The sequence below is a fragment of the Haloferax marinum genome (assembly GCF_009674625.1).
GTDB classification, from domain to species: Archaea; Halobacteriota; Halobacteria; order Halobacteriales; family Haloferacaceae; genus Haloferax; species Haloferax marinum.
Map to the genome: position 1 here is coordinate 2,126,256 of NZ_WKJQ01000001.1, position 230,686 is coordinate 2,356,941.

Here is a 230,686-nt window from a genome sequence, read left to right on the forward strand (position 1 = left end):
ACGCCGAATCGGGCACGAACGCAATCTTCTCTAGCCGAGCGTTACACAACAGGAGGCGGCGTAACTGTCGTGCACCGGGAATCGAGAGCCACGTATTCGGCGTGACCATCCCGAGTCGCCCCGTGGTCGTGGAGAACGACCGTTCGAGGAAGTACCGATAGAGGTCTGGTTGCCCCGACTGATGCTCGTAGGTCTGCTGGAGGAACTGTTTGGTGTGTGATTTTCCTTCGATGACCCACGGCGGGTTCCCCACGACACAGTCGAACCCGCCACCGTCTCCGAGGACGTGCCAGAACTGCAGCGGCCAGTAAAACGGTGTGGTCTCGTCGAGAACGTCCGAAGGTAACTCCATGGCTTCGAGATACGCCTCGAACGTCGCGTCGAGGTCCTGCCGTATTTGCGACCGCCGTGCTGCCGCTCGTTCGAGCGAGCGTGTGTCGTCTGGGGCTTCGAGGAACTGTTCTCGTGCTCGAGAAACCGCCTCGAGTTCGTCTCCATGCCGTTCGCGCAGTCGCGTTCTCACCTGCTCGTCTGGAAGCCCAACGAGTGCGTCCCCACACCCGAGATTCGCGTCCAGCGCAGTGACCACACAGGGTTCGTCCACCGATACGCCGCGGGAGGCGACGCGTTGGTCGTGTTCGACGGCTTCGAGCCAGACGTTGAGCGTTGCGATGGCGAGGGCGTGCTGGTCGAGGTCGATGCCGTGAATGTGCCGCGTGACGATTCTGGCGACCAACGGCCGCGTTCGAAGGTGGGAAGTCCCGTGGTCGTCTTCGGTGTAGCCGAGCGTCTTCTGGAGCGATTCGAGGCGTTCGTCTCTCTCGTCGCCGTTCGAATCTCCTCGCGACGTCTCACCCGAGGACTGACGTCGAGACTGCCGTTCGCGGGCGAGGAAATCGAACACTCGGTCGTATTCTTCTCGGATAGTTGCGTACGCCGCGACGAGAAACGACCCTGTGCCACAGGCGGGGTCGAGTATGCTGAAGTCGGTGAACGCTGCGACTGCAGTCTCGGCGTCGTCCCACGAGTCGGCTTCGACTGCGTCTTCTATCCGGGTCGATAGCCGCCGTAGCTGTGTTGCGACGGTGTCGTCCACGAGGGACTGCGAGACGTACTCTGGAGTGTAGTAGACGCCGTGTCCTTCACGTCCTTCGACGAGATACCGTTCGTAGATTCGCCCGAAGACGTCCGCGTCGATGTCCGTGAAGTCGTACTCTGTGATTCCTGGCCTCGCGTCGCTCGCCGCTGTTTCGACACCCAGAACCCGCTCGAATCTCTGATAGAGTCTGTTCGAGTTCGACGCCGAGAGGTCGATGTCGGAGGTCGCGTCTCGAGTAACGAGTCCCACGCAGGGATTCGAGTCCAACCAGTCGTCTACGTCTGCGAAGAACGCCTCGAGTACTGCTCGCTCTCCTTCGTGACCGTGCGTTCGTTCGCGTCGCTCCCACGTCTCTCGAAGCCACCCGGCGTCGGTGATGCCGTAGTCACCGAGCGTTTGGATGTAGACGAACGTGTTGACGAGTCCGGCGGCTTTCTCTGGTCGGTCACTCTCGCTCTCGTTCTCGCTCCCACTTCCACTCCCACTCTCCCTCTCGCTCCCACTTCCACTCTCCCTCTCACTCCCGTCGGCGAACTCGACGAAGTCTAATTCCGCCACCCACCGCTCGAGATGCTCGAAAACATCCGTGTCCACCGTCAGTCTCCCACGCATCGGCCACTCGGTACGCCGCCGACAGCACGCGCTGGAACGGCTATCGACCGCTCGAACCGAGGGTCGTGGGAGTTAGGTGAAGAAATCACGATTCACACCTCTGACCCACGAGTGATTAATTGTGTGGTCACTCACGGTGTGCGAGGGGCCATCCCTCAGTCCGGGTCGTACTGCGCCAACACGAACGGATGGTCGCTCCCGAGTTCGTCGTCGACGACGAACTGCTCGACCACCTCGAAGCCCACTCGATTCAACGTCTCGAACGTCTCTTCGATACTCGGGAAGCTCCACTGCATCTCGACGTCGGTACCGAGCCAGTCGGGGTTCGACCCCTCCCACGCGTCGTCGCCGACCGTCGCGAGGAGGTAGTTCCCAGGCCGGAGCACCCGCGCGAACTCCGAAATCACCTGTTCGTGTTCGTCGGTCGGGATGTGGATGAGTGAGTAGAACGCACAGATGGCGTCGAACGAGTCGTCCTCGAAGGGAAGTGCGGTCATATCTCCTTGGACGAATCTCGCGCCCGAGACGTTCGTTCGGGCGAGTCGTAACTGCGACCGAGAGAAGTCGAGTCCGACGGTGTCGAAGTCTACCGTCAACGTGTTCGTCACCGGGACGCCCTGGCCACACCCTGCGTCGAGGACGCTGTCTCCGGGTTCGAGGCGGTCGGTGAGCTCGGAGAGCACCCACTCCGGGTCGTCGTTTCGCCGGTCGAGATACTCTTCGGCGAGAGTATCGTACCCATCTCGGACCGTGCGTCGCTGTTCTGTCATCGTGAAATTAGGTCCTACGTTCAGACGTGGTTGCGGTGGATAAATGTCTTCTCCCGAATCGAGTCACTCGCCGACAGTGGTCTTTTCACTCGTCGATGGGTGAAAACCGGAGACGTTGCTCGTCTACCGGAGGTCCCGAACGAAGCGTTCGGGCACGTGGTCGACGAGGTGGTCGGGAATCGCCGCGACGAGGCGCTCGGCGATGGCGACCATCGGTTTGCGCAGGAGCACGTAGACGCCGGAGACGGCGACTGCGCCGATGACGATGGTCTCGGTGATGCCGTCGAAGACGAGGACCGGCGGCACGGCGAACACGAGGGCCAGTGCGAGGTCCTCGGGGGACCCGTCGTACCGAACCCAGCGCTTCGGCGCGATCCAGCGGTCGTTCCAGTGGTCGTAGACGGCGCGGTCGGAGGTTCCAAGCCACGGCTTGAGTTCGAGGCCGCCGCCGAACATGTCGGACACAGAGTGCAGTGCCGCTGCTGCGAGGAACAGCGCCACGGCGAGTGTCGCCGTCGTCGGGTTCAGTGCGGCGATTGCAACTGCCGGCACAGCGAGTGCGCTGAAGTACACCGGGAAGTGAAGCGTCTTCCTGTGTCCGGCGTAGAGGTCGAAGTCGGGAAACAGGCCGCCGAGTGCGGCCGCGAGGACCGGAAGCATACCGGCCTCGGGGACCAACGCCCACACGACAGTGCCGAGAACGACACCTGCGAGGGCGTGAGTGGTGGCCATCATCGAAGGTGCGTATGTAATCTGAAGGAAAAACGGTGTCGGTAGTCGTGCTAGCACGCCTCATTGTGGGGTTTCGCCGCGCCGTGCCCTGTTTTGGCCCCTCTTCGTGAAACCTGTCGGACTACTCGGACTACTCGGACTCCCGAACACCGTCGAATCACTCTCTAACCGTGTGTCGTGGTGACGGGGGCTATCTTTTAGCCGACGGGTGTGTATTGATGCACCATGGAATTCGTTATCGTGGGGTACGGTCGCGTCGGGTCACGAACTGCTCGGGTCCTCCGCGAGGAGGGTCACGACGTGACCGTCGTCGACAACGACGAAAAGAAGGTCGACCGTGCTCTCGACGAGGGGTTCGAAGCGATTTACGGCGACGGTGGCACCGAGAGCGTCTTGAAATCGGCAGGTATCGAAGCTGCAGACGCCGTCGGTGGCCTCACCGGCGACCCGAACATCAACTTCGCCGCGTGCATGCTCGGCAAGGAGTTCGGTTGTCGCTCTGTCATGCGAATTAGCGAAGACTACCGGCAGGAGATTTACGAACGCTACGCCGACGACGTCGACGAAATCGTCTACCCAGAGCGTCTCGGTGCTGCCGGTGCGAAGACGGCACTGCTCGGGGGCGACTTCAACGCGCTCGGTGACCTGACCGACCAACTTCGACTCACCACGGTGTCTATCCCCGAAGACGCACCGATTATCGGTGACCACGTCGCGAGCATCGACCTGGGCGCCGATGGGCGGGTCTACGCCCACGGCCGAGCACGAGAACCGATGACGATTCCGCTTCCGGGAACCGTCGTCGAACCCGGTGACCAACTCGCACTGCTCACCGACCGGGACGCGCTGGACCGCGTCCGCACGAAGTTACTGGGCTAGGTGGGACTGGGTGTGGGTTAGGTACGACTGGGCGAAGCAGGCTGTGACCGGGTTACGCAGACGTTTTTTGACAGCACGAGAGTCGAACGCACCGCTCGCGAGCGAAGTACCAAAAGCGGCGCCCTGGTGGTGACGCCGCACGCCGTGCCGGGGGAGCCAGAACGGCTATGGTGGTGTGCCGGGCGCGCGGGTGGGAGGATGGGAACTGAGGCCGAGTGTGCGCGCCCAGACGACGGATATGTACCACGAACTATAAACCTGCGTCAGACGGCAGTCACACACGCATAACATCTCCGCCCGTCGTCCGGGTCGAACTCGAGTCTCTCGGATTCTCTGTGCTTCTGCTCGCCTCTATTTCCCGCACTTCGGTTCGTCTCTCTTTCCAACACTTCCACTCGTCTCTAGTAGACGAGTTTCCCTTCGATGAACCGACGGACACGGTCGTCACTCGGCGTTTCGAACACGCGGTCTGTCGGTCCCGACTCGATACACGTGCTGTCGAGGAGTACCGCCGTCCGGTCGGAGACGCGTTGTGCTTGCTGCATGTCGTGGGTGGCCAACGCGACGGCGATACCGCGGTCTCTCGCCTCGCGCATCGCAGACTCGATGGCGGCGGTGTTTCGGGGGTCGAGATTCGACGTCGGTTCGTCCAGAAGCAACACGTCCGGGTCGGGGGCGAGCGCCCTGGCGATGGCGACTCGTTGTGCCTCACCGGCCGACAGCGACCGAGCGTCGCGGTCGATTTTGTCGCTCATCCCCACCGTCTCCAACGCACGCTCGACCGTCGGAGACGGCTCTGTCTGCCCAAACGCGTCTTCGACGGCGTCTCGGAGTCGCGTCCGCCACGACTGTCTGACACGGAGTCCGTACGCCACGTTGTCTGCGACGGTCGTCGAGAACAGACTCCGTGTCTGGAATCCCATCCCGATGCGGCGTCGCACGGCGAGTCGCTGTTCGTCGGGCATCGCCCACACGTCTTCGCCGCCGACTTCGACCGTACCGCTGTCTGGCTGTTCGAACAGCGCGAGGAGGCGAAAGAGCGTCGTCTTGCCCGTTCCCGACGGGCCGACGACGGCCAGAATCTCACCGGGTTCGACCGTGATAGAGATGTCTTCGAGGATGGCCCCGTCACCGAACCCGTGGGTGAGTCCGCGCGCGGTGAGGCGAGTTTCGACGCTCGCCGATTCGCCGACCGATTCGTGTCCGACCACGCGGTTGCTGTCGGTCATTGGCGCTCACCTCCGGGCGTTCGGTCGCGGAACCGCGCCCCGAGAGCGTTCACAGACAGGACGAGGGCGAGGAGGATGACACCGAGGGCGATACCCGTCTCGATGTTTCCCTTCCGCGCTTCGACGGTTATCGCCGTCGTGAGCGTTCGCGTGAACGACGTACTGTCGGAGAAGACGATGTTGCCGCCGACGATGAGCACCGACCCGACTTCGCTGATGGCGCGGCCGTAGGCGGCCAACAGCGCCGTCACGATGCCGTAGCGCGCCTCACGGATGACGAGTAGCCCCACGTCGGCGGGTGTCGCTCCCGTGGCGAATGCGGCGTCTCTGAGGTCTTGTGGGACCGACTGAATCGCCGACAGCGAGACGCTCACGAGGACGGGGAGCGCGAGAACCGTCTGCGAGAGAATCATCGCTTCGGGCGTAAACAGGAGTTCGAACTCACCGAACGGTCCGGACCGCGAGAGCAACAAGAGAACCACGAGCCCGACGACGACGCTCGGAAAGCCCATCCCCGTCGAGATGACGGAGGTGACGATAGACTTGCCCCGGAAGTCACGGAATCCGACGGCGAGTGCAGTGGGCAGGCCGATTGCGGCGCTGAACAAGACTGCCAACGTACTCACGTAGAGTGAGACGAACGTGATGCTGACGAGGTAGGTCAGATTCAGGTCACCGAGGCCTAACACGAACGGAGGTGGGAGCGGACCGGACTAAAAGTCCTCGGGGACGTTCTCGGAGACCCACTGCTCGAACTGCGGGTCTGAAACGGACGCTGACGTGTTTCCACCGTCGTAGTCTTCGGGGACGTACTGGTCGAACTGTGGCGACTCAGACAGTGCGTTCGGGAAGAACAACTGCGACCCGTTCGCGGTGTAGTCGCTGATAATCTCTTGGCCCTCTGGACTCGTCAGGAACCCTGCGTACGCCATCGCCAGCGGGTAGTTCACGTCCGGATACTTCGCTGGGTTGACCGGGATGACACCGTATGGGTTCTTCAGGATTGTCGGGCCGTCCTTGAGCGGTCCTTGCACGTGAATCTCCAGGTCGACGTTGTCTTTGGTCGCGAGATACGTCCCGCGGTCCGAGAGCGTGTACGCGCCAGACTGGTCGGCCTGCACGAGTGTATCGCCCATCCCTTTGCCGATTTCGCGGTACCACTTTCCAGCGGGTGAGACGCCTGCGGCATCCCAGATGAGCAGTTCTTTCTTGTTCGTCCCGGAGTCGTCACCGCGGGAGACGAACGTCGATTCGGCGTCGGAGATGGCCGCAAAGGCGTCGGTCGCGCTGGACATGCCGTTGATTCCAGCGGGGTCGTCCGCCGGGCCGACGACGACGAAGTCGTTGAACATCACGTCGCGGCGGTTGACGCCGTACCCCTCTTCGAGGAACTCGTCTTCGGCTCCACGGGCGTGGACGAGGATGACGTCGGCGTCGCCGTTTCTGGCTGTCTCTATCGCCGCGCCGGTCCCCTGTGGGATGGTCTTCACGCGGGCGTCGAACTTCTCTTCGAACACGGGATTGATGGCGTCGAGGAGGCCCGTATCGTAGGTACTCGTGGTCGTCGCGAGTGTCAACTCTTGGGTCGCACCGCCCGAGGTGCCACCGGACGCGGTTGTCTCGCCCTCGCCTGCCTGTGGGGGGCTCGAATCGCCTGTGCATCCACTTAGTCCAAGGATTGCTCCGACTCCGGCCGCCTGCAAGAAGCGTCGTCGCTGAATCGCCATGCTACTGTGCTTTGCCGAACGGTAGTTAACTGTTTCCCACCTTACGTAATCTATTTTGATTACACAATCCGGATTTGTCGTTATTTTGAGTGTGGTTGTGGTTGCGCCACGTCGAACAGAGACCGGGTGCGCCGGATTCTTTTCGGACGGTCGCGTCGTCTCTGGTATGACTTGGGAGTCGCTGTTCGCCCGCGCCGCCGAGTACGAGACGACAGACGCCGACGTCGCCGACGCACTTCGCACCCGCCGAGGCGACGATGACTGAGACCGACCCCAAACCGACGCGAGTCGTCGCCGACGCGGACGTTCTCGCCGCGGACCTCCTCGTCGGCGGTGCGTCCCGTGACGCACTCGACCACCTTCGTCGACACTCGTGGACGACGCTCGTCGCCAGCGAGGCACTCCTCGACGACGCAGAGGCAATCGTCTCGACGCTCGCAGACGAGACGCTCGCCGCCGACTGGCGCGAGAAAGTCGAGACGTGGGTCGAACTCGTCGAACACCCCGAAGGCGACCAACCCGCACTCGCGTCGGCGTACCGCGGTGGTGCGATGCACCTGCTCACGTTCGACGACCGACTCACCTCTGCGAAGGCGGGTGCTGCCCTCGGTGGGCGCTTCCCAATCAGTATCCGGCATCCCAAGGCGTTCGCGACGCTCTTCTCGCCCGAGAGTCTCTACGCGGAAGTTGCGGACGACGAGTACCCCGGCCCCGACCGTGACCCACGGGCGTGAACGCCTGCTACGTCACTCGTTCGAGATGCCCACTACCGAGGTGTTGCGGCAGGAGTAGCGTAGAGTAGTGTAGAGTAGTGTAGAGTAGTGTAGAGTAGCGTAGTAGCGGCAACGTTGCACGTTCTAACAGATATATTAACAGTCATATCTACCTGAAGGTATGCGACAACCGACCAGACTTATCCGTGATTCTGCAGAACGACACAAACTGAAGGTCTCTCTTCCTGGTGGGCGATACCAACTCTCGCTCGACGACCGTGCAGTAATCGTGTTGACCGACGAGCTTGGGCTTTCAGTCCGAGACGAGGTTCCGACGCCGTTCGTTCCGTTTTTCATCGCGATGGGCGATGCCTGGTTCCCACGTCAACGTGATGTAGATTCAGTGATTCGTGACCTCCCATCGGAGGGGTCGCTCACTGCTGCTGACCGAGACGTGCTGGTCTCGTACGTGACTGACTCACTGATCGCTGAACGGCGCGAGAAATGGGTACTCGCAGCTATCGAAAACTCTCCAATCGCAGACCAAATCGATTCGACGGACCTCCGGATTAACAAACTCCCTGAACCTCCCAAGGCGTTACGAACGTCTAAAAAGAACATCGTGGAGGACTCTGTCGAACATACCGAACGTCAGAGACCGACGAAACGAGACGAAGTCGCAGAAGTAGAACCGCGAACTGAAAGCGACACAACCGACCAGCAAAAGCCAGAATCTTCTGCTGCACCGAAAGAAGAGGCACGAGAAGCGTTACAGGAGATTCCTGGTATCGGCCCACACCGTGCCAAACAACTGGCCGAAGGTGGGGTTCACTCGCTTGCCGCGCTTGCTGACGCTCGACCGGTCGACCTTGCTGGGATAGACGGTATCACCGAGGACATTGCGACGGTTGCAGTGGAGGGCGCTCGAGAAGTGTTGGGACACACCGTCCCTGCCAGTGACCGACTGACGAACCAAACGGGAGTCTCGGACGACGTTTTCAGCCCTGCACTGTCGTCGTTGGCCGCTTCCGGTGTCCCAGCGTCAGAAGCAACCCCTACACTTCGTGTCTTGTACGGTCCGACTGTAGCCGACATCGATGCTGTCTCGGGGCAACAAGCGTACTTCCTCTGGGAAGCGGGATATCAGACACCGCACGACGTACTGGAAGCCTCCCCGAGCGAGTTAACCGACGTTTACCAAGTGGGCTCGACAACAGCAGCAGAGATACAAGAATCAGCACGCTCGCTATTGGAGAGACGACGCGACTGAAGTGGTCTGAAGCGAGTACCCCGACCCCGACCCGTGACCCACGGGCGTGACGCCCCGAGAACCTACTCGGTCAGCACCAACTGCGTCACCGCGTAAATCGCGATAACCGTCACCAGTCCGAATCCGACTGCGACGCCGACACCCTCTGCGGCCCCCTGAAAGAACACCGCGATGGCGGCGAAGACGGCGATTCCGTAGCCACCTGCCGCACCGACGGCGAGAGCCCTCGTTCGGTTCATACGTTCTATAGGTGCCGAAGGGGTGTGGTCTCGGTCCCTCGAAATGACGGTCGTTGATGCACACTGTCGGTCGCAGAGGGACTGGGTCACTCTCGTTGCGCGACGCGGCACCCCAGTTCTTCGAGTTTCGCTGTCGCCGCGGGCACGTCTCGTTCTTTCACCAGCACGTGGTCGGTCGAATACGCAGACAGGGCGAATATCGAGATGTCCTCCTCGGCGAGTGCGGTTGCGACCGCGGCCAGAAAGCCGAAGAGTTCGAACGGGAGGACCATCTCGAAGGTGAGGCGTTTCCACCCGTCTTCGGACTCGACGACGTTCGCGTCGTCGACGGTGCCCGCTTCGGCAACCACCGTCGTCTCGTTCTCGTCTCGTATCGTCGCGAACGCGGACGACTCGGGGTGTTCGGTCTTGTAGACGGTGTACGTCTCCTCGGAGACGGTGACTGTGCCGCCGTCGAGGAACTCCGTGGGGTCCATACGGAGTTCTCGCTGGGGGTTGTGAAAAAGACGTGTTCGGCGTCCCACTGAGCCAAATCTGGGCTCTGTTCGAATACAACTAATCTAGCACGTTACAACGGGCATGCTGAATACAGCGCGCAAGTCGGTCAATTCTGATGACAATCCAGATTCGTTGTCTATCTTAATCATCATGAATATTAGTTAACTTATTTCTCCGCGTTTTGTACCACACCCACGAGTATCGAACGGCACTCGGTTACCCCGGTGGTGGGGTCGTGTGAATTCGTTCACTTCGTGGGGGAGACAACGATGTCTGGACAAGAGTTTCACGGCCGTATCGGCCGAACGTACGACGAATCAGAGCCCTGGTGGCCCGAACAGACCCGTGCACCCGACGACGCACCGAACGTCCTCATGGTCGTCCTCGACGACGTCGGTTTCGGGCAACTGGGCTGCTACGGTGGCCTCGTCGACACCCCGAACATCGACCGACTCGCCGAGAACGGTCTGCGCTATAACAACTTCCACACGACAGCGCTCTGCTCGCCAACGCGCTCGTGTCTGCTGACGGGGCGGAACCACCATTCGAACGCGATGGCCGCCATCGCCGAGAGCTCTACGGGGTTCCCAGGGTACAACGGGCACATTCCCCACGAGAACGGGTTCCTCTCCGAGATGCTCGTCGAGGAGGGATACAGCACCTACGCCATCGGTAAGTGGCACCTCGGCCCAGCAGAGGCCACTAGCGCTGCCGGCCCATACGACCGGTGGCCGCTTGGGAGAGGATTCGAACGGTTCTACGGCTTCCTCGGTGGCGACACCGACCAGTACACCCCGACGCTCGTCTACGACAACCACCAGGTCGAACCGCCGGCAACGCCCGAAGAGGGGTATCATTTCACCGAGGATATCGCCCAGCGGACAATCGAGTTCATCGGTGATGCCAAACAGGTCGACCCCGACAAGCCGTTCTTCACGTACTTCTGTCCCGGCGCGTGTCACGCCCCACACCAGGTTCCGAAGGAGTGGGCCGACAAGTACGCCGGCGAGTTCGACATGGGCTGGGACGAGGCCCGCGAACAGATTCTGAAGCGCCAGAAAGAGTTGGGCATCGTTCCGGAGAACACCGACCTCTCGCCGCAGAACCCGGACATCGTGCCCTGGGACTCGCTGTCGGCCGAAGAACAACGCCTCTACGCGCGGATGATGGAGGTGTACGCGGGGTTCCTCGAACACACCGACGCACAGATAGGCAAGGTCCTCGACTACCTCGAGGAACTCGGCGAACTCGACAACACGCTCGTGATGCTCGTCTCGGACAACGGCGCGAGCGCCGAGGGTGGCCCCACTGGGTCGGTCAACGAGAACCACTTCTTCAACAACGTCCCCGAGTCTCTCGAAGAGAACCTCGAAGCCATGGACGGCCTGGGCGGCCCCGAGTACTTCAACCACTACCCGTGGGGCTGGGCGTGGGCTGGTGACACGCCGTTCCGCCGCTGGAAACGCGAATCGTACCGGGGTGGTGCGAGCGACCCACTCGTGGTCTCGTGGCCCGAGGGCATCGAGGCGAGAGGAGAAATCCGCGAGCAGTTCGTCCACGCCATCGACCTCGTGCCGACCGTCCTAGAGACCCTCGGCTTCGAGGCCCCCGACGAGGTGAAGGGCGTCGCACAATCGCCAATTGAGGGGACGAGTTTCGCCTACACGTTCGAGGAGCCGGACGCTCCCGAGCAGCACGTCACCCAGTACTTCGAGATGATCGGGACCCGCGCCATCTACCACGACGGCTGGCGGGCGGTCCACCCCTGGCCGTTCGGTGTGCCGATTACCGCCGAGGACCTCTCGGCGACCACGCTGGAGGACTCCGGCTGGGAACTGTACCACATCGCAGAGGACTTCTCGGAAGCTCACGACGTGGCGAGTGAGCACCCTGAGAAGGTCCTCGAACTCGCCCAACTCTGGTGGACCGAGGCCGGCAAGTACGACGTGCTGCCGCTCGACAGTCGGGGCGTCGAGCGATTGGCGGAACCGAGGCCGCAACCGGGCAAACCCCGCAACACGTACGTCTACTACCCGGGAACCCAGCACGTCCCGGAGAACGCGGCCGTCCGGGTACTAAACCGCGACCACAGCATCACCGCCGACGTGACGGTACCGGCCGGTGGGACCGAGGGCGTCCTGCTCGCCCAGGGGAGTCGGGACGGTGGGTACACCCTGTTCGTCGAGAACAACCGCCTCCACTACGTACACAACTACATCGGCGTCGAGGAATACCACGTGGTCGCCGACGAACCGCTCCCGGAGGGGGACATCTCGGTCCGGATGGAGTTCGAGACGACCGGTGACCCCGACATCCCGAACGGCGAGGGTGCACCGGGGACCGTCCGCCTCTACTACGGCGACGAGCAGGTCGGTGAGGGTGAACTCCCGAAGACTGTCCCGATCATGATCGGTATCATCGCCGGCCTGAGCTGTGGCAAGGATGCCGTCAATGCTGTCAGTGACGTCTACCGAGACCGGAAACCCTTCGCGTTCACCGGCGACATCGCACGGGTGACCGTCGACGTCAGCGGCGAACCGTTCGTCCACGAGGAGGCCGAACTGGACCGCATCATGGCGCGTGAGTAAGCAGAAGGACCGCTACCGATGGCTGTCTCTCTCGAATCGCTCACTGCGTTGTCGGTGCGGGTCTTCGTCGTGACCCGCTCGTCGGTTCGCTGGTGATACTCGTCGTCCACGACCGAGCTGGACTGGACACGAAAGGAGCGAGGAGACAGCCACAGCGTCCGCCGACGAAACGGTCGTGAAATGGGGTCGGACTGAACGATAGATCGGAACGAAGCACATGATTGCAGAACAGGTACGCGTCGGGTTGGAACCCCTCATCAGCCTCCTGCTCACCGTTCAGGGCATCGCGGCGACTGTCGGTCTCATCGCGTTGATGGCCCAGTTCGGCATCCAGCTGACAGTGGGGGACCTTCGACAGACGACACGGGAGTACAACCTCATCAGCCGGTGGCTCGTCGCGAACCTCCTCTTTCTGCCACTCGTCGCTGCCCTGTTCGGCGTCGTGTTCCAGCTCCCCCGACCGCTCCTCCTCACGCTCGTGCTGGTCGCCGTCGCCCCGGGCGCACCGTTCATCCCCCCGCTTGTCGCGATGGCCGGACAGGACTCGCACGAAGCGGTCCGACTGACCGCAGCGCTGACCGTCGTCGCCGTCGCTACTGTGCCGCTGTTCGTCGCTGCGTTGCTGTTCATCCTCGACGTCGAGACAGAGTTCTCACCGTGGCGACTCCTCTTTCCCCTAACAATCGTGCTCGTTGCACCCCTGGTCGCGGGAATCGCCGTTCGAACGTGGCGTCCGGAACTCGCCGAGCGTCTTGCTCGGCCAATAACCATGCTCGCCAATCTCTCGCTGTTGCTCGCGCTCGGTATCATCGCTCTCCTCGGCCTCCCGCAGGTCATCGGGATATTCGCGGTCCTCTTCGGGACCGGGGCGATACTCCTCCTGTCGCTGTTTGTGCTCGTATCTATCGGCATCGGGTGGTTATTTGGAGGGCCAACTGCCCAGAGTCGCCGGATTCTCGCGCTCGGAACGGCCGGCCGAAACGTCAACATCGCCCTGTTCGTCGCGACCGGAGCGTTCCCAGAGTCGGGCGTGAACGGTGGTATCATCGCCTTCACAGTGCTCATGTTTGTCCTCTCGATACTCGTCGCTCGCTACTGGCGACGGAAGCCGCTTGATGGCGAGTCGAGCACAGCAGTGCCTGGGCTGAACAGTTGAACTCACGAAGCCACGTGCTGCATACACCCTCTGTCTGTGTCACACCACACCTGTCACTTTCCGGGGACATCAACAACACTACTGTTTCCATCTTTCACCTCGCTTCGCTCGGTGAACTCCCGTCAGACGCTTCGCGCCCGACGACGTATACCTCGCTCACTCCGTTCGCTCGCTATACTTCTGGAAATCGTAGATTTCCAACATTTGCTTCGCTACCGTTCAGCAAACTCCCGAAAATCAGAGATTTTCGACGGACGCTTCGCTAGCGCTCAGCGTACCACCGTCGGACGTTTCACGCCCGACGAGGCATACCTCGCTCACTCCGTTCGCTCGCTATACCACGTCGCAAACTTCGCCAACGCCCGCCCGCGGTGTGAGATACCGTTTTTCTCCGTCGCCGTCATCTCGGCGAACGTCTTCCCGTCGTGTTCGAAGATGGGGTCGTAGCCGAATCCGCCCTCGCCACGCGGCGGGACGATTCGACCGTTGACGACGCCCTCGAACAGTTTCACGGGGAGGGCTTCGGTCTCTTCTGCGCTCTGTTCTGCGCCTCGGGCGGCGGCGACGGTTCGGTCGTCTTTGTCGACGGGGTCCGGACTCGCTTCGAACGGGTCGCCGTCGCAGTACGCGAGCACACACCGGAAGGAGGCGCGGCGAGGGTCGTCGAGTTCGGCGGCCGCGAGTCGGTACACCGTCTCGACGCCGAGGGTGTCTTCGGCGTACGAGGAGTACGGGCCGGGGAAGCCGTCGAATCCGTCGATGAAGAGACCGGCGTCGTCGACGAGCACGGGTTCGCCGGCGTAGCGGTAGGCCTCACGCGCGCCGTGGGCGGCGATGGGGCCGAGTTCCGCGGCTTGAATCTCGGTGTAGTCGAAGTCGAGTTGGGTGACGTCGTCGTCGAGATAGTCGAGGGCCTCGCGGACCTTGCCCTCGTTCGTCGTGACGTATCTGAGCATACCCGCCCATCTGCGGGCGGGCGTCGAAAAGTCGTCGGTGTGTCGGTCGCTTCAGTCGACGATGACTTCGACTGGACCTTCGTCTGCTTCGTCTTCCATCTCTTTTTCCTCACGCTTCTGGCGCTCGTTCCAGAGGAGTCCACCGGCGACGAGGAGGACGACCCACGAGCGCCAGCTGGCGAGGTTCAGCGTGTAGCCGATACCGAACGGCTTCTCGACGAGCATGCCTTTGCCGGGTTGCCAGTACGACGAGAGGAGGCGGCCTGCGCTCGGGCGTTCGAAGTTGTAGGGGATGCCGAAGAGCGTTCCACTTTGTGGTTTGTCTGCCATACGTGATTGGTACGCCCGCTGACGATAAATCGTTTTGGCCTGCCGACCAGTCGCATCTGCCCTGACTATCGATATCGACCACGGGATTCGACTTCGCGGAGTCGGGCGATGACGTCCGCAGACCCGACAGATTCGTAGCCTGCTTCCAGTGCGTCGAGCAGTGGGGCGGCGTCGGCCGCGGTTCCTTCGACGCTCTGGGCGAAGACGTGGAGGTCCATCGCCTGGTCTTCGACGTGGCCGGTGTGGAAACCGAGACCGAAGTCGATGATGTGGACCTGCGTCGCACCATCCGGGCCGGTTCCGACGCGGACGTTTCGCGTCGTCGGGTCGCCGTGGACGATGCCCGCGTCGTGGAGTCGCGCGAGATACTCGCCAACGACGCGGACTGCCTCGGGTTCGAGTCGCTCTGCGAGGTCCGCGTCGCCGACTTTCTGGAAGGTGATGACGCCCTCGACGGGGTCGATATCGTGGATGATGGGCGTCCGAACGCCGGCGCGGCGAGCGTCGCTCGTCAACCGCGCTTCGGCTTTCGTCCGCTCTCGTCGCAGTCTGTCGTCGAGCTTCGGGTGTCGGTACGTCTTCGGGACGCGACGTTTCACCACGTCGTCTGTCCCGATGTCGACCGTCGCTTCGGCCCCGCGAATCGCGCCGTCGTCGGTGTAGGCACGAGCGACCGACTCGTCGGTGCCGCGCCACGTCACGTCGACCTGGTCGGGGCGGAAGTTCGGGTCCACGCTGGATTCTTCGACTGCGAGCGTGTCGCCTGCGGCGAACATCCGTGCGCCACAGAGCGCAATCATCCCCGCGTTGTCGCCGAGGAAGCGCGGTTCGGGTGCGTGGAACTTCGCGCCGCGCTGGTCGCACATCTCGGCGAGCATCTCGCGGAGGCGAGCGTTGTTTCCGACGCCACCGCCGAGGACGAGTTCGTCCGTCCCCGTCAGTGACAGCGCGCGCTCTGCGACTTCCGTGAGCATGCCGAAGATTGTCTCTTGCAACCCGGCGGAGATGTCTTCGACGGCCGTTCCAGCGTCTGCCTCGTCTTTCGCGGCGCTCATGATGCCGGAAAACGAGAAGTCCATCCCTTTGACGACGTACGGCAACTCGACGTAGTCGCCGTCTTTCGCCGCCGCTTCGACCTTCGGGCCACCGGGGTGTTTCCACCCGACGTGGCGGGTGAACTTGTCGATAGAGTTGCCGACGCCGGTGTCCATCGTCTCACCGAGGACGCGGTACCGACCGTTGTGGTAGCCGAGCAGGTGGGCGTTCGCGCCCGAGGCGTTCAGACAGACCGGCGACTCGAACCCGGACTGGTAGCGCCCGATTTCGAGGTGGGCGACCATGTGGTTGACGCCGACGAGCGGCACGTCCAGCGTCTGAGCGACAGCACGTGCTGCAGTGCCGACGATGCGGAGACATGGGCCGAGCCCCGGTCCGCGAGAGAACGCCACAGCGTCGACGACAGGGCCGTCTCCGTCGTGTCTCTCGGCGGCGTGGGCGAGGGCAGTTTCGACCACTTCGGGGATGGCACTCCCCATGTGTTCGGCCGCCTCACGCGGGTGAATGCCGCCGCTGTCGGGTTGGTACGGGTTCGATTCGATGAAGACGTGGTCTGCGGCGGGGTCGGGTGTGCGGTCTGTCGCGGACGTGAGCGCGTCGGGGTCGTCAGTTTCGAAAACCGCTGCGCTCGCGGCCCATGCAGTACCTTCGATTCCAAGAATGCGCATCGAGAGTCGGTTGAAAACGGCGATTCGAAACCGAACTTAGGCCTCTTCGGCTTCGGCTTCGGTGTCGGCGTCGGTAATCTTGTTGCGTTCGAGCATGTGTTCCTGTTCGACGTCGCGGGCGAACTCGGGGCTCTCGTAGACCTTGGCGTAGCCAGCGGTCTTGCGCATGCCGAACTTCGTGTCGAGTTCGTGGACGACGACTTCGTCAGAGTCCTTGTTCAGTTTGGCCGCGAGAGAGTCTCGAACCGAGAGACGGGAGGGCGTCGCTTCCTCGTGGACGATCTCGAAGCGAACGTCCGAGCGGTGCAACATGGGGTTCTCCTCCTCGGAGATGATTTCGATTTCCATGGTTAGTTACCCGTAATTGCCCGCGAAGCAAGTAAAAGGATTTCGAAGGGAGAGGAGAGTCCGCCAGTCAGACTTCGATTGGAGCAAGAACCGCCTCGGTATCGCCGTCGAACTGCGAGAGGAGGTCCCGCATCTCGGTTTTGGCCGCTTCGTCGACTCGGATTCGGACCATTCCTTCGTCTGGTTGGCCGTAGACGACCGTCGAACCGAGTGGCGCGGCGAGAACTGCAGGGAGGGTCGCGAGGTCTTCTTCGCCCTCGACGAGGATGGTCGTCGGTTCGGCGGCGGCGAGGGCGTCGCCGAGTGCTGCGACGAGCGCGCGCGAAATCGTGCCCTGGTCGTTGGTGACTTCGACGAGTCGGCCGGTTTCGACTGCGCGGCGAATCTCGTCGCTCACGGCTTCTCGCTTCGTCTTCCCGTCGATGACTGCGACGTCCGGTGGTCGGCCTGCTCGACGGAGGTGGAAGGTGACGACGTCGCCGACGGCGACGAGTGGGGCCTCGGACTCCTCGCTCGACGCGTCTGCGAGGAGCGCCTCGGTCTCGGTGTAGACTGGGCCGAACGGCTCTTTGAACGCTGCGCGGAGCGCCGTCGGCAGGGTGAGCATTCTCAGCGGACCTTGAGCGCGTAGCCGCCGGGTTCGGTGACCTTCATCTCGGTGGCGATTTCGCTCTGTTCTGGGTGGGTGATGACGACGTAGCCTGCCCAGTCTTCGGTGAGACTGCTCGACCCGCAGTTCTCACACGTCTGTTTGTCGGGTTCGTTGACGAAGTGGCACTCGCGGCAGGCGAGACGCTTTTTCGCCATCAGTTACCCTCCGCCGAAGCCTCGCTCTGCTGGCGCTTCTTTTCGAGCCAGCCGTGCTTCCCGAGCCCCGGCTGTTTCGCGGTCAGGCCGATCTTCGAGTCGCGCGGGTTGCGCTCGTCGATACTCTTGGTGACGATGCGTGCGCGCACCTCGTCGTCGACCCCCAGCGTCTCGTTGGACTCGGTCGAAGCGAGCTGTTGGTTCTCGCCGTCGTAGGCGAGGTACTCGTCGGAAATCTGCGAAACGTGGAGCAAGCCGTCCACCGGCCCGATGCCGACGAAGGCACCGAACTCGACGACTTCGACCACGATACCGTCGACGACTTCCTGCATGTCTGGGTCGTAGGTAATCGCGTCGAACTCGGCTTCGTAGTAGACGCCGGGTCGGTTGGGCAGTACGGTGCCCTCGCCCACGTCGTGGACGTTCACGACGCTCACGACGCTCCCAACGTCTTCGTCCATCCGTCCTTCCAGTTTGTCCTGCAACAGTCGCTTGACCCGCTCGGGCGTCACATCGCCCAAGTGGCGTGGCGGGACTTCGACTGTGTCTTTGAGTCGTACCCGTTTGTACATAGTTTCGTTAAGGTTCCGTGACCGCCAGTGTGGCGTGCCCCCGGATGCCGATGACGGGAATCCCGCATTCGAGCACCCTGTCACGGAGGGGCTTGTCGTTCGTGACGACGTAGTCGGCCTCGCCCGATTCGGCGAGTTCGACGACAGCGTCGTCGGCGTACGATTCCTCGGTTTCGACCGCACGGCACCGGGTCGCTAGGTCCGCACCCACGCTCGCGGCGACGGCCTCGGTCCCGCCGCCCGTCGAGAGCTTCTCCAGCTCGTCGAGGACGGCCGTGGGGACCACGAGGTCCACGTCGGCCGCGAGTAACCGGTCGAGTTCGTCGAACACGCGAACGTCGAGTTCGACCGGCATCATGAGTGCGTTCGTGTCCATAACGACTACGGTGGCGGTCACGTCACTTGAGCGTCCCGATACCGATGAGGCGCCAGCGCGCACCGACACGGCGGTTGATCGCTATCTTCGCACCTTCGGCCGCACAGACTGGGCGCTTGAGTTTCACTTCGGCCTCGCCGCTGCGGGCACTCGTCACGGCACCGACAGTGGTCGCGGTGCCGACGGTGAGCATCAGCGGTTCGCCAGTCGAAATCTCGTCGACGCTGTCGTCTTCGCTGCCGACGACACGGTCGAGCAGGTCGACGTCCATCGTGAACTCCTCGCGCGTCGGCGGGAGGGTTCCGGGCTTGCCGGCAACCTGCCCCGCGAGCGCGTCACCTTTCGTGACACTCGGGTCGAGGCCGGTTCCGACGCCACAGAGGCCGCCGGGGCGGACTTCGTCCACCATGTTACCGCCCGCTTGCAGCGACCGAATCTCGGTCGTGATGGAGCGCCACTCGGTCTGGCCTTCTTCGTCGACTTCGCGGCCGGGACGGAGTTCGAGTTCGTCGCCATCTTCGAGTTTGCCGGCGACGACGCTGCCGCCGATGACACCGCCGTTGAGGCCTTCCCAGGTCGTTCCTGGGCGGTTGATGTCGAAACTGCGAGCGACGAACATCCGACTGTCTTCGCTCTCGTCGCGCTCGGGCGTCGGGATGTTCTCCTCGATAGCCTCGATGAGGAGGTCGAGGTTGACCTCCTGCTGGGCGCTGATGGGGACGATGGGCGCGTCTTCTGCGACCGTCCCTTTCACGAACTCCTGAATCTGCTCGTAGTTATCGATTGCCCGCTCGCGGTCGACGAGGTCGACCTTGTTCTGGGCGATGACGATGTTCTCGATACCGATGATATCGAGCGCCATCAGATGTTCGGCCGTCTGCGCCTGGGGGACGTCTTCGGTGGCGCTGACGAGAAGCACCGCACCGTCCATGATGGCCGCGCCAGAGAGCATCGTCGCCATGAGCGTCTCGTGGCCGGGCGCGTCGACGAACGAGACGGTTCGCAGGACGTCCGTCTCTTCGCCGTCTTCGGTCTCTTCTTCGACTGTGTAGCACTCCGGTGCATCGACACCGGGAATCTTACGGAACGTCGCGTCGGCGTATCCGAGTCGGATGGAGATACCGCGCTTCATCTCCTCCGAGTGTTGGTCCGTCCACGACCCAGACAACGCTTGGACGAGCGTCGTCTTTCCGTGGTCGACGTGACCGACGAGTCCGATGTTCACCTCCGGTTGTTGTGGGTTTTTCGTCACCATTGACCTCCTGAGAGTAATCTTGGGTAGACTTGGCCCCGAACGACTGATAAAGGTGCTGTTCTCGGAGCACCGGCGCTGTGGCTACGTCGGGCGGTCACACACGGCGTGGACCGGTTTCGCGGCCGATTCGACGCGGTTCGCCCCTCGACGACACCGTCGTCCGTCGCTTCGTCAGGTGCTGAGACGGCGGCCTCACTCGACTGCCGTGACGAGCGACCGGAGCTCTTCGCGGTAGGCGTCTGGCGTGAGACCGAGGTCGATGTCCACCGAGACGTCGATGGCCTCGGTCGGCGACTTCGTCACGCCCAAATCGAGGTTCTCACCGGGGTGTGCTCCTCCTGCGACGAGAATCGACCCCTCGTGTTCCCAGACGGCGAGCAGGCCGCTCACACCGAGTTTCTTCCCTTCGATTTCGAGTCGTTTCTCGTCGGTCAGTGGGAACGTGATTCCCTCGAAGGGGAACGCGGCGCTGTAGTTCGTCACCCGCGCTGTCTCGCCCGTCTCGACCGTCAGCGACCCCGACGACGTCTGTTCGATATCGACGAGCCCGGCGGATTCTAACTGCGCTTCGTACTGCGACCGCGCCTGCGACTCGACCTGTTCGACCACCGGGTCGAGCACGACGTCGGGAATCTGCGCGAGACTCGGGTCGAGCGTCACGCGCGTCGCGAAGAACATCGAAAACTGCCCTTCGGCCTGCCCGAGCGTCTTCTTCTTCAACTCGGTCGCCAACTCGACGTCCTCGAAGACGAGCGTCCGAAACGCCGCCGAGACGCTCACCGGGCCGAACGATTCTTCGAACGCCGGGTCACGCGTCTGTTCGTCTACTTTCTCCCATCCGCCCGCCTCGAGTCTCGACTCGGGGACCTTCGGTGGGCCGCGCGCGGCGCTCGCAGTACTCCCAGAACTGCACCCCGCGAGGCCCGCCAGTCCAGCGCTCGCGGCCGCACCGAGATACGTTCGTCTTCCTATCCGACGGTCAGAGTCGTCCTGCCCGGACATTGCTCGGAGTTCCCTCGTCTTCGTTCAAATAGGTACGGGACGGTGACAGTCTGTAATTCTGTTGCGACGGACCCTACTCGTCCCGCTCTTTCGTGCGAAACCGCATCGTTTGCCCGTACAGAAGCAGGCCGATACCCGCGAGCGCGGTCAGTCCACGCAGATATTCGTCGAGGCGTCTGTTGGGTCCGTTGTACGCTCTTCCCCCCTGTCGGTAGAACCGTCCCTCGTACTCCACGAGTTCGTTGGTCTCCTGCCAGTACTCCCACCCGGCGATAGGGTCGCTCGTGCGGACGGTTCCTGACTCGAACAGTCGCTGGAACTCCGGTGGGAACGTCTCGGCGTTCACTGCCGCAATATCCATCGCGGTTCGGTTCGAGATGGGTTCGAGTCGCAACTCCACAGAGTCGTTGCCGAGTGACTCGTGGTGGAGTCTGTAGAACGCGTCGTCTCTCGGGTAGTACGCGACTTGGTACAGACAGAACGCCGGCCTCTCGGCGCACTTCGCTCGCTCGGAGTCGACGACCTTGGGGCCGTCCGCACGCAACTGCGAGACGTTCTGGCACGCCGGGTCGTCGTCGACACAGGTCAGTACGTCGTCGGAGTAGGCGGCGTGCTGGGCCCAGTTCGAGTCGGGAGACACTTCGACCACGCCGTATCGATACGTCGGGACGATGGCACCCATGGGTGCGAAGACGGCGGTGAACACCAGCAGCACACCGAGGCCAATGACTAGCAGACTGCGGCGATGGAGGGAGAACGAAGCGGGAAATCGCATCGACAGTCGCTATGGTGACCACTGTATAAAGTTCAATGGCTGACAGTTCTACGCTCGCTGGTCTGCCGCCCGAGAGCGAGGCTTTTCACCCTCCATTACCGATGTCATCTCGTGCCCGCACCGGTGTCGTCGCCGTCGGAGTTCGCCTTCGAACTGGCACTCTGTGCCCACCTCGAAGAGGCGACAGACTGGCTTCCCGCCCGCCAACTCGGTGCCTCTGTCGCGTCGCCTGGGAGTCGAATCATCGACGTCTGTGCCGTCGCCCCCGGTTCCGAGTTCGACGAGCGAACCCGAATCACGCCCCGCGACATCCCCGCGACAGCAATCGAGAGCGACGTCGGCGTCGGCCGCGCCGTCTTCTGGCGCGACGCCTTCGACTGTCACCCTGCCCGCGCCCGCCGCGCGACTGACCGTGCCGTCGACGTCGGCTTCTTCGAGTCGGAGCGCCGCCGTGGCCGGGAGTACGTCCGCCGGGCGACCCGGTATCCCGACGCGTGGTTCTCCCGTCTCGTCGGTATCGAGAACAAACCGGACCTCGGCGACCCCGGTGACCTCCTGCGACAACTCCGCCTCGACGTGAGTCTCTCACTGTTCGACGAAGTCGTCCTCGCCACCGAGAGTTACGTCACCGGTGCACATCTCAATCGCATCCCCGAGCAAGTCGGTGTCTGGCGATTCGACCCCGAGACGGGCGACAGAGAAGTCGTCCGCGAGGCAACCTCACTCGCCGCCGACGCGACGGGTGTCGAACCCGTCGAATACGAGTCGCTCCACACCGACGTCGCCTTCGTCACGCCGGCCGAGAAACGAACTGCTCGCCTGCAACTCGCAGAGCGCGCCTACGGCAAGGGTTGGCGACGCTACGACCTGCCGGGGTGTGCACACGCGAGCGTCGATGCCGATGGCCGACCCGTCTGTTCACACTTCGAACGCGTGGTCGACCCCGGTTCCGAGTGCGGTCCCGATTGCGCTGCGTTCGACCCCGCAGACCCACCCGAACTCGCCCGTGGACGCCTCCGAGACGCTCGCACCGACTGGGTCGCGGACCCGAGTGGCGTCGCTCGAAGACAGTCGGGATTAGACCGATTCTCGTAGGTCGCTGGCGATTACTCTGTCTCGGCGCGTTGTTCCATGTAATCCCAGTAGGTGACGAGAAGCGCACCGAAGAGCGCGACGAGAGCGACGAAGAGGACGAGGCTGACGACATCTATCTGTCCCGTCTGGACGTAGGTCACGACGAGAGTTAGAACTCCGATGCCGATACCTGCGCCCAACAGCGTCCTGAAGGCGCTGTCTTCGACGACCGTTCGAAGGCTCACGACTCTCCTCCCGATGACTCCGCGAGCATCCAGAGCGAGATGTCCATAGCCGCGTCTCCTCACGCAGAGCGCAAAAAAGTATTGTCGCCCCCGACCGTCACGAAGCGCTATAGGTCGTACACTTCGCCATCGACCGCCAGCGGTTCTTCGAACGCCTCCTCGGGCGGGTAGTAGTGGGCGACGTGGACGAGACGGGTCACGTCGGCGTTCAGGTCTTCGCCGAGTGAAATCGCTCCCTCGCGGGTCATGTGCTTCGTGCCGAACGTCCGCGGAACCCCGTTTTCGTCGTGGTCGTGACCACCGGCAGGGTGGTACTCACACAGCGACGAGGGGACGAGTGCCTCCGCGAGGAGGATGTCTGGGTCGGCCAGGACCTCTCGCGACTCCTCGGGAATCGCGAAGGTCGAGTCACCCGAAATCGAGAGTTTCGCCCCCGTCTCAGGGTCTTCGATGGCGACGCCGTAGCACAGAAGCGGCGGGTGGACGACGGGGACGAACGTCACGTCGAATCCGCAGGTGCGGAACGGTTCGAGCGGCGTCTGGTCGTGGACTTCGATTCGGTCCAGATAGTCGAACTTCGAGCGAATCGTGCCGGCGACGCTCTCGTCTTTCATCGGGTCGACTTCGTTCGTCGCGTGGACGTCGAGGTGGTCGAGCAGGCGGTAGACGTTCCCCAACCCGTCGAGATGGTCGAAGTGAATGTGGGTGACGACGGCCGCGTCGGGAAGCGGCGTCTCCTGTGTGAGAAACTGGTGACGGAAGTCGGGACTGAAGTCCACGAGGAGCGACTCACCGGTTCGCTCGTTCTCGACGTGGACCGAAAAGCGCGTTCGCTCGATACCCCGCTCACGGGCCTCGTTGCAGGTGTCACAGTCGCACCCGACGGTCGGCGTGCCGGTCGTATCGCCGGTCCCGAGCAAGGTCACACGCATTATCTGAGAGATGAGAGATGGCGGGGCTTAAGGGTGGGTGGACCGCGATGGCGAGTTACGCGTTTTGTATAACCCAGTCGTCGGAGAGTGCAGCGGCTGGACGTGGACTACAGACTGCAAACTGCCCCGTCAGAAAACCGAGTGCGAGGTTACTGCGCCGCGCCGGCGTCTTTCTGCGTCTCGCCTTCGTCGGCGTGGTCGTGGTCGTGGTCGTGGTCGTCGTGACTGTGGTCGTGTCCATCGCCCGACCCGGCGACGAGTTCCGACGAATCCGACATCATGTCGAGATTCTTCAGGTTGTCGCGTTCTTCGAAGTCCGCGACGGCCTCCAGTAAGTCGTTCTGTGTGAGTTCCATGCGCTCTTCGGTGAGTGCTTCGAGCACGGCTTCACGCAGCACCATACGGAGGTCAGACCCGGTGAGCCCCTCGGTCACGTCGGCGATGGCGTCGGGGTCGAACTCGTCGATTTTCATCCGGTTCGTGATGACACGCAGGATGTCCGAGCGCATGCCACGGTCCGGTTTGGGGAAGTTGACGATTTCGTCGAAGCGCCGCCACGCCGCAGAGTCGAGTTGGTCGGGGTGGTTCGTCGCGCCGATGAGGATGACCTCGTCGCGAATCAGCGAGATGTCGTCGATGCTCTTGAGAAGCGTGTTGACGGCGCGCTTGAGCGCGGCGTGTTCGTCCGACCGGCGCGTTTTCGCCACTGAATCGAACTCGTCGATAAAGAGGATACACGGCGAGAGTCGCTTGGCGACTTCGAACGTCTTCTCGACGTTCTTGGCCGTCTCACCGAGATACTGACTCGTAATCATCGAGAGTTTCACCTCGACGAAGGGGAGGCCGAGTTCGTGTGCGAGCGCACGCGAAACGGTCGTCTTCCCCGTGCCCGGCGGGCCGACGAACAGAATCTTCCCGATTTCACGGAGGCCAATCTGCGCGAGATACTCGCGGTGCTCGATGGCCTTCATGAGTTTGTGAATCTCGCCTTCTTGGTCCGTGGTCAACACGAGGTCGTCGAGCGTCATCTCGATCTCCTCGGGTGCGCGGACCTGCACGAGGTCCAGCATCTCGGCGTCGTCTTCGTCGTCGAAGTACTCGTCGAGGAGGCTGTCTATCCACACGCGGTCGGCGTGGATGGGTCGCGTCTGTTCACGCGCATCTTCGTGTGTTACATCCACGTCGTCGCGGCCTTCGACGGCCTTCGCAATCGTCGGGTTCGTCACCAACATGTCGTAGTCGGCGCGTTTGACGAACCACTCCAGCGCCATCTCGGGTTGCGTCAAAGAGAGGCGGCCGGAGAACTCCTCACGTTGGGTAAACATGAGGTCCGAAATTGCGTCCCACGGATGTTCGACTCCTGTCGCCTTCCGCGCAATCGAATCGGTAACAACGAGCGGTCGCTCGATGCCGCCCGTCGACGAATCGTCTTCGTCGTCGGCGTCCGTCCAGAAGACGCGCCGATATCGCGGAGGAAGGTCGTTCTCGTCAAGCGTTCGGTCGTCGGTGTAAAGGTGGGCCGTCAGCAGAAACTCGACAACCTCGAGCGCCCGTTCACTCATCCGCGAAGAATTGCCCGGCAAGACGCATAAGAGCGTCGGACTGCTCGTCAGGGCGTGTCGAGCGTTACCAGAGAGCGTTGGGTTCCTGTCGAGATGCCGTATCTCCTCACTGCGTGCCCCGAGAAGAGAAAAAATCGGCGTCAGCTCGTACTGGCAGGGTGTGATTTCGGGCGAATCCGGGTCTATAACCCTTCGTCAGTGGCTCGGATTTCGTCCTCGAAGTTCCACCCGAGGTCTCTGTGTGTCTCGTCCTTTGAACCAGAGATATGGCCTTGAACACTTCGCACCGAGTCAGCCTTGTACTCGGAGCAGATGGGACACGAGTATCTCCCGACGTTCGCATTCACGTCCACGATGACTCCCTCGATTTTAGGGGGCTCGTCTGAACACATACACGATTACGGTGAGGTGGAGAGAACAAAAACCCCGTCACCGTTTCCTAGACGCTCTCTAGGCACTGATTTCCTAGATGGGTTCTAGACACTGTTTTCCTAGGTTGTCTCTAGATAGTATTTCCCTAGACGCTCTCTACACCTCGTTTTTCCATCTCTCTCGAATCGTATACTCTAAAAACCGAGCCTGCACACGAGGCAGCAGCGACTGCATGCCCCGATTACTGGGTTGTTCGAATCGTCTCTCCCCCAGTTCGGCCGTTACTCCCCGGTATTTTTACGACTGACTCCCTCAGAGTCACCGAAGAAGAGGTGTCGATACAGGTGAGAAAGCGAGTCTCGACGACGTGTATGCGGTGTGCGGTCGGGTGCGGCCTCGTCCAACTCCCCCACGACCACAGTCGTGGACTCGAAACAGTCCAGGGGGACCCCTCGAACCCCGTGACCCGCGGGGCCGCATGTCGGCGTGGCCTCCAGGAGACCGCCCATCCGCGTGGCGAGCGACTCACGAAACCACTCGTCAGAGACGATGGCGAACTCGTCGAGGCGTCGTGGGACGAAGCGGTGTCTGCTGTGAGCGATGCCATCCGAACCGCGATGGCGACGGACCCAGACGACGTGGCAGTACTGGGGAGCGGCCAGCAGACGAACGAAGCGGCCTACCTCCTCGGGAAATTCGCTCGCGCTGGCATCGGCACGCGACAGTACGACGCGAACACGACGCTCTGCATGGCGAGTGCGGTGTCGGCCTACTATCGAGCGTTCGGCAGCGACGCACCACCGCCGACCTACGACGACATCCCCGAGGCAGAAACGCACGTCGTCTGGGGGGCGAACCCTGCTGTCGCCCACCCCGTCTTGTTCCAGTGGATTCGCGAGTCTGCCGCCGACGGCCAACTGGTTGTCGTCGACCCCGTGGAGACGAAGACGGCCGAGTTCGCAGACCACCACGTCTCTGTCGCACCCGGCGGTGACCTCGAACTCGCACGCGCCGTCCTCGCGCACCTCGTCGACACCGACCGAATCGACGAGTCGTTCGTCGCGACCAACACGACCGGATTCGAGGACGTCGTCGATTCGCTCCCGTCGGTTGTCGACGCCGCAGACGCCGCCGGTGTCTCTCTCGAAGCGGTCGAGATGCTCGCCGCTGCGCTCGACGACCCGACACTCGTCTACTGGGGCATGGGCGTCAACCAGAGCGTCCGCGGCACTGCCACGGCGGGTGCACTCGTGAACCTCTGTCTCGCGTCGGGGAATCTCGGACCGGGGTCGGGGCCGTTCTCACTCACCGGACAGGCAAACTCGATGGGAACGCGCGTCTGTTCGTCGAAGGGCACGTGGCCGGGTCACCGACCGTTCGACCACCCCGGACATCGACGGGCGGTGGCAGACGCGTGGAACGTCCCCGTCTCTCACCTCCCGGACGACTCTGGTCCCGGCCCAGTCGGCCTCCTCGACTCGTCTCCCTCGGTCGTCTGGACGGTGGCGACGAACCCGGTCGCAGGGATGCCGAACGCCGACCGTGTTCGTGAACGTCTGGATGACGCCTTCCTCGTCGTGCAGGACGCGTTCCGCTCGGACACCGTCGAACTCGCGGACGTCGTCCTTCCCGCGGCGACGTGGGGGGAGACGGAGGGGACGACGATGAACATGGAACGCACGGTCTCTCGTGTTCGTGCGGCCACGGACCCACCGTCGGACGCCCGACGAGACGTGGATATCATCGCCAGCGTCGCCGCACGAGTCGCACCCCGTCTGCTTCCGGACTCACCCGTCGCCCCGTCGGCCGTGTTCGACGAGTTCGTCGCGCTCACCGCGGGAACCGCCGCGGACTGTTCCGGACTCTCGTACGCCCGTCTCGAAGACGAACACGCTGTTCGGTGGCCTGCACCGGACTCCGACATCTCCGCAGGCTACCGATATCACGACGCCGAGACCGACACGTGGTCGTTCCCGACACCATCCGGGGCGGCCCGATTCAGTACACTCGACGGTGACCAACTCCCCGAACCGACCGACGACGACTATCCGTTGACACTCACGACGGCCCGCGAGACCGACGAGTACAACACCGGTGTTCGCTCCCGAGACAGCGACTCTGCTGGCGACCTGGTCGCTCGCGTCGACCCCGAGACGTTCGAAACCTACCGCGACGCCGTCGAAGCAGGTTCCGAGGATGGACAGACGATACTCGACTCTCGCCGCTCTTCTGTCTCGGTTCGACTCGTCGTCGACGACGCTGTCCCGACGGGTCTCGTCTGGCTTCCGATTCACCACCCGGACACGAACACGGTGACCACCCCCGCAGTCGACCCAGAATCGAACGAACCGAACTTCAAGCAGTGTGCGGTTCGGTTCCGTCGCCCCGAGCGGTCGTAACTCGTCGCTCACTTCCGCTGAAAAAACTCTTCACGACGAGTTGTTGGTTCTAAACTATTTATGGTGTTCGAACTCTGATGTTGTGCCATGTCAGAGCCAGTCATTGCTGCTGCGTACCGGACCCCCTTCGGAAAGGCAGGCGGCGTCTTCGAAGACGTTCGAAGTGAGGACCTCTCTATCGCTCTCGTCGACCACATCCTCGCCGAACACGACGTCGAAGCGGACGACGTAGAGGACCTGATGTGGGGCGTCGCCCAGCAACGAACCGAACAGGACAACAACGTCGCGCGCGTCATCGCGCTCCTCTCTAACCTTGGCGAGGGCGTGCCCGCGACGTCCATCAACCGCTGGTGTGCGTCTTCCATGCAGGCGATTATCTCCGCGTCGGACGCCATCGCCGCCGGCAACCGCGAGTGTATCATCGCCGGTGGTGTCGAGAGCATGTCGCGCATCCCGATGGACGGCGACTCCTACCAGTACCTCCATCCCGAACTCAGCGAGCAGTACAACATCTTCCAACTCCAGATGGGGATGACCGCCGAGAAAGTCGCAGAGGAGTACGACGTCTCCCGCGAGGCACAGGACGAGTTCGCGGTCCGTAGTCACCGCCGTGCCGCCGACGCGACCGACTCCGGCCGCTTCGACGACGAAATCGTCCCCATCGAGACCGAAGACGGCGTCGTCACCGAAGACGAGGGTATCCGCCGAGACACCTCGGTGGAAGCGCTCTCCGGCCTCTCGCCCGCGTTCTCCGGCGATGGCTCGGTCACCGCAGGCAACTCCTCGCAGATTACCGACGGCGCGGCCGCCGTCCTCGTCACCTCCCGTGAGTTCGCCGACGAACACGGCCTCGACGTCCTCGCGTCCGTCGGCACGAACAGCGTCGCCGGCGTCGACCCGACCGTCATGGGTATCGGCCCGGTTCCGGCCACCCGCGACCTCCTCGAACGCGCCGGCAGCGACATCGAGGACTACGGCCTCGTGGAAATCAACGAAGCGTTCGCCAGTCAGTGTGAGTACTCCCGACGTGAACTCGGCATCGACGAGGACAAACTCAACGTCAACGGCGGCGCAATCGCCCTCGGTCACCCCCTCGGTGCTTCCGGTGCCCGCCTGCCCGTGACGCTCATCCACGAGATGGTCAAGCGCGACGTGGACCGTGGCCTCGCCTCGCTCTGTGTCGGATTCGGACAGGGGGCGGCAATCGAGTTCAGTCGGTAAACGAGGCTCTGCGGCCCCGCTACTTTCGTTTTCTACGACTGCTGAACTTCGTTTCTACGACTGCTGAAGCACGACGTGCCGGGCGTATATCGGCACGTCCAGTCGCGTCTCTCGGTCGCCAAACACGTACGTCGCAGTCACTGTCTTCGGTGTCGCCGCGACGAGTGCTTCGAACTCGACGCCCGTCTCGTGGACGAGGTTCCCGTCTCGGTCGTAGGCTTCGACCGACTCGACGACTGCCGCCGACTCTTCACCTTCCACCCGGCTCGAAACGCCACCGCTAATCGAACGCGACTCTGCAACGTCCAGTTCCGACCGGACGTGGTCGGCGGCGGCGCGTGCGGCCGCGAAGACACACCGTCTCTCGGCCCACTCGTCGAACGAAATCGTGTCGTAGACCGCTTCACGCTTGGGTTTCTCACCTGCCTCGACTTCCTCGTGGTTCGTGTGTCGCCACGCGGCGACGTACTGTATGGTGTCGTTTTCGGGGACGTACGTGATGTGGTCGCGGTCTTCGACCTCTCGTGCGGTGACGTCGGCGTCGCTCTGGCCGCGAACTGGTCCCTTGCCTTCCGGGAGGGACGGGGTGTCGTCCGAATCGCCGCTGGAGTCGGCAGCCTGGGCCGAGGTCGAACCGTCAGCCAAACACCCGCCGAGGACGGCAGGCAGTGCTGTCCCTGCGGCGGCGAGAACGTTGCGCCGATTCACGACCGAGAATTGTCACTTAGGCCGATAGCTGTTCTGGGTGTTTAGTCGTCCGCCGGTGCTTTCCCGCCCGTGCCATCGACTGCCGACTCGGGCACCACTCCATCGTTGTCCCATCCACGAATCTCGTAGTACTGCGAGAGCGCGTGCGGGAATCCGGGGAGGTCGAAGGGGAGCGTGTCGTCACTCCGGTCGAACCCACGCTGGTTGTTGAAGTGGCGTTCGAGGGTGACGATGCGCTCGCCGACTTCTTGGAGGTGGTCGTAGTCGGTGTCGAACAGGTGACCCAGCATCTCTTCGTCGATGAAGTCGCGCGAGAACTTACAGACGACGCCGCTGTCGAGGACGGCGTTGTGGTTCTCTTTTTCGACGAGGCGCTGTGGTTTGCCCTCGAACCCTTCCGGTTTCATCGCCTTCGACTTGTGTACGTAGGGGTACTCGATGGCGTAGAACGAGGAGTACATGTGGTCGGCCCCGCGGTTCGACGTGGCGAACGAGAGGCCCTGTCCGTGGAGGTGGCGGCCGTCGTGGGCCGGGAACTCCATCCCTTTGACCGTCCAGTCGTGGACGCCGAGTTCGTCGTGGACGCGGTGTGTTCCTTCTGCGAGGAGGTCACCGATTCCTTCGCGGTAGCCGATTTGTTCGACCAGTTCGTGGATGAGGTTCACGTTGCCGAACTCGTCTTCGGCCATCAGGTAGGCGGCGATGGTGTCGCCGGCAGAGATGGTGTCGATGCCGAGGCGGTCACAGAGTTCGTTCGACTTCATCACGGCGACGACGTCGTCGACGTCACAGTTCGACCCGAAGGCCATCGTCGTCTCGTACTCTGGCCCCTCTGTCTCGACGCCCGACTCTTCGTCGCGGGTCGGCAGTTTGCACGCGAAGGCACACTGTGAGCAGGTTCCTTTCTTGTACTTCTTCGACTCGACGGCGTCGCCGTTGATTCCCTCGATACCGTCGAACTGCCGTTCGGAGAAGTATCGCGTCGGGAGCGCTTCGACGGAGTTCGCGTAGTCAGCGCCGGCGTTCGTCCCCTGTCGCTTCATCGTGTGGTCCGAGGTGGCCGCCTCGCGGTGGACGTCCATCGTCTCACTCGGGAAGTCGATTTTTACGTCGGGGGCCGCGTCGCCCGCGAAGGTGACGACTTTGAGGTTCTTCGCACCCATGACTGCGCCGAGTCCACCACGCCCGAAGGCCCGTGATTCGGTCGTCATCACCGACGCGAATCGGACGAGGTTCTCTCCGCCAGGTCCGATACAGATGGTCTGTTCGGCGTCGACGCCCCACTCTGATTCGGCGTACTCGGTGACTTCTGGAACTTCCGCCTGGTCGAGTTCGGGGACTGCCTCGAACTCGACGCCGTCGGGACGGACGTGAACTGCGAGTAGTTCGTCCGAAGCGCCGGTGAACTCGATGGCGCTGTACCCTGTTCCGACGAGATGTCGCGAGAGGAACCCGCCGGCGTTCGACGAGATGATGCCGTTGGTCAGGGGTGACACGCCGGTCATGTTCACCCGGCCAGTGAAACTCATCCGGGACTGTTGCATCGGTCCCGCAGCGAGGACGAGTCGGTTCTCCGACCCGAGTGGGTCGGCGTCGAACGGGACGCGGTCGTGGACGAGTTTCGTCCCGACGCCGCGCCCGCCGATGTACGATTCGAGGACGTCGTCGATGTCGCTCGTGTCGGCCGTCTGTGCCCCGAGGTCGACCGAACACAGCGGACCCTCCGTGTGTCGCATGGTGGCCCTTTGACGACCAAGTGAATAATCGTTGGTGTCGAATTCCTCACGCTTCGCAGACATATCTCGTACGCTTCACATCACCTGCATCGTGTGGGTAATTATAATGAACGTCTATGTGGCATTCGTCACGTTCATACTGGAGAGGTGAAGACTAGTCTGACGATGAATCTCTCGACGACTGTACTGACGGGGGTGGTGACGGTGTTGGCGGCCGCCGGTGCCGTCTCGGTGGGATTCGTGCCGAGGCCGGACCTCGGTGCCCCTGTCTGGTACGCACTCGTCGCGTTCACGGTGGGATATTGGGCCGTCTTCGTGCGCTGGGCCCGAAGCTAACGGCCGAAGAAAACACCCTCGAAGACGCGGCGTTACTCGGGGTGGACGAACTTCTCTGCGGTCCGGACGTCCTCCCGCTTCCCGATGATAGTGATACGGTCGCCTTCCTGGAGTGTGAAGTCGGCTTCCGGCACGTTCGTCTCGCCTTTTCGAGAGACGAGTGCGATGAGACAACCGCTTGGGAGTTCTGGACCGACTTCGCGGATGGTTCGGCCGACGAGTTTCTCGGCGGTGACTTCGACTTCTTGGACGTCACCAGAGCGGCCGATTTCGCCCATCCAGTTGGACATCGAGGGCCGCTCGATGTAGTTGTCCAGCGCCTGTGCGGTCGCGATGGTGGACGCGATGGTTCGGACACCCAGTTCTTCGAACGCCTCTACGTTGTCTGGGTTGTTCGCCCGTGCGAGGACCCTCTCTGGGTCGAACTTCGAGTTGGCGAGTTGTGACACCAGCAGGTTCACGTCGTCGTCACCGGTGGCGGCGACGACGACCTTCGCGTTGTCAGCGCCGGCCGACCGGAGCACGTCCGTATCGGCGCCATCGCCGTGATGGACGGTGAACCCTTGGTTGCGGGCGGTTTGGACTACTTCTTGGTCCTGTTCGATGAGGACCACGTTCTCTCCACGGTCTGCGAGGCGTTCGGCGAGCGCGCGGCCCACCTTTCCGCCTCCGATAACGAGTACACGCATTGGAATGACGTCGAGGTATTCTGCTATTTGACGAGCGAGGCCTGCTTCGAAGAGGACTGTCGTGAGGATGACGAGGAAGACGGTTCCGACCAGAATCGAGGCGCTCTCGTTGAGGACGGCGGCCTGTTGGGTCATCCCTTCGGCGGCGAGTCGCGTTGCCTCTTCCCGGAACGCGATGGCGAACAACGTCGCAACCGACGCGGGGATGATCCCGCGTGGGCCGACGAAGCTCATGAAGAACTTCTCGCCTCTGGTAAAGCGGTCACCCGCCGTCGAGACGAAGACGAGAAGCGGGCGAATGACGAGGGCGACGGCCAGGACGACGGCGATGCCGCCCAATCCGAGCGAGAGGAGACTCTCGAACTCCAGTAACGCCGCGAGGGCGATGAAGACGAACGAGAGGACGAGCAGCGTGATGTCGCCTTTGAACGCCGAAATCTCCTCTTCGTACGGGACGTCCGCGTTCCCGAGGAGGATACCCGCAGTTGCGACGGCGGCGATGCCTGCCTCGGTGGCGACGAAGTCCGCCGCTGCGTACGAGACGAGCGCCCCTGCGAGGACGAGCAACCGGGCGTTCTGCGGAGCGTTTCCGGGTGAGAGGTCCACGTACTGGAGCGCGTAGTACAGTGTCCCGGCGACGATTGCCCCGACGACGACGCCGACACCGAGTCGCTCGGCGAACAACGTTACGAGTGCGTTGGGACTGCTGACGCCTTCGATGATGGCCTCGAAGATGACGACGGCGACGATGGCGGCCGTCACGTCGTTGACGATACCTTCGGTGTCGAGTGCGGTCCCGACGCGGTCACGCACCGGGACGACTTCGAGGATGGGTGCGATGACCGTCGGTCCGGTCGCGACCAACAGTGCCCCGACGAGGAACGAGACGGCCCACGGCGCACCGAGTGCGTAGTGGACGACGAGTCCCGTCCCGACGAAGGCGATGACGGCACCAACTGTTACGAGCCTAAACGTCGCTGCCGGAGCCTCTCGGAGCTTGTCGATTCGGAGGTGGAACGCACCTTCGAAGACGATGATTGCCACCGAGAGCCCGACAATTGCCTGCAGCGCGTTTCCGAACGAGTCGGGTGAGATGATGCCGAGCACCTCGGGGCCGAGCAAGATGCCCGACGCGATGAGGAACACGACACTTGGGACCCGAAACCGGTCGGAAAGCACCTGCGAGATGACGCCGATGCCGATGATTGCGGCGACGAGCGGGATGAGATTCGCTCCTCCTGCTGCGGCCACTTATATCGCCTCCATTGATTCGGTTCATGTGGCGACGGAAGATAAAACCATACATCTCGGGCGGATTTTCCGCCGGATTGTAGAAACGTTCGTGTAAAACACCGCTGAAAAAGTTTAATCTGTCAGATTCTACTGCGTCGCGGCCTGTCCACCGCTTCGTTCTTCAGTCCGGTGGTCTGACTCGTCGTAGATGAGTTTCACTTCGTCGGCGTAGCGGTCGAGGATGTTGCGGCGTTTCTTCTTCATCGTCGGCGTCATCAGGTCGTTGTCTTCGGAGAACTCCTCGGGGACGACACGGAACTGCTTGATCTGTTCGTACGTCTCGAAGTTCTCGTTGGCTTCGTCTACTTCCTGTTGGATGCGTTCGACGACTCGGTCGTCACGACAGATGGCTTTCGGGTCGTCCGGAAGGTCGATTCCTTCGGCGGCGGCCCACTTCTGGATTCCCTCGAAACTCGGGACGATGAGCGCGGAGACGAAGCGGTGACCGTCTCCCAGCACCATACACTGCTCGACGACAGACGACGAGGCGTAGGCGTCTTCGATGGGTCCAGGTGCGACGTTCTTGCCCGTCGAGAGGACGAGAATCTGCTTGGCGCGTTCGCGGAAGGTGACGTAGCCGTCCGGTCGGTGTTCGACGATGTCGCCGGTGCGGAACCAGCGGTTTCCGTCGTCGTCTTCGACGAAGGCCGCTTCGGTCTCCTCGGGGCGGTTCCAGTATCCGCTCGTGACGTTCGGGCCGCGGACGAGGAGTTCGCCGACCTCACCGCCCGCGTCGCCGAGTTTGTCACCGACGACGCTCTTGTCGAGTGTTATCTCGACGTCCTGGAGTGGGTAGCCAATCGTGCCGATTTTCGGCTCCTCGGGCGGGTTGACCGTGATGACGGGTGACGTTTCGGTGAGACCGTACCCTTCGTAGATTGGGAGGCCCATCGCGTGGTAGAGCGCACAGAGTTCCGCCGAGAGACTGCCGCCACCACTGATGAAGAAGTCGAGGTTGCCACCGATTGCGTCGCGGACCTGCTGGAAGACGAGTCGGTCTGCGATACGGTGTTTCAGTGTGAGTCCGACGCCCGGCGACTCCGTCGTGTGGTACGTCTGGCCGACGTCGACGGCCCACTCGAAGATGCGCTGCTTGACGGGTGACTCGCTCGCTTGCGTCCGAATCGCGTCGTAGAGTTTCTCGTACACTCGGGGGACGCTCGTCGCACTCGTCGGTCGAACGAGTTGGAAGTCCTCCCGAAGCGTGTCGGGACTCTCGGCGTAGGCGACCGAGCCACCTGCCGCGAACACCAGGAAATGCCCCGCCATTCGCTCGAAGACGTGTGCGAGTGGAAGGAACGAGAGTCCGACCGTGTTGGTGCCGAAGACCGGAAGGTCACCCTTGTCGGGGCGAGGGCCGAAGCGGCGATACGCCTCGTTGACGTTCGACCGGAAGTTCCAGTGCGTGAGTTGGACGCCCTTCGGTTGGCCCGTCGTCCCGGACGTGTAGATGAGGCTCGCGAGGTCTTCTGGGTCGCGTTCGTCTAGCCACGACTCGTACGCTTCCTCGTCGTAGACTGCTTCGCCGCGTCGGTACAGTTCACCGAGCGTCAGGATGTCGTCGCGGTCGTCGTAGCCGTCGTACTCGTCGAAGACGGCGATGAACTCCAAGTCGAGGTCGTCTTCGACCGCGACCACGCGGTCCAACAGTTCTTGGTTTTCGACCACGACGGCGTTCGCATCGGGGTCCGAAAGCAGGTACTCGACCTGACTCTCCGACGACGAGGTGTAGACCGTGGTGACGACACAGCCGGCACCGAGGACGGCGAAGTCGGTCTGTGCCCACTCCATGCGCGTGTGCGCGAAGATGCCGACACGGTCGTCTGCCTCGAGACCGAGGTCACGGAAGCCTGCAGCGAGTTTCCTGACGACGTCCTGCATCGCCTCGTAGGTGAGGTCAGCGTAGTCGTGGTCGGGGGCCGCTGGGATGACTCCCTCCTCGACGAGCGACCGCTCGTAGATACCGCCTTTGTAGCGTTGTGCAGTTCGCGAGGCGTTGCGCTCCGCGCTCTCTTCGAACATCTGAGGAAGAGTCGTCCGTCCGATGGCCGGGTCATCGTACGCCGCCTCTGCGTCCTGCCAATCCATATCCTGTTAGTTTTGATTCAACATTTAAAACTATGTACGTTCGGTTGGTTGAAAACCCACAGTATCGGATACCAGGGCTGAGACGGCGGTTCTTCCCCACTGTCGGTACTGTCTCCGCAGTTATTGGTCGCCGACGTAGTCGAGATAGCCGAGGACGCCGCGAGTGTTCAGCCGTTCTTCGTCGTGGGCTTTTCGCACGCCCCACACGTCGACCATCTGCGTGTGTTCGACGAAGTGTTGGATGACCGCCTCGTCGTCGCCGAGTTCCTCACGCTTCTGACGGATGGCTTCGACCCACTCGACGAGGACGCGTTTGTACTCCTCTGCGAACTCCTCGGAGTAAGCGTGTGGCCCGAAGTGGCCGAAACAGAGCGTCTCGGGGTCGATGTCTTCGACGGTCCGCACGTCGTCGAGCGCCTTCTCCAGATGGAACTGCGCGGGCGGCGAGGTCTGACGAAGCGTCTCGGTCTTCGGTTCCCAGATACCCATCGCGTCGCCGACGAAGAGAACGTCGTCGCCGTCGTCGTGGAACATCACCTGGTGGGGCGCGTGTCCGGGTGCGTGATAGACGCTCAGCGTCCGGTCGCCGAGGTCGATTTCGTCGCCGCCGGTGAGCGGTTCGACTCGGTCTTCGTCGATCGGGAGCGGTTCGTCGTAGAACCGCCACTGGTCTTCGACGGCGGCTTTCGTCCCTTCGACGAGGCGTGTCGGGTCGACGAGGTGGGGCGCCCCGATTTCGTGCGTCATCACGGTCGCGTCGGGGTAGCGCTCTGCGAGATAGCCTGCACCGCCGGCGTGGTCGAGGTGGACGTGCGTCGGCAGGATGTACTCGATGTCGTCGACGCCGACCTCGTCGAGCAGTCCGAAGACGTGTTCACGGTCGGCGGCGATGCCCGTGTCGACGAGTGCGGGTCGTTCGGCGTCGATGAGGAAGACCGACCCGTACTGTTCGACTTCGTACATCCCCGTATCCACGTAATAGACGTCCGTGCTGTTCGGCACGGGTTCGACATCGCCAATTGCCATAGTTGACGGCCGTCGTCGGGGAGTAAAAGCATTCGGTCGGTGGTAACGCGTCTCTCGAATACTACCTGGCGATGCGATACGATTTTGCCACAGGCGACGGAACCACGGACTAATGATCGACAGGCAACTGCTCCGCGACGAACCGGAGCGAGTCCGTGACGCACTCTCGGCCCGTGGCATGGAGGACGTAGACCTCGACCACATCCTCGACGTGTACGACGAGTGGCGCTCGCTGAAGGCCGAAGGCGACAACCTTCGACACGAACGAAACGAAGTCAGCCAGAAGATTGGCCAGTTGAAACAGGACGGCAAAGACGACGAAGCGCAGGCCGCTATCGACCGCTCGGGCGAACTCAAAGAGGAACTGCAGGAGCTCGAAGCGCGGAGCGCCGACCTCGAATCGGAACTCGACCAGGCGCTCCTCGAACTCCCGAACATCCCCGACGAGTCGGTCCCGATTGGAACCGACGAATCGGACAACGAGGAAGTGCGTCGCGTCGGATTCGACGACCTGCGTGACCTCCCGGACGAGGTGACGCCGCACTACAAACTCGGCGACAACCTCGACATCATCGACGAGGCGCGCGCGGCGAAGACGACGGGGTCGGGCTTCTACTTCCTCAAGGGCGAGGGCGCGATGCTCGAACACGCGCTCATCCAGTTCATGCTCGACGTCCACCGCGAACAGGAGTACGTGGACCTGTTCCCACCGATTCCGGTCAAGACCACGTCGATGGAGGGAACCGGCCAACTGCCGAAGTTCGCCGAAGACGCCTACCGAATCGGCGGGTCGGAGACCGAGAACTACGAGGAAGACGACCTGTGGCTCTGTCCCACCGCAGAGGTGCCGGTCACGAACATGTACCGCGACGAAATCCTCCTGAAAGACGACCTCCCGCTGAAGCACCAGGCGTACACGCCGAACTTCCGCCAGGAGGCAGGCGAACACGGGACCGAGACCCGCGGCATCGTCCGCGTCCACCAGTTCAACAAGGTCGAACTCGTCAACTTCGTCGAACCCGACGAGTCGTACGACCGACTCGAAGCCCTCGTCGACGAGGCGGCCGAAGTGCTCGACCGACTCGGACTGCCGTACCGCGTCCTCTCGCTCTGTACGGGTGACCTCACCTTCGCGTCGGCCAAGACGTACGACCTCGAAGTGTGGGCACCCGGCACTGAATCGGACGACGCGCCCGAAGGAATGGGTGGCCGATGGCTCGAAGTCTCGTCGGCGTCGAACTTCGAAGACTTCCAGGCCCGCCGTGCAGGACTGCGCTACCGCCCCGAGCGTCACGAATCGGCCGAGTACCTCCACACACTCAACGCGTCGGGAACCGCCGTGGGCCGTGTGATGGTCGCGCTCCTCGAATACTACCAGAACGAAGACGGAACCGTGGACGTCCCGGAACCCCTCCAGCCATACATGGGTGGCCGCGAGGTCATCGAAGGTCACGAACCAGTCGGTGAGGCGGCCGTCGGCGCTGGCAAGAAAGACTGAACGCTCGGTCTCTCGTTTCTCACGCCCCCGCTGTTTCTCACGTTACGGTCGTCGAACGCGCCGAACTTCGCCCGCGACGATTCTCAACTGACGGAGCGTCCGCAGGAGGTCGGCCGACTGCTCCGCTCCCGACTCGGCCATCTCAGTTCTCCGATTTGACGAACGTCTTCAGCTCCGAAATCTGCCCGTCACGGGTTCGAAAACGGTCCAGAAAGACGAAGAGTTCGTTCCCAGTGCTGTCTTCGAGGTGGCCGCGGACGACGATTTCGTCGTCGGACTTCGACTGGATGTAGCGGTCGATGACGTGTATCGTGTCTTTCTGCGGCCGGTCGTCGCGCATGAACGAGACGAACGCCTCGCGCCCGTCGAGAGTCATATCTCCGCGTCTCTGGACGAAATCCGGGTCGAGGATGTCCCGAAGCGACTCGTATCCGTGTTCGTCTATCGCCGTGTAGTACTGCCGTGCGAGATACGTGGCGTCGGGATGCACAGCGGTATATCGTCTTCTAGCTAGAAGAATCCGACGCCGAATTCGATTTCCGTGTCTCTTCGACCCGCGGGACTGCCTGCCTTCGGGACGCTTTTCTCTCGGACCCGCGTACGCCGGGTGTGGACCTGCACGTTCGATACGAGGGTGACGACGACCCGAAGAAGTGCACGGCGAAGAAACTCGAACGGTTCGACATGGCGGCCCTCCACGGGTCGGACCGGGCGACTCCCTACGGCGTCGTGCTCAACCCGCACGCGGAGACGGCACTCTCGCCTGCCGACAAAGACACCGGCGCGCTCGTCGCGCTCGACTGCTCGTGGGAGTCCGCCGAGGAGGCGATGTTCTCCCTCCCCGGCGAACACCGCGCGCTCCCGTACCTCGTCGCCGCCAACCCGGTCAACTTCGGGCGACCGATGCAACTGACGACTGTCGAAGCCCTCGCGGCGGCGCTCGTCATCTTCGGCGAGAAACCGCAGGCCGAAGCGATTCTCTCGAAGTTCCGTTGGGGGCACACCTTCCTCGAACTCAACGAAGAACCGCTTCGGCGCTACTCGGAGTGTGAGAACTCGACCGAAGTCGTCGAGATTCAGCGTGAGTATCTCGAACGCGGGGAGTGAAGCAACCGCCTAGTCTACGCTGTTTTGCCCTGTCGAACCTCTCAGATACGACAGGGATGGCGTGTTGAATACAGCAGGTGAACCGAGCCGAGTTGTCTGAGTGCGAGTTACGAGCGGTTGGTCGAATATATCTACGAAGCTGAATTTAACCCTCAGAGACGTGTAGGAAATTCTATCGCTTTCTGAGACGTATGTCTGTCATGCGAATTGTTCAGGTTTTGATACCGAACGGAACACAAAAAGCAGTACTCGCTGCCCTCGACGCCGAGGAAATCGACTACGCAGTCTGGGAAGAGACGGGGCGTGGCGACTTCGAGGCAGTGGTCTCGTTTCCCATCCCCGAGAGTGGTGTCGAACCCATACTCGAGAAACTCGAAACGGCCGGTATCCACGAGGACGCATACACTATCGTCATGGCGACCGAGACCGTCATCTCCCGACGACTCCCGAAACTGGAGAAGCGCTACAAGGGGTTACGTATCTCTCGTGAAGAACTCGTCGCCAGAGCGGAAGACCTCGCTCCGGCACGGTCGACGTACGTCGCCTTCCTCGTGTTGAGTACCATCATCGCCACCGCAGGCCTCCTCTTGGACTCGGCGGCGACTATCATCGGTGCGATGGTCGTCGCGCCGTTGATGGGACCGGCGATTACAGCGAGCGTCGGAACCGTCCTCGGGAACAACCGACTCGCTACTCGTGGCGTGATATTTCAGGTGTTCGGACTGGCGCTGGCTATCGCCGTTGGGGCCGTCATGGGCTGGATTCTGAAGGACACGTTGTTGCTCCCACCAGAGCTCGACATCCGGACGATTCCACAGGTCGCCGAACGCACGAGTCCGACGTTCCTCGCATTGGTCCTCGCGCTGGGGTCGGGCATCGCCGGTGCCATCAGTGTCATGCGCAACGCAGGGTCAGCGCTCGTCGGCGTCGCCATCGCCGTCGCGCTCGTACCGCCCGCCGCCACCGCGGGATTGGGCATCGCGTGGGGGTACGACTACGTCGCCATCGCTGCCGGCACGCTCGTGTTGGTCAACTTGCTCGCTATCAACCTCTCGGCGCTCATCATCTTCTATCTCGCTGGCTACCGCCCCGTCAACGACCCCGAGTTCGACCAGCGAACGATTCGTCGGAGCGTTCTCAAGCGCCTCGGCGTCATCGTCGTCGGCATCCTCCTCCTCTCGGTGGTTCTCGGAGGGGTTACCGTCCTCGAGTACGTGAGCAACGCGGTCGACCGCAACCTCCAGACTGAAGCAGAGGCGATGCTTGGTGAACCGGAGTACGAAGGACTGAACTACGAGGAGACGTTGACCGAGTTCGACTACGTCCGGTATATCACCGATGGCGGTTACGAGATGGAGATTCTCGTCGGGGTCGAGGAGGGAACGACGGTTCCACCGGACCTCGCCCAACGTCTCGACGACCGTCTGACTACAGCGACCCAGTACGAGGAACTCACCGTCCGCGTCGCGTTCCTCGACGAACAGGTCTCCGAGTGAGCCGATTCGTTACGTGAGTTGTGGACGTCCAAAGTTACGTTCGTCACCCTTTCACCCACGCACCGACTGCGCCGGCGAGTGCGCTGTCGATGGCGAAGATGAGCGTCAGGACGACGCCGAGGACGAACACGCCGAGACCGCCGAAGAGCCCGCCCAGCGGTCCGCCAGCGAGTCCGACGACCCCACCGAGGAGCGCCGCAAAGAGGCTCACGACGATACCCGAAATCGACCCCGCGACGAGGCCGTTCCACGCACCGTTGCCGAGTGACCCGCCAGCGAGATAGCCGGTGGCGAACCCCCCGATGAGGCCGGCACCAATCTGCCCGACGATGGGGATAGCGAGTCCACCGGCACCGACGACGAGCATGACGACGAACCCGACGCCGACCGCTTTCCAGTCAGTCATACACCGAGATACTGCGGCATCGTGTAAGAACCTCGTGGCGAATGTGGGCCGAACCGTGTGGGTACGTTGCACGCCAAATTCACCTCACGAGACGCCGAAACCCAAACGAACGCGCTTTTACGGCTTGACCGTGTAGCCGGGTGCAATGATTTTCGAGTCTCTCCCGACCACGCCCCGGTCGGACGAACTCATCGACAAGGCCTTTTCGCGGGCCGCACGTTCGGGGCGAGCGAAGCAGAACAAGTTGGAGGCTCAGCAGTCGATGCTCCAGACGGCGTCGAACATCCTCTCGGACAACCTCGAGAACGTCGTCGTCGAGTGGCCCGACTTCGAGACGGTCGACCCCTTCTACTACGAACTCGCCGACGCGATCGTCGACGTCGACGAGGTTCGAAAGAGCCTCTCGGAGATTATGTGGGCCTCGCGGCAAGTCGACAACATCGCTCGTGAGTACCAGCCGAAACTCCGCAAGACCGACGCCGACCTCGCTCGCAAACACCGCAAGCAGGCGTTCGCCCGCATGGCCAGCGTCGTCGAAGAAGTCGAAGACGACCTGCTCCGTATCGGTGAGGCCCGCGACGCCCTGAAGGGACTGCCAGACATCCGCCCCGACGAACCCGCTATCGTCGTCGCAGGCTACCCCAACGTCGGCAAATCGTCGTTCGTCAACGACGTCACCCGCGCGTCGAACGAGATTGCGCGCTACCCCTTCACCACGAAGGGCGTCCAAATCGGGCACTTCGACCGCGAGCGCATCCGCTACCAGATTATCGACACGCCGGGGCTCCTCGACCGACCCGAAGACGAGCGAAACGACATCGAGCGACAGGCCGTCAGCGCCCTCGAACACCTCGCAGACGCCGTCATCTTCGTCGCAGACGCCAGCGGCGAGTGTGGCTACCCCATCGAATCGCAACTCGAACTCCGCGACGCGGTGAAAGCGCGATTCGAAGAGCGGAACATCCCGGTCCTCACCGTCTGCAACAAGAGTGACCGCTCGACCGACATGGAGGCCGACCTCTACATGAGCGTCGAGACGGGCGAAAACGTCGATGCCGTCCTCGACGCCGCCGCGGACGCCATCGGGTTCTCACCCGACATCCCGCCGTCGCGCAACGAGTAACCTCGTTTCGAGGTCTCGTCGTCTCACGGCAATCTACGTCGATAGTTTCAGCAGTGAGAACTGGGTGCGGACCATTATTATCTCCCTTCACACAGGTGGACGGTAACTAACTGAGAGACAGTATGAACGAACTGATACGCGTCCTCCATCTCGACGACAAGCCAGCGTTCGCAGAACTCACGGCGACGTTTCTCGAACGAGAAGAGAACTGCCTCACCGTCGAAACCGAACACTCTGCGAGTGACGGTCTCGACCGACTGCGCGAGGGAGACATCCATTGTGTCGTCTCGGACTACGACATGCCCACTCAGGATGGTATCGAGTTTCTGAGAACCGTTAGACGAGAGTTTCCATCTCTGCCGTTCATTCTCTTTACAGGCAAAGGCTCTGAGGAAGTCGCGAGCGAGGCAATCACGGAGGGCGTGACAGACTATCTCCAGAAGGGAGCCGGCACAAGCCAGTACGAGATATTGGCTAACCGTATCATCAACTCCGTCGAACAACGCCGAGCACGGGACGCCGTCGCTGAGACCGAACAACGACTCCAGTCTCTCACAGAGAACACGAACGACATCCTTTGGATGTTCACCGGCGATTGGAGCGAGCTGCTGTTCGTCAACTCTCCGTACGAAGAGATTTGGGGCGGGTCTATCGACGACCTTCGAGTGAATCCACTCTCGTTTATGCAGAACATCCACCCTGACGACAGGGAACTGGTGAGACAGTCTATGGAACAACTCTCCGCTGGAGAACCTGTCGAAGAAGAGTACCGGGTGAACGCCGACGAAGACTTTGGACGCTGGGTCTGGATTCAAGCCGAACCAGTCTTCGACGACGATGGTGAGGTGTCTCAAGTTGTTGGCTTTGCTCGGGACGTCACCGACCGAACTGAGCACAAACACGAACTCCAACGCTACGAATCGATGGTCGAAGCCTCGGGCGACCCAATCTATACACTCGACAGTGAGGGTCGATTTACCACTGTGAACACCGCATTCGTCGAGCTGACGGGCTACTCTGCCGAGTCGCTCATCGGCAACCATGCTTCGGAGGTCATGGACGACGCGCACGTCGCGAGGGGAGAACAACTCATCAAATCGTTGCTGTCGTCTTCGAAAGACAACGGGACGTTCGAACTGACACTCGTCACGGCTACAGGTGAGCGCATTGCGTGCGAAAACCACCTCGCATTGCTCCCGTTCGTGGGTGACTTCCGAGGCACTGTTGGTGTTCTTCGAGATATCTCAGAGCGCGTCACACAGGCACAACACCTCAGAGACGAGCGCGACCTCCTCGACGAGTTCGCGAGCGTGGTGAGCCACGATTTGCGGAGCCCATTGGCGGTGGCTTCGGGGAGGCTTGCCTTGGCCCAAGAGGAGTGCGACAGCGACCACCTCGACACTGTCGAGCGTGCCCACGACCGAATCGAAGGACTCGTTCGAGACCTCCTCACACTTGCTCAAGAGGGTGATGGAATCGGCGAGACTGAGCCAGTCGAACTCGCTGAAACCGCGACCCGAAGTTGGGAAACTGTCGCGATGGGCGACGCTACGATAGCCATCGAAACAGAGCAAACGGTCGAAGCCGATGTGGGCCGACTCCAGCAACTGTTAGAGAACCTCTTCCGAAACGCGATTCAACACGGCAGTGACGATGTCACGGTTACGGTTGGCGACGTCGAGGGTGGTTTCTACGTGCAAGACGATGGCCCCGGCATTCCGAACGAACTAGGATGCCAGATTTTCGACGCCGGCTACACGACCTCACCTGACGGCTCTGGACTCGGTCTGAATATCGTTCGAGAAGTGGCCTGCGCACACGGGTGGGAGGTCAGACTTTCGCCGACTTCCGGTGACGGCGCTCGGTTCGAGATTACTGGCTGTTGAGTAATCGAGACGGGAGAGTTGAGATTATTCAGCCGTGTAGACCATCTGGACCGTCGCCGAGACGGTCACCGGACCGGGCGTGAGTTCGGTCGGTGCACCGGCACTGGTTCGAGCGGCGTCTTCAGCGTACGCGACTGGGTAGGGGCCGGGTGAGTACCCACCGCCGACAGTGGCAGTGTGGACACCGGTAATCCGCAGGTCGGAGGCGGCGGCGACGGTTTCGGCGTCGGCCTCCGCCGACTCGACGGCGTTGGTCAGGGCCTCACTGCGGAGTTCGGCGCGCTTCTCGTCGGTGAGCGTGAAGAACACGCCGCGAATCTCGTCAGCACCAGCGCCGACGGACAGGTCGATGACCTCACCGGCACGGTCGGGGGCGACTTCGACGCTGAGACTGTGGATTGCGCGGTAGCCCACGAGTTCGCGCTTCTCACCACCGTAGTTGTACTCGGGGTAGATGTGGAACCCGGTACTCTGAATGGCGTCTTCGGAGATGCCGGCGTCGGTGAGGGCGTCGCGGACTGCTGCAACGTCGTCGGCGACGACACCGCGGGCCTCGTCAGCGGAGTCTGCCGTGTGGGTCACTGCGACGTTGACGATGGCGAGGTCTGATTCGGCGGTGACCTCACCGGTGCCAGTCGTCGAGATGGTCGTCGCGTCTGTTCCAGTGTCGCTTCCGGACGTCGTCTGGAGGGGTGCAGAGAGACAGCCAGCGAGCAACACGAGACTCGCGATGAGTAGCGGTGCGATAAGTCGTCGTTTCATACCTCTAGGAGGGCAGATGAGATATTCAATCCGCGCTAGAGACAAAGAGCGACTGTACCCTTCCAGTCGGGCGATTCGGGGGTAACCCGACAGACTCTGGAGGGGTTAGTCGACGACGGCGATGTACCGAACTTCCACCGTTATCTCGTCTGCTCCCCAGGGCGAAAGCGGGTCGGGAGCGACCGAGTTCACCCGCTCTGCAAGCACCGCTTGAACCTGTGGAGGGTCTTCCTGTGGGTCGTATCCGACGGTGACGACGACGTGTTCGGGTTCCTGTACCGGGCCGGAGTCGAACTCGATGTCCAGCGCCAACAGTTCCGCATCCGAGTCCGCCAGCACGTCTTCGATGGCGTCCTGCGCGTCGCTCTGGAACCCTGCGTTCCGGTACGTCGTGAACGTGACCGCACCGAGGAACGACGACAGCACGAGGAGTCCAACGCCGAGAACGACGATACGGTACGCAGTGGTCCGTCGAGCCTCACTCTGCCGGAACCACTTCTCTGGCCGGTAGCCTTGCTCCCAGAGGACGCCGATAGCGACGAAGTTCACAGAGAGGATGTTCACGAGGACGAGAATCGCCGACCCGACGACTGATTCGGGTGCGCCCCACGCGATGCCGATACCGACGACGGCCGTCGGTGGAACCAACGCGGCGGCAATCATGACGCCCACGAGAGCCGTCGAAACACCCGACGAGAGTGAGATAGCGCCTGCGGCTCCGGCCCCCAACGCGATGACCAACGAGAGAACGTCTGGTGAGAGTCGCTCACCGACTTCGGGAATTCGCAGTACTTCCGAGACCGAAAGCGGAACGGTACCGCTCTCTTTGAGGATGAAGGCGAACACGGCGGCGGCACCGACGGCCAAGAGACCGCCGAGCGCCTGTAGACGGACACCTCTGACGAACATCTCGTCGTCGTCGACGACGGTTCCGACGCTGGCAGCCATCGCCGGACCGACGAGCGGTGCGATGACCATCGACCCGACGACGACTGCCGGCGAATCGAGGAGGAGTCCAGCGGTTGCGACGACCGCCGAGATGACAGTCATGACGACGTACGTCGGAAGCGACGGCGCGAGGTCGGCGGCCTTCGACGCCAACTCTTCGCGGGCGATTCGGTCGCCGTTCTCGTCGTCTTCCTCGTATTTCGCGACTAGTTCGTCGAACCGTCTGGACGCGACCGTTTCGGCGTTCATCACGACGGTGTAGGCGTCGCGTTCGATGCCCGCGTCTCGCAGTCGCGCCAAGACTGGTTCGACTGCTTCTTTCGGAACCGGAAAGGTGACGACGGCGACGAACCCCCGTCCCGAACTCTCGTCGGAGACGGCGTAATCGACGCCTTCCTCGTCGAGGGTTCGGAGGACCGTCTTTCGTTTCCCTGTCGGCACCAGCACCTGTACGAGTCGCACGCTCACACGTCGCTCCGGGCGGCCAAATAAGCAGGGGGCGTCTGGGTGGTTACTCGGGCCGAAGTCGCTGCAAGATGGGCATCTCTGCGACTCGTTCGTCCGAGAGGGCCGACCAGTCGATTCCGGACGGCCGCGAGTACGGCGTCTCGGTTCGAAGCGTCCGGTCGGGCGTGACCACGAGGTCCATCGGTACGTCGTGGTCGTCGGGTTCTGGGGCGTCGTCTCGAACCTGCAACTCGTGGACTGTCGTCGCAATCGTCGTCGATTCGTCGACGAGGGCCAGACCGTCTAAGATGGCGAACTCGAGGTCACTGAACCCCTCACCTTTACCGATTCGAGCACCCTGTTCGGTGACTGCGACCGACCCCGAGACGACGAGGTCGATAGACGGCACTTCGTCCGGGCCGACCATCTTGGCGTACGTCTCGACGTGCGATACGGTGGGTGCGCTGTCGAGGTTCTCGTCGTCGATGGTGGCAGGGTCCAACTCGTAGAAACACTTCTCGTCGCGGAGGCGTGGAACTGCCATGTAGACGGTCTTTCCCTCTCGAAGTGCTCGCCGTCTCACGGGAAGTTGTGGAGAATCCGGATTCGCTTTCACCGTGGACGCGTCGGCCCACTCCGGCGTCGCAGCGAGTCTGTCCGCCGCTGCCTTCGCGTCGGCGAAGTTGGGAATCCGGCCGTGGGGAGGGAATGGAAATCGGGCCGCTCCGCTCTCCTCGAGTTCGTCCCACACCGCGGTCCTGAGGTCTGCTTTGTTCATCGGTCGCTGTGGACACGTACTCGGAGTGGAAGGAATACTCTTCGCACCCCCGAAAAATAGATATTTTTCCGATTTCGAGTAAGACTTTTGTCCGTATGCTGAACGCGCGAAAGAATTTTGCAATAGCTACACGAATATCTGGGTATGTTCGTCCGGACTGCGAGAGAAACTGACGTATCAGACATCGCCCGCATATATACGAGCAGGTGGAACGACGTGGCGGGTGGTGCCATCTCGGTCGGTGGCGGCGGCTCTGTCAACGAAGCGCAGTTCGACGAGGAACGGCTCGTGCGGGTCGTACAGCAGACGGACGACTCTGGGTGGGTCGTCGCCGTCGACGACGACGAAGTCGTTGCGGCCGCTGGTGGTCAACTCGTCGGGGAGTCGTCTGGCGAGGTCGTTTCGCTCAACACCCATCCAGAGGTGAAGATGGTCGAGGCTGGGGCTGCGGTGCTGCAGACGATAACCGCACAACAGGTCGTCGCGGGCGCTCGTGAGCAGTACGCGACGTGTCTGGCAGACGACGAAGAGGCCCTGTCGTTCTACCGTTCACACGGATTCGAGGTCGTGTCTACCGACCCCGACACCGACGAGTCTGCGGGTGACGTTCGGCTCGTCAGGCGTATCTGAGACTGCCAGTCGACAGGGATTCAATCGAGGTCGGAAGCCGACCGAGACAAGAGCACTTTCCGGAGGACGGTGTCCGCACCCCGGCGAATTCGTTCTGAGGCCGCCTGCGGGCTGATTCCCAGTTCTTCTGCGACCCCTTTGAGCGTCGTTCGCCGTGGCACTTCGAAGTAGCCGCCAGAGACTGCTGCTACGAGAGCCTCTTGCTGTTGTGGTGTGATGTCGAACGTGTAGACGCCCGTCTCTTCTTCTGTGAGCGTGTAGATTCGTTCGACGTGGAAGTCGATTCCCTCCTCGTTGCTGAGGTTGTGAAACTCGGTGAGGCCAGCGTGGTCGTTGAACCGGAGGCGGAACACCCACGGACTGTTGCCGTGTGCTTCGAGGATGGTCGCTTCGCTCTCGGTGAGGATGGTCGTCAGACTCGAAACGGTGTCTCCCCAGTAGACGTGATAGAGAACTCGGTCGCCGACACGTGCGACTGCCTGTAGTTCTTCGACGATTCTGTTTTCTCGAACAGCTCGCTCGAAACTCTCGAAGTTCGAGCCTTTTGCCCAGAAAAACGGCATCACGTCGCCGCCAGTCGGAACGACACGCTCCAGTTCGATGTGCATATCGTCCGTCACGGCGGTCACTCGCCCGAGGTCGAAATCATCGGGCTTGATCGATAGTTCGACGATTACTGCCATTCATCGTCTTGTTCTCCGCACAGGACCTTAAACCGCGGTGTCAATTCTACAATTGGTTTTCCAAGCTACTCCCGGTGCCTGTGCTGTACTGGTCACCCCCACTTGAATGGCAGTAGCATGAAAGCACAATGAGAATAGAACTCTGCTAGACACTGTACTGTGGGGAAGTGAGTGTGACTACAAACAACCATCGACGATTGTACGCAACCAACCAGTGCCGTGGGGGCACGACTGCGTACAAAGATGTGTCGAACAGGACCGTCCAGAGACGGACCAAAGAGACGTTCGTGTCTCGACGGTTCGCTTCGAGACATCCGTCGGAATCCATCGACGGGCGTACTGCATCGGCGTCTTCCGAACGCCCGGAATCACCCATTTGGATGAAGTGGGGACGATGACGATGGCAGTGTCCGCTACCCCCCGCCTCGACGAGGCGCTCGACGCCCTCAGGAATGTCCGACGACGACGGTTGCTAAAGCAACTCCGTCACGGACACGTCGCACGCCTCGGTGGGGCGACGAAGGTCGTTGCAGATGGTGGTACCAACGACCACGATGAGCTGGAGGTGGAGCTGTTCCACCTTCATCTCCCGAAACTCGATAGTGCCGGGTACGTCTCGTGGAACCGCGAAGACGGTGCCATCGAGAAAGGTCCGCGGTTCGGGGAAATCGAACCAATGCTCGAACTGTTGGAGAACAACCCCAACGACCTACCCGACGCGTTCGTCTAGGGTGGAAACGACCTACCCGACACGTTCGTGCAGGGTGGAATATGGACGCGTGTTGAGACACGAGTTGGGACACTCCGTGGGGGAGTCCCCGTCTCGTGATACTCGTCTGATGCGCTCGGTCGAGTCGTAACTGCGAGTGTCGCCGAATCGGTTCCGTCTCTCTTATCTGTCGTGATACCGAACTCCGGGTATGTTCGAAGACCGACCGAATCGCGACGAAATCATTCTCGTCGGCCGGTCGAACGTGGGCAAGTCTACCCTGATGCGAGAACTGACGGGCCACAGCAAGTTCACGACGGGGAAGAAACCGGGTGTCACCCGCAAACCGAACCATTTCGACTGGACCGCAGAGAAGTTCATGTTCACCGACCTTCCGGGGTTCGGGTTCATGTCCGGTGTCGAAGCAGACACCCGTGAGGCGATCAAGACCGACATCGTCCGCTACATCGAAGAGAACGCCGACGACATCCTCGCGGCGGTCCTCGTCGTGGATGGAAAGAGCGTCGTCGACATCATCGACCGACACACCACCGACGACTCCATTCCGCACGACGTAGAGATGTTCTACTTCCTCGACGAACTCGAGATTCCGACCGTCGTCGCGGTGAACAAGATGGACAAAGTCGGCGACCGAGACGAACGACTGAACGAACTCTGTGACCGTCTCGGACTGTTCCCGCCGTGGAAACAGTGGCGGAACGTCATCGCCCCGATTACCGCAAAGCGCGGCGACATCTCGAACCTCGAAGACGCGCTCCGGACGCATCTCCACGAACAGGGCCGCGACGACCTGTTCAAGTTCGTCTGAACCGGCTTTTCTCACTCACCGCAGTTTCGCACCTCACCGCGTTCTTCGGTCGCCGCAGTTTCGCACCTCACTCACCGCAGTTGCGCCCGATTCAGACCACGCGGTTCGTGAGCGCCTCGTCGGCCGCGACGTGTTCGACGTTCTCCCGGACTAACTGGGCGATGTCTTCGTGATACTTGCTCGTGGCCGCAGCGACGTGTGGCGTGAGCACGACTTCGTCGAAATCCCACAGCGGCGACGATTCGGGGAGCGGTTCTTCCGTGAACGCGTCGATTGCGGCACCGGCAATCGTCTCGTTTTCGAGTGCCGTGACGAGGTCGTCTTCGTCGACGACAGGGCCGCGAGCGACGTTCACGAGGGAGGCGTCGTCACGCATCGCCTCGAACTCCGGTGCGGAAATCATCCCTTCTGTCTCCGTGGTCAACGGCGTCGCCAGCACGACGAACCGTGCGTCTTCGATAGCTTCGTGGAGACGGTCCGGCGTGTAGACCGACGAGACGTTCTCGACGGGGTCGCCTGACCGGCGAACGCCGACGACGTCCATGCCGAGAGCGGCGGCCCGGTCTACGACGCCCCGGCCCAGCGTCCCGAGTCCGACGACGCAAACCCGCTCGTCCTTCAGTGTGAACGGTTCTTCGTAGCGCGGGCGGGTCCACTCGTGGTCGTGTTGTGCGTCGCGATACACGTGGAGTCGGCGGGCGATGGTGAGGAGATAGCCGATGACCGTCTCACCGACCGTCGTCCCGTGGATTCCGGTGCTGTTGGTGAGATACGTGCCCGCTTCGTCGTAGACGCCGACTGGGAACTCGTCGTAGCCAGCGCGGACGCAGTGGACCCAGTCTGCGTCGATAAACGAGTCTCGGTGACCGAACGAGACGATGGCGTCGCCGGGGCCGAACTGTTCGTCTTCGTCGACGAGTTCGACCGGGACGTCGAGGTCAGAGAGCGCGTCGACGAGTCGCTGTGGTGGCATCGCGAGGCCGACCGATGGGTCTACTGCGAGACGTTCGAGGTGCATATCCACGGGTCACACTGATAGACGAAGGAACTTGCGCCCGCGTCCTGTCACCGATTTCGACGATACCATGCGACCCGTCAGCCACGCGAGCACGCCGGTCGTCGTGGACTCGACTGAGTAGGCCGCACCCGACTGAGTACACCCCACCCGACTGATTACGCCGTCTTCGACCACGGCGGCGGGAGTAGCGCGTCCGTCTCTGGATGCTCGGCACGCCACTCACCCCACGTCGTCACCGTCGAAGGGAGGATGCGCAACTGCTCGCCCGACTGCGACCCACAGATTGCTCTCGCCAGCAGTTGACTCCAGTAGCTTCCGGTCTGTTCGTCGTAGAGGACGAGATTCCCCGAGTTTCGGACGTCGGTCTCGCCGGACGTGGCCGACACGCCAAACGTCCGCCCGTCTTCGACGCTAGCGAAGCTATAAATGGCAGGAGGCTGCCAGAGATGCCCGGAGACCTGGAACAGCGCCTCGACGCCACCGACGCGTCGCGCTGCGACCATCCCCGACTGGCAGATTGGGCAGTAGGTCACGAGTACGGGGTCGCCGCCGAGGGTGTCGTTGACGACTTCGTGCCACCAGAGGATAGAAAGCGGATACGCACGGGCCGCACCCTGTCGCTCGACGCCGACGACGTAGGCGTCTGCAGAGAGGCCGGGGCCGACTTCGTAGCCGAAGCGGTACTTCTCTGCGACGGCCAACCCGCCCCAATCGGGACCGACTGCCGGTTCGAGAACTGCCTCGATGCCGATGAATGGGTTCGGAGGGTCGCCACAGACGGTCCCAGGAAAGCCGTGTGTGACCACTGGGTCCGGGTTATCGGGGGCCGGAAACCCGGCGATGGGTGGTCGAACGCTCCCCTCGATACAGCCCGCGAGACCGGCAGTCGCCCCCGTGAGAACTCCGAGGAAGGCCCGTCTGTCCATACGTCACGTGGGCGCGTCGGCGGGGAAACGACGTTGGGGTCGTGCGCCTGCTTCGCACGCCGACCCTGGAGAGTGGCATCTCTGAATCACTCATCTCTGAATTACACATCCCTGAATCTCTCATCTCAGAACCTCGTGTTCTCCACCGACACCGAGCGTCTTCGACACGCGGGGAGACCCAGAAAATTCACGATTACTCGTCGTGACCGTCCGCGTCTGGCCTGTCGTCCGTGTCTGGACTGGCTTCAGTCGGGTCGTCTGTCGTCTCGAGACTAGCTGTTCCTGTCTCGAACGCTTCACGGTCTTCTCCGAACTGGACGGCGAGAATGGTTCGAAGAACGACGACGAGGTTGTTCTTCGTCCCACGACCCCAGATTGCGACTTCTGCGGTCTCCCCGTCGCCCACTTGCTGTTCGACGCTTACGAGGGTAACCTCGTCGTTGACGAGCAAAATCCGAGAGATGTGCGACCTAGACCACGTCCAGAACGTTTCGACGACGGTCGAATCCGAGGGAACCGAATCGACGTCCTCTGTTTCGCTGTCGACGGCGGTAACGTAGACGTCTCTCTCTTTTTCTTTGGCTCTCACGAGCGCGTCGGTGATTTCGTCGGTCAGCAACGCCTCGTCACTCATCAGTATTATCTCACCCTTTGCGTCGTTGATGAACTCGACGACGCGACGGGTGATGTTCTTCGAACCGGTGACCGTCCAGACTCCAATCTGTTCTGTCTCCCGCCCTGTGGGATTCAGTTGGTTCAGCACGTCGGAGAGTTCTTGGGTCAGGTCTTCGTACCTCACGACGAACTTCCGGACAGTCGTCTCGTGAGAGACGGGAATGAACTCCTTCGGTGTTCCGTACCGGATGTCGACGAGTCCCATCTCGTGGAGGGATTCGACCGCGTCGTACACTCGGGACCGTGGCACTTCGACGACATCACTCACCTCACGTGCGCTCCCTCTCCCCAGACGGAGCAACCCCACAAACGTCCGGGCTTCGTAATCCGTCAACGAGAGGTCCGTCAAGAGCTCGACCGCTCTGTCCTCTGTTCGTTCGCGATCGAAAGACACCATGACAACGATACGTTGTGTTGGATATTCAATGTGAACGCACATTCGAACGGTAGTTGTGGACTCACGACGCTCAAAGAGACACTCTGGGTGTCTAGAACGAGAACCGCTGTTGTTACAACCGAAGTCTTACTACCCCCTTATCTGGCTAACGTTCGTTGTGCCAACTATGAGCACGAAGAGACCATCGAACCGGCACGACGTGTCTACCGATGAGATATTCGACGTCCTGGGAGAGAAACGCCGACGAACGCTTCTCACCGAACTCTGCTCTCATTCTGACTCTATCACGCTCTTTGCGCTCGCAGACAAACTCTCTCAGACCGACGCAAATCACGAGGAAACCATCGACGACGAGGTGCTGGTGACGTTACACCACGTCGACCTCCCGAAACTCGACGACGCTGGTCTCCTGACGTACGACTCGTCTCACCAAGTCGTGCGGTTCGATTCCGTCACCACGGACTTCGGTGCTGCGCTCGAAGACGTCGAGTTGGCACTCGACTCGATTCGTGACGCGTTGTAGAGTTGGTGCGGACGAAGCGGGTGCGTGTAGGCTGTTCTTCGTCTCAGCGGCCGCACCCTCCCGAACAGAACTCTTAGTTCAGGTGTTCGAGCGCAGTACGTAGTTCGGAGACAGCACGTTCGAGTTCGCTCCGCGTGATGGTCAGCGGTGGCTGGAACCGCATGACGTTCTTGTAGTAGCCACCGACACCCATCACGACGTTCGACTCCTCACGGAGCCGTTTGCTGACTGCTGCTGCGAGTTCGGAATCCGGCCGTGGAGAGACGTTTTGCGGTCCTGTCTCTTCAGGGTCGACGAGTTCGACACCCCACATCAAGCCGAGTCCACGGGTCTGTCCAACGACGTCGAACTCGTCTTCGAGCGCTTGGAGTTCAGTCGCGAGCCACTCGCCCTGTTCTCGTGCGTGTTCGACGATTCCTCCTTCGAGTTCGTCGATGGTCGCCAACGCGGCGGCACACGCGACGGGGTTGCCACCGAACGTCGAGAGGTGGTCGCCGGATTCGAATGCGTCTGCAATCTCTTTGGAGGCAGTGAACGCACCGAGTGGAAGCCCGTTTGCGATTCCTTTCGCTTGCGTCACGATGTCCGGTTCGACGTCGAAGTGGTTACTCGCGAACAGCTCACCTGTTCGCCCGTATCCGGTCTGAACCTCGTCGACGACGAGGAGCGCGTCGTGGTCGTGTGTAATCTCCTGAACCCGCTCGAGCCACCCTTCCGGCGGAACGACGATACCTGCCTCGCCCATCACCGGTTCGACGACGACTGCCGCGATGTCGCCACTGGTGTGGGAGCCGATGACTCGTTCTAACTCGTCGGCACAACTGGCGTCACACTGGTCGCCGTCGCACCGAGCACAGCGGTAGCCGTAGGGTGGCGCGGTGTGTGCAACGTCGTTGAGCGTCGGAGCCATTCCCTTCTTGTACGAGTTGTTGCCTGTCAGGGCGAGACTTCCCAGCGTGCGGCCGTGAAAGCCCATCTCGAGTGCGACGACTTCTTTCGACCCTGTGTACTTTCGCGCGAGTTTGATTGCCCCTTCGACAGCCTCTGTCCCCGAGTTACAGAAGAACGTCTTCTCTAAGTCGCCCGGTGTGATTTCGGCGATTCGCGCGGCCAGGTCGGCGACCGGTTCGTTTGGATGCACGTACGAACAGCCGTGGACGAACTCGTCGAGTTGTGCTTTCGCTGCCTCGACGACAGCCTCGTTACCGTGACCGACGTTCACCACCGAAATACCGGAGAAGACGTCGAGGTACTCGTTCCCGTCGAAATCTTCGAGCGTACAGCCTGCAGCCCGTTTCACTGGGACGTTGAGTGATTTCCAGATGGGCATTACGTGGTCGTCGTACGCCGACAGGACCGACGAATTTGAGACTGCATTCGGTCGTTCGCTTGGCTGTTGTTCAGACATTGAATTACTATCCAAACACAGTCCTAAATATCTTTTTTCTATATGGTTATAGTTCTACTATGGGTCAGGGTTGTAGACTCCCCCTCAGTCCGCTGTCGACTCACAGAACTGGACCGGGGTGTCTGTTGGCGAGTCGAACTGAGTTCACTATTCGACCGGTTTTGTGGCCCTCGTTCGAACAACGTAACTTCCTGCGGTACGTGCGGAGGCTATGGACGACCGCGACGCGCGTATTCTCAAGGCGATTGCGACACTCGGGACGGGAAGCCCAGAAGACATCTCTGAGTACACTGGGATTCCAAAGTCGACTGTTCACTACCGCATCAAGAACCTCAAAGAAGACGGGATTCTCATCAACGACCTTCTGGACGTCGACGCCCAGAAACTCGGACTCGAGATTACACTCGTCACGCAGGTCGTCGCAGAGTACAACGAAGCGTACCACGTCGAGGTCGGCGAGAAACTCGCAGCCATCGAAGGAGTGAACCAGGTGTACTTCACGATGGGCGAAAACGACTTCGTCGTCATCTCGAACCTCACAGACCGCGATATGGTCAGCCGTCTGGTCACCGACTTCGAGAAGATAGACGAGGTCGTCCGGACGAGTTCTCAGTTCGTCATCGAGACCATCAAAGACGAACCGAACCTCCTGAACGACTTCGAACTCGAGACGGTCACGGAGTTCACGCCGAAAGTCGAGTAATCTCGAGTACGACAGCGACTCCACTGCAGGCTCACGTCGGTCGAGTAACTCTCCGTGTACTGCACACTACGCGATAGCGCTGTTCGGTGTTTTCGTAAGTTGGTGGCTCGGATGAAATCCATCATCACAAGGGGCTAAGTGGGGGTAACTTTCTTCATCGCCACCGAGTTGACCTCAGATTTCGAGGCTGAAGAATCCACCTCATTGGAGCGGGGTCACTCGTCGTCGGAGAGTGCCGCAACGATCATCTCGTTGAGTTCGGCGATGCGTTCGCGGATAGCGCTGGGTAACGACTCCGGTGGGGCTGCCAGTGCTGGTTCCGTCTCCGGGTTTGGGTTCCCGACGATGACGCTTCCGATCATGCCCACGAACTCGTGCGGGATGCAGAAGTAGTGGTAGACGCCTTCTTTCTCGAAGGTGTGTTCGAACGTCGTCCCGTCTTCGGCGACGAACCCGCTATCCCACGAATCGACACCGTCGGGTGTGAGTCGTGGCCTGTCGTTTTCCGGTGAGTACGACGTCGTCGAGTGAATCCCGCTCTCTTTCGTCCAGGTGACCGTCCCACCGACGGTGACCCACGAGATGTGAGGTTGGAAGTGTTCTCCCGTACTCGAAGAGAGCATGGCGACGTCGGCGTGGTCTACCGGCCCCACGAGCGTTTCGTCGTGCATGTGGCCTTCCTCCTCGTGAGGGGTTTCGTCTTCGTGAATCTCGCCTTCGTCGTGAGGAGCTCCGTCTTCGTGGGGCATTTCGTCGTGGTGTTCGCCCTCGTCGTCGCCCTCTATGGCTGCCGCTTCCGTCGGCGTCCGTGTCGTCTCAGCACCACTCCCCTCGTCCGCCGTCGGTGGTGCGGTCGTGCAACCCGCAAGCCCGGTCACCGTCGCCGCTCCGGCAAAAATAATGAGGCGTCGTCGGTGTAGTTTGGTGTCGAGCATCTCGCTCACTTCTACAGAGATAGGTGCCGAATGGGAATAACAGATGCGTAAATCGGGGGCTGGGTCCCGAAACGAGCGTCTCTGCCGTTAGCAACCGTGGCCGGAGCCGTACATGCCGCCGGGACCGTAGGTACCGCCAGCACCGTACATACCGCCTTGACCGTACGTGCCGCCAGCACCGTACATACCGCCGGGACCGTACGCACCGCCGTGGCCGTACATGCCGCCGGGACCGTACATACCGCCGTGGCCGTACATACCGCCGTGGCCGTACATACCACCGGGACCGGCCGTCCCACCACGATAGACGCCGCTGGGACCAGCCGTCGTCGGTCCTCGGTGGTTGCGGTCAGCCATGAACTGGCCCATCTCTTCTGTGGTGACGCCCATGTGGGATTCCATCCACTCGACTGCGCCGGGTCCCATGTGCTGGGTCATGTGCGCCTCCATCCACTCGGTCCATTCGTCTGCGGTCCATTCGTCGGCGGTTCCGTCGTAGGGTGGCGCGTCGCCGACAGTCGAGCCGGTGCCGTGCGCGCTGACGACGGGCGCAGCGACCGCCAGTCCGACGACTGCGAGTGCCACTACGAACCAGCGTGCGATGTTGAAGGAAGTCATTGTCTTTCGCCTCATTCTCTCGTAGGGGGGCTCGGTGGTTATCTCTCTGGGTGTGAACAGACGTAGGAGAACGTTCGAGAACGTTTATAGAGGGATTTGAGCGTTTTTCAGGGAAGGAATCGTTCATCGCTCGTGAATTCTGCTGTTTCGGCTTCGACCACCTCGGTGACTGCCCGAGATGCGCCGTCTCGACGCTCTGGAAGGCAGAAAAACAGCGTGTCGGTCACTGGGCGTGATTCTGCGTCAGGTCGTCGCTCGGATAGATGCGGTAGGTGCGGCCCTGCTTCTCGCGGTACAACAGTCCACGTTTTTCGAGTTCGCTCACGGTCTGACTCACTTTACTCTTCGAGAAGTTCGACCTGTCTCGGAGTTCTATCTGTGTGATGCCGGGTGACGTCACCACTGGTTCGAGGACGCGGCGTTCGTCTTCGGGGAGGACGTCGAGTATCTGGGGCCGAGACAGTCTGTTCGAGGCGGTCGACGATTCGGCACCGGCCGCCGACTCCGCTGTCTCCGCTGTTTCCGTTGTCTCCGTTGCCTCCGTTGTCTCCGCTGTTTCCGTTGTCTCCGCTGTTTCCGTTGTCTCCGTTGCCCCCGTCTGCTCTTTCGTCTCGTCCACCCCTGTCGCTTCTGACGGTTTGGCAGTCTCGGTGGCATCACCGCCGGTGGGTTGCAAGCCTCCGTCTGCCGACGTGAGTTCGTCTCGGAACGCGAGATAGAGCCCACCGATAGCACCCGCGACGAGGACCGTCCCGAACACGTACCACAGTGGGTTGGTCCCGTGGACCCCGCTCATCGACGTCCCCATCATCGGCCCCATCATCCCGTCGACTGCGCGACTCTGCTGGTAGGTCTGCCAACTGAGCGCCCCGCCGAAGACGAGGATTGCCGCGACGACCAGACCGACCGCCGAGTCGGTACGCTTGCGGTTCATCGCCACCCCTCGCGAATGTCTAGACCACCGTTCATATGTTGGATTAGATGGGGTTCGTGGTACGTGTTTTGCTCGTTCTCACGAGCGTCGAGCGATGCTGTCGGTGAACTCATCGCTTTGGTTCTTCGCCGCGTCTGCGCTCGCCGACGGTGTCGTCCCACGTCGCGAGCGTAGCGTGTTCGTCTGCAACCGCCGTCACGTCGCCTGATTCGAGCACGCCGTCTTCGGTGACGACGCCCGTCACCAGGTCGGTGGGGACGACTTCGAAGAGTGGGTTTTGGGTTCTCACGGGTGCCTCACCGTCGTAGAGCGACTCTCCTTCCTCGCCGACGAACTCGTCGTCACCACGTATCTTGTCTCTCGCACAGACTGCAAAGACGGGGACGTCGGCGCGGTGAGCGGCGAGTGCGACGGGGAAGCTTCCGACTTTGTTGACGACTGCACCAGACGAGAGAACAGCGTCGGCACCCACCAAGACGGCGTCGCAGTCGCCGTCGCCGACGAGGCCGGGCAGAGCTGCGTCGGTGGTCAGTGTGGTGTCGATGCCGTGGGTGGCCACCTCCGCTGCGACCGAGATGCCTTCTGCGCCAGGTCGGGACTCCCCGACGAGGACCGCAGCAGTGGCCTCTTCGAGAGCAGCGAGGACGGTTCCGGACCGTGAGAGGGTGGCGACACGGTCGAATTTTCGGTTCCGAAGGAGGCGTGCTGCCTCCATCGCCGCCGCTTCGTCTGCGACGACTGCGTCGTCGATTGCCGTCTCGGCCCGTCGGCGCAGTGTCTCGATATTCCCGTCTGCGGCGGCCATCACTCTATTCACGCGATTGACGACGGCGGTCATGCTGGGGCGAGCGTCACGGAGTCGTCGTGCGAACGAGACCACCACTTCCCACGACTCCGCTTCGGCGGCAGCATCACGGAGAACCTCGAGTGCCCGAAGCGATATCCACGCCGACCCGTGCGTCTCGTCTTCGCGGACGGTGTCGACAGTCGGGGCCACGTGTCGGTAGGTCGCCCACAGTTCGGGAACCGTCTCTCGTTCGAGAATCGCCGTCGGGTGGGCCCACGCTACCTCTGCGAGTTCTTCGTTCGTGACGATGTCTCGGTCCCGTACGTCGAACAAAAACGGGTGGACGGTCCACTCGCGGTCTCCTTCGGTAATCGACAGTGGATGGCCCGCACAGGCGAGTGTTGCGTCCGTCACTCCCACCTCTTCTTTCAGTTCTCGACGAGCGTCGGCGACGGCGTCCGCTGGGTCTCCTTCGAGATATCCAGATACGCCTGCCCACGTTCCGGGGTAGCTTCCGACTTCGTCGCTCCGCCGGGTGAGCAGGATGCGCCCGCCGTGACGAAGAAACGCGGTTACGACGTGTGCCATACCGAGAATTACAGCTTCGACTGACAAAACGACTATCCAGACTGGGGGTGATAGAGTAGTATGCGACTCGCTATTTTGAGCGATACGCACGTCCCCTCCCGCGCTGGTTCGATACCCGAGTGGGTCGAAGACCAGGTTCGGAACGCTGACGTCGTGATCCATGCCGGCGATTACGACGCTCCAGAGACACTCGAACACCTCCGCGACATCTCTGCAGAGTTCGTCGGCGTGTGCGGAAACATCGACCCTCCAGAGATAAATCTCCCGTTCGTCGAGGTTGCCGAAGCAGATGGGGTGACGTTCGTCGTCACACACGGAACAGGAACGAGAACCGGCTACAGTGAACGTGTTGCTGACATCGTCAGAGACGCGGCAGGCGAAGACGCGATCGGCATCGCCGGCCACATCCACGAAGTCATCGACGAGGTATCGAACGGGGTTCGAATCTTGAATCCCGGAACCGCGACGGCCGCCAATGCCGGCGACGAAGCGACGATGATGGTCGCAACCGTCGAGAACGGCGACCTCTCGGTCGAAGTCGTCAACAGTACCTGACCGACTCATTCGGTGGGTACTGACCGACTCACTCGGAGCCGACTCGCTCGCCACCGACCCTGCCTTCCTCCCAGCGACGCACGTGACGACCTGCGATACCGGCCCGGTTCGCCAACACCCGGTCGTTTTTCACTGCTGTCGCCTTCCCGTCTCATATGGAGTTGTTTCCCGTCCCCGACGTCCCCGAGATACGCGAGGGCGACGACCTCGCGGCGCTCGTCTCGGAGCGCGTCGACCTTCGCCCTGACGACGTGGTCTGTGTCGCGTCCACGGTCGTCTCGAAGGCAGAAGGGCGGTTCGCCGACCTCGAAGCGTTCCCGGCCGGACCGCGGGCCCGCGAACTCGCCGCCCGACTCTCGGACCTGACCGGCGACGAGAAGGACCCACGGTTCGCGCAGGCGGTCTTAGAAGAGAGCGTCGACCTCGTGATGGACGAACCGTTCCTCCTCACGGAGACGCGGTTCGGCCACGTCGGCGTCAACGCCGGAATCGACCGGTCGAACGTTCCCGACCACGACCTGCTGTTGCTCCCGAAGCGACCCAGCGAGTCGGCCGAACGTATCCGCGAGGGTCTCGCTGCCGACCGGGTCATCGTCACCGACACCTGCGGCAGACCGTTCAGACACGGCCAGCGCGGCGTCGCCATCGGGTGGGCCGGGATGAGCGCGTCGAGAGACTGGCGCGGCGAATCCGACCGCGACGGACGCGAACTCGGCGTCACCGTCGAGAGCGTCGTGGACGAACTCGCGGCGGCGGCCAACCTCGTCCAGGGCGAAGGCGCAGACGGGACGCCGGTCGTCGTCGTCCGCGGATTCGAGTGGGGCGACCACGGCGAGAGCGACGCCCACTTTCGCGACGTCGACGGCGACTTCGTGCGGCAGGCACTCCGCGAGTGGTCGTACGACCCCTGAGACCTCGAACCGATTTTCAGACACCAACCTGAGACCTCGACCCAATTTTCACTACACCAATGCTCGGACTCGAACTCACCCCGGAACATCCGGTCGATAGACTCGTCGAACTGGGCACGCAGGCCGAACGCGAGGGCTACGACTCGCTTTTCGTCTCGTGTCACTACAACAACCGCGACCCCTTCGCGGTCCTCGCACGACTCGCCGCCGAGACGGACGACATCCGCCTCGGCCCCGGCGTCGCCAACCCCTACGAGATGCACCCCGTCACGCTCGCCGGCAAAGTTGCGACCGTCGCAGAGGCGTCCGGTGGTCGCGGCCTCCTCGGCATCGGCCCCGGTGACCCCTCGACACTCCGCAACCTCGGCCTCGCAGACCAGCGTGGCCTCCGCTCCGTCCTAGAGGCGTTCAAAGTCGCACAGGACCTCTGGGCCGGCGAGCGCGTCACCCACGACGGAACCTTCGAAGCCAACGACGCCGGTCTGAACTTCGACGTGCCCGGTGAGGTGCCGGTCTACGTCGGTGGAGAGGGGCCGCACATGTGTCGAATGGCGGGCAAACACGCAGACGGCCTGCTGTTCAACGGCTCACACCCAGACGACCTCGCGTGGGCCCGCGAGCAGGTCGATATGGGCCGCGAGGACCGTCCCGACGAACGCGGCGACTTCACACTCGCCGCCTACGCCAGCGTCTCCATCTCCGAAGACGCGGACGCTGCTCGAGAGGCCGCTCGCCCGCCAGTCGCGTTCATCACGGCAGGTGCGGCCCCGCCGGTCCTCGACAGACACGGTCTCGACGCCGACCTCGCCGGCGAAATCGGTGAGAAAATCTCTGCAGGCGCGTTCTCCGAGGCGTTCGGCCTCGTCACACCCGAGATGATAGACGCCTTCTCGATGGCCGGGACGCCCGACGACGTGACCGACCAGATGGCCGCAGTGCTCGACTATGCAGATGGCGTCGTGGTCGGGTCGCCAATCGGTCCCGACCTCGAAGAAGCGATTACTCTCGCTGCGAAGGCGTACCGCGAGAGCCAGGCGTAACGCCGATACCGAGTTCGGCGGCGAGTGCGCCGAGGGTCACGTAGGTGAACATCCCGACCGAGAGGACGATGAACGCACCGCCGACGAGCATGAGAAGCGGCGAGAGCGGGTCGTTCAGCGCCACGTCCACGAAGTTGATGACCAGTTCGACGACGCTCTGGAGGAGCGCGATGACGAAATCCGTGAGTGTAGGCATACGCGAGAATCGGGATTCGGGGGTATTGATTGTGTGGGTTTCGCACGCCTCGGGTCGGCACCGATAAGGGACGTCCGCCCAGAGAGTGCGTCATGCCGAATCGTTCGCTCGACGACTTCGCCGGCGGCAGCACCGACGAGGAGGCGACGGAAGACGAGAGAGGAGACGCCGAGGAACCAGCGTCCGAGACGACTGGCGAGGCCACACGTTCGGAGTCAGAACCGGACGTAGACACGCTCGCAACCTATCGCTGGACGCCGACGGGAACGACCTGCCCGCAGTGCGGCGACTCGGTCGAAAAGACGTGGCTCGACGACGAGGAGTACGTCTGTGCGGAGTGCAAGGACTGGTGACTGCTCGGTTCGCGCTCTTTTTCCTACTCCTGCCGCCCACTCCGCCGGCCGAACCCCCGCACGAACGTCGATTCGTCGATAGCCAGTATCGTGGGCCGACCGTGCGGACAGGTGTAGGGCGTCTCGCACGACCCGAGACGCTCGACCAGTCGCGTCGCATCCTCGTCCGAGAGGTCGTCACCGGCTTTTATCGACGGATGGCACGCCAGTTCTTTGAGCACCTCGTCTCTCGGGTCGGTCGTGTCGCCGGCGGCAACGTCCGCGACGACGTCGGCCAGTGCGTCGGGTGCGAACGGGCGGCCGAGTGGTGCGGGAACCGCCTCGACGCGATACGTGTCGCCGCCGAACTCGTCGATGCGGAAGCCCAGATTCTCGACGACGCCGCGGTTCGCTTCTAAGAGCGCCGCGTCGGTCGACGTGAGCGACACACTCGCCGGTGGGTCGATGGGGACCGAGTCGATACCCGCCGACTTTGTGGCCGCCTGGAGTCGTTCGTAGTTCACGCGCTCGTGTGCGGCGTGCTGGTCGACGACGAGTAGCTCGTCGCCGGCCTCACAGAGCAGATAGAGACGACGGAATCGGCCGATGACGCGCACGTCGTCGAAGACCGAACTCGCCTCCACGGGGTGGAGCGACGTGTCGAGGTCCATCGACAACTCGCCGCTCCGTCGCAAGTCAGCAGTCGAGAGGGCGTCGCGGACGCTCGCTTCGACTGCCGTCGCGACTGCGTCGGTGTCTCTGAACTCGACGTTCTCTTTCGCTGGATGGACGTTGTGGTCGACCCACGCTGGCGGCAGTGAGACGCGAACGACACCCAGCGGTTCGCGGCCATCCGGAAGGAGCGTCCCGTAGCCGTCGGCCACCGCCCGCTTGACTCGTGCGTCTGCGACGGCGCGGCCGTTGACCGAGACGTGAACGTGGTCGCGTCGCGCACGGGTCACGTCGGGGTAACAGAGCAGTCCGTCGATACCGACGGTGACTGTCTCGCCTGCGGCGGTCACCTGCTGACTCGCGTCGAACGTCGACGCGTGACTCGCGGCGTCGCGGCCGTACACCGCGAGCATCGCGTCGCTGAAGCGGTCCGTGCCGGGCGTCGTGAGCGTCTCGTGTCCGTCGTGTCTGAGGACGAACCGAACGTCCGGTCGGGTGAGCGCGTACCGCGTCACGACTCCTGAGAGACGGGCGAACTCGGTTTTGGCCGACGCGAGCGCCTTCTTTCGGGCGGGTCGGTCGGCGAACAGGTCGGTGACTTCGACCGTCGTTCCACGAGCGCGCCCCGCGGGCGAGACGGTCGGTTCGCCGTCTTCGACCACGACGCGTGTTCCTCGCGGCGTCCCGGTGTTGGTCGTCAGTTCGAGTCTGGCGACGGCGGCGATGCTCGGCAGGGCCTCGCCGCGAAAGCCGAGTGTCTCGACCGTCTCGAGGTCGGCCGCGTCACTCAGTTTGCTCGTCGTGTGGCGTCCGACGGCGAGTTCGGCGTCCGACTCGGACATCCCGTGACCGTCGTCGACGACGCGGATTCGTTCTGTTCCGTCGCCACCGACGTCGATTTCGACCGTCTCGGCGCCGGCGTCGAGCGCGTTCTCGACGAGTTCGACGACGACGCTCGCCGGTCGGGTGACCACCTCTCCGGCGGCGATTTTCGCACGGGTCTCCCGGTCGAGTTGGTGAATCATTCGAGTCTCCGCTTGAGCTCCGAGAGGAGGTTCAGCGCCTCCAACGGCGTCGTATCCACGAGGTCGGCCGCACGGAGTTGGTCGGCGACCGCTCGGGCGACGCGGTCAGCTTCGGAGTCGGGTTCGAGGCCGGTTGCTTCGGAGTCGGATTCGAGGCCGGTTGCTTCGGGGTCGGTTCCGTCGTTCGTGTGCTGGCCGTTCTCCAGTCCATCGACGTAGGCGGCGAGCGTTCCGTCCTGTTGGGGATTGGGTTCGGTGCGGTCTGGACCTGGCCCCGTCTTCGTATATGAACCTTGGTCGGTTGCGGCGTCTGTCGTTTCGTCGGTTGCGGCGTCTGTCGTTTCGTCGGTTGCGGCGTCTGTTGCGGTCGCTGCTGTGTTGGCCTCCACGAGACGTCGCGCACGTTCGACCACGGTCGAAGGAACACCTGCCAGATGGGCGACTTCGACACCGTAGGACGACGAGGATGGGCCGTCGGCGACGCTGTGGAGGAACGTGACGTCGCCGTCGGTCTGCGTGGCGGTGAAGTGGAGGTTGAACACGCCGTCGCGTTCGTCGGCGGTGTCGGTCAGGTCGTGATAGTGAGTCGCGAAGAGCGTCATCGCGCCGACTTCGTCGTGGACGAACTCGGTGGCGGCACGAGCGATAGCGAGACCGTCTGCCGTCGAGGTCCCTCTGCCGACTTCGTCCAAGAGGACGAGCGAGTCGTCGGTGGCGTTGTGGAGAATCTCCGTCAACTCGCTCATCTCGCGCATGAACGTCGATTGCCCGCCGGCGATGTCGTCGGACGCACCGACGCGAGTGAACACGCGGTCGACGACCGGCAGTCGAGCGGCCTTCGCGGGGACGAAACTCCCCATCTGTGCGAGGATGCAGACGAGGGCGACCTGCCGCATGTACGTCGATTTCCCCGACATGTTCGGCCCGGTGATGAGCGCGACCCCACCCTGTGGAAGCGAGATGGGGTTCGGGACGAACTCGTCTTGGGTGCGTTCGACCACGGGATGGCGGCCGGCGTCGATTTCGATACCAGCGTCTCCCTCGGACTCGGGCGACCTCCCGCCGTCGTGGAACGCCGGTCGAACGTAGTCGTTGGCGACGGCCACGTCGGCGAGCGTTCGGAGCACGTCGATGTCGGCGAGCGCGTCTGCGACTGCCTGAATGCGTTCTGACTCCTCGGCGACGTCCGCGCGAACCTCGCAGAACAGGTCGTATTCGAGACTGTCTGCCCGGTCTGCGGCCCGGAGAATCTCGTCTTCGCGCTCTTTCAACTCGGGCGTGTAGAAGCGCTCGGAGTTCTTCAGCGTCTGCCGGCGGACGTAGTCGTCGGGCACCCGGTCGAGGTTGGGGTTCGTCACCTCGATGTAGTAGCCGTGGACCTGATTGTAGCCGACTTCGAGCGAGTCGATACCGGTTCGCTCCTGTTCGTGTGCTTCGAGGTTCGCGACCCACTCGCGGCCGTCTTCGGCCGTCCCTCGAAGTTCGTCGAGTTCGGCGTCGTATCCCGCCGCGATGACGCCGCCGTCGGTAATCTCCTGTGGCGGGTCTTCGACGATCGCACGGCCGATGTGGTCGCGGACGTCTTCGAGTTCGTCCAGCGACTCGCGAAGGTCGGTGAGGAGCCCCGAATCCACGCCAGCGAGCGTCTCCCGAATCTCGGGCACGCGGTCGAGTGTGGTCTTCAGCGAGCGCAGGTCACGGGCGCTGGCGCGCTCACGCGAGATGCGGGCGACGAGTCGTTCGAGGTCGTACACCGACGAGAGAGCGTCGCGGAGGTCTGCCCGCGAGAGTGCGTCGGCGGCGAGGGCATCGACGGCGTCCAATCGCGCGTCGATGGCGTCTCGGTCGACCAGTGGTCGTCGAAGCCACGATTCGAGTCGGCGACGACCGATTGCACAGGCCGTCTCGTCGAGGACCGAAAAGAGGGTACTGCCGGCGCGGGCGCTCCGTGAGTCGAACAGTTCGAGGCTTCGAATCGCCGTCGCGTCGAGTTGGAGGAACTCGCGTGGGTCGAATCGGGTGACGCGCGTGACGTACTCCAGTTTCGTGTCGCCCTGTGCGTACTCGGCGTACGCGAGGAGTGCGCCGACCGCTCGCAGTTCGGCGGGAGAGTCGACCACTGCCTCGGGGCGTGGTGCGTACGCCGACAGCGTCTCACGGGCCGCCTCGGTGTCGAAGGCGTCGGCGTCGAAGGGCGTCTCCATCGGGTCGAACGACAGCGACGGGAGGTCGCAGTCGGGACCGACGACGAGTTCTGCCGGTGCGAGACGCTCCAGTTCTTCGAGTGCGAGTGCGCGGTCTGCGCCCGTGACGAGACATTCGCCAGTCGAGACGTCGACCATCGAGACGCCGTAGGTGTCGCCGTCGCGAGCGACGGCACCGAGGTAGGTCGCCCGTCCCGCTTCGAGGAGTTCTTCGTCGACGACGGTTCCGGGAGTGATGAGTTGCGTGACGGCGCGGTCGACCAATCCCGACGCTTCGGAGGCGTCTTCGACCTGGTCTGCGAGCGCGACTCGATAGCCAGCGTCGAGCAGTCGTTCGAGATAGCCGGCCGCGTTGTCGATGGGGATACCCGCCATCGGCCACGTTCCCGTCGAGTCTTCGCGCTTCGTGAGTGCTACCTCACAGGTCCGCGCGACTGTCTCGGCGGCCCCACAGAACGCCTCGTAGAAATCACCGACCTGAAACAACACGAGGGCGTCGTCGTGCGACTCACAGAGGTCGGCGTACTGCGAGAGCATCGGTGTCAGGTCGTCTCGTACAGCCAGCATCTCTGGCGGTGCGCCGTAGACCGCCTCGCGCTGGACGTCCGCGTTCATATCCGGTACGGGGTTGTCGAACGACAAAAACGCCTGGGAACGCGTTCACGACTCACACCGTCGTGGACGGTCTCTCAGAGTTCGAGACAGTCACGGCAGTGGATGTGGTGTGCACACACCCAGCAACGTTAGGTGTACTGAGCCTATATTACACGACAGAGACCCGTCAGGCCGAAGTCGTACGGCAGACGGGAGATTCCGGAATATCAATGACTGATGTACATGCAGACACCGACATCGACCACGCGCTCTCGGTCGAAGCGGTATCGGACCTCGCCACACGAATCTCTGACAACGTCGAGAAGGTCATCGTCGGCCACCACGACGCGATAGAGGACATCATCGTGACGCTGTTCGCCCGTGGCCACCTCCTCTTAGAGGACGTTCCGGGTGTCGGAAAGACGATGCTCGCACGGGCAATCGCCACCTCCATCGAAGGGTCGTTCGAACGAATCCAATTTACTCCCGACCTCCTCCCGTCGGACGTCACCGGCGTCAACATCTTCAACCAGCAGACGTCGGAGTTCGAATTCCGCAAGGGACCGGTGTTCGGCAACGTCGTGCTCGGTGACGAAATCAATCGTGCGCCGCCGAAGACACAGGCCGCGCTCCTCGAAGTGATGGAAGAACTGCAGGTGACCGTCGATGGAGTCACACGACAGGTTCCCGACCCATTCACCGTCATCGCGACCCAGAACGACGTCGAACCCGACCGAACCTACGACCTGCCGTTGGCCGAACTCGACCGCTTCATGAAGAAGATTCATCTGGGCTATCCGAACGAATCACAGGAGACCGAACTCCTCGGTCGTGTCTCCGGCCACCATCCGATAGAGTCGCTCGAACCAGTCGCGACCTCCGCCGACGTCCGCGACGCTCGTGAGGTCATCCTCGCCGTTGCGGTGAACGAACCCGTTCGGCGATACGTCTCTCGACTCGCGGCCGACACCCGGCAACGGGCGCACCTCGGTGTGAGCCCTCGCGGCTCTATCGCGCTCGTGCGCGCCGCACAGGCCCGTGCCGCACTCGACGCTCGTGACTACGTCGTCCCGGACGACGTCCAACGCGAGATTCGAAGCGTCTGGGCACACCGCATCCGGACGACGACCGGCGACACCGGGAAAGATATCGTCGAACGAGCGCTGGAATACGTCCCGGTCGAATGAGACTCACGGGTCGCGGATGGGTCGGGGTCGTCGTCGTCCTCGTCGGCGTCGCCAACGCCGTGGCGTTCGGCCCTCGCGCACTCAACGCGGTGGTCGTCCCCGTAGCCGTCGCGTTGGTCGTGGGTGCGGTACAGGTCTGGCGTGTCTCACCGCCGCGAGCAGTTCGTGACCCTCCGGAGGACGGATTCCCAGACGAGACTCACACCGTCTCTGTCACTATCGAGGCCGACCGACCGTTTCCCGCGACCGTCTCCGACGCGCTCGCGGATGGCCTCGACGGCGACTCGACGGTCGACGCAGTCGTCGGCGACGGGTCGCTCTCGTACGACGTGACGTATCGCACTCGCGGTCCGGCGACTATCGGCCCCGTGACCATCGTCGCCCACGACCTGTTCGGACTCTTCTCTCGGACGTTCACTGCCGGCGGGAGGACAGAGGTGCTCGTCTTTCCACAGATTGGGTCGCTTTCGACCACCGCAAACCGCGACCTTTCGAGTCTCTCGGACCACCGAACGACGACCCACCGAGGCGAGTTCGACCGCCTGCGCGAGTATACGGCCGGCGACCCCCTCCGCGACATCCACTGGAAGTCGAGCGCGAAGTCGGGTGACCTCGTGGTGAAGTCGTACACGAACCGCACTAACGCCGACGCCGTCAGCGTCTCGGTCGGCAGCGTCGACGGCCGCGAAGACGACGTCGCAGAGGCCGCGGCGACGCTCTCGTGTTCGCTCCTCGACGCCGGCATCCCGGTCCATCTCACGTCGCCGGTCGGTGTCACCGACGCGGGGCCCGAAGAACGACGGCGCGTCCTCGCTCATCTGTCGCGACTCGAATCCGGCGCAGTACCCGACTCGGACGCCGAAGTCGTCGTCCGTGGCGATGCTGGACAGACCTACGTCACGCTCGCCGGACGCGAGACGACGTTCGAGCGACTCCGTGCAAAGTCGGCCTCGAAACCGGACTCGCCTGACGACCTGGCGGATACCACCGCGCAGTACGTCGACGAGAACGTTCTCGGACGGCCCACTGGGCGCAAACGCGGGGTGGGTCGATGAGCACCGAGTCTGTGCGGCGCGGTTCGGCGGCCGCGGACACCGACGCTCGCCACACCGTCGCCGGCGTCCCGGCGAATCTGTTGGCGATGGCCGCGACGCTCGTCCTCCTCGGCGCGTTCCTCTCGGTCCTCTACGACGTGACCGACATCGTCGGCCGGCGCGACCAGTTCCTCCTCGTCGCGGGCGGCGCGCTCGTTCTCGCCACTCTCGTCGGCGTGACGCTCCGGCCACGTGTCGCACTCGTGCTCACCGTGGCGCTCCTCGGCGGTGGGTTCGCGGCGTACTTCTTCTCGCTTCCGACGAGTCAACTCGCGTTGCTCTCTCCCGAGCGACTCCTCAGTGACTCGGTGGCGCTTCTCAGCGGTCTCTCGGCGCTCCGCCTCCTCTCGGCGGACGTGTGGGCACTCGCGGTGACGCCCGCGCCGACGTTCCTCGCGTGGTATCTCGCCGTTCGGGGTCGTATCGCACCTGCCGTCGCCGTCGCCGGGGTCGGTCTCGGACTGTTCGTCCTCACGGGCGACGCCGACGGCCCACTCACGCTCGTCGGCGTCGGCGCGGGGATGGCGGCGATTGGGTTCGACAGTATCGGTCGATTCGGCCGTGACGGTGGGCAACTGGACGTCTTGACGGTCGTCCTCGCGACGATGGTCGTCCTCTCTGCGACGGTCACGGTGCTTCCTGGCGCTGGTGGGTCGCCCATCATCCCGAGTAGTGGTGTCGCCGAACAACCGACTGTCGAGGCCAGTCTCGTGAGCGCGACCGACCGCATCTCCATCGTCGGGAGTATCAGTCTCTCCCCGGAGGTGCGATTCGAAATCGAGAGCACGTCGCCGTCGTACTGGCAAACTGCCTCGTTCGACCGCTACACCGGGTCGGGATGGGTCCGGACCGGAGACGAAGACCCGTACACGGGTGGGCGGTTGGCCGAACCGGAAGGCCCGGCACGAGTCGTCAGGCAGACGGTGACGCCGGCGACGCCCCTCGACGCCATGCCCAGCGCGTGGCGGCCAGTCGCCGTCAGCGGCGATGTCGCAAACGAGACGCTCGTGACACAACAGGGGAACATCAGGCCCTCGCGGACCATCGAGACGGGCGAGAACTTCACCGTGGTGAGTGCCGTCCCACAGTACACCCCCGCGTCGCTCCGTCGGACGGGGACCGACTACCCGGCCGACGTCCGCGAACGATATCTCGCACTGCCAGACAGCACTTCCGACCGCGTCCGTGAGCGGGCCGCAGAGATAACCGCAGACGCGGAGACGCCGTACGACAAGGCAGTCGCTATCGAGAACTGGCTGGAAGCGAACAAGGAGTACTCACTGCAGGTGTCGCGGCCGGAGGGTGACATCGCCGAGTCGTTCCTCTTCGAGATGGACGCGGGCTACTGTACCTACTACGCTTCGACGATGGTCGTCCTCTTGCGGTCCGAGGGCGTCCCCGCACGGTTCGTCACCGGATACACGACTGGCGAACCCGTCGGCGACGACCGATACGTCGTCCGCGGACTCGACTCGCACGCGTGGGTCGAAGTGTACTTCGAAGACACTGGCTGGGTCCGGTTCGACCCAACCCCTGCAGGCCCACGACAGGAGGCCGAGTCGTCGACGCTCGCAGACGCCCGAGACGACGGTCAAGGGGGCGTCGACACCAACGAGACGGCGGACGCTGCTGCGGCGGCCGCCAACGAGACAGAGACACCCTCCTCGACTGCAGAGGAAGAACCGGAACCGAACGAGACGCAAACTGAGACGAACGTGACGCCACAAACCGGTCTCGGACCGGGGATTGCGGAACGACTCGGTAACGCGCCGTCAGCAGTGAACGAATCTACCGGAGGTGGGGGACTCGTGCCGGAGTTACCGTCACGCGAGACGCTCTTCGTCGGCCTCGCAGCCGTCGTCGGCGTTGCCGCAGGCGTTCGCCGGACGAAACTGCCGGCACAACTTCGATGGGCGACCGTCGCGTTCTATCAACGACCGACAGACGACCCGAGACACGACGTGCGCCGCGCGTACGACCGTCTCGAACTCGTCCTCGAACGGGAGTACCGACCGCGACGGCCCGGTGAGACGGTCCGCCACTATCTCGACGCACTCTCTCGTGTCGGGGTCGACGAGCGCACTCGCCGCGTCGCCGGCATCTACGAACGCGCGCAGTACGGCCACGGCGTCACTCGTGCGGACGCCGACGAAGTGATGGCCGTCGCCGACCGGGCGGTCAGGTCACGCCTTCCGGTCGTCAGACGCTGGTCGGACTGAACCGCTTTACTTTTTCAGTGTGCGCTCACACAAGTGACCAATGGCGACGAGAGACGCCGTCCCCGCACTACTATGCATCCTGCTGTGTGTGCTTGCCGTGGTCACTCCAGCCGCGGCCGCACAAGATGGGTCTGCCGCCGGTCCCGGCGTCGACCCACTCGTTCAACAGGGTGTCGAACCGGATAGCACTCGCATCGTCGTCGACGTCGAGTCCGATGGCTCCGCCCGGTGGGAGATTCAGTATTGGACCCGACTCGACGACGAAAACACGACCGAGGCATTCCAATCGCTTCGCGACGACGTTCGAGCGAACCCAGACGACTACACGTCGGCGTTCGAGAGCAGAATCGCCGATACGGTGTCGGCCGCCGAGAACTCCACTGGCCGCGAGATGGCAGCGACGAACGTCTCTGTCTCGGCCGAGTCACGCTCACTGCCGGATAGTTTCGGCGTCGTCACCTACTCGTTCGAGTGGTCGAACTTCGCGGCCGTCGACGGCGACAGACTCGTCGTCGGCGACGCAATCGAGGGCTTCTTCCTCGATTCGAACTCCCGGCTCATCCTCTCGTGGCCCGAGGAGTACGGGACCGTGACCGTCGAACCCACCGCCGACGAGACGCGTGAGAACACCGTCATCTGGCGTGGGTCCGAGACGGAGTTCGTCTCGGGTGAACCTCGCGTCGTCGTCGAAGTCGGCGCGGGCGGTGGCGGAACCGCGGCAACTGCGACCACAGACGACGCCGGCGACACGCCGTCGTCCGGCGACGACCCGTTCCCCACGACGACTGCGCTCGCAGTACTCGCCGTCTTAGCGGTCATGCTCGTCGGCGGTGTCTTCTACCTCCGGTCGCGCGGCGTCATCGGCGACGAAGACGACGGCTACGAGGTCGTCTCCGAATCGACGGGAAGCGCTGTCGAGACGACTCCGGAAGACGTCGAATCCGGTACTGAAGTCGCTGAACCGTCCCCGGACGAAGACACGACAGAGACTGAGACCGACGACGACGAGGCTGCCGAAGACGTGCCACCCGAACTCCTCAGCAACGAAGAGCGCGTCCTGCGTCTCATCGAGTCTCGCGGCGGCCGAATCAAACAGCAAGAGGTCGCCGGTGCGCTCGACTGGACCGACGCGAAGACGAGCAAGGTGGTCCGTGGCATGCGCGACGAAGGTGTCATCGAAGGCTTCCGACTCGGCCGTGAGAACGTCCTCCGTCTCCCGGAAGAAGACGACGAGTCCGAAGACGTATAAATATCTTACGACCGTTTACGTCGTTCAATGGGTCGTAATCGGCAGACTGCGGCGCATTCGTTCGAGGGAGAGAACTGCCGTTGAATCGAGTTGATTCGCGGGGACGACCGCCCGTTTATATCCGAACATAGGCAGTAGAGGTACGTAATGAGTCGACGAATTGCCGTGCTCGCCGTCGTCGCGACCGTCCTCCTGGCGACGTTCGGCGCACCGCTCGCACTTGCCTCTCCAACTAGCCCGGTCGCCCCGGCCTTCGTAGACGGCGATGGCCACGTTCCCGCCGCAGATAACGACACTGCTGCAAACTCGACTGCGAACGCCACGCCGCCGGGTCAGAAACTCGCCGGCGTCATCGGAGTTCAGGGCTCCGAGACCGACGGTGAACTCGAACGCCGAACGTTCGAGACACGGTTCCAAAAGGCGAACTCGAACGCCTCCAAGGCGGCAGTCGTCGCTGGACAGGTCGAAACCGTCCGTGACCGACTCACCGAACTCGAACAGCAGAGAGACCAACTCCAAGCAGCACGCGAAAACGGCTCTCTCTCCGAGGGTGCCTACCGTGTGAAGATGACGCGGACCGTCGCCAATATCGAGCGCACGAAGTCCATGCTGAACCGGACTGCGGACGCCGCTTCGTCCGTCCCTGCCGAGGACCTCCGCGCCAACGGTGTCGAGACGGCCGAACTCGACAGGCTTCGTGAGTCTGCAAACGAACTCGCCGGCCCAGACGTCGCGGCAATCGCACGTGACCTCGCCGGTGAGAACCCCGGAAAAGGACTGGAGAAAGCGACGAACCGTCGGTCGGACAACGAGACGTCCGAATCGGAACGCAACGGTGGGTCCAACTCGCCGTCCGATAACCAGTCCGAAAACGGGAGTGAGGGCCGCTCTGGGTCGAACGGCGCAGACAGTGCCAACACCGGTTCAGACAGTCCATCCGGTGACGACAACGCGAGCGAGAAGCGAGCCAACGAGCTCGTCGCGTTCCTCTTCGCTCTCGGCACCTGGTGAACTGACCGTCCGCAGGTCGAAACTGCGACTGTCTCTGCCTCTGCCTCTCCGTTCGAGTTCGACTGCCGAGCGACGAGTCTGCTGAGTACCCCCCCAACTTGGGTCGGCTGTGTCCCGAAGTCCCGATACTGTTTAATATCCCCATCCTGTAGTCCCACACTGTAATGTCGGAAGTCTGCTCGACGTGCGGGCTGCCTCAAGAGCTCTGCGTCTGTGAGGACGTCGCAAAAGAGTCTCAGGAGATAGTCATCCGCATCGACGAGCGCCGCTACGGAAAAGAGGTTACAGTTATCGAGGGATTCGACCCGAAGGACGTCGACATGGATAGCCTGTCGTCGGACCTCAAGTCGAAATTCGCCTGTGGTGGAACCGTGGAAGACGATTCCATCGAACTCCAAGGCAACCACCGCGGCCGCGTGGAGGATTTCCTCCGCGAAAAGGGGTTCAACGTCGCGTGACCGCCCTCTGACTTAGCCCGGCGTCGAGTACTTTTTGGGAACGAAACCCTCTGTGAGCGACTGCGTCAGGTTCTGTGCGTCAGGTTCTGCGACTGCGGTACCAGTACCAGCTACTCCTCGAGGTCGCTCTCGACCGGACCGTCCCACGCGTTCATCCCACCGACCATACTCTCGATTCGTGCGTCTTTGGTCCCTTCGTACGACGAGAGGAGACGAACCGCCTGAATACTCGCTTCTCCGCGTGGACAGACGGTGACGATGTGTGCTGCACCGCTGATTCGACCGAGGTGCGAGACGAGGTCGTTCAGTGGGACGTTTATGCTGCCGGGGATGTGTCCGATAGTGAACTCTGCTTCCGTACTCACGTCGACGACGAGCGGTGGGTCCTCGTCGTCGAGCAGTGTTTCGACCTCTGCGGGGGTGATTTCACGGACCATCGGCTACAGTACTCCTTCGTTGCGCGCGAGAAGAACTCCTTCGACGGTGGCGTCGTTCGTCGGCGGTTCGACCGCCCGGTCGATGGCCTCCTCGACGGGGAGCGCACGGACCGAGAGGAACTCGTTGTCGTCTAACTTGCGTTCGACCGGAGTCAGTCCTTCCGCGAAGACGAAGCCACGTCGGTGTCGCAGCAGTCCGGTCGTACACCAGACGTCGCCGAGCAGTGACACCGAACTCGCCTCGAAGCCTGTCTCTTCGCGGAGTTCGCGTGTCGCGGCGTCCGTGAACGACTCACCACGCTCGACGATGCCAGCAGGGAGTTCGAGTTGCGTCTGCCGGATGTTCGGCCGGTACTGTTCGACGAAGACGACGTGGTCGTCGGTGACGGCGACGACGACGACTGCCGACGCGAGTTCGGCCCAGTAGTACCGCTTCGTCGACCCGTCGGGTTGTTCGACGAGGTCGTACCCACCGGTGAACCATCCCGTCTCGTACTCGATTTCGGTTTCGAGGACTGGCCACTCTGGGTCGGGAAGACGCTCGTGTCTTCGTCCGTCGTCGACCATCAGTCGTCGCCTCCGCCGTCTGCGTCAGTAGATTCGTCACCTGCGGCTGTGCTGGTCGTCTCGTCACCTGCGTCTGCGCCGGTCGGCGCGTCTTCGTCTCCGAGAATCGCGTCGCGGTAGACCCGGCCGAACGCGTTGCGGCGGAGGGTGCTGATTGCGGCGTCGCGTTCGTTTTGGAACGTGGTGGCGAGGACCGTCTCGGCGAACGGAATCGGATGCCACGCGACGCGCTCGACGTCGGGGTTGCCCAGTTCGACCACCTCGTACTCCGGGTGGTCTTCACACCAGGTGTCGAACTCGGTGCGGGACCCGACGGTCACGGTCAACGACTCGGCAAACAGCGCGTTCCGGACGGTTTCGACGACGTCACCAGTCACGCGTTCGCGATACTCCTCGCGGTCGAACTCCATCGCTTTGGCCGTCTCTCTGACGACTACTTGCGCCGTCGGGCCGAAACGGTCGAACGCGTCTTCGGCCGCGGCGAGCGTCGCAGGAGAAATCGTCCCGTGGGTTTCCATCGCCCGCCGATTCGAGGCCTAGGCTTACGACTCTTTCTCGTCGGCGTCGTCGGCCGGTTCTTTGGCTTCGGATTCGTCCGTGTCGCCCTCCTCGCTTTCGTACATCTCTCGCGTGAGGTCTCTCGCTTCTTCGAAGACGCGTGCGGCGTCACCAGAGAGCGATTGTGACCCACTTTGTCCACCGAACTGGTGCTGCTCGTGGTCGTGGTCGTGGCCGTGACCGTGTGTACGGTCCACCGTATCTTCGAACACCTCGTCGAATTCGCGTTCCACCGCGAGTTCAGCGAGGATCGGTCCGAGTCCGTCGGCGTTCATCGTGTCCCAGTCGGGTGCGTGTTCGTCGAGCCACGTCTCGTGGGCGTCGCTGTGGACGATGGCTTGGAGCGCCATGTGGTTCGCGAGATGTGTCTCGTCACGTTGTGGTGCGTCACAGACCGGACAGGCGTATCCCATACGCTCCGATAGCGCGTGAGTGTACCAAAATGCGTCGCAGTCGACTAGAAGGGGAATGGTGTGGCCGCGGTGTTCGCACATGGTGGTGGGGGAGGCGAACTGCCGACGAGCGGCCACTTCCGCTTCGTGTGGTGATGGTGGTGGTGGTGGTGGTGTGGTGAGATTGACTCTCGAAGTCGTCACGCAGACTTCACGATGACCGTCCCGTCGGCCCAAACGGTCAGATCGCAGGCAGCGTACCTGAACCGGACAGTAGCGTGTGGTGGGCGCATCGACCCACGCTCTGAGTCTTCGCCCGCGGCCGTTGCCCGGGCCGGCTGAGCGAAGAGTCGATCGAGCGCCTCTGGGTTGATGACATCCGACAATGGTGGAAGGTCGATTGCGTCAACAGCTTTCAACTGGGAGACCGCAGTGACGATAGTCACGGCGAGTGTGTCCCGTCCACCCCAGTTGTGTCGAGCGACGACCTCTTTGGTCGTGCCAGTGTTCCATCCAACGGTGTTGCCCTCAGACACGCGAGTTTCGTCCATGGTTCGGTTCGCGTCGGCGTCTTGCCGACAAGGTCACAAACAACGGTGTGTGATATATGACTCGTTGCTACGTGCCTAGTAGTGTGAGTAGTGTCCTCTCTAGGTACCTAGAGGATTTACTGAGACGCAGTTGGTATTAGAACAATATCTGGGATGTAATCGGTATCCCGGTCAGTCGAAGACGCTCTCGACGAGTTTTCGTTCCGCGGCGCGGAGGTGGTACTGGTACGTCGGCGCACTGATATCGAACGTCCCCGCGAGTGCTTCTGCAGTACTGCGTCGGGGCCACTCGAAGAATCCGGCGAAGTAGGCTGCTCGAATCGCCTCGTACTGACGGTCTGTCCACGCGTCGCGCATCTTCCACTGGAACGTCTTCGGAGCCTCTGCCCCGTCTGTGAGTGTCCGACGTGAGAGGAGATTCGTCCCTGGGTAGTCCGAATCGAGTGTATCGACGAACGAGCGGACCCGGACTCGCTCTGGGACGTCGACGGTGAGTGTGGTTTGGTCTCCCACCGAGTGGAGTTCGCGGAGTACTCCTTCGGAGGCGTACAGCGTCTCGAACAGTGACTCACGCGGGAGGCGGAGCTCGAAGAGGTTCCCCGACTCGTCTTCCGAGAGCAGTCGGGCACCCGTCGCAACGTCGCACCCAGCCTCGAGGACGGCGTCGGGTTCCGCGTCGGTGATGATGAACGCGATGACCGACCCATCAGACTTGGGAATGACGCCGGTGAGTTCGACGCTGTGGTCGACAGAGCGTGCCAGACGCGCCAGTGAGAGTCGGTCGTCACCGAGTTGAACCTGTATCCGTGTTTTCCGCTCTGTCAGCATCGCACCTGCGCGCTTCGTGGTCGCGAGCGCGTAGCCGACTGTATCACCTAACTCGGAGATGAGTCCGCCCTCGTCCGCCAACACAGTCGCATTCGCCACGTGGACCACGAACAGCGCTTCGACCCGGTTGTCCGCAACTGCAGGGATGACCGCAATCGACCGGAACCCGTAGGTGAGTGCGTCACCCCGGTGGTCTGCCCACGCCGGGTCGTTGAGAACGTCTTCGACCACCTGCATCGATTGCGACGCAATCGCGGCTTCGAGGAGTGACGACATCGGTTCGGACCCTGCCACCTCACCGATTCTGTCGATGTAGGCGGGGTCAGCGCCGTGAACCTCACCGGGTGTCGGGGAGAACCCACCGTCGAACTCGTCGGGGTCGACGTGCCAGACGACCGAGTACGGGTCGGACTCGGCGAGCAGTTTGCCAACCGCAGAGAGGGCGTCGCTGTGTGTCGGCGCTCGGATGAGCGACTTGTTGATGCTCCGGATGGTCTTGTTCACCTCGTCGAGTCTCGTGAGCACTTCGTTCTGCTCTGCGAGGCGGCGGTCACGTTCGCGCAACTCGGACTCTGCGTCGATTCGTTCGAGCAACTCTTCGACGGTGGCGACGAGCAGGTTCACGAGTTTGACGTCCACCTCGGTCGGTGCGACGGTCCCTGGGTGACCGGTGACGAGGACGCCGTACCGACCAATCGGTGCGGCGATGACTCGCTCGACACCCTTGACGAGACCACCGTCTGGAGCGATTTCGACGACGGAGACTTCACCAGAGACGAACGCGTCCCAGACGCCGCCTTCGGTTAGCCCGTTTGCGATTGGTTTGTCTCCGAGGCCCGTCCCTGCTTCACCGACTCGCGTGAGTGCCGTCTGGGACTCGTCGAAGACGAACAGTTCGGTTCGCGCGTCTCCGAGGACTTCGTCACAGGCAGCGACAGCGTCGGCAAAGACGGTCTCGCGGTCTGTGGCGCTCATCATCTCGCGCGTCCGTTTGTGGAGTATCGCCAACAACCGTTCGTACCGGTGTCGTTGCGTCACGTCGCGGAGGACGCCGACAGACCCGATTTCTTCGTCGCCGATGACAAGCGGTGTTCGGTGGTTCTCGACGCGGACCGTCTCGTCCCCGGAGACGTTGAGCTCGAACTCGACGGTTTGACTCCCCGTCGCCGCGAACGCGTCGCCGCTGTCTGTCGCTCCCAGACTATCGACGAGGAGACTCGCTGACGACCCGAGTACCGCGTCACGTTCGAGTCCGGTGAGTCGCTCGAACGCCGGGTTGACCGCAGTGAACCGTCCTTCCGTGTCCAGTGCGTAGACGGCGTCGGCCACTCCTTTGAGCATCAGGCCGTACTGTTCGATTTCTGTCTCCCGTTCGTGTCGTTCTGTGATGTCGGTGAAGTAGACCGAAAGCCCGGTCTCCGAGGGGTACGCCTTGATGTTGTACCACGTCTCGCTGTTCTCGGAGAACGCTTCGAACTCTTTGGTCTCCTGTGTCTGCATCGCTTCTGTGAACTCCTGCCGGAATCCACCCGAATCGGGCGTGAGGTCCCACATCTTGCGGCCGAACAGGTCTCCCGCAGGTTCGCGGAGGAGGCGTTCTGCCTCTGCGTTGACGTAGGTGAGACTCCAGTCGGTATCGAACGCGACGACCGCTTCGTCGATTCGCCCCAACACTTCAGAGAGTGCGTTTTTGAGTTGGTTGCGCTCGGCCGCCGCGCCGATGACGGCCGCGACGTTTTCGAGGAAGAGGACGTCTTCTGCGACGAACTGACCGGGTTCGAACGCTTGGGCACCGATGACCCCCCATCGACTTGCATCGCCTCCCACAGAGGTGCTAATTCCGCTTCGGAACCCCGTTGAATCGAACTCCTTGGAGTGGTCGAACCGGTCGTCGTCGTCGAAGTCGTCGACGACGATAGAGTGACCCCGTTGGTACGACTGCGCCGCCTGCGTGTTCTCACTGGCAGTGACGTGCCGGTTGACGTGTTTCGACGCCCACCCGGTTCCGGCGGCGACGCGGAACGTCTCGGGTTCGTCGAGTCGTTCGAGAATCGAGACGGAGTCGGCTTCGAGAACGCCGCTGACGCGCTCGACCGCGAGTTGGAGTACGTCGTCGAGATTGGCCGTCGTCAGTGCACGCGTCCCCAGTTCAGAGACGACGCGCTGCTGTTCTAAACGGGCGCGATTCGACTGTTCGACGTAACTGTCTTCGATGGCTTTCTGGACACGAAACGCGAGCCACGAGAACGCTTCGCCGTCGAGCTCGCGGATACAGTAATCGGTCGCTCCTGCGTTCACGGAATCTCGAACGAACTCCTGGTCGTCGGCGGCGACGACGATAGGCAGCGTCGAATCGCTTTCGCGGACGCTTCGAACGAACGAGAGGCCGTCGTCGCCTGGGACCGGTGCTGTCAGGACGACGCAGCGAATATCGTCACTCGACGCGAGGAGTTCTGCGCGGGCGGACCCCGTATCGCGGACGTGCCGGATCGTGAGGTCTGCCGAGATGGTCCCGAGTGACGAGTTGAGCGAGTCTACGAAGTTCCCGTCGTCGCTCACACACAGGACCGTACTGAACGGTGACACAGCCGAATTACGGGCGTGAGTGTGATAAGTACTCCCACAGCAGTCCAGAGGGTTCTGCGAACCGGTCTCGGCAGGGCGAACGAGGGGTTAACCGGATTGCCAGTCGTGGAGGTCCACCACCATGATGAAGGCGTCTTCGCCGTCGCCGTAGTAGCGTGGAATCCGGCGAGCGGGTTCGAATCCGACGCTCTCGTAGAGCTGTCGTGCAGGCTCGTTCGAGACACGGACTTCGAGTTTGACGACGGCGGCACCTGCGATTGCCATCGCCGTCAACGCCCGGAGCAGGAGTCGTCTGCCGAGACCCAGTCCACGGGCTTCTGGGCGGACTGCGAGGTCTTTGACGTGGCCGATGTCGTTGCCGTGGTTCGGCATCACGTCTGCGACGACGTAGCCGAGGATGTCGGTTCCACGGGCGGCCACGAGGAAGGCGGGTTCGTCGACGAAGAGTTCGAACGCAGAGTAGGGCCACGGCTCGGAGAAACACGTCCGCTCGATTCTGAGGACGTCGAGCAAGTCGGCACGGGTGGCCCGTCGGACGACCACGTCGTCGGTTTCGGCGGCGTCGAACTCCGTCACGCTCGGCGCTAAGCGATGGGGATGCAAAAACGCGACGGCTGTGGGTTTGCAGAACGCGACGGCTGTGGGTTTGCAAAAGAGACAGCTGTGGGTTTGCAGAACGCGACGGCTGTGGGTTTGCAAAAGAGACAGCTGTGGGTTTGCAAAAGAGACAGCTGTGGGTTTGCAAAAGAGACAGCTGTGGGTTTGCAGAACGCGGCGGCTGTGAGTGGGATGTCGCGGTGACGCTCACGGCGCAGTCGCTGGCCGGTCGAAAAACGTGAGAATGGTGTGGTGTGCGAGTTAGTCGTCCGCGGGTGCAGCGCCGCCCTCAGCCTGCTGCTTCGTGAGGGGCAGCTTGCCACCGGCGGTGAGAATACGGCGTTCACGCTCGGAGGCGTTGAGGTCCGCCGTCGCTTCCCACTCGTCGTTCACGCGGATGGTGAACTCTTCCTGGCCGGATTCGACGCCTGCAGCGACGTCGTCGACGATTTCGATGTCGTCGCCCTGTTCGAGCTTCTCGTACGTCTCCTCGTCGATGGCGAGGGGGACGATACCGAAGTTGAACAGGTTCGCCTTGTGGATGCGAGCGAACGACTGTGCGAACACAGCCTCGATTCCGAGGTACATCGGGCACATCGCAGCGTGTTCACGGGAGGAACCCTGCCCGTAGTTCTCGCCAGCGACGAGGACGCCGTTACCGGCATCCTTGGCGCGCTGGGCGAACGTCTCGTCGACACGCGAGAGCGTGAAGTCCGAGAGGCGCTCGATGTTCGAGCGGAACTTGAGGATGTCGGACGTCGCCGGGATGATGTGGTCCGTCGTGATGTTGTCCTCCATCTTCAGGAGTGCTTCGCCGCCGACCTCGGCCGCGAGGGGGTCCTGCAGGGGAACTTCGCCGATGTTCGGGCCCTTGATGAGTTCGTCGTCGATGGCGTCTTCCGCGTAGATGAGGTCCGTCTTCGCCCCGTCGTACTTCTCGGGGAGTTCGACGCCGGGTGCCTCGAGGTCACCGAGTTCGTCGGCGAGGTCACGTGGGTCGACGATTTCGCCTTTGAGCGCTGCGGCGGCAGCGACCTGCGGCGAGCAGAGGTAGACGTTGTCGTCTTCGATGCCGGAGCGGCCTTCGAAGTTGCGGTTGAACGTACGCAGCGAGATGGAGTCGGACGCAGGCACGTGGCCGATACCGATACACGGTCCACACGTCGCCTCGGAGACGTTGACACCAGCGGCCATCATCTCTGCGGTCCAGCCCTGACGGGCGAGAATCTCGCCGGCCTGCTTCGAACCAGGTGCGACGATCATCTCGAGGTGCTTTGCGACTTCACGGCCCTCGAACATCTTCGCGGCCGGGAGGATGTCCTCGTAGCCACCGTTCGTACAGGAACCGACGAGGACCTGTTCGACTCTGTTGCCGGCGACTTCGCGGACGGGAACGACCTTGTCCGGCATCGACGGGCAGGCGATGAGCGGTTCGAGGTCCGAGAGGTCGATGACGATTTCGTCGGCGTACTCGGCGTCTTCGTCGGCCGTCATCTCGGTGTAGACGTCGCCGCGACCCTGACGTTCGAGGTAGTCTTTGGTCTTCTCGTCCGTCTCGAAGATGGACGACGTCGCGCCGAGTTCCGTACCCATGTTGGTGATGGTCGTGCGCTCGGGCACAGAGAGCGATTCGGCACCGGGGCCGGTGTACTCGAACACCTTGCCGACGCCACCTTTGACGGTCTCGCGGCGGAGCATCTCGAGGACGACGTCCTTCGCGGAGACCCAGTCGTTGAGTTCGCCTTCGAGGCGAACGTTGACGACTTCAGGCATCTCGACGTAGTAGGCGCCACCGCCCATGGCGACGGCGATGTCGAGGCCACCGGCACCGATGGCGAGTTGGCCGAGGCCACCGGGGGTCGGCGTGTGCGAGTCAGACCCGAGGAGCGTCTTGCCGGGCGCTGCGAAGTTTTCCTTGTGGACGTTGTGGCAAATACCGTTGCCCGGTCGAGAGAAGTGAGCGCCATATGTACCGGCCGCAGAACGGAGGAAGCGGTGGTCGTCCGTGTTCTTGAAGTCGAACTGGTAGGTCTGGTGGTCACAGTACTGCGCAGCGAGTTCGGTCTGGGCCTCGTCGAGGTCCAGGGCTTCGAACTGAAGCCACACCATCGTGCCCGTGGTGTCCTGCATCAGCACTTGGTCGATTTCGATTCCGATCTCCTCTCCGGGGGTGAGGTCACCCTCGACGAGGTGGTCCGAGAGAATCTTTTCCGTGAGCGTCTGTCCCATAACACCCGAGAGTGGAGGGTCCTCAAATATAAATCCCGCGTACTTCCATACCTTCGAACGTGAAGAATTGCGCCGTCTCCGGGTTTCTAGCGACTAAGGGCCATTAAACTCCTTGTTGGTTCTTCCATGGGAGACATCCCCAAACGGTGGGTCGTCTAGTCCCCTCAGGTGAGCCTCGTCGCAGTCGTCGTGGGTGGTGGACCCGTTGTCGCAGTCTTCGTGGTGTGACGACGCTTACTCGTCGTGCTGTCGACGGGCGAAACTCCGTCACCGTTTTGCACCCACCCGACTCTGAGCAGATATGTACCGTTCTGGTTCCTTCGTCGCACAGCACATCTCGCCGGTCACCGACGAACAAGTCCAACCAAACGGCGTCGACCTGACGCTCGAAGCGGTTCTCGAACAGGTCGAACCCGGACGTCTCGGACGCGATGGCAAAACTATCGGCGAACGCCGTGAACTCGACTTCGCCGACGCCGACACCGAGACGTACCACCTCGAACCCGGTGGCTACGTCCTCCAGTACGCCGAAACAGTGCACATTCCCGAAGACCACGTCGGATTTATCTACCCTCGCTCGTCGCTGATGCGGAACTCTTGTATGCTCAACACGGCCGTCTGGGACGCTGGGTACGAGGGCAAAGGCGAGGGTCTCTTGCAGGTTCACCACCCCATCGAACTCGAACGTGGCGCTCGCGTCGCACAGATCGTTCTCTCTGACGCCGCCCACGAGGAGACGTACGACGGTAGTTACCAGGGCGAACGAACCGAATAGCGAGTCGGTGAACGAACCGCATAACGAACCGGCGACGACCATCACGTTTCGGTGACTGAACGCAGAATGTACCGATTTGATACCCACCTGTCCGTATTGTAGACCTTCTGGCCGAAGACGAATTTGTTTCAAGCCAATTGCACTCCTACTATACGTTTGCGGAGGCGAACGATACGGGACGAACGAGGGGCGACCCCGTGCTACATACCTCCGCAACTTCCTTCCGACCCATTTTTTCTGAGCGGGAGCGGCAGATATCTATCGGTTGAGGGGTTCCACACTGGTGTCCGGAGGGAGTTCGCTCGGAGGGCAGCTACCGCCGATTCGAGTGACGGACTGGTGTTCTTTGACCCAAAGGCACATTTACGCGCGTACCTAAATGCGTCTAATAACTGATGTCACGGAGTCCATCTCTCCCAGAACGTCCTCATCTCGATCTGGACCCCGACATGTCGGACGCAGAGCGCCTCTCTGCACTCCGCCAACACGTCGAGCGAATGATCGAGGTCAACAGGGAACTCGACGAACGCCTCGAGTCGGCCGACGAACAGCACGCAGAACTGGTCGAAGAGGTCGAACAGATGAAAGCCCGCAACGAGGCGCTGAAGACCGCCTCGTACTACATCGCCACCGTCGAAGAGCTGACCGACGACGGCGTCATCATCAAACAACACGGCAACAACCAGGAGGTGTTGACCGACTTCGCTCCTGGACTGGATTACGAAGCCATCGAGCCGGGCGACCGAGTCGCTATCAACGACTCCTTCGCGGTCCAGACGTTGCTCGACGACGAGACAGACGCACGTGCGCAGGCGATGGAGGTCGTCGAGTCGCCGACCGTCACCTACGACGACATCGGTGGTATCGACGAACAGGTTCGTGAGGTCCGCGAGGCGGTCGAACAACCGCTCGAGAACCCCGAGATGTTCGAACGCGTGGGTATCGACCCGCCGTCTGGCGTCCTCCTCTACGGGCCACCGGGAACCGGGAAGACGATGCTCGCGAAGGCCGTCGCCAACGAGACGAACGCTTCGTTCATCAAGATGGCCGGGTCCGAGCTCGTCCAGAAGTTCATCGGTGAGGGTGCGCGTCTCGTCCGCGACCTGTTCAAACTCGCCGCCGAACGCGAACCGGTGGTCATCTTCATCGACGAAATCGACGCCGTCGCCTCGAAACGGACCGATTCGAAGACCTCCGGCGACGCCGAGGTCCAGCGGACGATGATGCAGTTGCTCTCGGAGATGGACGGCTTCGACGACCGCGGTGAGATTCGTATCATCGCGGCGACCAACCGCTTCGACATGCTCGACGAGGCGATTCTCCGTCCCGGTCGGTTCGACCGCCTCATCGAGGTTCCCAAGCCTGCAGTCGAGGGACGCCGCCGCATCCTCGACATCCACACGCGCGACATGAACGTCTCCGACGACCTGGACCTCGACGAACTCGCAGCGAAACTCGACGACTACTCCGGTGCAGACATCGCTTCGCTTACGACGGAAGCAGGGATGTTCGCCATCCGCGACGAACGCACCGAAGTCACCCACGACGACTTCGAAGCGGCCTTCGAAAAGCTGGAGAACGTCGACGAATCTGGAACCGGCCCCATCTCTGGATTCACCGACTACCAGTACTGAACCCGCGTTTTCGTCGCCGTCGGTTCTGCCGACGGTATTCGTAACCCCCTTTGTAGCCGACGCTCTCGTTCAGCCATGAACACGATTCGCGTCGTCCGCGGGGTCGGAACGGCCCCGACGGAGATGGCGTCGTACGACGCCGCTCTCGCTGCCGCCAACATCCACAACTACAATCTCGTCGCCGTCTCGTCTGTCGTTCCTGCGGACGCGACAGTCGAAGAAGTCGACGTCGCACCAGACCTCGGACCCGCCGGCAACCGACTGACTGTGGTGCAGGCGCGGGAGACGACGTCGACGCCGGGTGAGCGCGTCGTCGCTGGCCTCGGATGGGCGACCGGCCCCGGTCCGGGTCTGTTCTACGAAGCGTCCGGCGGCGACGAAGCGAGCGTTCGCGAGGCAATCCTCGAGGGCCTCGACGCCGGCCGCGACCTCCGCGACTGGGAGTTCGACGACGAACAGGTCGCACTCACGTCGGCAGAACACGACGGCGAAGGATACACGACTGTCGTCACCGTGGCGGCCTACGGACAGAGCGACTCTCTCTTCTAATCGTCTCACTGTACGTCACCTCTCTCACTTACAGCTCCACTCTCACTCACGGCTGCACTCTCACTTACAGCTCGATTTTCTGGGCCACCTCCTCCGTTCGTCTCGGATAACACAACATTCTCCTCTTGTGGAGTGGTGTCGTCCCACACACTTCGAGTGGTGCGAATTTTCGGACTGTAACCGACGACGGGTTTTTACACGTCCTCCTCGTATGGCAGACGACTGATGAACGGGAACAACCCATATGCGGGCGCTCCCGGCGTAACTGGTGCCGGTCAACCATCGCAGGGCCACGAACTAACAGGCGAGCAGATGGACTCACTCCGACGAGTCGTCGCCGGCATCGTCTCACAAACAGAATCGTACCTTCCCGAGGGGTTCGCCGTCGGGTCGGAACTCTCGACTGGGCCGAACGGCCCCCTCGCGACCGTCGCCGTTCACCCCCCTGTCGGCCACCCCGTCAGCGCGGGATTCTCTCCCGACGCCGACGAACTCGACGCGGGTCTCACCGACGAGGACCGCGACGAAGTCGCCCGTGGGCTCGCCGCGAGCGCGGTGTTTCAGGTGATGAACGCCGTCGGCGACGATATCACGCCCGCCGCTCGCTAGCGTCACCACTTCGTCTCGATTTTCGACACTCCCTGAGCGACGCTGGCGTGTCAACTTCGTAACAACGCACTTCACTCCCGCCGTCGTAGCTATCGTATGGTATCTCTCGCCGGATACGCAGACGAGGTTGGCCCAACGACTCTCATAATCGTCGGATTCCTGCTGTTCATCTTCCCCGAACCGGCGACGTCTGCCCTCGGAGCGGGGTTGATGCTGTTCGGGGCGGCCTACTGGTTCTGGGAGTGGAACCGGCCGTGAGAACACAGTCGCGTATCAGACGCACAGCGCAGCGTCGGCGTTAGACCCCACGGCGACGCCGGTGCCCGCCGGTGTCGTCACGTGGTGAGTCGTCTACGGGGCCGAGCGATGCGTCCACCGCCTCGAACGGGGCGTCGAGTGCGGTTCCGATGGTCGACTCTGTCGGTGACCGCGGTGCCGCGACGAAGAGGCCGTACCCGAGGACCGCGACGGAGCCGAGCCCACACAGTCCTACCACGGGGGAAATCGGAAGGTCGGTGAACGTTCCGACGACGAGACCGAGGAACAACGGGAGCGGAAGCGTGGCCAGAATGAGGTCGTACCGAGACGCTTCCGAGACGATGCTGTCGCTGAATGTTCGTGTGCGCATTATACCACCTATTCGTGAATAACTCGCTAATACTACTAATTCGTTACGCCGTTGTCGTGCGGTTTGACAGATACCACTCGGTGGTGGCGACGGGACGCCCCGTGTCGCTTACTTCCCCCAGAAGGGGTCACGCCGCCGGTGCTTGTCGAGATAGCCAGAGAGCGCCTCCAGTTCGTCCACGGGGATGTCGTCGCGGAGTTCCTGTTCGAGAATCTTCGCGTGCTTCTCGGGGAGTTCTATCCAGAGTTCGTCGCCTTCGTCGATTTGGCGGCCGACGGTGGGACCGTCGATGGCGATACTGACGCGCGACCCGGCACGGGCGCTCGAGACGTCTTCACCGTTCTCCTGAATTCCCGAGAGTTGGCCGACGCGTTTTGGCTCGTTGCCCTCCCACTTCACGACGTTCATGTTGTTCTTGATGGTCCCGGACATGACTTCGACGCCGACGACGGCGGGGTTAGACTGCCGGAACGTGTGGTCCTGGAGGATTTGGAAGCGGCACGGGCGAACGATTTTGTCGAGAATCGTCTCCTGCTGGGCGCGCTTCATCTCGTCGACGAACTCCTCGTACTCGTCGATGAGTTGGTAGATGACGTCGTCTTCGAACAGTTTGACGTCGGTCTTGTCCAGTTCGTCTTCGGCGTTCGAGAGGACGTCTACGTTGAACCCGAGGATGACCTTGTGTTCGGGTTCGCGGGCCGTCGAGGCGACGGCGACGTCACGCGGGGCGATGTCACCGACTTCGGCGCGGAGGATGGGCACTTCGGCTTCCTGTAGCGCGTTCGCCATGGCTTCGAGACTGCCGAGTGTGTCGGCTTTGACGACGACACCTTCCTCTTCGGTGGTGACTTCGATATCTGCGAGTTCGGCTTCGACTTCGTGGATGACTTCGTCGACGTCACGGTCGCCGACGACGCGAACGGGCGCGCCGGCCATCGCGTCTTCGAGGTCCGGGGCGGCGATTTTCACACCGGCCGCGGCACGGACTTCGTCGACTTTGTCGAAGCGTTTCTCGGTGCGAATCTCGGCGTTCGGGCGTGGTTGGAGCAGTGCGCGAACTTCGGTCACGATGGGTTTGTTCGCGCCGCCGACGACGATGGTGTCGCCCGCGTGAATCGTCCCGTCGTAGAGGACGACGTCGAGGGTGGCACCGAAGCCTCGCTCTTCTTTGACCTCGAGGACCGTCCCGTACCCTGGCCCGGCCACGTCGATGGCCATCTCGTCTTTCATGTAGCGCTGGGAGAGGCCCATGAGGACGCCCAGCAAGTCCGGGATGCCCTCGCCGGTCATCGCGGAGACGGGGACGACACCGATGTTCTTCTGGAAGTTCTGGACGCGCCAGTAGAAGTCCGAAGAGAAGCCCTTGTCGGAGAGTTGGCCGATGAGCTCGTAGAGACTCTCGTCGAGTTTCGCCTTGGCGCGCTTGGACTGTTTCTCCAGCGACTTCTGGATTGGTTCACCTTGCTGTGGGTTCCATCCCGGCGTCGTGTCCACCTTGTTGGCGGCCACGATGAACGGCGTGCCCGTTCGTTTGAGGATGTCGATGGCCTCCTCGGTCTGGGGTTGGAAACCGTCGTTTACGTCGACCACGAGGATGGCGATGTCGGCCAGCGCGCCACCGCGAGAGCGGAGCGTGCTGAACGAGTGGTGACCGGGCGTGTCGATGAAGAGTAGGCCCGGCAGGTCGAAGTCCTCGGGTTTGACGAGGCTTCCGGCCATCTGCGAGACGGTCTCTAAGGGGACCGCGGTCGCGCCGATGTGCTGGGTGATAGCACCGGCCTCACCCTCGCTGACGGCGGACCCGCGGACCTTGTCGAGAAGACTCGTCTTCCCGTGGTCTACGTGGCCGAGAACGGCCACGATAGGTGTGCGAAGCGTATCGGATTGTGACGTCGAATCAGTGTCGGACATGGAGAATCGCCCCGGAGAAAGTTCCTTACGGCTTTCGAGTCGGTGACTCAAGTTAAGTCCATCGTCACGGAGGCATCAACTCCGGTCGTGCCAACGCATCTGACTGAAGACAGGTCCTCCGAAACCGGGCGAGAGACGGTAGTCGGTAGCCGAGCGGTCGGTGAGAGAACTCCCACAGGTGACGTCCGCCGCCCGTCAGACGCCCCCGTGGCGTTTATGGTAACCCACGAGGAAGGGTTGCGTATGGCCGACATACTCGCCGAGAACCTCTCCGGAAAGGCCGTCATGGGGTCGGACGGGACGGAACTCGGGATGCTGTACAACATTACGATGGACCTGAAGTCGGGTGCGCTCCACGACTTGCTCGTCCAACCCAACGAGGAGATCGCCGCCGCTCGCGTCTCGTTCGACCGAGACGAAAGCGGTCGATTCCGCATCCCGGTGAACCGCGTGCAAGCCGTCAAAGACTACATCGTCGTCCAACGATAGACTTCTAATGCGGATTCTCGACTCTTCTGCGTTCATCCACGAGTACCACACTGACGACGAGACGGCGTCGATTCCGCTCGTCAAAGAAGAACTCACCGGCGAACACGCCTTCCGATTCGACGCCCACGAGGGTGCCGGCATGTACGTCCACATCCCTGGGCAGGGCACCGTCGACAAGGTGCTTCGCGCCGCGGGCGAGACGGGCGACAGAGACACGCTCTCGGAGACCGACGCGCGCCTCATCGCCGCCGCGTTCGAACTCGACGCGATTCTCGTCACCGACGACTACGCGATGCAGAACGTCGCCGAACGACTCAACGTCGACGTCGAAGTCATCGCCCAAGACGGCATCTCCGAACAGCGCAACTGGAAGTTCCAGTGTCAGGGCTGTGGTCGTGAGTTCGACGAGAACAAAGACCGCTGTCCCATCTGCGGGATGGGTCTGTCCCGAAAGAATCCGGCGTAATTCGAGACGTCGATTCGCAGACGCTCGAATTTTTAGAACAGACCGGTCGCCTGCGCGTAACTGGCGAGGAACTGGACCGCGTTGAACAGGCCGTGAGCGACGGCGGCGACGACGAGGTTGCCGCTCTTCTCGTAGATGACCGCGAGGACGCTCCCGAGGACGAACACCATCGCCAGCGAGATGAACATCCCCTCGCCCGAAAACGACCAGAGGTGAATCGAGGCGAACACCGCACTCGAGAGGACGACTGCCGGGGCAGGCCCCCAGAGTCGGCGGAGTTCGCCGTAGGCGATGCCGCGGAAGACGAGTTCTTCGGTCGGACCGACGAGCAGGATGGTGACGACGGTGAGATAGAGGAAGTAGACTGGATTCTCCTGCCCCTGTTGGGCCAAGACGCTCTCACCACTCTGGATACCGAGGACGTTCATCAGCGCCGTCGCCCCGAGGTAGACGACGAGGAGTGCGCCGAGGCCACCTGCAATCCACACGATATCGCGTTTCGATGGGGTCTCGAGTCGAACGATGTCCCAGTCGTCGCGGGAGGCGAGGTAGCCGAGGCCGACGACGCCAAAGCCGACGAACTGCGCCGCGCTGGCGATTGCGTCGACGAGGGGGTCCGTCGCTGGAACGAACCCACTCGCGATGCCGCCCGCGATAGAACCGAACAGCGCACCGATGATGAGCGAGAGCGCGACGACGATGATGATGCCGCCGTACGCCTGGAGGTGGTCGCCGGGACTCGCCGTCGAATGGGCGGAGTCGTGTGCCATTGGCCTCCCCTTCGGAATCAGGCCGGATAACCGATTCGGGTCGCTGTCACTGCCGCACCTGGGCGACAGGCGGTGTCCCCGCCGAGCGTGCCACTGGACATTCGTTCGAAGCAGACAGTCACGCCAAGACAGTGTTGATAGCTAACACGACTCGACCCCTACTAGTACCGATGCAACAAGCCCAGCAACTTCGCAAACTCCTCGTAGAGGGAGACGAACTCGACATCGTCTGTCACAACAACCCCGACCCAGACTGTCTCGCGAGTGCGCTCGCGTTGGGCCGTATCGCCATGACTGCTGGAATCGAAGAACCACGCATCCTCTACAACGGCGATATCTCTCACCAGCAGAACCGCGCGTTCGTCAACCTCCTCGACATCGACCTCCAACAGTTCGACCCCGCGATGATTCGGGACCGCCCCCCGAGTTCGTTGCTCGCATTCGTCGACCACTCGGTCCCTGGCGCGAACAACCGCGTTCCCGAGGGGACGCCGTTGGATATCGTCATCGACCACCACCCAGTGAACGGCATCGACGCCCGGTTCGTCGACCACAGAGAACATCTCGGGGCCGCGGCGACGATTTTCACCGAGTATCTCCGAGAACTCGACATCGAACTCGACGAAGCACTCGCCACTGCGCTCCTCTTCGCGATTCGTCGCGAGACGCTCAACTTCTTGCGTGGGGCGACCCGCGAAGAGTACGAAGCGGCGGGCTATCTCCACGGCGCTGTCGATGCCGATTTACTCCGCCGACTGTCGGCACCACCGGTCACTGGGGTGACGCTCGACGCGATTGCGACGGCTATCGACAATAGAATCGTCAAGCGGTCGGTGCTCATCTCGAACGTCGGCCGGACGATAGAGCGAGACGCACTTCCGCAGGCGGCAGACTATCTCGCGACACTGGAGGGTGTCGAAACCGCCATCGTCTTCGGAATAATCCGTGACGCCATTCACCTCAGTGCTCGGTCGCCTGACCCTCGGATACACGCCGGTAATATCCTCAGAGAGACGTTCGAAGACGTCGGCAGTTGTGGTGGCCACCACGACGTCGCAGGCGGTGAGGTCCCGCTCGGTATCTTCGCGGACTACACGAGCGACGACGAACAGTTGCTCGCCATCGTTGAGGAAGTCGTCACCGACCGTCTCTTCGCGAAACTCAACCTCGCGACCGATTCGAAGTCCTGAACCTTCGGTGAGCGAGACGGCCACGGTTGGGAGACTGTTAGATTATCCCGACTGATTGAGTTGCTAATTTATCGCGTCACGTGACGTACATATGTCCAGATGCGCCTCGTTCACGTTCTCATCCCAAATGGTCGCCTGGAGTCGGTTCTCGACGAGTTAGACGACGAAGGAATCGACTACGCTGTCAGCGAAGAAGTGGGGCGAGGTGAGTACGAAGCACAGGTTTCGTTTCCACTCCCCACTAGCGCAGTCGAACCGGTGTTGACACGACTCCGAAACGTCGGACTCGAAGAAGACGGCTACACCATCGTCGTCACCGCCGAGACAGTCGTCTCGAAGCGATTCGCCGAGGTGAAAAAGCAGTACACCGACCTCTCGCTGTCGCGTGCGGAACTCGTCTCGCGGGCCGAAGATATGGCCCCGCCACTCTCGACGTTCGTCGTCATGACGATAGTAAGCGCCGTCGTCGCGACGACGGGACTCCTTTCGAACTCGGCGGCGGTCATCATCGGGGCGATGATTATCGCGCCGGTGATGGGGCCAGCAATCTCCGCGTCCGTCGGCAGTGTGCTCTACGAACCGAAACTGTTCCGTCGGGGTGTGGGACTTCAGGTGTTCGGGGTGTTGCTCGCAATCGCGAGTGGCCTCGTCTTTTCGCTCCTCGTCAAAGAGACGCTGTTGGTCCCGCCGGGGTTCAACCCGATAGAGGTGCCGCAGGTCCAAGAACGACTCACGCCGAACATCCTCTCGCTGGTTCTCGCAGTCGGCGCGGGTGTCGCCGCCGTGTTCAGTCTCACTCGGGGCGTGTCGTCGGTGCTCGTCGGTGCGATGATTGCCGTCGCACTGGTTCCGCCGGCGGCAACCGTCGGCATCGGTATCGCGTGGAACGCACCACTCGCCATCATCGAGGCGGGGACGCTCTTGCTCGTGAACATCCTCGCGGTGAACCTCGTCGCGCTCAGTCTCCTGTGGTTGAGCGGTTACCGGCCGGTCGCAGAAGACCAGACAGGGTACGCCCGAAAGCGCACGCTCCAACTGCTCGCCGTCATCACGTTTGCCCTCCTCGCGCTGGGCATCATCCTCGTCGGTGTGAGTCTCCTCTCGGTTGCCGACGCCGAGTTCAAAGAGAATCTGAACGACGAAATCGCCGACGTGCTCTCTCAGCAGCAGTATCAAAACGTCCGACTGGTCGAAGTCCACATCGACGTCTCGCCCGTGCAGGGACTCCTATTCAGTGAAGAACCCGAGGTGACGATTCTGGTCGATTCGCCCGGAGGGATTCCTCCCTCTGGATTGGCCGAAGAGATTCGAATGGTAATCAAAGAAGAGCAGGGCTACGACGTCACCGTCGTCATCGAAGCAGTCGACGCCTCGCTCCCGTCCGACGACGAGGCGACGATAACAGAGCGGGTGGCTCCACTGGGACTGCCGCCAGTCTCACACCTGCAGGCAGTCTAACTCCTGCCGCCAGTCTCCCTACTCGACGACCAACCGTTCTTTGTCCGCGACTGCCTCCGCTTCCTCGAAGTCGCCGCCACCGAGGAGGCCGCGGGCCGCGCGTTTGCCCCACTCGACGGCAGGTTGGACGAAGGTCTCGACGTTCGCGAGTTCGCCGTAGAGGACACAGGCGGCCTCCATCGCGTAGAGTAGTTCACCGAGTCCGTACTCGTCTACGCGTTCGATTTCGATGCGGACGTTCGGCCGGCCGGCGGCGACGAGGCTCGCTTCGGTCGCCTCGAACTCGGCGTCCAAGAGTTCACCGAGCGACGACCCACCGAGGTACGCGAGTCCGTCGAGGCCGGTTTCGGGGATATCGACGTCGTCGCGCTCGGTTGCGCGGACGAGCGTCACGAGTTTGTCGCGCGGGCCAGCGCGGTACAGTTGCAGTTGGGAGTGCTGGTCGGTCGCACCGAGTGCGCGAAGCGGCGTCTGTCCCAGACCGTCTTTGCCGAGCGACTCTGCCCACAACTGCGCGAACCACTCGGAGAACGTCTCCAGCGACTCGGCGTAGGGCATCATCGCGTTCTGGAGCATGCCGCGCTCGGCGAGGGCGAACGAGACGGCCCCGTAGGCGTACGCGGGCGAGTCGAACAACGAGTCGGAGAGGCGCGCTTCCTGTGTCGCCGCCCCCTCCAGAACCGCTTCGATGTCGTGACCACAGAGGGCCGCGGCGGCGAGTCCGACCGTCGAGAGGACCGAGAACCGACCGGGGACGCCGTCCGGAACGGGGAGCAGTGGCAGGTCGTGTTTGTCGGCGAGGTCGCGGAGGTTCCCCTCCTCACCGGTCGTGACGAACGTTCGGTCCGCCCAGTCGACGCCGGCGTCGGCCATCGCCTCGCGGACGACGAGGAAGTTCGCCAGCGTCTCGGCGGTCGTCCCCGAGCGAGAGACGACGTTGACGACGGTTCGCGAGAGGTCCAGCGAGTCGAGAAGCGACTGGACTGCTTCGGGGTCGACGTTGTCGAGGTAGTAGGCGTCGACGTCGCTTTCGAGGGCGTCGGTGAGCGTGGCCGCGCCGAGTGCGCTCCCACCGATGCCGACGGTGACGACCGCGTCGGGGTCGTCGAATCGACTCACAGCCTCGTGAATCGCGTCGGGGTCGGTACTGCTCGGAAGGTTCAGCGCTTCGTAGCCGTGCTCGCTCGCCTCGCGTCCCTGTTGGATTCGTTCGTGAGCGGCCGCGACGCGGCTATCGAGACGTTCGAGCGTCTCGCGTGAGACGCCGTGTGCCGATGCCGTATCGAGGACGTTCCCGAGGTCTACGTGCATGGTGAGACGCGCGTCGGCCGGCCTGAAAACGACATCGGTCGGTTTAATCGCAGTCGGTCCCAAGCACCGCCCAATGGCAAACGATTACGGCGGCGTCTTCGGGGCGTTTCCGTACGCCTTCCGGCACAGTGAGTCGTGGCTGTTCAAACTCTACGTCCTCGTCGGTGCCCTCGCGTCCGGTGTCGTCTCGTTGTTCGTCATCTTCGGACTCGTCGTCCTCATCGGCGCGACAGCGGCCGTTCCCGGTGGTGCACTCACCCTCTCGCGGTCGTTCTACGTCCTCGTGGGGCTGTTCATCGTCGCCCCGCTCGTCGCCCCGATTCTGTTCGTCGCACGACGACATCGGAGGACCGGGTCCGACCGCCGATACGACCTGAGCCTCGCACTGACGGGCTTTCTGTTCGTCCTCTCGGTGTACGTTGGCCTCGTCATCTCGGTGCCGGCGGACCTGCAGACGCCGCCCGGCCCGTTCACGCTCGGCCCGGTGACCATCTCGGCGCTCGTCCCCGTCGTGGCACTCCTCTACGACCTCCCGCCGCTGTACGGCCTCGTTCCGCCGGTCGTGTGCGCGCTGGCGATTTACGGCGTCCACAGACTGCTTCGGTGAGCGTTGGATTCGGTGTCTCTGAACTGGTGTGGTCCCGCCTTCCTATTTGAACGTTCGCCGCCGAGTCGACCGTTCGCCTCCCGTGTGAATCATCGCCAAACGGTGTCGAACGCGCCCGAAACGCGGAAAAGGCGTGACAGCATACACCGGGTGATGACCGAGTCCGAACGAACGGGGATATTCCTCGTGACGGCGGCCGACGACCAGTCGGCAGTGTTGAAAGACGTTCACTCCGGGCAGGTTCACGCCCTCTCTTCGAACCCCGGCGTCTCCGAGGACGAAGCAGTCCGTGGCACCGTCGCACCCGACCCACCGATGAACGTCTCGTGGCAACTCGTCGAAGTCGAGACTCGCTGGACCGTCTCTGTCGAACGGTCGTCCGAGTCGCCGACGACGAACTCCCGGTCGATTGCCGACGAGAATCCAACGGGAGAACTCGTCAAACAAGAGCGCGCAGGAACCGGTGAGATTCACGTCCTGTCGGTCCCCGAGGAGTTGACCGAGCAGGCAGTCGAAGATATCCTCGACGACCGAGAGGGACTACTCGCGCGGGCCGCCCGACTCGAGGTCAACCGCGTCGAGATTCGCTCCAGTTCGGGCGTCGTCGCGGTGCGGTACATGCCCTGAGCGACTGCGAAGAATCGATTCGGAAGCGCTGTCGAAATCCTCGAGTAGTGGTCTGTTTTCGAAGGCGTGCTGAATAGCCGGCGCGAGTCGGTCACAAAGTTCAACCCGATTATCCACTTTCCGAGACCTCACTACCGAAGCATAATCTACGAATCATCTGGGTTATATGGGATTGAACCAACCCGTCCCACATCCAGAATAAAAATAATGATACCGAAATGCTCAGAACCCTTCTTGAGAAATGTGCGGTCAATTTTATCGAAATCCGTCTCTCCTACCGTTTCCCACTCCGCTGAGATGTGTTTCCAGAGTTTTTCAATCGCTGTCCCCTCCCCAGAAAAATCGTGGCACCGGTTGATGCTCCCCTTACGAATTGCTTCGTCAACCGTGTTTTGTGAGGAGGAACTCAGGTTACTGTAGTCGATAGTAATCGAGGTTTCAGGTTCAGGCTTTGGAAGAGACTCCAGCGTTAGCTTGTCGTAATTGCCATCAATCCGGCATTTAACTGCGCTACAGCCGGCAAGACTAATCAGAGCTGCTGGAACGGCACTTTGGAGGAGCGTTCTTCGCTTCATCCAGATAAATCTAAACCCACTGCCATTTCATCTGATACCGTCTCATGAATCTCTTTTGGCTACTGGGCGGATAACGAAAGGCGCATTGAAACCACCGGCGCTGTGCTGAACGCACACTCTGAGTGTTGCACGCTCTTTCTGACAACATCCGGGGGGTTTCTGTGGCTGTGCTGAATAGAGGGCACGCGTCGGTCACGGGCTATTCGAAGATTCGAGAAACCAGTCTGCTAGCAACCATGTCGCGGTGTTGCGGTTCGGTAGAATCCTTACTCAAGTTGAATGAGCATGAGCCGGAACGTCTCGTTCTGATACTGGACATAGTATCCGATAGCAGAAGATTCGCTATCGGTAGAAATCGAATCGAGTTCCTTCTGTACCTCAGATTCCTGTGACTCTGAGAGCGAAACGGCATCGAACCCGTCATTAGAAGCAAGTGCAGAATCGAGGGTCTGCTTAATGGTCTGCGGCGGTGGCGACGACGTATTGTATTGCCTCACGGTCGTGTTTTCAGGAATTGTTTCAACTACCTTCACTCGTAGTTTCACTTGCCCACCGCCTCCATTCGAAGGAGTCGGAGTAGTTGTTAGCTGAGAGGTGGTGTTAGCAGGGGTCTCCGAAACCGGTTGGTCAACTGGCGTTTCAGTTGTTACTGTTTCTGACGGTGCCTCGGTGAGGCCGTCACCGCTGCCGACACAGCCACCGAGTGTAATCATAGAGATAGTTACCAAGAGGAGGACAACCCATCGCATTGTCTGTTCTGATTGATGCGGCTGATAAATCCTTTCTGATGACAAGAATGGTGAGTGAGAAGTTTGCTTCCCGCCGTGCTAACGAATGGGGGTCTCTTGATTGGTCTGCTTCGCGCAACTACGTTCTCGAACAAGGGTGTTGCTTGCTGCACTCATCCTCTCTATTCAGCACGCCACTCCTGTCAAAATCCAATGGATTCGACAGAGCCGGTATTGCGTATCTAAGCATGCTCACACGTGCAACAGCCGAAATCGCCCAGCGACCAACCCGACTGTTGCGCCGGTGAAGTGAGCCACGAGCGCACTCCCAGGCGCGCTGTACTGCATCGTGAGCACGAGCGCTATCACGACGAGTGCAAGCAAAACGGCCCACGATGGGACACGCAGGCGGTCGAAGATGCCCTTCGAGAGGATGTTCGACGTCAGGACGTAGCCGACGAGGGCGAACACAGCGCCACTCGCACCGAGGACACCGATTGGCAGGCCAAACAGAGACAGTGCGAGGACTTGGACCGCTCCAGCCGTCGCCCCGGTCACGACGAAAAAGAGGTGGAACCGGAGCCACGACGTCGACATCGCCACCAACCCACCCGCCACGACGAGCACCACTGCATTACTGAGGAGGTGTCCCGGACCGACGTGTGCATAGACGCTCGTGACGAGCGTCCACGGGTGGGCGGCTAACGGCGCGGTGAGGACGAACAGGTCGCGACCGAAGCCTGCGAACGTAGACAGCCACGTCGCCACCGAGACGACGACCATCAGCGTGAGTGTCTGCACGACAGGGTTCCACACAATCGCCTCTGCAAGTGTCTCGTCGGTTCCCGGACGAGCGTCTTCGACGAAGGACCGGTACTCGTCTGCCACTGTAGAGAGTTCCAACCAAATCTGGATAAGTGTGACTCCGCGAGACCGTGATTTTCAACGGTCGTCCAGCCCGGTTTAGACGCCCCAGAAGACCCAAATGCCCAGCGTCGTGACGACGGTCAACAACAGTTGCAACGGTGCACCGACGCGGAGGAAGTCTGTGAACTCGTAGCCACCGGGGCCGTAGACCATGAGGTTCGTTTGATAGCCGATCGGTGTCAGGAACGACGTACTCGCCGCGAACGTCACCGCGAGGACGAACGCAAACGCGTTCGCGTCGAGTTGGGCCGCGACGTCGACGGCGATCGGAATCAAGAGTGCGACGGTGGCGTTGTTGCTGATGAGATTCGTCATGACTGCCGTCACGAGGTAGAACAGGCCGACGACGGCGAGCACAGGGAGTGCGCCGGCGAGTACCACCACGACCTCTGCGACGAACGTCGCGCCGCCTGAGTTCTCGAGGGCGATTCCGAGTGGAATCATTCCGGCGAGCAAGAAGATGACGTCCCACGAGACTGCGTCGTAGGCCTCCTGTGGTTCGAGGGCCCCGCCGACTATCATCGCCACGACGCCCGCAAGCGCCGAAATCCCGATAGAGACGAATCCAGTGGCCGCCGCGAGCACGACACCTCCGACGATGGCGATTGCGAGTGGGGCTTTGGCTTCCCGATACTCCGGACTCTTCGAGCCTCGCGGTTCGACCACCCCCTCTCCAGTGACTGCGGTCACCACGATGTTCCCTGGGTCCCTGAGGACGTCGACGTTGTCGCCGGCCGTCCGGACGAGGAGTTCGTCGTCGACCTCCAAGACCACGTCCTCGAACCGTTCTCGGATGATATCGGACCCACGTCGAACGGCGAGAATCGTCGCTCCGTACCGCTGTCTGAACCGAATGTCGTCTACACGCTGGCCTGCGAGGTCCGACGCCGACGGCACACGCACCTCGACGAGGGTCCCGATACTGGCCGGAACGCTCAGGTCGAGTTCGGAGAGGCGCACCCACGGGAGCGGCCACAGGTCGAACGCTGATGCAATCTTGCGCGCCGTGTGACGGTCGGCCCTGACAGTGAGGACGTCCTCGGCGTCGAGTTCGAACTCGGGGCCAGGTGCAGCGTAGCGCCCGTCCGCTCGGACGACTTCGATAACGTCGATATCCTCGTCGAACTCGGGGGGAAGGTCGTCGATGGCCGCCGCGAACGTCCGGCCGACGAGTGGTGAGTTCTCCCGAACGTACAGCCGGGTGATGTACTTGCGCAGTTCGAACGCTCCAAGGAGGTCTATCGTTGGCTCGACCCTGGTGGGGACCAGGCGTCGACCGACTGTCATGAGGTAGGCGATGCCAACTACGAGTACGAGCACGCCGAGGTGCGTGAACTCGAACATCGAGAACGGCCGGTCGAGCAACCGTTCGGAGAAGGTGCTTGCAAGAAGGTTCGTCGAGGTGCCGACCAGCGTCAGGGTCCCACCGAGCATCGCCGCGTACGAAAGCGGCATCAGGAGTTTCGAGGGTGAGATCTGATATTTCTCCGCGAGGTCGGTCACCATGGGGATGAAGACAGCCACGATTGGCGTGTTGTTGACGATGCCTGCCATGCCGCCGGTGAGGACGAGCGTGCTTCCGAGCAGGCGGGTCTCGCTGTCTCGGGAGACGCTGGCGATGGCCCGCTTGAGTCTCCGAACGATTCCCGTCCGGTGGATGCCCTCGCTCAGCATGTACATCGCAGCGACCGTAATCGTCGCAGTGTTGGCGAACCCGACGAACGCCGTCTCTGTCCCGATGCCGGTCCACGGTTCGAGGATGACGACGGCGACGATGACCGAGATGGCCGTGATGTCCGGCGAGAGGGCCTCCGTGGCGAACAGTACGACTGCGGCGAGAACGAGGCCGAACACGACGAGGATATCGAACGTCACCACCGGCAGCGCCATGTCTAACATATCGCCCAAGAGACGTTTTACCGTTTCGTCACAACTGGAGAGTTCACACAGATTCGAGGCGGAACCTCACGACTCCAGTCGTGGCTTACTGAGAACCTCGACCGTCCGGAGGTGATATCGGCAGACGGGGGTTCGAGTCTCGGGATGCGTCTCGCGACGCTGTTGCACTCTTCAGTCAGTGGTCGGTCGTCGAGACCGTGCTGAATAGCGGGCGCGAGTCGGTTGCCTGTGCGGGCGCGAGTCGGTCGCCTGTGCGGGTGCGAGTCGGTCACTGGCCAGAGTCGACCTGTGGCCAAACGAAGAGTGGCTGTTTGCCGAACTCTCCCTCGATATTCAGCACGCCAACTCTATCACGTCTTGGCGGTTTCGATAGAACCGCTCAGGACTGTTTTCCGGTCGTCGAGGCGGGACCGTCGGCGCTCTGGACGCACCACCCGCCGTGGACGCTCCCCTCGCGCTCGACGAACTCGACGTCTGTGTCCGCCGAGATGGTCGTCGCACCCGCAGGTTCGACGTCTTCGACGCGGAGCGTCAGCGTGAGCGAGTCACCACAACAACCGACGTCGAGGAACTCGTCCCATTCGTCGCCCGGTTCAGCCTCGTCGTGCACTCGTCGCAGGTAGTTCACGAACCGGTCTGCTGTCAACTGGTCGCGCCCCCACGCGCTCAGTTCGTCCGGAAAGGAGACGACGACGCTCGCCGCAGTCGATTCCGCAGTCGTCGTTTCGGCTGTCATGGTTCACGATTGTTGTTCGAAACGTATGGCGTTATCGCGGATTCGCCACCACTCCGTCAGACCGTGTGCCTCGACACCGTATCCTACCGCGTATAAGAAGCCTTATTCCGAATCGCTCGGGACCGGAACGCATGGTCGAGTTTACGGTACCGGAGGTAGACTACACCCGGTACACGAATCGCCAACTCGCGGCCGTCCCCCTCGCGGTCCTTGCGGTGGCCTTGCTGGTCATCGGAGGGTGGTACGTCGCGACTGGTGCGCCGGTAGACCCGGGCGTCGATTTCACCGGTGGCACCGAACTCCGTATCGCAACGGATGCACCACAAACCGAGGTCAGTGCGGCGTTCAGTAGCCCTCCTGAATCGATTCGCTCTGTCCCCTCCGAGAACACGTACGTCCTGACGTTCCAGGCCGGAAGTGGCGTGTCTACGTCGCAACTCGAGCAAGACGCCGAAGCGGCGGGCTACGAAGTCCGCTCTATCGACACCGTGTCGGCAAACTTCGGTGCCGACACGCAACTGCTCGCACTCGGCGGTGTCGCCGTCGCGTTCTTGGGAATGAGTATCCTCGTGTTCGCGATGTTCCGCACGTTCGTCCCCTCTATCGCCGTCGTCATCTCGGCGTTCTCCGACATCGTCATCCCGGTGGCGCTGATGAACATCCTCGGCATCGAACTGTCGCTCGGAACCGTCGCAGCACTCCTGATGCTCATCGGGTACTCCGTCGACTCGGACATCCTCTTGAACAACCACGTCCTTCGGCGCTCCGGTGACTTCTACGAGTCCACCTACCGCGCCATGCAGACCGGTGTGACCATGACGCTCACGTCCATCGCGGCGATGATCGTCATGACCATCACGGCGACGCTGTTCGGAATCCAACTGCTCGCCGCTATCGGGACCGTCCTCGTCTTCGGTCTCACTGCCGACCTGATGAACACCTACATGCTCAACGTGACGCTCCTTCGCTGGTGGAAGTTCGAGGGGGTGGCTCGATGAGTTCCATCCGCGACAACTGGCGGGTCATCCTCCTCGTCGTCGCCATCCTCGTCTCGACGTTCGCGCTGTTCTCACCGACCGTCGGGTCCCAACCCGCAATCGGTGAGGACGACAGTCTCACCAACCTCAAATACGGCCTGCAACTCGACGGCGGGACGCGAATTCGCGCACCCCTCATCGGTGTCACGGCCGAAGAGGTCGAGTTCGAGGGCGACACCGAACGCGTCGTCGAACAGCAGGTCGCTGCACAGTTACCTGACGCCGACGCTGCGGACGTCATCGCCCGACAGGGTGCAGAGTCCAACACGGTCGAAGTCACCGTCGAGAACGTCTCGACAGACCAGTTAGGGCAGGCACTCGACGCTGCAGGCTACGCTCACGGAACTGTCAGAGACGGCGTCACCGAGACCACGCGTCAGGAGACGGTTCGCGTCCTCGAATCCAAGATTAACGAGGCCGGCCTCTCCGGCGGGACGGTCCAACAGGTGACGACGGCGACGGGTGAACACTTCATCCTCGTCGAGGTTCCGAACCGCGACCGACAGGACGTCATCGACCTCGTCGGCGAACGCGGGACGGTCCAAATCGACATCTACTACCCGACCACGCAGAACGGGTCGCGCGTCTACGAGACCCGTGAGGCCGTGCTGACGCAGGCAGACTTCACGTCTATCGGGACGGCACAGGAACCACAGACCGGCGGTGGCGCGTTCGTCCCCGTCTCGGTCCGTGACGAACCCGCAGCAGACTTCCAGCAGGCAGTCGTCGAGACTGGCCTCGCGCAACCGGGTGGTTCGCGCTGTACCTACATGGACGAAGACGGCCGGAATACGACCGATGGCTGTCTCCTCCTCGTCGTCAACGGTGAGGTCGTCAACGCCTTCGGGATGAGTCCCGGCCTCGCCGACGGCATGCGTGCCGGCGAGTGGTCCGAGGCGCCGAGTTTCCAACTGCAGACGCGCAACACGTCTGAAGCACAGGAGATTGCTATCAACCTCCGTGCCGGTGCGCTTCCTGCGAAACTCGACCTCTCGGGTGAAGACGGCGGGACGTCGTCGTACATCTCACCGAGTCAGGGTGAGAGCTTCAAGACCGACTCCCTCCTCACCGGTATCGTCGCCGTCCTCGCCGTCGCCGGCGTCGTCTTCCTCCGCTACGGGAAACCGGAAGTCGCGCTCCCGATGATCGTCACCGGTCTCTCCGAGGTGTACGTCCTCCTCGGGTTCGCCGCGCTCATCGGCTATCCGCTCGACCTGTCTGTCATCGCCGGGTTCATCGCCGTCATCGGGACTGGTGTGGACGACCTCATCATCATCGCCGACGAAGTGATGGGCGAAGGGTCGGTGAAGTCGCGCAAGGTCTTCCAGTCGCGGTTCCGCCGCGCCTTCTGGGTCATCGGTGCCGCCGCTGCGACGACCATCATCGCGATGAGTCCGCTCGCCGTGCTCTCGCTCGGTGACCTGCAAGGGTTCGCCATCTTCACCATCCTCGGCGTCATCATCGGTGTGCTCGTCACCCGCCCCGCGTACGGTGACATCCTCCGAATCCTGCTGACCGACGACCGCTGAACCCACCGAAGACCACCTTTTTCTGTCCTGTCGAACGACGCGACCGACGGTTGCAACTCGTACCTACTGCAAGCGGCGAGCTGTGTCTCTGGGTCGGAGCGTATGAATTCGGCCGCTGACGTTCCGACAGGCCATCCCTCGCCGAACTGGACGATACCGTATCCAGGGAGTCGAGAGAGACCGTACCCAGGCCTATTTTAGTATATTAAAATTGGTAGGTACTGTATTTTGTATAGGTTCTGATAATTATACACTGCCCACCACATCTTGATTTGTCTGTGAATCTGATGCCGACATAAACACAAATTTTCAATATATAGCTCCCTATTTGCTATATAAATCAAAATATTAGCAACTATATTGTCTAAAAAGCGCCAATATGTAATATTATGCGGCGCAACCACCACGCCGACCAATTTGGGTGCTCATCATATTTCTAGTTGATTTGTGGTAGAAGTACCACTTTAGAAATTATATTCTAAATCTGATTAGTTAGTGGTTCAATTTCGGCCGACCAGTCGTCGAGAAGTGGATCTACACGTCTCCAACACCGATTCCATTACGAACGTACTGCTGTAATCCCAATCGGCACTGCTGGGTGGTCTGGACGCCCTCTAAAACTGATGTGACGAACGAGCGTTTGGCAGGGCCGAACGGTTGGGCAGAACTAGGAGTACGTCGCTCGGATACCGATGACACGAGCGGCCTGTTTCACCATCTCTGGAACCTCGCTGTGGTACCATTCGCCCTTCATTCGCGTCGTCGGTCCGGAGACGCTTATCGCACCGAGGATGGTGTCGTCGTCCGCGAGAATTGGCGCGCCGACGGCACGCATCCCGGTAATCCGTTCCTCGTCGTTGAAGGCGTGGCCCCGCTCCCGAATCGTCTCCAACTCGGCTTCGAGTTCTGCCCGGTCGGCGATGGTCTTCGTCGTGAGTTGCGGCAGTTCGTCGGCGAGGATGTCGTTTCGGCGGTCTTCGTCGCAGAACGCGAGGTAGGACTTCCCGACTGCGGTCGTGTGCAGGTCGACGGTCGTCCCGATGTGCGAGTCCGTCTGGAGTCCCTGTTCGGACTTCACCTGATAGATGTAGACGCCGTGGCCGTTCTCTTCGACCATCACCTGCCCGCGTTCGCCGACGGCGTCGACGAGGTCGTCCATCTCCCCGATAGACGTGTGATAGAGCGCGTGTCGCGTCCGTGCGTGGTCGCCGAGGTCCAGAAACTTCAGGCTCAGTGCGTAGCCACCGTCGACCCGAACGAGATACCCGAGCTGAAAGAGCGTCTGGAGGTGGTTGTGCGCGGTACTCTTCGAGATTCCGAGTGCAGCGGAGATGTCCGAGGCGCCGCTCGTCCCTTCTTCACGCAGGTGTTCGACGATGCCGAACGACGTTTTCGTAGCACCGATTAGTCCGTCTCCAGCCGGCTCGTCCGTGTGCATAGGTACCCAATGTGGGTGTGTCGCAATAATTGTTCGTATTATGTTCGGCTGGGCCGAACACGTGTTCAGTATCAGTGAGTCAGCGAGTCGACGAGCGCCGCCACCGACGTCGTGTCGACCGACGAGAGCGCGTCGAGGGCACGGTCTGCGGCGGTTTCGCCGAGCCCGTAGGCGAGCAGTGTGCGGTTACGAGCAGCGAGCGTCGCCGCGTCGAGTGGGTCTCTGTAGTCGCCGCGCGGGACGTCTCGTTCTCCAACGTACCGTGTTCCGTCACGGGTCACCACTTCGACGCGTGCACCCCACTTGTCGGGGAACGCCCGTTCGTACGCGTCGTCTACGTGCAGGTCGACGCGTTCTGTGAGCGACTGGACTGGCTCCTCGTCGAGGGCGTCGTCGAGGAAGTGTTCGAGTGAAATCTCACCGTCTGCGACCCACCGTGCGAGCACGTACGGCGTGGAGAACTTTGCCGCCGTCAACGTATCCGGCCGCACGTGGCCCATGTCGACGCCGTTTCGGTACGTGTAGACGTCGATGCGGGCTACGTCCTCGGGGTCGAGGTCGCCCGTGTCTGCGTCGCGGAGGGCGTCGAGTGGCGCGTGGGTGTACCGACACGATGGGTACGGTTTGTGGTACGCCTCTGTGACCCACCACTCGTCGCCGAGCGACTCGAACAGGTGGGCGAACGCTCCATCTTCGAGGAGCCACTCGAACGGGTCGTAGACGGCTTCCATCGCCGCCGCAGACCCACGAAGACCGGCACCCGCGAGCGTCGCCGCGCTCACACCTGCCTGGGCGGAAAAGCCGGCTGTGAAGTTCCGTGACGGTGCTCCTTCGGCGAATGGGTCGTGCATCGAGACGACTGCGAGGTTGAGCGCAGTTCGCACCGTCTCACGAAGTTGGTCTGGCGACTGTCCCATGCAGACGGCCGCCGTGAGCGCTGGCCCGAGGGTCGTCCACGTCGAGTGTGGGTCGCGGACGAGCCACGGAATCGCGTCGTTGAGTCGCGCCTTCATCGCGAAGATGGCGTACTCGAAGCGGGTGCAGAGTTCGTAGGACCGAACGCACGCGTCGACGAACGTCTCGCCGTCGACGTCGTGCGCCTCGGCGACGCCGACGGCGCCAGCGACGATGCTCGCACCGACGTGTCCGCCCCGGTTGTGGCCTTCTTCTATCTCCTGTGTAATCGCGGCGGTCACGTTCAGGAGGGCCGCGTGAGCGGGGTCGGTCCGACGGTCGGTCCCGAGGACGGCAGCGGGGCCGTCTCCAAGTGGCAGCTCTCGGAACACGTCGGCGTTCTGCGGCGCTGCGGCACCTGCGACGGTGGCCGCGAGCACGTCCGCGACGACACGACTTCCGTCCGCTCGAACCGCGGGTGGAATCTCGGTGGAAAGAAAGTCGGACAGTTGCTGTTCCCAATCTCGAACTGGTTTCTGTGAAATCATTGGTCTCTCGAATGCTTGGTGTCTCGAATCGTTGTCTCTCTCGAAGGAGGAACGGAAGGTGGCTCAGGCCCGTGTGAGGGCACAGAGGACGCGGGGGGCGGCTGGTTCGCGTGCTGCGGTCCAAAGCCCGTCGACGCTCTCGTCTCCGATGACGGGTGCGACGAGTTGGTCGAACTTCGTTCGGAGGTCGGCGTCTGTAATCGGGTCGTGTTCGCCACCGCGTGCCGCTCGAACCTCGTGGGCGAACACGGCTCCGTCGTTCGTCTCGATGGTCACACGTGCACCGCGTTCGTCGGGCGCTCGGGCGGCGAACTCGTCGGTCGCGGTGACCTCGACGCGCTCCGCTACGTCGAGCACCTCGCGGGTCACCGCCTCGTCGGTGAACGACGACTTGCCCGTCTCGCCGGTCGTCAGCGCCGATGCGACGGCGAACGGAATCGAGAACTTGGCCTGGAGTGCGTTCTTCGGTCGTGTGTTCGATAAGGCCGCTGCCGAGGGGTACGTCTCGACGTGGACCGCCGCGACGTCGGCCGCGTCGAACGCGTGTCGTTCAGCGAGGGTCTCGACGACGTCGAGGACCGCGTGGGTGTAGCGACACGCCGCGTGGACCTTGAAGTAGCCGCGCTGTATCTCCCAGCGGTCGCCCAAGCCGTCGGTGAGGGCGGCCCGGTCGGGGTCGCCGGCAGCAACCGACGACAGGTGGCGGGCGATGCCGTCGTCGAGGCCGGTGAACCCTGCTTCGGCCTGTTCGACGGCGACGAGTCCCGAGAGGTTGCTCATGCCCGCGTAACTGTTTCGGACGGTCGCACCCTCGGTCGCCGCTTCGAACCGTGTGTGTTGTGCGTAGTTCGCCGCGATGCGCATCGCGTGGAGGGTCGTCTCGGCGTCGAGTTCGCGGAGTCGTGCGACGGCCGCCGCGGTTCCGACGCCACCCCACACCCCGTGTGGGTGGACGCCGTCGGCCAACGGGACGACCATCTCGGCCACGCGGACGGCGGCCTCGTACCCGGCGACGAAGGCGGTCAGTAGTTCGTCACCGCTCCGGTAGGACGACTCACCATCCGCGAGGAGTGCTGGGAGGACGTGAATGGCCGGGTGGCCGGCCGCGAAGCGGTGGCCTTCGTCGAGTTCGAGGACGGTTCCGGCCGTCGCGTTGACGAACGCAGCACGGTAGGCAGACGTTCGTTCACCGGCCGTCCCCAGGATAGTCGCTTGGCCACTGTTGTCGTTCGCCCAGGCTCGCGTGAGCGCCGAGACTGCCGGGTCGGACGCACCACCGAGGATGACGCCGACCGTGTCGGCGATGGCGAGTGACGCTCGGGTCGCGACGTCGTCTGGGACGTCTTCGCGGTCGAGCGTCGAGACGAACGATGCGAGGGCCGCGTCCTCCATCTCACACCCCGAGGTAGGCTTCGACGACGCTGTCGTCTTCGAGGAGGGCGCTCCCACTGGCGCTCATGGTGATACGGCCGTTCTCCATGACGTAGCCGCGGTCGGCCAGTTGGAGCGTCTGCTGGACGTTCTGTTCGACCATGAGTACGGTCACGCCCTGTTGGTGAATCTCTTCGACCACGTCGAACACCTCCTGGACGAGGTGCGGCGCGAGTCCGATGGACGGTTCGTCGAGGATGAGGAGGTCGGGTTCACCCATCAGCGCCCGTGCGAGCGTCAACATCTGCTGTTCGCCGCCCGACATCGTCCCAGCGCGCTGTTTCTTTCGTTCTTCGAGGCGTGGGAACAGGTCGAGCATCTCCGCGAGGTTCTCCTCACGGTTTGCAATCGCTTCGTCGGTCTGCGCCCCGAGGAGGAGGTTATTCATCACCGTCATGTTGGTGAACAGGTCGCGGTTCTCCGGAACCTGCACGATGCCGCGTTCGACGATTTCGTGCGACGGTTTCGTGTGAATCTCCTCGCCACGGTAGGTGATGCGGCCGTGACTCGGCGAGAGGATGCCGCAAATCGTGCGCATCGTCGTCGTCTTCCCGGCCCCGTTCGAACCGATGAGCGCGACGATTTCTCCCTCGTCGACGTGCATGTCGACGCCGTGGAGCACCTCGATTTCGTCGTAGCCGGCGCGGACGCCTTCGAGTTCAAGCATCGACGTCGAACCCTCCGATGTACGCCTCGATGACGCGTTCGTCTTTCACGACGTCTTCTGGGTTGCCGAAGGCGATACCACGGCCCTGGTCGAGTACTTTCACGTAGTCTGAGATGTTCATGATGGCTTTCATGTCGTGTTCGATGATGAGGAGGCTCGTCCCGCGACCGCGCAACTGCCGGAACAGGTCGAGCATATGCTTCGTCTCCTGTGGTGTCAGCCCCGCCATTATCTCGTCGAGGAGCAGAATCTTCGGTCGCGTCGAGATGGCCCGAGCGAGTTCGAGGCGCTTCTGTGCGCCGACGGTGAGTTCGCCGGCTTGTTCGTCTGCACGGTCGGCGAGCCCGACGAATTCGAGGTTCTCCATGGCGATGTCGCGCGCTTCACGGCGACGACGGGTGTGGATGTGCGCGCCAACCATCGCGTTCTCGACGACGGTGAGTTCTTCCAACGGGCGCGTAATCTGGAACGTCCGGGCGAGCCCCGACCGTGCGACTTTGTGCGCGGGCAGTCCGGAGATGACCGCTCCTTCCAACGTGACCGTCCCCGACGTGGGTGGGAACGCGCCGCTGATACAGTTGAACAGCGTCGTCTTCCCGGCACCGTTCGGGCCGATGAGGCCGATAATCTCGCCGCTGTTGACGGTCATGTCGATGTCTTCGAGCGCTTGCAGGCCCGCGAACCGCTTTCCGACACCCTCGACGGTGAGGAGCGTCTCCCCCTCGCGTTCGAGTGACTGCTGGTCTTGTGACGACATCACTCGCTCACCTCCTCGTCACCTTTCAGGCGAGACCACAGCGCACGGGCACGACTCGGCCAACTCACCACGCCGCGTGGGGAGTAGATGACGATGGCGACGAGGAACGCGCCGTAGATGATGCGGTCCAGCCCGTTGATGTCGGTGAACGTCGTCCGGGCGACTTCGCTGACCGGCGTGACGATGAACGACCCGACGATGGGGCCGATGAGCGTCCCTGGTCCACCGACGACGGCGGGCAGCAGTATCTCGACGTTCTTGAACAGCGCGAAGACGGTGTCCGGGCGGATCGTGTTGAAGTACATCGACCAGTACGCACCGCCGAGGGCGGTGAAGAAGGCACTCACGGCGACACCGACGAGTTTGTACCGGAACGACGGCACGCCAACGCTCGCGGCGGCCCGTTCGTCTTCACGGATGGCGAAGAAGTAGAGCCCGACCCACGAGTTCTTGATAGCCCACGAGACGACTGTCACGACGAGCAGGAACCCGAGGATGATGTAGTAGTACGGGAGGTCGGTCTGGAACTGGAAGGCAGCGAGGCCGTACTCTGCGCCGTAATCACGGGGGAACGGCTTGAAGTAGCCGTTCGCGCCGTTCAGTTCGGACATGTTCGTGACGACGAACCGGAGGAGTTCGGCGAACGCGAGCGTCGCCAGTGCGAAGTAGTGACCCTTGAGGTTGAACCGGAACGTGAGTGCGCCGATTACGAGGCCGTACAGCCCCGCGAGGAGGCCCCCGATGAGCATTCCTATCCATGGGTTGAGCCCGACGTCGGTCAGGAGCAACTGGGTCGCGTAGGCGCCGACGCCGAAGAACGCGGCGTGCCCGAAGGAGAACTGCCCGGTGTAGCCGGACATGATGTTCCACGACTGGGCCGTGTATGCGTAGATGACGGTGAGGATGAGCACCTTCAGACTCAGCGTGGCCGCGAGTTCCATCCCGGCCACGTCGATTTCGATGATGTACGGCAATGCCGCGAGGAGGGCGAACAGTGCGACTCCCTTCACGAACGGTGCGTACCGTTGGTCGTCGAACGTTCGGTAGCCCTCGCGGACGGATTCGAGTGTACTCATGCTTCTGCACCTCCGAAGAGGCCTTCTGGCTTCACGAGAAGCGTCCCGATGAACAGGAGGAAGATGAGCACCTGCGAGGTCGTTCCGGGGAGGTAGTAGCCGCCGAACACCTGAATCATGCCGACGATGAGGCCGCCGACGAACGCCCCTGGGAACGACCCGAGTCCACCGAGGATGACGATGACGAAGGCGTTGATGAGGTACGCCTCACCGGTGAACGGGTCGAACCGCTGGAAGAGCGCGATGGACCCGCCGGCGACGCCGGCGAGCGCCGCCCCGATACCGAAGGTGAGATAATTGATTTGTGGGACGTTGATACCGACGTAGCGAGCACCGTCGCGGTTGTCTGCGGTCCCGCGAATCTTCCGGCCGAGGTCGGTCCGGTTCAAGAACGCGCGGACACCGAGCATCGTCCCGAGGGCGATGAGGAGCGCGTAGAACTGGCCGAGCGGGATGAACACGCCGCCGACCTGGACCGACCCCAGAGAGAGTTCGACTTGCTGTGGGTCGGGTGTGAAGATGATCTCGATCGCCGATTGGATTATCAGCAAGACGCCGAGTGTGGCGATGAGTTGGTTCTGTTGCGGCGCCTCGATGATCGGTTCGACCGTCAAGATGTGGACGCCGATACCCAAAGCGAACAAGACGACCGCTGCGATGGGGATTCCGATGAACGGGCTGATTCCGAGCGTGGTCGACACCAACCACACCGTGTACATTCCGACGACGAGGAACACACCGTGGGCGAAGTTGATGACGTCCATCACGCCGAATATCATCGTCAGTCCGAGCGCCGTGAGCGCGTAGACACCTCCGAGGAGGAGGCCGAACGCGAGCAACTGGAGCAAGACGGGCTCCATGTTGGCGATATCGGTCAAGAACTGTGCAAAGGGGTCGATGAACCGGTCGAGACCACCGCCTTGGAGCGGCGCTGCCGCGACCGATGTGACTAGGTGTCGCATACGGTTTCTACGCTCGGGGATTGTTGGCATCCAGCATAAAAGGTATCCATTTTTCGAGGCGGTTCGTTGACGTGTACGCGGGGTTCAGACCTGTGGGGGGGCCTCCGCGTACTCCTCCGGGTAGACGACTTTGACCGTGAGGTCCTGGACCTGGTTGACCGGCCCGAGTGCGTTGACGTTCTCACCTTCGTCGTTGAATTCGATGGTGCCCATCGCGGAGATGTGGTCGTCGTACTGGAGATTCTTCAGCGCCTCGTTGATGTCGTCGGGGTCGTCGCTGCCCGCCTCTTCGACCGCCTGGATGATGACTTCGGCCGCCGTGTACGCCATCCCGACGGACGCAGAGAACTCCTGTTCGTAGTTGTCGAGGAACTGCGAGCGGACTTCGGCAGTCTTGTCGATGGTCGGGTTCAGCGCGTAGTTGTTGTCCATCACGCCGTTGGCGAAGTCGCCGATGTCCCTGACGGCCTTGTCGTCGGTGAACGTCGCCGACGCGGACGCAGTCAGGTGGGGCGGACGGTACTCCTGGTCTTGGAGTGCCTGTGCGAGGAGGACACCACCCGCGACGTACGTCGTCGCGATGATGGTGTCGGGGTCGGCGCTCCGGAGTCGCGAGACTTGCGTGTTCGCGTCGGACGCGCCGAACTCGATAGCCGTCTCCTCGACGATTTCGACGTTCTGTTCGGGGAGGAACTCCCGGAGGCCGTCGCGAATCGCCTGGCCGTAACTGTTGTTGATGTAGAACAGTCCTGCCGTGTCGAGCGTTCCGCCACCGTCGCGGATGACCGCCGGCACGAGGTCGGCGTAGTCCCTTGCGAGACGCCGCGCGGGTGGTTGTGGTCGGTAGATGTAGTTGAACCCGCGACCCTGCAAGATGTTGTCCGCCGCGGCGATGGAGACGACGAAGGGGACACCCTGTCGCTCGGCGACCTGTGTCGCTGCCGTCGTCACCGGCGAGGAGTAACATCCGGTGAGCACGTGTGCGCCGTCGCTGAGCAGTTCTTCGCTCACCTGTCCGCCGAGTTCTTGTTTACCCTGATTGTCGCCCTCGATGACCTTCACCTCGGCACCATCGAGCGACTGGATGCCACCTTCCTCGTTTTTCCGCATCGCGGCGAGTTTGATGGCGTTACTCATCCCGACACCCGTGGCGGCGAGGCCACCCGAGAGCGGGTGATTCGACCCGATGATAATCTCCTCGACAGACTGTTGGGGCGTCCCGGTCGTCGTCCCCTGGCTCCCGCCGGAGTCACCGCCGGAGCCACCGGAGTCGCCGCCGGAGCCACCAGAGTCGCCGCCGTTGCCGCCGGCGTCGTCGCTCGTACAGCCAGCCAGTGTCAGTGCAGCGACACTCGCGCCCGTTGCTTTGAGGAAGCGTCGCCTGTTGCTCGTCGAAGACTTGAAAGTCTTACCCATGGCAATCGTTCCCAGGGTTGGAGTGTATGAGCAATAAAGACTACCGTACTCGTTCTGTCACGTTTCGAAGACGTCCAACGTTCTAATATGGCCAAATCAGCACATTCTGGCCGTCTACCTCTCGGATAGTCGAATTTCTCTGCCGGCAGGGTGCCAGTAGTTAACATACGTTCATTACGCCGCGCGCTGTACGCCCGCCATGGTCACACGAGAGGGGCGACAGTCGGTCCAGAGCGACTGCGCGTTCGGGAATCGAACTGTCGTCGTCACGGGAACGGCGAGTGGAATCGGGCAGTCGTGCGCCCAGACGTTCGTCGCTGCCGGTGGAACCGTCATCGGTGGCGACACCGCAGACCAAGACGAGACAGAAGCGCTGTGTGCCGACGCGCAGGGGTCGTTTCACCCCGTCGCCGTGGACGTCACCGACGACGGCGAGGTCAGACGACTCGTGGACACCGCCGTCGAGACCGGCGGCCTCGACGTGCTGGTCAACGTCGCGGGCATCATCAGACGCGGGTCCGTGGCCGACCTCTCGGACGCCGACTGGACCGACTCGCTCGACGTGAACCTCTCGGGACCGTTTCGCACCTGTCGGGCGGCAGCACCCTCCCTCAGAGACGGTGGTGGTGCCGTCGTGAACGTCTCGTCTATCTACGGGCAACTCGGTGCGGCGGACCGGGGAAGTTACGTCGCATCGAAAGCCGGTGTCGAAGGACTCACGCGGACACTCGCCGCCGAGTGGGGGGCCGACGGTGTCCGCGTCAATGCCGTCGCCCCCGGATACATCCGGACCCCGATGACCGAACCGTTCGAAGACGACGCGGAGGCACTCGACCGGTTTCGGTCGCTGTCGGCGCTCGAACGCGTCGGTGACCCTGCGGAGGTGGCGTCGGTCGTCGCGTTTCTGGCGAGTGACGCCGCGAGTTTCGTCACCGGCGAGACGATACTCGTCGATGGTGGGCGCGCGACGGTGGAAAACTGAGACGACTGCCGATTCGGCCGATGACCCCGTATTCGGTTGGTGCCGTATTCTCCTCTTATTCGAGCGACTCTCTCGCGTGGATACCGGCGAGTCGGCCGTATCCGAGCGCGGTCGTCAACCCGTTTCCGGAGAGGTAGCCACCGGCACCGTGGCCGCTGATTCCGCAGGCTGTCCCGCCGCCGGCGTAGAGGTTCGTGACCACGCTCCCGTCGGTTCTGAGAACCCGTGCGTGCTCGTCGACGACGAGCCCACCCTGGGTGTGGAAGAGCGACCCGGTCACTTTCGTGCCGTAGAACGGCGCTTCGAGCGGGCGTGTCCCGTCGACGCGGCCGACTTCGTCCGGTTCGCCCGCCGAAGCGGCCTCGTTGTACGCGGTCACGGTTGCTGCGGCCTGTTCACCGTCGGCCCCGAGACGGGCCGCGAGTTCGTCGACCGAGTCGGCGCTGTGGTACGTCCCGTGTTCGACCGCCTCGTCGAAGTCGTCGAATTCGCCCTGTAACTTCTGGAAGATGCGCTCGTCGAACAGTTGCACCGCCTGTCCACCGGGTTGTTTCAACACGTCGATGGCGAACTCGCTGTACCCCGCCGACTCGTCTCCGAAACGCTCGCCCGCTTCGTTGACCAGAATCCCCCCACTCATGATGACCGCGTAGGTCGAGAGCATCCCCGTCTGACTCGCGACGGTCGCGTGCCCCTGATAGGCGTCCATGCAGGCGAGTTCGCCACCGAGTTCCGCGCCGAATCGGACGCCATCGCCGGTGTTGCCGTCGGACCCGAAGTAGAGTGCTCGTTCGATGTCCTCCTCACAGTACTCCGTGACCATCTCTCGGTTTCCGGCGAATCCGTCGGTCGCGAGGATGACCTTCTTCGCCTCGATGGCTTCGTCGTGGGTCCGCCCAGCGACGACACCGTGGACGACCCCGTCCGCAGCGACGAGTTTCGTCACCGGTGCATTCGTTAGGAGTTCGATGTTCGGCGTCGCCTCGACGCGTTCGACGAGTTCCGCGACGAGGTTCTCGCCGTTTCGCCCCTCGGGTGCGTGCATCCGGTACTCGGAGTGTTTGGGATATTTGAAGTCGTCGACGAGGTGGAGGGTGACGTCCCAGTCGTCGACCAACCAGTGGATGAGGTTCGCGCTCTCTTCGCAGAGATACGTCACCCGCTTTTCGTCCGCCTGGTAGTCGTTCTTCTCGAGGATGTCTCGTGCCATGTCGGCGGGTGTCTCTTCGATACCTGCTTCGCGCTGGAGTCGCGTCCCCGCCGCCGGAATCATCCCCGTCGAAAGCGACGTGTTGCCGCCGCAGTGTGGTGCCTTCTCTAACACTGTCACGCGGGTGTCCGGATTCTCACTGGCAGCGAGTGCGGCGACCAGTCCGGTTCCACCGCCACCCGCGACGAGAACGTCGGTGTCGACGTCCCAGGTGACCGCTTCGACCGAGACGACCTCGGTGACGCCATCGCTTGGCGTGCGCTTGGCTTGCTCGTCCATGGACCTTGCTAGTGAGAGTCTTTCGTAAAGCTACCGCCAGCGCTCTGCCTCGCTCGCGTACGCGTCTGAAGCACTGTGCGACCAGATTATCGGGGTCGACGAGAGTGAAATCTATGGTGTTTGGGCGCACGCTGATACCATGGACTCACCACGAGTCATCGTCGAAGCGTTCTTCGACCGGATGGAAGACGACAGGAGAGACACCGTCGGCGACCTGTTCGCCGAGGACGCGACTATCACCCTCCCCGGTGCGACGTTCGAGGGGCCGACAGCGGCCTACGACTTCCTCGACTTCCTCGCGCCCCGATACGAGTGGGCCGCCAAAGAGTTCGACCGGTGGATAGAGGCAGGAGACACCGTCGTGAGCATCGGGCGACTCTACGGCGTCGACAACGACGGCATCGAGTTCGAAGACGTGCGATACGTCGACGTCTACGAGGTTCGCCGTGGACTCATCCAGCGACTCGACATCTGGAACGACCTCGCCGTCGATGGCGTCGTCCCCGTCGAACCGCCCGCCACAGCCGATTCGACGGTCGCAGGCGCGTCGAGTGAGGAGGAATGACCGACAGAACTGGCGTCCTCTTCGCGCTCAGAGACGACCCAACGCTCGTCGCCCGTGCGGAAGCGTTGGGATACGAATCGGCGTGGGCGGCGGAAGGACAAGGGAAGACTGCATTCGGAAAACTCGAGCGCTGGGCCGTTCGCACAGAGGAAATCGGACTCGCGACGGGAATCGTCAACGTGTTCTCACGCTCACCGGCGACGCTCGCGGCGGCGACGGCGACGCTGGACGAACACTCGAACGGTCGGGCCATCCTCGGTCTCGGTGTCGCCCACCCTGGCGTCGTCGAGACGTTCCACGGCGTCCCGTTCGAGCGCCCGCTCGCACGGATGCACGAGTACGTCGAACTCGTCCGTCGGTATCTCCGCGGCGACGCGACCGAGTTCGAAGGGGAGTTCTTCACGCCCGAGCGCACCAGTTTCTGGGAGGCGTTCGAACCGGTTCGCGACGAGGTACCCATCTACAACGGCGCGCTCGGTCCAGGAAACGTCCGACTGACCGGACAGGTCGCCGACGGCTGGCTCCCGAACCTCTACCCGCGACCGCAGTTCGAAGAGGCGCTGGAGTGGCTCGAAACAGGAGCAACTCGCGCTGGACGCGACGTCGCCGACGTCGACGTGGCGATGTACGTGCTCACCGCGGTCCACGACGACCCGGCCGAAGCGAGACGCGCCGCCGCCGAGCACGTCTCGTACTACCTGCGTGACGTCCCCGGATACTACGACCGCGCCGCAGAACAGGCAGGGTTCACGGCCGACGTCGATGCGGCACGGGCCGCGCCGACGACCGAGGCTGGCGCACGCGAACTCTCGGACGAGTTCCTCGACCTCGTCGCGCTCGTCGGGACACCGGACGAGACGCGGGAGCGACTCGCCGAACTCCGCGAGATGGGCGTCGACCTCCCAATCGTCCGCGCCCCAGGTGGCGTCGACCGCGAGTGGGTCGCCCGAACGCTGGAGGTGTTCGCACCGTAACATGACCGGGCCGAGCTGTGCCGTACTTTTATGCTGGATGCCATCGCATCTCAGTCGAAGCGAGTCATGACAGACCGTATCTGGGAGGACCTGCTATCCGAACAGGATAAGCAGGTCATCACGAAGGCTGGTTACGACAAGGAGGGCGCCTCGTCGTGGGAGTCGCGCGGCATGGGCGAGAACCCGATGGTTCTCGTCATCGACATGCAGCGACTCATCGTCGGCGAGAACGTCCCCATCCTCGACGCAGTCGAGGAGTATCGGACGGCGATGGGCGACATCGCCTGGGACGCCATCGAGTACATCGACCCGTTCTTGTCGTTCGCACGCGACAACGAGATACCGGTGACCTACACCCGTGTCGTCCCGTCGAGTTACGACGACCCCGACCACCCGGACCTCGACATCGTCGACCCCGTCGCACCCGAGGAGGGTGACACGGTCGTCGACAAGTCCTACGCCTCGGCGTTCTACGGGACCGACCTGCTGTCGCGTCTCGTCCGTGGTGGCCACGACTCGGTCATCATCGTCGGCAACTCGACGAGTGGCTGTGTCAGGGCGACGGCGGTCGACGCGAAGCAAAACGGGTTCAGCGTCATCCTGCCGCAAGAGTGTATCTTCGACCGTATCGAAGCGTCACACAAGATTGGTCTCCTCGACCTGTGGATGAAGTACGCCGAGGTACTGGAGACCGACGAGGTGAAGGCGTGGGTCGAGACGCTATGACGTACGACCTCGTCATCTCGAACGGTACCGTCGTCACCCCCGAACACGGAACCGTCGACGCTGACGTCGCGGCCGACGGTGAGACCATCTCGGCTATCGCCGCACCGGGGACGCTCTCGGGCGAGACGGAGATCGACGCGACTGGGAAGTACGTCCTCCCCGGCGCAATCGACCCGCACACCCACCACGGCATCTACCGCGGGTTGGAAGCGGACGCCGAATCCGAGTCGAAGTCAGACCTCGTCGGGGGCGTGACCACCATCGGGAACTACTTCCGCCGCGCCGGTGCCTACGAGGACATCATGCCGGGGTACTTCGACGAGGCCGAACCCAACTACTACCACGACTACTTCTTCTCGCTCGGGTTGCTCTCGATGGAGCACGTCGAGGAGATTCCGACCATCATCGAGGAGTTCGGTATCACGACGTTCAAGTGGTACATGAACTACAAATACGCCGCCCGCGAGAAGTTCGGCGTCGACTGCGACATGAAAGACGACTTCGGCGACGCCTTCATCAAGAAACTCGCCGACCAGGACGTCCCGACGACCCTCGGATACCACTCCGAGAACGTCGAGATTACGAGCGCCCTCGCCGGCGGCAACGTCTACGTCACCTCCGAGTCCGACGACACCGAGGCCGACGCCGACGAAGGGTACGAAGTGATGGTCGAAGAGTTCCCTGGCTACGCCGAGACCCAGAGCATGGTCGCTGGGGCGTCGCTCGCGAAGGTCCACGGCTACGACGACCGGTTCTACGCGGTCCACATCTCCGCTGGACAGACCGCAGACGAACTCGCCGCGCTTCACGACGCCGGCTATCGGGCGTGGGGCGAGACGTGTATCCACTACCTCACGCTCACGACCGAGGAGTGCGACGAGCGGATGAAAGTCAACCCGCCTGTCCGGTCGAAAGCCGACCAAGAGACGCTGTGGAAGCGCCTCGCAGACGGGACCATCTCGACTATCGGCACCGACCACTGCGCCAACCTCGCCGAGAACAAGTTCGGCGACGGGATTCGCGACAGTCTCCTCGGCTTCCCCTCGACGCCGGTGATGCTCCCGCTCATCCTCTCTGCGGGCGTCAACGAGGGCCGAATCTCCCTCGAACGCGCCGTCGAGGTCACGTCCACCAACGCCGCGAAGGCGTTCAATCTCTACCCCAAGAAAGGAACTGTCCGGGTCGGCAGCGACGCGGACCTCGTCGTCGTCGACTTAGACGAGACGAAGACGGTGACGCCCGAACTCCTGCACAGCGTGAGTGGTTACTCACCCTACGAGGGACGCGAGGTCACCGGCTGGCCGACACAGACCGTCGTGAAGGGGCAACTCGCCTACGACGACGGCGACATCGTCGGCACGAAAGGATATGGGACGCACGTCGACCGACCCGTCTGACCACGTGTCTCTCACTGTACCGACGTGACCGAACACGAAACCGAACCACCAACCGAACCACCGACCGAACACGAAACCGAACCACCAACCGAACACGAAACCGAACCACACAGACACGAACGAGACACTCACGAAAAACGAGATACCCACGAAATGACACACGACACGAACGGACCACTCGACGGACTCGTCGTCCTCGAAGCCGGGTCGATGATTTCGGGCCCGACGGTCGGCCGCTTCATGGCTGACTTCGGGGCGACGGTCATCAAGATAGAACACCCGGAGTTCGGCGACCACATCCGACGATTCGGCCCGCAGAAAGACGGCGTTGGCCTCTGGCACAAGTACCTCTCACGGAACAAGCAGTCGGTCACCCTGAACATCTCCACCGAGGAGGGCACAGCGGTGTTCGAAGACCTCGTGAGCGACGCCGACCTCCTCATCGAGAACTTCCGACCGGGAACCCTCGAACGCTGGGGCGTCGGGTGGGAGACGCTCTCCGAGGTGAATCCCGAACTCGTCATGCTCCGGATGTCTGGCTTCGGCCAGACGGGGCCGTACTCTCAGCGCCCCGGATTCGGCACGCTCGCCGAGGCGATGTCCGGGTTCGCCTACTTGAACGGCTTCCCCGACTCGCCACCGCTGTTACCGCCGACGGGGCTGGCAGACAACATCGCGGCGTTGTTCTCGACGTTCGCGGTGATGTTCGCCCTCTATCACCGCGACGTCCACGGCGGCGGCGGCCAGTACATCGACACGAGCCTCATCGAACCCATCTTCGGACTCCTCGGCCCGCAACCGCTCCGCTACGACCAACTCGGCGAAATCGAAGCGCGGTCGGGTAACCGCTCGACGTCGTCGGCACCGCGGAACGTCTACCGGACGGGTGACGACCGCTGGGTCGCCATCTCCGCAAGCGCACAACCGCTCGCCGAGCGGACCTTCGAGGCGATTGGCCGCCCCGACCTGATAGACGACCCGCGCTTTGCGACCAACGAGGACCGACTGGCCAACGTCGAGGAACTCGACGAAATCATCCAAGGCTGGATGGACGACCACTCACGCGAGGAGATTCTCACCGCCTTCGAGGAGGCCGACGCGACGCTCGCACCGGTGTACAACGTCGAAGACATCCTCAACGACGAACACTACCGGGCCCGCGAGGCGTTCGTGACCATCGACGACCCCGACCTCGGGGACGCCGTCGTCCAGAACGCCTTCCCCAAATTCTCCGAGACGCCGGGAGCGGTGAACTACCTCGGCCCGAGTCTCGGCGAACACAACGAGGCGGTGTTCCGCGACCGACTCGGCTACGACGACGAGTTCCTCGCAGAACTCGAAGCGGAGGGTGTAATATGAACTTACTCGAAGAACTTCCAGACCAGATTCACGTCGTCGAGATGCTGCCCCGCGACGGGTTCCAGCGCCTCGACGAGTTCGTCCCGACCGACGAGAAAGTCGAGATAATCGACCGCCTCTCTGAGACCGGCGTCGACGAGATAGAGATCTCGTCGTTCACCCACCCTCGGGCCGTCCCGACGCTCCGAGACGCCGACGAAGTGGCGAAGCAAATCACTCGCCACGACGACGTCACCTATCGGGCGCTCGTCCCGAACCTCGTCGGCATGGAGCGTGCCGTCGAAGCGGAGGTCGACAAGGTGAACGCGCTCGTCACGGTGAGCGAGACGTACACGAAGAAGAACCAGAACCGGACGCGAGACGAGGTGCTCGCTGAGATGGACGACATCGTCGAACTCGCCCACGCCCACGACATCGAAGTCGAAGCGGGGATGGGGACCAGTTTCTACTGCCCGTACGAAGGCAAGATAGACGCCACCGAGACGCTCGCCGTCGTCGACCGCGTCGTCGAATCGGGCGTCGACGAGGTGACGCTCGCGACGACGATGGGACTCGCGAACCCGGTGGAGATAACCGAGCGATTCAGTGCAGCGTTCGACGCCCACCCCGGCCTCGATATGGGGTTGCACCTCCACGACACGAACGGGATGAGTCTCGCCAACACCCTCGCCGCGATGGCAGTCGGTGTAGACCGGTTCGACTCGTCTGTCTGTGGTCTCGGCGGCGGTGTCGTCCTCCCCGAGGGGATGTCCGGCGTCGGGAACACGCCGACCGAAGACCTCGTCCAGATGCTCACGCAGATGGGCGTGAACCACGGCGTCGACTTCGACCGCATCGAAGCCGCCGCCCACGACGTGTCCGACCGCCTCGACCTCGGGGCGACGAGCCACGTCCTCATGGGAGGGACGGTAGAGCGCGTGCTCGAAACCGTCGCTTCCGGCCAGGAGTAATACATGACCGGAAAGACACTTGCAGAGAAACTCCTCTCGGAGAAGTCAGGAACCGACGCCCGCGCCGGCGACTACGTCGAAGCCGAAATCGACGTGGCGATGGCGCACGACATCACGGGACCGCTCGCGTTCCAGACGTTCCACGAGGTGGCGGGCGAGGACGCCGACCTGTTCGCGCCCGACCGAACCATCTTCACGATCGACCACCACGCCCCCGCCGACGGGGTTCAAGCGGCGAACAACCACAACGCTGTCCGCGAGTTCGCCGCGAAACACGGCGCGAACCAGTTCGACGTCGGCGACGGCATCTGTCACGCCGTCCTCGTCGAGGAAGGGTTCGTCCGACCCGGTGACCTCGTTATCGGTGCGGACTCCCACTCGACGACCTACGGCGGCCTCGGCGCGTTCGGCACCGGCGTTGGCTCGACCGACCTCGGGACGGCGTTGGCAACCGGTGACCTCTGGTTCCGCGTCCCGCAGACGATGCGGTTCGAAGTCGACGGCGACTTGCAAGACGGCGTCTACGCGAAGGACCTGATTCTCCGGTTCATCGGCGACGTCGGCTTCGATGGCTGTACCTACATGGCCGCGGAGTACGCCGGCAGCACGATCGAGTCGCTGCCAATCCACGAGCGACTCGTCTTGTCGAACATGGCTATCGAGATGGGTGGGAAGACGGGACTCGTTGCCCCAGACGACCGAACCGCGTCGTATCTCGAACGCCAGACCGGCACCGAAATCGACCTGGACGACGCGTTCCGCTCGGACGACGACGCTGTCTACGAGTCGGTTCACACCTACGACGCCACCGAGTTGGCACCGCAGGTGTCGAAGCCGTCGAACCCGCAGAACGCCGTCGACGTGACGGAGGTGGCTGGGACCCCTCTCGACCAGATTTTCGTCGGCACCTGCACCAACGGCCGGTACGAAGACATCAAAATCGTCGCGGACATCCTCGACGGCGAGACGCTCGCGCCGAACGTGCGCATGGTCGTCGTGCCAGCCTCGAAGTCCGTCTACAGTCACATGCTGAACACGGGTATCTTCCAGACGCTCACCGAAGCTGGTGCGGTCATCCAGAATGCAGGCTGTGGCCCCTGTGCGGGCTACCATCAGGGCGTCCTCGGCGACGGCGACGTCTCCCTGGCGACGGCGAACCGCAACTTCCCCGGCCGGGAGGGGTCGATGGAGTCGCGGGTGTACCTCGGAAGCCCGGCAACGGCCGGTGTGAGCGCCCTCTACGGGGAGATTACGGACCCACGAGAGGTCCAGACGAACCGCTACGACGACACCGTCTTCGCGGAGGTGCTGCCATGACGACACCGAGCGACGCCACCGCACGGCCAGACCCGAGCGAACCGGCGCGGGCGTGGGTGTTCGGCGACAATATCGACACCGACCAGATTACGCCGTCGCGCTTCATCGTCTCGTCGGACCCCGACGAACTCGCGACACACGCGTTCGAAGACCTCAGACCAGAGTTCTCCCAGTCCGTCGAACCCGGTGACTTCGTCGTCGCCGGAGAGAACTTCGGCAGCGGTTCCTCGCGAGAGCACTCGCCGCTCGCACTCGTCGGTGCGGGCGTCTCGGGTGTCGTCGCCCAGTCGTTCGCGCGTATCTTCTTCCGCAACGCCATCAATCTCGGCCTCCCCGTGCTCATCTGCCAGGGTGCAGACGCCATCGACGACGGTGACGAGATTCACATGGACCTCGACGCGGGTATCGTCGTCAACCACACGAAAGACGAGCAGTACGACGCGGAGGCGCTCCCGCAGTTCCTCCAGTCGCTCGTCGAACAAGGAGGGCTGAAAGCGTACACGAAAGCGAAACTCGACCGGTGAGCGGGCACTCGCCGGTCGACCCGAGGCACTGAGCGACGACTCCCACAGAGGCACCCACTGAACGCCCTTCGAGACGGGGTTCGATTTTACTGCACGCGTACGTCCCAGTAGAGGAGTCCAGCGGCGACGACGAGTGCGACGACGAGCCCCGCGAACGCTGCGACGTAACTCAGATACGTGGCGACGACTCCGACGTAGGCCGGGCCGATTGCGTTCGCACCGAGGAAGAACGCTCGCGCCGCTCCGAGGTCTGCCCCACGGTCCTCCTCTGGGGCGTTGTCGAAGATGATGGCGTCCGCGAGGGGGAACTCCATCTTGTAGCCGAGGGCCAACCCGACGACGGCGAGGAAGATGAACGCCCGACCGTCTACGAACGAGAGCACGGCCAGTGACCCGGCAGCGACGAGGAGTCCCACGATGGCGATGGACTCGCGGCGGAACCGGTCGCTCAGACTCCCCGAGACGGGTTTGATGGTGATGCCGACGAGGAACACGATGGCGAACGTGGCGCTCGCGAGCTGCTCGTCGAACCCTTTCGCCTGGATGAGGTACGTCGGAAAGAAGGTGATGAACCCGCCGACCATGAAGTAAAACAGGCCGAACGCGACGATGGTGCGACGTTGTGCGGGACTCGCGAGCACCCTCCGGAGGGTGCCGGAGACGTCCAACGTTGCAGGCCCAACCGTGTACCCCTCTGTCGACCTGACTGCAAAGAGGACGGTGAGGACACCGAGCACGGCGGCGATGGGCAGAAACGGTGTCCGCCACGTTCCGTAGGTGAGCGCCAGAACTGCGAGTCCGGACGCGAGGAGTCCGCCGAGGTCGGTCCCTGCAGCGTAGACGCCGAGTGCACGACCCCGTCGTTCGACGAAGAGGTCCGAGAGGAGCGCGCGCGACGGGATTGCGAAAAAGCCCTTGCCGACTCCGGTGACGACGGCCGCGACGAGGAACCCCACCAGTCCACCTGCGATGCCGAACGTCGCAAACCCGACGACCAGTAACGCGAGACCGGGAACGATGAGCGTCGCTCGCGTCCACCGGTCGGAGTACTCCCCGCCGGGGTACTGAGTAATCGCGTAGACGCCCTGAAGCACTGCGAGCGCGACGCCTGCAGTCGCTTCGGTAATCTGGAGGTCTTCGATGATTGCCGGGAGGAGTGGCGACAACACGAAACGTCCCGTCTGGAGCACCGCCCACGCGAGCGAGACGGAGAGCAACATCTGACCACGGTAGCCCGAGAGCACGTGCTGGCCAGTTGCTGTCTTCTGTTTCACACCATCTGTATGCTGACCTGTTACCAATGGATTGTGGTTTCGGCCCCGCCGGGTGAGTCCGAGAACCTGCCCGTCGTCGGTCACTCTCGCTGTCGGTGTTCGGGTCGTCCACCGGATTATTTACCACCCGTGCAGTCGATACCAGGTCCATGGACGCGAGAGCGATAGACCACGTCAACCTCAGAATCCCAGAAGACGGCGTCGAGACGGCCGTCGCGTTTTACGGCGACGCCCTCGGGTTCGACATCGAGAACCGCGACCTGTTCGAAGCCGGTGACAAACCGTTCATCTCGGTTCGACTGACGCCAGTGAGCATCGTCCATCTCCAACCAACGGCGAAGTTCCACCCACCGGACGAGACGGCGTTCGACCACGTCGCAATCGAGTTCGACCACACTATCGACGAGATACGGGCGTCCCTCGATGCGGCAGGCGTCGAGGTCGACCGCCAACTCGACCCACTCGGTGCGACCGGTGTTGCACCTGCGGTGTACGTCACAGACCCCTTCGGATACACCCTGGAGTTGAAGGCGCTCCCGACCGAAAGTACAGAGTAGGATTGTGAATTAAGTACAATTTTAGGCCCTTACTTGTCTCTTTGTTGACTATCTCGCCCACGTCACAAAGAGAGCAGTGTGCCGTCGTTCGACCGAGACATCTCCGTGATGGGCTGGCCGAAATCAATATGACAGAACTCAAATACGTGACGAAAAATACAATTTTTTAAACACAGAAATAAGCTCTATAATTGCTAATGTATTTCCTTAGTTGGATTTCCACCGTCCGTCGAAAATTCATCAATATGTAGTGTTATTCACGTGTCGTAGTTGCTAGCTGATGCATCTTGTTGTCCCTTTCAGGTCTGCCGGGAGACTCGAAAAGAGTGAGTATTTGGCTACGAATATCGCTAGACAATATTGTATTAAAAACCCAATATAGTCTGCAGTACATACGGGAATAAGTCGCCTCGAGCAGCGAACCTGTCGCGTCCGACGACAGTGTCCGGTTCGGTGAGTGTCTTCCTCTCAATTACGTATAATTTCCAATAGAATATTATAGACCGTGCACAAACTTTGAGGTGAAGCGACTTACGAGAAACCGCCGGCCGTCGGTAATTACGGTGTGACCCCACAATCATGGAAGATACTCCACTTCAACACGACGACACTGACGCGATGATGACGACGACGGAGCCAGGGTCGAGCGTATCCCCGGCCGACGACGTGGAGTACGTGGCAATCGTCGCCCCGTACGACGACGCACCGGACGAGTGCACCATCTTCCCCGCTGGCCTCTCCGAAGAGGAACTGCTGACGACGTGGGTCTCCGCAGCGGAAGGCTCGTACGTCTCGCTCGACGAGATGGTGTGAGTTCGGCTCACCGTCTCCCGCTCGAATAGCCCTCCAACGGTCCGATTTTCCGATTAAAAGTCGCCGAGCGACGCCTGTTCGTGTGCCGCAAGCAAGTCGGCACAGGTGGACCACGACTTGCGTGCGCACTCCGGGAGGATGCCGTGTTCGCGGACGAACTCGCGTAAGAACTCACGCGTCGTCTGGTCACTCGGATAGCCACTGCCCACCTCGCCGTACTCTGCGGCGATCTCCTCGACTCGCCGGTCACGTTCGACTTTCGCCACGATACTCGCCGCGCCGACGATTGCGTGTTCGTCGTCTGCGCGGTGCTGGGCGTGGACGTCGACAGAGACTCCTGTCTCGGCTACGCCCTCGCGGACGCGTCGTCCGAATCGAGACTCGCTCACGTCGCCGGCGTCGCAGACGAGTTCGTCGCCGTCGGCGGCGACTTCGGCGGCCGCTTCGACCTGTGCCCGGACGGTAAGCAGGTTCATGTCCGTCTCCGGGTCGTCGATGGTCTCGGGTTCGACGAACGCGACGCCGACGGCGATATCGTCGCGCTCGCGGAGCGTCGCCGCGAGTTCTTCTCGGCGGGCGGGTGAGAGGCGTTTCGAGTCGGCGATTCCGTCTGGAAGCGTCTCCGGGTCTGCGCGGACCGCTGCAGCGACCATCGGACCCAAGACGGGTCCCTTTCCGGCCTCGTCGACGCCGATGTGCATACGTGGTCGGGTCTTGGAGGGAGAGATTCAAGATTGCGGTCTGCCCCGCGAAAATCAGCCTTCGACGGACGCGCCTCAGTCTTTGAAGAACTCGTCGTCTTCGAAGGGTTCGTCTTCGCCTTCGACGGCGATGACGTCGAGTGCCGTCACGACAGCGCCCGTGTCGAGGAGGCCAGCGAGACTCGGGTTCGTCCGACCCTCGTCGCCGGAGACGAGTTCCTTGATGTAGAGGCCGCCTTCGCCGTGGACTTCGACGGTTCCGTGGCGGGCGTCTTCGAGTTCGCCGGTGGCGTCGTAGACCTGTCGCGTCCGCGTGAGACTCGCGCGGCGGTGGTCGACGCGGTGGGGTGTGTACTGCTCGATGGTCGCCCCGGTGAGTTCGTCCAGCGCCGCCTGCAGGTCCTCGTCGGCCACGTCGTCGTCGAACTCGACGGCGGCGCGGTACTGCTTGCTCGCGTCGAGTTTCTTCACGCGTTCGACCATGTCGTAGGTGGCGAGTCGAAGGCCTTCGACTTCGATTGCGCCGTCGGCCATCGCGTTGACGTCGCCTTCGAGTTGCGCTACGTCGATATCCCGGCGACGTGGCTCCATGACTTCGACCACGAAGGGACGACCCGTCCCGAGCATGAGGGCGTCGACGTCCTCACGGCCGGCACCGTGGAACTTCGCGTCCACGCCGTCCATCACGTCGACGACGACGGGGGCGACGAAGCCTTCGACACTGTGTTCGTAGAGATAGCCCGACCCTCCGCAGTAGTCACAGGGCTCTTTTCCTTTGTATCCAGACCCGTCGCACTCTCGGCAGGGCCACTCGGTCTGCGGGATGTCGCGTTCGAGTTTGCGATAGCGGCCGTAGATGAACGCCGAGTTGATCTGCGCCTCGACGGTGTCCGCCTCGATGTCGAGGAGGAACTGCACGTCCGGCCGCGTGAAGTCCACCTCTGTGCCGGTGAGACGGCCGACGCGCTTGCCGACTTCGCGGTTGAACTCGGATTTGAACAGTTCGCCGGCGTCGTCGGGGAGGCCAGCGCCTTCGCGGAGGAGAATCTCGTTTTCTTCGACGAGCGGTGGTGCTCGCGTTCCCACCTGGTACGTCTCGACTTCGACGTCGTCGATGGCCGCCGCACAGCGTTCGGCCCACTCGTCGAAGCGTGCACACTCTCCTTCACAGACCCAGCACGCCTCGGTCCCGACTGCTTCGTACGGTTCGTCTGCGTCGAGGGCGGCGGCGATTCGGAGCGACTGCCCTCGTTCCGCGTTCGTCAACCCGAAACTTCGGTCGGCGAACGCCCGCCCGAGACAGGCGTCACAGACCGGCCCGCTCTCGGCGAGTGCGCGGGCGTCTTCGAGGATACTCATACTCGGGTTCTCTCGGGGCGCGCGTAACTACCTTACTTTGTTCGGACGTCGGTTTCGACCCATCCGAATTCTGAGATGTATGTCAACACCTGCCACCCGAGCTGGTGCCACGTCTTTGAGAAATTTCATATACGGGGGCGTGGTAGCCGGGGCAACACCTGGGCCGTAGGTCGATATATCGTGTCTATCGGAACACAAACACATCGAAATCTCGCACTGTTCGTCACACTCGCCGTCCTCTGGGGGACGTCCTTCATCGCCATCGAAGTCGGGTTGGAGGTTCTCCCTCCCGCTCTCTTTGCTGCCCTTCGGTACGACGTTGCCGGGGCGGTGCTGTTCGTCTATGGACTCCTCGCCGCCGAAGACTGGCGGCCGCGTGGCCGCGACGAGTGGGTCGTCGTCGGCGTTGGCGCCGTCCTCCTCATCGGTGCGCACTTCTCACTGTTGTTCTCTGGCCAGCGGTACGTCACCAGCGGCGTCGCGGCCATCGTTCTCAGCACCTCCCCGATTCTCACGCCACTCTTTGCGTGGTCGATGCTCCCCGAAGAGCGACTCGACGCTGGCGGATTCGTCGGCGTCTTCTTCGGACTCGTCGGCACCGTCGTCATCGCGCTGTCGTCGGGGTCGGTCGGCGGTCAACTCGTCGGCGTCGTGTTGCTCTTTCTCGCCGCCGTGAGTTGGGCGTTCGGCACCGTCCTCGTCAAACGCCTCCCCGGCAACCCGCCGGTCGTCGCGATGCAGTCGTGGATGATGCTTCTCGGTGCTGGGCTCTTACACGCCGTGAGTCCCGTTCTGGGAGAGCCGGGCCTCACCACCGTCGAGTGGTCGCCGCTCGTCGTCGCAGCGCTGCTCTTCCTCGCCGTCATCTGCAGCGCCGCCGGGTTCATCATCTACTTCGTCCTCTTGGACCGCATCGGGGCCATCGAAATCAACCTCGTGAGTTACGCCGTCCCCATCGTCGCCGCGCTCAGCGGGTGGGCCCTCCTCGGTGAGGAGATTGGCTCGACGACGGTCACTGGTTTCCTGTTCATCCTCGTCGGGTTCGCGCTGATGAAGCGTCGGGCACTCGCTCCGTTCGTGTACGAACTCTGCGTCCGAACCGGCGATGTCGCACTTCGGTTGGTCGGCGACCACGACCCCGCTCCCGACCACGACTCGACTCCCGACCACGACCGCGCTCCGTCGGACGACTGAGTTTCGACGTCTCCCGTCGTCGACTGCGCCGAACTGGCCGCGTCTTCGAATAAAAAGGTTCGCTGACCGCTGTCGCTTAGAACACCCCGAACTGCCCCAACGCCCACAACGCGGCGAGTGTGATACCGACGCCGAGTGCGACGAGGAGAACCGTGATGACGGCGACGGCGACGAGGATGACCCGTCGGTCTGCTTCGACCCCCTCGCCCGAGAAGTCGCCGTAGCGTTCTTCGAGGAGACGGACGTTTCGGGTGTTCGCCTTCCACGCGGCGTCGAACACGTCTCCGACGAGCGGTATCGACCCGAAAACGGTGTCCAAAAGGACGTTACCGAACATCCGAGCGAGCGTCGCCCGAGGGACGCCCAGCATCGCCGCCTCGACGAGGATGTACGCCGACATCGCCGACGCCGTCGTATCGCCGATGCCCGGAACGAGACCGAGAATCGGGTCGAGTCCGATTCGGTAGTTCGTCCCCGGAATCGCGATCGCGTTGTCGAGGTAGTAACTCACGGTCCGGAGTCTGTCCAGCGTGTCTTCGGGCGTGGCGTCGTCGAAATCGACGATTGCGTCGGGTTCGAGTGAGCGCTCCCCACCGTATCGGTACGTCGAGTCGTCCACGGTGGACGTATCGCGTCGTGTGGTCTTGAGCGTAGTGTCGACTCGTCAGGTCGTACAGACTGTCGAGTCGGCCACCGAGTACAGTCGAAAAAACGAGTGGTACGTCGCCCCCACGGTGTCGGGCGACGTGCCCTGTTTAGAGGCCGAGTGCCTGCTTAGAAGCCGAGTGCTCTGTTTAGAGACTGAGTGCCTGCTTAGAGACCGACTTCCATCGCGCGTTCGACGACGCCTGCGCCGTAGCGTTCGTCCAACTCGTCGTGTTGGTCCGGGCGGTTCTCGTAGACGTCTTGGAACAGGCTGATTGGCGTCATCGCGGCCTGGTAGGTCGCTTCGTCCCACATCCGGTCTTTCGAGATGGAGACCTCGGTCTCACCGAGTCGGAGCGTCGCGGACTGCTCCATCGCGATGGCACCTCTGCCTGCTTCTTTTGCGGCTTCGAACTCCTCCATGGAGTCGACGATGTCGTCCATGCTCGGGACGTACGAGGTCAGGCCGAGGAGTTCCTCGTGTAGTTCGTCTTCGTCGAGGTGGCGCGTGTCGCCACCGACGCGGAGTTCGTACCCGTCGTCGGTCTGTTCGAGCGACAGTCGGTCGCCGTCGTACACTTCGACGCCGTCTTCGGAGGCGAGTTCGACCTGCTCGCCGTCGACGTCGAGGAGCCAACTGCCGGTCTTCGGTGGGAGCGGCGACTGGTTCGCTTCGACGACCTGTCCGGGCGTCAGCGACCAGATGCCGAGCATCCCTTTGGCCTGGTTTTCGGTCATGCGCTCGTGGTAGCCTTCCACGTCGCGGATGTCGTCGTACGGGCCGTCGATGGCGATACACCCGTTCGCGCTGGCACCGCGAGAGGTGTTGTGTCGCAGTTCGGGCCACGCGGGAAGTTCGCCCGTCGGCGTCATCGCGCGCATGTCCTTCGTGTAGTCGACCTCGCCGTCGACGAAGAGGAACAACCGTTCGAGGTTGTTCGTCGCCTTGCCCATCTCGTCGCGGAGTTTCCCCATCGCGAGTTCGGACTCTCCGCTCTCGATGATGACGGACATCGCGAGACTGCCTTCTTCGAGACCGCATTCGTTTTCGACGATGGTGAAGAACTCGTCGGCCTTCTTCCAGTCGTCGATGTCGCCGACTTCGGGGATGACGAAGCCGTCGATGTGTTCGATTGCACCGGTGTCGGAACTCGCAATCTCCAGCATGTGCTGGAAGCCCTGATAGCGCGTCGCGGGACTGTCGCGGTGCCAGACCATCCGGGGGTGAATCTCGCCGGGGAAGTCGGCACCGTGTTCGGCGACGACGTCGATGATGTTCTCGACACCTTCGTCGCGCATCGAGGGGGCGGTCGCGTCTTCGTTGTCCGGGACCCACACGTCGGGGGCCTGCATCCCCCGAAGTTGGGCCGCTCGTCGAATCATCTTCGCGGAGTCTTCTTCGCCTTCGATGGCCGTCGGCGACGTGAAGAACGTCCGAACGAACTCTCTTTCGTGTCTTCGTTCAGTCATATGTGTGTATGTATCTCAATTATTTGTTGTTAAGAATTGGTGTGGCAGAAATTCTGCGTGGAACCCCTAGTCGTCGTTCGAGGTGATGGGGTCTGCCTGGTCTTCGCTGAAGCCTTCAGACTGCTCGATGCGACGTCGTGCTTCGGGGTCGAACTTCGTCTCGATATCCTGATACCGCGAGACGAACGAGAGTTCGTGGTGACTCTCGGTCGGGTGGCCGAGGTAGCGTTGTTCGAGGTCGAACTGTCCCTGTTCGTCCTGTTCGGCGAGCTTTTTAAAGTCCTCGTAGACGGAGTGAGCGCCCGAGTGGAGACCGAACAGCGTGATGAAGATGTACTTGTAGCCGAGGTCACCCAGTTCCTGGAACGTGAGTGGGTCTTCTTCTTCCGACCACGCGAACGACGACGAGTAGTTGAACGCGAGTTTCAGGTCGGGATGCGTCTCGTGAATCGTCTCGGCGTACTCGACCGCATCTTCTCTGCTCGGGTTGGGCATCTCGGGCCAGACCAGGTCGACGCCGGCGTCGGCGTAGATGCGGCCGCGTTCGAGGTGTTCTTCCCAGTCACCGTTCGACGAGCCGTAGGCGTCCGTGCGAGCGATGATGATGGTATCCTCGCTCTGCTTGGCGTCGACGGCCGCCTCGAAGCGAGCACGGGCCTTCTCGCGGGAGACGATTTGCTTGCCTGCGATGTGGCCACAGCGCTTCGGCGTCGTCTGGTCTTCGATGTGAATCGCAGCGACGCCGGCCTTCTCGTACTCGCGGACGGCACGGCGGACGTTGTGGGTTCCGCCGTAGCCAGTGTCACAGTCGGCGATGATGGGGAGGTTGGTCGCTTCGACCATCCGCTTGGCGTTTTCGACCATCTCGGTCATCGTGACCATCTCGAGGTCCGGGAAGCCGAACTGGCCGAGGACGGTCGAGTAGCCGGACATGTACGCGGCGTCGTGGCCGGTCATCTCGGCCAGACGGGCGTCGAGTGCGTGGTACATGCCGGGGGCGAACACGAAGTCCTGCGTGTTCAGCATCTCGCGGAGTTCGCGGGCTTTCGGATTGTCGATATCGCGGGTGAAGACGTCGCTGTCGAGTTCGGTCGGATTCATTGGGTGTCGGTAGGAGTCGTGGTCTGCATCGTCTGCTCGATCCGGTTCAGTTGGCTACGGAGCGCGGCGAGTTCTCGTCGGATGTTCGTCATCTCGTCTTCCTCACCGGGCTGCTGGATGAAGGGGACGAGCGGCGCGTCCATGTTCTCAATGTCGTTGGGGTAGCGCCGCGATGGCCGGGGAGGGCGAGTCGTGGTCGTCGAACGAGTGTTCGTCGCCGTCGAGGGCGTGGTGGTCGTCGAGCGGGTCGTCGTGTCGGTGCGAGTCGTGTTGGGTCGGTCTGTCATTGGTTACGTCGGGGGTGTGGGTGGTCGATAGGGGTCGAAGCGGGTGTCGGTCGATTTGTGCTGTGCTGCGTCGGATACTGCGGATACTACCATTGTGCGTTACCTCACTCGGTTCGACTCGAGAGCGATATTAAAAGTTAATCATTTATAATGATAATATTCGTTAATGACTTATTTTGATACGGTCGAATAATAGGTGTTAATTTGGCATGTCACAGCATAGCAAACCCTCACCAGTGGCCGTGTCATGCGTTCACAGTGCATTCCGCGTACAGCACGCTTAATCGGGTCCACACCTGACGACGCAACAGCGAATGGCATCTGCGATAGAGATACGAAACCTGACGAAGTCCTACGGCGACGTCACGGCGCTCGACGGTGTCGACCTCGACGTGCCCGAAGGGTCGTTCTTCGGACTGTTGGGTCCCAACGGTGCCGGAAAGACGACGTTCATCAACATCCTCGTCGGCCTCGTCCGCAAGTCCGGCGGGACGGCGACCGTCTTCGGATACGACGTCGAAGACGACTACCGCGAGGCCCGTGACCTGATTGGGCTGGCCCCACAGGAGTTCAACGTCGACAAGTTCTTCCCAATCCAGGAGATTCTGGAGACGAAAGCCGGCTATCACGGGATTCCACGAGACGTGGCACGAGAACGCGCCGAAGAGGTCCTCAAACGCGTCGGCATCTACGACAAGCGCGACACCCGTTTCGATTGGCTCTCTGGCGGGATGAAACGCCGATTCATGCTCGCACGGGCGCTCATCACGGACCCCGACCTGCTCATCCTCGACGAACCGACCGCGGGCGTGGACGTACAACTCCGCCACGAACTGTGGGAGACCATCATCGACCTCAACGACAAGGGGACGACGATTCTCCTCACCACGCACTACATCGAAGAAGCAGAACGGCTCTGTGACGAGGTGGCGATTCTCGACTCCGGCCGAATCATCGAAGTCGCCAGTCCCGAGGAACTGATGGACCGCGGCACAGACGACATCGTCGTCCAACTGCGCGACGAACCGACTGCTATCCCCGACTTCGCGGCCGACGACGACCGGGTCGAATCCGTCGAACTCGACGGCACCCGACTCGTCGTCACCGCCCAACAGGGTGGCCTCGTCGCCCCCGACGTGGTGCAGGCGCTCGACGACGCCGGCCACGAAATCGTCGACCTCGAAATCTCGCGCACGTCGCTCGAAGAGGTGTTCGTCGAGATGACCAGACAGGGTGAGGGTCGCGCGACGATGGAGGTCGACCAATGAACGTCGACCTGACGGGCTTTGTCGCCCTCCTGCGTCGTGAGATACTCCGATTCGTTCGCCGCCCCCGAAACACGTTCGTCCCACCCTTTATCACGAACGTGCTGTACTTCTCGGTGTTCGGCGTCATCCTCGGAGAGCGCATCGACCAGATTGCAGGCGTCCGGTACATCCTGTTCATCCTCCCCGGACTCATCGTCCTCGGGGCCGTCTCGAACGCCTTCGAGAACGCCTCCTTTTCTATCTTCCACGGTCGCTGGAATCGGTACATCGAGGAGGCACTCACGTCGCCGCTGTCGTACACGTCGATGGTCGGCGCGTACATCCTCGCCAGCGCGACTCGCGGCTTGGTCGTCGGCGTCCTCATCGCCCTCATCGGTGCGTTCTTCACCGCCGTCGGCGTCGCCAAACCGTTCTACCTCGTCGCGTTCATGCTCGTCATCACGCTGTTGTTCGCCTCTATCGGCGTCGTCGGCGGTCTCTGGGCGGAAGACTGGGACGACCTGACGATGATGAACCAGTTCATCCTCCGACCGCTCGTCTTCTTCGGCGGCGTCTTCTACTCGCTCAACGAGATTCCGGAACTGTTCCGACAGGCGTCGCTCCTCAACCCGATGATTTACATGGTCAACGGCGTCCGGTTCGGCTTCCTCGGCGTCACGGAAGTCGACCCGAACCTCTCGCTCGGTATCCTCTCCGGACTCACGCTCGCCATCGTCGGCATCGACATCGCACTCTTCCGACGTGGCTACGGACTGACCGACTGACTTCGGCGCGTTTCGGCCGTTTCGGTCGCTATCTGTTCTTTTGGGTTTGTTGAATATTTGGGAAGTTGATAGGACCCGTGTGCTGAAGAGAGAGGGTGGGTGTATCATCTGAGACCCTCAATTGTTGCTCCCATCCCGAACCAGACGAACCACACAGGTTTTCGAGGAGTGTCCCACGAGCACTGAGGCCGCGGTAGCGGGAGGACTCATATGTAATAAGAACGTGACGTCCGTCATGGACCTGCCTACTAAAAAAGAGATGACCTACATTGCGGTCATCGCCCTGATATTCTCTCTGAACAGTTTGTCGTCCGGTTTCGCTGTCGCACTTGGGTCGTTCGTCGGGACTGTCGTGTTCCTCTCGGTACTTGCGATAGTTGTGAAGACGACGCTCGACCTTTTCGCAAAACGCATCGGGCAATGAGTCCGAGGTAGGGAGTCGTCAGAAGTCGAACAATCCGGCATAGGGTGTCCCCACAAGCAGTAGAATGGCAAACCCGAGGAGCACGCCGAGATTATCAGACGCGATGTAGATAGACCGCGAGAAGCGGCATCTGCAGTCGTGCGAAATCACATGGAGTACCATCTTCCCCGAACCTATGTGTTGCTTTCACAACAAGAACGTGAGAAACTACTGTGAGAAACTACTGACTGACTCGCGCCCGCTATTCAGCACGCCTCGACAAACTAGCATGGCCGGAGAATTCAACAGCACGTCCTTCTCTGTGTCCTCCCGACGCCTCCGTCACCCTCTCCGGGAGCCGAAAGGCTATGCGGTGTGTTTACGAAGCTCACTCCATGCCCGAATTAACTCCCGACCTCGACCGCTTTACCTCCCGGCGGTCGACTGTCTACGCCCCCAACGGCGTCGTCGCAACGAGTCAGCCACTGGCCGCGCAGGCGGGCGTGGAGATTCTCGCGAACGGTGGCAACGCGTTCGACGCCGCCGTGGCGGCGGCCGCCGCACTGAACGTCGTCGAACCGACGTCGACAGGCCTCGGTGGCGACGTCTTCGCCTGCTATCGAACCGCCGATGGCGAGGTCGGCGCGATGCGCAGTTGTGGCGGCGCACCCGCGGCGGCGACGCGTGACGAGGTTCGCAAGGCAGTCGCGTCGGACGAGGGTGTCCCGCTCTACGAGGCGACGATGCCGGAGACCGGTGCCCACACGGTCACCGTTCCTGGGACGGCACGCGGGTGGGAAGCGACCCTCGACCGCTTCGGTGCGAAATCGTTGGGAGACGTACTCCAACCGGCGATTCACTACGCGACAGCAGGCTATCCCGTCACGGAAGTCGTGGCGGCCCAGTGGCAACACGGCGAAGGCCTGTTCGAATCCGACCACGCCCGCGACGCGTACTTGTTCGATGGTGCTGCGCCGACAGTCGGCCAGACTGTCACACTCCCGAAACTCGGTCGCACACTCGAACGAGTTGCCGACGAGGGCGCTGACGTCATCTACGAGGGCGACGTCGCGGCGGCCATCGCCGACGAAGTTCAGTCGAACGGCGGATTTCTCACGACCGACGACCTCGCCGCCTTCGAACCCGAGTTCGTCGAGCCGGTTTCGACGACGTACGGCGGCGTCGAAGTGTACGAACTCCCGCCGAACAATCAGGGACTCATCGCACTCGAAGCCCTCAACGTCGCAGACGAAGTCGACGCCGGCGACCATCCGTTCGGTTCGGCCGAGTCGGTCCACCGATTCGCCGAGGCGACGAAAGTCGCGTTCCACGACGGCCACCGCTACATCACCGACCCCGAGTACGAGGAGATTCCTCCGCTTGCCTCTCGTGAGTGGGCGGCGAAGCGGGCCGAAGAAATCGGCGACGAGGCGAACCACGACGTGACGTTTGGCGTTCCAGACGCCCACGCCGAAGACGCCGACACCGTCCTCTGTTGTGTCGCCGACGCCGCCGGCAACGTCGTCTCGTTCATCAACTCTCGGTTCGCCGGATTCGGGTCCGGACTGGTCGCGGGCGACACCGGCATCGCCCTGCAGAACCGTGGCGCGTCGTTCTCACTGGACGACGACCACCCGAACCGGCTGGAACCCGGAAAACGTCCGTTCCACACGCTCGTTCCTGGCCTCCTCGAATTCGGTGAGAACGACTGGGCGGCCTTCGGCGTGATGGGCGGGTACATGCAACCGCAAGGGCACGTGCAGGTCGTCTCGAATCTCGTCGACCACGGCCTGCCTGCACAGGCCGCTCTCGACGCGCCTCGCTGGCGGTACCGCGAAGACGGGACGCTCGCAGTCGAAGACCGACTCGCCGGCCGTCTCGGTGCGAAACTCGCCCGAAAAGGCCACGATGTTCGAGTGCTCCCGGCGGCGATGTTCGGCGGTGCACAGTTCGCCCGCTGGGACGACGGAACGCTCTCGGGGGCGACCGAACCGCGGAAAGACGGACAGGTTGCCGGCTACTGAGGAGTCATCGGCATGGGCTGGCTGAGTTCGTGCCGAGTGGTATCTATGTCGTATGGTAGCACGTGAGTAACGCTAAAGGGGTCTCACTCGACAGATGGTGCATGGTTCCGCTCGGGCGACGGGAATTTCTCGCGGGTGTTGGCACCGCTGTTGGCGTCACGGGAAGCCTCGCGGGCGTCGCCGGAGCATCGCAGTCCGAGTCTAGATTCGACCCAGTGCGAGACGGATTCGGGTTTCCGAACTGGGCGTCGAAAGATACGTGGTATCCGGAACACGAGCACGTCCGCGTCGACCCGGCGTCGGTCGAAGCGCGGATTCGACGCGAGTGGAAATCGACCTTCGCCGAAGTGTTTGGATACGCACTCTCGAACACACCGGGAGCGCTGCTCACGCTCCTCTCTCGACAGCTCTCCGTCTCGGTCAACCAACTCGCGGCGTCGAACGGACACTGTTACGGCATGACCTATGCGGCACAGCGCTACTTCGAGCGGCCGGGTGACCTCCCCGACGAAGTCGACGTTGCCGCCGAGGTGTCCGACCCGGAGATTCCGCTCGGGTCCGACGAGGGGCCAATCGGTGACCTCATCGACCACTACCAGACGCGACAACTGCTCGACATCCACGCGTGGCTTGGCCGCCGTCGGATGTTCCGACCCAAACACATCGACTTCGAAGCAGAACTCGCCGCGCTGGTCGCAGTCATAGACGAGTTCGGGACGGCCGGCGTCACGCTCGTCGACACGGTGTCGGGAACGTCGCATCAGGTCCTCGCCTACGACTACACCGACACGGCCGATGGGGCACAGCTCGCACTCTACGACCCCAACTACCCAGCCCGGCAGTATCGGCAGACGAAACGGACGTTTACTATCGACGCGAGCAAGACGCGACCAGTATCGGGCTATGCCGAATACGACGCCTTCGTCTTCAACCGTTGGGACCGCGCGATTCGGTCGAACGCGGACACCACGTCACCGGTAGAGAGCAACTCCCGTGACGACTTCGGGCACCTCTTGAAACGAGTCGTGCGCGTCGCTGTCGATACGAAAGACGTCTCACTCGCCATCGTCGACCCGGACGGCAACCCGGTTGGGAGAAACAACTCGGGGTATATGGACCGGCGACGGACCGACGTGTGGGCGACGCGGTATCGGTACGACGCGCCACCGGGACGGTACCGTCTCGCAGTGGTCGCCACTCGAGAGACAGACTACGAGATGCGTGTGCAGGTTGCGGGTCTCGAAACTGAGGCACTCGATACGAGAATTTCGAAGGCGATGGCGTCCGGTGAGGTCCACGAGTACGTCGTCGACGTCCCCGAGCGTGGCACACCGTCGATAGCGCGGGTCTACGAGAATCCGACGACGCTCATCCCGAATCTGGACCCGGCGAGCGTCGCCGTCGGTGTCGCAAGCGGCGCAGCACTCACCTATCTCGCCCAGTCTCGGTGAGGTCCTCGTTCACTCTTTTCTTCCGTCTCCCTCGTTCACTCTTTTCTTCTGTCTCCCACGCTCACTCTTCTCCTCCGTCTGTCGTCACACCGTCTGTGAGTAAGTCGGCAGTGCGACCACGCTCGACGAGTCGGTCGATGAGGTCGGCAGAGATTCCAGACACGTCGCCCGCCTGTACCCCCCAGAGCGTCGCGTACAGGCCGCCTTCTGCGACGAGTTCGTCGTGAGTCCCGGATTCGACGACCCGCCCCTCGTCGAGGACGACGATCGTGTCTGCGTGTCGAACCGTCGAGAGACGGTGGGCGATGACGAGCGTCGTCCGCCCTGTCGTCAGTCGGTCGAGCGCGCGCTGGATGAGCAGTTCCGTCTCGGTGTCGACGGCGCTCGTCGCCTCGTCCAAGACGAGTATCTTCGGGTCCTGAAGCATCGCGCGGGCGATGGAGAGTCGCTGACGTTGCCCTCCAGAGAGTTTCACACCGCGTTCGCCGATGCGCGTGTCGTAGCCGTCGGGTAAGTGTGAGACGAACTCGTGTGCCTCGGCGGCCGTCGCGGCCGCGACCATCGCTGCGTCTGTCGAATCGAACGCCCCGTACAACAGGTTCTCCCGAACGGTTCCGTCGAACAGATACACGTCTTGACTGACGTACCCGATGGCCTCACGGAGGCTTCGAATCGAGACGTCACGAACGTCGTGGCCGTCGACGCGGACTGCACCCTCGGTCGTATCGTAGAGACGCAAGACGAGTTTTGCAGCGGTCGATTTCCCCGCACCCGTCGGCCCGACGAGCGCCACCGTCTGGCCGGGCTCGGCAACGAACGACACGTCGGAGAGGACCGGCCGACCTGCCGCGTAGGCGAACGAGACGTCGTCGAACTCGATGCGACCGGCGACGGGACCGAGGTCGACCACGTCGGCGGCGTCTCGGACCGTCACGTCGCGGTCGGTCAGCCCGAAGATTCGCTCGCCAGAGGCGCGAGCGTTCTCGTAGGCGTTGACGATGCGTCCTGCGCCAGAGAGCGGGTCGATGAACCGCTGGGTCATAAACAGGAACGTGACGAACTCACCGACGAGGAGTTCGCCGGTGAACGGCCCCGGCGGCCCGGTGATGAGCCAGATACCACCGATAGCGAAGGTGGCCGCGAAGGCGACGCCTGCGAGGAGTTCCATCGTCGGTTGGTAGAGGTAGTCCAACCGAACCACCGCGAGCGCGCGTGTGTAGTAGTCCATCGACGCGTCGGCCACGCGCTCGGTCTCGTACTCCTCTGTCGTCGAGGCTTTGATGACCTCCATCCCGGCGATGTTGTTCTCGATACGCGTGTTGAGCGCGCCGACGCTCGCGCGGAGGGCGCGATACATCGGCCGAATCGTCCGCATGAACCAGACGGTGAAGACTGTGAGCAACGGGACGGCGACGAGGGTGACGGCGGCGAGTTGCGCGTTCAAGTAGAAAAGCACGCCCGCGATACCGACGACGGAGACGACGAGTTGCAGGCCACCCGAGAGCGTGCTGTCGAGGAACGTCCGCAAGTTTCGCACGTCGCTGTCGAGAATCGACAGTAATTGTCCGGTCTGTTTGTCGTCGAAGAAGGTCATATCGAGGTGCTGGAGCACGTCGTAGGTGTCGACGCGGACGGCGTGCTGGACGCGGTTCGAGTAGACTGCCAGTCCGAGTCCCTGTACCCACGAGAGGCCGACGCCGGCGGCGAACGCCGCGATGACCAGCCAGAAACTCAGCCAGAACTGTCCCGAAATCGTCGCCGGAAGCCACGTCTCGGGGACCAGCGGAAGGCGATACGCGGTGTTCTGGAAGAACACGGCGTCGATGGCGACACCGAGAACCAGTGCTGGGACGATACCCACGAGTCGGTTGAGGACGCTCGCTAGCAACCCCACGACGAAGAACGGGAGGTTCTCGCGTCCGTATTCGCTGAACAGACGGACCATCGGGTCGCGTCTGGATTGGGTACTCACTTACCTCGGGTAAGCGTCCTGCCGATAAGACGTGCGCGGTGGGGGATACCTGTGCACCCGCGCACACGCTTGCTCGTCGTCACTTCGAGTGAACAGGGCTAAGGCCCTCTCCGGCCGAGTCGCTCTCATGCGTCAATTCATCGTCCTCGGCCACGACGTGCCGACGACACCCGACTTCTCGCTGGACGACATCGCCGGCGGTGCCGGCCGTCTCGACGTCCTCTGCCGCTGTGTCAACTCTGCGTTCTTCCTCTCGCACGACATTCGCAAGGACGTGCGCGTCCACCTCGTCCTCGGAGACGAGTACACCGTCCGATTCGAAGGCTCCGAACTCCGGCGACTCAACCCAGACGAGCGCTCGACTGCCGCACTCGTTCGGAAGGCACTGGAGAAACGCGACGAGGCCATCGGCCACATGCCCGCCGAGTCGTCGCCGGGCGTCTCGATTCGCCGGATGGGATTCGAGGCGACGCTGGAGGAGGCGGCCCGCGATTCGACTGTCGTGGAACTCCACGAAGATGGTGACCCCGTAGTCGACGTCGAACCCCCGGAGAACCCGCTGTTCGTCCTCTCGGACCACAACGACTTCACCGACGAGGAAGCCGAGTTGCTGGCAGATGTTTCGGATGAACGAGTTCGTCTGGGTCCGGAAATCCTCCACGCCGACCACTCGATTACGGTGGCGCACAACTACCTCGACACCAAGGGCTATTCGCAGTACTGAGCGGCGGTGACCGTGTGTCATCGAGTCTGACGGTGGCCACTAATCACAACTGTTAAACGCAATCGTGGCTTGCCTCAAAATGCGGGCCGGTGGGGTAGCTTGGTATCCTTCGGCCTTCGGGTGGCCGTAACCTCAGTTCGAATCTGAGCCGGCCCATTTCTTGCTACCCTCGTTTTGGTGCCGACAACAATCGCCATACAGCGACGGGTTTCGCACTGCTATCGCGCCCATGGTGGGGTTGATTCCATTTGCAGTGCAGTGGGTGGTCAAAGCAGTCATGCGATTTCCGTAGAGCCGACAACGGATGGTGAACGAACCGTAATAAAACCTTGCACCAGCCGACGTTCTCGTGCGCGCTGATGCATTCACTATCAACAATCAGAGGGATCGTTCCCGAGGAAGATCGAACAGTTGCTTAGGTTTCCCGAACAGACGGTTTACGACTGGTTGGACGCGATCGCCGAGGGCGGCGAGGTTGTGCTCGGCGACCGGGGGGAGTCCGCCTGGGACTATATCCAAAAAGGTGCGAATCCTCTTTTTGAAGTACTTTTCGCCGGTAGTTCTAGCCGAACAGCGGTGGCGGTCGCGCGAGTGGTGTCGCGCGTGACGTCGCCAGCGACGTGCGACTGCGACCTGGAAGTGTGAGGAGTGAATGTGAGTCGAGATTCCTGCAGTGATGAAGTGAAGTGTGTCGGTTTCATTTCGATTGTGGGGTCTTCATTTCGACGACGGCCCCTTCATTTCGAAGATGGTGAATCAGTGGTGAACCGAGGTGCGCGTATTGGTTCCGACCACAGCGAGGGTGATGCGCGATGAGTGACAAGGAAGCTCTGATTCCTCTCCCGTACCCGGAGCATTAACTGACAGAACAATAGACACTAAGTATGGATTTCTCCCTTGAGGACGGCCTCTCAACCAAACAAACAGCAGTAATCATCGGCGGGGCGATACTCCTCGTTCTCAGCATCATCGTAGCCACCGATCAGCAAATACTCAGCATACAGGGGGCAGGGTTACTGATGGATGGGGTCTTGACAATCGGCACGCTTGGGTATGTCTTCCTCACGTACAGTATGGTATCACAAATGCGGCGAGACATCGAAATTCGCGAACGACACCAATTCCGACCGAACATTATCGAACGGTTAGAATCAGCCTTGTTACCGCTGAGAAGAGACATACAACGAATTCGCAGGATTATCCGAGACGGGGAGCCCGGATGGAATGGCCCGAATGAGACTGTGATCGGTGAATCGGTTTATCGGTCATATCACGAAGTAAAACCGGGATACGGTACTCAGTCTATTCCACGCTTCACCGCGCATATTGACGTGGACAATGGCTTGACTTACGATGTGTACCAGTCGGTAGAGAAGTATTCTGATACCTACCAAGAGGCAGTATATGAGATCCAACGGCTGATCTTGGAAGAATTAGATGATTTCGAGGGAGATTCTGATCAGGTGCAGGACTTCGCTGTGCTTGCGTTGAAGGTGGATGACGGCGTTCGTGGCCATTCACTTTGGGACGCTTGGAAGGATGAGATTGTTCCGTTACGGGATGAAATCCCGGATTTGATGTCTGAACTCGACGAACTCAGGAACGACGTGAACACGGCGTGTCATAAGGCGTTCAGAGAGATTGATCCAGTTCTGAATGAGACGTTGAAGGAGTATAGTATTAGCGAGGATGAGTTAGGCCCGGATTCGCCTCCTGAGCGGGGCGATAGCCTTGCGCCGGCGTTACGTTAACGAGAAAGTTGATCTTTGGAGAGAACGCGACATGACTCATCTCCCAGCCTGATTTTTGAAACAGATTCCAAAACTGTGGGTGTGGTGGGAGTCTGTAGCACCCCGAGAGGATCCGTGAGCGCGAATATACGTATATGCGCGTACCCGTCTATCTGGACATTCGGTTAGTTGTGTATACTACTATACACAGTGCTCTCGGTCATCATTGATATCATGGTGCGCGTTTCCCAAACGATAATCACAGTATGTCGGTGCATTCTCTGAAAAATGATTTCTGACCACGTCCCAAACGTAACTCCGAGAGACACCGCGAATCCCAAATGAAAACTAGTCGTGTATGTGCATATTTGGCTACCCGGTAACACGAGTAGCCGGGTTCGCGTGTATTCGAATATGTGAATATCCGAACACTCGCCTCTGTTGAAACCCTCTGTCGTTGATAGACGAACTGACTGTATCTCAAATCCAGATGCCGGCGCTGGTCAGTGGGTGAGTACTGTCGTTACGTTCCACATCCCAACCTGCATCTTCGAGTTCTTGTTCAATACCTTCCACATGGCCTTGGCCGCATAGAACCAGTATCTCCTCGTACCCCTTGTCCTCGGCAGTTTCCAAAATGGACTCAGACATGATGTCGTCCCGAATGCCTTCACCGCCCACTGCAAGGATGACCACTCCTGCAGAGAAGCCAAGTGGAGTGAGACATGCGATGATGACTGAGCTTAACCCAACGGGAATCATGCCAAAAACGGGGGATCCGATGAATGGGTTGAGTAATGCGTAGGCGACCGCCGCAACCGCGAGGTAGTACAGACGCCGGCGAGTCTCACCCTGGGCGAGGTACCATACCTCGTGTAACTCAGCGTCGATTTCATCTTCGATGACGAGGTCTCTCCTCTCTGCCTCTTCCCGTGCATCCCACCCACAACCAGGGATGAGTCCGTAGACCCAATCACTCGTCAGATAGATGAGTTCGAGCGTGAGGTACCCGAGGAGAAACAGGACGTATCCGTGCGTGTACGAGTCCAATTGGATAGTCGCGCTTCGACCTTCAACGAAGAGTGCATCTGCTGTTGACGTATCTCTTTCAAGGAGGTTCTTGGCGTCCCGTGGGGAAGCGTGGAATTCGCCCTGTACAACTGCCTCAAGTGTCACAGTAGAGAACATTCAACACCGTGTAATAGATTTTTCGAGCGAGTTTGTTTCGAATTAAATCGGTCTTGAGATTTATTATGCTGAAGTGCAAATGGTTTGAAAATGGTCAGGTATCTACGCGATGATCCCAATTCAGTTTACGCAATTGATGATGTCAAAAACCCAGGGACTGTTGGCACACCATTTGATTCTGGGACATCTACTTCTTATGAAGAATTCATATCGGAGGTTCCTGGCTTCCAGGGAGCAGCAGACGCGTATGTCTATGCAATTGAATTACTCAGAAACTCTGACGATTCAATTTGGTATTACGTAGGACAGAGTCATGCAGACAACGGCGAAAACGGACTTAAAAATCGGATACGGAGCCATACATCAGGATTCAACGAGGCACGTACAATTGTGAGGCACGATGATGAAATCCTATTAGGGCGAACCAAGACCTCTGCATACCGACCGCCCTCAGATTCTGACTCACACCGGGTTATCGGTGTAGAGCGAGTAGAGTCACTCTTCCTCGAGAATATTGAGGTAGAGGCACCCAATGAGTATTGGGAAGAAAATATGGATTATCCGAGCTCACATTTCACTTGTGTTGTAGACGAGATGGAGAGGAGAGTTGCATTTGAGGTCGCAATTGAAAATAACACTACTAATGTGTTGGGTGGAAAATAATGTCCAAGCGGCTTTCGTAGCGTTTTAGGTTTGGTATCTGCGGTGCAGAGTCCCCTCTATTTTAGACCTTGAAGAGATCTGAGAGACACCACATTCGAAATGAATCACGCTTGGCATTCATGGTTTCACTTGGTCGAATTCGATTGAATTGAGGTTACTGGACACCGCTAAAATCTTCAGAGCGATACAGGAATATCGTGTCGATTGCAGAGTGTGTACGAACCAGTTCGCAACAAAAACCATGAGTGGCTATGACGCTATTTCAGGTTCTCAAGGATCTGAAGGAACCGGAATGCAGGGGCACCATGGTTACTGATATCACCATCTGCCTCTTCTCGAAGTTCCTGAATCCGTGCGGTGTAGTCTTGGTTGATGATGAGTTCGAGTTCCTCACCAGTTTCGTCTTCGAACCTTTCTGTGAGTGCTTCAAGACCTCGGATGATGTCGCTGCCATTCTGCCAGCCTGAGACGACAGGTGCCCAGAACTGGTATGAGTGTTTGTCGGCGTTCCCGAAGGTGTCATTCACGTATCGGTAGTCCTCGCGGAACTTCTGCTCAAGTTTTTGCAGTGAGTACTGGTAGGCCTTGGTGTTGGTGTACTCTGTCCACCAGCCATCATCTGGTGACCCCGAATATAGATCTCCACTCATGTGGGTCACCACTTCACAGACGTACACGTTTTGCTCACCGGTGTCTCGATCGTTGTCGATGGCAATCACGTCGGCCTCCATCTGGTTTCCAGCCTCCTCTGACCGGTTGTTGTAGCTGACCACCTCGCATCCGTTCAATCGCTTGTGATACGCGCCAACCAGTAGTTCGCCCCAACTCGCATTGATAGACATAACGTCACAATGATTTTACTTTGATAAGAACCCTTGGGGGTATTCTGTCGATGAGTTTCTGAAGGTACGGGTACGTGTGTAGCTGGGTATTCAGATATTCACACACCCGGTTATCTCGCTATCCGAGTAATCGAGAACGTGTGTGTTTGTCTATTCGAATACCGATATATACGGATCTCCGTGTGCAGTCTGTTGTAGCGGTCATGAGTAGGTGTTCACCCTCCAGTTGGCCGTTGAAGTGGGTCTGAAGGCACTGAGAGACGTCTCACCAGACACAAAGGTCGGAGGACTGCAAATCGCGAGCGAGAAAACGGAGTTGAACCACCTTTCGCCGAACTCAGCGACTCACGACCTGAACACGCCAGTCCTACCAATCTCTACAGCCTCCGCGGAGGCTTCTCGTTCATGCTCAATCTCTTCTAACTCGTAACCAAGTAGCCTCTCAGCATCTTCTTCGGAGATCTCTCCCAGCACATATGGCCGATGCAGTGCAATCTTTTCCTCGTCGCTCAGTTCTCGACCAGGACGTAACTCGGCGTGCTCAAGCTCTTCTCCTCGGTTAAAACCCCGTATCGAGGCGAACCCTCCTCAAAATCATCTATACCTCGTCTACAGTTGGAACCCGCAAGAACTCTATCGAGCCCCGACTCACGTGAAAACTCGCCGGTTCAGCCTGCTCTTCTCGACACAAACACCGCGTCTCCCAAACGAAAAATCGCTAGGTTGCGGTGGAATTGTTTAGGAAGGGCGTGTCGACCGGACACCAAACGATACACACAGACAACAGCCCGAGTTCCAAATGAAAACTATGCTTCTATCTGGGTAGCCGGACATCTGCGTACCCGACTAGGTTGTTATGCGCGCTACCAGGTATGTGTGCAACTCTCTATACGAATATGCGAATATACAGATATCCGTGTGTCGGCATCAAAACCCCGGAATGTTAACCGTGCAGGTGTGTACTATCCAATAATGATCTGCTATCGGCCAGACACAGACCGATATGGAGGATTCAGCAAGTCGAAGGAGTTGGAGAACGCGGAGTTGCCACCTGAGCGACCTCGAAGGGATAGAGGGTGACAACAACGATGACTGACCCCCGTGATGACGGAAAGGAACCGTATCCTGATGATGTCGAGGAGGGCTGGCCCGACGACGATGAGGAACTCCCAGTATACACTGGCGTAGCGAACGAGGATTGGAAGTGTTCGTATCCCAAAGATACGGATTAATCGGTGCTGTATTGCCCATTTGTAACTGGCAGTCTGGCTCACACATTCCCAAATAAAAACTGTGTGTATCTGGGTATTCGGATATCAGCGTGCTTGGTTAGCTTGCTATACGAGTAGTTGAGTCTGGGGGTAACTGTATATGCGAATATTTGTCTATCCGTGCATTCTCACCTCCTGAAACCCTGAATAACGACTGCACTCAACGAGAGGCAATGAGCCGCTGGACAAACTCACACAGTCGATGTTTGGGAACTGTACTTTCGAAGGTAATCCAGTGCGGTGGTTAGGGGCGATTGACTACAGAGATTAGCGCCGTAGACCCAAACTGACGGCGAAAATCAGAGATACCACGATTAACACGGCACCCACAGCAGGGGACGGATTCACGAGTCCAAGTAACCCGAGCGTTCCGAGAACCACCATCCCAATAGCGATTGTAATCAACAGGATATCCTGGTTCTCAATCACGCGCATGTAGTCCCCTAAGGCATCCCGTCAGGCGTGTCGATTCCCTCTGTGACGTCTTCTTTGTCGATACCAAACCGCTCCAGCATCTCGGTCTGGTAGTTGTCGTCTCCCGGTGCGTGGGGTTGTTCGTGGAGCTTTGCTGCCTCTCGCGCCATTTTGACGGCCTCGGTGGGTGTATCTCCTTGACTGGCAACACCTGTATCAACGTGGACGGCGACCCAGACGTTCCCATCTTGGGTAAGCTCGTATTCTGGAGGTGTTTGGGAGATCATTGTTTGCGTATCTATTCTGCCCACTGCGATATGAAATCACGTCTGAGGCCAATCCGTGTCGGAGAAGCCTGTTTTGCTAACCAACTCTCATTTACACTTTCGGTCTGGCTCACTCAGTTATAATGTCATCAAGACACGATACTAGTGTATCGCCCTGAGTAGTGTAGGCCAATTCATATCCCAATGCTGAACACACACGTGGCCTCCGTAGTAGAGGGAAAGGTACATTAAACAACCCGTCAGAAATTAACGAACAGTAATCACCCACAATCCTTGGATTTGCCAGCAAGGTGAATAATGAAAAAGTCAGGAACCCTGCTCGATTTCGCTAAGATTGACACGCTTTCAAAGCTGTCACAATACACCGAGCAGCGGGTACAACGTGAAGACGACCCTGTTAGAGCAATAACCTTCGTTTCAGAACGACCGCCCGTCGATGTTTTTGACGAATTTGACCCATCCGGTTTCCGCATCGAACTCGAAGACCAAGGCGAGTTCATAACCGCTTCTCTCACCCGTCGGCTGAAGGGCCAAGGTGAGGAATACGACGATGACGGATATCGGTATGTAGAGGGTGAATTCTACCTCTTTGCACACGACAACTCTGACGTCTATACTGCATACACAATCTCAGACAGCGACTTCTACAACTACGGACTCAAGCGGTACCTCCAAGCCCTCCCACCAGAACTATCGTTGTCTTTCATGGATAGCGGCGACCTTCGGCGCCTGTTCGAAGCACTCGATGACAGTATTGATGGTCAACTCATCGCAACAAGGGCGGTCATCAAGTCTCCAGGTGCGAACACAGATGTTCGGTATTTCGACGACACTGATTACTTCGAGGTGTTCAACTCACCAGAAGTCGCTGAAGAAGATTACTACGTAGACAAGTTGGAGTTTGAAGTCAGGCAGTCATCTCGAGACTTCAGTGGACAAGTCTCTCGAAAGGCTGAGTCTCGCTTCGTGAACGGCGAGAGCGCAATTTACTTCCAACTCTTGTTGGAGAACATTGCCTCACTTATTTCCGACAAGAGCGACCTATTTTCCAACCGATCACGTGAATACGGCTCCAGAGAGGCCGAACCAATACAAATCACTTACCGAGAAGGAGCAATCGAAGGGCGCGAAGAGAACTACCGGTTAATCCGTGCGCTGGACGGTCTGAGCAAATCTTCGGTCACGGTCTATCACGACAACCCGTATATGCACGCCTCTGTCCTCGACTTCAACGATGGAACCACAGCAGATGTATTTCTAACCTCCGACAGCAATGTTTCCATTATCCCTGGGTTCAATGCCTCGCAGCGAGCCCTCTCCCGAATCACCGACCAGATTCTTGAGGGCTTCCGTGAAGGTGACCTCTCCGTTGGGCGTGGGTCTAAACGAGATTTTGACGACTACTTTTCAGAGGGGTAGACACGCATGGGTGAGGAGGAGTACCGAGAATGCGTTGACGCTACCTTCGAGAGCTTTCGAACCTACGATCAATATGTCGACGTCGTCTCCAGCTGGGAACACTTTCTCACCGAACAGTACGATACCAATGACACGTTCTATTTCGATCGTTTCCCGGCATATTTCCCATCTGATTCGGATACATCGTTAGAACCCAGTTTCTCGGCACTGTTCAACGAGGACTATGGAATCGTATTTGATGTAAACCAAAAGCTTCCATCAGTCGAATCCCAATTTGAAACCAGACTCAACGAGCTGGAGCAATACGACCAAGACTTGCAGTTCCGCACTGGAAACGGTGATCTGGTCACCCCTTCACAGCACGATATCGCGCTGTTAATTCACGGGGATAACTTCCAAACCGAGAAGCTCCGGATCAGGAATGCACTTGAGGATGGTGAGTTGGATGTGGAGTCGAATCTGGTGTTGTTGAGCTACCAGTACATCGATCAGGATACTAACCCAAAGTACCAGTTCCAGAGGGCCTCGATGGTCGGGGATAACTTCGGAGATGACGCCCTACCCGACGCCCTTCAGATGAGTACTCGAATGTCGATGGAGGGGGGTACGTTTGAGAATATCAACATTCCGGCAGAGGTTTTCTACGACCGAAAGGCTACCGGGGTGTTGTTTAACACTGAGCCACCGTCACTGTATCTTGCGTGCTATGTCTGGCATACGGTGTTCTATGACCTCTTAGACGATGACCAAAGAATTGTCTGGCAGCGAAGAGACCCGACTAAGACCCTCGACTTGGTCGTCGATGTTAGTGACCTTACAGAGCGTCTGAACCGGGACTACATCCCAGGCGGCGGTGTGCATGAAAAATGGGTAGACAATACGTTGGAGTACATGTGTGTTGCCGAAACTGCAGAGAAAATCTCCGATGGTGAGTACTACGTGAAGTTCCGGAATCTACGAGACAAGCGTAGAGAGTACAATGACACGCTCAGCGACCGGAGTGAACACTCGGATTTAGCCCACCTCTTCGCTGAGTGGCACTGTGAGAATACAGTTGAGTTGGAGAATAGAGAACTGAATGAATTGGTGAAGGCAGATTCAGCGAACGGGCCCAATAAGCCTCGAGAAGACCTCACACAACCTGAACTCGGAGAGTTCTGATACGAATGGACGGTGATGCCCAAGTAGTGATTGAAAGGCGATTTTCTGCAAAGGAAGACTTGGCTGATCGGTATCAGGAGATGCTGGACAGTCAGTTGTCTGCAATTGAAAATTTCGACACAAAGGCTTGGAGGGCAGCACGGCTGGTTGGGATTCTACTGGGTGTACTTTTCACTGGTGTGTCGGTCTTCTCTTCAGAGGTTTCTGTGGAATTGACTGTAGAGTATCTCCCAGTAATCATAGCAGTAGGTTCTGGGGTTTCGGCACTGATTATTTCCCTCATCTTTGCTGCGTTGTGTATTCTAAGTACAACAGCTGGGTTCGGCCTCAGGGTGGAACTTGCAGATGCCCTCAACGAGGGTGAAGTCAATGAGGAGGACTATCCTGGGATTGTCACAAAGAGCTACTCAAAGAATATCGAGAACAACATCAAAGTAATGCGGGCAAAGGGGAGTCGGCTCCGATATGCTCTTTCTGCGCTGGTTGCTGGTATTCTAATGCTTTCGACGGCAGGGATTTTTCTCTTCGTGACGCTTACGTATTGGACTCAGATTGGATTCTTGGTCGTTGTCGCGGCATTGATTGTGTGGATCCTATACTACATCCTGACGATGCAGTATTCTGTGTTGGAGACTGAAGATGATGACACCGATGGAGACTGAGTTCGTGCCTGCCAACTGCTCGTTGTATCTGTGAATAGGTAAAAAGACGACCGAGAACGGAATTCTACAGGCTAAAAGTAGGGGGTAACCATATTTGTGAGACGACTTCCTCGCGTCTATTGTCGTAGTGTTTCTAAACCAGAAGGATATTCGACACTGTATTCTTCTGCATCGGTCAGATACGCTTCCCTTCGGGAGAGAATATTTGCGATGGTTCCTTGACCGATACCGGTCTCGTCTTCAATCTCGCGGTAGGTCGCGCCACCGTCACGAAGGGACAGAACACGGAGTGCTCGCCGAAAGTCGTCCCCAGGTACCTGTGCAGTCTTCGCATTGTTGTATGTGTAGCCGTACTTCGGTCGACCAAGGTCATCACCACGTTCTTTCTTCCGTTCGATAGCGCGGATGGCGTCCTCGATTTCTTGTTCTTTCTGCTTGCGAGCAATCAGGTGTTCAACGCTGCTGCCGACACTATCGACTTCGTTGTCGTCTTTCCACAGTACGAATTCAGCGTTACCGAATACGGTCGCTGCGCGTTTGATTTCGTTGAAGAAATCGTCGCGACTGATGCGATTCTTGTCTTTTCCAATGACGTACTGAAACTTGCCGGTCTTGAGCTCCGCGAGGAGTGTTTGGATGTCCCCGTTTTGGTCGAGGAGCTCGCCGTCGTACTCGTTTGGGTTGCGAGTGTATGTTGAGAACCCGGTGTGAATGCCGATGTCAATAATTTCCACTTGCGCTCCGGTGCCGAATAGGCCGATGCCGCTAGCGTGACAGTCAACGAGGGAGCAGGCAATTCGTGGGAGAACTTCTCGTTGTTCACGTAGGGACTCCTTCGCACTGTCTCCCTGACTTGACCTAATGAGAACAACAGCACGTTCACTCATCGTCCTCACCGTTTTCGTCGCGTTCGACGAACTCCACTTCGACCGCACCCGTATCCGGATTAACCGACCAGTGAATCTCCAAATTTTCCGCCGGAGGTGCACCTTTGATCATGCGTAGGGGTTGGGGGATGGTAGTAGCGACACTGGACTGGCCGCGTGGCCATGCTTTCGTCTTGTATGTAATCCGTTCTGTCATGATTAGAGGGCGTTTCAGGCTGGTTCTATTGTGCCTTACTCTATGTATTATTGTGTGCCTTATCTTTATAAGTAATTGGGGTTAGTGTAGGCCGCTGAGAAAACCCCGGTATTCTGAGCAGGAGCGTTCGAGGAAGCAATGGGCGTTTATCGGACAGGTGTCTTCGAAAAGTGAGGCAAGAGAAGGAGATGTTCTGTCGGCTAGTTTTTCTTTGAAACGTGGGGTTTCGACAGGGTAGAGAGGCCGTCTCAGGGGTCATCGCGAATCGCGGGTTTGCCACAGACGGCACAGTCGTGGTCATTCATGCTAATGTGTTGATTCAGAGGTGTCAAAAGAATAGCCACGGTCAATGGTCGACCGGTGTTTCACCAGATATCGGCAGAGCGACGACCAGCTTGGAACGCGACTATGAGCACAGTCAGGAATATTAGTGTCAAGCCCTGTGACCGCCCGATTAGCCCCTCCAAGATTAACACGCCAAATAGAATCATGCCGACGGGGAGTAAGAACCGAGAGACTTCACGCGCGATGTTCATGTAGGGTTGTCTAGACTTCGAGAAGTATAGAACCGGTGCACTCACGCGGGGGTACTTCCAATGTAAGTCAGAATGCTCTGCTGCTCGGACGTGTCTTCCCGGTCGGGGCGACCGTTTGCAATGCAGCGTTCGCAAACCCAGTATTCGTCGTCTTCGAACCAGATTCTGCGCCCTTCGCAGAATACTTTGTAGCGGTCACAATCAGCACAAAAGTCTCTGCGTTCTCGTTCGTCAATTGCGCGTTGCGTCTTTGGAGGGTGTCTATGAGTTGTCATAGAGAGGGGAGGCGAACAGTACGGGGACTGTTTCGATGAGAACCGTGGCAGGAGTCGAACCTGCCGTAAACGACCGGTACGGGGGGAAACTCGCCGGACGGTTAGTCTGCGATACTGATGTTGTCAAGCGTTGTCTGTCGCGACGAGTGCTCGTCAGATTCATCGATATTTTCAGCGTCATCGTCACCAACAGCGACATCGCTCGATTCTGGGTTCTTCGGTGGGAAATCGTTCTGATTGTATGCAAACATTCGGACGGCGTCGAGGACGATTTCGTTGTCAAGCGCGTCAGGATGGTCACTGCGGTCTTCCATCCCGAGGTCGACGCATACGTCCCAGCCTTCTCGTGTGAGACAGAATAACTGTAGACTGGTTACGGTACTCCCAGAGAGCTCGATTTGCATTCTGGCGTATCGTTCTGAGTGTTCGTAAACGCGTTCTGTTGGGGTTTCGAGGAGGGATTCCCAGGAATCTGAGAGTGGGATTGTGTCGTTGATGTTACGCAACATGGAGGTCTCCATTGGGCGAGTAGATGTCTTCGATTTCTTGTTGCAGAGCGGCAATCCACTCGGAAACGAAAAAGAATGCGAGGTCGTACGTCTCTTGGCCGTCTACATCGTCGAATCCAATCACGGACGCGAATCCGTAGTCTCGATTGACGTCAATATGCCGGTGAACTTCGATGTCTAGTTTTTCCCAGATGAACGGTTTTTTGGGGTCTGCTGCCGCGATTTCGAGGACTTCGGTTTTGTCGAAGAAGTCGAGAGTTTTGTTGTATGATTCTGTTTTGTGGATGGTCTGTTCAGATTCTGGAAGCACGTTGTAGTGTTCGGCGAGTTTTTCAGCGCGACTTTTTTGTATATTTTTCATATCTACAGATTAAGTTAAGGAATATACGAATAAAAACCTTTGTCAGATACTGGAATTTCAGACAGTTCTCGCCACACAACTTATTTGTACCCAACACAATGTGAAAATATGGGACAACGAGCTCTCCTCACAGAACGCGAACGAGAAGTCATCCAAGGAACTGACATCAACGATATTGAGAACGTCAACGCCTACAAACAGAAGATAAGAACACGTGTGCGCAAACGAATCAAAAACCTCGAAGATGACATAGAAATCCTCTCAGAAGAGGAACCCGAACTAGCCGACGGCGCCCGCCGATCAGTATGCGGGCCAAGCCCGATGTTCGAACAAGTAAGAGATGAAATCAGAGAGCTCCGAGAGAAGCTCCACAGTGAGACAGGGAAGGTATGATAACATCTCAAAGAGCAGAAAATAACCAACTCAATCAATGCCGGGTTCTACCACTCTCTCGCATGGAACCGACGATGATGTCGATGTGGTTTCGATGGCAGGACGTTCGGGCCGCTCCCGACAGTGATTAACGATCTTGAGGTCAGTCAATAGCATCCTCGTTTTCTTCCACACTGAGGTCTTCGAACACCATGGTTGAGGTAGAAGATCCAGGAACCAAACAGGTGAAGTCTTGTATGAGAAAACTAGAGTCAGCTCCAAGTGGTCGAATCAATTTCTGCAACCGCTTTCTGGACGTGTCGTTCCGATACAGTACTCTCGCCTGTGAGAGACGCTTCGGCACCGGCTCGTAATAACAACTCCTGAGCACCACGAGGTGTTGCGTTCCGTTCGACAGCGATTTTAGCACATAGTTCGAGAATTCCTTCACTTACAGCTCCGGATTTAAACGCAACTGCTGCCTTCTGCGTGAGAATTCTAGCCGTCTCTTCTTGCGAGTAGCAGTTGAGTTCTAGGTGTATCGGCCCACCATCAACAAAGCAGCCTGCCAGTTTTTCATACCGTTCCTTGTACGAGAGAAAAGCCAGACCTAGAGGGGGTTCTGTCGCTTCATTTCGCAATGGGAGAAGAACTTCTCTGATAATACTCTCTACTGGTGCTGTGAGCGTAAACTCGTCTATGATAACGATAACTGGGGTAGAGAGCGTCTGGAGTCGTTCCTGGATTTTTCCTCGGACTACCTCCTCCGAAGGCTTGCAACGGAGGGAAGGGGCATCGGTTGGGGAAGGCAGTTGATCGTCGAAACAACGACAGAGCAGGCGTAATGCGTTTCCACTCTTTGTCTGGTTCATCTGTTTGATCCAGACCGTCGACATCGTACTGTTACTGGTGTTCGGCTTTCGTTCCCACTCAAAGCAGTGTTTCGTGAGATAGGTTTTCCCACTCCCAGTAGGCCCAGAAAGGAAGACTACAGGTGGAACCTTTCCCTTCTCCAAGATGTCGACTACCGAACCAAGAGCGGAAAGTGCCGTTTGTTGGTTGATTGGTGCCTCATCTAACTTCTTCAAGCCTTTGAGTGCGGAATAGTCCTCAAATATTCGAGTATCCGGGATATCATCGAAGGGGGACATTGGTGCTACAACTGACTCATCTTACTATAGTTCCACCAGTTCCGATTCGGCCACCGGCACCTTGGTCTGGCGCTCTTCTCAAGAGCACTGAACTTGTTCGGGTGTCCGACTCCTGGGTATTATTTTCTGACCCGTTCTCGAATCACACGATTCGACTAACTCGTCATCCGAGTCGGTGGGGAGATGGAGTAGGCTCAGACAGACTGACGGCTAGTATCCTTGCACTGCAGGTATTACCTCGGGGATAAATCAGGGTGAAAATCACCCGTAACCAAGCCGACTGATAAGGAATCAGTCAGATCAATCAGGATACAAACACACACAGAGTGCCACTTCCAGTCTGAGCACTCACGAAGGGGGGTACCCCCTCCCTCGCCAGGACAAATAGCGGCAATACACTTAATACAACACTCCGTATACAATACCGTAGTAGGAACAAAAGTAAATTTATTACTAGTCCTAAACGTGAGTAACTTAGTCGAGTGAAATCTGAAAATTTTCTTAGTTCACCCCGACCCCCTTTCTGAACAGCCAGACTGGAACTGATACTCTGTGTGTCTCGACATGATTCTGTAATAACATAACACATATCATATGTTTCTATGGAACTCATTTAGAGATCACCAGTTCAGAGTTGGCCGTCATCACCCACACTTCTGAATACATCTCGGGAGAAGATTCTGGACTAACCCCATCAGAATCAGACCGACCGACTAATTTACGAAACGAGGTGTACCTCGATGAAGGCTTTCGAGGCGAGAGGTAGATGAAAAAAGGTTGACCAATAATAATAAGTGACTATCAACAGGAGATATTGTAACCCAAAATCGACCGCGTAATGCGGTTGTGTAGGTTTAATCTATGAGTTCATATCACTCTAATTATGTCCGGCCAGGTTCTGTGATTGAAAACCGGAACCGACTATGGAGGGTTGATCGGGTCGAGGGAGATGAAGTTGTTGCAACTGCCCTAGGTGGAACTGCAGCAGACACACACCGATTCTACTCACCCATCGAAAACATCTCCGAAGGTAGCCTTGAGCCACCTAACCCGAGTAAAATTGGGAATCCACAGTACCAACGGCTTCTACTTCAAGCGCACCAGCTTTCGATGTTGCACGGAACTGCTCCCCTTGTAAGCCTTCAGCGCTCACGTGTGATACCTACTGAGTACCAACTCACCCCTGTGGTGATGGCACTGGATATGCCTCGTGTGAGAATGCTTCTAGCCGACGACGTCGGTCTGGGGAAAACGATTGAGGCAGGTCTCATCACCAGCGAGCTTCTTGCCCGGAATCGTGCGGAGCGAATCCTCATCATTACCCCGGCAAACCTTAGAGAACAGTGGAAAGACGCCTTCAACCACTTCTTCCACATCGACGCTCAAATCATCAGTACGCGTCACCGAAAGGCGATGGAAAAGGAGCTTCCCCCCGGAGCAAATCCGTGGGAGCATCACTCGAAGCTAATCGCGAGTATTGACTATGCGAAACAGCCCTCTGTTCGGAACCAAATTCTCGAACAGGATTGGGATCTCTGCATCATTGATGAGGCACACAATGCAGCGAAACCACACCAAACATCAGCCGACCAAACTGTCGACATGCAGCGATGGAACGTGGCTACCGATCTCGCAGACCATGCTAAACATCTTCTCCTGCTAACTGCTACTCCACATAACGGCTACTCTGACTCGTTTGCTAGCCTTCTCCGAATGTTGGACGTTGGGGCTGTTTCAGGCCCACAACACGAACCGTATATCAACAGAGACGTAGCGAAGAAACACGTCGTTCAACGTCGCCGTGACGACGTCAAAGAGTGGTTCAAAGATGATGATCAGGAGAGTCCGTTCCCCGATCGAGACCAAGACGAGGTCTATGTCAGGCCAACCACCTACGAAAAGGAAGTTTTGGATGCAGTCCGAACCTACGGTGACACACTTCTTTCGACGGCTAGCTCGGGGTCGGCTCACGGTCAAACGCTGGCTCGCTGGTCGATTATCCACTTCCTCAAGCGGACACTCAGCAGCCCAGAAGCACTCCGACGTTCGCTTTCCAACCGCCGAGAGAAGTTAGAAGAGCGGCTCGAAGAGGCTGAGGAAGACGTCATAGAAGAGGACGCAGGGATTACGGAAGAGGTTGCTCGTGCGAATGCCCTCGACAACGATACTGGTGAGCAGTACTCCGAAGATGAAGCTGGTCAACGAGTCGAGCGCGTTGTAACCGGGGACAAAACCGCAATCGAACACGAACTGGAAGTTCTCGAAGAGGTTGCAGAGAAAGCGGAGAGAGTGACAAAAACTCGTGACAGCAAGCTCCAAGAGCTCTTGAAGAACACCCTCAGAAACCGCCTGAACACTGACCAGCGGGTCATCATCTTCACGAAATACACGGACACACTGGAGTATCTTGCCGACCAGATTGCAGAGAGTGGTCGATACGACGACTGCGACCTGTTTACCCTACACGGGAAGCTCAGTGAAGGGCAGCGAAGAGACCGGTTCAGCGACTTCGAGAATTCTAACCGAGCCATCCTGGTCTCCACGGACGTTATCTCGGAGGGGATGAACCTCCAACACGCGTGTAACCAAATCATCCACTACGAACTTCCTTGGAACCCGAACCGACTTGAGCAGCGGAACGGGCGTGTTGACCGCTACGGTCAGCCGAAGAATGTGGCTTACATTCGAACGATGGTGGTGGAGGATGAGATGGACGCGGCCATCCTCCAAACGCTGGTGAAGAAGGCAGAACAGATTCGTAGTGACTACGGATTCTCACCGCCGTACTTCGGCGACGACACTGGGGTTCTCTCCATCATCGAGGAGCAAGGACTCGACGTAGGAATCCCACAGACGACCTTGGATGAGTTCACCCAACAGACACCCGATCAGGGCAGCTCAAACGCATTCGACGAAGATACCCTCGAACGCATCAAGTCCGATTCGTTCTACGGCCACACCGAGGTAAACCTCCAAGACGTTCGGGATCGTCTCCAAGAGACTCAGGAACGGATGGGTGGTGAAAACGGATTACAGCGATTCGTCCGGAGTTCACTGAACTTGTTTGGTTGTCCGATGGAGATGAATGCCGACTCGACATATAGTGTCACAGTCACGGATGACCGGTTGTTGTCTGGTGATGTAAAACGCGAGTACGAACAGGTGACGTTCGACGCCCGACATGCCGAAGAGCACCAAGGCGTCGAGATGCTGGACGTTGCTCATCCACTCGTCCAACGGCTCATTGAGGTCTCCAAACAGACTGCGTTTACCGACGAAGATCGGAATGGGCGAACAGCAGCACAAGGGTCTGCTGAAGTGAATGAAGACACTGCAGTGTACACGATTCTAGCCAGGTATGTCGCCCACACTGAGCCAGACCCAACCATCATGGAGGAACTTGTGGAGGTGGCGATTCCGCTATTCGGAGACGAACCACTCGAGATGTCCGAGATTGACACAATCACCGACAGTGAGGCCAAACCGGCGGGGCGTGCGGAGCAAGAAATCAAAGCAGATCTTCAAGACGCCCTCGACCACCCACAACTTGAGGCGGCAATCGACGACCGGGTTTCAACCCGACAGTCCGAGATTGAGGCCGAACGCACATCGATGCGTGAGCGACTCGAATCGGTGAGCGACTCGGACTGGCTCGAAGGAATTGACGATGTAACCGTCGGCAGCACAGACCTGCTTGCCGTGACCCTCTACTACCCCAACTAACAATGAGTAAATCAGAATCTGCGTCCGACTCGTCGACACCCGGAACCGACCCCACGTACATCCCGTCGAACGAGACCACGTCGTTCATCGAGACAAGCGGGGGACTCCTTACTGAACAGACAATCCTTTCACTTCGTCAGGAGCGCTTCGATCACCCAGCAGCCAAGCCCGAGACGTTTGCTCTTCCGGGAGAGGAGCCACCGACACAAAACGAGCTTGAGGAGCGTATCGCCCTAATTTGGGAGGATCTCGTCGAGCGCTGGGACGAACTCACCCAGAAAGGCCGCCTGTTTGAGATGGATATCTCTGAGGCACGGTCGAAGTGGATTCTCAAGCTGTTCCAGGCACTCGACTTCGAGCCGGTCTACCAGCGCTCCAATATCGAAGTGGAGGGACTGAGTTTCGATCTCTCGCACAAGGGATGGCCAGACGACGAGATTGCGGACTACGGAAACATGGGTGGTGCACGGGCACCGATTCTCCACACCATCGAACCGGAAAGCGAGCGTGACCTCGATAGAGAGAACAAGCTCGACCGGAAACCGGAGGGTGCAGGACGTGGTGCTTCGAGCCCACACGATACGCTCCAGAGCTTCCTCAACGCTAGTAAGAAACACAATTGGGGAATCGTCACAGACGGCGTCACCCTCCGAGTGCTTCGTGACTACTACCACACGTACACGCGCGGGTACGTCGAGTTCGACCTGGAGAACATCTTCACGTCGCGGAATTACCAGGACTTCCGTGCGCTCTACCGTCTCTGTCATCCGTCCCGGTTCCTTCCACGGAACAAAGATGCACTGGACAAGCCGCTCGAAGAGGTTCTGAAGGACGACCGAGACGGGACAGAGGAGGACGAAGAAGCAGAGATATCGACGCCACTGGAGATGCTCTACCAGACGAGCCTCTCGACCGGCGTCAAGGTTGGTCAAGACCTCCAGTCGAACGTCATCAGCGCGCTTGAGACACTCGGCAATGGGCTACTGAACCCAGAGATTCGGGAGTTCCTGCGCGAAGGTGGCGAAGAAGAGGCCCAAGAGTACTACCAGGAACTGTTGATGATTATCTACCGGCTCTTGTTCCTCCTCTACGCCGAGCAGCGGGGCATGATGCCGGGGCGAGACAGCCTCTATACCGACGAATACAGTGTCACTAAGCTCCGGCAGCGGGCTGAGAAACGTCGGTCGCAAGCAGACAACAATACCGACCTCTGGCACGGTCTGCAAGCAACGTTCAAGCTTGCCGAGGAAGGCAACAAGGAGTTGGGTGTTCCAGCCTACAACGGGATGCTGTTCGACTCCGAGAAGCTGAACCTCATCTCGGAGAGTGAATGTGCCAACAAGGCACTCCTCAGCGCAATTTCAGACCTCACTCTCATCGAGCACGATGGTGTCCTCCAGCGCATTTCGTACGCCGACCTCGGTGTCGAAGAGGTTGGTTCCATCTACGAGAGCCTGCTTGAGTTCACGCCGCGGCTAGCGGAGGAGAAACTGGAAATCGAGGGCGAGACAGTCCACTCAGGCGACTTCTACCTCGACTCCCGAGGGATGGAGCGCAAAGAGACCGGGAGCTACTACACAGACCCGAAGCTCGTCCAGGAACTCATCAAGAGCGCACTCGAACCGGTGGTAAACGATCGGCTAGCAAAAGCCGACGATACGAAGGAAGCACAGGAAGCTGCCCTCCTCGATATCGACGTCGTCGACCCTGCGTGTGGGAGTGCTGCGTTCCTCATCGCGGCGACGAACTATCTCGGTCGGCGTCTTGCAGAAATTCGAGAGGGGATGGAGTACCCGCTCGAAGACGACGTCCGAGATGCTCGCCGCTCCGTACTCCAGCACTGTATCTATGGTGTAGACCTCAACCCAATGGCAGTCGAACTGGCTAAGGTTAGTCTGTGGATCGACTCTGCGGTTAAGGACAAGCCGTTGAACTTCCTCGACCACCACATTAAGTGTGGGAACTCACTTCTTGGAACAAGCTCAAAACTAATTGAAAACGGACTCCCTCACGATGCATATGAAACCACTCAAGGTAGGGAGTGGTACGATGGTAATGGCCTTCGAAAACGAGTCCGGAACGAAAATAGTGAACGTACTCAGACAATTCTTGGTGAATATGCTGGTGGCACTAAGCCCGAGTATATTGATGTCGCCAAAAAGATAAATGAGGTTAATGAACTGAACTCCGAAGATATTCGCGAAAAGCAAAATCTGTACCGAGATCTCCGAGACAGTGATGTTTTCAAACGTGAAAAATTGGCATACGATGTTTGGACAGCCGCATTCTTCTGGCCCGTTACCCGGTCTGTAAACGAGTTCCCAACACCAAAAACAATCGACAGAATTCGTCGCGGAGGTGCTAATGGTGAGTCAGACTTTGAAGAGGTAATTAGTCGCACAAAACGTATTGCAGCAAGGCAAAATTTCTTCCACTGGGAACTTGAGTTCCCAGCAGTCTATGCCGATGGTGGGTTTGATTGTATAATCGGAAACCCTCCTTGGGAAACTTTTGAAGTTAAAGATAAAGAGTTCTTTGCAGTCGAAGCACCAGAGATAGCAAATTCGAGTACGAAATCAGAGCGAAAGAAGCTGATTGAAGAACTTGAATTTGAAAACCCAGAGCTCTATCAGAGATATCACACAGCAGTCCGTGACATGGATCGTACTAACCGATTTGTTCGTGAGAGTGGACGGTTCCCCCTCACAGCGGTTGGGCACATAAACACGTATGGCCTTTTTGCTGAACATGCGATCAATAATGTTAATGAAGAAGGGTATTCGGGGTCAATTGTTCCAACTGGAATCGCTACAGATTCCAATATGCAGGATTTCTTCCGAAGAATCATTAAAAATAACTCTCTCGTTTCATTATACGACTTTCAGAATACGGAGGGCATATTTGAAAATGTGACCACAAATTACAGGTTCTGCTTGCTGACATTGGCAGGGGAGTTCGTTGATATTGATGAGTTTGAACTGGCTTTCGAATTGACCAATGTAGACCAGTTGAATGATGTTGAAAGAAAATTTGATTTATCAGAAGACGAAATTGAACTAATCAACCCAAATACAAAGACTTGCCCAGTATTTAGGTCTCGGAAAGATGCAGAACTCACTATTGATATCTATGAGCATTCTGGGGCACTCAAACAAACAACAGGTTCCAATTCATGGGACATAAACATACGACGAATGTTTAATATGTCTGATGATTCTGGGGAATTCGTCACTCGCAAACAATTGATTAGTCAAGGCTGTCAACAAGATGGAAATCAATTCTACGACGAGGAGTCTCGTTTCCTACCAATCTATGAGTCTAAGATGATGCATCAATACGATCACCGTCATGCGTCATTTGAGTACGTATCAGATATCGACAATGGCAGTCCTGAAAGGCTTTCTGTGGAAGAAAAAAATAATCCATCACAATTAGCGTTTCCTCGATACTGGATGGATTCAGACACTTACGAAAATAAAGAGATGGGCGATTGGCACATCATATTACGGAATATTGCCCGCGCTACAGACGAGCATACAATCATTGGGACGATTATCCCGAACTACCCAACCGTTCACTCAGTAAATCATATTGAAGGAACAAACCCTGAAGATGGGGCGCTCTTGTTGGCATGCTTAAATTCATTTGTTCTAAATTATGTTGCTAAACAGAAAATTAGCGGAATGAATATCAGCCATTACATTTTACGTCAACTTCCAGTTCCAACCCCAGATCAGTTTGAGGAATTTGATATCGGAAACGAATCTGCGAGTGAGGTTGTACAAAACTTGGTTTTACAACTTATTTACACTGCTGAAGATTTAGCCGAGTTCGCAGCAGAAATTGGGGGTGCTAAAAAACCATATCAGTTTGACGGTGAAGAGCGCACAAGAGAATCTATTAGATTTGAACTTGAAGCGATTCTCTTACACATCTACGGAGTAAGCGAATCTCAAATTGAGACCGTGTTTGACCGTTTCGACCAGACAAAAAAGAATGATATCCAAAAGTATGGGGAGTACAGGACTCAAAACAAAATCTTGGAAAAATACAGAGACTTGGAAGACCGGGTTAGTGGAGGGAGAAAGTGATGTCCCGAATGAATCCCTTCGAGGCTCTCGACGACATCCAGCAGTCGTACCGATCCTACGTCGAGACGTTCCAGCAGTTCGAAAACGAGACCATCGAAGAATGGGTAACACGACGAATCGACCGAGGTTCGGTGCTGTGGAAGGAACCATTCGTTCAGCTCAACCAACGATTCGAGGAGGGAACGCCGCTCAAGTCCTTCGTCGACGACGGTGTGCTCCACGAAGGCGTCCTTGACGTCTTCACTGGCGGCGACGGCGAGCCGATTCAACCGTACAAGCACCAGTCCGAAGCGATTCGGTCGGTGACCGATGGCAACAACACCATCGTTGCAACCGGCACGGGGTCAGGGAAGAGTTTCGCCTTCGGAATGCCCATCATCAGCCACTGTCTCGACGCTCGTGACCGCGGCGAGGACGGCATCAAGGCGGTCATCATCTACCCGATGAACGCACTGGCGAACTCGCAATACGAGGACTTCGCCGAACGTCTCGATGGGTCTGGCCTTCGGCTAGCGTTGTACACTGGTGATACTCCGTACAAACCGGACGAAGGGCGAGAGTTTATAAAGCAAAGCATGGGCAGAGATATCCCATATGACTGTGAAGTGCTCTCCCGCGAGGAAATTCGTGAGGATCCACCGGATATCCTCATGACCAACTACGCCATGCTGGAGCTCATCCTCACCCGACTTGAGGATAAGCAGCTCTTTCCGAAAGACCACAAAGGTGTCCTTCAGTACCTCGTCCTCGACGAGGTTCACACCTACACTGGAAAGCAAGGGGCTGACGTCGCCTCACTCATTCGTCGACTCAAGCAACACACCGGAACCATCGGCGATATAGATTGTATCGGTACCAGTGCTACCGTCCAGAGCGGCGAGGGTATCGACGCCGAGGAAGAGATTGCTGACTTCGCGGAGAAGCTGTTCGGCGAGTCTGTCTCTCAAAGTAACGTCATCGGTGAGTCTCACTATTCGCTCCCGTTCACAGAGGGTGAATCGCTACCGAACCGTGTGCAGATAAAGAATGAAGATGTCGAAGAATTCGACGGTTCGATTTCTTCTGCTGCAGCGCTGGCTGAAAAGCTCCTCGACCGTGAGTTGACACGGAAAGAGCGTGAGGACGAAGATGCGCTCGGTGATGCACTTGCAGGCCACCCAACCGTCAAGTTCCTCCAAGATGCGCTGAATGAGGAAAGCCAGCCTGTTCGAAGCACAGGTGACGAAGACGATGACGATCTTGTAGACCAGTATCGTCGCGAGCATCGTAGTGCATCGCCTCCACGGGCATGTGAGCGCGAGCTGCAAGCCACTCTCCTAGCCGGAACAATTGGAACGATTGACGTTCAAGGCGAGCGCCAGCCAATCTTCGTCCCAAAGCTCCATTCATTCTTCAGCCAGGGCTCCGAGTTGGTTGCCTGCATAACTGAAGACACATTCGAGGATGCAGGGTCTCACCTGAGTACTGCTGGCGATCTCGAGTGCCAGCACTGTTCTCGGTTCCATGGGAACGAACGGTCTGCGTTCCCGCTCCTGTTTTGCCGATCTTGTGGTCAGGAATACTACAGCGTCCTGATCACAGAGGATGGTGAACTGGTTCAGAAGGAAATAAACGAAGCACCAAGCGACGACGAACCTACCAGCGGTTGGTACCTGAGCCCAGATGGTTGGGATAGCGAAGAGACGCCAATCCCCGACGACTGGATTACGGATACAGGAGACATCAGAGACCGATACCGAGAGGCGGAGCCGGTTTCAGCAACCTACTGTCCCGAGCACAACGCACTCACATTTGGTGTACAAGATGACCAAGGAATGCTTGACTGCGGTTGTTTCGCAGTTCAAGGTATCCAAGTAACCGCGTCTAAGGCACCATTCCTGTTCTGCTCGAACTGTGGTGTCCACTACGACCGACGGCCAAGTGAGTTCAACAAGCTATTCACCTTCGGCTCTGTTGGTCGTTCGACTGCAACAGACATCCTCGTCGAAGGCAACCTCCGAAACCTGCCCTACGAAAAACGGGATGGTGAGGTTGTTGTCGACGAACGAAAGGTCATTGCGTTCTCGGACAACCGTCAAGACACCGCGTTGCAAGCGGCTCACCTCAATAACCTGTATCAACGGGTTCACTTCCGCAGAGCACTGTACCACTCGCTTGTCGAAGGAGACAAATTCCGCAGCAGTGGCGAACCACTATCGTTGGCTGATGCTGGAACGAGTATCTTTGATACGATGGCTGAGTTCGATGCATTACCCCAATATGCTGTGACTGAGAGTAAGTTCGGGCCTAGCCGAGCAGCCCAAACTCAATACAGCAACTATCTGTTGTTCAACACGATTCTCGAACTGGGGTCGAGCCAGCAACGAACTCAGCAAAACCTCGAGGACACAGCACTCATCGACGTCGAATACGAGTTCCTTGACCAATTAGCAGACCTCGAAGAGGCCTGGGAACACATTCCGCAACTGAGTAGGTTATCGGCTGAGGAGCGTGAAGATTACCTCAAAGGTTTCCTCGACATATTCCGTCGTGAACTCGCGGTCGACCACGATAGTGTACTTCAATACTGGGACTTTGAGCGGAATACCATCGAGAAGATTCGAGAAGAGGCCCAGTTCCATGGTGGAATCCGATTCCGATTCCCTGTAGGGTACAGTGATACTGCGTCTAACGACTCCTGGAAAGCGCGTGTGCACAGGATGACGAGCCCACGTTCGCGCCATCTCATGTGGACTAAGCGAACGCTCAATGTTGACCGAGAGGTCGCTGAAGAGGTTGTGAACAAGACAAAGAACGTTCTCAGCCAACCAGACTACGGGGAGCTTCTGCGGGAAGAGAGCGTCAAAGACGTGGGGAATCTGCTGATGCTGAACCATCGGCTCATGCAGATTGTTCCAGCAGACTCTGACGAGGTCAGCTACTGTCCAAAATGTGACTCACCTACAACCCGCCAACACATCTCGTTGTGTACCAGAACAGGCTGCGGTCAACTTAAACCAGAGTCGAGAGATATCACGGACTCGTACTTCCACAAACTCTACACAGAGCCTTTCGAGACCGCTGTCAACGTTCTCGCAGGAGAACACAGCGGCCAAGTAGACGGTGACAAACGGAAAGAGATCGAGAACCGGTTCCGTGAGGGTGATGATATGAACGTCATCGTCTGCACACCAACGATGGAGCTTGGTATCGACATCGGGGCGTTGTCCAGTGTCTATATGCGCAACGTTCCTCCGAGCCCCAGTAATTACGCCCAACGAGCTGGTCGTGCTGGGCGAAAAAACCAGGCCTCGATAATTACCACGTTCTGTGGGAGTGGGTACGGTCGTGGGTCACACGACCAGTATTTCTACCAGCATCCAGAGCGAATCATCGCTGGTAAAATCAGTCCGCCAAAGTTCTTGATGAACAACGAGGATCTCCTACGATCCCACATCAACTCGCTGGTTCTCGAGACGATTGACATCAAACTGCAAAATGAGATTGGGGCATTCCTCGACCTTGACGAGGACAAAGATGGGCGATACCCCCTCGTCGAAGACTTCAGAGAAGAAATCGAAACCAAGGTAGAGGACGGTCGAAACCGGATTATCGCTGCTGTCAAAGAAGCGTTCAAACAGGAGATAGAAGATGATGAGATCGGTGAGTGGCTGACGGATGAGTTTATCGAACAACAGGTCGATTCGTTCGTTGAGAGTTTCGACCGGGCCTTCGACGCGTGGCGAACAGAATACGATAGACTCACCGAAGAACGCCGAAGTCTGAACAGGGACATCGGTCGTGGTGACGGTGGAAAAGACAAGTACCGTCGACGTACGACAGTGGAGGCCAGGCTTGACGACATGCGATCCGGTAAGAAGAGTTTCTACACATACCGGTACCTTGGTTCGCAAGGCTTCCTGCCGAATTACGCGTTCCCGCGTTCGAACTCGACGCTAACATTCCAGACACTCGAAGACGACATTGAGCGAGACAAAGTTCTCGCACTTCGTGAATTCGCTCCGGGTAATACGGTATACTTCGGTGGTGAGCGCTTCCAGATTCAGTACGCACGGCCTCGAACTGAAGACGCACAGCCAGTAACACAACAAATGCGAGTCTGTGATGAGTGCGAGACGATTCTCATGGGCTCGAAGGCTGAAACCGCCGCAGCGTGCCCGAACTGTGAGCATTCATTCGAGGAGACCCATCCGAAGATGAATGCGATGGAGTTCCCCGACCAATTCTCCATCCCACGCGGGAACATCACAAGCGATGAAGAGGAGCGCATTCGCAGAGGGTACGACATCAACCCATACTACGAAATGACCGCGGATGCACGTCGATACACCTTCGGCCCAGACAACAGTACTTCCCTGACATACGAAGGAAATGCGAAAATTGTCGTGGTGAACAGCGGCCCAAGGAACCAATCCGAGGATAGTAGTATAGATGGGTTCGCGCTTTGTCCTGACTGTAATAAGTGGCTACTGAGTGATAACGCTGTAGAAAAGCACACCGAAGACGACGGAAAGCGTGCGTGCAAGAACAATGTGGCCCCTGAAGATATCCTACGTGACGTGGAACTCTACTCAGACGGGAACCACGACACGGTAACGGTGACAACTCCTGTTACTGAGGGCATTGAGAATGTTGAGTCATTCTACCGGACGTTAAAGGAAGCGTTGTACCAAGGAATCCTCGTAGAGTTCGATCTCGACGCACAAGAGCTTGACTCGTTCTTGAAGCCTGCTGCTGATGGCAGCGGAGAGTACACGATTGTATTCTACGAGACGAGCGAGGGAGGGGCAGGGGCACTCCATGCTCTCGTCGATGAGGCCAGACTAAGACGAGTCATTCACGAAGCGAAGGAAATAATCCATGGTGACAGTGACACCGGGTGTGAGAAGGCCTGTTATGAGTGTCTCATGACCTTCTACAACCAGCGTGAACATGCATTATTGAACCGGTCACTCATCCAACCATGGCTTGATGAAATGAGCGAAATCACGCTGTCTGAGAGCGAAAGCGACGGTTCGATGGAGGCTGAATTTGAGGAATTGGAAAAGCAATGTGAGTCAAGCTTCGAGAAGGACGTACTAGCCGAAATTCGAAAGCGAGGCTACAGGCTCCCCTCTGAAGCACAAAAGACGATTTACGATGGTGACGAGCCAGTCGCTGAAGCAGACTTCTACTATGAGTTGGAACCGCAGCCTCTGCTTGTGTTCGTTGATGGCGACCCACACGAGCTAGATCATATTATTCGAGATGACCGAGAGAAGCGACGAAGACTTCGGAAACTAGGCTACCGTATCGTGCCGATTTCAGATATTGATCAAGTCAAAGACCTCGGTGATGCACTGAATTGAGCAGTGTGTGTTTCACTGTTGAGAACTCTGATAGGCAACATCGGCTTCTTTTTTGATTGAGAACGACCAGAACTCCATGAAGAGCAATCAGAGCTTGAGACAAGTGAATACTCACCCTTCTTGACCGGCCCCTCAACCAAAGGGGGAGTATTCCATGTCTAGCTTCAGCACCGGTTGGTCTTTCACTGCTCTACGAAACCATGACCGTGCAGGCGAGTTCAGCGGCACTGCTACTGATGCGTATGTTTTGGATATTCCTGATAGCGATACAGCCGAATCGCCGGAGTCAACGATTGAAACAGCAAAGCAGTGTTAGCATCTCTGCAGCGAATAGTAGGCGAAGGCTAGTTCAATTCACGACTAAACGCATCGTGTGCAGCACACAATTCAGAAAGGCCGTCAAGAGGTTCAACAGTCTGTTCAGACCTCCGATAGTGAACAACACCAGCTGAATCAAGACGTGGTAAGTGCCGTTGTATTAGGCTGATACGAGCACTATGTCTGTCGACTCCATCGGTATTGAGATATTCAGCAATCCGTTCCACGTCAACTTCGTCTTGGTTGGTCTCAGCGAGGAAGATTGCAACTTGTCGACGACGATTATTTGCGAGAACGTCATAGTACTCGGAGACAGTTGCAGGATTGCAAACTGGAAGATTCTTATCCAGCTTTCCAAGCTTTTTCAGCAGGATTTCGAAGATATTCATTGGGCTCGTTTAGAACCCCTCAAAGGCTAGTATTAAAGCCAAAGACCAGCCATCTACTGAATCATAAAAACTAGACGAATACACAACTACGCGTCTACCGGGATACGCGTATATTCGGATACCGGGATACCGATAAAGTAGCTTCATTGTGAAAATCAGGTTCATACAGACTCTATTCTTCTTTGTCTGAAAGATTAGAATTCTCCGAGGGAATTGGCTGAAACCAGACTGAAAGCGCGAGTCAGTACTGAAAGAGCGAGAACTGAAAGTTGCAAAACCGAAAAAGAGACTGACCTCTTCGCCTACGCAACCATTTTATTTTCAGAACCATTAAAATGAAACAATGTCATTGAACAATCCTTCTCACCCCTCTTCTCCCGAGAGGCCCAACACATTGTCAAAGGTAACAACCACTAAAGACCGGCAACCACAGCTGTGGAAAGACAGCTCTCATGACTACGATGGGTTCGCCCGTTTGCTGAATTCTCTCGCAGAGACGATGACCACCGATGAGGCAATTAACATCTGCCTTTTCGTCGAATCGATCGCCGACCAGTTTGCCAGAGGGTTCACAACGGTGGAGAATAGGAACACAAAAATTGACCTCGCCCGCGGGCACGGAGAATTGAACCAACTACTCTCCCCAAGTACCATAGAGCGTGCAGAAGCATTTGAACTAATCAAGCCTCCAACCATCTACAACGGCTGGGTGGAGAATTTTCAGCATAAGGTAGCACGACGGACATTATGGGATCTCGGGTCTGTAGCGAAGGAATATCTAGACATGGAGAGCATCCGGGGATACGATGAAGAGACTGAGACCCTACGATCGGATGCAAATGAGGGGGTTGCGCACCGATACATCGTGCGACTAGCAGAGCACGTTTACCGTGGCGAAAACAAGCGCGTGAAAACCTACGTTCGGTCAGATAGCGTTGCAGAGATCCCTGAAGACCTCGCGGAGACAGTTGTCGACATTGTCGCCTATAATCCAGATGGAAGCATCTACGCTACATGTGAAGTTGAAATGCAACCTGTTGACCGCCAACACATCACCGATGACGCTCGGCTACTCGCGGCTCTGCCGGGAGACAGCGATTGGGTTGTTCACCGCAAACAAGATGTCAATCGGCTCCTCGATACCTTCGTTTGTGATGGTGCAATAACGCTCCCAGAAGGGCATCCTGGATGGAGTGCCTATGACCTGAGTACTTCGATCGCAATGGAGCGACTACAGCGTGTTTTCGAGGCCACAGATGGTTCTGTTCCAATTCTTGAGAGCCCAATAATCACCAGTATCAACACTGCAGACAACATCCGTGGGATGGCGCAAGACGTCCGTCCAGAAATCTTCAGCGAGCTGAATATCGACTGAGAGGTTCTGTACATGACAATACACCCCGACAAAGACTCATCTGACGAAACCGATGGTAAGTATTCCACTGAAGAGAAGATGAGCTTTGACAACTTGCTGAAAGCAAGTATCCGCGAACGAGCCGACAATCAAGAGTCATTGGACAACCTCGTAGAAAAAAGTCGTAGTGCTGTGACTTCTCAACAGCCATCGGAGGAACCGCAAGCACCGAAAGAACAGCAGCGAGAAGAAAGTGCTAGCATCAAGCGGCAAGCACTTTCCGACGGAATTGGTGATGCTTACACATCAGACCGCCCGTCCCTATCTCTTGCAGCAGGTGAGACATTTCGAGTTGGGTTGCATACAACCTATGAACTCATCCGCACAACAGTTGACGAGGATACGTACTATGCTGTAATCCAAGTCACTGATAGATCCTACGCACGCCACGACGGTGTGGTATCTGTCAGAGATTTTGGGGCCGATTGGGGGTACTCGACTCTCGATGTCGACGATGAGTTGCTTGAAGATGCGATTTCTCGCCAGCGAAAAGAAGACCTTCGGGAAGGACGTGAGCCTGTTGATTGGCTGACCGAAGAGCAATACCAGGCGATTCAGACATGGTACCGCGACCGGGTAGAAAGTTCTCTCCTCCTTCTTGAGGATTACCCGCGACGACATACCAAGGAAGTCCATGTGTTCGACCAGTTCTTCGTTGTTGACGGGAACGAAGCGATGGGACGTTTGGGCATGTCTCTGCGGAGCCTCTCGGACAGGCAAACTCAGGTAATACTGACTGCACTCTCTCGGTTGGTGTGGGCTCAGACTGACCTACCCACGCAGTTGCGCAGGCACGTGCGTGAGACTATTAAGTTCCCATTGCTCGCCCTTATTACGTTCGATGGACGTGATTGACTGTTGTCAGAGACTGAACGAATCACGAGCAATCTGTAGGGGCAATAAAAACTTGTTCTGACAGTAATGCACAGATTGCGGTGAAGAACAAACGAGTCCTGCCTGCAGTCTAATTGGCAGGCTATAGGTACTGTTTCAGCCATCAGTGGCAGCGAGAAGATATAGATGATTAGTCTCGCGTAGGCACAGGAGTATGAACGGGGAATGGTTGACCGACATGAGGTGACGTCTGGTGGTGTTTGGCTGAACGTCTCTGTATATACGTATATCCGAATATTTCGCTATGCAGATATCTAGATAGATGTCTCCACAGCTACGCGTGAAGTTGTATTCCTGCCTGCATAGATATCTACCTGCACCAGTACTCGACTACGCACCGATTCGTTTGTCGGAGTACCTGTCTACTTGTCTATCCGCCATGAAGGTGGTCGGGAACGACTGCGTGATGCATACGACACCAATCAAGTAACGGCAAGCCCATCCGGTTACCGCGAGGAAAATGGCAATAGCGGCACTCAGTCCCAGGTATTTTGAAACAGATAGCCTCCTTCTGGGAAACGCCTTGTTCAAGAATTGTGGCTCTGTTGAAGCCCTCAGAGCCCGATAGAAACAGTGTGCTGAATCTCGAGGCTGAGTTCAGTACGCGACCTTCGTATCCTTCTTGATTCTCCACTGAGCGAACTGTTCAGTATCTCCTGCGAATATGATATTGGGCTAGCATTTAGTGGTGAGGGGAATAGGTGCCGTTAATGAGACAAAGTAGATTACACTGGATAATTATCCTACTTGGAGTGGCAGTGTTTTTAGCATCAATCCCACTCGTTTTTTGGGAATTTGGACAAACAGGGTTGAATGCACTCTCGATTGTATCATCCACTCTTCTCACAATAGGACTCGTAGTATTATACTGGCAGCAGCATAGGGTTCTCCGGTATCAACAACTACCGCAGCTCGAGATAAGCGAGTTCAATATGTTCGGCAATTTTGAGATTATTCAAGTAGACATTTCAAATGTAGGAGGTGGCCCTGCAACATCAATGACATTTAGAATAGACATATATGAATTGAGCGGAGAAGGGCCACTCCAGACCACTCAAGGGAGATTGCGTAGGATTGAGTCACTCGGTGATGGGTCGGAGAAGAAGACACGAGCATCTTCAATTCGACCGTCCGAAATCAATATCAGCTTCGAGACTGAGTCTAAAGGAGCACTTGGAAGCGGGGCACGTACTCAAAACCAAAAATCGCTTGCCAGCATTGTGGCAAAAGAATTTGAGAAGGGGAGGGATGTTCTCTACGGAAAGGTTTTGATTGAGTACCATGACAAATTCTCGCAGGAGAATACGTTTGAGGCCGATTTCGCACTCAAGTTCACCAGACCTGATGAACTCGAATATGAGGTATTCGACTTTCAGCCGTGGGCAGACGATAACCAACAACCAGCCCTCGGTGGTTGATTCCCGTTCTGCACTGAGTTATCTCTCAACTTCCTAATCTGGAGTACATTCTGTACAAGATATGCGCGCTGAGTTCAGCACGTTCTCAGAAACCTCACCGAATGCTGTCAGAAGCGACGTGACACAGACAGAGGGCCTATGTATCACTTCACACGGCACGTGGAATTATCTCGAAACACGCTAGTACCGGCAGAAGTGTGCTTGATTCGCACCTGTTCGGGCAGGGAACTGTGGGTGATTGGGACGAGAACAAGTAATTCTCCCTGCTGTGTCTCCACCCACTCCTTCATAGAGTTCGAGTTCCAGCAACAAGGCGTCCACGCTCCCGATTCGAGGTGGTTCCACACGTCCACATCACCGTAATAATGACCGTCACTGCATCGATAAACTGTCCCCTCGCCTTCCGATTTAGTCATATATTCTCTCCCTCTGCATCCATCTGTGGCTGGCCGAAGTGCTGGTGAGTATGTAGCAATCGTCTCTCATTTTAATCAACCAACCTGCACTGAATCAGCCGAGTTGTACGACTGTGTACTGTTCGTCGTCTTCGTTTTCCCGAGGGAACGATTTCGTGCTGAGCGAGAATGGAGAGCGATTGATCGACATTATCGTTCCATTGGTGCGTCAAGTGAGGGGTCGGCATCGAGAATCGTAGACAGAGTTGGCTGCATCTGGTCGAGTAGCTCAGTTGGTTCTACGAACTGTCGCTCTGGGTCATAGGTTATGAGCCCTCCCGAGGCCAACTTTGGGAGGTGGACGTGATGGAGCGAGAGGCGAACCTTTGTCATCGCGTCCTCAGACGCCTCTGTACTGGTCGTCTGATGATTGTACGTGAGGACGGTCTTTGTGAGGTCGTTCAACGTCAACGACCGGTGCTCTTCTGTGAGCACCGCAAGCACGATTCGACGAGTCTGGTTCTGACACAGGCTGAGTACCGAGTTGAAGTCAATCGGTTCCTCAGTCACCATACGTAGCTATGACCCCTGTCACGTATCAGCCACACTTTTTAGTATACAACCTGTTTAAGTATCAGTCTGGTCGGACTGTGATGGTCGAGAGCGTCCTCCCGAGGACGTGCTTGATTCCGCGTCGGAGGCGGGAGGCGACTGCCTGCTGTGAGATACCGAGTTCCTCGCCGAGTTCTGCCATCGTGATCTCCCGCGGAGACTCGAAGTAGCCACGCTCGTAGGCGAGTATCAACGCCTCTTGCTGGGTGTCAGTGAGAGTGTCTTCTGTTGCACTCTCAAGCCGTGTGAGCGCGTGCAACGCCGTCAACGTGATAGGGATGTCCAGTTCTCGACAGCGTCGTTGAAAGTCTGCGATGTCGCTTTGTTGGTCGCCGCGTACCTCGAACGTCCACTGCTGGTTTGTGCCGATGGCCCCGATGAGCGGCACCTCTGTCTCCGTCAATATAGTGAGCACGTCGGCGTACTCCATCGACCACTCGACGCGTAACAGGTACTCGTCTTCAACAGAGTCAACGAGACGAATATCCTTCACGCCCGGGTGCTCGGTGAATGCGCCCTCGATGTCGTTGACTTCGGTTCCCCGTACCCAGAAGTAGGGAATCACCACGTCCCGCGCGGGGACAATTCGCTCCAGTTCGACCGTCACGTTCGGCAGTTGGTTGAACACAGTCCCCAAGGGAAATTGGTCTGACGGAACTGTGAACGTCGCCTCGGTAGCCATCGTATGTACCGTCCACGTCCAACTGTAAATGTTTGCCACTAATCAACTACCATTCTCGTGGTGCCACCGGCCCGGACGCAGTATCTCTCGCCCCGAGAATCGGTATCAGGTGCATCTTGTCCCAAACAGTGGGCTCGCTAATACGGTATTCGAGGTCGTTACCAGCTCCCTCTGTACGTAACACTGAGGCCGGGAACCTCACCTGACCGATACGCGCGCTGTATCTCGCATGGCAGTTCAAACAGTATCCTGATCTGGTAGGTTTAAATCTGGTCAGTTCGCACACCTACTTAGCGGCTGTTTCATCGATGAAGGTGTTGAACTGATAGGATCTCAACAGAGCCGTGGAAGTATACTACGAAGAAGACAGAGAGGGAGACGGTAGTGCTTAGAGGTTGTCGAGGTAGCTGCGCCGCAGATCCATCTTCTCGTACTCAGTCCGAGAGTCGTAGTGCTCGTCGATAACGTCCTTGCTAACGTTCATCCTGTCACTCACGACTTCTCCTGGGGTGTCTGTGTTCAGGTAGTGCGTGATTGCGCCTCTACGAATGCTGTGTGGTGCACTCGAGGATGGGCATTTGCTTGCGTACATTCTTCGCATCGCTTCACAGTCATCCTGTTCGCGGTCGTGAGGACAATTACCCCCGTTGTAGACACAGGTTCTTGTGACTCGATAGATGTAGGTGCGGATGATGTTCTTCGTCAACCGCCCTTGCTTGCTGGTGAACAATGGCCTCCGCCCGTAATCATCTTCCACATCGTATCGGTGCTCATCGATGTAGTCTCGGATTATGTTGCATGTGCGCGTCGAGAGCGCAACTGCACGTTCGCCACCATCCCTGTTCTTCAACGTTGTACCCGTCTCAGGACGATGGTTCAGCTCAACGTATTCGGCTCGCAAGTGTAGGTCGTCGAGGTCGACGCTGTGTGCAGCACCCATCCTGCAACCGGTCTCCCACAAGAACCGGAAAAGGGTGTGTTCGACAGAGGCGTAGTGATATTTGTCGTGGTAGGCGAGGATGGCGCTGGCTTTGTTTTCGCGTACGATGTCTTTGTCGCGCACGTTAACGCGCTCCAAGCTGGGTGATCGGACGCTGTCGGCCACGCCATCGCGCACGCCGTCAATGCTTTCGCAGAAACGGAGGAACACTCTGAGGGTGTCCATTTGAGATTTGAGCGTGACGATGTTCACTTGCTCGCTACGCCATTTTTTGAAGCGTTGGATGTCACGTCCGCCGATTTCGTTCAGGTTCTCAATCTCGTTCTTGTCGCACCAGCGTACGAAGTTGTGCAGCCGGTAACCATGGCTCTGAAGCGTTGCTTCGCTAACTTCGCTTTCGCGGTCTTGTTCGTAGATGGCAATTGCTTCTTTTGGTGCCAGCGGTTCTAGGGGTTGCTCGTTGGGTTTCGTCATGATTTTGCTCTCCGTGTGGGGTCTACGGAGGGCATGACTGCCGGGTGGTCGCTCGCGCGCACCGACTGGCCGGTAGCGCGGTATTCGCGCTGGCTCATCGTTATGTCAGTTTGCGTTTGCTTGATTGCGGGCCAGCCTGCGATGACAGTTTCCTTCGTGGAGTCGGAAGCGCAGCCGTCCAAAGGACGGCGAGAACCGATAGGCCGTAAGCTCAATGACGCGAGGCCGCAGGCCGAGTGTCATCAAAGAAGTCTGACATACGCGCAGCGTCAGCGAGCATATGTCAGTCTTCAAATAGTTCGAATCTGAGCCGGCCCATATTCTCCCCACCTTTCACAGACTACGAGCGAGAGCGAGTAGTCCGAAAGGTGTGGGAGATTTCACCCGGCAAAGATGCGAATCAGGGAACGAACAGAGTGAGTGACCGTGGTTCGAATCTGAGCCGGCCCATTTCTACCCCTTTCAACGACCTACGAGCACCGCGTAGCGTGTGTGAGTTCTGCTAAAGTGACTGTGTGGGCGACCGAAGATTCGAACGCCCGAGCGAGAGCGAGGGAAGTTCGAATCTAAGCCGAGTCATACTGTATATCCCCCTTTTTCATTTTCTCACACTTTCCAGCCACCGCCGGGGTAATCGCAGTGACGCCAGTCGAGACCGATGTTGCTACCGAGCAGGTCGGCCATGTAGTACCACTGGTCCAGTTTCTCGGCGTCTTCCTTCAGCGTCGAGAACGAGGTGTTGTCGTTCGTCGCGACTGTGAAGATGAACGCGGCCGCGGTGAGGAGCGTGGCGAGGGTGACACCGCTCCCGCCGAGGTTGAACGCCACGTCGGAGAGTGTCACGTCGAAAAGCGACCTCGATGCGATTCCAGCCATTGCCGATGCCCCGATGAACGTCGCCATGGCCGCGGCGGCGTCTTCGGGGTCGAATGCCATCTTTGACATGTTACGGCATCCGCGGCCACCCGTTCTGCAATTACACTCAGGAAATCCTGAGTGTTGGGCTACTCAATCCTCTCGAGGTTCTCACCCCGTCCGAAGGATTAAGTACAGGCGGGTGGCCGGCGGCAGTAGCGATGTTCAGAAAACTTCGAAATCACGACGGAACGCCACTGATTGCGTTGGACAAAGACGAATTAGAGATGGATGGTGTCCTCGAGGATGGTGTTGCTCCGGATGGGAAGCAGATGCACGTGCAGCGGCTTGGGGAAGGTGTGTATGTTGTTCGGGATGTGTCGGATGGAGGGATTGCAGAGTTGCCCGAATTCATTCATAGATGAATTGGAGTATGTGTATTGGGTTTCTCTGATTAGTCTATCTCAAAACAAAGACCCGAGTTCGTTGCCATCAGCGTACGAAACTGTCCAGAGTTACACTCAAACCTGTACTACTAGTGTTCTTTTTGTACGTGATGTGCGTCTATTATTAATTGATGCCTGAGATTGAAGGAGAGATACCACAGGATGTCCAAGACAGCTTGACATCTTTAGCAGAGGAACTCTATTGGGGTGGGTTAAATTACTACGATGCTCGAGATGTGATTTCTGAAAGGGCAGAAGACCTCGGCATGGAGGTTATCGGAATTAGTGATAACCGAATAGTAATCAAGCTCGGTGAGGACAGACTACCCGGTTACGAGGAGCCTTTGGTTGCGAAACTTCCGCAAAGGAAATCGTACGGCAAGGACGGGATGAAACAGAATATCGAAGAAATCGATCTATATCAGAATGGTCCGGATTGGCTTGGTGACTATTTGGCACCGATTGAGGTAGCACACCCACGTGGGTTCTGGCTTGTAATGCGGTTTGCACCAGTTCCTGATGGATCCTCAATTGAGAAAAAGAAACGAGCGCTACTGGACCACGGAATTCTGACAAACGAGATCCTTGCTATCGAGAATTGGGGAGAATGGCACGGAGACGTTTACTTAACGGACTATGGACTGGGTGTAGCAGCCTTTCTTGACGATATTGAAATCCGGGAATGGGTAGATATCGTAGATGAAGAAGATCGGCGTCGCGGCATAATATCTGATTGAATATCTGAACCACCGAAACACCCATCACGTATTGGGTGGCCGGTCTCTCCGATGCGTCGAACCAATCAATCTTCGACTAGTAGCATTGTGCAGAGGGGTCTTTCGACCAGTAGCATCGTACAGAGGGGTCTTCGACTCCGCCCCCACGGGGTTGCTCGCGAATGTATACGCCACCCCCGATGTATGCACCTTCGTCGACGTCGACGACGGTCACCGTGCATAGATTCGAACCGTTTCGACCAGGTGGCCGGCACGGTCGCGGTCATGGGTCACCTGGAGTATAAGAATAATCGACGCTCGTTCACTCGAGATGCACGCCAATCGGCCCCCCGGTGCATACGGTGATTCATAAATGACCAAGCGAACCAGCCTGATGCTCACCGACGAACGGCAACTGCTCCTCGGTCGAGCCACAGGAATCGTTGTCAGTGTTCCAGACGACGACCCGCCGATGTCGGCCGTGCCCGGTGCGGCGTTGACCCATCTGGTGGAATCAAGAGAGAACCTCTGAGGATGTTCGAGACCGCTACCCACCACAGGAAGTGAAGGATTACTGAATACCTCTGTTCTCGGACTACGGTATCAAACGAACATCGTGAGTCACTGGAGATGATTCTACGACTCTGTTAAAATTCTAAGAATCAATACTCGTCTGGATACGTTCGGTTACATCAGTGTTGGAGTGAACTTGTCAACGTGAATATGAACAACCCAGCCATGAACACTCCAATGAACCCTTCGACTTCAGCTGCCAGTCGCACAGACTCTGCATCAACAGTGAACTGACTTGATAGGACCAACGTCACAAATGACTCGATGCTGAGGATGAGATACCCTATCGTCGACCCATACGGCTCGACAGGACTGATTACGTAGAACAGGCCGGCAAACACGAGAATAATGCCAATCGAAGAGAGCACTACCCGCCGTGGAATCTGGCCATGTCCGGTCATACCACCGAGTACTAGATTTGCAACCCAACTCTCTATTGAACGGACTTTGTCGAGAACTGACTCCGCTTCTCGTGCTCGATGAGCGTGATTATGTCGATTGTAGATTTTCTCCCGTCTGAAAAAATACGAAGCCATCGAGGTTGCCCCTGAATCTCTGGCCGCTGACCGGGCTTTCTGGTAAGTGTTTTTCTTCAAAATTGGACGCATAAATTCCGGTTTTTGTTCCCAATCACTCACGTTTTCAATTTCGAACAACTTGGTTTCGCATTGTCTGATGTGGTTTTCTAGAGCAGCGAAATCGACACCATCGAGGACTGTGTTCTTGAAGCCGGTTCTATCGAAGTCGATGTGCTCAACTGAAGCAACTGAGCCTTCTTGGAGAATTATTGGGGCCTGACGAATACCTGAACTACCTTTCAAATGATAGATTGAACAGTTGTCGACCACGATCGGTTTCTCTCCGTCCAACGTCGAACAGTCATATCCGAACTGGAGAACGTCCTCGAACGTGCAGTACTGAACGCTACCGGATTCTGTGACTGGGGAGTTGACACGTACTGGCGCGTGAAACCTGGTGTCAAAGAAGTATAACTCACTTATCTTGCCGTCTTGGAACAACAGCTCACCGTGGTGTTCATATTCGGTTGCCTGAACATCTACAATATCACAATCGATGAATGACACTTTGAAATCGTAGCTTGCGTCGTCATACCAGTTTGAGAGGCGTAAGACTTCGATATCACAATTGACAAATTTCACATCATTGTACATCATGTTCTGAAATAAGGAATCATTCAGCTCTAATGTGTCAATTTTTGCATCCGCTATAATAGGGTGATCCAAAGAAAAATACTCGCGAACCGCCTCCCGTACTTGCCTCTCGTCCTTCTTTTTGGGTGAGAGATGTAGGTAGCAGTAATCTTCTCCCGGTGCGGGATCCAGTGGACAAGGCTCATCCCATTGACTCAACGTTTGTTGACAGCTGTTAGTCACATACAATGCATCGCGGAGTATTGTATAAGCGTTGGTATTTTTTCTTCTAGTCTCTTTCAACACGGTGAAAGAAAGCGGGAGATGGACCAGACCGTCCGCCCCCGAAGCAACGAGACCAAGGCGGCCTTTACGCACGTGATTGAGAGTTACGAGAGGCTTGAGGACGTTCGATACAAGCACCCTCCGAAACGTGAGGGACTACTGCAACACCTCGGTGAAGGGACGAGTTCGAGTGTCGGTGAGGGGGGACGTAATGTCTGGATTTTGTCCCCACCACTCGACAACCCCACGGCACAAAAGCTATCTGCCGCCCTCCGCTGAACCTCGTATGGCATACCCGTATCGCGTCACGAGTCCCGCAGACAGCAGTGCTGGCAAACGGTCAGTCGCCGTACTGACTGGCCAGCGGTGATGCGATGAGAGACCCCATCGTAGACCGCCGGACCGTGCTCAGTGCGCTGGCAACCGCCGGAGTCGGGTCGCTCGCGGGGTGTTCGGCCGTCCAAAGTAGCGACGACGACGACACGACTGGCGTCGAAGACGAGTTCGCCCGCGAACTCGCCGCCCAGTTCGCGCCGACCCTGTACTTCGACGAGTACGAACCGTGGTTCCCGACCGACCCGCGACCGTACGAGAGCGACCGCGACGGCGAGACCATCGTCGACGGGTTCGACGCATTCGACGGCTATCACGAGCGGAAAACGGAGACGGGCGAAGAGGCACCAGACCCGACGGTGTTCTACCACGTCGTCCAGTACGAGAACTCGCCGCTCGCCGTGGTGCAGTACTGGTTCTACTCGGTGTTCGACCAGTTCACGACGAACTTCCACTGGCACGACTGGGAAGTCCTCCACGTCTTCGTCGACGTCGACGAAGGGGACGACCCATCGACGGCCGTTCCACAACTGTACGTCGCCAGTTCGCACTCGCGGCGGGTACCGAACAACGAGTTTCTCGACCCGGACCCCGACCGAGTACCGCGCATTCTCTCGGAACTGGGGTCGCACTCGAGTGCGCTGTCGGTCAACGACAGTCTCGACCGATTCCAACGATTCGCGTCCGAGGGAACGTTCGCGGACATCACCAACAGTTCTATCGAGCGTATCGAGGACATCGCAGAGATTCCAATCGCCTATGGGCTCCCCCGCGACGAGGGCGCGACCTTACCCTACGTCGTCCCGGAGTTAGACGGCGTCCCGATATACGACGACGACCGACTCCCCTCGGTCGAACAGACCGACCTCGTCGACGAGGCGTTGACCGTCCGGTCGTTCGACGCGCTGTCGTCACCACCGACTGAAATCCCGGCGCGCGCGACTGGACTCGTCTTCGACTTCGAAGAGCGCGACGCCGATGCTGACGCCGACGCCGACACCGACGCCAACGCCGACGCCGACGCTAACACCGACGCCGACGCCAACGCCGACGCCGACGTCGCGTACGCACTCGTCCCGACGAGCGAAGTCGAACACATCACGGCGTTCACCGGACCACAACTGAGTTTCGAGTTTTCTGTGCCGGCGTTCGCTGAAGACGCAATCGCGGGCCACATCACGACCACGAGTACCCCGTGGAAGCAGTCTCGGTACCAGAACCCGGCAGCGGACATCTCCGAACCGAATCACCGACTCGCGCTGGCCGAGCGATACGAGGTCATCACCGAACCATCGACGGTCAACACCATCGTCGTACGGGTGACCGAGGCGATTACGTCCGGCGACGCGCCGGACGGTGAAGGGTTGACCACACGAGAGTCGACCGTCGAGTCGGTGTTGTTGCTGGAGAGCGACCCCGAGGCGGTGCCGACGTTCGGCGGAATCGGTGTCGTTCAGGACGTTCCAGCGGGTGACCACCGCCTCACCGTCAATGGGGCAGGTCTTGCACCGCACAGCGAGCAGGTTTCTGTGGGCGAGGCGTCCGACGGGCCGAGCGAGGTCGGTGCCGAGAACGGTCTCGTCACGGCGGGTGTCGGGGGAACGATTCCGCTCGTCGCCCGCGAGTCGGCACTCAAACTGGAAGTCGATGCCGAGGGCGCCGACAGTACGCTCACCGACCTCGGTCTCGAAGACGACTTCGCGGGGCCGTTGTACGACGCACCACTGTCGGGCCCTGACGCAGTCTACGTCCATCGGGAGGGTGCGTACACCGTCGAGGTTCGCGATACCGACGACGAGGTCGGTGCGTTCCGCGTGAATCCGGACCCTGCTGTCGACCCAGACTCGGGTGGCGTCCGAATCGACCGCCCACACACGGGGAAAGCCTCACTGGCGACGTTCATCGCGGACGTTGCAGACGAAACGGGGTCGCAGGTCGCGGCGGTGACAGACGACGACGAGGAGACGAGTAGTGACCAACGAGACGGCAGCGATGGGTCACAGAACGCCGTTCGGGGACTCACACAGGCACTCGCTGCAGTCGCCGAGGCCGCTCGCCGGGCCGCCGAACGCGCCGAAGCGGGGAACCGAGGGCAGGCAGACGAGAGTCTCGAAATCGTCTCGTCCCGACTCGAGACGGTCGCAGAGCGACTCGCAGAGGCCCAGTCTGTGCTCCCTGCTGACCTGTCGTCGGCAGCAGACCGACGACTCGAGCAGGCGCGGCGGCGCTCCGAACAAGCACAGGACGCGAACAAACTCTGAGCCACCTACCATCGCTCGCTCTCGGTATCACCGTGTCGCGGCTCTATTCCCGTCAGACTGCTGCGCTTCTTTCCCGGTCTCGAGACAGTGTCTCGGTAGGTGTACCGCGATAGACGGCTCCCCCGAAACGACTATTTCGGCTTCGCGGAGGAGAAGTGACGTGTCTCCGAAGTCGTCACCGATTCGACCGTGAAACGGCCCGGCGATAAACCGATCGCGCTGGTCGACCGTCGTCTCGAGATACTGTAATTCAGATGGTCGTCACCGACGGTACAGCGTTCTCGACGTCGCTCTGGGACACCAGAACTCGGTCTTATCGTCGAAGTAACGACTCGTCTGTCTGCCTGTCACTTCGAGACGAGTCGCGTCGCTCGCCGGTCGAGTCGCGTAAAAGTGAAAAGTATCGTTCTGCCGCGAAACGCGGCGTACTAAATTAGTTTAAAGTCGGGTGAGGTTCGTCGCGCGCGGGCCCTTGGGGGCCTGCTCGATGTCGAACTCCACGTCCGTGCCTTCTTCGAGGTCCGGGCCGCCGATGTCTTCCATGTGGAAGAACACGTCGTCGTCAGCATCGTCCGTCGAAATGAAACCGTAGCCGCCAGTGTCGTTGAAGAAATCAACGTTTCCTTTCGCCATTGCTTTTGGACAAACAGGCCCTTTACGGATAAGACTTGTGAGGGTTGTTTTGTCATGGGTACGTTTTAGTTAACATCTTATTTTGTTTTGGGCGGTACTGTAGACGTTTGTCTCCACTGCGCCACTTATCTGCGCGCTCACCTAGTGGTTCGTCAGCGATTCGGGCGAATCCTTGGGAATCAGAACTTCTATTCTGTGGAATCTGCCACCGAGCACAACGAGAGTTTACCCGTGTTCGGACCGTCCGGTAGCCGTGGATGCTAACGATGTCCGTCGCGCGTGGGAAGACCGGTCGGGAGAGTTTTCGCCAGAGTACTACGCGTACTACGGGCCGAACGAGACGAGTACTGCGATTCGCCGTCAGTTCGAAGCACGCGTAGAGACAGAAGCGGCGGTTCTCGAACTCGGGTGCGGACCGGGTCGACATCTCGCACATCTCCGTGACCACGGGTTCGAGAACCTCCACGGCATCGATATCAACGCCGACTCGTTCGAGGTGATGGCAGAGGCGTATCCTGGCCTCGCGGCCGACGGCACGTTCTACGCCGACGCGATCGAAGACGTCGTCACCGAGTTCAACGACGGCCAGTTCGACGTGACCTACTCTATCGAGACGCTCCAGCACATCCACCCCGACGACGAGTGGGTCTTCGAAGAAGTCGCACGCGCGACGAGTGAACTGTTGGTCACCGTCGAGAACGAAGGCGACGAGCGTGTCCCCCCGGACGAACGAGGTGTGAACGAACACGAGTACGACTTCCCACTCTACTACCGCGACTGGGAACGCGTCTTCACGCAGTTCGGATTCGACCAGGTCGACGTCGAGCGCGGTGAACGCGACACGTTGCGCGTCTTCGAACGACGACCGGCGTAAGTCAGCGGTTTCGTCGATAGGGACTCGGCGATTTTGCGGTGCAACGGTGTGACTCGGCTGAGACTCCGTCAGAACCCGCCGTATCGAAGGTACACCATGTCCGCGATGAGGACGAGTTGGAACAGGCCTTGCACGCCGCCGAGCTTGGCGTTCTGTTGCCCGATTGCAGAGATGACACTGGGGTCTGGGTCGTCCGAAATCATCTCGAAGTACATCCGAATCTCACCTGGCATGAGGAATCCAAAGCCCTGGACCGAGAGGATGGTGACGATGCCGAGGGCGACGACGATTGCGGGCGTCGTCATCTGGAACTGACCGATGGTCGTTGCGACCCACGCGAGCGACCCGACCGTTGCGACGACGAAGGCCAGTTGCCAGCGCCGGTCGGACCACGCGTTCAGGCGCCAGCCGAGGAGCAAGAGGATCGGAATCAGATTCACGGCCGTGAAGAGTGCGAGCCACGGTTCGGCGTGGGGGAACACGCCGAGGCGCTGTGCGAGGGTAATCCCACCAGCAATCGTGACCAGCGCCATAGACGGCAAGAAGAACGCCGTCTTCGGGGTGAGTCGCTCGAACACCGCCGCACTCTGTTCTTTCGTGAGGCCGCCGATGACCGGCCCGAGAATCGCGCCGAGAAAGAGGTCGGTCCCGGTCCAGAGGAGGCCCGCCATCACGTGAACGAAGGTGTGTTGTTGCAGCGTTCCGACGGTGAGTGCATACGCGAGTGCGACCACCGAGATGGCCACGATACCGCTAGCGAACGCTGGGTTCGCCCGCGACGCCATTCCCCCGATGGTTCCCCGGACTGTCCGTGTCTGTGTGCTCATGTGCCACACACATGTTCACCCAATGTCAACATTTCGACGGACGCGCTTATCACCCCACGAGGAGACGGGTCGATAATGACCGAGGCCCTCCCGTTCGACGTGACGAGCGTCGACGACGTCGCCGCCAACCGTGACGAAGTCGTGTCGGCAGTCCAGTCCCACGCGGGGACGATTGCGCGCGAACTCGCCATCCTGCAGGGCGGCGACTACGGACAGGAGACGTTCAAGACCCGCCGTGGAAAGTGGACGCTAAAGTACGAGGCAGGCGCGTTGCAGTATCTCCGATTCAAAGGCAAGTCGGGAGGTGAGACGTACGTCGTCTCGACCAAGCAACCACCCGAACCGAAACCGTTGGCGACGGCGATGCAGGACTATCCGGCGTTCGTCGAAGCGTACAACGACCACGTCGAGGGACTCGACGGTGTCCTCGACGACGTCCCGACCGAGTTCCCCGACGTCACCACGACAGAGACCATCGTCGCCGACCGGGACCGACTCGTCGAGACGATTCGTGAGGTTTCGAACACGATTGCGGGCGAACTCAACCGCTTCGACGGCGAGTACGGGACGTTCGCCCAACGAGTCGGTGGCACTCGATGGGAGTTGAAGTGGGATGGCCCGCAGGTGTCGTACCTCCGCGTCGGTGGCGAAGGTGGAATCTACCTGCTCTCGCAGTACGAACCCCCGTCGGCACCCGACGTTCGGGAACTCGCCGCCGAGTTCCCCGCGTTCGTGGAGGCGTACAACGACTACGTCGAGGAGTTAGAAGTAGACCTCCAGCAGATTTCGCTCGGCGACGTGGCCTGACGGAGAGTCCGCCACATATCACTGAACGGTAAATTCGTTGAAGTAAGAGACCGAAGGGGATTCCCGAACGCTTTTGTCGAGATATTGCCAAGTGATACTGATGAACAACGAGTCGGGAGGACGAACTGGTGTTTTCGTCGTTCTCCTCGGTGCTGGCATCGTCGTCGCGACGCTCGTCGTCGGCGCGGCGCTCGCCCCAGATATCGGCGTTTCGGCCGCCAGTTTTGGTGGGGCCGCACCTGAAAATCAGACACTCGTCGGTTCACAGGGTGGCGGACCAGGACTGCACAGTTACGGGAGCGTCTACCTCGTCTCGAACGACACGGTCTCGTGGCGACTCTCTGACTCGAATAGTTACTTCGACGTGACGAGACTGAGGGACGGCCGCATCCTTGCGGTGTTCGCCGATGGCGGGTACGACGACTGCGGCCCCTACGCCGCTCCGTGTTCGCGTACTGGCTATCGCATCGTCGACCCCGAACACGAGGGCGGACCGGCGACTGTCGAAGAGTGGAGCTTCCCCGTGCGGACAGTTCGGAACAGCGAAGTTCACGACGTGGAACCGCTCGACTCGGGCGAAATGCTCGTCGCCGACATGGAACACGAGCGAGTCTTTACGGTTCGAGATGGCGAGGTGACGTGGCAGTGGAACGCCTCGTCGTACTACGACGCCCCGGCGGACCCAACGAAGGTCGACTGGCTCCACATCAACGACGTGGACGTTATCGGCGAGAACCGGTATCTCGTCTCGGTTCGCAACGCGAACCAGTTACTCGTCGTCGAACGCGGGTCTGGCGTCGTCGACGTGATAAACGAAGACACCGACGGCGACGGCACGGGCGACCCCACCTTGCTGCGACATCAACACAACCCGCAGTGGTTGGGTGAGGGCGCGGTTCTCGTCGCTGACAGCGGGAACCACCGTATCGTCGAACTCCACGAGAACGAGTCCGGTGTGTGGGAAGTCGCGTGGACAGTCGAGAGTGCCAGCGGAGTGGACCTCCTCTGGCCCCGAGACGCCGACCGGTTGCCGAACGGAAACACACTCGTCACCGATTCGGCGAATCGGCGCATCCTCGAGGTCAACAGAACCGGCAGCGCCATCTGGAGTAGGGAGACCGACTACATCCCCTACGAAGCAGACCGCCTCCCGGTTGGGGAGTTGGTGGGTGCGCCTCGGTCTGATGGGTCGGAAATCGTCGCCACCGGAACTATCGACGTGCCCGTCGTCTCGCCGCTTCTCACCACCCTCCGTTCGAGTTATCCGTTGCCATACTGGTTCACCGAGGGCTACCTCGTGAGCATCCTCTTCGGACTCGGCACGATGGGTGTCGGCGTCGGACTGTTCGTCCGCGACGTGGTCAGTTGGTCACCCCGTCGCCGAGAGTGAGCGGATTCCGACCGCGACGTTTTTGCGGCCACCACCGCCACGTCTGTCCATGAGTGACGACGACCTCTCGTGGGAGACGACCGACTCCCGAATCGACTACTCGTGCCCCGGATTCGACGTTCGAATGGACGACGTGCGACTCCCCGACGGGACGGAGACGGACTTCCACTACGTGGACGAACCGCCGGCCGTCGTCGTCCTTCCGTTCACTCCCGGTGGTGAGGTGGTCGTCATCGACGAGTGGCGACAGGCAGTCGGGCGGACGAACCGTGGACTTCCTGCCGGCGGGACCGAAGACGGTGACGACGACTACGCCGCTGCCGCACGTCGAGAACTCACAGAGGAGACTGGGTACGAGGCCGAGTCGGTCGAACCGCTCGTGACCGTCGAACCCGCGAACGGTATCGCGAACTCGGTCCACCACTACTTCGTCGCCCGTGACTGCGAACCGGGCGCGGACCAGAATCTCGACTTCAACGAGAGTATCCGCCCGACGACTGTCGGATACGACGAGTTGCGACAGGCAGTCCTCGCTGGTGAGATTCGAGACGCTCGAACCGTCCTCGGTGTCCTCTACTACGAACTCGCCGACGGGTAATCGGCGAGAGTGCCTTCTGAGGCGAGAAGGGTTTTGACGGAGGCGTACCTACGATTCACCTGTGGCTACTACGACGCGACTCTCTGACTCGGTTCGGTCTCTCGTCGCCGCCCTCCTCCTCGGTGGGGGTGGCCTCCTCGTCGGGACGATACTCGTCGTCATCACCCAGTTGGCGGCCCTGAGCGCCGGCATCGAACTGACTCCGCTGTCACTCATCGTCACCTCGCTCATCCTCCTCCAAGGCATCGCCTTCGGCGGAGTCGCCCTCGGGTACGTGACGTTTCGCGGTCTCGACCGGGACTACTTCGGTATCTCGCTCCCATCACTCCGTGACCTCGCGGCAGTCATCCTCGGATACGTGACCGCGCTCGGCGCGGCGTTCGTCGGTGCACTCCTCGTCCAGACGATTGGCGTCGAAGCGGGGTCGAATCAAGTGACCGAAATCGCAGCACAGGACCCGGAGGTGCTCTTACTGCTCGTCCCGGCGTCGTTCCTCCTCATCGGTCCCGGCGAGGAACTGCTGTTCCGCGGTGTCGTCCAGAACCGCATCCGCGAGTCGTTCGGTCCGGTTCCGGGAATCATCCTCGCCAGCGCAATCTTCGCGGCGATTCACTACGTCGCACTCACTGGCGGCGCGAGTGCGCGACTCGTGACGATTGGTATCCTCTTGTTCCCGAGTCTCGTCTTCGGGACGGCGTACGAACTCACGGACAACCTCGTCGTGCCTGCACTCATCCACGGGGCGTACAACGCGACGCTGTTTACCATCGCCTACATCGCGTTCAAGTTCGCGGAGGCGAATCCTGGGAGCGTGCCGACTGGTCTCCTGTTCTGAGCAGGCAGACAGCCGTCACCCGTCGTTCAGGAGTCGATATCGAAGAACTCGGAGATGGTCCGCTCGTCGTCGCTTCCCGGTGGTGCCCCGACGAACACGTCGACGTTGTCGATGTCGGACTCGTCGACCGGTCGAATGTCGAATGACGACGCTTCGGATACATCTCCCTCGGGGTCGTCCACGAAGCCACCGCACGCGAACGCAACCCTTACCGCCGCGCTCACGGAACGCCAACCATGCGCGACCACTTCGAAATCCGCGACGGGGACCTCGCCGGCCGAATCGGCCGCTTGACCGTCCCTCGCGCGGGGGTCACCGTCGAGACACCGGCCCTCCTGCCGGTCGTCAACCCGAACATCGACACGGTATCACCTGCACGACTCGAATCCGAGTTCGGTGCGGAGATTCTCATCACGAACTCTTACATCATCAAGAAGAACGACCATCTCCGCGAGGAGGCCCTCGACGTGGGACTCCACGAGATGCTCGACTTCGACGGTGCGATTATGACCGACTCCGGGTCGTTCCAACTCGCCGAATACGGCGAAATCGACACGACGACCGAGGAGATTCTCCAGTTCCAACACGACATCGGCACGGACATCGCCACGCCAGTGGACATCCCGACGCCGCCGGACGTCGACCGTCAACAGGCCGAAGACGACCTCGAAATCACGAAACAAGCCATCGCCGACGCCGAAGCAGTCGACACGGGTGAGATGCTCGTCAACGCCCCCGTGCAGGGGTCGACCTACCCTGACCTCCGCGAGGAGGCCGGCCGACACGCGTACGAATCCGACCTCGACGTGTTCCCAGTGGGTGCGGTCGTCCCGATGATGAACGCCTACCGCTACGGCGACATGGTCGACGCCGTCGCCGCCGCGAAACGCGGCCTCGGCGTGGACGCTCCCGTCCACCTCTTCGGTGCGGGTCACCCGATGATGCTCGCGCTCGCCGTCGCACTCGGGTGTGACCTGTTCGACTCGGCCGCCTACGCGCTGTACGCCCGCGACGGCCGGTATCTGACGGTTCGGGGGACCGAACATCTCGAAGACCTCGACTATCTCCCGTGTACCTGCCCAATCTGTACCGAGTACTCGCCCGACGACCTCCGGGCGAAAGGCGACAAACGACAGGAGAAACTGCTCGCCGAACACAACCTCCACGTCACGTTCGCCGAACTCCGGCGCATCAAACAGGCAATCCGCGACGGCGACCTGATGGAACTCGTCGAAGAACGTGCCAGGTCACATCCGGCGATGCTCGACGGTTTCCGCGCGCTCCTCGACCACACCGACCAACTCGAACGCGAAGACCCCGCGTCGAAAGGCGCGTTCTTCTACGTCTCGAACGAGAGCGCGTACCGACCCGAAGTCGCCCGTCACCACGACCGAATGGACCGCCTGACCGCCGAGGGCAACGTGCTCCTGACAGAAGGCGGGATTCCGTCTGGTGACGAGTTCGACGCGGCGTGGCGTGTCGTCCCGCCGTTCGGCCCCTTCCCGCGTGCGCTCTCGGAGACGTATCCACTGACGGCAGAGGTCCCCGACCGACTCGACCGAGACGCCTACGAACAGGCCGCTCGTGGCGTCGCTCGACTGGCCGAAGAGAATCCCGACACGACGTTCACGCTCGCACACGACGACTGGCCCGAGTCGGCGCTGGACCTCGTCCCCGACTCCGTCGACGTGGAGTCACTCACCGAAGTGACCGAGATGTTGGCAGACGCCGCTGCCTCCGACGTCTCGACAGACGAGTAGACGCCTCGGGACCTGTCGCCGGTCTCGACGTGGGCGGTGTGCCGACTCCTCAGTATTAAATACGATTACGGCTGTCATATCACTCGTACGACTATGTGTGAAGACGGCGGGGACGAACCGTGGTAGCAGAGTTGTTCACCCGACTGGTTGGGATGGACCCGGTTATCCAGGGCCTCGTCGGCGGCATCGTCATCGCAGGATTCAACCTACTGGGTGCCTCGCTCGTCTTCGTCTGGCGGAACCCGTCCGAACGAGCACTGAACGGTGCGCTCGGGTTCGCGGCAGGTGTGATGCTGGCCGCGAGTTTCACGAGTCTCATCATCCCCGGAATCGAGACGTATTCGAACGGAAACCCGGTCCCAGTGCTGTTCGGGATGACACTCGGTGCGCTCTTTTTGGACCGCGCTGACGCGCTCGTCCCGCACGCTCACTATCTCCTCTCTGGCCGTCGCAGAACAGACGCCGCGAACCCGCCCGAAGAGTCACCGGTAGACGACGAAAAACTCGCCGGCGTCGTGCTGTTCATCCTCGCGATTACGCTCCACAACATGCCCGAAGGACTCGCTGTCGGCGTCGGGTTCGGCAGTGGTGACCTCTCGACGGCGATTCCGCTGATGCTCGCAATCGGCATCCAGAACGTCCCCGAGGGGCTTGCAGTGTCGGTCGCCGCTATCAACGCAGGATTGGACAGACGGTTCTACGCTGCACTCGCGGGGATTCGGTCCGGAATCGTCGAGATTCCACTCGCAGTCCTCGGGGCGTATGCTGTGTTGACAGTCTCGGCGCTGTTGCCCTACGCGATGGGGTTCGCAGCAGGCGCGATGCTGTTCGTCATCAGCGACGAAATCATCCCCGAGACCCACACGGGTGGTCTCGAACGAACCGCGACGCTAGGGACGATTCTCGGTGCAATCGTGATGCTCTACCTCGATATCTCACTCGGGTGATTCACGGAGAGCCCTCACGTTCATCGAGGAAAAACGCCGTGTTATCGGAAACTTCGCCGTGCGCTCGGAGGTGACGAAGACGACTGTCGGGAGCGTGACAGACGAAGTCAGAGAACCGGGGCGGTCTCGGTCGTCGTCGAGGTGGCCGAGTGAGTGTGCAGCGGTGTCTCTGTTCCGGTGTGTTCTGTGACCCCTGTTTTCGGTCGGTTTTCGCAGTGCCTCGTGGTTCTTTATGCGTCCCGACCGTACCAACGAAGACGATGGAGGCTGTCCTCTGGTACGTTCTCACTGGAACCCGCGGTGGTGAAAACCGGGTTCGAATCCTCCAGAGCGTCGCGGACCAGCCACGAAACGCGAATCAACTCGCCGAGTCACTCGACCTCGACTACAAGACGGTTCGGCATCACCTCGACGTGCTGCGAGACAACGACGTCGTCCAGCGGAGTGGCGACGACTACGGCGCAGTCTACCTCCCGTCAGCGCGGTGCCGAGCGAACTGGGAGACTGTCGAGACCATCCTCGAACGAATCGACTGAGTGAGGTGTGGTTTGGGAAAGCGTATATGTCAGATACGCCGAAACTAGTAGACGAATGAGTATCTGGGTCGACGTCGCACGGGTCGCCGCCGCCATCAACGTGCTGGTGTTAGCGGGCTTGTCGGCGGTCTGGGCCCGGAACTACCTGACGCTCCGGTCGAAACACGCACTCGGCCTCCTCGTATTTGGCGTGTTTCTGCTCGCAGAGAACGCACTCGCACTCTACATGTACGTCCTCGACCCGCAACTGTCGGGATGGTTCAGCACCGACGTCCCCGCGATCGCGTGGCGACTCATGATGCTGCTTCACGTCTTCGAGACGCTCGGGCTCGCGTTTCTCGCGTGGGTTACGCTCGACTAAAAATCGGGTCAGTTACTTCTTCGGCTTTCGCTCGTGTGTCGGGTGGTCAGAGATGAAGACGCTCGTGTGGTCCGGGACGTCCTCGGTCACCCACGAGTTCGCACCGATACTCACGTGGTCTCCAATCGTGACTGCGCCGAGAACCTTGCTCCCCGCGCCGATGACGACGCTGTCACCGATGTCGGGGTGGCGTTTGTAGCCCTTCTTCAGCGTGTGTTCGTCGTCTTCTTCCTCCTCGAAGTGGAGGGCACCGAGCGTCACGTCTTGATAGATTCGCGCCCAGTTTCCGATAGTCACCGTCTCGCCGATGACGGCGCCCGTCCCGTGGTCGATAAAGAAGTACTCACCAATGGTTGCGCCCGGATGGATGTCGATTCCGGTCTCCGTCTTTCCGTACTCGGTCAACTCTCGGGCGTACTCCGGTGCACCTTCCTCGTAGAAGGCGTGGGCGATGCGCTGGAGGAGTATCGCCTGAAGCCCCGGATACGACCGGATAATCTCGATGTAGCTTCGTGCGGCAGGGTCGCCTTTGTAGGCCGCTTCGACGTCTTTCTTCAGCGCCAGTCGAATCTCGGGGAGGCGTTCGAAGACAGATTCGACGATAGCCGCGGGGTCGTCGTCGGTGTACGGGGCGATACCGTCGTAGCAAAGCGACGCGAGGGTGTTCACTTCCTCACGAAGTGCTGCTGGGTCTTCGGTGAGCTCCCCGGCGTTCCAGCATCGGGGGAAGATGAGGCGTTTGAACAGGTGGACGTCGTCCCTGAGGTGGTCACGCCGAGGGAAGCTGAGGCTCGTATCCCTCGGAAACGACTCGTCGTCCTCACGGTACGACGAAAAGAGACTGAGATGCACGTCACCGGTATCGGTGTCTGATTGAGCCATGCAATACTACTAACTGAGGGCCGGGAAGTATTTATTATCAGTCTCTTCGTCCGGCGACTTTCTCGATTCGCAATAACGCGGTCTCAGACCGTTGCTCTCTGTGCACACAGCTCTCACAGCTATTCCGGCGACAGGGGAACACTGGGAAGAGATTTGGGTGAGAGTTCGGAAAATCTTCTTTTGAATACGGCACCCAGTTCGGTATGGGTGAGTGCCCGTTTTCCGTACGCCGTGTGGGTCGACGCCACCCCCGCGCGGCACCTGCCCCTACGTGGGGTTATTTTGTCGGCCCGTGTACCGTCGTCATTTTGTCGGCCCATGTACTGTCGTCATTTTGTCGGCCCATGTACTGTCGTCATTTTGTCGGCCCATGTACTGTCGTCATTTTTTCGAACGCATCCGACTCGTGTAGTCCCACGTGTGTAGTTTCGTGGGCCGCATCCGAATCGTCACTTCGTCGCGGTCGGGCGACAGCAGTCGCTGGGCGAGGGTGCTGTCGTCGCTTCCGAGGTATCGATGGACGAGTCGCTTCAGCAATCGCTTCTCGTCGTCTGGTTCGACCGTTGCAACGCCTCTCCCTCGGACGCCACGGTACGGCGGGTCGTTCGTCGATATCTCGAAGGCGACGTCGTCGTACGCGCGAAGAAAGCCGACCACGTCGGCGTCGGCAGACGTGGCACAGCGAAGTTCGGGCGTCTCTGGGTCCCACTCGTACCACAACGAGAGCATCCAGAGGTCGTCCGCCGGCGTTCGACACGACACCCTGACGGGCATCGTCGTCGTCGTGAGGAACTCGTCGACGCGGTCACGCGACCACGGACCGGATGGGGTAGGGGCGTCCATGGCGGGTCTTGGTGGCCCATCGGCTAAGTCGTGTAGGACCAGTGAGGAGTGGCGAGTCGCGCCCGCAGAAGGCAAGTTAATTGCCCGTCGGGGGCCGACGAATCGGTATGACCGACTACTTCGAGGTTCACGCGCGCGACGGCGCGGCCCGAATCGGGGAGTTGCGCCTCACCGATCCGGTGACGACGCCGGCGCTCGTGGACGACGTACTGGAGGACGCCGGAAGCCTCTGGGCGGCGGAACGCGAGCTGCCCGACGGGTCCGAAGACGTGCTGACCGTCCTCCCGCACCGCTCGCTCCCCGCCGGGAGTGCAGACGAGGTACGCGAGTCGTTCTCCGTGGATTACCCAGACGTCGACTATCCCTCTGTCGCCACCGTCACGGCCGACACCGCTGCGGACTACGGTGCTGACGCCTACATTCTCTCGGACGCACAGGGATTCATCGGCCACGCGCGTGGCTTCCGTGACGAGATTATCGAGGCGAAAGAGAACCTGCCGAGCGACGCCGCGCTCATGCTCTCGGGTGTCGCAACCCCTCGAAACGTCTCGCTTCTCGTCTACGCGGGTGTGGACCTCGTCGACGAGAAACGCGCCCGAGCACGCGGTCTCGAAGGGTTCTACCTCACGACCGACGGCGAATACTTCCTCGAGGACCTCGACGAATTCCCGTGTGCGTGTGCGGCCTGTCAGAAACCCGCGTCGGAGTTCACTCGTGGAGACGCTGCCGACCACAACGTCAACGCCCTCCGCGCGGAACTCGCTCGCGTCCGCCGACGCATCCGTGACGGCCGCCTCCGTGACTATATCGAGGGGCAGGCCCGCCACGACCAGTGGTTGACCGCCACATTCCGCCGATTCGACCAACAGTACTCGTACATGGAAGAGCGGATTCCAGTCATCCGAGATACGGAACTCACGGCGGCGTCCGAGGAGTCTATCGACCGCGTGGAGATTCAGCGATTTGCCGACCGCGTGACGACGCGGTACAAGAACCGCTTCGACAACCCGCTCGTCTTGCTCCCGTGTTCTGCCAAGAAACCCTACAGTGAGTCACAGAGCCACCGCCAGTTCCAGGAAGCGGTGCAGTACCGTGCACACATGGTGTCGATGACGTCGCCGATCGGCGTCGTCCCACAGGAACTGGAACTGACCTATCCGGCACAGCACTACGACTCGGTCGTCACCGGCGACTGGTCCGAAGACGAGAAATCGTTCGTCGCCGAGGTGCTTCGCCGGTATCTCTCCCGCAACGACTACCCGCGTATCATCGCCCACCTCCCGCCAGGGGCGTACACCGAAATCGTCGAACGGGTCGCAGACGACCTCGACCTCGACGTCGAGTACACCGTCTCCGAGCACCCGACGACGACCGAATCCATCGGGAACCTGATGCGGACGCTCGACGGCGAACCCAAGTTCACTCGCGAGGAACGCGAGCACAACGTCGTGAAAGCCATCGCCGACTACCAACTCGGACCAGGCGCGGGCGACGCACTCTTCGAGGACGTGGAACTGGAGATGACGAGTCGCTACCCCAAACTGCAAGTTTGGAACGGTGAAGGTGAGCAGTTGGCGACGATGGTGCCGCAGTACGGTGTCATCTCGTTCACGCTAGAAGGGGCGAAAGTCTGGCGTGACAGCGACGCGCCGACGAAGACGGTCGAAATCGACGGGTTCGTTCCGCACGGGTCGGTTCTCGCACCGGGTGTCGTGAACGCAGACACCGACATCCGACCGGGCGACGAAGTCATCGTCGATGGGCCCAAGGCGTTCGCAATCGGCCGCGCGGAGATGAGCGGTGCAGAGATGGTCGAATCGACACGCGGTATCGGCGTCGAGATTCGACACGTCGAAGAGAAGTAACTCACCCTCTCGACCGCCTGCCGAATCACGGTCGTACTTCGGTGAGACGTGGACTGGACGGCGCTTCTGGAGTGTTCTGATGCGACTCTGAACAGTATTGTACACTCGAAGAACCATCCACATTGTCTAATTTTAAATACTATTCCGAACAAACATTTTGTGCGATGGTTGAACAAGAGGGGGACTCTGGGGGGCTCGACGAGCTCCCCGACGACGGGTCGATAGATTGGGCAATCACTCGGGCACTGTTGGCTGCGAACGACGCGACGTCGGCAGCACTCGAGATGCATCTCGTACAGACACAGTACCGTGGGGACGATGGGTCGAACTCGGCAGCGATACGGCAACACATCGACGAGGCGATCGAGCACCACGAACAGATTATCGAAGACCTTCGGTTCGCTCGTGAGGCTGTCGACCACAGAAGCACGTGAAACACAGTATCGGTTTAGAATTGATTGGTTCCCTCCGCTGTCGCCCAAATCCTCACGATAGTGTGGGGTGTTTATTTAACACGTAACACAAACAACTTAACATGAAGTTGGCCGTCCCGACTGACTTTGATATACTCGAGGCGCTCTCCGATGGGAGGCGGAACACCGCTGTAAACCTCTCGTATATCCTCGACAAGAACCGTTCGTACATCAACACACGTCTGCCGATTCTCGCAGACTACGGACTCTTGGACCGAGTCGGGCCCGCTCCGAAGTCCGGATTGTACGAAATTACCAGAAAGGGAGAAGTCGTCGTCGAGAACCGCGAGAAGTACCGAGCTGACGGCGTCGATTTCGACGAACTCGTCGAGTCCGAACTCAGGGCACGGACTGCCACCGACGAATCTGAATAGATACCGACGCGCCATACCGAAGGTCTGGGACGGCCTTCGGAGGCACCCCGGCGCGTTTCTCTTTCTCGTCGACTGCCACATGGTTTCAGCAGTCGTCGCCATCGGAGTGTAACCCACCCACTGGACAGTGACGTCGCCGCCTTTTTGCTATCCGGTCACTCACTGCACGGTATGGCTGTCGAAGAACTCTCTCTCGGTGTCCCGAAGCCCATCATCGACTCGTTGCCAGAGTCGGATGGCGCGGCCGCACAGGATATGCAGAAGGCCGTTCACGGCCTCGAAACTCGCTTGAACCGCGCGATTACGAACGCCGAATCAGAGTCGGAGGCCGCGGAGTACGTCGTAGACGCCATCGAGCGACTCGAAGACCACTACCAGAAGTACGACGAGTTCGTCCCGGAACTTCGGGCGTGGGGACAGTCGCCGATTTACGCCATCGCGTGGCGGAATCTGCAGGCCGACCTCATCTTACAACTCCAGGAGTACGACTGGTTGAAACCGCACGTCGACCGTGAGCGGAACTTCCGACTGGTCGACGACGGTATCCGGTTCGGGAAGCGCTGAGTCTCCTCGCCTACACCCAACTGCAAACCGTCGGACGTCTCGACTCGCGTCTACATCACTTTTGTAGCTGGACAGTATTGTTCTCTATTGAATTACTGCTTGGCTTCGAACTCGTTCTAAAACACGAGTTTGAACGCTTTAGAATGCTTAGATTGTTGTCTGAGCCCGTGATGGAGTCAGCAAATCTGGCCGTAATGTAATTTTTTGTGGTTCATGTATGAGTGGGCGAATTTGGTTCCCACTCCAACCATAGAAATATACTTGGCGGCGAAACCATCCGTTATATTTGTGGAAAATTGCGGTGGTTCAATATCGTGTCTGCAAATAGTATTGCGAAAAAATGGAACTTCTACTCCTCGTCTACACCCACCATCTCCGTTTACACTGTGGGGTGGTCGTCCCCACGAGACAGTGTTCCGTCGTCGCTCGACGACTCGGTTCTAGAGAGTGCTCACCGTCCACACTGAACTGCAACACGATTCCGCTGTACACCTCGGTACTCCGGTATCTGCTCACTCAGACGTGTCCACACGCCAAGATTTAATTACGTTGTCAGTCTCTATCAGCTATGGACGAACACGACGAGACGGAGTCACACGTATCGTCTGACTCCGACGAGGGGGACTCGTCGTCACTTGCAAAGCTGGCCGAGTCGGTTCCATCAGTCTCGGTTGCAACCGAACAGTCCCACGGAGATATCGCTAGCGACGACACGCACGGGACCGGTGAGTCGTCTCAGTCGACGTCGCTTTCGGAGCTCGCACAATCGATTCGCGGCAAGCGGACAGCCACGAACGAACGCGCCGATGGTGACCAGTCATCGACAGAGTGGGGGTTCGACGACAGTGAACGCGACCCCTTCGATGCGGACGTCGAACTCGATTCGGAAGCAGCAGCGGTCGTAGACAGCGTCAAAGACGAGGCGGCCATCTTGCTCGTCGGCCCGAGTGAGTGCCAGATGGTACGTGTACTCTGTCGACAGTTGATGACACCGAAGCCGGGGTCGACGAATCACCGCCAACTGCTGGTGTCGGCCGATACTCACTTGCAGCAACAGCGCGAAATCCTCCGACGTATTCGGCACGAATCGGTCGATTCACAGGTTCTCGTCGACGCACAATCGTACACTACCTCGAACACCGTCGACGACTACGACGAGATGGTGAGAGTACTGAACGTCCCAACGGCGCGAGACGTCCGTCGAATCGGAATTCTGACCACGAAAGTACTGACCGAGTGGGCTGACACCGAGACGCCGAGCACCGTCTGCCTTCACACGTTGTCGGGCCTCCTCGACGCTGTCGACGATGCCGAACGAGTCTTCCGATTCGTCCACCTCCTCCAGGAACGAATTCGTGCGTCGAGTGCTCGGGGACTCTTCTATCTCGACCCAGCGCGCCACGACGAACAGACGATTCGGACGTTCTTTTCGCTGTTCGATACGATACTGGAATACGACGTCGATGGGTCACTCGAGTCGCTGTGAGTGGGTTCGAGTGGTCTACGTGAGCCACTGAAATTCGGTTTCGTCCGGTGACGTCCCGGCCGACTCGTCTCCATCTTGGGGCGTTGGTTGTCCCGACTCTCCACTTGACTCACCTGTATCTGTCTGGCGGTCGGTTTCGTCAGGCCTCACCTCGTTGGATGCCGATTGTTCGTCTTTTTCTTCTTCTTCTTTTTCTTCGTTGGCCGTCGCAACCGGCTCAGTCTCGTCGTCACGGTGTGTCGTTGGGCGTTCGTCGAGTGACGACCCTGATTGTACTTTCGGGGATGGCGACGCAGTCGCTCCTGTCCTGGTCGTCGCCGTGTACGACGTGAAGACGAACCAGTTCGTCTCTTTGTTCACACCGGTCAGCTGTCGGTCGCAGTTCGGACAGTTCGGAGTCGTCAGCAGTGCGAAGTCGAGAGACTCCCCACACTGCTCACAGTCGGCTATGTACGTCCCGAGGTCACGCGCTTCTTCCTTGATTCGACGGAGTTTGTCGTGCTCAGCCCGGAGTTGTCGAATCTCTGCGCGGTACTGTGTCTGCATATCGGAAATCCGAGTGTCGCGTTCGTCGCCTCCCCGAACGAGATAGTCGAGAATCGTCTGCAGATGGTCGAACTCGTCGTCCATCCGGTCGTGGAGACGGTCTTGTTCTGTTTCGAGTGTGGACCTGACCGCTTCGACTGTCTCGGCGAGTTCGTCGACCGACCCCTGTGTTGCTTCGACTTCTTCCAGTCTGTCTGCGAGTGACTGCACCGATTCGAAGAGCTCGGCACGCCGACGTGACGCTGCCTCGAGTTCTGTCTGGAGTGCTTCGACGGTGTCGAGTACCTCGTTGCGTTCGGATTCGGTCACGGTCACACCCCTGTGTCGTTCGCCTGCGTCCCAGTGGTCGTTCGTTCCCTGTTCGCCCGTCTGCGGTGTGTGTTTCTTCTCTCCCAACACCTGTGTAATCTGTTCGAGCGTCCAGTACGAGTCGAGTAACTGTTCCAGAACGTGTTCCCGAGAACTATCTCGCTCGCTCGCTTTCTGTGCGACCCACTCTTCGAACGTCGACGTAGCGACCTCTCGGTCACGTCGCTCTGGCGACTCGTTTGACATCCTTTGACACTCTCAATGCTGTGATATTCCCAACTCTAGGACAAAAGTTTTGTTGACTGTTGACAATATCGACTCGCATGGCTTTGCCTCGTCTGGAACCATCCACGCTCACCCACAATGGCGCTTGAAGACCGTCTCGAACTGTTCGTCACACAGCATGCGCGCCCGCTCGTCGCGCTCTTCGCAGTCGCAGGCATCCTCTGTCTCGTCGGCGCAGGCTACATCTTCTTCACACCGACGACACAGACTGTCTCGGAGGAGGTCAACGTCCAGACCATCGAATCGGCAGTCGAGACGAGTGCCGTCGTCACGGGTGAGTCTTCGCTGTACGACCGTGGGGAGACCCTCGAAAACCGGTCTGCATACTTCATCTCCGCGGCACCGGTCCTCTCGTTTCACGTCCAGACGGACGTTCCGTCGGACCAGCCCGTAACGGTCTCCCAGCAACTCACGATGGAGACAGTCGGTGTTCGAGATGGCGAGCCGTTTTATCGGTCTGCGGAGACGCTTCTCGAAGAACAGCGGCGTGTTTCGAACGGCAGTGTCGTTGCGGTCCGGTCGATAAACGTCTCTGAGATACGAGACGAACTCCAGACGAAGCGCGCCGAGACGGACGGAATCGGTCGGTTCCGCGTCCGTCTCCAACTGAACGTCACGTACCAGACTGACTCGTACGAAGGGACGATTACGACGAGCGCACCGTTCGTCATCTCCGGGCAAGCGTACTATCTCGATGGGTCGGTTGCCGATTCGAAGACACACTCGACGGCAGTCCAACGGGCGGTTCCACAACCGGCCAACCCACTCGAATACGGTGGTCTGACACTGCTTGCTCTCGTGTCGTTCGGACTCTGTGGGTTCGTCATCCGGACCGAAGACACCACCGACCCCGAAGCGCTTCGGACCCGAATCTCTCACAGCAGACACGACGAGTGGATTTCGGAAGGTGAGTTCCCGACCGAATCCGAAAAACAGTACATCTCGATTCGGACGTTGGCGGACCTCGTCGACGTGGCGATCGACACCAACCGGCGCGTCATCTACGACCCGGACATCGACGTGTACGCCGTCATCGACGGAAGTGAGATTTACTACTACTCGACCGACGACCTTCATGCTCGTGCGTGGTTGAACCTCTGAACGCACCCAGTCGTCGGACTCCCTGACCCGCTAGCTGCCACCCGTATTTCTGAACCGGCCTCTCAGTACTCTACGTCTGCTCACCGTTCGAGGAGACGCTCGAACCACTCTCACAACCCACTTTTCACGGTGGCTCTCTCACAACCCACTTTTCACGGTGGCTCTCTCACAACCCGCTTTTCACGGTGGTTGGTCGAAGTTCTCGAACCGATATCGGCGATTGGTCAGTGAGTGATACGTCGCGGACACGGTGAACGCCGCGACGATTACTGTCGGATAGGTCAACGCTGGAATCGCGCCGGTCGGAAGGACGCCCGCCCAAAGTCCAGCGACCACGACACACGACAGAAGCGAGAGTCCGAGGTAGTACACGCCCCACGGAATCGAGTTCTCCGGCACGATGTCGAGGTAGATATCGAGTCGCTCGGTTCGTTCTGTCAGTTCGACTTCTCCGTCGTCGTAGGTGATGATACCAGCACGCTCGAGTCGGGGGAGATGCGTCTGCTGGAGTGAGGTGTACACTGTCTTTCGCTCCGCCGACCCGAGTTCGTCGATCGTTTTGTCTTTCTCCCACGCAGCAACCTGTTCGGCGAGGTCCGAGAGTGTGATCGGTTCGTTCTCCCGTTTGCAGTGGTGGATGATGTACCGTCGTCGGTGGTTGCTCATGAGGTCGAAGATTTCGTCTTTCGGAAGACTCCCCTCCTCTGTGGGTGTGTCTCTCCTGAGCAACCCCCCTGCACCGCTCTTACCCATTTGTCATTTGAGTGTATTATCTGGGTGTATATATTTTCTCGCACGGACGACACTCTGTCCGTGTGTGATGGTTACGAATCGGGCCACTCCGTATGGATTCGAAGTGTCACGTTGTAGTCGTCGGGGTTTGGGAGGTTTTCGAGCGTCTGGCCTTCTCCAGTCGGGACAAGATCGACCTGTAGTCCAAATGGAACCGCCTCGCCGGGTTCGAGGACGCTATCGGCGACAGAGTCTGCAAGACTCACGGCAAGGAGATTCTCCCCGGACGTCCCCGTCGAATCGAGTGTCTCGTCCGCTGTGGTCACCTGCAGTGCTGCCTCGACTGCGCCGAGTGTCTCTGCTGAGAGACTGTCACTCGTCGCCTCGAACGAGAAGTAGACTCCCGAGAGAGCCTCTGTCGATACGTTTGTGAGGAGGACGATGTCTTCGAAGCGCGTCACTGCACGCGTGTTGAGGCCGCCGTTTCCACCACCCGGTGTGATGGCACTCACGCTCCCGTCTGTGTCCGTTTGGACGTGAACTGGTGGGTCGTTCACCGGGGTCAACTCGATGTCGCCACCGCCCGTGTCGACGACGCGGAACGACGCGTCTGAAGACGACTGCACGACCCCCGCTGCCCCTTCCCCAGCGATACCACCGACGACGAAGAGATTGCCCATTGCGAAGAGTGTTTGACGACGTGTAGGCATGTGGGCACCGAGATTGGGAGTTGGTGGAGTGCTACTGTTGGTTTGCGACTGCGGTCACTTCGTCGATGAGGACGGCGTTCTCGCTGTCGCCGGTGAACGACCCGGAGACGAAGTTCGCGATACTATCTGTCTGTAGGACTTTCAGACCCACCGTCTCCGAGGTTCCTGCTTCGACCGAGACGTAGTTCATCGGGTCGTACTGTGCATCACCCCAGTCGGAGGAGACGGTCTTCGTCGTCGACGCCCCGTGTGTGAACTGGAACGCCTGGACGACGTCCGTCTTCGGGATACTTCCGTCGTCGACAGCAGCACCGAATCCCGTGTAGGTAAACCCAACGTCGTACCCCGTGCTGTCGGTGCTGTTGTTCGTGATTTTGAGGATGTCACCGAAATCGTGGTCCTGCGTCGCCGTGACCGCGACCTGTATCGTGACCATCTGCCCGCCGTTTCCACTTACTGTTGCCACGGGGAGGTCGTTCGGTTCGAGCGTCGCGAAGTCGATGGTCCCGTTCTTGACGACGTCCGCCCCCACCGAATCCGCAGGGTCGATTCGAACGTCTGCTCCCGGTGAGACGACGCGGAAACTCCCGTCGCTGTTGCTCGAGACGACGTCTACGGCGCCCATTCCGAGTGCTGTCCCGACTCCGAGAGAGAGTGTTCCAATTGCGGTGAGGACGTTTCGTCGTTTCATTGCGTTGTACTCATATTGACTGTAATCGGTTGCGTGTCGTTCGAATACTCCAGTGTGTACTACTGTGGCTCAGTTGCGACGATAGTGAGTTCGGGGTTGCTTACGGCAGTTCCACTGGTTATCGACGTGTCGACAGTGACGTTGACGTCCGTTGTGGCTGTGGAGGGGTCGCTCGCGGTGAGGGTCGATTCGAGTTCGACCGGGCCGTTGGGTATCTCGAACGTCACTTCAGCGAGATTGTCGGAATCGTCGGTAAGTGTAATCGTCGCGCTTCCGCTTCCATCGCTAGGCGTTTCGCTCACTCCCGAGGTCGAGAGGCCGACCAACGCGTTAGTCCCGTCTGCAGCGTTGTTGGTAATCGTGAGTACACCGTTGACTACCGTAATCGCGTCGTCGTTGAACCCTGCCGACGGACCTCCAAGGTCGATGGTGAGTTCGTTACTCCCCCCTGACTGATTGGCCATATCCGTGACGTAGTCGCCATCTCCATCGATGCCGATGTACGCACTTGCGTCGCCCGCTGTACTTACACTGACTGTCCGCGCGGCACTCACAGTACTGAACGCACCCGTCCCGATGAGTGCGCCGCCGCCACCAACAATCGCTCCGAGCCCGAGTAGTATGTTACGTCGATTGATTGCCATCTTGTTTTCTCCGTGACACAACGTCGTGTGTCGGTATGCTACCCGTAGAACCCTACCCACTTTGTATTCCTGTGCTTGAATACAGTTGCTGCAGTACCTGTCTCGTTCAAGCCCGCCTTTCCAGCGAGCCCACGTGGGTGCAGTCTATCGATTTTGTCAGAGAACGCTGTGTGCACGGTAGTGTCGCTCTGTCAACATCCCTCACTGGGTAACTACACCCACAGAAACCCTCACCGAACGCGAACTCGGTCTGACGTTGCATTTTATCACGACGACCAACGAAACGTTCACCAACGCGTGAAGCTCTCGGAGTTCGTCGAATACGCAGTGGTGGGGTTTCTCCTCGTAGCCGTCGTTGCACTTCTGTTTGGTCAGGCACTGGGACAGCCAATACTTCTCGGGTACGTCGAGACTGGGAGCATGGCACCGACCATAGAGTCCGGCGATGGGTTCGTCGCTGTACCGGCGGTGCTGACCAACTCACCAGAAGCTGGCGACGTCGTCGTCTTTCGGGCCGAGGAACTCCACGGTGGAGGATTGACGACCCATCGTGTGGTGAGACACACTCCCGAGGGGTACATCACCCGTGGAGACGCCAACCCGTTTACTGACCAAGACAACGTCGAACCACCGGTCAGAGAATCCCAAATCGTCGCCGAAGCACTCCTCCTGAACGGAGAGGTCGTCGTCGTTCCTGGCCTCGGAACCGGCGTACAAGCTCTCCAGGGTGCTGTCGGTGCTGTCTTCGGTGTCTTTGCTGGTATTCCTGGGCTCGAATCCCTCGTTCGGGGTGAGTTCTCACCGGCTCTCCTCGTCGGAATCGGTGGGTTACTCATCGTCTCGAGTCTCCTCGTGGACGTCCTCGGAACCAAGCGTCAGCCTGCGACGAGAAGTCGTCGTCGTCCAAACTACCTCTCAGTAGGCGTCGTACTACTCGTCCTCGTCGTCCTCGTCTCCGCACCTGCGACGATAAGTATGGTTCTCGGGTCTGGGACGACGGCAGTCGATATCGTCAGTTCGCAATCGCCGACCGAGAACCCCCTCGTCGTCGGTCCCGGTGAGTCGGCGACGGTCGACTACACCGTGACCAACGAGGGTCTCATCCCGATGATGACTGTGGTCGAGCCGGCACACCCAGACCTCACGTTCGGACAGAACGTCTTCGTCGTCGCCAGTCGAGAAGATGCCACGACGACGCTCACGATTCGTGCGCCGAAAGAGACGGGTGCCTATACTCGAGAGTTCACCGAACATCGGTACGTTCCGCTGTTGCCACAGTCACTCATCCTCGGACTACACGACATCCACCCGTGGGTTGCAATCTTCGGCATCGATCTCATCTTGGTCACGGGCGCGCTGGTTCTCGGTGTCGTCACACTTGGAGTGAGTCCCGTGCGGATGCGGACGAGCGGTCGAAATATCTCCGTCGTCGAACGACTCAAGCGTCGGTTCCTGTAAGGCGCGTTGTCTCAGTCCGATTAGTAGCCTGTGCCAACGTTTGCTGGTTGCCCGGTTCCGTTCGGTGGCCCCTGTGTTCCACTGCTACCGCCGCCGGCGCTGTTGTTGGCGGCGCTGTTGTTGGCGCCACCGTTGCTCCCGGTGCCAGTTCTGCGCGAGCAGTCGTACACAACGTCTGTCTCCAACGTCGCGTTCGAGACCGTCGCACCCGCGGTTTCTGCCACGACCGAGACAGCGAGTGTCGCGTTCGAGCTTCCGGGTTTGTTGGCACAACTGACCGTGATGGTCTCTCCACCACGACTGGGTATCTGTACCCCAGAAGACGAACTTGGGTCTACAGTCAACGATTTCGTCCCGACGGTCACATTGAATCGAACCAACGCCGCAGACTCGAGATTGTTCCGCAACGTCACGGTCGAATCGTTGGACCGAGTGACGAGCGTATCTGGACCTTCGAGCGCGACGAGCGCGTCTTCGTCCGCTGCGACGGAGACACTCACAGAACGGTCCCCCGCGATAGTGCTGTAGCTCCCCGTCGGAACGATGGCGAACATCATCCCGAGAGCGACGAATACCACTCCGGCGTGCCACAGCGTTCGTTTCATCGAATCATCGTCGGCGGCGTTATCTTACCGTTTGGTGTCAACCATCTTGTACACTTCGGGTGGGGTAACAAGGAGTCTCCATCCAAAAAGTGAGGGACCGAACCGTTTCGGTAGGGGATGTGGGGAACTACTCGGTATCACGTCTATTCGGCCTTGATGTGACTGCTGTATTAGTGTTATACCTTTGGACGTAACAGTACTTCAGGTCAGCCGACAGAACTCACTGTTGTTGGGTTTCGAGCCACTCGCTGGCGTCTCTCACGACGTCGAACAGTCCGTCTTTCGCAGGTTTCCCTGTGGGGAGTTCGACACTCCACGTCACCTTCGTCTGTATCGCTTGGAGGTTGACCATCGTCGATTGCAGGTTGGTCGCTAAGACGACCGGAACGGAGGCGTCGAATCTTCTCACGGCCTTCACAGTCGCGATGCCGTCGTACCTCGGCGGTGCGTGAAGACAGATGAACAACTGTGGCACCTGCGGTGCCATGGCCTCGACCACCTCGTGGTTCGAACTGAAGTATCGAACGTCGACGTCACTGTCGAGACTCGCTGTTCCGTCGGGGGGCGGTCCGTAGGCGAGAATCTGCGGAGTTACCTCTCCAGTGGTTTCTGACACGCACTCGTAGTTTGCCGGTGGGACGTTTGGTTCTTTCCCTCACGGAACCGCTCGCCGACCACGACAGGTGGACTCACGTGGAGTCGAGTGCTTCGACGGACAAATCGTACGTCGCGACGGCACCTTCGAGTGTCGCGTCGGAAAGCGTCGGTTCGGTGTCGAAGCGAGCGCTGGTAAAGCGGGCGGCCCCCCGGACGACGGTTTCGGTGAATCCGGCCGTTTCGGAGACGTAGGTGTACGCGAAGTCGAGTCCGCCATCGATTTCGACACCGAACTCGAGGGCCGTAATCGTACAGTCAGAGACGTCGACGTTGCCGTGTACCTGTACGCCGGTCCAGTACACCTCGCTGCCGAAGGACGTGTGCTTGCAGACGACCGATCCGCCGACTGTGGTCTCGACCAGTCGGAACGGTGCACTCGGTGTGAATCTCGCACCCGAGAACGAGACTGTCCCCGAGATGGCGGTTCGGACGAACGAGACGGTCCCACCGTCGAACTGCGCGTTCTGGAACGACAACCGTGTGCTGTCTACCGTCGCCGAATCGATGTACACCGGTGCGTCGAACCTCGCGTACGAACAGTCGACCGGGCCGGCAGTGGTCGTCAGTTCGGTGAAATCCACTTCGCCGTCGAACTGGCTACTCCTCGCGTCCACACCGCCGACGACGTCTAGGTGCCTCGCGTCGAACTCGCCTTTCACTCGGAGGTGTTCGAGCACGAGACCGTCTTCGACCGTCGCGTCCTGAAGACTCACGTCGCCATCGACGGTGCAATGAGAGACCGACAGCCGGCCGTCGTACACTGTCGCCCCGAGATCGAGTCGACCACCGACACGAGTGTGTGTGAGACGGACAGTGCCTCCGAAATTGGCTTGAGAGAGCCCGACCTGGTCGTCGACAGTTCCCTTCCTGAGTGAGACGTCTCCCTCGACGTGCGCTCGCCTCGCAACGAGCGAACTCACGTTGAGGCCAACTCCGTCGAGTCGGCCGTCGAGCGTCGCTTCAGAGAGCACCCAATCACCACCCGTTTGCACCTGCGGACACGAGACGTCCGCACTGGCGTCGAGTCGGTGCATGAACAGTCCACCGCCAACCGACGCGGCGTCGAGTCGAAGCGTGGGCTCGAGTGTCGCGTCGCGGAGGTCGATATCCTGACGGACGATGACGTCACGGAGGTCGATGGTCTCGTCACCACCGAGAATCTCGCCTGCGACGTCCAGCGATTCGAACTGTGCTCCGACGAACGTCGAGGGCCGCTCCGGGTCGTTGATTACCTCGACGAGTGCTGCGGCCGTTTCGTCGGCCCGCTTCTCGTCGATCGGTGCGTGAAATTGACAGTACTCCCGCTCGGCACTCGCTGGATGTGGACAGTTCCACACTGTCGGGTGGTCGCCCGCATCTGTGCCGTCTCGTTCGTCGTAACTGCATACGTGTTCGTATGCACAGCGAGGCACGTTCTCCACGACGTCTCTATTCGTGTCGCATCACAAATGTGTTTCCGTGTCGACGGGCGAAATCGACCGACCGAGGAGTGGGTGTAACGGCCATACAAGTGTTTTACCTACCCCCGCCTCACTTCTTCTCAGCCACTTTGGAATCACGTACCGAATATTGCCGCCGTCCCAACAAAATACAATACTCTTGTCTAAGTGAGTGGTGGAAGACGGCCCGTGCAAGCCCATTGATACGATATCACTATCGGCACGGGGTCTTCGTCTTCCAATCTGTCGACACGCGACCGTGTTGCCCCTGCCCAGAACTCCTCGCTCCGAATGTTTTATTACCGACAGTTCTGACGTTCACATGGTCAGGGATTCATTGGGTTTGGTGTTCCCCTCCCCCACAAGCACTGATCCATCCTGACCGCTTTTCGGACGATGGGCACGTTTGGGCCCGTCGACGTTCGGACGTCACTGTACCGATGAACCCTCGGTGGAACCGACCGGTGCTTCCTGAGTGCGCTGACTCTCCTCCCTGTGCTCCGTCTCGCAACGGGGTCTGGTTTCAGGAGGCTTGGGTTGGACTCCGACGACTGTGTTAAGGGCTGACACAATTCGTCTCTCTGGGTGGCACCACGTGCTCGTACAGTCGTACGGATGCCGTCTCCGACGCACTCGGCATCGTGCTAACTGCGTGACGAGGTGACGTCGAGGTCACGTCCAGTGTATCGGATGTTCGTACGCCTCGTTGGCCGTCGTCTAACCGAATTAAGTTCTTCCCAACTGATATTTCGTGATTCTCGGTTCAGTTGGTCCGGTAGAATTTCACAAACCCGACAGCTACCACAGAAGCGAACTGTTGCGCCGCAGTGACACGCTCTGTTAGTTATCATTAAACACTCGACGCGTCGACTCAGATCGTCCCGGGGTCTCCCAAATCGAACGGCGACGTTCTGCTACTGATGAACGTCAGTGCTGTGTGGAGTTCACGGTTCGGTGTACTACTGTTTGGCCAGACACAACGTCTCGTCTCACTGGAGGTTGTGTCGGCCTTCCTCGAGAGGTCTTTTGGGATGTCGAGATTTCTTCGCAGGTGTCGACTTGGCTCTCGATGCAGTCGACTCAGTACGTGTGCTTGGTGAATTCGACGTTTCGAGTGGCTACACCCACGGACTGCGTACAGATACTGTCGTGTCTGGAGGGTGGTCTGCACTGGACGTCTGGCGGTATTTTGTGTATAACGAACGTCCCCGAACGCGTCCTTCGAATATATCGACGATATGATTCCCCCCTCCACTTTCCGTACTTTGTTTTCCGGTTCGAACTGGCTCAGCAACGTGAGACGGTCGCGTAGTCAGTCGCCACGCCGTTCGACAGCAGAGGTGAGCTGATGGACGCCCTGAACCGCCTGGTCGTCGTGGTGGTGGCTCTCGCGGTCGTCTTCCCGACGATGACGATGGGTGTTGCTGTCGCCCAGTCGAGCGAGACGCCGGTCTTCGCGGTCAGCCAAGGCGGGATGTGCTACACCGTCGAAGCGCTCGGTGACGGGTCGACCAGCGTGGAACGGTTCTACGACTACCGAAACAACGAGACGTCGACGAGAGGGACGTTCTCGTCGTACGGGACGACGTACCTCCAAGAGAACCAAGTGAGTAACATCTTCTTCTACCACGGCTCACAGGGCGTCAGCCTCGTCTTCCTCCACGACAAACTCGGTGACCAACCATACGCCAGTACGGTGACGATGGATATCCGTGGCCTGCCTTCGGGTGAGTGGGCCGTCCAGGACGACTACTACGGCGGTGGGACGCAAGACGACGACTGGGTGCTCGGTGGGTCGAGTGCGACCATCGACTGGAAGTGGGCACAGAACCGAACCGATGGCGGTGCGTACCGCGGACTCGAGAATCTCCAGTCGGGTGAGACAGTGACGATTACACCCGGGTTCAACGAAAACGCGGCCCACTGGGGTGACTGGCCACGGAGCGGAGGCGACAACCGGATTACTGAATTCCGATTGGTCCACGGGAACGAGAGCACCGTCACACTCGACATGAACACGAAACTCACCATCGAGTCGGGACCGTGTGAGGTGCCAACTCCAACACCGACGCCAACGCCAACTCCAACGCCGACCCCGACGCCAACCCCAACGCCGACCCCAACGCCAACGCCAACTCCAACCCCGACACCGACACCAACGCCAACTCCAACACCAACTCCAACGCCAACGCCGACACCGACGCCAACACCAACGCCGACAGCGACGCCGACGCCAACTCCGACTCCGACAGCGACGCCAACCCCAACGCCAACACCGACGCCGACACCAACGCCAACACCGACGCCGACACCAACTCCAACCCCGACACCGACACCAACTCCAACCCCAACACCGACACCAACTCCAACCCCGACACCGGAGCCAACACCAACACCAACACCAACACCAACACCGACGCCAACCCCGACAGCGACGCCGACCCCAACGCCAACTCCAACACCGACCCCAACGCCAACTCCAACACCGACCCCAACGCCAACTCCAACGCCAACGCCGACACCGGAGCCAACGCCGGAGCAGAAACCACGTAGCTCAGGTGGAGGAAGTTCGGGCGGTGGAAGCTCCGGTGGGAGTGGAGGGAGTTACATCGAGCCATCGACCAGAATCGAGTCGACAGACGTGACGACGTCGCACGTTCGGTACGACGTGACCCGCGCCGAGGCAGGAGAACCAGTCGAGTTCGTCCTCCCATCGTCGGTGACCGGCGACGTCGGCATCGAACGGGGCACGGTTTCGGTCACCGTCTCTCGGGACACGTCGTACTCGCTCGACGTGCGGTCGTTCACCCAGAGACCGGAGGGTGTCGACTCCATCGACGACACTGACGACGTCCCGTTGTACCTGGATATCACCGGTGACGAGAAGATGAACCGGTCACTCGACACGGTCACCGTGGACCTCGCGCTGTCGAAGGCCGATATCGACGCCCGCGGGACGACTGCCGAGAACGTCGCCGTCTACCGATACCACGACGGGTCGTGGGAGCGCCTCGGGTCGACGGTGACCGACGACGAAACACAGTACCTGCTGCACGCGACTGCACCGGGAACGTCGTACTTCGCACTCGGCATCAGCCACCCCGTCGCGAGCGTGTCGAACGTCGCGGCCGTCTCGGACGTGACCGTCGGTGAGCCGACGACGATGACCGCCGACGTGACCAACACCGGCCACGCTAACGGGACTGTCACGGTCACCATGCGCGTCGACGGCGACGCCGTGTCCAACCAGTCCGTGTCACTCGCCCCTGGCGAGACGAAAGCCGTCTCGTTCGACTACCGATACGAGACACCCGGCACCTACACCGTCGAGCTCGGTGGCGAGCGTGTGGACGTGACGGTTCGTGGCGCGACCACGAACAGCAACAGCATCCAACTGACGGACGTGACCGCCGACGCGACGACGATCGGTCCGGGCGAGAGCGTCACGCTCATCGCGACGCTCCGAAACACTGGTGAGCGCGATGCAGAGACGACTGTCCAGTTCGGCGTGGTCGGTGGCGACACCGTGACCCGAACGGTCTCGGTCTCTGCTGGTGAGCGAGAAACCGTGACGTTCCAGCAACGACTCGACTCCCCCGGTGAGTACACGCTCACCGTCGACGACCAATCGTTCGACGTGACCGTCAAAGAAGGAGCCTCGAAGTTCGGAACGGACGACTCGAACGTGGACGAACAGCCCGGCCCCGAGCAGACTCCCGACGGACCGTTGGGCGTCGGATACGGCGTGGAAGTCGTCGGTGTGCTCGCCGTGGCCATCGTCGTCGTCGCGCTCGGTGTCCGCTGGGCGGTCCGCAGACGAGAGTGAATGGTGACGCTCGCTGTGGACTGTCCCGTTCGTGTCAAACACTTATCCGTGTGGGCGACTAGCATGATGTTATGAACGGTCCCAACGCGGTCGACGAATCGAGCTTCTACCTGGAGTACGAGATGCAGGTAGACGCGACGCGCGACGCCGTCGCGAAACTGGCTCGTGAAGTCCTGCAGTACGAGTGGGCCGACTACCTCCGTGCGTACCCGCCCGAAGGCCCCCAGACGTGGGAGCACCTCGACTCCGGCAAGCCGTGGGGTCGTGTGATGCCACAGGCGTGGGATATCGGACGGAGTCAGGGATTCGACCTCCACTTCGAGCACTACCCCGATTCGCGGGCGCTCGAACGTGGCCACCTCCGACTGGAGTTGCACTTAGAGGATGGCGTCCACGGCGACGCCGACTTCTCGGGTGACTCACCCTATGCGGCGCTTCGAGAGCGTCTCGTCGATGCCCTCGTGGACTTCACGAGTGGGTCGGACGAGGTGCCTCCGGGTGACTTCGGACGCGGACGGACGATTTGGGCGGCTGACTATCGCTTTACTGCTGGTGATACGGGTGCGTACTACGAGGCGCTTCGGAAGGCGCTTTCGGAGCACGCGGTGTTCGTGCCCGTCGTGACTGAGGCGCTGGAATCCCGGCTTGCTGAGCGGGAGTGAACGGCTCGGAATCCGGTCGCCCCGCGTTTACATGCCCGGGTGAGACGTCCCTTACAGAACTGATGTTTCCGTGAGGACACTGAGCGTGCTACCACGACCACCACATGATTTCACCTTCGGCCCCGAACCGTCACTATCGTGCTCCACGACGAACGGCTCGCCGATTCGATTGCGGCTCTTAGAGACGACCGGTTGAGTCCCACTGCGTATGTCGATGAACTCCGGGAACGTACAGGGAGAGTCGAACCGCAGATACACGCATTCGTGTCGGAAGATGGACGCTGGGAACGGGTGTTGGCTGACGCGGCAGCCCTCGAAGCACGGTTTCCGAACCCCGCAGACCGACCGCCACTCTACGGCGTTCCCATCGGTGTGAAAGACATCTTCCACGTGGATGGGCTCCCGACACGTGCAGGGTCGACACTTCCGCCAGCCGTCTTGACCGAACAACAGGGAGAAGCAGTCCAACGAATGCAAGCCGCCGGTGCGCTTGTCATTGGAAAGACCGTCACGACGGAGTTTGCCTACTTCGAACCCGGCCCGACTCGAAACCCACACAACACTGCCCACACGCCAGGTGGGTCAAGCAGTGGGTCGGCTGCCGCAGTCGCGGCGGGTCTCTGCCCGTTCGCATTCGGGTCACAGACTGTCGGGTCGGTCATCAGACCCGCAGCGTTCTGTGGTGTCGTTGGGTTCAAACCAACCTTCGACCGCATCCCACCGTCGGGGATGATTCAGTTCTCCGAGTCGGTCGATCACGTCGGCCTCTTCACACAGGACACAGAAGGTGCAGAACTCGCAGCAGCATGCCTCTGTGATGACTGGCGTCACCTGCCGTCACAACGAGAGAAACCAGTTCTGGGGGTGCCTGCAGGTCCGTATCTCGATCAGGTCAGTGCCGAGGGGCGCCGTGGGTTCGAAACACATCTCGACGCGCTTCGAGACGCAGGCTTCGAGCTCGTGCGTGTGCCGACACTCGAGGATATCGAGGAGATAAACGAGCGTCACGAGCGACTGAACGCTGCTGAACTCGCGATTGCACACGAAGCGTGGTACGACACTTTCGCAGAGGAATACTCTGAAACGACGCGGTCCCTCATCGAAGAGGGACAGGCGGTTCCGACGAAGGAGATTGCGCGTGGGAGACAGGGGCGAATCGAACTGCGTGAACGACTCGAAGAGACGATGGTCGACGCTGGAATCGACCTCTGGGTCGCACCGTCAGCACCGGGTGCCGCACCAGCGGGCATCGAGACGACTGGTGACCCGGCCATGAACCTCCCGTGGACGCATTCTGGGCTTCCGACGATTGCACTCCCCGGGACGACCACCGACGACGGACTCCCTCTGGGTGTGCAATGTGTCGCACCCTTCGGCGCCGACGAACGACTGCTCGATTGGTCACACGAACTGGCAGCAGCTCTCCAGTAACCCGACTCACCCCCCACTCCCGACACGAGCGAGGAATTGTGAGGGCAGTATTCTCGACCACTCCTCTCAGTGTAAACCGGGTTCTCCTTAGCCGGTGAGACGCAGCGTGCTCGTCGAGCCATCACGGTCGTGTGAGCACATCTGTACGATTAAGTCTCTGGGATGGTCACGCAGCATATGGATATCTTCAGCACGGACTCCCCCATTATCGGGATGGTACATTTACCGCCCCTCCCAGGTGCCCCTGGATTCGACGGAGACCGACGCGAACTTCGCACGCGACTTCGTGAGGACGCGGCAGCACTCGAGTCGGGCGGTGTCGATGGGATCATGCTCGAAAACTTCGGTGATGCACCCTTCTATCCAGACCGTGTGCCTCGACACGTCGTCGCTGATGTCGCAGCACTTGCTGCAACCCTTCGTGAGCACGTCTCGATCCCGTTCGGTGTGAACATCCTCCGGAACGACGTCCAAAGTGCACTCGGGATTGCCGCTGCGACGGGTGGCACATTTGTCCGTGTGAATGTCCATACTGGTGCTCGTCTTACTGATCAGGGCCTCATCGAGGGAATGGCCCACCAAACCTTGCGACTCCGTGAGCGGCTCGATGCCGACGTTGCCATTCTTGCTGACATCGACGTGAAACACTCCGCACCACTCGCTGAACGGTCACACGACGAGGTGGTTGGCGAACTCGTCGAGCGTGGGGGTGCCGACGGAATCATCGTGAGCGGGACTGGCACCGGCGAAGCGGTCGATACAACCACGCTTGAGCAGGTGGTTGACTCTCGCGATGCTCGCGGTCTCGACATTCCTGTCTTGATTGGAAGCGGTGTTACGCCCGAAACAGCACCTGACCTGCTCTCAGTCGCCGATGGCGCAATCGTCGGAACCGCTCTCAAACACGGTGGCAAGACGACGAATCCCGTCGACGAAGCGGCAGTCGAGCGTCTTGTCGAGTCCGTTCGATAGAACCCATTTTCTCCCTTAGTGCGTCTCCACGAACTCCCGAACATCGGATTTGGATGGGAGATATCCACGTGCACCCATCGCAGTACAGTTGAGTGCGGCCGTGGCTGCGGCAAACCGTCCGGCGTCCCGTGTTGAATAGTCACCGAGTAACCATGTATGGATGAGCCCCGCCGTGAAGGTGTCGCCGGCGCCGGTCGTATCGTTCACATCGACATCGAAGGCGGGAATCTCGTGAACTGTGTCACCCTCGAGAAGGAGTGCCCCATCGCTCCCCTGTGTAAGCGCAGCACGTGAGACCCCTCGTTGGGTGAGCGTTGCGATGACCTCGTCGGGGCCGCCACCGAAATACGAGCGCGCAGCGACCTCGCCGACTACGAATAAATCGACGACAGAGAGCAGTCGGTCGATCGTTTCGGGTGCTGTCCCCCGCCCTTCAAGTTCCGAAAGCGGCCCAGCGAGGTCGAATACGAGTGTCGAAATCTCACCACGTTCACGAGCGGTCACGAGCCTCAAGACCGCTTCGTCGGGAGCGTAGGCACTGGTGAATACGACACTGGCATCACTCGCATACTCGATATCGCGCTCGTCGAGGCGAAGGTTTGGCACGCTCTGGCCGCCAGCGACAATCATTCGTTCTCCGTCTGGCCCCCGCAGAATCAACGTGTACGATGATTCTTCGGACCCGATTTGGATTCGGGTGCAGTCAATATCGCGTGCTTGGAGGTCAGTCTCGATTTCGGCGGCGACGTCTCTCCCGATACGTGAGATTACCCCTGTCTTGTTCCCAAATTCAGCGAGTCCAGACGCTACGTTTGCAGCGACACCACCCACATCGGTCGTGTGTTCACGGGCGAATGCACCGCCGTCGGGTTTCGGCAGGTTCGAGAGAGAATAGATGTGATCTATGACAGCACTGCCGACCGTCACGACATCGAGCGACGACATTACGTCTACTCGGTTTTCGTGCGTCTTGAACGTACAGGGGTCATCGTATCCTCACGTTTATTGGAAGTCGCTCGCCGGTCAGTGCGTGTGCTTGGTCATTGACGACTAATTTTCATCCGTGGGGATAACTGTGGACGCTAACCGATATCCTTGACAAACTGACAGTCTTCTCTCATGGAACTTTATCTGTTTATATGTTGATTGATTGATATGGGTTCGAACAATCCAACACGGCGAAGAATTCTCAAGCTCGGTGGAATCGCACTCGGTGCAGCAGTTGTTCCGTTCTCAGCAACGTCAGCGCTCGCTGCTAGCCCAAACGCTCGATTCAGCCTCGACTTCAGTACAGCCGCAGACGCAGAGGCAAACACTCCGCCGAGCGCAGGCTGGGTCACAGATCGGACCGAGCCAACAGCGTGGACGACAGACCAGGGACGGCTTCGAATCGACATCGACGAGACAGGTGACATCACAGGCTTCTACGCATACCAGGGTAAGAAGTACCAGGACGCCAACGGCACGTACTGGAATGCGGGGACCGGGTCGCGTCTCTCGTATCGATTCTACATCGACCCGGACTGGGAAACCGACGGCGTCGAGCAACAAACAGGTGTCTGGCCCGTGCTCGGAACCGCTGACGGAAACATCAGTGCTTACCCGATTATGGCGTACGTCGACAGCGACGCCAGCGACACGGACGAAGCAAAGTTCCGTTCGTTCGTCTACCGAACTGACTCTGAGGGGACGGTCGTTGGGGAGTGGGTCGACATCCCTCTCTCGAAGAAACTCGGCATCGATCCCGACGAAGGTGGCTGGGTCGACGTAGAATGCCAGCTCCAGCAGATCAACGAGGGAGCGGCAGTAAAGTGGCGCATCAACAACACACTCGTCCTCGACGAGCGTGGTTACAATGTCACTGCGCCCAGTGCGCAGTTCCTCGAAGTCATCGTCAACAGTGTGAATTACGGCGTCGAGCAGTCGTACTACTACGACGACTTCGAACTCACCGAACCAGGTGCAGCGAAGAATCGGTGAGATTGCTTACCAGGTCAGGCCTCGGTTAGAGAGCGACTTGGAGTACACCCACACGAACTCCCGCAATAACACACCCGGTCACGATCGCTGACCCACCATAGAACAACCATCGCATGGGTACTGGAGAGACCCCCACCGTCGACACCTATCCTTCTGGTCGAGAGCAACACTCGAAAGCGGGCGAGAGCGCCGTCAACGTGGGGGTGTGAGCGTGGTCGTCATCAGTGAAACGAGGGCCGAAAAGAGGAGTGCACAGGCATTGATGTGTGTGCAAAGCGGGCCATTCGACGAAACCGGAAACAGGCGATACACACCCTGTACAATGGGATGTACAGGGGATGCGAGAAAGGAGATCGCTGTCGCGAACCGGATATACGGCGGGAGCATCGAAATATTGGAAGTCGGTCACAACGTGATAACGCGGGTATGAGGGCTACTGAGACGTGAACGCACGAGAATCGATGCGGTGTGAACAGGGTGACCGACGAGACCGAGAAGATGATTCTACACCCACGACGCGTCACACTCGCGTACACCCTTGCGGGAAACAGGCGTGTGTGTACACCCCTGATATCTGTGGGTGTAGCGGGTGTGACTGTGAATACACTCTCGTGTGAAGGGTGTAGAAACCCGGCCAAAAATGCGCGAGGGTGTAGGAGCACGAAACACCTACGACCCCCCACGCCAGACACCAGCACAAGCGATGACGCCACCACTCCCAACACGAAACACACTCCCGGATGACCTCTGTGACCGAGCCCAGTGGGTGGGGTGGCGCAAACAGACACGAGGCGGAGATGAAACGAAGGTTCCACTGGACGTGAACGGTGGCTATGCTTCGGCAACTGACGCCACGACGTGGACAGACTTCGACGAGGCGCTCGCCTATGCACGCAACGGGCCAGCGGATGGTGTGGGATTTGTATTCACCGAAGACGACCCCTACGTGGGCGTCGACCTCGACAAGTGTCGCAACAGCGAGACGGGTGGGACAGAAAACTGGGCACAGATGATCATCGACCGTCTGGACTCCTACACAGAGGTCAGCCCCTCGGGAACGGGCTACCACATCATCGTCCGAGGAGAGCTCCCCCCAACCGGGAACCGGACAGGCAATCTTGAACTCTACGCACACTCACGCTTCTTCACCGTGACGGGTGATCACGTCGACGACACACCTCTCGACGTGGTTGACCGGACAGACGAACTCACCGCGATACACAGTGCGTACTTCGAGACACCAGACAACGTGGCGACCAACGAACCACCCGAGACGACGACAAGGGTGACGCAGACACCCGGCGAAGACATCGCACCCACGGGCAACGACCTGACAGACGAAGACGTCATTGAGCGGGCGTCGAACGCGGCGAACGGACTAAAATTCAGTCACCTATGGAAAGGCGACACGAGCGCGTACGACAGTCACTCAGAAGCCGACATGGCGCTGTGCTCAATGCTCGCCTTTTGGACTGGGGGCGATGCAGCACAGATGGACCGCGTGTTTCGAAACTCAGGGCTGTATCGAGACAAATGGGACGACGTTCATTTCTCGGATGGCTCGACCTACGGTGAGAAAACTATTGAACGAGCAATTACAGGGACGACCGAATATTACGACCCATCGCAATGGTCGAGTGCCGTGCGTCGGTCGACGACGCGACAGAATGAGTCACGACGCGGTGAAGGAGATAACACATCTGCCAACGTGAGAACTGGAGCCAATCGGCCCGAGCGGGACCACACCGTCGCACCAGTTGAGTCACCAGCACAGAATACGGAACACCTCGAACGGCTCAAAGACCTCCAGACACATCTGGAATCGGTGATTGCTGAGAACGAGCGGTTACAAGGGGAGTTAGAAGACGAACGCGAACGGCGACGTGAATTGGAAGCTCAACTGGCAGATAGAGATGAGGAAGATGGCAGTGGGTGGTCGCTGTTTGGGTGGTTCCGGTCGTAGTCACGGACACGTGGCGTGTACGTCGGGTTCAGAGTGAGGTGCGTCGTCTCAGCTAAAAGCCACCGCGGCGACCACTCAAGGGTCTCCGTGTGCTCCTCGGTCTCCGGCCTGCGGTGCTACGGTCGGCCGTCTTCGCGCTCGCCGCGGCCCCTTTCAGTCCCACCCGGTTTGTACAGACGTGTCGACGCTCCCGGAATGTGTAGTATATTCCCCGAGCAGTAATTATATTGCGCACAAACACATATTGATGCGCATGACAGAGAACGCACGTCGTGGCCCACCACCTGAAGATTTCTCAGCAGCGCTCGGTGAGCGTCTGGATAACGCTCCAGCGGACGAGCGGGTCTATCGGGTGGCGCTTGAGTTGACCGACCCAACGCGTGTTTCTGATATTGCAGCGCGGGCAGAGTGTTCAAAGAATGCTGCACGACGGCATCTCAACCGGCTCGCAGACATTGGGGTGTTGACGAAGGTCACCGAGAATCCTGCGACGTTCGAGCGAAACGAGTCATACTTCGCGTGGAGAAGAAAGAACCGTCTCATGGAGTTGAGTGAGCGTGAGTATAAGCGACGCCTTGGCGAACTCCTCTCAGAAGATGAGGGCTACCGCGAGACGTACGGAGTCGACAGCCCAGACAACCTTGACCCACTAGAGTATCACGACTATGGAGACTCAGAACAGGTCTGGCTTGATATCTCCAACTGGGAGGCGATTCGAACAGAGATTCGAGCGCTTCGCCAGGCAAAGCACGATACCTCACCAGGAGAAGGTCTCGTCTAAACGTGGACACCGACCGTACAAAACGAACACCGAATCGCGCGCTACTTCGAGAACTGGCATCGGTTCTCAGTGCCGAAACCTGGGTGGCTACCGTCTCGGTGTTCCCTTCGAATCGCCCTGATTCGCTCGTAGTTTCGCTTCTCGATGAATACTATCCAGATGCCAATATCTCAGAAGCCTACATTGAGGTACAGTCATACACCAACGGTGACTTCCACATTACGTACATCGAATCACACCACGGTGAGCAATGGATGTGTCGTTGGGACAGACACGACAGCGATGACTACATCCGTGACCATTTCCACGAACCACCAACTGCGGGGCATGATGACGCCGTAAACAAGGAGTATCCAGGTGACTTATTGCGCGTTGTATCGGACGTCGTTGCACCGTGGGTCTACAAACGGATGGGCGAGGTTTGGGATGAGTACAACGCGTGACAGTTGTGCTTTCTTACTTTTGCAATTCCTGTAACGTCCGCATCTCTGTAAACCCAGGCTGGTGAATCTTGAACGACGACGGCGGTGAGTTCGAACTGTACGTCTTCTCAACCCTCGAATGTCCCTCGTTGGGTTCATTGAGCGCGCCCAACACCTCGTGAGCGTCGCTTCCATCTTCTCGTAGTTCCCGGGAACAGCAGTCAGAACGTCGTGGCTCGAACGTTCGCCTTCGAGCGTAACGACGATTTCTCTATCCTCGTTGAGGCAAGTATGTTACGGCGATTCTGAATATCTTTTCAACATATATGTGTAGAAAATTTGATTTGTATGTCTGAACAACATATGGCCGTATATGACGAACGGAAAAGTGCAACGTCGGTCGTTCCTGTATCTCTGTGGCACTATCGCACTTGCAGGGTGTACAGATGACCTTCCAGATAGTGAGGGAGTGCTGACCGAACAAGAATTTAAAGCTCGAATAAACGCTCTTGGCGTCGAATCTGCGACAGTCAAATCTAACCGTGAGATAGACCTCCTCAGTCGCGATGGAAAAGAAGCCACTATCCAACTCCATTCGGGCGGAAACACGTATTTCATAACAGAAGAGGATGGAAGCGTGCGACGATACAAACTCGAAGTGGAAACGCTCGAAGCGACTGTGACGAGCACAAGCCAGCAATCAAACACTGAACGACAGCTAGTAGCCCCACAGCTACGGTCATTGGAAACCCCAGATCGAGAACGTCAGTTGGCAGCATCCCATCCGCGCGTGAAAAGAGCGAAGCAGATCGAACCGGACGTTTACGAGCTTGAGCTAGAGACAGAAAGACAAGAAACCGCAGCTCAAGCCTTCGGTATCATTGAAACATTCAAACTCATTATTTGGGGATTAGAGCTCGTCGTTGCCGTCCTTGAATTTCTCACGGGCGTGAATACTGGCGACCAAATCTGGAGTATACTGATTGGTCTTCTACAGGAATACTCCCTCACGAGTCTCGGAACCGAAACCACGGCAGATGGTACAGCTCAGACAACAGAGTCGTCCACGGTGGAAGAGAGTGTGTCAACTGCTCCCGTGGTTGAGATGGGTGATTTGGCATTCGAACCGCCAATACTGGCTGTTGAGCCAGGAACAACGGTCCAGTGGGTGAACAGAGATAGTTTCTCGCACACAGTCACAAGCACTCAGTTCCATGACAACGCAGAGCCGTGGAATTTCAATATGGAGGTTCTGGCGGGCGAATCTGTCTCATATACGTTTACTCAGCCCGGGGTGTACCAGTATTACTGTGGGGTTCACGGCGAGAATACGATGTGTGGTGCCGTGCTTGTCGGCGATGTCTCACTGACCGGTACTTTACCCTGTGAAAGCAGTGAAGTGGACTCCAGTCACTCCAGTGGATTACTTGAGTGAGATTCGTTGCTAAAGTGTTCGTGTTTCGTTGATAGTTTTGGTATACTCCTCAGACTCGATTATAAATCTGATTTCGACTTGACCATTACTTCTCGCCTTTACTCCATCTCCGATAGTGACGTCTATCCTTTCGGAAAGAGTCCGTTCTTCGCCTGGCTTAAGGGTGCCTAATGATCGAGTTCCCTCCGATGGGTCGTTTGGCCAAATTAGTTCGCCACCCGTGTACACCTCCAATGTCACCGTGACGTCGTGTGCCGGTTCTGTTCCGACATTGGTAATCGTACCTGTGGCAAATCGACAGGTCGAGCCACAATACTCCGGATTCTCGACTTCCAGCTCAAAATCAACTTCTTGCTGTTGGGATGGCTGGTCACCGACTTGTCTCGGTGGCACGTCGATCTTCGGAATCTGGACGTTGCTGAAGTCAAGTGGCTTGATATCTGGATTGCTCGGTGGGTTGTAGGTAATCTCGGTATGGTGGACCTCAATTTCATCTGGCGAAGGGACGTCCATAGAGACAGATTCAGGGTCCGGAGAGCCGGTCAGCCCAACTTGCTGGAGCGTGTCATGAAGAAAATCGGTAACGCGAACAAATGCATTTGAGTTGATTTTCTGCTGTACTCGCGAGCGTTCCTCTATCGCCAGTTCTTGTGCCAAGGCCGCATTTTCACAGGACGCGGTATACTCCCCGTTTGAAAGAGCCTGTCCTGCGGTACTGACCTTTTGACTCGCAGCAGTTGTATCCGCCTTCACCAACCATGTCGATGCGTGCTCAGTCTTCAGAATCTCGTTCTGAGCGCCCCTCATACTGAGCAAACATCGGCGTGTGTTCTCAACTTCGCTGTTGAGGTCTTCCAGCTCTCGTTCTGGGAGTTCACCATCGCGTATCGTCTCCCGGGCACGCTGTGCGTGTGCTTGGACAGACAGAAGGGTGACGCCATCCTGACGTTCAACGGTTTGTACGAACTGCTCGTACTGTGCGACTTGTTCAGCATGTTGAGCCAACAGTAACTCGTGTTCAACCTGCTCAAACTGCGCTCGTGCTGCCGCTTCTCTCGCTGCCTCGAGCCGGTCGTTAGCAAGTGGATCAGAGACTCGGTCTGATAGTGCCTGGATTTCTGCTTCTGCAATCCCTCGCTTCGCTGACGTGGTTGCAGCTGTCTGTATTTTTCGAGACATGCGAGTAACATCCGCTGCATCCTGTCTCGCTTGACCGGGATTTGGTCGGGGACTGGTTACTGCATCAACACCTGACTGAAGCTGGTCGCGAGTTTTTGTTGCCTGCACTTCGAGATCTTCTGTCGACCCACCGGCGCGGTTTGCTGATTCAATATAGATGACTGCAGTTTGGTATTCACGGTTTGCAGTTTGGAGTTGCAGTTCAGCATCTTGTATTGCGACTTCGTATGCGAGCTCAAGTTCAGTTACAGCCTCATTGAGGCTCTGATTTGCACGTTCAGTCTGTTTTATCGCCTGCTTGCTGGAATTCAGTGCACGCTCATCATCTCCCAGTTCAAGATAGCTCTTTGCCGACACAATATGCTGTTCTACCGAACGTATCTCTGTTGCAGCCTCAACCAACTCAGTCGATGCAGACGTAGTGTTCACACCTCGACTGTGGGCGTTAGAAATCTCCGTACTAATGTTCTGATGGCGATTCTGAAACCCCTGATGCGTCTGTTCTGCATATTCCACATTGTCGATTGCCGCGTTCCGTGTTTCATCTGAAGGGGTTTCATCTGGGGGTGTTGTCCCTGTACAGCCCGCTCCGATAATCAGTACCAGGACGACCAAATACAATAGAGGTCTCTTTTTCATCTTAGAATATTGTCTTGTCTGTCTATATATGTTTCCGAATTGTCTATTTCATTTGTTATTCGCCCACATGAGAATGTTTAGTTTGAATAGCCTCATTTTGGCTGTTACCCACCACTACCGGTGAAACCGAATTCTTCGAAACAGATTCCAGCTTAGCAGTCTCACCATACTTTCTAACCAGCAGGTCGGTTGAAATACATCGAGAAATGGTTCTTCAACAGAACCTCGTGTCCCCGCTCACTCACCTAACGCCGAGTCCCTGAGTTCCTGTAACGTGCGCATCTCTGTAAACCCAGGCTGGTGAATCTTGAACGACGACGGCGGTGAGTTCGAACTGTACGTCTTTTCGACCCGTGGATGTCCCTCGTTGGGATCGTTCAATGCACGCAGCACCTCGTGTGCATCCTTTCGGTTCTTGACGACCCAAATTGCCGCTTCGGGTTCGCAGGCAGCCATCTTATCGTAATCCTCGGGAACGGCAGTGAGGATATCGTGATTCGCCCGCTCAGCTTCGAGCGTGACGACGATCTCACCATCTTCGTTGAGACAGACAGCATCAAGGCGCGAGCCTTCGTGTTCGTAGTACGAGACGGCTTCGACAGCAGCAGAGCCATCGCTCTCAACAAACTCTTGTTCGAGATACCGACGGCCAAGTTCGACCATGACGACGTGGAGACTCGACTCACTCAGGTCGCCGCGGCCATGGCCATGGGCAACTCCCTCGCGATGGCGCACAGCAATCGCACGTCGGCCCTTCGGGGTGACCGTGTAGAGTTTGTGTGGATACGTACAGTCGAGAGCCAGTGAGCCTCCATCAACGAGTTCGTGAACTTCCTTTTGTGAAACGCCAGTGTACTCCTGCAGGCGGACCATGCTATCGTACAAGAGGTCGTATTCGTATTCGGGATCGAAGCGACGCTGGTGTGCAGAGTAGACTGCTTGGAGGAACCGGAGTTGTGCGTCGGTGAAGGCACTACTGCCGCGTTCGACAGGCGAGAGCTTGAGCGGAAGGTGTGAGATCGGGATATCGTCGCGGTCGACATCGTCGAGACTGTGACAGCACTCAACGGCGTTTTTGATGCCCGTGAGTGCGGGGTCGTATCGAGTCGAACACTCCTCACAGATGACGGCGTGCACTTCAGGGTCGTACACGACCATCGGTGGGAGTCGCGTCGTGTATGGGAGTGCAGAGTTGATTCGGGCGTCAGGGGACGGTGCGTTGCGCTCTGGGTAAGGGTCTGAAGGTGTGTTCGTCGTGATCCGTTCTGGTGACTGAGCCTCACCGGTCGACTGCGATTTCGATGTCGAGCCATCGAGTGGTGACGACTCTCGGTGCCCCAATGGCGTGTGTGCTCGTTGTGGCTTCGAACGACTGCCGATACTCGCGACATCGAGACCGTACGCTTGTGCAGACCGTGTCGTGAGAATATCCACCGCTGCTGTGTAGGACGCCTCACGAGCTGGTGAGAGCGGCTCGTCACTCTCGGGATGGCCTCGTGGTAAGGGCGTACTCTGGAGGACAAACGGATGTGGCTCTGCCTGTCCGAACTCTGCAGGAAGGGTTGCAAGCCATTGCCCGCGGCGGAGTGTCCGCAGTCGGGTTTGAACTTCTCCAACAGGGAACTCGGCTGTTGCAAACCGACGGCTGAAATGTGGGTCGACCGCAACGTTCCCTGTGACAATCGTCGAGACGTTATTGAGGACCTCGAGATAGGCTTCGGGATTGGCCTCACGCAACTGCGCGGGGAACTGCATAGCCAGTGTGACCGAAAGCCCGAACGACCGCGACTGCGAAAGTAGATTTGACAGAAGCGACGACGTCGACAACTGTGACGCTTCTTCGAGATACAGATTGACGAGTGGGTAGTCTGTCTCATCATCGCCTTGCTGAGTTCGGCGGCGAAGCGCAGTCCATAGCGCGGACAGAATCACGAGTGTGATGACGCGCTTCGAAGCCGGTCTCAGCCCACCTGTGTCGATGATGACGACAGCGTCTTCGTCGATGAGCGTTCGAAGGTCGAAATGAGAACCATCACCCGCCTCATCGGGAACGTGATTAAACAACCGGCCGAGCCGTGCGTCGACTGGGACTTTCTCGATACGATTTGCAACCCCCTGCATGAGCTCGTCGAACGACCGCTTCGAGTTGGCGGCGACACCGGCGAGCATAGCCTGGAGATCTTCGTCAACGACCGGTGGTGGGTCGCGTGTCTCGTGTAATCTCGCAACTGCCGTCTGAAACTCGCGGTGTGTGAAGGCGTCTTCGCCGTGTACCGGGTCGAACATTGCTTTGAGGACATACCGGATGATGTCAGGCGAGCGAACGGCCTGCTCGAAGCGTTCGTGCCCCATGATACCGATAAGTATGTCGACGTAGTGGTCTACGATGTCTTCGACAGCTGTGGTTCGATCGACACCTGCATCGAGTTGGTCGCGAATATCGAAAAACGACAGCGCAGGGAGCGTCTTTGTGCAATCAAAGTAGTAGACATCGTCGAGCGATCCATACCGTGCATAATGTGCACGAAGGTAGTCGTCGGCCATGCCATCGCCCTTTGGGTCGATGAGGATATCCGCACCCTCGGTCGCTTCGTAGTTGTCGAGGATACCTGTGATCAGACTGGTTGATTTCCCAGAGCCGGTTCGACCAAACCACCCAACGTGGAGTTGTTGGAGTGATGGGGGAAGTGAAACAGGAACGGGCTCTGCATCACCATCAGCGGTCTGTGCGTGTCCGAGTGTGAACCCAGGCGTTCGAAGGCGTTCAAGTCGGTCGCGTGGTGGTCGTGGCAGGCCGTGTTCGTCCATCGATGGTGGTGCCAGTGCGCGTAGTGCTTCGGTCGGGAGCGCTGCTGCGTCTAACAGACACAGCAATGGGAGTTCGCGCCCATCCATGACGAGAGCGCGACTGGCGTTTTCTGTCCACGGAAGTCTCGCGGTGAGTTCCGAGTGTTCGGGTTCGATGGCGACGCGATTTCGCAGTGATTCGAAAACTGACTCGGCGTGTTCACCTTGATATGTCCGACCCTCGACTCGGTAATGGTCACCATTGAGATGCGAGAACGCAGTCGTGACCGGTGTGAGTTCGGGAAATTGCGCATTCGGGGTGGTCGTGGTCGCAACTGCACGGGCGGTGACCGAAAACGAGTGTTGTGCGTCTTTCTGGTCGATTGCGTCCAATCGCGAGCGAACGACTGGATCTGAGAGGTTCTTCTCAGGGTCTGTGGACATAATCCAGTCTTCGAAGAATCGCTGAGATGCCGTGTCGCGACCTTGCTTGAGTCGGTCTTTTCGGTCGAGTGCATGGTGTCGCCAGTCCTCGTATGGTGTAACGAGGATTTGAACTGCCATCGGAATGGATGCGCTGGCGAGTGTACTCACCACGGTTGCGAGTGGAAGGCTGGTGTGTATGTCAGTAAATTCGTCGTAGGGAGTGAGTGTGGTTTGCCAGTCTTCGCGTCGGTCTGTGAGCCCCACGAACTCGACTGCACGGTACCGTGGTGGTGTATACGGTTCGAGGACTTCGTCGTCTGGGTCGGCATTGGGTTCGGCAGGCGAGAGTCGCGAGAGTGGGTCTGTGTTCGAGGTTGTGATTTCGAACGAGTTCGGAACGAGTTCGCGACACCACGCTTCGATGGCAGGTGCGAGGTCTGTGTCGACGCTGAGTGTATAGTCGATTGTTCCTGCTTTCGACCCGTCAGTGACGAGCAACCATTCGAGGGAGGATTGAGTGTGGCTTTTGTCTAAAAGGTAGTATAACCGAGTGAACTGTGCGGTGACTGTCGACGGATTGAATGAATCGGCGGTCGGTGAGAGGTGAATGAAGCTTCGGTCGTTGGCGGATGAAATAATGAATTTCTCTCCCGTTCTGCGGTGATAATTCCTTCTATACCTGTGGGTTCAGAAATAAACCAGACAGAATTACATTATTATGTGATATCTTGGCCAGAACGGCAAGTAATAACCCATCCTAATCTCCTGGTCGCACCAATGCGTCTGACAGAACGCCAATCGGGTGGTTTTTGAGCCCCGTCAGGGGTGACGGGGCAATTTGGATGCCCTGTAGATTACACATGGATTCGAAGAAACACCAACAACAAACTCCTAGTACCGACGGAGTGCGGACTTATTCAAGTCAACTCAATGCTTCGTGGTCGAACCTCCAGTTGAAAATCCCAAACAACCGCAACCGGACGTCAATCGTCGCGTTCGTCGAGTGTGTATTAGTCGAACTCACCCACGAGGATGTCGGTGCAGAATACGTCTCACAGAACGCGTGGGGGACGAAACAAACACAGTTCAAAATGGCAGACAAGGTCGCAGAAGTGTTCTACAAGCGGCATTACGACGAACGTCTCGGATGGCACGAGACGATACTCAGCCGTGAGACCCTTCGTCGCGAGTTAATCGATCGACTTTCGCAGACGACATCACTAGCGACCGATCGCAGTCACAGTGGACCTGTCGATACGTCCGATGTTTTCAGTGTGAAGTCAGTGGACCAACTCGACTGGAAATGAGGTGAGTTGTAAAATCTATATTAGTAAAATCGCGGTTTAGATATCACGTCACTATCTCTCACCCGAACGGACGTCCTCGTGACAGCACTTCGTGAATAAGTCTCGGCGACTCCGGTGTGTGGTTCGACACCTGTCCCTTTGCAACCAATCAGGTTAAGTTATTTACACTACACAATCCGATTAAATATCATATGACGATAAACTACTTCGTTTTGTATTCACATGAGAGAGACCCACTTATTGACGCACGTGATAACGTCCAGAGCAGGTTTGAGGCGTCAAAATATACGTATAAAGGGCCAATTGATTTAAAGCCGGTACCGAGCTACTATGCAAGAAAAAGTGCGAATGGTTCATCTCTCAATGACTCACTTTACGGATGGCTTAGAGATGCCAATCGTCACCGCATTGAGTACCTCATCTCACAACAAGACGCTGTGAAATTTTGGGGGACTCTGTATATGATTCCCAGTCGTCACACTGAGGCAAGCAACCATGTTGACGAATGTACCAGCAACGAATCTGTTCGTGTCATAGCGAAGACGTCAGAAGCAAAGACAAAAGTACCGTTTTCATACGACCCAGAAATCAGTTACAAAACAGAGCCTCACCGCTGGCACGAGTAGTGCGTGCCTTTCGAGTCCTGTGTTTCACTAACCACTGAATTTTGTTCGGCACGCCCCGCTCGCCGCCTTGTGCCCTCCATGCTCACGACTCGCTCTGCTCGTCGTTCGCGACGAGCGACTCCTTCCAGTCGCGCTCGCTTCGCTCACACCTTTCCGGTGCGCCAGCATTAAGCGCGTTTTCGGTTGCGCCCCTCACGGGCTTTCGCGTTCCAGCGCTTTGGGCCGTTCCGCGCGACGAGTCACAAGGCGACTCGTCGTGCTCTCGACCGCCGCCCTGGACACGAACCCGCAGTCCGGGCCGGACGCGAGAAACGGCTTAAAGCTGGCCGCTCGCTTCGGGCACAACGGCGCGCGGTGCTGGATGGTATCCCATTGTCGAGCGCACGCCTTCCGCGCCCCGATGGCGCGCGTGAAGGCGCGAAAGGCGTGCGCAGAATCAGTTGGTTGTAGTCGATGTGAGAGAGCTGCGGCTGGAGAGTCGTGGTGTCGGAAGAAGACGCTGAGTAGGCGCCTTTGGAACAACAATGAGTACTAAGAAGAAAATCGGTAATGAAGTTTCGCACTACGAACATGCCCACGCAGTCGACGACGTGGTTGACGAGACGCCTGAACTCCACCCTACGGTTGAACTCGAGATTCAAGCCAAAGTTGACCTGAACAATTTTCAAACTCAGGGACGGGGACTGACCCTTGCAGAAGAAGAACGGATGGCTGCGCGTGAGTGGGAAATCGAGCAGACGCGTGAACGGTGGGACCGGAGACAGACCTCAGGTCGGGAAGCACGGACGACGATGGCGGTGGAACAGATGAGCATCGAAACGCGGCGGGAGTTCGGAAAGCGCGCCGGATGTGTGAACCGGTGGGCCGACCCCGAGGAGGCAGACCCGCGTGAGCAAATTTCTCTCACGCAGTTAGGCGAAGTGAACCGAGAGGCAGCCAGGTTACAAACGAAACTCGATGGATGGTCAAGAGCGGCAATCAGTCGACGATTAGCCGAAGAAGTCGCAGACGGGAAGTCGATGATGAGTTCGGTGGTCGGTGTGTTCGAAGAATTGCATCAAGCGCCAGGACGGGTGATTCCGATTGCGGCGGTCAGTGAGGTCAATCGTCGAGAGGTGTCGATCTCTGGAACGGTAACCCAGCTCTGGGAGTCGTCGAATCCGGCGATTCAGCAAGTGGGACTCATCGAGGACGAGACTGGGCGCACGAAGCTGACTGTCTGGGAAAAATCGAATCAACCCTGGATCAATGAAGGCGAACGTGTGCGGATTCACGGGGCGGCAAAGAACTGGTACAATGGGCGTGTCTCCGTAGCCCTCACGGGTTGGAGCACCGTTGGTTTCCCTGAGCGCGGCCAGTGGTGGGAATAGCCGCTCATCGAACCCTTCTTTTTTGCTACGTGCCGGACCGGCCCAGGCCCCACCGCCCCACCCTCCGCTCCGTGCTCACTCCTCCGGAGCTGCGCGCGCAGCCACAACCGTACTCACCCATACAATTGGTTTTATTTGATCTCCTGGCCTTGTGGGGACGTCCCAGCGCGGTCCAAGTCTGTAAACAATAGACTACAACCCGAGGTCAACGTAGAACCAACTTGGTGCAGATAATGACAATATTTTTGTGAATTGACTGATATCGATACTTGCTGGCATTAGAGGCACCATTGGTATGGTCAACAGCCCCCTGCTGACCTTCCAAACTCCCTTGAACGTCGGTATTCCTATCTTGGAACTAAACAAGATGAGTGACTTCATTGCCCTGATGTAGAGCAGATCGAACCCATGGCAGTCATTTGGGCATTATCAGATCTTTCAGGTAGGTAGTCACCCTCTCGATGTGACGCAAGATTCTGTGCTCTAAGAGCGGTAGTCGATTCATAACGCCAAACGACCGTCTTTCAAGCACTACTTTCTGGAGTTCTTGACTGTCAATACTAAAGTTATAAATCATATTACAATACTCGGCGCGTCCGTCGTGCAAGCCTGTGGGAGATATCCTGCAGAAGGCAAATGAAACGAAGAAATTTCCTAAAATCGGTGGGTGGCATAGGCGTTGCAACAGCAGTCGGAGGTGCCGGACTGCTTGCATTCTCTGGTGGTGTGGCAGCGGCGCAAGTCAGTATCACTGCTGCGAACACGGCTCTCGTCTCGAACGACCGTGGTGATATCTCGCAGGTGACTGCGGATCCGGAGTTCCACGTG

210 protein-coding genes, 1 tRNA gene and 1 pseudogene (2 of these 212 only partly in view) are annotated in these 230,686 nt (G+C 59.6%); 104 read left to right on the plus strand and 108 right to left on the minus strand.

Annotation, left to right across the window (positions count from 1 at the left end; translation table 11 throughout):
• From GJR99_RS10805 to GJR99_RS10815, 3 genes are all read right to left on the minus strand, one after another.
• Nucleotides 1-1,693, minus strand: partial view of an Eco57I restriction-modification methylase domain-containing protein gene (locus tag GJR99_RS10805; RefSeq protein ID WP_191967109.1) — the 5' portion only. It extends 1,487 nt beyond the left edge of the window; 1,693 of the gene's 3,180 nt are visible here — the first part of the coding sequence; the start codon lies at nt 1,691-1,693; its stop codon lies beyond the left edge, outside the window.
• A gap of 173 nt (nt 1,694-1,866) precedes the next feature.
• Complete coding sequence (locus tag GJR99_RS10810) at nt 1,867-2,481, minus strand: class I SAM-dependent methyltransferase (RefSeq protein ID WP_151112029.1); 615 nt, start codon at nt 2,479-2,481, stop codon at nt 1,867-1,869.
• Between the two features lie 123 nt (nt 2,482-2,604).
• The gene (locus GJR99_RS10815) at nt 2,605-3,216 is read right to left on the minus strand and encodes a metal-dependent hydrolase (RefSeq protein ID WP_191967110.1); all 612 of its coding nucleotides are present in this window, start codon (nt 3,214-3,216) and stop codon (nt 2,605-2,607) included.
• A gap of 222 nt (nt 3,217-3,438) precedes the next feature.
• Between GJR99_RS10815 and GJR99_RS10820 the strand changes: the two genes are divergently transcribed.
• On the plus strand, nt 3,439-4,092 hold the full coding sequence (locus GJR99_RS10820) for a potassium channel family protein (RefSeq protein WP_151112031.1): 654 nt from the start codon (nt 3,439-3,441) through the stop codon (nt 4,090-4,092).
• 401 nt (nt 4,093-4,493) lie between these two features.
• On the opposite strand, the gene GJR99_RS10825 is transcribed toward GJR99_RS10820, so the two are convergent.
• Genes GJR99_RS10825 through GJR99_RS10835 form a run of 3 tightly spaced genes read right to left on the minus strand, consistent with a single transcriptional unit; the run spans nt 4,494 to nt 7,048 of the window.
• Nucleotides 4,494-5,321, minus strand: coding sequence for an ABC transporter ATP-binding protein (locus tag GJR99_RS10825; protein WP_151112033.1), 828 nt, complete (start codon nt 5,319-5,321; stop codon nt 4,494-4,496).
• A complete protein-coding gene (locus GJR99_RS10830) occupies nt 5,318-6,010 on the minus strand; it encodes an ABC transporter permease (protein WP_151112035.1) in 693 nt (230 codons plus the stop codon). Before GJR99_RS10830 ends, GJR99_RS10825 begins: the two co-directional genes overlap by 4 nt.
• 24 nt (nt 6,011-6,034) lie before the next feature.
• Nucleotides 6,035-7,048 carry a substrate-binding domain-containing protein gene (locus GJR99_RS10835; protein WP_151112037.1) on the minus strand — a complete coding sequence of 338 codons (1,014 nt, stop codon included), beginning with the start codon at nt 7,046-7,048 and terminating at the stop codon, nt 6,035-6,037.
• A 257-nt stretch (nt 7,049-7,305) separates the two neighbouring features.
• Between GJR99_RS10835 and GJR99_RS10840 the strand changes: the two genes are divergently transcribed.
• A complete protein-coding gene (locus GJR99_RS10840) occupies nt 7,306-7,782 on the plus strand; it encodes a PIN domain-containing protein (RefSeq protein ID WP_151112039.1) in 477 nt (158 codons plus the stop codon).
• Between the two features lie 160 nt (nt 7,783-7,942).
• Nucleotides 7,943-9,031 carry a helix-hairpin-helix domain-containing protein gene (locus GJR99_RS10845; protein ID WP_151112041.1) on the plus strand — a complete coding sequence of 363 codons (1,089 nt, stop codon included), beginning with the start codon at nt 7,943-7,945 and terminating at the stop codon, nt 9,029-9,031.
• A 62-nt stretch (nt 9,032-9,093) separates the two neighbouring features.
• Here GJR99_RS10845 and GJR99_RS17485 read toward each other — a convergent pair whose 3' ends face one another.
• Together GJR99_RS17485 and GJR99_RS10850 are read right to left on the minus strand one after the other, a co-directional pair.
• Nucleotides 9,094-9,270 carry a hypothetical protein gene (locus GJR99_RS17485; RefSeq protein WP_191967111.1) on the minus strand — a complete coding sequence of 59 codons (177 nt, stop codon included), beginning with the start codon at nt 9,268-9,270 and terminating at the stop codon, nt 9,094-9,096.
• A gap of 86 nt (nt 9,271-9,356) precedes the next feature.
• Nucleotides 9,357-9,746: an ACT domain-containing protein gene (locus GJR99_RS10850; protein WP_151112043.1), complete on the minus strand. Its 390-nt coding sequence runs from the start codon at nt 9,744-9,746 to the stop codon at nt 9,357-9,359.
• Nucleotides 9,747-10,037: 291 nt separating this feature from the next.
• On the opposite strand from GJR99_RS10850, the gene GJR99_RS10855 reads away from it, so the two are divergent.
• Nucleotides 10,038-12,356, plus strand: a complete 2,319-nt coding sequence (locus tag GJR99_RS10855; protein WP_151112045.1) for an arylsulfatase — start codon at nt 10,038-10,040, stop codon at nt 12,354-12,356.
• Between the two features lie 217 nt (nt 12,357-12,573).
• On the plus strand, nt 12,574-13,512 hold the full coding sequence (locus GJR99_RS10860; protein ID WP_151112047.1) for a bile acid:sodium symporter family protein: 939 nt from the start codon (nt 12,574-12,576) through the stop codon (nt 13,510-13,512).
• Nucleotides 13,513-13,829: 317 nt separating this feature from the next.
• On the opposite strand, the gene GJR99_RS10865 is transcribed toward GJR99_RS10860, so the two are convergent.
• The 11 genes from GJR99_RS10865 to GJR99_RS10915 form a co-directional block, all read right to left on the minus strand.
• Nucleotides 13,830-14,468: a non-canonical purine NTP pyrophosphatase gene (locus GJR99_RS10865; protein ID WP_151112049.1), complete on the minus strand. Its 639-nt coding sequence runs from the start codon at nt 14,466-14,468 to the stop codon at nt 13,830-13,832.
• Between the two features lie 51 nt (nt 14,469-14,519).
• Entirely contained in the window at nt 14,520-14,798 is a 279-nt protein-coding gene (locus GJR99_RS10870; RefSeq protein WP_151112051.1) for a DUF5808 domain-containing protein, read from the minus strand.
• 65 nt (nt 14,799-14,863) lie between these two features.
• Complete coding sequence (locus GJR99_RS10875; RefSeq protein ID WP_151112053.1) at nt 14,864-16,522, minus strand: bifunctional N(6)-L-threonylcarbamoyladenine synthase/serine/threonine protein kinase; 1,659 nt, start codon at nt 16,520-16,522, stop codon at nt 14,864-14,866.
• 36 nt (nt 16,523-16,558) lie between these two features.
• A complete protein-coding gene (locus GJR99_RS10880) occupies nt 16,559-16,870 on the minus strand; it encodes a 30S ribosomal protein S24e (protein WP_151112055.1) in 312 nt (103 codons plus the stop codon).
• A 67-nt stretch (nt 16,871-16,937) separates the two neighbouring features.
• Nucleotides 16,938-17,477 (minus strand): GTP-dependent dephospho-CoA kinase family protein, encoded by a 540-nt coding sequence (locus GJR99_RS10885; RefSeq protein WP_151112057.1) that lies wholly within the window; start codon nt 17,475-17,477, stop codon nt 16,938-16,940.
• 2 nt (nt 17,478-17,479) lie between these two features.
• Entirely contained in the window at nt 17,480-17,677 is a 198-nt protein-coding gene (spt4, locus tag GJR99_RS10890; protein ID WP_151112059.1) for a transcription elongation factor subunit Spt4, read from the minus strand.
• On the minus strand, nt 17,677-18,249 hold the full coding sequence (locus GJR99_RS10895) for a DNA-directed RNA polymerase (RefSeq protein WP_151112061.1): 573 nt from the start codon (nt 18,247-18,249) through the stop codon (nt 17,677-17,679). The genes spt4 and GJR99_RS10895 overlap by 1 nt, the downstream gene beginning before the upstream one ends.
• A 7-nt stretch (nt 18,250-18,256) precedes the next feature.
• Nucleotides 18,257-18,625 (minus strand): DUF188 domain-containing protein, encoded by a 369-nt coding sequence (locus GJR99_RS10900; protein WP_151112063.1) that lies wholly within the window; start codon nt 18,623-18,625, stop codon nt 18,257-18,259.
• Between the two features lie 22 nt (nt 18,626-18,647).
• Nucleotides 18,648-19,880, minus strand: coding sequence for a translation initiation factor IF-2 subunit gamma (locus tag GJR99_RS10905; protein ID WP_151112065.1), 1,233 nt, complete (start codon nt 19,878-19,880; stop codon nt 18,648-18,650).
• Nucleotides 19,881-20,072: 192 nt separating this feature from the next.
• Nucleotides 20,073-20,882 (minus strand): DUF6517 family protein, encoded by an 810-nt coding sequence (locus tag GJR99_RS10910; protein ID WP_151112067.1) that lies wholly within the window; start codon nt 20,880-20,882, stop codon nt 20,073-20,075.
• 73 nt (nt 20,883-20,955) lie between these two features.
• Nucleotides 20,956-21,657, minus strand: a complete 702-nt coding sequence (locus tag GJR99_RS10915) for a hypothetical protein (protein WP_151112069.1) — start codon at nt 21,655-21,657, stop codon at nt 20,956-20,958.
• 111 nt (nt 21,658-21,768) lie between these two features.
• On the opposite strand from GJR99_RS10915, the gene GJR99_RS10920 reads away from it, so the two are divergent.
• The gene (locus tag GJR99_RS10920; protein WP_191967112.1) at nt 21,769-22,752 is read left to right on the plus strand and encodes a DUF5787 family protein; all 984 of its coding nucleotides are present in this window, start codon (nt 21,769-21,771) and stop codon (nt 22,750-22,752) included.
• Between the two features lie 11 nt (nt 22,753-22,763).
• On the opposite strand, the gene GJR99_RS10925 is transcribed toward GJR99_RS10920, so the two are convergent.
• The 3 genes from GJR99_RS10925 to GJR99_RS10935 all read right to left on the minus strand — a co-directional run bounded on the left by GJR99_RS10925 (nt 22,764) and on the right by GJR99_RS10935 (nt 25,470).
• Entirely contained in the window at nt 22,764-22,976 is a 213-nt protein-coding gene (locus tag GJR99_RS10925; protein ID WP_151112071.1) for a hypothetical protein, read from the minus strand.
• 107 nt (nt 22,977-23,083) lie between these two features.
• On the minus strand, nt 23,084-23,908 hold the full coding sequence (locus tag GJR99_RS10930; RefSeq protein WP_151112073.1) for an MBL fold metallo-hydrolase: 825 nt from the start codon (nt 23,906-23,908) through the stop codon (nt 23,084-23,086).
• Nucleotides 23,909-24,057: 149 nt separating this feature from the next.
• Nucleotides 24,058-25,470, minus strand: a complete 1,413-nt coding sequence (locus tag GJR99_RS10935) for an ATP-binding protein (protein ID WP_151112075.1) — start codon at nt 25,468-25,470, stop codon at nt 24,058-24,060.
• A gap of 716 nt (nt 25,471-26,186) precedes the next feature.
• On the opposite strand from GJR99_RS10935, the gene nasA reads away from it, so the two are divergent.
• Nucleotides 26,187-28,241, plus strand: coding sequence for an assimilatory nitrate reductase NasA (nasA, locus tag GJR99_RS10940; protein ID WP_151112077.1), 2,055 nt, complete (start codon nt 26,187-26,189; stop codon nt 28,239-28,241).
• Nucleotides 28,242-28,328: 87 nt separating this feature from the next.
• A complete protein-coding gene (locus tag GJR99_RS10945) occupies nt 28,329-29,462 on the plus strand; it encodes a thiolase family protein (protein ID WP_151112079.1) in 1,134 nt (377 codons plus the stop codon).
• Nucleotides 29,463-29,516: 54 nt separating this feature from the next.
• On the opposite strand, the gene GJR99_RS10950 is transcribed toward GJR99_RS10945, so the two are convergent.
• Both GJR99_RS10950 and GJR99_RS10955 read right to left on the minus strand, forming a co-directional pair.
• Entirely contained in the window at nt 29,517-30,170 is a 654-nt protein-coding gene (locus tag GJR99_RS10950; protein WP_151112081.1) for a hypothetical protein, read from the minus strand.
• 41 nt (nt 30,171-30,211) lie between these two features.
• Nucleotides 30,212-31,906 carry an aldehyde ferredoxin oxidoreductase family protein gene (locus GJR99_RS10955; protein ID WP_151112083.1) on the minus strand — a complete coding sequence of 565 codons (1,695 nt, stop codon included), beginning with the start codon at nt 31,904-31,906 and terminating at the stop codon, nt 30,212-30,214.
• Between the two features lie 165 nt (nt 31,907-32,071).
• Between GJR99_RS10955 and GJR99_RS17490 the strand changes: the two genes are divergently transcribed.
• Nucleotides 32,072-32,242, plus strand: coding sequence for a hypothetical protein (locus tag GJR99_RS17490; RefSeq protein ID WP_191967113.1), 171 nt, complete (start codon nt 32,072-32,074; stop codon nt 32,240-32,242).
• 32 nt (nt 32,243-32,274) lie between these two features.
• Here the strand turns inward: GJR99_RS17490 and GJR99_RS10960 are convergent, their stop codons facing one another.
• The 3 genes from GJR99_RS10960 to GJR99_RS10970 all read right to left on the minus strand — a co-directional run bounded on the left by GJR99_RS10960 (nt 32,275) and on the right by GJR99_RS10970 (nt 37,338).
• A complete protein-coding gene (locus tag GJR99_RS10960) occupies nt 32,275-34,182 on the minus strand; it encodes a cation:proton antiporter domain-containing protein (protein ID WP_151112085.1) in 1,908 nt (635 codons plus the stop codon).
• A 129-nt stretch (nt 34,183-34,311) separates the two neighbouring features.
• Nucleotides 34,312-36,312, minus strand: a complete 2,001-nt coding sequence (locus tag GJR99_RS10965) for an AMP-dependent synthetase/ligase (RefSeq protein ID WP_151112087.1) — start codon at nt 36,310-36,312, stop codon at nt 34,312-34,314.
• Nucleotides 36,313-36,432: 120 nt separating this feature from the next.
• Nucleotides 36,433-37,338: an MBL fold metallo-hydrolase gene (locus GJR99_RS10970; RefSeq protein WP_151112089.1), complete on the minus strand. Its 906-nt coding sequence runs from the start codon at nt 37,336-37,338 to the stop codon at nt 36,433-36,435.
• A gap of 112 nt (nt 37,339-37,450) precedes the next feature.
• On the opposite strand from GJR99_RS10970, the gene serS reads away from it, so the two are divergent.
• Nucleotides 37,451-38,836: a serine--tRNA ligase gene (serS, locus tag GJR99_RS10975; RefSeq protein ID WP_151112091.1), complete on the plus strand. Its 1,386-nt coding sequence runs from the start codon at nt 37,451-37,453 to the stop codon at nt 38,834-38,836.
• A gap of 142 nt (nt 38,837-38,978) precedes the next feature.
• Here serS and GJR99_RS10980 read toward each other — a convergent pair whose 3' ends face one another.
• A complete protein-coding gene (locus tag GJR99_RS10980) occupies nt 38,979-39,326 on the minus strand; it encodes a nuclear transport factor 2 family protein (protein ID WP_151112093.1) in 348 nt (115 codons plus the stop codon).
• Between the two features lie 119 nt (nt 39,327-39,445).
• On the opposite strand from GJR99_RS10980, the gene GJR99_RS10985 reads away from it, so the two are divergent.
• A complete protein-coding gene (locus GJR99_RS10985) occupies nt 39,446-39,943 on the plus strand; it encodes a DUF367 family protein (RefSeq protein ID WP_151112095.1) in 498 nt (165 codons plus the stop codon).
• 200 nt (nt 39,944-40,143) lie between these two features.
• A complete protein-coding gene (locus tag GJR99_RS10990; protein WP_151112097.1) occupies nt 40,144-41,439 on the plus strand; it encodes a TIGR00341 family protein in 1,296 nt (431 codons plus the stop codon).
• A gap of 43 nt (nt 41,440-41,482) precedes the next feature.
• On the opposite strand, the gene GJR99_RS10995 is transcribed toward GJR99_RS10990, so the two are convergent.
• Nucleotides 41,483-41,845, minus strand: a complete 363-nt coding sequence (locus tag GJR99_RS10995) for a DUF5518 domain-containing protein (RefSeq protein ID WP_151112099.1) — start codon at nt 41,843-41,845, stop codon at nt 41,483-41,485.
• A gap of 145 nt (nt 41,846-41,990) precedes the next feature.
• On the opposite strand from GJR99_RS10995, the gene GJR99_RS11000 reads away from it, so the two are divergent.
• Nucleotides 41,991-42,968 carry an NOG1 family protein gene (locus GJR99_RS11000; protein ID WP_151112101.1) on the plus strand — a complete coding sequence of 326 codons (978 nt, stop codon included), beginning with the start codon at nt 41,991-41,993 and terminating at the stop codon, nt 42,966-42,968.
• Between the two features lie 122 nt (nt 42,969-43,090).
• On the plus strand, nt 43,091-44,854 hold the full coding sequence (locus GJR99_RS11005) for a hybrid sensor histidine kinase/response regulator (protein WP_151112103.1): 1,764 nt from the start codon (nt 43,091-43,093) through the stop codon (nt 44,852-44,854).
• Nucleotides 44,855-44,878: 24 nt separating this feature from the next.
• On the opposite strand, the gene GJR99_RS11010 is transcribed toward GJR99_RS11005, so the two are convergent.
• The 3 genes from GJR99_RS11010 to GJR99_RS11020 form a co-directional block, all read right to left on the minus strand.
• Nucleotides 44,879-45,616, minus strand: a complete 738-nt coding sequence (locus tag GJR99_RS11010; RefSeq protein ID WP_151112105.1) for an SIMPL domain-containing protein — start codon at nt 45,614-45,616, stop codon at nt 44,879-44,881.
• Between the two features lie 105 nt (nt 45,617-45,721).
• Entirely contained in the window at nt 45,722-47,026 is a 1,305-nt protein-coding gene (locus tag GJR99_RS11015) for a TIGR00341 family protein (protein ID WP_151113937.1), read from the minus strand.
• A gap of 49 nt (nt 47,027-47,075) precedes the next feature.
• Nucleotides 47,076-47,789, minus strand: coding sequence for a 5-formyltetrahydrofolate cyclo-ligase (locus tag GJR99_RS11020; RefSeq protein WP_151112107.1), 714 nt, complete (start codon nt 47,787-47,789; stop codon nt 47,076-47,078).
• Between the two features lie 144 nt (nt 47,790-47,933).
• Here GJR99_RS11020 and GJR99_RS11025 point away from each other — a divergent pair, with 144 nt between their 5' ends.
• Entirely contained in the window at nt 47,934-48,419 is a 486-nt protein-coding gene (locus GJR99_RS11025) for a GNAT family N-acetyltransferase (RefSeq protein WP_151112109.1), read from the plus strand.
• A gap of 20 nt (nt 48,420-48,439) precedes the next feature.
• Here GJR99_RS11025 and GJR99_RS11030 read toward each other — a convergent pair whose 3' ends face one another.
• Entirely contained in the window at nt 48,440-49,102 is a 663-nt protein-coding gene (locus tag GJR99_RS11030) for a helix-turn-helix domain-containing protein (RefSeq protein WP_151112111.1), read from the minus strand.
• A 400-nt stretch (nt 49,103-49,502) separates the two neighbouring features.
• Here GJR99_RS11030 and GJR99_RS11035 point away from each other — a divergent pair, with 400 nt between their 5' ends.
• Both GJR99_RS11035 and engB read left to right on the plus strand, forming a co-directional pair.
• Nucleotides 49,503-49,832 (plus strand): DUF7344 domain-containing protein, encoded by a 330-nt coding sequence (locus GJR99_RS11035; RefSeq protein WP_151112113.1) that lies wholly within the window; start codon nt 49,503-49,505, stop codon nt 49,830-49,832.
• A 190-nt stretch (nt 49,833-50,022) separates the two neighbouring features.
• A complete protein-coding gene (engB, locus tag GJR99_RS11040; RefSeq protein ID WP_151112115.1) occupies nt 50,023-50,640 on the plus strand; it encodes a GTP-binding protein EngB in 618 nt (205 codons plus the stop codon).
• A gap of 91 nt (nt 50,641-50,731) precedes the next feature.
• Here engB and ddh read toward each other — a convergent pair whose 3' ends face one another.
• From ddh to GJR99_RS11055, 3 genes are all read right to left on the minus strand, one after another.
• The gene (ddh, locus tag GJR99_RS11045) at nt 50,732-51,658 is read right to left on the minus strand and encodes a D-2-hydroxyacid dehydrogenase (RefSeq protein WP_151112117.1); all 927 of its coding nucleotides are present in this window, start codon (nt 51,656-51,658) and stop codon (nt 50,732-50,734) included.
• 155 nt (nt 51,659-51,813) lie between these two features.
• Nucleotides 51,814-52,584: a DUF3179 domain-containing (seleno)protein gene (locus GJR99_RS11050; protein ID WP_151112119.1), complete on the minus strand. Its 771-nt coding sequence runs from the start codon at nt 52,582-52,584 to the stop codon at nt 51,814-51,816.
• Between the two features lie 193 nt (nt 52,585-52,777).
• Nucleotides 52,778-53,656 (minus strand): TrmB family transcriptional regulator, encoded by an 879-nt coding sequence (locus GJR99_RS11055; RefSeq protein ID WP_151112121.1) that lies wholly within the window; start codon nt 53,654-53,656, stop codon nt 52,778-52,780.
• 166 nt (nt 53,657-53,822) lie between these two features.
• Here GJR99_RS11055 and GJR99_RS11060 point away from each other — a divergent pair, with 166 nt between their 5' ends.
• Entirely contained in the window at nt 53,823-54,179 is a 357-nt protein-coding gene (locus GJR99_RS11060) for a DUF7344 domain-containing protein (protein WP_151112123.1), read from the plus strand.
• Nucleotides 54,180-54,252: 73 nt separating this feature from the next.
• On the opposite strand, the gene GJR99_RS11065 is transcribed toward GJR99_RS11060, so the two are convergent.
• On the minus strand, nt 54,253-55,587 hold the full coding sequence (locus GJR99_RS11065) for an aspartate aminotransferase family protein (RefSeq protein ID WP_151112125.1): 1,335 nt from the start codon (nt 55,585-55,587) through the stop codon (nt 54,253-54,255).
• A gap of 211 nt (nt 55,588-55,798) precedes the next feature.
• On the opposite strand from GJR99_RS11065, the gene GJR99_RS11070 reads away from it, so the two are divergent.
• The gene (locus GJR99_RS11070) at nt 55,799-56,290 is read left to right on the plus strand and encodes an Lrp/AsnC family transcriptional regulator (RefSeq protein WP_151112127.1); all 492 of its coding nucleotides are present in this window, start codon (nt 55,799-55,801) and stop codon (nt 56,288-56,290) included.
• 215 nt (nt 56,291-56,505) lie between these two features.
• On the opposite strand, the gene GJR99_RS11075 is transcribed toward GJR99_RS11070, so the two are convergent.
• The 4 genes from GJR99_RS11075 to GJR99_RS11090 all read right to left on the minus strand — a co-directional run bounded on the left by GJR99_RS11075 (nt 56,506) and on the right by GJR99_RS11090 (nt 60,152).
• Nucleotides 56,506-57,168, minus strand: a complete 663-nt coding sequence (locus GJR99_RS11075) for a cupredoxin domain-containing protein (RefSeq protein WP_225317616.1) — start codon at nt 57,166-57,168, stop codon at nt 56,506-56,508.
• A gap of 144 nt (nt 57,169-57,312) precedes the next feature.
• Nucleotides 57,313-57,843, minus strand: a complete 531-nt coding sequence (locus GJR99_RS11080) for a hypothetical protein (protein ID WP_151112129.1) — start codon at nt 57,841-57,843, stop codon at nt 57,313-57,315.
• A gap of 223 nt (nt 57,844-58,066) precedes the next feature.
• Nucleotides 58,067-58,777 carry a helix-turn-helix transcriptional regulator gene (locus tag GJR99_RS11085; RefSeq protein ID WP_151112131.1) on the minus strand — a complete coding sequence of 237 codons (711 nt, stop codon included), beginning with the start codon at nt 58,775-58,777 and terminating at the stop codon, nt 58,067-58,069.
• 109 nt (nt 58,778-58,886) lie between these two features.
• Nucleotides 58,887-60,152, minus strand: coding sequence for an NUDIX domain-containing protein (locus tag GJR99_RS11090; RefSeq protein ID WP_151112133.1), 1,266 nt, complete (start codon nt 60,150-60,152; stop codon nt 58,887-58,889).
• A 60-nt stretch (nt 60,153-60,212) separates the two neighbouring features.
• Here GJR99_RS11090 and GJR99_RS11095 point away from each other — a divergent pair, with 60 nt between their 5' ends.
• From GJR99_RS11095 to GJR99_RS11105, 3 genes are all read left to right on the plus strand, one after another.
• Entirely contained in the window at nt 60,213-60,707 is a 495-nt protein-coding gene (locus GJR99_RS11095; protein WP_151112135.1) for a metallophosphoesterase family protein, read from the plus strand.
• A gap of 155 nt (nt 60,708-60,862) precedes the next feature.
• Entirely contained in the window at nt 60,863-61,618 is a 756-nt protein-coding gene (locus GJR99_RS11100; protein ID WP_151112137.1) for a coenzyme F420-0:L-glutamate ligase, read from the plus strand.
• 59 nt (nt 61,619-61,677) lie between these two features.
• Nucleotides 61,678-62,658 (plus strand): 5,10-methylenetetrahydromethanopterin reductase, encoded by a 981-nt coding sequence (locus GJR99_RS11105; RefSeq protein ID WP_151112139.1) that lies wholly within the window; start codon nt 61,678-61,680, stop codon nt 62,656-62,658.
• On the opposite strand, the gene GJR99_RS11110 is transcribed toward GJR99_RS11105, so the two are convergent.
• A complete protein-coding gene (locus GJR99_RS11110) occupies nt 62,618-62,854 on the minus strand; it encodes a hypothetical protein (protein WP_151112141.1) in 237 nt (78 codons plus the stop codon). The two genes, GJR99_RS11105 and GJR99_RS11110, sit on opposite strands and share 41 nt — an antisense overlap.
• A gap of 92 nt (nt 62,855-62,946) precedes the next feature.
• On the opposite strand from GJR99_RS11110, the gene GJR99_RS11115 reads away from it, so the two are divergent.
• Nucleotides 62,947-63,207 (plus strand): DUF7573 domain-containing protein, encoded by a 261-nt coding sequence (locus GJR99_RS11115; RefSeq protein WP_151112143.1) that lies wholly within the window; start codon nt 62,947-62,949, stop codon nt 63,205-63,207.
• Nucleotides 63,208-63,230: 23 nt separating this feature from the next.
• Here the strand turns inward: GJR99_RS11115 and mutL are convergent, their stop codons facing one another.
• Entirely contained in the window at nt 63,231-64,883 is a 1,653-nt protein-coding gene (gene mutL, locus GJR99_RS11120; protein WP_151112146.1) for a DNA mismatch repair endonuclease MutL, read from the minus strand.
• Nucleotides 64,880-67,702, minus strand: coding sequence for a DNA mismatch repair protein MutS (gene mutS / locus GJR99_RS11125; RefSeq protein WP_151112148.1), 2,823 nt, complete (start codon nt 67,700-67,702; stop codon nt 64,880-64,882). Before mutS ends, mutL begins: the two co-directional genes overlap by 4 nt.
• A 209-nt stretch (nt 67,703-67,911) precedes the next feature.
• Here mutS and GJR99_RS11130 point away from each other — a divergent pair, with 209 nt between their 5' ends.
• From GJR99_RS11130 to yciH, 6 genes are all read left to right on the plus strand, one after another.
• Nucleotides 67,912-68,868: an AAA family ATPase gene (locus tag GJR99_RS11130; protein ID WP_151112150.1), complete on the plus strand. Its 957-nt coding sequence runs from the start codon at nt 67,912-67,914 to the stop codon at nt 68,866-68,868.
• On the plus strand, nt 68,865-69,923 hold the full coding sequence (locus GJR99_RS11135; RefSeq protein ID WP_151112152.1) for a DUF58 domain-containing protein: 1,059 nt from the start codon (nt 68,865-68,867) through the stop codon (nt 69,921-69,923). Before GJR99_RS11130 ends, GJR99_RS11135 begins: the two co-directional genes overlap by 4 nt.
• Complete coding sequence (locus GJR99_RS11140; protein WP_151112155.1) at nt 69,920-72,181, plus strand: transglutaminase TgpA family protein; 2,262 nt, start codon at nt 69,920-69,922, stop codon at nt 72,179-72,181. Before GJR99_RS11135 ends, GJR99_RS11140 begins: the two co-directional genes overlap by 4 nt.
• Nucleotides 72,182-72,221: 40 nt before the next feature.
• Nucleotides 72,222-73,430: a DUF7345 domain-containing protein gene (locus GJR99_RS11145; RefSeq protein ID WP_151112157.1), complete on the plus strand. Its 1,209-nt coding sequence runs from the start codon at nt 72,222-72,224 to the stop codon at nt 73,428-73,430.
• Between the two features lie 147 nt (nt 73,431-73,577).
• A complete protein-coding gene (locus tag GJR99_RS11150; RefSeq protein WP_191967114.1) occupies nt 73,578-74,441 on the plus strand; it encodes a hypothetical protein in 864 nt (287 codons plus the stop codon).
• 164 nt (nt 74,442-74,605) lie between these two features.
• Complete coding sequence (yciH, locus tag GJR99_RS11155; RefSeq protein WP_058570988.1) at nt 74,606-74,899, plus strand: stress response translation initiation inhibitor YciH; 294 nt, start codon at nt 74,606-74,608, stop codon at nt 74,897-74,899.
• A 110-nt stretch (nt 74,900-75,009) separates the two neighbouring features.
• Here the strand turns inward: yciH and GJR99_RS11160 are convergent, their stop codons facing one another.
• The 8 genes from GJR99_RS11160 to GJR99_RS11195 form a co-directional block, all read right to left on the minus strand.
• Nucleotides 75,010-75,336 (minus strand): rhodanese-like domain-containing protein, encoded by a 327-nt coding sequence (locus tag GJR99_RS11160; protein ID WP_151112159.1) that lies wholly within the window; start codon nt 75,334-75,336, stop codon nt 75,010-75,012.
• Nucleotides 75,337-75,339: 3 nt separating this feature from the next.
• Nucleotides 75,340-75,903 carry an NUDIX hydrolase gene (locus tag GJR99_RS11165; protein WP_151112161.1) on the minus strand — a complete coding sequence of 188 codons (564 nt, stop codon included), beginning with the start codon at nt 75,901-75,903 and terminating at the stop codon, nt 75,340-75,342.
• Complete coding sequence (locus GJR99_RS11170; RefSeq protein WP_151112163.1) at nt 75,903-76,421, minus strand: DUF5809 family protein; 519 nt, start codon at nt 76,419-76,421, stop codon at nt 75,903-75,905. The genes GJR99_RS11165 and GJR99_RS11170 overlap by 1 nt, the downstream gene beginning before the upstream one ends.
• Nucleotides 76,422-76,445: 24 nt before the next feature.
• A complete protein-coding gene (locus GJR99_RS11175) occupies nt 76,446-76,874 on the minus strand; it encodes a DUF5810 domain-containing protein (protein ID WP_151112165.1) in 429 nt (142 codons plus the stop codon).
• Nucleotides 76,875-77,053: 179 nt separating this feature from the next.
• The gene (locus GJR99_RS11180) at nt 77,054-77,404 is read right to left on the minus strand and encodes a HalOD1 output domain-containing protein (RefSeq protein WP_151112167.1); all 351 of its coding nucleotides are present in this window, start codon (nt 77,402-77,404) and stop codon (nt 77,054-77,056) included.
• Between the two features lie 171 nt (nt 77,405-77,575).
• On the minus strand, nt 77,576-80,791 hold the full coding sequence (locus tag GJR99_RS11185) for a bacterio-opsin activator domain-containing protein (protein WP_151113939.1): 3,216 nt from the start codon (nt 80,789-80,791) through the stop codon (nt 77,576-77,578).
• A 114-nt stretch (nt 80,792-80,905) separates the two neighbouring features.
• Entirely contained in the window at nt 80,906-81,394 is a 489-nt protein-coding gene (gene rimI / locus GJR99_RS11190; protein WP_151112169.1) for a ribosomal protein S18-alanine N-acetyltransferase, read from the minus strand.
• Between the two features lie 282 nt (nt 81,395-81,676).
• Nucleotides 81,677-83,644 (minus strand): aconitate hydratase, encoded by a 1,968-nt coding sequence (locus tag GJR99_RS11195; protein ID WP_151112171.1) that lies wholly within the window; start codon nt 83,642-83,644, stop codon nt 81,677-81,679.
• Nucleotides 83,645-83,945: 301 nt separating this feature from the next.
• Here GJR99_RS11195 and GJR99_RS11200 point away from each other — a divergent pair, with 301 nt between their 5' ends.
• The 5 genes from GJR99_RS11200 to GJR99_RS17495 all read left to right on the plus strand — a co-directional run bounded on the left by GJR99_RS11200 (nt 83,946) and on the right by GJR99_RS17495 (nt 87,469).
• Nucleotides 83,946-84,419: a deoxyuridine 5'-triphosphate nucleotidohydrolase gene (locus GJR99_RS11200; RefSeq protein WP_151112173.1), complete on the plus strand. Its 474-nt coding sequence runs from the start codon at nt 83,946-83,948 to the stop codon at nt 84,417-84,419.
• Between the two features lie 395 nt (nt 84,420-84,814).
• On the plus strand, nt 84,815-86,053 hold the full coding sequence (gene pan2 / locus GJR99_RS11205) for a proteasome-activating nucleotidase Pan2 (protein ID WP_151112176.1): 1,239 nt from the start codon (nt 84,815-84,817) through the stop codon (nt 86,051-86,053).
• A gap of 75 nt (nt 86,054-86,128) precedes the next feature.
• Nucleotides 86,129-86,602, plus strand: coding sequence for a pyruvoyl-dependent arginine decarboxylase (locus GJR99_RS11210; protein WP_151112178.1), 474 nt, complete (start codon nt 86,129-86,131; stop codon nt 86,600-86,602).
• Between the two features lie 225 nt (nt 86,603-86,827).
• Nucleotides 86,828-87,211: a DUF5811 family protein gene (locus GJR99_RS11215; RefSeq protein WP_151112179.1), complete on the plus strand. Its 384-nt coding sequence runs from the start codon at nt 86,828-86,830 to the stop codon at nt 87,209-87,211.
• A gap of 96 nt (nt 87,212-87,307) precedes the next feature.
• On the plus strand, nt 87,308-87,469 hold the full coding sequence (locus GJR99_RS17495; RefSeq protein ID WP_191967115.1) for a hypothetical protein: 162 nt from the start codon (nt 87,308-87,310) through the stop codon (nt 87,467-87,469).
• Nucleotides 87,470-87,509: 40 nt separating this feature from the next.
• Here the strand turns inward: GJR99_RS17495 and GJR99_RS11220 are convergent, their stop codons facing one another.
• Together GJR99_RS11220 and infB are read right to left on the minus strand one after the other, a co-directional pair.
• On the minus strand, nt 87,510-87,839 hold the full coding sequence (locus GJR99_RS11220; RefSeq protein ID WP_151112181.1) for a hypothetical protein: 330 nt from the start codon (nt 87,837-87,839) through the stop codon (nt 87,510-87,512).
• A 108-nt stretch (nt 87,840-87,947) separates the two neighbouring features.
• Entirely contained in the window at nt 87,948-89,750 is a 1,803-nt protein-coding gene (gene infB, locus GJR99_RS11225) for a translation initiation factor IF-2 (RefSeq protein WP_151112183.1), read from the minus strand.
• Between the two features lie 243 nt (nt 89,751-89,993).
• Here infB and GJR99_RS11230 point away from each other — a divergent pair, with 243 nt between their 5' ends.
• The gene (locus GJR99_RS11230) at nt 89,994-90,239 is read left to right on the plus strand and encodes a PRC-barrel domain-containing protein (protein ID WP_151112186.1); all 246 of its coding nucleotides are present in this window, start codon (nt 89,994-89,996) and stop codon (nt 90,237-90,239) included.
• A gap of 7 nt (nt 90,240-90,246) precedes the next feature.
• Nucleotides 90,247-90,705, plus strand: coding sequence for an NOB1 family endonuclease (locus GJR99_RS11235; RefSeq protein WP_151112188.1), 459 nt, complete (start codon nt 90,247-90,249; stop codon nt 90,703-90,705).
• A 32-nt stretch (nt 90,706-90,737) separates the two neighbouring features.
• Here GJR99_RS11235 and GJR99_RS11240 read toward each other — a convergent pair whose 3' ends face one another.
• Complete coding sequence (locus GJR99_RS11240; protein WP_151112190.1) at nt 90,738-91,475, minus strand: CPBP family intramembrane glutamic endopeptidase; 738 nt, start codon at nt 91,473-91,475, stop codon at nt 90,738-90,740.
• Between the two features lie 170 nt (nt 91,476-91,645).
• Here GJR99_RS11240 and GJR99_RS11245 point away from each other — a divergent pair, with 170 nt between their 5' ends.
• Entirely contained in the window at nt 91,646-92,665 is a 1,020-nt protein-coding gene (locus tag GJR99_RS11245) for a DHH family phosphoesterase (RefSeq protein WP_151112192.1), read from the plus strand.
• 99 nt (nt 92,666-92,764) lie between these two features.
• A complete protein-coding gene (locus GJR99_RS11250; protein WP_151112194.1) occupies nt 92,765-94,123 on the plus strand; it encodes a TIGR00341 family protein in 1,359 nt (452 codons plus the stop codon).
• Between the two features lie 18 nt (nt 94,124-94,141).
• On the opposite strand, the gene GJR99_RS11255 is transcribed toward GJR99_RS11250, so the two are convergent.
• Entirely contained in the window at nt 94,142-95,434 is a 1,293-nt protein-coding gene (locus GJR99_RS11255) for a glucose-6-phosphate isomerase (protein WP_151112196.1), read from the minus strand.
• A 73-nt stretch (nt 95,435-95,507) separates the two neighbouring features.
• Here GJR99_RS11255 and GJR99_RS11260 point away from each other — a divergent pair, with 73 nt between their 5' ends.
• Both GJR99_RS11260 and GJR99_RS11265 read left to right on the plus strand, forming a co-directional pair.
• A complete protein-coding gene (locus tag GJR99_RS11260; RefSeq protein WP_151112198.1) occupies nt 95,508-96,041 on the plus strand; it encodes a hypothetical protein in 534 nt (177 codons plus the stop codon).
• Between the two features lie 153 nt (nt 96,042-96,194).
• A complete protein-coding gene (locus tag GJR99_RS11265) occupies nt 96,195-96,668 on the plus strand; it encodes a DUF5812 family protein (RefSeq protein WP_151112200.1) in 474 nt (157 codons plus the stop codon).
• 146 nt (nt 96,669-96,814) lie between these two features.
• On the opposite strand, the gene GJR99_RS11270 is transcribed toward GJR99_RS11265, so the two are convergent.
• The 5 genes from GJR99_RS11270 to GJR99_RS11290 form a co-directional block, all read right to left on the minus strand.
• Nucleotides 96,815-97,243 (minus strand): hypothetical protein, encoded by a 429-nt coding sequence (locus tag GJR99_RS11270; RefSeq protein WP_151112202.1) that lies wholly within the window; start codon nt 97,241-97,243, stop codon nt 96,815-96,817.
• A gap of 266 nt (nt 97,244-97,509) precedes the next feature.
• Nucleotides 97,510-97,992: a hypothetical protein gene (locus tag GJR99_RS11275; RefSeq protein WP_151112204.1), complete on the minus strand. Its 483-nt coding sequence runs from the start codon at nt 97,990-97,992 to the stop codon at nt 97,510-97,512.
• Nucleotides 97,993-98,223: 231 nt separating this feature from the next.
• Complete coding sequence (locus tag GJR99_RS11280) at nt 98,224-98,859, minus strand: rhomboid family intramembrane serine protease (RefSeq protein WP_151112206.1); 636 nt, start codon at nt 98,857-98,859, stop codon at nt 98,224-98,226.
• A 75-nt stretch (nt 98,860-98,934) separates the two neighbouring features.
• A complete protein-coding gene (locus GJR99_RS11285) occupies nt 98,935-100,788 on the minus strand; it encodes an SLC13 family permease (protein ID WP_394349744.1) in 1,854 nt (617 codons plus the stop codon).
• A gap of 388 nt (nt 100,789-101,176) precedes the next feature.
• A complete protein-coding gene (locus GJR99_RS11290) occupies nt 101,177-101,533 on the minus strand; it encodes a hypothetical protein (protein WP_151112208.1) in 357 nt (118 codons plus the stop codon).
• A gap of 131 nt (nt 101,534-101,664) precedes the next feature.
• Between GJR99_RS11290 and secF the strand changes: the two genes are divergently transcribed.
• Both secF and secD read left to right on the plus strand, forming a co-directional pair.
• Entirely contained in the window at nt 101,665-102,531 is an 867-nt protein-coding gene (gene secF / locus GJR99_RS11295; protein WP_151112210.1) for a protein translocase subunit SecF, read from the plus strand.
• Nucleotides 102,528-104,099 carry a preprotein translocase subunit SecD gene (gene secD, locus GJR99_RS11300; protein WP_151112212.1) on the plus strand — a complete coding sequence of 524 codons (1,572 nt, stop codon included), beginning with the start codon at nt 102,528-102,530 and terminating at the stop codon, nt 104,097-104,099. The genes secF and secD overlap by 4 nt, the downstream gene beginning before the upstream one ends.
• Nucleotides 104,100-104,766: 667 nt before the next feature.
• Here secD and GJR99_RS11305 read toward each other — a convergent pair.
• The 8 genes from GJR99_RS11305 to GJR99_RS11340 form a co-directional block, all read right to left on the minus strand.
• Nucleotides 104,767-105,537: an IclR family transcriptional regulator gene (locus GJR99_RS11305; protein ID WP_151112214.1), complete on the minus strand. Its 771-nt coding sequence runs from the start codon at nt 105,535-105,537 to the stop codon at nt 104,767-104,769.
• 71 nt (nt 105,538-105,608) lie between these two features.
• A complete protein-coding gene (locus GJR99_RS11310; protein WP_151112216.1) occupies nt 105,609-106,979 on the minus strand; it encodes an MmgE/PrpD family protein in 1,371 nt (456 codons plus the stop codon).
• Nucleotides 106,980-107,042: 63 nt separating this feature from the next.
• On the minus strand, nt 107,043-108,371 hold the full coding sequence (locus GJR99_RS11315; RefSeq protein WP_151112218.1) for an MmgE/PrpD family protein: 1,329 nt from the start codon (nt 108,369-108,371) through the stop codon (nt 107,043-107,045).
• Nucleotide 108,372: 1 nt separating this feature from the next.
• On the minus strand, nt 108,373-109,077 hold the full coding sequence (locus GJR99_RS11320; protein WP_151112220.1) for an ABC transporter ATP-binding protein: 705 nt from the start codon (nt 109,075-109,077) through the stop codon (nt 108,373-108,375).
• Nucleotides 109,070-109,834: an ABC transporter ATP-binding protein gene (locus GJR99_RS11325; protein WP_151112222.1), complete on the minus strand. Its 765-nt coding sequence runs from the start codon at nt 109,832-109,834 to the stop codon at nt 109,070-109,072. The genes GJR99_RS11320 and GJR99_RS11325 overlap by 8 nt, the downstream gene beginning before the upstream one ends.
• On the minus strand, nt 109,834-110,910 hold the full coding sequence (locus tag GJR99_RS11330) for a branched-chain amino acid ABC transporter permease (protein ID WP_151112224.1): 1,077 nt from the start codon (nt 110,908-110,910) through the stop codon (nt 109,834-109,836). The genes GJR99_RS11325 and GJR99_RS11330 overlap by 1 nt, the downstream gene beginning before the upstream one ends.
• Entirely contained in the window at nt 110,907-111,872 is a 966-nt protein-coding gene (locus tag GJR99_RS11335) for a branched-chain amino acid ABC transporter permease (protein WP_151112226.1), read from the minus strand. Before GJR99_RS11335 ends, GJR99_RS11330 begins: the two co-directional genes overlap by 4 nt.
• A gap of 84 nt (nt 111,873-111,956) precedes the next feature.
• Complete coding sequence (locus tag GJR99_RS11340; RefSeq protein WP_151112228.1) at nt 111,957-113,288, minus strand: ABC transporter substrate-binding protein; 1,332 nt, start codon at nt 113,286-113,288, stop codon at nt 111,957-111,959.
• 199 nt (nt 113,289-113,487) lie between these two features.
• Between GJR99_RS11340 and GJR99_RS11345 the strand changes: the two genes are divergently transcribed.
• Nucleotides 113,488-114,270, plus strand: coding sequence for an SDR family NAD(P)-dependent oxidoreductase (locus GJR99_RS11345; RefSeq protein ID WP_151112230.1), 783 nt, complete (start codon nt 113,488-113,490; stop codon nt 114,268-114,270).
• Between the two features lie 55 nt (nt 114,271-114,325).
• Here the strand turns inward: GJR99_RS11345 and GJR99_RS11350 are convergent, their stop codons facing one another.
• The gene (locus tag GJR99_RS11350; RefSeq protein ID WP_151112232.1) at nt 114,326-115,759 is read right to left on the minus strand and encodes an FAD-dependent oxidoreductase; all 1,434 of its coding nucleotides are present in this window, start codon (nt 115,757-115,759) and stop codon (nt 114,326-114,328) included.
• Nucleotides 115,760-115,898: 139 nt separating this feature from the next.
• Between GJR99_RS11350 and GJR99_RS11355 the strand changes: the two genes are divergently transcribed.
• The 8 genes from GJR99_RS11355 (at nt 115,899) to GJR99_RS11390 (ending at nt 123,571) form a co-directional block, all read left to right on the plus strand.
• Complete coding sequence (locus GJR99_RS11355; RefSeq protein ID WP_151112234.1) at nt 115,899-116,324, plus strand: nuclear transport factor 2 family protein; 426 nt, start codon at nt 115,899-115,901, stop codon at nt 116,322-116,324.
• Nucleotides 116,321-117,298: an LLM class flavin-dependent oxidoreductase gene (locus GJR99_RS11360; RefSeq protein WP_151112236.1), complete on the plus strand. Its 978-nt coding sequence runs from the start codon at nt 116,321-116,323 to the stop codon at nt 117,296-117,298. Before GJR99_RS11355 ends, GJR99_RS11360 begins: the two co-directional genes overlap by 4 nt.
• A gap of 66 nt (nt 117,299-117,364) precedes the next feature.
• Nucleotides 117,365-118,024, plus strand: coding sequence for an isochorismatase family protein (locus tag GJR99_RS11365; RefSeq protein WP_151112238.1), 660 nt, complete (start codon nt 117,365-117,367; stop codon nt 118,022-118,024).
• Entirely contained in the window at nt 118,021-119,421 is a 1,401-nt protein-coding gene (locus GJR99_RS11370; protein ID WP_151112240.1) for a dihydroorotase, read from the plus strand. Before GJR99_RS11365 ends, GJR99_RS11370 begins: the two co-directional genes overlap by 4 nt.
• A 153-nt stretch (nt 119,422-119,574) precedes the next feature.
• The gene (locus tag GJR99_RS11375; RefSeq protein ID WP_151112242.1) at nt 119,575-120,780 is read left to right on the plus strand and encodes a CaiB/BaiF CoA transferase family protein; all 1,206 of its coding nucleotides are present in this window, start codon (nt 119,575-119,577) and stop codon (nt 120,778-120,780) included.
• Nucleotides 120,777-121,730, plus strand: coding sequence for a hydroxymethylglutaryl-CoA lyase (locus GJR99_RS11380; RefSeq protein WP_151112244.1), 954 nt, complete (start codon nt 120,777-120,779; stop codon nt 121,728-121,730). Before GJR99_RS11375 ends, GJR99_RS11380 begins: the two co-directional genes overlap by 4 nt.
• 3 nt (nt 121,731-121,733) lie before the next feature.
• Nucleotides 121,734-123,047, plus strand: coding sequence for a 3-isopropylmalate dehydratase large subunit (locus tag GJR99_RS11385; RefSeq protein ID WP_151112246.1), 1,314 nt, complete (start codon nt 121,734-121,736; stop codon nt 123,045-123,047).
• Complete coding sequence (locus tag GJR99_RS11390) at nt 123,044-123,571, plus strand: 3-isopropylmalate dehydratase small subunit (protein WP_151112249.1); 528 nt, start codon at nt 123,044-123,046, stop codon at nt 123,569-123,571. Before GJR99_RS11385 ends, GJR99_RS11390 begins: the two co-directional genes overlap by 4 nt.
• Before the next feature lie 86 nt (nt 123,572-123,657).
• On the opposite strand, the gene GJR99_RS11395 is transcribed toward GJR99_RS11390, so the two are convergent.
• Complete coding sequence (locus tag GJR99_RS11395; protein WP_151113941.1) at nt 123,658-124,791, minus strand: MFS transporter; 1,134 nt, start codon at nt 124,789-124,791, stop codon at nt 123,658-123,660.
• 203 nt (nt 124,792-124,994) lie between these two features.
• Between GJR99_RS11395 and GJR99_RS11400 the strand changes: the two genes are divergently transcribed.
• Together GJR99_RS11400 and GJR99_RS11405 are read left to right on the plus strand one after the other, a co-directional pair.
• Nucleotides 124,995-125,402, plus strand: coding sequence for a VOC family protein (locus GJR99_RS11400; RefSeq protein WP_151112251.1), 408 nt, complete (start codon nt 124,995-124,997; stop codon nt 125,400-125,402).
• A gap of 579 nt (nt 125,403-125,981) precedes the next feature.
• A complete protein-coding gene (locus GJR99_RS11405) occupies nt 125,982-126,215 on the plus strand; it encodes a DUF7511 domain-containing protein (RefSeq protein ID WP_151112253.1) in 234 nt (77 codons plus the stop codon).
• 53 nt (nt 126,216-126,268) lie between these two features.
• Here GJR99_RS11405 and rnhB read toward each other — a convergent pair whose 3' ends face one another.
• Together rnhB and GJR99_RS11415 are read right to left on the minus strand one after the other, a co-directional pair.
• Entirely contained in the window at nt 126,269-126,916 is a 648-nt protein-coding gene (rnhB, locus tag GJR99_RS11410) for a ribonuclease HII (RefSeq protein WP_151112254.1), read from the minus strand.
• Between the two features lie 75 nt (nt 126,917-126,991).
• Nucleotides 126,992-128,275 carry a tRNA pseudouridine(54/55) synthase Pus10 gene (locus GJR99_RS11415; protein WP_151112256.1) on the minus strand — a complete coding sequence of 428 codons (1,284 nt, stop codon included), beginning with the start codon at nt 128,273-128,275 and terminating at the stop codon, nt 126,992-126,994.
• Nucleotides 128,276-128,455: 180 nt separating this feature from the next.
• Between GJR99_RS11415 and GJR99_RS11420 the strand changes: the two genes are divergently transcribed.
• Nucleotides 128,456-129,469, plus strand: coding sequence for a DMT family transporter (locus GJR99_RS11420; protein WP_151112259.1), 1,014 nt, complete (start codon nt 128,456-128,458; stop codon nt 129,467-129,469).
• Nucleotides 129,470-129,545: 76 nt separating this feature from the next.
• On the opposite strand, the gene GJR99_RS11425 is transcribed toward GJR99_RS11420, so the two are convergent.
• The 4 genes from GJR99_RS11425 to GJR99_RS11440 all read right to left on the minus strand — a co-directional run bounded on the left by GJR99_RS11425 (nt 129,546) and on the right by GJR99_RS11440 (nt 132,972).
• The gene (locus GJR99_RS11425) at nt 129,546-130,088 is read right to left on the minus strand and encodes a DUF4112 domain-containing protein (protein WP_151112261.1); all 543 of its coding nucleotides are present in this window, start codon (nt 130,086-130,088) and stop codon (nt 129,546-129,548) included.
• Nucleotides 130,089-130,282: 194 nt separating this feature from the next.
• Nucleotides 130,283-131,584 (minus strand): malate synthase AceB, encoded by a 1,302-nt coding sequence (gene aceB / locus GJR99_RS11430; protein ID WP_151112263.1) that lies wholly within the window; start codon nt 131,582-131,584, stop codon nt 130,283-130,285.
• A 66-nt stretch (nt 131,585-131,650) separates the two neighbouring features.
• Complete coding sequence (aceA, locus tag GJR99_RS11435) at nt 131,651-132,685, minus strand: isocitrate lyase (protein WP_151112265.1); 1,035 nt, start codon at nt 132,683-132,685, stop codon at nt 131,651-131,653.
• Nucleotides 132,682-132,972 (minus strand): hypothetical protein, encoded by a 291-nt coding sequence (locus tag GJR99_RS11440; RefSeq protein ID WP_151112267.1) that lies wholly within the window; start codon nt 132,970-132,972, stop codon nt 132,682-132,684. Before GJR99_RS11440 ends, aceA begins: the two co-directional genes overlap by 4 nt.
• Nucleotides 132,973-133,286: 314 nt before the next feature.
• Here GJR99_RS11440 and GJR99_RS11445 point away from each other — a divergent pair, with 314 nt between their 5' ends.
• The 5 genes from GJR99_RS11445 to GJR99_RS11465 all read left to right on the plus strand — a co-directional run bounded on the left by GJR99_RS11445 (nt 133,287) and on the right by GJR99_RS11465 (nt 138,882).
• A complete protein-coding gene (locus tag GJR99_RS11445) occupies nt 133,287-134,240 on the plus strand; it encodes an ABC transporter ATP-binding protein (RefSeq protein WP_151112269.1) in 954 nt (317 codons plus the stop codon).
• Nucleotides 134,237-135,004 (plus strand): ABC transporter permease, encoded by a 768-nt coding sequence (locus GJR99_RS11450; RefSeq protein ID WP_151112271.1) that lies wholly within the window; start codon nt 134,237-134,239, stop codon nt 135,002-135,004. The genes GJR99_RS11445 and GJR99_RS11450 overlap by 4 nt, the downstream gene beginning before the upstream one ends.
• A gap of 235 nt (nt 135,005-135,239) precedes the next feature.
• Nucleotides 135,240-135,428: a hypothetical protein gene (locus tag GJR99_RS11455; protein ID WP_151112273.1), complete on the plus strand. Its 189-nt coding sequence runs from the start codon at nt 135,240-135,242 to the stop codon at nt 135,426-135,428.
• Between the two features lie 374 nt (nt 135,429-135,802).
• Nucleotides 135,803-137,431: a gamma-glutamyltransferase family protein gene (locus GJR99_RS11460; RefSeq protein WP_151112275.1), complete on the plus strand. Its 1,629-nt coding sequence runs from the start codon at nt 135,803-135,805 to the stop codon at nt 137,429-137,431.
• A 101-nt stretch (nt 137,432-137,532) separates the two neighbouring features.
• Entirely contained in the window at nt 137,533-138,882 is a 1,350-nt protein-coding gene (locus tag GJR99_RS11465) for a hypothetical protein (RefSeq protein ID WP_151112277.1), read from the plus strand.
• Between the two features lie 61 nt (nt 138,883-138,943).
• Here the strand turns inward: GJR99_RS11465 and GJR99_RS11470 are convergent, their stop codons facing one another.
• On the minus strand, nt 138,944-140,827 hold the full coding sequence (locus GJR99_RS11470) for an ABC transporter ATP-binding protein (protein ID WP_151113942.1): 1,884 nt from the start codon (nt 140,825-140,827) through the stop codon (nt 138,944-138,946).
• Nucleotides 140,828-140,981: 154 nt separating this feature from the next.
• Between GJR99_RS11470 and trmY the strand changes: the two genes are divergently transcribed.
• The 3 genes from trmY to GJR99_RS11485 all read left to right on the plus strand — a co-directional run bounded on the left by trmY (nt 140,982) and on the right by GJR99_RS11485 (nt 143,329).
• Nucleotides 140,982-141,578: a tRNA (pseudouridine(54)-N(1))-methyltransferase TrmY gene (gene trmY / locus GJR99_RS11475; RefSeq protein WP_151112279.1), complete on the plus strand. Its 597-nt coding sequence runs from the start codon at nt 140,982-140,984 to the stop codon at nt 141,576-141,578.
• An 83-nt stretch (nt 141,579-141,661) separates the two neighbouring features.
• Nucleotides 141,662-141,734: transfer RNA gene (locus tag GJR99_RS11480), tRNA-Pro, on the plus strand.
• 728 nt (nt 141,735-142,462) lie between these two features.
• Complete coding sequence (locus GJR99_RS11485) at nt 142,463-143,329, plus strand: hypothetical protein (protein WP_151112281.1); 867 nt, start codon at nt 142,463-142,465, stop codon at nt 143,327-143,329.
• A 459-nt stretch (nt 143,330-143,788) separates the two neighbouring features.
• Here GJR99_RS11485 and GJR99_RS11490 read toward each other — a convergent pair whose 3' ends face one another.
• On the minus strand, nt 143,789-144,484 hold the full coding sequence (locus GJR99_RS11490) for a hypothetical protein (protein ID WP_151112283.1): 696 nt from the start codon (nt 144,482-144,484) through the stop codon (nt 143,789-143,791).
• A gap of 102 nt (nt 144,485-144,586) precedes the next feature.
• On the opposite strand from GJR99_RS11490, the gene GJR99_RS11495 reads away from it, so the two are divergent.
• The gene (locus GJR99_RS11495; RefSeq protein ID WP_151112285.1) at nt 144,587-145,159 is read left to right on the plus strand and encodes a hypothetical protein; all 573 of its coding nucleotides are present in this window, start codon (nt 144,587-144,589) and stop codon (nt 145,157-145,159) included.
• Nucleotides 145,160-145,416: 257 nt separating this feature from the next.
• On the opposite strand, the gene GJR99_RS11500 is transcribed toward GJR99_RS11495, so the two are convergent.
• Nucleotides 145,417-146,001, minus strand: coding sequence for a hypothetical protein (locus tag GJR99_RS11500; protein ID WP_151112287.1), 585 nt, complete (start codon nt 145,999-146,001; stop codon nt 145,417-145,419).
• A 1,088-nt stretch (nt 146,002-147,089) separates the two neighbouring features.
• Between GJR99_RS11500 and GJR99_RS11505 the strand changes: the two genes are divergently transcribed.
• Nucleotides 147,090-147,233 (plus strand): hypothetical protein, encoded by a 144-nt coding sequence (locus GJR99_RS11505; protein WP_154325984.1) that lies wholly within the window; start codon nt 147,090-147,092, stop codon nt 147,231-147,233.
• Nucleotides 147,234-147,715: 482 nt separating this feature from the next.
• Here the strand turns inward: GJR99_RS11505 and GJR99_RS17980 are convergent, their stop codons facing one another.
• Nucleotides 147,716-147,973 (minus strand): type II toxin-antitoxin system HicB family antitoxin, encoded by a 258-nt coding sequence (locus GJR99_RS17980; protein ID WP_449405219.1) that lies wholly within the window; start codon nt 147,971-147,973, stop codon nt 147,716-147,718.
• Nucleotides 147,974-148,270: 297 nt separating this feature from the next.
• Between GJR99_RS17980 and GJR99_RS17640 the strand changes: the two genes are divergently transcribed.
• From GJR99_RS17640 to GJR99_RS11525, 3 genes are read left to right on the plus strand one after another with little or no spacing between them, the layout of a single operon-like run.
• Entirely contained in the window at nt 148,271-149,392 is a 1,122-nt protein-coding gene (locus GJR99_RS17640) for a hypothetical protein (RefSeq protein ID WP_225317617.1), read from the plus strand.
• Between the two features lie 6 nt (nt 149,393-149,398).
• Nucleotides 149,399-150,553, plus strand: a complete 1,155-nt coding sequence (locus tag GJR99_RS17645; RefSeq protein WP_225317618.1) for a hypothetical protein — start codon at nt 149,399-149,401, stop codon at nt 150,551-150,553.
• A 5-nt stretch (nt 150,554-150,558) separates the two neighbouring features.
• On the plus strand, nt 150,559-151,215 hold the full coding sequence (locus tag GJR99_RS11525; RefSeq protein WP_151112289.1) for a hypothetical protein: 657 nt from the start codon (nt 150,559-150,561) through the stop codon (nt 151,213-151,215).
• A 116-nt stretch (nt 151,216-151,331) separates the two neighbouring features.
• Here the strand turns inward: GJR99_RS11525 and GJR99_RS11530 are convergent, their stop codons facing one another.
• The 4 genes from GJR99_RS11530 to GJR99_RS11545 form a co-directional block, all read right to left on the minus strand.
• The gene (locus GJR99_RS11530) at nt 151,332-152,102 is read right to left on the minus strand and encodes a serine integrase family protein (protein ID WP_151112291.1); all 771 of its coding nucleotides are present in this window, start codon (nt 152,100-152,102) and stop codon (nt 151,332-151,334) included.
• On the minus strand, nt 152,095-152,298 hold the full coding sequence (locus GJR99_RS11535) for a hypothetical protein (RefSeq protein ID WP_151112293.1): 204 nt from the start codon (nt 152,296-152,298) through the stop codon (nt 152,095-152,097). The genes GJR99_RS11530 and GJR99_RS11535 overlap by 8 nt, the downstream gene beginning before the upstream one ends.
• A 912-nt stretch (nt 152,299-153,210) precedes the next feature.
• Nucleotides 153,211-153,618, minus strand: a complete 408-nt coding sequence (locus GJR99_RS11540; RefSeq protein ID WP_151112295.1) for a hypothetical protein — start codon at nt 153,616-153,618, stop codon at nt 153,211-153,213.
• Entirely contained in the window at nt 153,608-153,979 is a 372-nt protein-coding gene (locus tag GJR99_RS11545) for a hypothetical protein (protein WP_151112297.1), read from the minus strand. Before GJR99_RS11545 ends, GJR99_RS11540 begins: the two co-directional genes overlap by 11 nt.
• A 108-nt stretch (nt 153,980-154,087) precedes the next feature.
• Here GJR99_RS11545 and GJR99_RS11550 point away from each other — a divergent pair, with 108 nt between their 5' ends.
• On the plus strand, nt 154,088-154,372 hold the full coding sequence (locus GJR99_RS11550) for a hypothetical protein (RefSeq protein WP_151112299.1): 285 nt from the start codon (nt 154,088-154,090) through the stop codon (nt 154,370-154,372).
• Nucleotides 154,373-154,623: 251 nt separating this feature from the next.
• Here GJR99_RS11550 and GJR99_RS11555 read toward each other — a convergent pair whose 3' ends face one another.
• A complete protein-coding gene (locus GJR99_RS11555; protein ID WP_151112301.1) occupies nt 154,624-155,502 on the minus strand; it encodes an AAA family ATPase in 879 nt (292 codons plus the stop codon).
• A 1,191-nt stretch (nt 155,503-156,693) separates the two neighbouring features.
• Here GJR99_RS11555 and GJR99_RS11560 point away from each other — a divergent pair.
• Genes GJR99_RS11560 through GJR99_RS11570 form a run of 3 tightly spaced genes read left to right on the plus strand, consistent with a single transcriptional unit; the run spans nt 156,694 to nt 168,664 of the window.
• Complete coding sequence (locus tag GJR99_RS11560; protein WP_225317619.1) at nt 156,694-159,225, plus strand: helicase-related protein; 2,532 nt, start codon at nt 156,694-156,696, stop codon at nt 159,223-159,225.
• Between the two features lie 2 nt (nt 159,226-159,227).
• Nucleotides 159,228-163,316 carry an Eco57I restriction-modification methylase domain-containing protein gene (locus GJR99_RS11565; protein ID WP_151112305.1) on the plus strand — a complete coding sequence of 1,363 codons (4,089 nt, stop codon included), beginning with the start codon at nt 159,228-159,230 and terminating at the stop codon, nt 163,314-163,316.
• An 8-nt stretch (nt 163,317-163,324) separates the two neighbouring features.
• Nucleotides 163,325-168,664, plus strand: coding sequence for a DEAD/DEAH box helicase (locus tag GJR99_RS11570; protein WP_225317620.1), 5,340 nt, complete (start codon nt 163,325-163,327; stop codon nt 168,662-168,664).
• 344 nt (nt 168,665-169,008) lie between these two features.
• On the opposite strand, the gene GJR99_RS11575 is transcribed toward GJR99_RS11570, so the two are convergent.
• Nucleotides 169,009-169,371, minus strand: a complete 363-nt coding sequence (locus GJR99_RS11575; RefSeq protein ID WP_151112309.1) for a DUF7344 domain-containing protein — start codon at nt 169,369-169,371, stop codon at nt 169,009-169,011.
• Nucleotides 169,372-169,714: 343 nt separating this feature from the next.
• Here GJR99_RS11575 and GJR99_RS11580 point away from each other — a divergent pair, with 343 nt between their 5' ends.
• The 3 genes from GJR99_RS11580 to GJR99_RS11590 all read left to right on the plus strand — a co-directional run bounded on the left by GJR99_RS11580 (nt 169,715) and on the right by GJR99_RS11590 (nt 173,097).
• Nucleotides 169,715-170,746, plus strand: a complete 1,032-nt coding sequence (locus tag GJR99_RS11580; protein ID WP_151112311.1) for a hypothetical protein — start codon at nt 169,715-169,717, stop codon at nt 170,744-170,746.
• A gap of 12 nt (nt 170,747-170,758) precedes the next feature.
• Nucleotides 170,759-171,640, plus strand: a complete 882-nt coding sequence (locus GJR99_RS11585) for a hypothetical protein (protein ID WP_151112313.1) — start codon at nt 170,759-170,761, stop codon at nt 171,638-171,640.
• 749 nt (nt 171,641-172,389) lie between these two features.
• Nucleotides 172,390-173,097, plus strand: coding sequence for a hypothetical protein (locus GJR99_RS11590; RefSeq protein WP_151112315.1), 708 nt, complete (start codon nt 172,390-172,392; stop codon nt 173,095-173,097).
• A 605-nt stretch (nt 173,098-173,702) separates the two neighbouring features.
• Here the strand turns inward: GJR99_RS11590 and GJR99_RS11595 are convergent.
• The 4 genes from GJR99_RS11595 to GJR99_RS11610 all read right to left on the minus strand — a co-directional run bounded on the left by GJR99_RS11595 (nt 173,703) and on the right by GJR99_RS11610 (nt 177,145).
• A complete protein-coding gene (locus tag GJR99_RS11595; RefSeq protein ID WP_154325987.1) occupies nt 173,703-174,065 on the minus strand; it encodes a DUF7344 domain-containing protein in 363 nt (120 codons plus the stop codon).
• A gap of 61 nt (nt 174,066-174,126) precedes the next feature.
• The gene (locus GJR99_RS11600; protein ID WP_151112317.1) at nt 174,127-174,786 is read right to left on the minus strand and encodes a helix-turn-helix domain-containing protein; all 660 of its coding nucleotides are present in this window, start codon (nt 174,784-174,786) and stop codon (nt 174,127-174,129) included.
• A gap of 388 nt (nt 174,787-175,174) precedes the next feature.
• The gene (locus tag GJR99_RS11605) at nt 175,175-176,200 is read right to left on the minus strand and encodes a tyrosine-type recombinase/integrase (protein ID WP_151112319.1); all 1,026 of its coding nucleotides are present in this window, start codon (nt 176,198-176,200) and stop codon (nt 175,175-175,177) included.
• Nucleotides 176,201-176,806: 606 nt separating this feature from the next.
• Complete coding sequence (locus tag GJR99_RS11610; protein WP_195759444.1) at nt 176,807-177,145, minus strand: hypothetical protein; 339 nt, start codon at nt 177,143-177,145, stop codon at nt 176,807-176,809.
• A 131-nt stretch (nt 177,146-177,276) separates the two neighbouring features.
• Between GJR99_RS11610 and GJR99_RS11615 the strand changes: the two genes are divergently transcribed.
• The 3 genes and pseudogenes from GJR99_RS11615 to GJR99_RS17930 all read left to right on the plus strand — a co-directional run bounded on the left by GJR99_RS11615 (nt 177,277) and on the right by GJR99_RS17930 (nt 178,851).
• Entirely contained in the window at nt 177,277-177,480 is a 204-nt protein-coding gene (locus GJR99_RS11615) for a hypothetical protein (RefSeq protein ID WP_151112323.1), read from the plus strand.
• A gap of 152 nt (nt 177,481-177,632) precedes the next feature.
• Nucleotides 177,633-178,238: a hypothetical protein gene (locus GJR99_RS11620; protein WP_151112325.1), complete on the plus strand. Its 606-nt coding sequence runs from the start codon at nt 177,633-177,635 to the stop codon at nt 178,236-178,238.
• Nucleotides 178,239-178,590: 352 nt separating this feature from the next.
• Nucleotides 178,591-178,851 (plus strand): annotated as a pseudogene (locus GJR99_RS17930) (DUF7386 family protein).
• A gap of 58 nt (nt 178,852-178,909) precedes the next feature.
• On the opposite strand, the gene GJR99_RS11630 reads toward GJR99_RS17930, so the two are convergent.
• Entirely contained in the window at nt 178,910-180,319 is a 1,410-nt protein-coding gene (locus GJR99_RS11630) for a hypothetical protein (RefSeq protein ID WP_151112327.1), read from the minus strand.
• A gap of 281 nt (nt 180,320-180,600) precedes the next feature.
• Between GJR99_RS11630 and GJR99_RS11635 the strand changes: the two genes are divergently transcribed.
• Nucleotides 180,601-182,820, plus strand: coding sequence for a hypothetical protein (locus tag GJR99_RS11635; protein ID WP_151112329.1), 2,220 nt, complete (start codon nt 180,601-180,603; stop codon nt 182,818-182,820).
• A 438-nt stretch (nt 182,821-183,258) separates the two neighbouring features.
• Here GJR99_RS11635 and GJR99_RS11640 read toward each other — a convergent pair whose 3' ends face one another.
• Entirely contained in the window at nt 183,259-183,453 is a 195-nt protein-coding gene (locus GJR99_RS11640) for a cold-shock protein (RefSeq protein WP_004041873.1), read from the minus strand.
• A 253-nt stretch (nt 183,454-183,706) separates the two neighbouring features.
• Between GJR99_RS11640 and GJR99_RS11645 the strand changes: the two genes are divergently transcribed.
• Nucleotides 183,707-184,327 (plus strand): class I SAM-dependent methyltransferase, encoded by a 621-nt coding sequence (locus GJR99_RS11645; RefSeq protein WP_151112331.1) that lies wholly within the window; start codon nt 183,707-183,709, stop codon nt 184,325-184,327.
• Nucleotides 184,328-184,395: 68 nt separating this feature from the next.
• Here GJR99_RS11645 and GJR99_RS11650 read toward each other — a convergent pair whose 3' ends face one another.
• On the minus strand, nt 184,396-185,112 hold the full coding sequence (locus tag GJR99_RS11650; RefSeq protein WP_151113946.1) for a hypothetical protein: 717 nt from the start codon (nt 185,110-185,112) through the stop codon (nt 184,396-184,398).
• A gap of 117 nt (nt 185,113-185,229) precedes the next feature.
• On the opposite strand from GJR99_RS11650, the gene GJR99_RS11655 reads away from it, so the two are divergent.
• The 4 genes from GJR99_RS11655 (at nt 185,230) to GJR99_RS11670 (ending at nt 188,784) form a co-directional block, all read left to right on the plus strand.
• Complete coding sequence (locus GJR99_RS11655) at nt 185,230-185,961, plus strand: hypothetical protein (RefSeq protein WP_151112333.1); 732 nt, start codon at nt 185,230-185,232, stop codon at nt 185,959-185,961.
• 100 nt (nt 185,962-186,061) lie between these two features.
• Nucleotides 186,062-187,351, plus strand: a complete 1,290-nt coding sequence (locus tag GJR99_RS11660; RefSeq protein WP_151112335.1) for a hypothetical protein — start codon at nt 186,062-186,064, stop codon at nt 187,349-187,351.
• A 49-nt stretch (nt 187,352-187,400) separates the two neighbouring features.
• Nucleotides 187,401-187,949 carry an NUDIX hydrolase gene (locus GJR99_RS11665; protein WP_151112337.1) on the plus strand — a complete coding sequence of 183 codons (549 nt, stop codon included), beginning with the start codon at nt 187,401-187,403 and terminating at the stop codon, nt 187,947-187,949.
• Between the two features lie 61 nt (nt 187,950-188,010).
• On the plus strand, nt 188,011-188,784 hold the full coding sequence (locus GJR99_RS11670; RefSeq protein WP_151112339.1) for a CPBP family intramembrane glutamic endopeptidase: 774 nt from the start codon (nt 188,011-188,013) through the stop codon (nt 188,782-188,784).
• 26 nt (nt 188,785-188,810) lie between these two features.
• Here the strand turns inward: GJR99_RS11670 and GJR99_RS11675 are convergent, their stop codons facing one another.
• The gene (locus tag GJR99_RS11675; protein WP_151112341.1) at nt 188,811-189,008 is read right to left on the minus strand and encodes a hypothetical protein; all 198 of its coding nucleotides are present in this window, start codon (nt 189,006-189,008) and stop codon (nt 188,811-188,813) included.
• A gap of 12 nt (nt 189,009-189,020) precedes the next feature.
• Between GJR99_RS11675 and tgtA the strand changes: the two genes are divergently transcribed.
• The 4 genes from tgtA to GJR99_RS11695 all read left to right on the plus strand — a co-directional run bounded on the left by tgtA (nt 189,021) and on the right by GJR99_RS11695 (nt 192,388).
• Nucleotides 189,021-190,544 carry a tRNA guanosine(15) transglycosylase TgtA gene (gene tgtA, locus GJR99_RS11680; protein ID WP_151112343.1) on the plus strand — a complete coding sequence of 508 codons (1,524 nt, stop codon included), beginning with the start codon at nt 189,021-189,023 and terminating at the stop codon, nt 190,542-190,544.
• 152 nt (nt 190,545-190,696) lie between these two features.
• Nucleotides 190,697-191,491, plus strand: a complete 795-nt coding sequence (locus tag GJR99_RS11685) for a ZIP family metal transporter (protein WP_151113947.1) — start codon at nt 190,697-190,699, stop codon at nt 191,489-191,491.
• Nucleotides 191,492-191,751: 260 nt separating this feature from the next.
• The gene (locus GJR99_RS11690) at nt 191,752-192,027 is read left to right on the plus strand and encodes an ArsR/SmtB family transcription factor (protein WP_151112345.1); all 276 of its coding nucleotides are present in this window, start codon (nt 191,752-191,754) and stop codon (nt 192,025-192,027) included.
• Between the two features lie 55 nt (nt 192,028-192,082).
• A complete protein-coding gene (locus tag GJR99_RS11695; RefSeq protein WP_151112347.1) occupies nt 192,083-192,388 on the plus strand; it encodes a hypothetical protein in 306 nt (101 codons plus the stop codon).
• A 12-nt stretch (nt 192,389-192,400) separates the two neighbouring features.
• Here the strand turns inward: GJR99_RS11695 and epsC are convergent, their stop codons facing one another.
• Together epsC and GJR99_RS11705 are read right to left on the minus strand one after the other, a co-directional pair.
• Nucleotides 192,401-193,270, minus strand: coding sequence for a serine O-acetyltransferase EpsC (gene epsC / locus GJR99_RS11700; RefSeq protein ID WP_151112349.1), 870 nt, complete (start codon nt 193,268-193,270; stop codon nt 192,401-192,403).
• 381 nt (nt 193,271-193,651) lie between these two features.
• Complete coding sequence (locus tag GJR99_RS11705; RefSeq protein ID WP_151112351.1) at nt 193,652-194,113, minus strand: pyridoxamine 5'-phosphate oxidase family protein; 462 nt, start codon at nt 194,111-194,113, stop codon at nt 193,652-193,654.
• A 107-nt stretch (nt 194,114-194,220) separates the two neighbouring features.
• Here GJR99_RS11705 and arcS point away from each other — a divergent pair, with 107 nt between their 5' ends.
• The 5 genes from arcS to GJR99_RS11730 all read left to right on the plus strand — a co-directional run bounded on the left by arcS (nt 194,221) and on the right by GJR99_RS11730 (nt 198,875).
• Nucleotides 194,221-195,978: an archaeosine synthase subunit alpha gene (arcS, locus tag GJR99_RS11710; protein WP_151112354.1), complete on the plus strand. Its 1,758-nt coding sequence runs from the start codon at nt 194,221-194,223 to the stop codon at nt 195,976-195,978.
• A 164-nt stretch (nt 195,979-196,142) separates the two neighbouring features.
• Nucleotides 196,143-196,412 (plus strand): hypothetical protein, encoded by a 270-nt coding sequence (locus tag GJR99_RS11715; RefSeq protein ID WP_151112356.1) that lies wholly within the window; start codon nt 196,143-196,145, stop codon nt 196,410-196,412.
• Between the two features lie 101 nt (nt 196,413-196,513).
• A complete protein-coding gene (locus tag GJR99_RS11720) occupies nt 196,514-196,825 on the plus strand; it encodes a helix-turn-helix domain-containing protein (protein ID WP_151112358.1) in 312 nt (103 codons plus the stop codon).
• 171 nt (nt 196,826-196,996) lie between these two features.
• Nucleotides 196,997-197,389, plus strand: a complete 393-nt coding sequence (locus GJR99_RS11725) for a hypothetical protein (RefSeq protein WP_151112360.1) — start codon at nt 196,997-196,999, stop codon at nt 197,387-197,389.
• Nucleotides 197,390-197,957: 568 nt separating this feature from the next.
• The gene (locus GJR99_RS11730; RefSeq protein ID WP_151112362.1) at nt 197,958-198,875 is read left to right on the plus strand and encodes a DUF7504 family protein; all 918 of its coding nucleotides are present in this window, start codon (nt 197,958-197,960) and stop codon (nt 198,873-198,875) included.
• 15 nt (nt 198,876-198,890) lie between these two features.
• Here the strand turns inward: GJR99_RS11730 and GJR99_RS11735 are convergent, their stop codons facing one another.
• Nucleotides 198,891-199,976, minus strand: coding sequence for a hypothetical protein (locus GJR99_RS11735; protein ID WP_151112364.1), 1,086 nt, complete (start codon nt 199,974-199,976; stop codon nt 198,891-198,893).
• A gap of 117 nt (nt 199,977-200,093) precedes the next feature.
• Between GJR99_RS11735 and GJR99_RS11740 the strand changes: the two genes are divergently transcribed.
• The gene (locus tag GJR99_RS11740; protein WP_151112366.1) at nt 200,094-201,116 is read left to right on the plus strand and encodes a DUF5305 domain-containing protein; all 1,023 of its coding nucleotides are present in this window, start codon (nt 200,094-200,096) and stop codon (nt 201,114-201,116) included.
• 180 nt (nt 201,117-201,296) lie between these two features.
• Here the strand turns inward: GJR99_RS11740 and GJR99_RS11745 are convergent, their stop codons facing one another.
• From GJR99_RS11745 to GJR99_RS11760, 4 genes are all read right to left on the minus strand, one after another.
• Nucleotides 201,297-201,869 (minus strand): DUF7344 domain-containing protein, encoded by a 573-nt coding sequence (locus GJR99_RS11745; RefSeq protein WP_151112368.1) that lies wholly within the window; start codon nt 201,867-201,869, stop codon nt 201,297-201,299.
• Nucleotides 201,870-201,940: 71 nt separating this feature from the next.
• Nucleotides 201,941-202,528 (minus strand): hypothetical protein, encoded by a 588-nt coding sequence (locus GJR99_RS11750; protein WP_225317623.1) that lies wholly within the window; start codon nt 202,526-202,528, stop codon nt 201,941-201,943.
• A 61-nt stretch (nt 202,529-202,589) separates the two neighbouring features.
• A complete protein-coding gene (locus GJR99_RS11755; protein ID WP_151112372.1) occupies nt 202,590-203,249 on the minus strand; it encodes a hypothetical protein in 660 nt (219 codons plus the stop codon).
• Between the two features lie 59 nt (nt 203,250-203,308).
• Complete coding sequence (locus tag GJR99_RS11760; RefSeq protein WP_151112374.1) at nt 203,309-203,893, minus strand: hypothetical protein; 585 nt, start codon at nt 203,891-203,893, stop codon at nt 203,309-203,311.
• A gap of 330 nt (nt 203,894-204,223) precedes the next feature.
• Between GJR99_RS11760 and GJR99_RS11765 the strand changes: the two genes are divergently transcribed.
• Nucleotides 204,224-205,351: a signal peptidase I gene (locus GJR99_RS11765; RefSeq protein ID WP_225317663.1), complete on the plus strand. Its 1,128-nt coding sequence runs from the start codon at nt 204,224-204,226 to the stop codon at nt 205,349-205,351.
• Between the two features lie 20 nt (nt 205,352-205,371).
• Here GJR99_RS11765 and GJR99_RS11770 read toward each other — a convergent pair whose 3' ends face one another.
• The 3 genes from GJR99_RS11770 to GJR99_RS11780 all read right to left on the minus strand — a co-directional run bounded on the left by GJR99_RS11770 (nt 205,372) and on the right by GJR99_RS11780 (nt 208,034).
• On the minus strand, nt 205,372-205,956 hold the full coding sequence (locus tag GJR99_RS11770) for a hypothetical protein (RefSeq protein ID WP_151112378.1): 585 nt from the start codon (nt 205,954-205,956) through the stop codon (nt 205,372-205,374).
• A gap of 220 nt (nt 205,957-206,176) precedes the next feature.
• Nucleotides 206,177-206,572 (minus strand): histidine kinase, encoded by a 396-nt coding sequence (locus GJR99_RS11775; RefSeq protein ID WP_151112380.1) that lies wholly within the window; start codon nt 206,570-206,572, stop codon nt 206,177-206,179.
• A 73-nt stretch (nt 206,573-206,645) separates the two neighbouring features.
• Nucleotides 206,646-208,034: a hypothetical protein gene (locus GJR99_RS11780; RefSeq protein WP_151112382.1), complete on the minus strand. Its 1,389-nt coding sequence runs from the start codon at nt 208,032-208,034 to the stop codon at nt 206,646-206,648.
• Nucleotides 208,035-209,400: 1,366 nt separating this feature from the next.
• Here GJR99_RS11780 and GJR99_RS11785 point away from each other — a divergent pair.
• From GJR99_RS11785 to GJR99_RS11800, 4 genes are all read left to right on the plus strand, one after another.
• Complete coding sequence (locus GJR99_RS11785; RefSeq protein WP_191967116.1) at nt 209,401-211,878, plus strand: CARDB domain-containing protein; 2,478 nt, start codon at nt 209,401-209,403, stop codon at nt 211,876-211,878.
• A gap of 71 nt (nt 211,879-211,949) precedes the next feature.
• Nucleotides 211,950-212,540, plus strand: a complete 591-nt coding sequence (locus tag GJR99_RS11790; RefSeq protein ID WP_151112384.1) for an acetyltransferase — start codon at nt 211,950-211,952, stop codon at nt 212,538-212,540.
• A gap of 138 nt (nt 212,541-212,678) precedes the next feature.
• Nucleotides 212,679-213,971, plus strand: a complete 1,293-nt coding sequence (locus tag GJR99_RS11795; protein WP_225317624.1) for an amidase — start codon at nt 212,679-212,681, stop codon at nt 213,969-213,971.
• A 177-nt stretch (nt 213,972-214,148) separates the two neighbouring features.
• Nucleotides 214,149-214,943, plus strand: coding sequence for a BtpA/SgcQ family protein (locus GJR99_RS11800; RefSeq protein ID WP_151112388.1), 795 nt, complete (start codon nt 214,149-214,151; stop codon nt 214,941-214,943).
• Nucleotides 214,944-214,958: 15 nt separating this feature from the next.
• Here GJR99_RS11800 and GJR99_RS11805 read toward each other — a convergent pair whose 3' ends face one another.
• Nucleotides 214,959-215,888: a carbohydrate kinase family protein gene (locus GJR99_RS11805; RefSeq protein ID WP_151112390.1), complete on the minus strand. Its 930-nt coding sequence runs from the start codon at nt 215,886-215,888 to the stop codon at nt 214,959-214,961.
• Between the two features lie 210 nt (nt 215,889-216,098).
• Between GJR99_RS11805 and GJR99_RS11810 the strand changes: the two genes are divergently transcribed.
• The 4 genes from GJR99_RS11810 to GJR99_RS11830 all read left to right on the plus strand — a co-directional run bounded on the left by GJR99_RS11810 (nt 216,099) and on the right by GJR99_RS11830 (nt 221,524).
• A complete protein-coding gene (locus GJR99_RS11810; protein ID WP_191967117.1) occupies nt 216,099-216,923 on the plus strand; it encodes a hypothetical protein in 825 nt (274 codons plus the stop codon).
• A gap of 703 nt (nt 216,924-217,626) precedes the next feature.
• Nucleotides 217,627-218,886, plus strand: coding sequence for a phage NrS-1 polymerase family protein (locus GJR99_RS11815; protein ID WP_151113949.1), 1,260 nt, complete (start codon nt 217,627-217,629; stop codon nt 218,884-218,886).
• 253 nt (nt 218,887-219,139) lie between these two features.
• The gene (locus GJR99_RS11820; RefSeq protein WP_225317625.1) at nt 219,140-219,667 is read left to right on the plus strand and encodes a DUF7342 family protein; all 528 of its coding nucleotides are present in this window, start codon (nt 219,140-219,142) and stop codon (nt 219,665-219,667) included.
• 795 nt (nt 219,668-220,462) lie between these two features.
• Nucleotides 220,463-221,524 carry a cupredoxin domain-containing protein gene (locus GJR99_RS11830; protein WP_151112394.1) on the plus strand — a complete coding sequence of 354 codons (1,062 nt, stop codon included), beginning with the start codon at nt 220,463-220,465 and terminating at the stop codon, nt 221,522-221,524.
• A 9-nt stretch (nt 221,525-221,533) separates the two neighbouring features.
• Here the strand turns inward: GJR99_RS11830 and GJR99_RS11835 are convergent, their stop codons facing one another.
• On the minus strand, nt 221,534-223,342 hold the full coding sequence (locus GJR99_RS11835) for a COG1361 family protein (protein WP_151112396.1): 1,809 nt from the start codon (nt 223,340-223,342) through the stop codon (nt 221,534-221,536).
• Between the two features lie 237 nt (nt 223,343-223,579).
• Nucleotides 223,580-227,053 (minus strand): type IV secretory system conjugative DNA transfer family protein, encoded by a 3,474-nt coding sequence (locus GJR99_RS11840; RefSeq protein WP_195759445.1) that lies wholly within the window; start codon nt 227,051-227,053, stop codon nt 223,580-223,582.
• Between the two features lie 1,959 nt (nt 227,054-229,012).
• Here GJR99_RS11840 and GJR99_RS11850 point away from each other — a divergent pair.
• Together GJR99_RS11850 and GJR99_RS11855 are read left to right on the plus strand one after the other, a co-directional pair.
• The gene (locus GJR99_RS11850) at nt 229,013-229,858 is read left to right on the plus strand and encodes a DNA-binding protein (RefSeq protein ID WP_151112402.1); all 846 of its coding nucleotides are present in this window, start codon (nt 229,013-229,015) and stop codon (nt 229,856-229,858) included.
• 663 nt (nt 229,859-230,521) lie between these two features.
• Nucleotides 230,522-230,686, plus strand: the 5' end (the start) of a protein-coding gene (locus tag GJR99_RS11855; RefSeq protein ID WP_151112404.1) for a hypothetical protein. It continues 837 nt past the right edge of the window; the window shows 165 of its 1,002 coding nt (coding positions 1-165); its start codon is at nt 230,522-230,524; its stop codon lies beyond the right edge, outside the window.

Excerpts from the sequence above, each read along its gene's own strand:
- GJR99_RS10810 (WP_151112029.1), bottom strand. The coding sequence starts at position 2,481 with ATGACAGAACAGCGACGCACGGTCCGAGATGGGTACGATACTCTCGCC.
- GJR99_RS10815 (WP_191967110.1), bottom strand. The coding sequence starts at position 3,216 with ATGATGGCCACCACTCACGCCCTCGCAGGTGTCGTTCTCGGCACTGTC.
- GJR99_RS10820 (WP_151112031.1), top strand. The coding sequence starts at position 3,439 with ATGGAATTCGTTATCGTGGGGTACGGTCGCGTCGGGTCACGAACTGCT.
- GJR99_RS10825 (WP_151112033.1), bottom strand. The coding sequence starts at position 5,321 with ATGACCGACAGCAACCGCGTGGTCGGACACGAATCGGTCGGCGAATCG.
- GJR99_RS10835 (WP_151112037.1), bottom strand. The coding sequence starts at position 7,048 with ATGGCGATTCAGCGACGACGCTTCTTGCAGGCGGCCGGAGTCGGAGCA.
- GJR99_RS10840 (WP_151112039.1), top strand. The coding sequence starts at position 7,306 with ATGACTGAGACCGACCCCAAACCGACGCGAGTCGTCGCCGACGCGGAC.
- GJR99_RS10845 (WP_151112041.1), top strand. The coding sequence starts at position 7,943 with ATGCGACAACCGACCAGACTTATCCGTGATTCTGCAGAACGACACAAA.
- GJR99_RS17485 (WP_191967111.1), bottom strand. The coding sequence starts at position 9,270 with ATGAACCGAACGAGGGCTCTCGCCGTCGGTGCGGCAGGTGGCTACGGA.
- GJR99_RS10850 (WP_151112043.1), bottom strand. The coding sequence starts at position 9,746 with ATGGACCCCACGGAGTTCCTCGACGGCGGCACAGTCACCGTCTCCGAG.
- GJR99_RS10855 (WP_151112045.1), top strand. The coding sequence starts at position 10,038 with ATGTCTGGACAAGAGTTTCACGGCCGTATCGGCCGAACGTACGACGAA.
- GJR99_RS10860 (WP_151112047.1), top strand. The coding sequence starts at position 12,574 with ATGATTGCAGAACAGGTACGCGTCGGGTTGGAACCCCTCATCAGCCTC.
- GJR99_RS10865 (WP_151112049.1), bottom strand. The coding sequence starts at position 14,468 with ATGCTCAGATACGTCACGACGAACGAGGGCAAGGTCCGCGAGGCCCTC.
- GJR99_RS10870 (WP_151112051.1), bottom strand. The coding sequence starts at position 14,798 with ATGGCAGACAAACCACAAAGTGGAACGCTCTTCGGCATCCCCTACAAC.
- GJR99_RS10875 (WP_151112053.1), bottom strand. The coding sequence starts at position 16,522 with ATGCGCATTCTTGGAATCGAAGGTACTGCATGGGCCGCGAGCGCAGCG.
- GJR99_RS10880 (WP_151112055.1), bottom strand. The coding sequence starts at position 16,870 with ATGGAAATCGAAATCATCTCCGAGGAGGAGAACCCCATGTTGCACCGC.
- GJR99_RS10885 (WP_151112057.1), bottom strand. The coding sequence starts at position 17,477 with ATGCTCACCCTGCCGACGGCGCTCCGCGCAGCGTTCAAAGAGCCGTTC.
- spt4 (WP_151112059.1), bottom strand. The coding sequence starts at position 17,677 with ATGGCGAAAAAGCGTCTCGCCTGCCGCGAGTGCCACTTCGTCAACGAA.
- GJR99_RS10895 (WP_151112061.1), bottom strand. The coding sequence starts at position 18,249 with ATGTACAAACGGGTACGACTCAAAGACACAGTCGAAGTCCCGCCACGC.
- GJR99_RS10900 (WP_151112063.1), bottom strand. The coding sequence starts at position 18,625 with ATGGACACGAACGCACTCATGATGCCGGTCGAACTCGACGTTCGCGTG.
- GJR99_RS10905 (WP_151112065.1), bottom strand. The coding sequence starts at position 19,880 with ATGGTGACGAAAAACCCACAACAACCGGAGGTGAACATCGGACTCGTC.
- GJR99_RS10910 (WP_151112067.1), bottom strand. The coding sequence starts at position 20,882 with ATGTCCGGGCAGGACGACTCTGACCGTCGGATAGGAAGACGAACGTAT.
- GJR99_RS10915 (WP_151112069.1), bottom strand. The coding sequence starts at position 21,657 with ATGCGATTTCCCGCTTCGTTCTCCCTCCATCGCCGCAGTCTGCTAGTC.
- GJR99_RS10930 (WP_151112073.1), bottom strand. The coding sequence starts at position 23,908 with ATGCGTGTGACCTTGCTCGGGACCGGCGATACGACCGGCACGCCGACC.
- GJR99_RS10935 (WP_151112075.1), bottom strand. The coding sequence starts at position 25,470 with ATGAGTGAACGGGCGCTCGAGGTTGTCGAGTTTCTGCTGACGGCCCAC.
- GJR99_RS10945 (WP_151112079.1), top strand. The coding sequence starts at position 28,329 with ATGTCAGAGCCAGTCATTGCTGCTGCGTACCGGACCCCCTTCGGAAAG.
- GJR99_RS10955 (WP_151112083.1), bottom strand. The coding sequence starts at position 31,906 with ATGCGACACACGGAGGGTCCGCTGTGTTCGGTCGACCTCGGGGCACAG.
- GJR99_RS17490 (WP_191967113.1), top strand. The coding sequence starts at position 32,072 with ATGAATCTCTCGACGACTGTACTGACGGGGGTGGTGACGGTGTTGGCG.
- GJR99_RS10965 (WP_151112087.1), bottom strand. The coding sequence starts at position 36,312 with ATGGATTGGCAGGACGCAGAGGCGGCGTACGATGACCCGGCCATCGGA.
- GJR99_RS10970 (WP_151112089.1), bottom strand. The coding sequence starts at position 37,338 with ATGGCAATTGGCGATGTCGAACCCGTGCCGAACAGCACGGACGTCTAT.
- serS (WP_151112091.1), top strand. The coding sequence starts at position 37,451 with ATGATCGACAGGCAACTGCTCCGCGACGAACCGGAGCGAGTCCGTGAC.
- GJR99_RS10990 (WP_151112097.1), top strand. The coding sequence starts at position 40,144 with ATGCGAATTGTTCAGGTTTTGATACCGAACGGAACACAAAAAGCAGTA.
- GJR99_RS10995 (WP_151112099.1), bottom strand. The coding sequence starts at position 41,845 with ATGACTGACTGGAAAGCGGTCGGCGTCGGGTTCGTCGTCATGCTCGTC.
- GJR99_RS11000 (WP_151112101.1), top strand. The coding sequence starts at position 41,991 with ATGATTTTCGAGTCTCTCCCGACCACGCCCCGGTCGGACGAACTCATC.
- GJR99_RS11005 (WP_151112103.1), top strand. The coding sequence starts at position 43,091 with ATGAACGAACTGATACGCGTCCTCCATCTCGACGACAAGCCAGCGTTC.
- GJR99_RS11010 (WP_151112105.1), bottom strand. The coding sequence starts at position 45,616 with ATGAAACGACGACTTATCGCACCGCTACTCATCGCGAGTCTCGTGTTG.
- GJR99_RS11020 (WP_151112107.1), bottom strand. The coding sequence starts at position 47,789 with ATGAACAAAGCAGACCTCAGGACCGCGGTGTGGGACGAACTCGAGGAG.
- GJR99_RS11025 (WP_151112109.1), top strand. The coding sequence starts at position 47,934 with ATGTTCGTCCGGACTGCGAGAGAAACTGACGTATCAGACATCGCCCGC.
- GJR99_RS11030 (WP_151112111.1), bottom strand. The coding sequence starts at position 49,102 with ATGGCAGTAATCGTCGAACTATCGATCAAGCCCGATGATTTCGACCTC.
- GJR99_RS11035 (WP_151112113.1), top strand. The coding sequence starts at position 49,503 with ATGGCAGTGTCCGCTACCCCCCGCCTCGACGAGGCGCTCGACGCCCTC.
- engB (WP_151112115.1), top strand. The coding sequence starts at position 50,023 with ATGTTCGAAGACCGACCGAATCGCGACGAAATCATTCTCGTCGGCCGG.
- ddh (WP_151112117.1), bottom strand. The coding sequence starts at position 51,658 with ATGCACCTCGAACGTCTCGCAGTAGACCCATCGGTCGGCCTCGCGATG.
- GJR99_RS11050 (WP_151112119.1), bottom strand. The coding sequence starts at position 52,584 with ATGGACAGACGGGCCTTCCTCGGAGTTCTCACGGGGGCGACTGCCGGT.
- GJR99_RS11055 (WP_151112121.1), bottom strand. The coding sequence starts at position 53,656 with ATGGTGTCTTTCGATCGCGAACGAACAGAGGACAGAGCGGTCGAGCTC.
- GJR99_RS11060 (WP_151112123.1), top strand. The coding sequence starts at position 53,823 with ATGAGCACGAAGAGACCATCGAACCGGCACGACGTGTCTACCGATGAG.
- GJR99_RS11065 (WP_151112125.1), bottom strand. The coding sequence starts at position 55,587 with ATGTCTGAACAACAGCCAAGCGAACGACCGAATGCAGTCTCAAATTCG.
- GJR99_RS11070 (WP_151112127.1), top strand. The coding sequence starts at position 55,799 with ATGGACGACCGCGACGCGCGTATTCTCAAGGCGATTGCGACACTCGGG.
- GJR99_RS11080 (WP_151112129.1), bottom strand. The coding sequence starts at position 57,843 with ATGACTTCCTTCAACATCGCACGCTGGTTCGTAGTGGCACTCGCAGTC.
- GJR99_RS11085 (WP_151112131.1), bottom strand. The coding sequence starts at position 58,777 with ATGAACCGCAAGCGTACCGACTCGGCGGTCGGTCTGGTCGTCGCGGCA.
- GJR99_RS11090 (WP_151112133.1), bottom strand. The coding sequence starts at position 60,152 with ATGGCACACGTCGTAACCGCGTTTCTTCGTCACGGCGGGCGCATCCTG.
- GJR99_RS11095 (WP_151112135.1), top strand. The coding sequence starts at position 60,213 with ATGCGACTCGCTATTTTGAGCGATACGCACGTCCCCTCCCGCGCTGGT.
- GJR99_RS11100 (WP_151112137.1), top strand. The coding sequence starts at position 60,863 with ATGGAGTTGTTTCCCGTCCCCGACGTCCCCGAGATACGCGAGGGCGAC.
- GJR99_RS11105 (WP_151112139.1), top strand. The coding sequence starts at position 61,678 with ATGCTCGGACTCGAACTCACCCCGGAACATCCGGTCGATAGACTCGTC.
- GJR99_RS11110 (WP_151112141.1), bottom strand. The coding sequence starts at position 62,854 with ATGCCTACACTCACGGATTTCGTCATCGCGCTCCTCCAGAGCGTCGTC.
- GJR99_RS11115 (WP_151112143.1), top strand. The coding sequence starts at position 62,947 with ATGCCGAATCGTTCGCTCGACGACTTCGCCGGCGGCAGCACCGACGAG.
- mutL (WP_151112146.1), bottom strand. The coding sequence starts at position 64,883 with ATGATTCACCAACTCGACCGGGAGACCCGTGCGAAAATCGCCGCCGGA.
- mutS (WP_151112148.1), bottom strand. The coding sequence starts at position 67,702 with ATGAACGCGGACGTCCAGCGCGAGGCGGTCTACGGCGCACCGCCAGAG.
- GJR99_RS11130 (WP_151112150.1), top strand. The coding sequence starts at position 67,912 with ATGACTGATGTACATGCAGACACCGACATCGACCACGCGCTCTCGGTC.
- GJR99_RS11135 (WP_151112152.1), top strand. The coding sequence starts at position 68,865 with ATGAGACTCACGGGTCGCGGATGGGTCGGGGTCGTCGTCGTCCTCGTC.
- GJR99_RS11140 (WP_151112155.1), top strand. The coding sequence starts at position 69,920 with ATGAGCACCGAGTCTGTGCGGCGCGGTTCGGCGGCCGCGGACACCGAC.
- GJR99_RS11145 (WP_151112157.1), top strand. The coding sequence starts at position 72,222 with ATGGCGACGAGAGACGCCGTCCCCGCACTACTATGCATCCTGCTGTGT.
- GJR99_RS11150 (WP_191967114.1), top strand. The coding sequence starts at position 73,578 with ATGAGTCGACGAATTGCCGTGCTCGCCGTCGTCGCGACCGTCCTCCTG.
- yciH (WP_058570988.1), top strand. The coding sequence starts at position 74,606 with ATGTCGGAAGTCTGCTCGACGTGCGGGCTGCCTCAAGAGCTCTGCGTC.
- GJR99_RS11160 (WP_151112159.1), bottom strand. The coding sequence starts at position 75,336 with ATGGTCCGTGAAATCACCCCCGCAGAGGTCGAAACACTGCTCGACGAC.
- GJR99_RS11165 (WP_151112161.1), bottom strand. The coding sequence starts at position 75,903 with ATGGTCGACGACGGACGAAGACACGAGCGTCTTCCCGACCCAGAGTGG.
- GJR99_RS11170 (WP_151112163.1), bottom strand. The coding sequence starts at position 76,421 with ATGGAAACCCACGGGACGATTTCTCCTGCGACGCTCGCCGCGGCCGAA.
- GJR99_RS11175 (WP_151112165.1), bottom strand. The coding sequence starts at position 76,874 with ATGGGATACGCCTGTCCGGTCTGTGACGCACCACAACGTGACGAGACA.
- GJR99_RS11180 (WP_151112167.1), bottom strand. The coding sequence starts at position 77,404 with ATGGACGAAACTCGCGTGTCTGAGGGCAACACCGTTGGATGGAACACT.
- GJR99_RS11195 (WP_151112171.1), bottom strand. The coding sequence starts at position 83,644 with ATGGGACAGACGCTCACGGAAAAGATTCTCTCGGACCACCTCGTCGAG.
- GJR99_RS11200 (WP_151112173.1), top strand. The coding sequence starts at position 83,946 with ATGTACCGTTCTGGTTCCTTCGTCGCACAGCACATCTCGCCGGTCACC.
- pan2 (WP_151112176.1), top strand. The coding sequence starts at position 84,815 with ATGTCACGGAGTCCATCTCTCCCAGAACGTCCTCATCTCGATCTGGAC.
- GJR99_RS11210 (WP_151112178.1), top strand. The coding sequence starts at position 86,129 with ATGAACACGATTCGCGTCGTCCGCGGGGTCGGAACGGCCCCGACGGAG.
- GJR99_RS11215 (WP_151112179.1), top strand. The coding sequence starts at position 86,828 with ATGAACGGGAACAACCCATATGCGGGCGCTCCCGGCGTAACTGGTGCC.
- GJR99_RS17495 (WP_191967115.1), top strand. The coding sequence starts at position 87,308 with ATGGTATCTCTCGCCGGATACGCAGACGAGGTTGGCCCAACGACTCTC.
- GJR99_RS11220 (WP_151112181.1), bottom strand. The coding sequence starts at position 87,839 with ATGCGCACACGAACATTCAGCGACAGCATCGTCTCGGAAGCGTCTCGG.
- infB (WP_151112183.1), bottom strand. The coding sequence starts at position 89,750 with ATGTCCGACACTGATTCGACGTCACAATCCGATACGCTTCGCACACCT.
- GJR99_RS11230 (WP_151112186.1), top strand. The coding sequence starts at position 89,994 with ATGGCCGACATACTCGCCGAGAACCTCTCCGGAAAGGCCGTCATGGGG.
- GJR99_RS11235 (WP_151112188.1), top strand. The coding sequence starts at position 90,247 with ATGCGGATTCTCGACTCTTCTGCGTTCATCCACGAGTACCACACTGAC.
- GJR99_RS11240 (WP_151112190.1), bottom strand. The coding sequence starts at position 91,475 with ATGGCACACGACTCCGCCCATTCGACGGCGAGTCCCGGCGACCACCTC.
- GJR99_RS11245 (WP_151112192.1), top strand. The coding sequence starts at position 91,646 with ATGCAACAAGCCCAGCAACTTCGCAAACTCCTCGTAGAGGGAGACGAA.
- GJR99_RS11250 (WP_151112194.1), top strand. The coding sequence starts at position 92,765 with ATGCGCCTCGTTCACGTTCTCATCCCAAATGGTCGCCTGGAGTCGGTT.
- GJR99_RS11255 (WP_151112196.1), bottom strand. The coding sequence starts at position 95,434 with ATGCACGTAGACCTCGGGAACGTCCTCGATACGGCATCGGCACACGGC.
- GJR99_RS11260 (WP_151112198.1), top strand. The coding sequence starts at position 95,508 with ATGGCAAACGATTACGGCGGCGTCTTCGGGGCGTTTCCGTACGCCTTC.
- GJR99_RS11265 (WP_151112200.1), top strand. The coding sequence starts at position 96,195 with ATGACCGAGTCCGAACGAACGGGGATATTCCTCGTGACGGCGGCCGAC.
- GJR99_RS11270 (WP_151112202.1), bottom strand. The coding sequence starts at position 97,243 with ATGAAGCGAAGAACGCTCCTCCAAAGTGCCGTTCCAGCAGCTCTGATT.
- GJR99_RS11275 (WP_151112204.1), bottom strand. The coding sequence starts at position 97,992 with ATGCGATGGGTTGTCCTCCTCTTGGTAACTATCTCTATGATTACACTC.
- GJR99_RS11285 (WP_394349744.1), bottom strand. The coding sequence starts at position 100,788 with ATGGCGCTGCCGGTGGTGACGTTCGATATCCTCGTCGTGTTCGGCCTC.
- GJR99_RS11290 (WP_151112208.1), bottom strand. The coding sequence starts at position 101,533 with ATGACAGCCGAAACGACGACTGCGGAATCGACTGCGGCGAGCGTCGTC.
- secF (WP_151112210.1), top strand. The coding sequence starts at position 101,665 with ATGGTCGAGTTTACGGTACCGGAGGTAGACTACACCCGGTACACGAAT.
- secD (WP_151112212.1), top strand. The coding sequence starts at position 102,528 with ATGAGTTCCATCCGCGACAACTGGCGGGTCATCCTCCTCGTCGTCGCC.
- GJR99_RS11305 (WP_151112214.1), bottom strand. The coding sequence starts at position 105,537 with ATGCACACGGACGAGCCGGCTGGAGACGGACTAATCGGTGCTACGAAA.
- GJR99_RS11310 (WP_151112216.1), bottom strand. The coding sequence starts at position 106,979 with ATGATTTCACAGAAACCAGTTCGAGATTGGGAACAGCAACTGTCCGAC.
- GJR99_RS11315 (WP_151112218.1), bottom strand. The coding sequence starts at position 108,371 with ATGGAGGACGCGGCCCTCGCATCGTTCGTCTCGACGCTCGACCGCGAA.
- GJR99_RS11320 (WP_151112220.1), bottom strand. The coding sequence starts at position 109,077 with ATGCTTGAACTCGAAGGCGTCCGCGCCGGCTACGACGAAATCGAGGTG.
- GJR99_RS11325 (WP_151112222.1), bottom strand. The coding sequence starts at position 109,834 with ATGTCGTCACAAGACCAGCAGTCACTCGAACGCGAGGGGGAGACGCTC.
- GJR99_RS11330 (WP_151112224.1), bottom strand. The coding sequence starts at position 110,910 with ATGAGTACACTCGAATCCGTCCGCGAGGGCTACCGAACGTTCGACGAC.
- GJR99_RS11335 (WP_151112226.1), bottom strand. The coding sequence starts at position 111,872 with ATGCGACACCTAGTCACATCGGTCGCGGCAGCGCCGCTCCAAGGCGGT.
- GJR99_RS11340 (WP_151112228.1), bottom strand. The coding sequence starts at position 113,288 with ATGGGTAAGACTTTCAAGTCTTCGACGAGCAACAGGCGACGCTTCCTC.
- GJR99_RS11345 (WP_151112230.1), top strand. The coding sequence starts at position 113,488 with ATGGTCACACGAGAGGGGCGACAGTCGGTCCAGAGCGACTGCGCGTTC.
- GJR99_RS11350 (WP_151112232.1), bottom strand. The coding sequence starts at position 115,759 with ATGGACGAGCAAGCCAAGCGCACGCCAAGCGATGGCGTCACCGAGGTC.
- GJR99_RS11355 (WP_151112234.1), top strand. The coding sequence starts at position 115,899 with ATGGACTCACCACGAGTCATCGTCGAAGCGTTCTTCGACCGGATGGAA.
- GJR99_RS11360 (WP_151112236.1), top strand. The coding sequence starts at position 116,321 with ATGACCGACAGAACTGGCGTCCTCTTCGCGCTCAGAGACGACCCAACG.
- GJR99_RS11365 (WP_151112238.1), top strand. The coding sequence starts at position 117,365 with ATGACAGACCGTATCTGGGAGGACCTGCTATCCGAACAGGATAAGCAG.
- GJR99_RS11370 (WP_151112240.1), top strand. The coding sequence starts at position 118,021 with ATGACGTACGACCTCGTCATCTCGAACGGTACCGTCGTCACCCCCGAA.
- GJR99_RS11375 (WP_151112242.1), top strand. The coding sequence starts at position 119,575 with ATGACACACGACACGAACGGACCACTCGACGGACTCGTCGTCCTCGAA.
- GJR99_RS11380 (WP_151112244.1), top strand. The coding sequence starts at position 120,777 with ATGAACTTACTCGAAGAACTTCCAGACCAGATTCACGTCGTCGAGATG.
- GJR99_RS11385 (WP_151112246.1), top strand. The coding sequence starts at position 121,734 with ATGACCGGAAAGACACTTGCAGAGAAACTCCTCTCGGAGAAGTCAGGA.
- GJR99_RS11390 (WP_151112249.1), top strand. The coding sequence starts at position 123,044 with ATGACGACACCGAGCGACGCCACCGCACGGCCAGACCCGAGCGAACCG.
- GJR99_RS11395 (WP_151113941.1), bottom strand. The coding sequence starts at position 124,791 with ATGTTGCTCTCCGTCTCGCTCGCGTGGGCGGTGCTCCAGACGGGACGT.
- GJR99_RS11400 (WP_151112251.1), top strand. The coding sequence starts at position 124,995 with ATGGACGCGAGAGCGATAGACCACGTCAACCTCAGAATCCCAGAAGAC.
- GJR99_RS11405 (WP_151112253.1), top strand. The coding sequence starts at position 125,982 with ATGGAAGATACTCCACTTCAACACGACGACACTGACGCGATGATGACG.
- rnhB (WP_151112254.1), bottom strand. The coding sequence starts at position 126,916 with ATGCACATCGGCGTCGACGAGGCCGGAAAGGGACCCGTCTTGGGTCCG.
- GJR99_RS11415 (WP_151112256.1), bottom strand. The coding sequence starts at position 128,275 with ATGAGTATCCTCGAAGACGCCCGCGCACTCGCCGAGAGCGGGCCGGTC.
- aceB (WP_151112263.1), bottom strand. The coding sequence starts at position 131,584 with ATGACTGAACGAAGACACGAAAGAGAGTTCGTTCGGACGTTCTTCACG.
- aceA (WP_151112265.1), bottom strand. The coding sequence starts at position 132,685 with ATGAATCCGACCGAACTCGACAGCGACGTCTTCACCCGCGATATCGAC.
- GJR99_RS11440 (WP_151112267.1), bottom strand. The coding sequence starts at position 132,972 with ATGACAGACCGACCCAACACGACTCGCACCGACACGACGACCCGCTCG.
- GJR99_RS11445 (WP_151112269.1), top strand. The coding sequence starts at position 133,287 with ATGGCATCTGCGATAGAGATACGAAACCTGACGAAGTCCTACGGCGAC.
- GJR99_RS11450 (WP_151112271.1), top strand. The coding sequence starts at position 134,237 with ATGAACGTCGACCTGACGGGCTTTGTCGCCCTCCTGCGTCGTGAGATA.
- GJR99_RS11455 (WP_151112273.1), top strand. The coding sequence starts at position 135,240 with ATGGACCTGCCTACTAAAAAAGAGATGACCTACATTGCGGTCATCGCC.
- GJR99_RS11460 (WP_151112275.1), top strand. The coding sequence starts at position 135,803 with ATGCCCGAATTAACTCCCGACCTCGACCGCTTTACCTCCCGGCGGTCG.
- GJR99_RS11465 (WP_151112277.1), top strand. The coding sequence starts at position 137,533 with ATGGTTCCGCTCGGGCGACGGGAATTTCTCGCGGGTGTTGGCACCGCT.
- GJR99_RS11470 (WP_151113942.1), bottom strand. The coding sequence starts at position 140,827 with ATGGTCCGTCTGTTCAGCGAATACGGACGCGAGAACCTCCCGTTCTTC.
- trmY (WP_151112279.1), top strand. The coding sequence starts at position 140,982 with ATGCGTCAATTCATCGTCCTCGGCCACGACGTGCCGACGACACCCGAC.
- GJR99_RS11485 (WP_151112281.1), top strand. The coding sequence starts at position 142,463 with ATGGATTTCTCCCTTGAGGACGGCCTCTCAACCAAACAAACAGCAGTA.
- GJR99_RS11495 (WP_151112285.1), top strand. The coding sequence starts at position 144,587 with ATGGTCAGGTATCTACGCGATGATCCCAATTCAGTTTACGCAATTGAT.
- GJR99_RS11500 (WP_151112287.1), bottom strand. The coding sequence starts at position 146,001 with ATGTCTATCAATGCGAGTTGGGGCGAACTACTGGTTGGCGCGTATCAC.
- GJR99_RS11505 (WP_154325984.1), top strand. The coding sequence starts at position 147,090 with ATGACTGACCCCCGTGATGACGGAAAGGAACCGTATCCTGATGATGTC.
- GJR99_RS17980 (WP_449405219.1), bottom strand. The coding sequence starts at position 147,973 with ATGATCTCCCAAACACCTCCAGAATACGAGCTTACCCAAGATGGGAAC.
- GJR99_RS17640 (WP_225317617.1), top strand. The coding sequence starts at position 148,271 with ATGAAAAAGTCAGGAACCCTGCTCGATTTCGCTAAGATTGACACGCTT.
- GJR99_RS17645 (WP_225317618.1), top strand. The coding sequence starts at position 149,399 with ATGGGTGAGGAGGAGTACCGAGAATGCGTTGACGCTACCTTCGAGAGC.
- GJR99_RS11525 (WP_151112289.1), top strand. The coding sequence starts at position 150,559 with ATGGACGGTGATGCCCAAGTAGTGATTGAAAGGCGATTTTCTGCAAAG.
- GJR99_RS11530 (WP_151112291.1), bottom strand. The coding sequence starts at position 152,102 with ATGAGTGAACGTGCTGTTGTTCTCATTAGGTCAAGTCAGGGAGACAGT.
- GJR99_RS11535 (WP_151112293.1), bottom strand. The coding sequence starts at position 152,298 with ATGACAGAACGGATTACATACAAGACGAAAGCATGGCCACGCGGCCAG.
- GJR99_RS11540 (WP_151112295.1), bottom strand. The coding sequence starts at position 153,618 with ATGTTGCGTAACATCAACGACACAATCCCACTCTCAGATTCCTGGGAA.
- GJR99_RS11545 (WP_151112297.1), bottom strand. The coding sequence starts at position 153,979 with ATGAAAAATATACAAAAAAGTCGCGCTGAAAAACTCGCCGAACACTAC.
- GJR99_RS11550 (WP_151112299.1), top strand. The coding sequence starts at position 154,088 with ATGGGACAACGAGCTCTCCTCACAGAACGCGAACGAGAAGTCATCCAA.
- GJR99_RS11555 (WP_151112301.1), bottom strand. The coding sequence starts at position 155,502 with ATGTCCCCCTTCGATGATATCCCGGATACTCGAATATTTGAGGACTAT.
- GJR99_RS11560 (WP_225317619.1), top strand. The coding sequence starts at position 156,694 with ATGGCACTGGATATGCCTCGTGTGAGAATGCTTCTAGCCGACGACGTC.
- GJR99_RS11565 (WP_151112305.1), top strand. The coding sequence starts at position 159,228 with ATGAGTAAATCAGAATCTGCGTCCGACTCGTCGACACCCGGAACCGAC.
- GJR99_RS11570 (WP_225317620.1), top strand. The coding sequence starts at position 163,325 with ATGAATCCCTTCGAGGCTCTCGACGACATCCAGCAGTCGTACCGATCC.
- GJR99_RS11575 (WP_151112309.1), bottom strand. The coding sequence starts at position 169,371 with ATGAATATCTTCGAAATCCTGCTGAAAAAGCTTGGAAAGCTGGATAAG.
- GJR99_RS11580 (WP_151112311.1), top strand. The coding sequence starts at position 169,715 with ATGTCATTGAACAATCCTTCTCACCCCTCTTCTCCCGAGAGGCCCAAC.
- GJR99_RS11585 (WP_151112313.1), top strand. The coding sequence starts at position 170,759 with ATGACAATACACCCCGACAAAGACTCATCTGACGAAACCGATGGTAAG.
- GJR99_RS11590 (WP_151112315.1), top strand. The coding sequence starts at position 172,390 with ATGAGACAAAGTAGATTACACTGGATAATTATCCTACTTGGAGTGGCA.
- GJR99_RS11595 (WP_154325987.1), bottom strand. The coding sequence starts at position 174,065 with ATGGTGACTGAGGAACCGATTGACTTCAACTCGGTACTCAGCCTGTGT.
- GJR99_RS11600 (WP_151112317.1), bottom strand. The coding sequence starts at position 174,786 with ATGGCTACCGAGGCGACGTTCACAGTTCCGTCAGACCAATTTCCCTTG.
- GJR99_RS11605 (WP_151112319.1), bottom strand. The coding sequence starts at position 176,200 with ATGACGAAACCCAACGAGCAACCCCTAGAACCGCTGGCACCAAAAGAA.
- GJR99_RS11610 (WP_195759444.1), bottom strand. The coding sequence starts at position 177,145 with ATGTCAAAGATGGCATTCGACCCCGAAGACGCCGCCGCGGCCATGGCG.
- GJR99_RS11615 (WP_151112323.1), top strand. The coding sequence starts at position 177,277 with ATGTTCAGAAAACTTCGAAATCACGACGGAACGCCACTGATTGCGTTG.
- GJR99_RS11620 (WP_151112325.1), top strand. The coding sequence starts at position 177,633 with ATGCCTGAGATTGAAGGAGAGATACCACAGGATGTCCAAGACAGCTTG.
- GJR99_RS11635 (WP_151112329.1), top strand. The coding sequence starts at position 180,601 with ATGAGAGACCCCATCGTAGACCGCCGGACCGTGCTCAGTGCGCTGGCA.
- GJR99_RS11640 (WP_004041873.1), bottom strand. The coding sequence starts at position 183,453 with ATGGCGAAAGGAAACGTTGATTTCTTCAACGACACTGGCGGCTACGGT.
- GJR99_RS11650 (WP_151113946.1), bottom strand. The coding sequence starts at position 185,112 with ATGGCGTCGCGGGCGAACCCAGCGTTCGCTAGCGGTATCGTGGCCATC.
- GJR99_RS11655 (WP_151112333.1), top strand. The coding sequence starts at position 185,230 with ATGACCGAGGCCCTCCCGTTCGACGTGACGAGCGTCGACGACGTCGCC.
- GJR99_RS11660 (WP_151112335.1), top strand. The coding sequence starts at position 186,062 with ATGAACAACGAGTCGGGAGGACGAACTGGTGTTTTCGTCGTTCTCCTC.
- GJR99_RS11665 (WP_151112337.1), top strand. The coding sequence starts at position 187,401 with ATGAGTGACGACGACCTCTCGTGGGAGACGACCGACTCCCGAATCGAC.
- tgtA (WP_151112343.1), top strand. The coding sequence starts at position 189,021 with ATGCGCGACCACTTCGAAATCCGCGACGGGGACCTCGCCGGCCGAATC.
- GJR99_RS11685 (WP_151113947.1), top strand. The coding sequence starts at position 190,697 with ATGGACCCGGTTATCCAGGGCCTCGTCGGCGGCATCGTCATCGCAGGA.
- GJR99_RS11690 (WP_151112345.1), top strand. The coding sequence starts at position 191,752 with ATGGAGGCTGTCCTCTGGTACGTTCTCACTGGAACCCGCGGTGGTGAA.
- GJR99_RS11695 (WP_151112347.1), top strand. The coding sequence starts at position 192,083 with ATGAGTATCTGGGTCGACGTCGCACGGGTCGCCGCCGCCATCAACGTG.
- epsC (WP_151112349.1), bottom strand. The coding sequence starts at position 193,270 with ATGGCTCAATCAGACACCGATACCGGTGACGTGCATCTCAGTCTCTTT.
- GJR99_RS11705 (WP_151112351.1), bottom strand. The coding sequence starts at position 194,113 with ATGGACGCCCCTACCCCATCCGGTCCGTGGTCGCGTGACCGCGTCGAC.
- arcS (WP_151112354.1), top strand. The coding sequence starts at position 194,221 with ATGACCGACTACTTCGAGGTTCACGCGCGCGACGGCGCGGCCCGAATC.
- GJR99_RS11715 (WP_151112356.1), top strand. The coding sequence starts at position 196,143 with ATGGTTGAACAAGAGGGGGACTCTGGGGGGCTCGACGAGCTCCCCGAC.
- GJR99_RS11720 (WP_151112358.1), top strand. The coding sequence starts at position 196,514 with ATGAAGTTGGCCGTCCCGACTGACTTTGATATACTCGAGGCGCTCTCC.
- GJR99_RS11725 (WP_151112360.1), top strand. The coding sequence starts at position 196,997 with ATGGCTGTCGAAGAACTCTCTCTCGGTGTCCCGAAGCCCATCATCGAC.
- GJR99_RS11730 (WP_151112362.1), top strand. The coding sequence starts at position 197,958 with ATGGACGAACACGACGAGACGGAGTCACACGTATCGTCTGACTCCGAC.
- GJR99_RS11735 (WP_151112364.1), bottom strand. The coding sequence starts at position 199,976 with ATGTCAAACGAGTCGCCAGAGCGACGTGACCGAGAGGTCGCTACGTCG.
- GJR99_RS11740 (WP_151112366.1), top strand. The coding sequence starts at position 200,094 with ATGGCGCTTGAAGACCGTCTCGAACTGTTCGTCACACAGCATGCGCGC.
- GJR99_RS11745 (WP_151112368.1), bottom strand. The coding sequence starts at position 201,869 with ATGGGTAAGAGCGGTGCAGGGGGGTTGCTCAGGAGAGACACACCCACA.
- GJR99_RS11750 (WP_225317623.1), bottom strand. The coding sequence starts at position 202,528 with ATGGGCAATCTCTTCGTCGTCGGTGGTATCGCTGGGGAAGGGGCAGCG.
- GJR99_RS11755 (WP_151112372.1), bottom strand. The coding sequence starts at position 203,249 with ATGAAACGACGAAACGTCCTCACCGCAATTGGAACACTCTCTCTCGGA.
- GJR99_RS11760 (WP_151112374.1), bottom strand. The coding sequence starts at position 203,893 with ATGGCAATCAATCGACGTAACATACTACTCGGGCTCGGAGCGATTGTT.
- GJR99_RS11770 (WP_151112378.1), bottom strand. The coding sequence starts at position 205,956 with ATGAAACGAACGCTGTGGCACGCCGGAGTGGTATTCGTCGCTCTCGGG.
- GJR99_RS11785 (WP_191967116.1), top strand. The coding sequence starts at position 209,401 with ATGGACGCCCTGAACCGCCTGGTCGTCGTGGTGGTGGCTCTCGCGGTC.
- GJR99_RS11790 (WP_151112384.1), top strand. The coding sequence starts at position 211,950 with ATGAACGGTCCCAACGCGGTCGACGAATCGAGCTTCTACCTGGAGTAC.
- GJR99_RS11800 (WP_151112388.1), top strand. The coding sequence starts at position 214,149 with ATGGATATCTTCAGCACGGACTCCCCCATTATCGGGATGGTACATTTA.
- GJR99_RS11805 (WP_151112390.1), bottom strand. The coding sequence starts at position 215,888 with ATGTCGTCGCTCGATGTCGTGACGGTCGGCAGTGCTGTCATAGATCAC.
- GJR99_RS11810 (WP_191967117.1), top strand. The coding sequence starts at position 216,099 with ATGGGTTCGAACAATCCAACACGGCGAAGAATTCTCAAGCTCGGTGGA.
- GJR99_RS11815 (WP_151113949.1), top strand. The coding sequence starts at position 217,627 with ATGACGCCACCACTCCCAACACGAAACACACTCCCGGATGACCTCTGT.
- GJR99_RS11820 (WP_225317625.1), top strand. The coding sequence starts at position 219,140 with ATGACAGAGAACGCACGTCGTGGCCCACCACCTGAAGATTTCTCAGCA.
- GJR99_RS11830 (WP_151112394.1), top strand. The coding sequence starts at position 220,463 with ATGACGAACGGAAAAGTGCAACGTCGGTCGTTCCTGTATCTCTGTGGC.
- GJR99_RS11835 (WP_151112396.1), bottom strand. The coding sequence starts at position 223,342 with ATGAAAAAGAGACCTCTATTGTATTTGGTCGTCCTGGTACTGATTATC.
- GJR99_RS11850 (WP_151112402.1), top strand. The coding sequence starts at position 229,013 with ATGAGTACTAAGAAGAAAATCGGTAATGAAGTTTCGCACTACGAACAT.